The sequence below is a fragment of the Pseudomonadales bacterium genome, assembly GCA_024234615.1.
In the GTDB taxonomy this organism is placed as follows: Bacteria; Pseudomonadota; Gammaproteobacteria; order Pseudomonadales; family IMCC2047; genus JAJFKB01.
This window is the reverse complement of the sequence record JACKNY010000002.1, coordinates 1-230,686: the sequence shown is the minus strand read 5'-3', so window position 1 is coordinate 230,686 and position 230,686 is coordinate 1. Positions and strand designations below refer to the sequence as shown.

217 protein-coding genes and 3 tRNA genes (1 of these 220 cut by a window edge) are annotated in these 230,686 nt (G+C 47.6%); 157 read left to right on the top strand and 63 right to left on the bottom strand.

Translation table 11 applies throughout. The annotated features are described in order from the left end of the window. Positions 1-133, bottom strand: the 5' end (the start) of a protein-coding gene (locus H6995_10260; protein ID MCP5215379.1) for a DoxX family protein. Its footprint begins 314 nt before the window's first position; the window shows 133 of its 447 coding nt (coding positions 1-133); its start codon is at positions 131-133; the stop codon falls past the left edge of the window. A 130-nt stretch (positions 134-263) separates the two neighbouring features. On the opposite strand from H6995_10260, the gene H6995_10255 reads away from it, so the two are divergent. After that, positions 264-1,163: a LysR family transcriptional regulator gene (locus H6995_10255; protein ID MCP5215378.1), complete on the top strand. Its 900-nt coding sequence runs from the start codon at positions 264-266 to the stop codon at positions 1,161-1,163. Between the two features lie 73 nt (positions 1,164-1,236). Then, the gene (locus tag H6995_10250) at positions 1,237-1,443 is read left to right on the top strand and encodes a hypothetical protein (protein ID MCP5215377.1); all 207 of its coding nucleotides are present in this window, start codon (positions 1,237-1,239) and stop codon (positions 1,441-1,443) included. 195 nt (positions 1,444-1,638) lie between these two features. Here the strand turns inward: H6995_10250 and H6995_10245 are convergent, their stop codons facing one another. The 3 genes from H6995_10245 to H6995_10235 all read right to left on the bottom strand — a co-directional run bounded on the left by H6995_10245 (position 1,639) and on the right by H6995_10235 (position 3,628). After that, positions 1,639-2,217: a glycine zipper 2TM domain-containing protein gene (locus H6995_10245; protein ID MCP5215376.1), complete on the bottom strand. Its 579-nt coding sequence runs from the start codon at positions 2,215-2,217 to the stop codon at positions 1,639-1,641. Next, positions 2,204-2,872, bottom strand: coding sequence for a glycine zipper family protein (locus H6995_10240; GenBank protein MCP5215375.1), 669 nt, complete (start codon positions 2,870-2,872; stop codon positions 2,204-2,206). Before H6995_10240 ends, H6995_10245 begins: the two co-directional genes overlap by 14 nt. Before the next feature lie 285 nt (positions 2,873-3,157). After that, entirely contained in the window at positions 3,158-3,628 is a 471-nt protein-coding gene (locus H6995_10235) for a hypothetical protein (protein MCP5215374.1), read from the bottom strand. A gap of 462 nt (positions 3,629-4,090) precedes the next feature. Between H6995_10235 and H6995_10230 the strand changes: the two genes are divergently transcribed. From H6995_10230 to H6995_10140, 19 genes are all read left to right on the top strand, one after another. Beyond that, positions 4,091-5,545 (top strand): sigma-54-dependent Fis family transcriptional regulator, encoded by a 1,455-nt coding sequence (locus H6995_10230; GenBank protein ID MCP5215373.1) that lies wholly within the window; start codon positions 4,091-4,093, stop codon positions 5,543-5,545. Positions 5,546-5,910: 365 nt separating this feature from the next. Further along, positions 5,911-7,161 (top strand): PAS domain-containing protein, encoded by a 1,251-nt coding sequence (locus H6995_10225; protein MCP5215372.1) that lies wholly within the window; start codon positions 5,911-5,913, stop codon positions 7,159-7,161. Further along, positions 7,154-8,539 carry a sigma-54-dependent Fis family transcriptional regulator gene (locus H6995_10220; GenBank protein ID MCP5215371.1) on the top strand — a complete coding sequence of 462 codons (1,386 nt, stop codon included), beginning with the start codon at positions 7,154-7,156 and terminating at the stop codon, positions 8,537-8,539. Before H6995_10225 ends, H6995_10220 begins: the two co-directional genes overlap by 8 nt. A 64-nt stretch (positions 8,540-8,603) precedes the next feature. After that, the gene (fliE, locus tag H6995_10215) at positions 8,604-8,948 is read left to right on the top strand and encodes a flagellar hook-basal body complex protein FliE (GenBank protein MCP5215370.1); all 345 of its coding nucleotides are present in this window, start codon (positions 8,604-8,606) and stop codon (positions 8,946-8,948) included. A 93-nt stretch (positions 8,949-9,041) separates the two neighbouring features. Further along, positions 9,042-10,733 carry a flagellar M-ring protein FliF gene (fliF, locus tag H6995_10210; protein MCP5215369.1) on the top strand — a complete coding sequence of 564 codons (1,692 nt, stop codon included), beginning with the start codon at positions 9,042-9,044 and terminating at the stop codon, positions 10,731-10,733. Continuing rightward, a complete protein-coding gene (gene fliG / locus H6995_10205; GenBank protein ID MCP5215368.1) occupies positions 10,726-11,727 on the top strand; it encodes a flagellar motor switch protein FliG in 1,002 nt (333 codons plus the stop codon). The genes fliF and fliG overlap by 8 nt, the downstream gene beginning before the upstream one ends. Before the next feature lie 33 nt (positions 11,728-11,760). Then, on the top strand, positions 11,761-12,486 hold the full coding sequence (locus H6995_10200) for a flagellar assembly protein FliH (protein MCP5215367.1): 726 nt from the start codon (positions 11,761-11,763) through the stop codon (positions 12,484-12,486). Continuing rightward, on the top strand, positions 12,483-13,883 hold the full coding sequence (gene fliI, locus H6995_10195) for a flagellar protein export ATPase FliI (protein MCP5215366.1): 1,401 nt from the start codon (positions 12,483-12,485) through the stop codon (positions 13,881-13,883). Before H6995_10200 ends, fliI begins: the two co-directional genes overlap by 4 nt. Beyond that, complete coding sequence (gene fliJ, locus H6995_10190; protein MCP5215365.1) at positions 13,880-14,323, top strand: flagellar export protein FliJ; 444 nt, start codon at positions 13,880-13,882, stop codon at positions 14,321-14,323. The genes fliI and fliJ overlap by 4 nt, the downstream gene beginning before the upstream one ends. A 103-nt stretch (positions 14,324-14,426) precedes the next feature. Next, the gene (locus tag H6995_10185; protein ID MCP5215364.1) at positions 14,427-16,115 is read left to right on the top strand and encodes a flagellar hook-length control protein FliK; all 1,689 of its coding nucleotides are present in this window, start codon (positions 14,427-14,429) and stop codon (positions 16,113-16,115) included. A 181-nt stretch (positions 16,116-16,296) separates the two neighbouring features. Continuing rightward, on the top strand, positions 16,297-16,824 hold the full coding sequence (locus tag H6995_10180; GenBank protein MCP5215363.1) for a flagellar basal body-associated FliL family protein: 528 nt from the start codon (positions 16,297-16,299) through the stop codon (positions 16,822-16,824). Positions 16,825-16,849: 25 nt separating this feature from the next. Further along, entirely contained in the window at positions 16,850-17,830 is a 981-nt protein-coding gene (fliM, locus tag H6995_10175; GenBank protein MCP5215362.1) for a flagellar motor switch protein FliM, read from the top strand. Positions 17,831-17,867: 37 nt separating this feature from the next. Continuing rightward, a complete protein-coding gene (gene fliN / locus H6995_10170) occupies positions 17,868-18,287 on the top strand; it encodes a flagellar motor switch protein FliN (protein ID MCP5215361.1) in 420 nt (139 codons plus the stop codon). Between the two features lie 30 nt (positions 18,288-18,317). Next, positions 18,318-18,743 carry a flagellar biosynthetic protein FliO gene (fliO, locus tag H6995_10165; protein ID MCP5215360.1) on the top strand — a complete coding sequence of 142 codons (426 nt, stop codon included), beginning with the start codon at positions 18,318-18,320 and terminating at the stop codon, positions 18,741-18,743. A 24-nt stretch (positions 18,744-18,767) separates the two neighbouring features. Continuing rightward, positions 18,768-19,541, top strand: a complete 774-nt coding sequence (gene fliP / locus H6995_10160) for a flagellar type III secretion system pore protein FliP (GenBank protein MCP5215359.1) — start codon at positions 18,768-18,770, stop codon at positions 19,539-19,541. A 42-nt stretch (positions 19,542-19,583) separates the two neighbouring features. Next, complete coding sequence (gene fliQ, locus H6995_10155) at positions 19,584-19,853, top strand: flagellar biosynthesis protein FliQ (GenBank protein ID MCP5215358.1); 270 nt, start codon at positions 19,584-19,586, stop codon at positions 19,851-19,853. Between the two features lie 51 nt (positions 19,854-19,904). Then, a complete protein-coding gene (gene fliR, locus H6995_10150; GenBank protein MCP5215357.1) occupies positions 19,905-20,684 on the top strand; it encodes a flagellar type III secretion system protein FliR in 780 nt (259 codons plus the stop codon). 38 nt (positions 20,685-20,722) lie between these two features. Then, a complete protein-coding gene (flhB, locus tag H6995_10145; GenBank protein MCP5215356.1) occupies positions 20,723-21,862 on the top strand; it encodes a flagellar biosynthesis protein FlhB in 1,140 nt (379 codons plus the stop codon). Between the two features lie 143 nt (positions 21,863-22,005). After that, positions 22,006-22,593, top strand: coding sequence for a hypothetical protein (locus H6995_10140; GenBank protein MCP5215355.1), 588 nt, complete (start codon positions 22,006-22,008; stop codon positions 22,591-22,593). Here H6995_10140 and H6995_10135 read toward each other — a convergent pair whose 3' ends face one another. Then, complete coding sequence (locus tag H6995_10135) at positions 22,594-23,034, bottom strand: hotdog fold thioesterase (protein ID MCP5215354.1); 441 nt, start codon at positions 23,032-23,034, stop codon at positions 22,594-22,596. 251 nt (positions 23,035-23,285) lie between these two features. Between H6995_10135 and H6995_10130 the strand changes: the two genes are divergently transcribed. Then, the gene (locus H6995_10130) at positions 23,286-25,067 is read left to right on the top strand and encodes a peroxiredoxin (protein MCP5215353.1); all 1,782 of its coding nucleotides are present in this window, start codon (positions 23,286-23,288) and stop codon (positions 25,065-25,067) included. 11 nt (positions 25,068-25,078) lie between these two features. Here the strand turns inward: H6995_10130 and H6995_10125 are convergent, their stop codons facing one another. Beyond that, on the bottom strand, positions 25,079-25,360 hold the full coding sequence (locus tag H6995_10125) for a DUF167 domain-containing protein (GenBank protein MCP5215352.1): 282 nt from the start codon (positions 25,358-25,360) through the stop codon (positions 25,079-25,081). 13 nt (positions 25,361-25,373) lie between these two features. Further along, positions 25,374-26,117 carry a 4'-phosphopantetheinyl transferase superfamily protein gene (locus tag H6995_10120; GenBank protein ID MCP5215351.1) on the bottom strand — a complete coding sequence of 248 codons (744 nt, stop codon included), beginning with the start codon at positions 26,115-26,117 and terminating at the stop codon, positions 25,374-25,376. 192 nt (positions 26,118-26,309) lie between these two features. On the opposite strand from H6995_10120, the gene flhA reads away from it, so the two are divergent. The 11 genes from flhA to H6995_10065 all read left to right on the top strand — a co-directional run bounded on the left by flhA (position 26,310) and on the right by H6995_10065 (position 36,053). Beyond that, positions 26,310-28,424, top strand: a complete 2,115-nt coding sequence (gene flhA / locus H6995_10115) for a flagellar biosynthesis protein FlhA (protein ID MCP5215350.1) — start codon at positions 26,310-26,312, stop codon at positions 28,422-28,424. 31 nt (positions 28,425-28,455) lie between these two features. Next, on the top strand, positions 28,456-29,745 hold the full coding sequence (gene flhF / locus H6995_10110; protein MCP5215349.1) for a flagellar biosynthesis protein FlhF: 1,290 nt from the start codon (positions 28,456-28,458) through the stop codon (positions 29,743-29,745). Between the two features lie 40 nt (positions 29,746-29,785). Next, complete coding sequence (locus H6995_10105) at positions 29,786-30,610, top strand: MinD/ParA family protein (GenBank protein ID MCP5215348.1); 825 nt, start codon at positions 29,786-29,788, stop codon at positions 30,608-30,610. A gap of 98 nt (positions 30,611-30,708) precedes the next feature. Further along, positions 30,709-31,443, top strand: a complete 735-nt coding sequence (locus H6995_10100) for an RNA polymerase sigma factor FliA (protein MCP5215347.1) — start codon at positions 30,709-30,711, stop codon at positions 31,441-31,443. A gap of 81 nt (positions 31,444-31,524) precedes the next feature. Next, positions 31,525-32,268, top strand: a complete 744-nt coding sequence (locus H6995_10095; protein ID MCP5215346.1) for a flagellar motor protein — start codon at positions 31,525-31,527, stop codon at positions 32,266-32,268. A 5-nt stretch (positions 32,269-32,273) separates the two neighbouring features. Beyond that, positions 32,274-33,176 (top strand): flagellar motor protein MotD, encoded by a 903-nt coding sequence (motD, locus tag H6995_10090; protein MCP5215345.1) that lies wholly within the window; start codon positions 32,274-32,276, stop codon positions 33,174-33,176. Then, a complete protein-coding gene (locus tag H6995_10085; protein ID MCP5215344.1) occupies positions 33,173-33,826 on the top strand; it encodes a DUF2802 domain-containing protein in 654 nt (217 codons plus the stop codon). Before motD ends, H6995_10085 begins: the two co-directional genes overlap by 4 nt. Positions 33,827-33,980: 154 nt before the next feature. Continuing rightward, positions 33,981-34,535 (top strand): cytochrome b, encoded by a 555-nt coding sequence (locus H6995_10080; GenBank protein ID MCP5215343.1) that lies wholly within the window; start codon positions 33,981-33,983, stop codon positions 34,533-34,535. 21 nt (positions 34,536-34,556) lie between these two features. Continuing rightward, positions 34,557-35,141, top strand: coding sequence for a YceI family protein (locus H6995_10075; GenBank protein MCP5215342.1), 585 nt, complete (start codon positions 34,557-34,559; stop codon positions 35,139-35,141). Between the two features lie 290 nt (positions 35,142-35,431). Then, positions 35,432-35,875 carry a winged helix-turn-helix transcriptional regulator gene (locus H6995_10070; protein MCP5215341.1) on the top strand — a complete coding sequence of 148 codons (444 nt, stop codon included), beginning with the start codon at positions 35,432-35,434 and terminating at the stop codon, positions 35,873-35,875. Positions 35,876-35,909: 34 nt separating this feature from the next. After that, a complete protein-coding gene (locus H6995_10065; protein ID MCP5215340.1) occupies positions 35,910-36,053 on the top strand; it encodes a hypothetical protein in 144 nt (47 codons plus the stop codon). A 50-nt stretch (positions 36,054-36,103) separates the two neighbouring features. On the opposite strand, the gene H6995_10060 is transcribed toward H6995_10065, so the two are convergent. Beyond that, positions 36,104-37,807, bottom strand: a complete 1,704-nt coding sequence (locus H6995_10060) for a cation:proton antiporter (GenBank protein ID MCP5215339.1) — start codon at positions 37,805-37,807, stop codon at positions 36,104-36,106. Positions 37,808-37,882: 75 nt separating this feature from the next. Further along, positions 37,883-38,389: a DNA-binding response regulator gene (locus H6995_10055; GenBank protein ID MCP5215338.1), complete on the bottom strand. Its 507-nt coding sequence runs from the start codon at positions 38,387-38,389 to the stop codon at positions 37,883-37,885. 146 nt (positions 38,390-38,535) lie between these two features. On the opposite strand from H6995_10055, the gene H6995_10050 reads away from it, so the two are divergent. Further along, positions 38,536-39,192, top strand: a complete 657-nt coding sequence (locus H6995_10050; GenBank protein ID MCP5215337.1) for a cytochrome b/b6 domain-containing protein — start codon at positions 38,536-38,538, stop codon at positions 39,190-39,192. 66 nt (positions 39,193-39,258) lie between these two features. Here the strand turns inward: H6995_10050 and H6995_10045 are convergent, their stop codons facing one another. Together H6995_10045 and H6995_10040 are read right to left on the bottom strand one after the other, a co-directional pair. Next, complete coding sequence (locus tag H6995_10045; protein MCP5215336.1) at positions 39,259-39,831, bottom strand: transglycosylase SLT domain-containing protein; 573 nt, start codon at positions 39,829-39,831, stop codon at positions 39,259-39,261. Positions 39,832-39,906: 75 nt separating this feature from the next. After that, the gene (locus H6995_10040; protein MCP5215335.1) at positions 39,907-41,640 is read right to left on the bottom strand and encodes a proline--tRNA ligase; all 1,734 of its coding nucleotides are present in this window, start codon (positions 41,638-41,640) and stop codon (positions 39,907-39,909) included. Between the two features lie 130 nt (positions 41,641-41,770). On the opposite strand from H6995_10040, the gene H6995_10035 reads away from it, so the two are divergent. Continuing rightward, a complete protein-coding gene (locus tag H6995_10035) occupies positions 41,771-42,373 on the top strand; it encodes a DUF938 domain-containing protein (protein ID MCP5215334.1) in 603 nt (200 codons plus the stop codon). Positions 42,374-42,505: 132 nt separating this feature from the next. Here the strand turns inward: H6995_10035 and H6995_10030 are convergent, their stop codons facing one another. The 4 genes from H6995_10030 to H6995_10015 form a co-directional block, all read right to left on the bottom strand. Then, a complete protein-coding gene (locus H6995_10030; protein ID MCP5215333.1) occupies positions 42,506-43,114 on the bottom strand; it encodes a hypothetical protein in 609 nt (202 codons plus the stop codon). A 281-nt stretch (positions 43,115-43,395) separates the two neighbouring features. Continuing rightward, complete coding sequence (locus H6995_10025; protein ID MCP5215332.1) at positions 43,396-44,733, bottom strand: sigma 54-interacting transcriptional regulator; 1,338 nt, start codon at positions 44,731-44,733, stop codon at positions 43,396-43,398. Between the two features lie 12 nt (positions 44,734-44,745). After that, positions 44,746-45,291, bottom strand: coding sequence for a hypothetical protein (locus H6995_10020; GenBank protein MCP5215331.1), 546 nt, complete (start codon positions 45,289-45,291; stop codon positions 44,746-44,748). Next, positions 45,270-46,727 carry a HAMP domain-containing histidine kinase gene (locus H6995_10015; GenBank protein MCP5215330.1) on the bottom strand — a complete coding sequence of 486 codons (1,458 nt, stop codon included), beginning with the start codon at positions 46,725-46,727 and terminating at the stop codon, positions 45,270-45,272. The genes H6995_10020 and H6995_10015 overlap by 22 nt, the downstream gene beginning before the upstream one ends. Before the next feature lie 412 nt (positions 46,728-47,139). Here H6995_10015 and H6995_10010 point away from each other — a divergent pair, with 412 nt between their 5' ends. Continuing rightward, positions 47,140-47,523, top strand: a complete 384-nt coding sequence (locus tag H6995_10010; GenBank protein ID MCP5215329.1) for a zinc-binding protein — start codon at positions 47,140-47,142, stop codon at positions 47,521-47,523. A gap of 24 nt (positions 47,524-47,547) precedes the next feature. On the opposite strand, the gene H6995_10005 is transcribed toward H6995_10010, so the two are convergent. Next, the gene (locus H6995_10005; GenBank protein MCP5215328.1) at positions 47,548-48,714 is read right to left on the bottom strand and encodes an N-acetyltransferase; all 1,167 of its coding nucleotides are present in this window, start codon (positions 48,712-48,714) and stop codon (positions 47,548-47,550) included. Positions 48,715-48,806: 92 nt separating this feature from the next. Between H6995_10005 and H6995_10000 the strand changes: the two genes are divergently transcribed. Genes H6995_10000 through H6995_09990 form a run of 3 tightly spaced genes read left to right on the top strand, consistent with a single transcriptional unit; the run spans position 48,807 to position 51,289 of the window. Then, entirely contained in the window at positions 48,807-49,229 is a 423-nt protein-coding gene (locus H6995_10000; GenBank protein ID MCP5215327.1) for an HIT domain-containing protein, read from the top strand. 56 nt (positions 49,230-49,285) lie between these two features. After that, positions 49,286-50,191 carry a cation transporter gene (locus tag H6995_09995; GenBank protein MCP5215326.1) on the top strand — a complete coding sequence of 302 codons (906 nt, stop codon included), beginning with the start codon at positions 49,286-49,288 and terminating at the stop codon, positions 50,189-50,191. 30 nt (positions 50,192-50,221) lie between these two features. Next, positions 50,222-51,289 (top strand): mechanosensitive ion channel family protein, encoded by a 1,068-nt coding sequence (locus tag H6995_09990; GenBank protein ID MCP5215325.1) that lies wholly within the window; start codon positions 50,222-50,224, stop codon positions 51,287-51,289. A 9-nt stretch (positions 51,290-51,298) separates the two neighbouring features. On the opposite strand, the gene H6995_09985 is transcribed toward H6995_09990, so the two are convergent. Next, positions 51,299-51,970, bottom strand: coding sequence for a DsbA family protein (locus H6995_09985; GenBank protein MCP5215324.1), 672 nt, complete (start codon positions 51,968-51,970; stop codon positions 51,299-51,301). Between the two features lie 198 nt (positions 51,971-52,168). On the opposite strand from H6995_09985, the gene H6995_09980 reads away from it, so the two are divergent. The 16 genes from H6995_09980 (at position 52,169) to H6995_09905 (ending at position 64,126) form a co-directional block, all read left to right on the top strand. Further along, positions 52,169-52,462 (top strand): zinc ribbon domain-containing protein, encoded by a 294-nt coding sequence (locus H6995_09980; protein MCP5215323.1) that lies wholly within the window; start codon positions 52,169-52,171, stop codon positions 52,460-52,462. A gap of 30 nt (positions 52,463-52,492) precedes the next feature. Beyond that, positions 52,493-54,265 (top strand): aspartate--tRNA ligase, encoded by a 1,773-nt coding sequence (gene aspS / locus H6995_09975; GenBank protein MCP5215322.1) that lies wholly within the window; start codon positions 52,493-52,495, stop codon positions 54,263-54,265. 97 nt (positions 54,266-54,362) lie between these two features. Continuing rightward, the gene (locus tag H6995_09970; protein ID MCP5215321.1) at positions 54,363-55,097 is read left to right on the top strand and encodes a YebC/PmpR family DNA-binding transcriptional regulator; all 735 of its coding nucleotides are present in this window, start codon (positions 54,363-54,365) and stop codon (positions 55,095-55,097) included. A gap of 13 nt (positions 55,098-55,110) precedes the next feature. Further along, the gene (gene ruvC, locus H6995_09965) at positions 55,111-55,635 is read left to right on the top strand and encodes a crossover junction endodeoxyribonuclease RuvC (protein MCP5215320.1); all 525 of its coding nucleotides are present in this window, start codon (positions 55,111-55,113) and stop codon (positions 55,633-55,635) included. A gap of 27 nt (positions 55,636-55,662) precedes the next feature. Further along, complete coding sequence (gene ruvA, locus H6995_09960; protein ID MCP5215319.1) at positions 55,663-56,271, top strand: Holliday junction branch migration protein RuvA; 609 nt, start codon at positions 55,663-55,665, stop codon at positions 56,269-56,271. A gap of 75 nt (positions 56,272-56,346) precedes the next feature. Then, a complete protein-coding gene (gene ruvB / locus H6995_09955) occupies positions 56,347-57,396 on the top strand; it encodes a Holliday junction branch migration DNA helicase RuvB (protein ID MCP5215318.1) in 1,050 nt (349 codons plus the stop codon). A gap of 74 nt (positions 57,397-57,470) precedes the next feature. Further along, entirely contained in the window at positions 57,471-57,878 is a 408-nt protein-coding gene (gene ybgC, locus H6995_09950; protein MCP5215317.1) for a tol-pal system-associated acyl-CoA thioesterase, read from the top strand. Positions 57,879-57,891: 13 nt separating this feature from the next. Beyond that, positions 57,892-58,587, top strand: coding sequence for a protein TolQ (gene tolQ / locus H6995_09945; GenBank protein MCP5215316.1), 696 nt, complete (start codon positions 57,892-57,894; stop codon positions 58,585-58,587). Positions 58,588-58,590: 3 nt separating this feature from the next. Further along, positions 58,591-59,019 (top strand): protein TolR, encoded by a 429-nt coding sequence (tolR, locus tag H6995_09940; protein ID MCP5215315.1) that lies wholly within the window; start codon positions 58,591-58,593, stop codon positions 59,017-59,019. A 4-nt stretch (positions 59,020-59,023) separates the two neighbouring features. Next, on the top strand, positions 59,024-59,848 hold the full coding sequence (gene tolA / locus H6995_09935; protein ID MCP5215314.1) for a cell envelope integrity protein TolA: 825 nt from the start codon (positions 59,024-59,026) through the stop codon (positions 59,846-59,848). Between the two features lie 29 nt (positions 59,849-59,877). Further along, positions 59,878-61,146 carry a Tol-Pal system protein TolB gene (gene tolB / locus H6995_09930; GenBank protein ID MCP5215313.1) on the top strand — a complete coding sequence of 423 codons (1,269 nt, stop codon included), beginning with the start codon at positions 59,878-59,880 and terminating at the stop codon, positions 61,144-61,146. Positions 61,147-61,186: 40 nt separating this feature from the next. Continuing rightward, positions 61,187-61,741, top strand: a complete 555-nt coding sequence (gene pal, locus H6995_09925) for a peptidoglycan-associated lipoprotein Pal (GenBank protein ID MCP5215312.1) — start codon at positions 61,187-61,189, stop codon at positions 61,739-61,741. 14 nt (positions 61,742-61,755) lie between these two features. Next, on the top strand, positions 61,756-62,550 hold the full coding sequence (ybgF, locus tag H6995_09920; protein MCP5215311.1) for a tol-pal system protein YbgF: 795 nt from the start codon (positions 61,756-61,758) through the stop codon (positions 62,548-62,550). Between the two features lie 45 nt (positions 62,551-62,595). Next, the gene (gene queE / locus H6995_09915) at positions 62,596-63,246 is read left to right on the top strand and encodes a 7-carboxy-7-deazaguanine synthase QueE (GenBank protein MCP5215310.1); all 651 of its coding nucleotides are present in this window, start codon (positions 62,596-62,598) and stop codon (positions 63,244-63,246) included. A 38-nt stretch (positions 63,247-63,284) separates the two neighbouring features. Continuing rightward, entirely contained in the window at positions 63,285-63,959 is a 675-nt protein-coding gene (gene queC / locus H6995_09910) for a 7-cyano-7-deazaguanine synthase QueC (protein MCP5215309.1), read from the top strand. A 91-nt stretch (positions 63,960-64,050) separates the two neighbouring features. After that, positions 64,051-64,126 (top strand) — tRNA-Lys (locus H6995_09905). 237 nt (positions 64,127-64,363) lie between these two features. On the opposite strand, the gene H6995_09900 is transcribed toward H6995_09905, so the two are convergent. Beyond that, entirely contained in the window at positions 64,364-65,554 is a 1,191-nt protein-coding gene (locus H6995_09900) for an ISL3 family transposase (protein MCP5215308.1), read from the bottom strand. Positions 65,555-65,715: 161 nt separating this feature from the next. Next, positions 65,716-66,705 carry an AraC family transcriptional regulator gene (locus H6995_09895; GenBank protein MCP5215307.1) on the bottom strand — a complete coding sequence of 330 codons (990 nt, stop codon included), beginning with the start codon at positions 66,703-66,705 and terminating at the stop codon, positions 65,716-65,718. Positions 66,706-66,952: 247 nt separating this feature from the next. Here H6995_09895 and H6995_09890 point away from each other — a divergent pair, with 247 nt between their 5' ends. The 6 genes from H6995_09890 (at position 66,953) to H6995_09865 (ending at position 76,442) form a co-directional block, all read left to right on the top strand. Then, a complete protein-coding gene (locus tag H6995_09890) occupies positions 66,953-68,566 on the top strand; it encodes a UbiD family decarboxylase (protein MCP5215306.1) in 1,614 nt (537 codons plus the stop codon). A 38-nt stretch (positions 68,567-68,604) separates the two neighbouring features. Continuing rightward, the gene (locus tag H6995_09885; GenBank protein ID MCP5215305.1) at positions 68,605-70,923 is read left to right on the top strand and encodes a TonB-dependent receptor; all 2,319 of its coding nucleotides are present in this window, start codon (positions 68,605-68,607) and stop codon (positions 70,921-70,923) included. Between the two features lie 43 nt (positions 70,924-70,966). Next, positions 70,967-72,286: an MFS transporter gene (locus H6995_09880; protein ID MCP5215304.1), complete on the top strand. Its 1,320-nt coding sequence runs from the start codon at positions 70,967-70,969 to the stop codon at positions 72,284-72,286. 353 nt (positions 72,287-72,639) lie between these two features. Next, positions 72,640-73,191 carry an aspartate aminotransferase family protein gene (locus H6995_09875; GenBank protein ID MCP5215303.1) on the top strand — a complete coding sequence of 184 codons (552 nt, stop codon included), beginning with the start codon at positions 72,640-72,642 and terminating at the stop codon, positions 73,189-73,191. 560 nt (positions 73,192-73,751) lie between these two features. Next, a complete protein-coding gene (locus tag H6995_09870) occupies positions 73,752-74,399 on the top strand; it encodes a trimeric intracellular cation channel family protein (protein ID MCP5215302.1) in 648 nt (215 codons plus the stop codon). A 642-nt stretch (positions 74,400-75,041) separates the two neighbouring features. Then, the gene (locus H6995_09865; protein MCP5215301.1) at positions 75,042-76,442 is read left to right on the top strand and encodes an L-serine ammonia-lyase; all 1,401 of its coding nucleotides are present in this window, start codon (positions 75,042-75,044) and stop codon (positions 76,440-76,442) included. A 62-nt stretch (positions 76,443-76,504) separates the two neighbouring features. Here the strand turns inward: H6995_09865 and H6995_09860 are convergent, their stop codons facing one another. The 3 genes from H6995_09860 to dauA form a co-directional block, all read right to left on the bottom strand. Continuing rightward, positions 76,505-77,683 (bottom strand): MFS transporter, encoded by a 1,179-nt coding sequence (locus H6995_09860; protein ID MCP5215300.1) that lies wholly within the window; start codon positions 77,681-77,683, stop codon positions 76,505-76,507. 424 nt (positions 77,684-78,107) lie between these two features. Next, positions 78,108-78,338, bottom strand: coding sequence for a hypothetical protein (locus tag H6995_09855; GenBank protein MCP5215299.1), 231 nt, complete (start codon positions 78,336-78,338; stop codon positions 78,108-78,110). A 14-nt stretch (positions 78,339-78,352) separates the two neighbouring features. Next, positions 78,353-80,074, bottom strand: coding sequence for a C4-dicarboxylic acid transporter DauA (gene dauA, locus H6995_09850; protein ID MCP5215298.1), 1,722 nt, complete (start codon positions 80,072-80,074; stop codon positions 78,353-78,355). A 110-nt stretch (positions 80,075-80,184) separates the two neighbouring features. Here dauA and pckA point away from each other — a divergent pair, with 110 nt between their 5' ends. The 3 genes from pckA (at position 80,185) to H6995_09835 (ending at position 83,728) form a co-directional block, all read left to right on the top strand. After that, entirely contained in the window at positions 80,185-81,795 is a 1,611-nt protein-coding gene (gene pckA / locus H6995_09845) for a phosphoenolpyruvate carboxykinase (ATP) (GenBank protein MCP5215297.1), read from the top strand. Positions 81,796-81,948: 153 nt separating this feature from the next. Then, the gene (locus H6995_09840; protein MCP5215296.1) at positions 81,949-82,140 is read left to right on the top strand and encodes a CopG family transcriptional regulator; all 192 of its coding nucleotides are present in this window, start codon (positions 81,949-81,951) and stop codon (positions 82,138-82,140) included. Between the two features lie 232 nt (positions 82,141-82,372). After that, positions 82,373-83,728, top strand: a complete 1,356-nt coding sequence (locus H6995_09835) for a cytochrome P450 (protein ID MCP5215295.1) — start codon at positions 82,373-82,375, stop codon at positions 83,726-83,728. Positions 83,729-83,733: 5 nt separating this feature from the next. Here the strand turns inward: H6995_09835 and H6995_09830 are convergent, their stop codons facing one another. Continuing rightward, complete coding sequence (locus H6995_09830) at positions 83,734-84,939, bottom strand: YbfB/YjiJ family MFS transporter (protein ID MCP5215294.1); 1,206 nt, start codon at positions 84,937-84,939, stop codon at positions 83,734-83,736. A gap of 151 nt (positions 84,940-85,090) precedes the next feature. On the opposite strand from H6995_09830, the gene H6995_09825 reads away from it, so the two are divergent. Continuing rightward, positions 85,091-85,639: a DUF2889 domain-containing protein gene (locus H6995_09825; protein ID MCP5215293.1), complete on the top strand. Its 549-nt coding sequence runs from the start codon at positions 85,091-85,093 to the stop codon at positions 85,637-85,639. 211 nt (positions 85,640-85,850) lie between these two features. Here the strand turns inward: H6995_09825 and fghA are convergent, their stop codons facing one another. From fghA to H6995_09800, 5 genes are all read right to left on the bottom strand, one after another. Next, the gene (fghA, locus tag H6995_09820) at positions 85,851-86,687 is read right to left on the bottom strand and encodes an S-formylglutathione hydrolase (GenBank protein ID MCP5215292.1); all 837 of its coding nucleotides are present in this window, start codon (positions 86,685-86,687) and stop codon (positions 85,851-85,853) included. Between the two features lie 50 nt (positions 86,688-86,737). Continuing rightward, a complete protein-coding gene (locus H6995_09815; GenBank protein ID MCP5215291.1) occupies positions 86,738-87,844 on the bottom strand; it encodes an S-(hydroxymethyl)glutathione dehydrogenase/class III alcohol dehydrogenase in 1,107 nt (368 codons plus the stop codon). Positions 87,845-88,380: 536 nt separating this feature from the next. Further along, on the bottom strand, positions 88,381-89,709 hold the full coding sequence (gene gabT, locus H6995_09810; protein MCP5215290.1) for a 4-aminobutyrate--2-oxoglutarate transaminase: 1,329 nt from the start codon (positions 89,707-89,709) through the stop codon (positions 88,381-88,383). A gap of 16 nt (positions 89,710-89,725) precedes the next feature. After that, positions 89,726-90,052, bottom strand: a complete 327-nt coding sequence (locus H6995_09805; protein MCP5215289.1) for an aldehyde dehydrogenase family protein — start codon at positions 90,050-90,052, stop codon at positions 89,726-89,728. A gap of 39 nt (positions 90,053-90,091) precedes the next feature. Continuing rightward, positions 90,092-91,201 carry a saccharopine dehydrogenase family protein gene (locus H6995_09800; GenBank protein MCP5215288.1) on the bottom strand — a complete coding sequence of 370 codons (1,110 nt, stop codon included), beginning with the start codon at positions 91,199-91,201 and terminating at the stop codon, positions 90,092-90,094. Between the two features lie 125 nt (positions 91,202-91,326). Between H6995_09800 and H6995_09795 the strand changes: the two genes are divergently transcribed. Then, positions 91,327-91,758, top strand: coding sequence for an Lrp/AsnC family transcriptional regulator (locus H6995_09795; GenBank protein MCP5215287.1), 432 nt, complete (start codon positions 91,327-91,329; stop codon positions 91,756-91,758). Between the two features lie 173 nt (positions 91,759-91,931). Beyond that, on the top strand, positions 91,932-94,013 hold the full coding sequence (locus tag H6995_09790) for a TonB-dependent receptor (protein ID MCP5215286.1): 2,082 nt from the start codon (positions 91,932-91,934) through the stop codon (positions 94,011-94,013). A gap of 54 nt (positions 94,014-94,067) precedes the next feature. Here H6995_09790 and H6995_09785 read toward each other — a convergent pair whose 3' ends face one another. Beyond that, complete coding sequence (locus H6995_09785; protein MCP5215285.1) at positions 94,068-94,532, bottom strand: Lrp/AsnC family transcriptional regulator; 465 nt, start codon at positions 94,530-94,532, stop codon at positions 94,068-94,070. Positions 94,533-94,694: 162 nt separating this feature from the next. Here H6995_09785 and H6995_09780 point away from each other — a divergent pair, with 162 nt between their 5' ends. The 6 genes from H6995_09780 to H6995_09755 all read left to right on the top strand — a co-directional run bounded on the left by H6995_09780 (position 94,695) and on the right by H6995_09755 (position 103,725). Beyond that, the gene (locus tag H6995_09780; protein MCP5215284.1) at positions 94,695-98,174 is read left to right on the top strand and encodes an indolepyruvate ferredoxin oxidoreductase family protein; all 3,480 of its coding nucleotides are present in this window, start codon (positions 94,695-94,697) and stop codon (positions 98,172-98,174) included. 225 nt (positions 98,175-98,399) lie between these two features. Further along, on the top strand, positions 98,400-99,377 hold the full coding sequence (locus H6995_09775) for a helix-turn-helix domain-containing protein (protein ID MCP5215283.1): 978 nt from the start codon (positions 98,400-98,402) through the stop codon (positions 99,375-99,377). Positions 99,378-99,663: 286 nt separating this feature from the next. Then, positions 99,664-99,954 carry a cytochrome c gene (locus tag H6995_09770; protein MCP5215282.1) on the top strand — a complete coding sequence of 97 codons (291 nt, stop codon included), beginning with the start codon at positions 99,664-99,666 and terminating at the stop codon, positions 99,952-99,954. Next, positions 99,951-100,613 (top strand): hypothetical protein, encoded by a 663-nt coding sequence (locus H6995_09765; protein ID MCP5215281.1) that lies wholly within the window; start codon positions 99,951-99,953, stop codon positions 100,611-100,613. Before H6995_09770 ends, H6995_09765 begins: the two co-directional genes overlap by 4 nt. Positions 100,614-100,664: 51 nt before the next feature. After that, positions 100,665-102,209 carry an FAD-binding oxidoreductase gene (locus H6995_09760; protein ID MCP5215280.1) on the top strand — a complete coding sequence of 515 codons (1,545 nt, stop codon included), beginning with the start codon at positions 100,665-100,667 and terminating at the stop codon, positions 102,207-102,209. 73 nt (positions 102,210-102,282) lie between these two features. After that, a complete protein-coding gene (locus tag H6995_09755; protein ID MCP5215279.1) occupies positions 102,283-103,725 on the top strand; it encodes an aldehyde dehydrogenase family protein in 1,443 nt (480 codons plus the stop codon). Positions 103,726-103,792: 67 nt separating this feature from the next. On the opposite strand, the gene H6995_09750 is transcribed toward H6995_09755, so the two are convergent. Further along, positions 103,793-104,431, bottom strand: coding sequence for a TetR/AcrR family transcriptional regulator (locus H6995_09750; protein ID MCP5215278.1), 639 nt, complete (start codon positions 104,429-104,431; stop codon positions 103,793-103,795). A 476-nt stretch (positions 104,432-104,907) separates the two neighbouring features. On the opposite strand from H6995_09750, the gene H6995_09745 reads away from it, so the two are divergent. The 4 genes from H6995_09745 to H6995_09730 all read left to right on the top strand — a co-directional run bounded on the left by H6995_09745 (position 104,908) and on the right by H6995_09730 (position 109,959). Further along, positions 104,908-107,082: a TonB-dependent receptor gene (locus H6995_09745; protein ID MCP5215277.1), complete on the top strand. Its 2,175-nt coding sequence runs from the start codon at positions 104,908-104,910 to the stop codon at positions 107,080-107,082. A 122-nt stretch (positions 107,083-107,204) separates the two neighbouring features. Continuing rightward, positions 107,205-107,552, top strand: a complete 348-nt coding sequence (locus H6995_09740) for a TIGR04076 family protein (protein ID MCP5215276.1) — start codon at positions 107,205-107,207, stop codon at positions 107,550-107,552. A gap of 36 nt (positions 107,553-107,588) precedes the next feature. Further along, entirely contained in the window at positions 107,589-108,740 is a 1,152-nt protein-coding gene (locus H6995_09735; protein ID MCP5215275.1) for an aldo/keto reductase, read from the top strand. 46 nt (positions 108,741-108,786) lie between these two features. Then, entirely contained in the window at positions 108,787-109,959 is a 1,173-nt protein-coding gene (locus tag H6995_09730; GenBank protein MCP5215274.1) for an MFS transporter, read from the top strand. A 50-nt stretch (positions 109,960-110,009) separates the two neighbouring features. On the opposite strand, the gene H6995_09725 is transcribed toward H6995_09730, so the two are convergent. Together H6995_09725 and H6995_09720 are read right to left on the bottom strand one after the other, a co-directional pair. After that, positions 110,010-110,786, bottom strand: coding sequence for a glucose 1-dehydrogenase (locus tag H6995_09725; protein ID MCP5215273.1), 777 nt, complete (start codon positions 110,784-110,786; stop codon positions 110,010-110,012). Between the two features lie 21 nt (positions 110,787-110,807). Further along, a complete protein-coding gene (locus tag H6995_09720) occupies positions 110,808-111,644 on the bottom strand; it encodes an alpha/beta hydrolase (protein ID MCP5215272.1) in 837 nt (278 codons plus the stop codon). A 326-nt stretch (positions 111,645-111,970) separates the two neighbouring features. Here H6995_09720 and H6995_09715 point away from each other — a divergent pair, with 326 nt between their 5' ends. From H6995_09715 to nadA, 11 genes are all read left to right on the top strand, one after another. Then, positions 111,971-112,567, top strand: coding sequence for a TetR/AcrR family transcriptional regulator (locus tag H6995_09715; GenBank protein ID MCP5215271.1), 597 nt, complete (start codon positions 111,971-111,973; stop codon positions 112,565-112,567). Positions 112,568-112,615: 48 nt separating this feature from the next. Next, positions 112,616-114,652, top strand: coding sequence for a hydantoinase/oxoprolinase family protein (locus tag H6995_09710; GenBank protein MCP5215270.1), 2,037 nt, complete (start codon positions 112,616-112,618; stop codon positions 114,650-114,652). Further along, on the top strand, positions 114,649-114,987 hold the full coding sequence (locus H6995_09705) for an acetophenone carboxylase (protein MCP5215269.1): 339 nt from the start codon (positions 114,649-114,651) through the stop codon (positions 114,985-114,987). Before H6995_09710 ends, H6995_09705 begins: the two co-directional genes overlap by 4 nt. Positions 114,988-114,991: 4 nt before the next feature. Beyond that, on the top strand, positions 114,992-115,888 hold the full coding sequence (locus tag H6995_09700; GenBank protein MCP5215268.1) for a hypothetical protein: 897 nt from the start codon (positions 114,992-114,994) through the stop codon (positions 115,886-115,888). A gap of 21 nt (positions 115,889-115,909) precedes the next feature. Further along, positions 115,910-118,063 (top strand): hydantoinase/oxoprolinase family protein, encoded by a 2,154-nt coding sequence (locus tag H6995_09695; protein ID MCP5215267.1) that lies wholly within the window; start codon positions 115,910-115,912, stop codon positions 118,061-118,063. Positions 118,064-118,089: 26 nt separating this feature from the next. After that, on the top strand, positions 118,090-120,168 hold the full coding sequence (locus H6995_09690) for a hydantoinase B/oxoprolinase family protein (protein ID MCP5215266.1): 2,079 nt from the start codon (positions 118,090-118,092) through the stop codon (positions 120,166-120,168). A gap of 11 nt (positions 120,169-120,179) precedes the next feature. Beyond that, positions 120,180-121,769, top strand: a complete 1,590-nt coding sequence (locus tag H6995_09685) for an AMP-binding protein (GenBank protein ID MCP5215265.1) — start codon at positions 120,180-120,182, stop codon at positions 121,767-121,769. Continuing rightward, complete coding sequence (locus H6995_09680; protein MCP5215264.1) at positions 121,766-122,173, top strand: OB-fold domain-containing protein; 408 nt, start codon at positions 121,766-121,768, stop codon at positions 122,171-122,173. The genes H6995_09685 and H6995_09680 overlap by 4 nt, the downstream gene beginning before the upstream one ends. 9 nt (positions 122,174-122,182) lie before the next feature. Beyond that, complete coding sequence (locus H6995_09675; GenBank protein MCP5215263.1) at positions 122,183-123,325, top strand: thiolase family protein; 1,143 nt, start codon at positions 122,183-122,185, stop codon at positions 123,323-123,325. Positions 123,326-123,400: 75 nt separating this feature from the next. Continuing rightward, positions 123,401-125,743 carry a TonB-dependent receptor gene (locus H6995_09670; GenBank protein MCP5215262.1) on the top strand — a complete coding sequence of 781 codons (2,343 nt, stop codon included), beginning with the start codon at positions 123,401-123,403 and terminating at the stop codon, positions 125,741-125,743. Positions 125,744-125,976: 233 nt separating this feature from the next. After that, positions 125,977-127,026, top strand: a complete 1,050-nt coding sequence (gene nadA, locus H6995_09665) for a quinolinate synthase NadA (GenBank protein MCP5215261.1) — start codon at positions 125,977-125,979, stop codon at positions 127,024-127,026. An 82-nt stretch (positions 127,027-127,108) separates the two neighbouring features. Here nadA and H6995_09660 read toward each other — a convergent pair whose 3' ends face one another. Beyond that, complete coding sequence (locus tag H6995_09660) at positions 127,109-128,539, bottom strand: M48 family metallopeptidase (protein ID MCP5215260.1); 1,431 nt, start codon at positions 128,537-128,539, stop codon at positions 127,109-127,111. A gap of 221 nt (positions 128,540-128,760) precedes the next feature. Between H6995_09660 and H6995_09655 the strand changes: the two genes are divergently transcribed. From H6995_09655 to pdxJ, 10 genes are all read left to right on the top strand, one after another. Then, positions 128,761-128,994, top strand: a complete 234-nt coding sequence (locus H6995_09655) for a sulfurtransferase TusA family protein (protein ID MCP5215259.1) — start codon at positions 128,761-128,763, stop codon at positions 128,992-128,994. A 24-nt stretch (positions 128,995-129,018) separates the two neighbouring features. Then, positions 129,019-130,095 carry an AI-2E family transporter gene (locus tag H6995_09650; GenBank protein ID MCP5215258.1) on the top strand — a complete coding sequence of 359 codons (1,077 nt, stop codon included), beginning with the start codon at positions 129,019-129,021 and terminating at the stop codon, positions 130,093-130,095. Positions 130,096-130,239: 144 nt separating this feature from the next. Next, positions 130,240-131,667 carry a DegQ family serine endoprotease gene (locus tag H6995_09645; GenBank protein ID MCP5215257.1) on the top strand — a complete coding sequence of 476 codons (1,428 nt, stop codon included), beginning with the start codon at positions 130,240-130,242 and terminating at the stop codon, positions 131,665-131,667. 197 nt (positions 131,668-131,864) lie between these two features. Further along, positions 131,865-133,664 carry an elongation factor 4 gene (gene lepA / locus H6995_09640; GenBank protein ID MCP5215256.1) on the top strand — a complete coding sequence of 600 codons (1,800 nt, stop codon included), beginning with the start codon at positions 131,865-131,867 and terminating at the stop codon, positions 133,662-133,664. 74 nt (positions 133,665-133,738) lie between these two features. Beyond that, positions 133,739-134,506, top strand: coding sequence for a signal peptidase I (gene lepB, locus H6995_09635; protein ID MCP5215255.1), 768 nt, complete (start codon positions 133,739-133,741; stop codon positions 134,504-134,506). 75 nt (positions 134,507-134,581) lie between these two features. After that, positions 134,582-134,950, top strand: a complete 369-nt coding sequence (locus H6995_09630) for a DUF4845 domain-containing protein (GenBank protein MCP5215254.1) — start codon at positions 134,582-134,584, stop codon at positions 134,948-134,950. Next, positions 134,947-135,645 carry a ribonuclease III gene (gene rnc, locus H6995_09625; protein ID MCP5215253.1) on the top strand — a complete coding sequence of 233 codons (699 nt, stop codon included), beginning with the start codon at positions 134,947-134,949 and terminating at the stop codon, positions 135,643-135,645. The genes H6995_09630 and rnc overlap by 4 nt, the downstream gene beginning before the upstream one ends. 106 nt (positions 135,646-135,751) lie before the next feature. Continuing rightward, positions 135,752-136,672, top strand: coding sequence for a GTPase Era (gene era, locus H6995_09620; protein ID MCP5215252.1), 921 nt, complete (start codon positions 135,752-135,754; stop codon positions 136,670-136,672). Between the two features lie 59 nt (positions 136,673-136,731). After that, positions 136,732-137,484 (top strand): DNA repair protein RecO, encoded by a 753-nt coding sequence (gene recO / locus H6995_09615; protein MCP5215251.1) that lies wholly within the window; start codon positions 136,732-136,734, stop codon positions 137,482-137,484. After that, positions 137,468-138,205 carry a pyridoxine 5'-phosphate synthase gene (gene pdxJ / locus H6995_09610; GenBank protein ID MCP5215250.1) on the top strand — a complete coding sequence of 246 codons (738 nt, stop codon included), beginning with the start codon at positions 137,468-137,470 and terminating at the stop codon, positions 138,203-138,205. Before recO ends, pdxJ begins: the two co-directional genes overlap by 17 nt. Before the next feature lie 78 nt (positions 138,206-138,283). Here the strand turns inward: pdxJ and H6995_09605 are convergent, their stop codons facing one another. Then, positions 138,284-140,599 (bottom strand): TonB-dependent receptor, encoded by a 2,316-nt coding sequence (locus tag H6995_09605; GenBank protein ID MCP5215249.1) that lies wholly within the window; start codon positions 140,597-140,599, stop codon positions 138,284-138,286. Positions 140,600-140,844: 245 nt separating this feature from the next. Beyond that, positions 140,845-143,547: a response regulator gene (locus H6995_09600; GenBank protein ID MCP5215248.1), complete on the bottom strand. Its 2,703-nt coding sequence runs from the start codon at positions 143,545-143,547 to the stop codon at positions 140,845-140,847. A 321-nt stretch (positions 143,548-143,868) separates the two neighbouring features. Between H6995_09600 and cysM the strand changes: the two genes are divergently transcribed. From cysM to H6995_09540, 12 genes are all read left to right on the top strand, one after another. Continuing rightward, complete coding sequence (gene cysM / locus H6995_09595) at positions 143,869-144,810, top strand: cysteine synthase CysM (protein MCP5215247.1); 942 nt, start codon at positions 143,869-143,871, stop codon at positions 144,808-144,810. 131 nt (positions 144,811-144,941) lie between these two features. Further along, positions 144,942-146,315, top strand: coding sequence for a 23S rRNA (uracil(1939)-C(5))-methyltransferase RlmD (gene rlmD / locus H6995_09590; GenBank protein ID MCP5215246.1), 1,374 nt, complete (start codon positions 144,942-144,944; stop codon positions 146,313-146,315). A 59-nt stretch (positions 146,316-146,374) separates the two neighbouring features. Next, on the top strand, positions 146,375-148,621 hold the full coding sequence (gene relA / locus H6995_09585) for a GTP diphosphokinase (GenBank protein MCP5215245.1): 2,247 nt from the start codon (positions 146,375-146,377) through the stop codon (positions 148,619-148,621). A gap of 65 nt (positions 148,622-148,686) precedes the next feature. Next, the gene (gene mazG / locus H6995_09580; GenBank protein ID MCP5215244.1) at positions 148,687-149,493 is read left to right on the top strand and encodes a nucleoside triphosphate pyrophosphohydrolase; all 807 of its coding nucleotides are present in this window, start codon (positions 148,687-148,689) and stop codon (positions 149,491-149,493) included. Between the two features lie 120 nt (positions 149,494-149,613). Further along, a complete protein-coding gene (adk, locus tag H6995_09575) occupies positions 149,614-150,267 on the top strand; it encodes an adenylate kinase (protein MCP5215243.1) in 654 nt (217 codons plus the stop codon). A gap of 31 nt (positions 150,268-150,298) precedes the next feature. After that, on the top strand, positions 150,299-151,186 hold the full coding sequence (locus tag H6995_09570) for a hypothetical protein (protein MCP5215242.1): 888 nt from the start codon (positions 150,299-150,301) through the stop codon (positions 151,184-151,186). 324 nt (positions 151,187-151,510) lie between these two features. Further along, positions 151,511-151,984 carry a hypothetical protein gene (locus tag H6995_09565; protein ID MCP5215241.1) on the top strand — a complete coding sequence of 158 codons (474 nt, stop codon included), beginning with the start codon at positions 151,511-151,513 and terminating at the stop codon, positions 151,982-151,984. A gap of 64 nt (positions 151,985-152,048) precedes the next feature. Continuing rightward, a complete protein-coding gene (gene tsaB / locus H6995_09560) occupies positions 152,049-152,756 on the top strand; it encodes a tRNA (adenosine(37)-N6)-threonylcarbamoyltransferase complex dimerization subunit type 1 TsaB (protein ID MCP5215240.1) in 708 nt (235 codons plus the stop codon). 4 nt (positions 152,757-152,760) lie between these two features. Further along, a complete protein-coding gene (locus tag H6995_09555; GenBank protein MCP5215239.1) occupies positions 152,761-153,558 on the top strand; it encodes an undecaprenyl-diphosphate phosphatase in 798 nt (265 codons plus the stop codon). Between the two features lie 18 nt (positions 153,559-153,576). Then, the gene (locus H6995_09550) at positions 153,577-153,882 is read left to right on the top strand and encodes a hypothetical protein (protein MCP5215238.1); all 306 of its coding nucleotides are present in this window, start codon (positions 153,577-153,579) and stop codon (positions 153,880-153,882) included. A gap of 32 nt (positions 153,883-153,914) precedes the next feature. Then, complete coding sequence (locus tag H6995_09545) at positions 153,915-154,682, top strand: class I SAM-dependent methyltransferase (protein ID MCP5215237.1); 768 nt, start codon at positions 153,915-153,917, stop codon at positions 154,680-154,682. Between the two features lie 122 nt (positions 154,683-154,804). Continuing rightward, a complete protein-coding gene (locus H6995_09540; GenBank protein ID MCP5215236.1) occupies positions 154,805-155,122 on the top strand; it encodes a hypothetical protein in 318 nt (105 codons plus the stop codon). 88 nt (positions 155,123-155,210) lie between these two features. Here the strand turns inward: H6995_09540 and H6995_09535 are convergent, their stop codons facing one another. Continuing rightward, complete coding sequence (locus H6995_09535; protein MCP5215235.1) at positions 155,211-156,233, bottom strand: diguanylate cyclase; 1,023 nt, start codon at positions 156,231-156,233, stop codon at positions 155,211-155,213. Positions 156,234-156,767: 534 nt separating this feature from the next. Here H6995_09535 and H6995_09530 point away from each other — a divergent pair. Next, entirely contained in the window at positions 156,768-157,052 is a 285-nt protein-coding gene (locus H6995_09530) for a cold-shock protein (protein ID MCP5215234.1), read from the top strand. On the opposite strand, the gene H6995_09525 is transcribed toward H6995_09530, so the two are convergent. Together H6995_09525 and dapE are read right to left on the bottom strand one after the other, a co-directional pair. After that, entirely contained in the window at positions 157,049-157,336 is a 288-nt protein-coding gene (locus tag H6995_09525; protein ID MCP5215233.1) for a hypothetical protein, read from the bottom strand. The two genes, H6995_09530 and H6995_09525, sit on opposite strands and share 4 nt — an antisense overlap. 36 nt (positions 157,337-157,372) lie before the next feature. Continuing rightward, entirely contained in the window at positions 157,373-158,515 is a 1,143-nt protein-coding gene (gene dapE, locus H6995_09520; protein ID MCP5215232.1) for a succinyl-diaminopimelate desuccinylase, read from the bottom strand. Between the two features lie 270 nt (positions 158,516-158,785). Here dapE and H6995_09515 point away from each other — a divergent pair, with 270 nt between their 5' ends. The 3 genes from H6995_09515 to H6995_09505 all read left to right on the top strand — a co-directional run bounded on the left by H6995_09515 (position 158,786) and on the right by H6995_09505 (position 160,485). Then, on the top strand, positions 158,786-159,421 hold the full coding sequence (locus tag H6995_09515) for an AzlC family ABC transporter permease (protein ID MCP5215231.1): 636 nt from the start codon (positions 158,786-158,788) through the stop codon (positions 159,419-159,421). Continuing rightward, entirely contained in the window at positions 159,418-159,750 is a 333-nt protein-coding gene (locus H6995_09510; protein ID MCP5215230.1) for an AzlD domain-containing protein, read from the top strand. Before H6995_09515 ends, H6995_09510 begins: the two co-directional genes overlap by 4 nt. 330 nt (positions 159,751-160,080) lie before the next feature. After that, positions 160,081-160,485: a DUF4332 domain-containing protein gene (locus tag H6995_09505; GenBank protein ID MCP5215229.1), complete on the top strand. Its 405-nt coding sequence runs from the start codon at positions 160,081-160,083 to the stop codon at positions 160,483-160,485. Positions 160,486-160,565: 80 nt separating this feature from the next. On the opposite strand, the gene H6995_09500 is transcribed toward H6995_09505, so the two are convergent. Beyond that, on the bottom strand, positions 160,566-160,877 hold the full coding sequence (locus H6995_09500) for a PilZ domain-containing protein (protein ID MCP5215228.1): 312 nt from the start codon (positions 160,875-160,877) through the stop codon (positions 160,566-160,568). Between the two features lie 216 nt (positions 160,878-161,093). Here H6995_09500 and H6995_09495 point away from each other — a divergent pair, with 216 nt between their 5' ends. Together H6995_09495 and H6995_09490 are read left to right on the top strand one after the other, a co-directional pair. Next, positions 161,094-161,774: a response regulator transcription factor gene (locus H6995_09495; protein ID MCP5215227.1), complete on the top strand. Its 681-nt coding sequence runs from the start codon at positions 161,094-161,096 to the stop codon at positions 161,772-161,774. 69 nt (positions 161,775-161,843) lie between these two features. Further along, positions 161,844-163,307 carry a FecR domain-containing protein gene (locus H6995_09490; protein MCP5215226.1) on the top strand — a complete coding sequence of 488 codons (1,464 nt, stop codon included), beginning with the start codon at positions 161,844-161,846 and terminating at the stop codon, positions 163,305-163,307. Positions 163,308-163,423: 116 nt separating this feature from the next. Here the strand turns inward: H6995_09490 and H6995_09485 are convergent, their stop codons facing one another. Beyond that, positions 163,424-163,816 carry a hypothetical protein gene (locus H6995_09485; GenBank protein MCP5215225.1) on the bottom strand — a complete coding sequence of 131 codons (393 nt, stop codon included), beginning with the start codon at positions 163,814-163,816 and terminating at the stop codon, positions 163,424-163,426. 365 nt (positions 163,817-164,181) lie between these two features. On the opposite strand from H6995_09485, the gene H6995_09480 reads away from it, so the two are divergent. The 3 genes from H6995_09480 (at position 164,182) to H6995_09470 (ending at position 168,777) form a co-directional block, all read left to right on the top strand. Further along, positions 164,182-165,630 (top strand): DUF853 family protein, encoded by a 1,449-nt coding sequence (locus H6995_09480; protein ID MCP5215224.1) that lies wholly within the window; start codon positions 164,182-164,184, stop codon positions 165,628-165,630. A 23-nt stretch (positions 165,631-165,653) separates the two neighbouring features. Then, positions 165,654-168,311, top strand: a complete 2,658-nt coding sequence (locus tag H6995_09475) for a CHASE2 domain-containing protein (GenBank protein MCP5215223.1) — start codon at positions 165,654-165,656, stop codon at positions 168,309-168,311. A gap of 199 nt (positions 168,312-168,510) precedes the next feature. Beyond that, a complete protein-coding gene (locus H6995_09470) occupies positions 168,511-168,777 on the top strand; it encodes a hypothetical protein (protein ID MCP5215222.1) in 267 nt (88 codons plus the stop codon). Positions 168,778-168,854: 77 nt separating this feature from the next. Here the strand turns inward: H6995_09470 and H6995_09465 are convergent, their stop codons facing one another. The 3 genes from H6995_09465 to H6995_09455 all read right to left on the bottom strand — a co-directional run bounded on the left by H6995_09465 (position 168,855) and on the right by H6995_09455 (position 173,647). After that, a complete protein-coding gene (locus H6995_09465; GenBank protein ID MCP5215221.1) occupies positions 168,855-170,171 on the bottom strand; it encodes an amidohydrolase in 1,317 nt (438 codons plus the stop codon). 63 nt (positions 170,172-170,234) lie between these two features. Next, on the bottom strand, positions 170,235-171,305 hold the full coding sequence (locus H6995_09460; protein ID MCP5215220.1) for a type II asparaginase: 1,071 nt from the start codon (positions 171,303-171,305) through the stop codon (positions 170,235-170,237). 59 nt (positions 171,306-171,364) lie between these two features. Beyond that, positions 171,365-173,647 (bottom strand): DUF255 domain-containing protein, encoded by a 2,283-nt coding sequence (locus H6995_09455; protein MCP5215219.1) that lies wholly within the window; start codon positions 173,645-173,647, stop codon positions 171,365-171,367. A 318-nt stretch (positions 173,648-173,965) separates the two neighbouring features. On the opposite strand from H6995_09455, the gene H6995_09450 reads away from it, so the two are divergent. From H6995_09450 to dbpA, 3 genes are all read left to right on the top strand, one after another. Beyond that, a complete protein-coding gene (locus H6995_09450; protein MCP5215218.1) occupies positions 173,966-174,991 on the top strand; it encodes a hypothetical protein in 1,026 nt (341 codons plus the stop codon). Between the two features lie 289 nt (positions 174,992-175,280). Continuing rightward, a complete protein-coding gene (locus H6995_09445) occupies positions 175,281-175,487 on the top strand; it encodes a cold-shock protein (GenBank protein MCP5215217.1) in 207 nt (68 codons plus the stop codon). A 193-nt stretch (positions 175,488-175,680) separates the two neighbouring features. Then, positions 175,681-177,069 carry an ATP-dependent RNA helicase DbpA gene (gene dbpA, locus H6995_09440; GenBank protein ID MCP5215216.1) on the top strand — a complete coding sequence of 463 codons (1,389 nt, stop codon included), beginning with the start codon at positions 175,681-175,683 and terminating at the stop codon, positions 177,067-177,069. A gap of 27 nt (positions 177,070-177,096) precedes the next feature. On the opposite strand, the gene H6995_09435 is transcribed toward dbpA, so the two are convergent. Continuing rightward, positions 177,097-177,570 carry an NYN domain-containing protein gene (locus H6995_09435; GenBank protein MCP5215215.1) on the bottom strand — a complete coding sequence of 158 codons (474 nt, stop codon included), beginning with the start codon at positions 177,568-177,570 and terminating at the stop codon, positions 177,097-177,099. Between the two features lie 50 nt (positions 177,571-177,620). Beyond that, a complete protein-coding gene (locus H6995_09430) occupies positions 177,621-178,976 on the bottom strand; it encodes a DEAD/DEAH box helicase (protein MCP5215214.1) in 1,356 nt (451 codons plus the stop codon). Between the two features lie 325 nt (positions 178,977-179,301). Between H6995_09430 and H6995_09425 the strand changes: the two genes are divergently transcribed. Continuing rightward, positions 179,302-180,897 carry a phosphoethanolamine--lipid A transferase gene (locus tag H6995_09425; protein MCP5215213.1) on the top strand — a complete coding sequence of 532 codons (1,596 nt, stop codon included), beginning with the start codon at positions 179,302-179,304 and terminating at the stop codon, positions 180,895-180,897. A gap of 69 nt (positions 180,898-180,966) precedes the next feature. Here the strand turns inward: H6995_09425 and H6995_09420 are convergent, their stop codons facing one another. After that, positions 180,967-181,365, bottom strand: a complete 399-nt coding sequence (locus H6995_09420; GenBank protein MCP5215212.1) for a hypothetical protein — start codon at positions 181,363-181,365, stop codon at positions 180,967-180,969. 233 nt (positions 181,366-181,598) lie between these two features. Here H6995_09420 and H6995_09415 point away from each other — a divergent pair, with 233 nt between their 5' ends. The 5 genes from H6995_09415 to mltF all read left to right on the top strand — a co-directional run bounded on the left by H6995_09415 (position 181,599) and on the right by mltF (position 191,101). Beyond that, entirely contained in the window at positions 181,599-182,000 is a 402-nt protein-coding gene (locus H6995_09415; GenBank protein ID MCP5215211.1) for an SEC-C domain-containing protein, read from the top strand. A gap of 460 nt (positions 182,001-182,460) precedes the next feature. Then, positions 182,461-187,089 carry a glutamate synthase large subunit gene (gene gltB / locus H6995_09410; GenBank protein MCP5215210.1) on the top strand — a complete coding sequence of 1,543 codons (4,629 nt, stop codon included), beginning with the start codon at positions 182,461-182,463 and terminating at the stop codon, positions 187,087-187,089. A 24-nt stretch (positions 187,090-187,113) separates the two neighbouring features. After that, positions 187,114-188,586, top strand: a complete 1,473-nt coding sequence (locus tag H6995_09405; GenBank protein MCP5215209.1) for a glutamate synthase subunit beta — start codon at positions 187,114-187,116, stop codon at positions 188,584-188,586. A 192-nt stretch (positions 188,587-188,778) separates the two neighbouring features. Continuing rightward, on the top strand, positions 188,779-189,510 hold the full coding sequence (locus H6995_09400) for a molecular chaperone DnaJ (GenBank protein ID MCP5215208.1): 732 nt from the start codon (positions 188,779-188,781) through the stop codon (positions 189,508-189,510). Positions 189,511-189,655: 145 nt separating this feature from the next. Then, a complete protein-coding gene (gene mltF, locus H6995_09395; GenBank protein ID MCP5215207.1) occupies positions 189,656-191,101 on the top strand; it encodes a membrane-bound lytic murein transglycosylase MltF in 1,446 nt (481 codons plus the stop codon). Here mltF and H6995_09390 read toward each other — a convergent pair. From H6995_09390 to H6995_09370, 5 genes are all read right to left on the bottom strand, one after another. After that, a complete protein-coding gene (locus H6995_09390) occupies positions 191,085-191,516 on the bottom strand; it encodes a hypothetical protein (protein MCP5215206.1) in 432 nt (143 codons plus the stop codon). The genes mltF and H6995_09390 overlap by 17 nt on opposite strands. Before the next feature lie 24 nt (positions 191,517-191,540). Next, positions 191,541-192,401: a 1-acyl-sn-glycerol-3-phosphate acyltransferase gene (locus H6995_09385; GenBank protein ID MCP5215205.1), complete on the bottom strand. Its 861-nt coding sequence runs from the start codon at positions 192,399-192,401 to the stop codon at positions 191,541-191,543. A gap of 9 nt (positions 192,402-192,410) precedes the next feature. Continuing rightward, the gene (locus tag H6995_09380; GenBank protein MCP5215204.1) at positions 192,411-193,208 is read right to left on the bottom strand and encodes a GNAT family N-acetyltransferase; all 798 of its coding nucleotides are present in this window, start codon (positions 193,206-193,208) and stop codon (positions 192,411-192,413) included. A gap of 84 nt (positions 193,209-193,292) precedes the next feature. Then, the gene (locus H6995_09375; protein ID MCP5215203.1) at positions 193,293-194,039 is read right to left on the bottom strand and encodes an NRDE family protein; all 747 of its coding nucleotides are present in this window, start codon (positions 194,037-194,039) and stop codon (positions 193,293-193,295) included. Further along, positions 194,027-194,569 carry a hypothetical protein gene (locus tag H6995_09370; protein MCP5215202.1) on the bottom strand — a complete coding sequence of 181 codons (543 nt, stop codon included), beginning with the start codon at positions 194,567-194,569 and terminating at the stop codon, positions 194,027-194,029. The genes H6995_09375 and H6995_09370 overlap by 13 nt, the downstream gene beginning before the upstream one ends. Positions 194,570-194,896: 327 nt before the next feature. Here H6995_09370 and ribB point away from each other — a divergent pair, with 327 nt between their 5' ends. After that, the gene (ribB, locus tag H6995_09365) at positions 194,897-196,012 is read left to right on the top strand and encodes a 3,4-dihydroxy-2-butanone-4-phosphate synthase (GenBank protein ID MCP5215201.1); all 1,116 of its coding nucleotides are present in this window, start codon (positions 194,897-194,899) and stop codon (positions 196,010-196,012) included. 53 nt (positions 196,013-196,065) lie between these two features. Here ribB and H6995_09360 read toward each other — a convergent pair whose 3' ends face one another. After that, complete coding sequence (locus H6995_09360) at positions 196,066-197,670, bottom strand: malate synthase A (protein MCP5215200.1); 1,605 nt, start codon at positions 197,668-197,670, stop codon at positions 196,066-196,068. Between the two features lie 521 nt (positions 197,671-198,191). On the opposite strand from H6995_09360, the gene H6995_09355 reads away from it, so the two are divergent. The 6 genes from H6995_09355 (at position 198,192) to H6995_09330 (ending at position 203,387) form a co-directional block, all read left to right on the top strand. After that, the gene (locus tag H6995_09355; GenBank protein ID MCP5215199.1) at positions 198,192-198,977 is read left to right on the top strand and encodes a DUF3450 domain-containing protein; all 786 of its coding nucleotides are present in this window, start codon (positions 198,192-198,194) and stop codon (positions 198,975-198,977) included. Beyond that, positions 198,974-200,365: a MotA/TolQ/ExbB proton channel family protein gene (locus H6995_09350; GenBank protein ID MCP5215198.1), complete on the top strand. Its 1,392-nt coding sequence runs from the start codon at positions 198,974-198,976 to the stop codon at positions 200,363-200,365. The genes H6995_09355 and H6995_09350 overlap by 4 nt, the downstream gene beginning before the upstream one ends. 31 nt (positions 200,366-200,396) lie before the next feature. Next, positions 200,397-200,924 (top strand): MotA/TolQ/ExbB proton channel family protein, encoded by a 528-nt coding sequence (locus H6995_09345; GenBank protein MCP5215197.1) that lies wholly within the window; start codon positions 200,397-200,399, stop codon positions 200,922-200,924. 10 nt (positions 200,925-200,934) lie between these two features. After that, on the top strand, positions 200,935-201,333 hold the full coding sequence (locus H6995_09340; protein ID MCP5215196.1) for a biopolymer transporter ExbD: 399 nt from the start codon (positions 200,935-200,937) through the stop codon (positions 201,331-201,333). Between the two features lie 15 nt (positions 201,334-201,348). Beyond that, on the top strand, positions 201,349-201,975 hold the full coding sequence (locus H6995_09335) for an energy transducer TonB (GenBank protein MCP5215195.1): 627 nt from the start codon (positions 201,349-201,351) through the stop codon (positions 201,973-201,975). 74 nt (positions 201,976-202,049) lie between these two features. Then, positions 202,050-203,387 (top strand): tetratricopeptide repeat protein, encoded by a 1,338-nt coding sequence (locus H6995_09330; GenBank protein MCP5215194.1) that lies wholly within the window; start codon positions 202,050-202,052, stop codon positions 203,385-203,387. Positions 203,388-203,425: 38 nt separating this feature from the next. Here H6995_09330 and H6995_09325 read toward each other — a convergent pair whose 3' ends face one another. Then, positions 203,426-203,983 (bottom strand): transposase, encoded by a 558-nt coding sequence (locus H6995_09325; GenBank protein MCP5215193.1) that lies wholly within the window; start codon positions 203,981-203,983, stop codon positions 203,426-203,428. A gap of 98 nt (positions 203,984-204,081) precedes the next feature. Beyond that, complete coding sequence (queD, locus tag H6995_09320; GenBank protein MCP5215192.1) at positions 204,082-204,438, bottom strand: 6-carboxytetrahydropterin synthase QueD; 357 nt, start codon at positions 204,436-204,438, stop codon at positions 204,082-204,084. Positions 204,439-204,653: 215 nt separating this feature from the next. Between queD and H6995_09315 the strand changes: the two genes are divergently transcribed. The 3 genes from H6995_09315 to H6995_09305 all read left to right on the top strand — a co-directional run bounded on the left by H6995_09315 (position 204,654) and on the right by H6995_09305 (position 205,112). Beyond that, positions 204,654-204,729 (top strand) — tRNA-Val (locus H6995_09315). Between the two features lie 16 nt (positions 204,730-204,745). Then, a tRNA-Asp gene (locus H6995_09310) sits at positions 204,746-204,822 on the top strand. 86 nt (positions 204,823-204,908) lie between these two features. Further along, positions 204,909-205,112 (top strand): hypothetical protein, encoded by a 204-nt coding sequence (locus H6995_09305; protein ID MCP5215191.1) that lies wholly within the window; start codon positions 204,909-204,911, stop codon positions 205,110-205,112. Between the two features lie 13 nt (positions 205,113-205,125). Here H6995_09305 and H6995_09300 read toward each other — a convergent pair whose 3' ends face one another. From H6995_09300 to H6995_09270, 7 genes are all read right to left on the bottom strand, one after another. Further along, positions 205,126-205,704, bottom strand: a complete 579-nt coding sequence (locus tag H6995_09300; GenBank protein MCP5215190.1) for a DUF4136 domain-containing protein — start codon at positions 205,702-205,704, stop codon at positions 205,126-205,128. Between the two features lie 203 nt (positions 205,705-205,907). Then, positions 205,908-207,365 (bottom strand): efflux transporter outer membrane subunit, encoded by a 1,458-nt coding sequence (locus tag H6995_09295; GenBank protein ID MCP5215189.1) that lies wholly within the window; start codon positions 207,363-207,365, stop codon positions 205,908-205,910. Continuing rightward, positions 207,352-207,816 (bottom strand): cytochrome c, encoded by a 465-nt coding sequence (locus H6995_09290; GenBank protein ID MCP5215188.1) that lies wholly within the window; start codon positions 207,814-207,816, stop codon positions 207,352-207,354. The genes H6995_09295 and H6995_09290 overlap by 14 nt, the downstream gene beginning before the upstream one ends. Before the next feature lie 25 nt (positions 207,817-207,841). Then, positions 207,842-208,552: an ABC transporter ATP-binding protein gene (locus H6995_09285; GenBank protein MCP5215187.1), complete on the bottom strand. Its 711-nt coding sequence runs from the start codon at positions 208,550-208,552 to the stop codon at positions 207,842-207,844. Position 208,553: 1 nt separating this feature from the next. Continuing rightward, positions 208,554-209,756 (bottom strand): ABC transporter permease, encoded by a 1,203-nt coding sequence (locus H6995_09280; protein MCP5215186.1) that lies wholly within the window; start codon positions 209,754-209,756, stop codon positions 208,554-208,556. Next, the gene (locus H6995_09275) at positions 209,753-210,505 is read right to left on the bottom strand and encodes an HlyD family efflux transporter periplasmic adaptor subunit (GenBank protein ID MCP5215185.1); all 753 of its coding nucleotides are present in this window, start codon (positions 210,503-210,505) and stop codon (positions 209,753-209,755) included. The genes H6995_09280 and H6995_09275 overlap by 4 nt, the downstream gene beginning before the upstream one ends. Next, positions 210,483-211,370, bottom strand: a complete 888-nt coding sequence (locus tag H6995_09270; protein MCP5215184.1) for a hypothetical protein — start codon at positions 211,368-211,370, stop codon at positions 210,483-210,485. Before H6995_09270 ends, H6995_09275 begins: the two co-directional genes overlap by 23 nt. A 587-nt stretch (positions 211,371-211,957) precedes the next feature. On the opposite strand from H6995_09270, the gene H6995_09265 reads away from it, so the two are divergent. From H6995_09265 to H6995_09200, 14 genes are all read left to right on the top strand, one after another. Beyond that, complete coding sequence (locus H6995_09265; GenBank protein ID MCP5215183.1) at positions 211,958-213,499, top strand: IS21 family transposase; 1,542 nt, start codon at positions 211,958-211,960, stop codon at positions 213,497-213,499. Between the two features lies 1 nt (position 213,500). Further along, on the top strand, positions 213,501-214,250 hold the full coding sequence (locus H6995_09260) for an ATP-binding protein (GenBank protein ID MCP5215182.1): 750 nt from the start codon (positions 213,501-213,503) through the stop codon (positions 214,248-214,250). After that, positions 214,251-215,135: a toprim domain-containing protein gene (locus H6995_09255; GenBank protein MCP5215181.1), complete on the top strand. Its 885-nt coding sequence runs from the start codon at positions 214,251-214,253 to the stop codon at positions 215,133-215,135. Next, positions 215,126-216,094: a tyrosine-type recombinase/integrase gene (locus H6995_09250; GenBank protein ID MCP5215180.1), complete on the top strand. Its 969-nt coding sequence runs from the start codon at positions 215,126-215,128 to the stop codon at positions 216,092-216,094. Before H6995_09255 ends, H6995_09250 begins: the two co-directional genes overlap by 10 nt. Beyond that, positions 216,091-216,501: a hypothetical protein gene (locus tag H6995_09245; protein MCP5215179.1), complete on the top strand. Its 411-nt coding sequence runs from the start codon at positions 216,091-216,093 to the stop codon at positions 216,499-216,501. The genes H6995_09250 and H6995_09245 overlap by 4 nt, the downstream gene beginning before the upstream one ends. A gap of 264 nt (positions 216,502-216,765) precedes the next feature. Continuing rightward, positions 216,766-217,383: a type IV toxin-antitoxin system AbiEi family antitoxin domain-containing protein gene (locus H6995_09240; GenBank protein MCP5215178.1), complete on the top strand. Its 618-nt coding sequence runs from the start codon at positions 216,766-216,768 to the stop codon at positions 217,381-217,383. Further along, complete coding sequence (locus tag H6995_09235; protein MCP5215177.1) at positions 217,383-217,661, top strand: nucleotidyl transferase AbiEii/AbiGii toxin family protein; 279 nt, start codon at positions 217,383-217,385, stop codon at positions 217,659-217,661. Before H6995_09240 ends, H6995_09235 begins: the two co-directional genes overlap by 1 nt. A 507-nt stretch (positions 217,662-218,168) precedes the next feature. Next, the gene (locus tag H6995_09230; GenBank protein MCP5215176.1) at positions 218,169-218,411 is read left to right on the top strand and encodes a hypothetical protein; all 243 of its coding nucleotides are present in this window, start codon (positions 218,169-218,171) and stop codon (positions 218,409-218,411) included. Positions 218,412-218,477: 66 nt separating this feature from the next. Then, on the top strand, positions 218,478-219,491 hold the full coding sequence (locus H6995_09225; GenBank protein MCP5215175.1) for an IS21 family transposase: 1,014 nt from the start codon (positions 218,478-218,480) through the stop codon (positions 219,489-219,491). Next, entirely contained in the window at positions 219,488-220,261 is a 774-nt protein-coding gene (locus H6995_09220) for an AAA family ATPase (GenBank protein ID MCP5215174.1), read from the top strand. Before H6995_09225 ends, H6995_09220 begins: the two co-directional genes overlap by 4 nt. 3 nt (positions 220,262-220,264) lie before the next feature. Continuing rightward, the gene (gene ltrA, locus H6995_09215) at positions 220,265-221,389 is read left to right on the top strand and encodes a group II intron reverse transcriptase/maturase (GenBank protein ID MCP5215173.1); all 1,125 of its coding nucleotides are present in this window, start codon (positions 220,265-220,267) and stop codon (positions 221,387-221,389) included. Then, positions 221,386-222,261, top strand: a complete 876-nt coding sequence (locus H6995_09210) for a nucleotidyl transferase AbiEii/AbiGii toxin family protein (protein ID MCP5215172.1) — start codon at positions 221,386-221,388, stop codon at positions 222,259-222,261. The genes ltrA and H6995_09210 overlap by 4 nt, the downstream gene beginning before the upstream one ends. Positions 222,262-222,322: 61 nt before the next feature. Next, complete coding sequence (locus H6995_09205) at positions 222,323-223,609, top strand: hypothetical protein (protein ID MCP5215171.1); 1,287 nt, start codon at positions 222,323-222,325, stop codon at positions 223,607-223,609. 6 nt (positions 223,610-223,615) lie between these two features. Beyond that, a complete protein-coding gene (locus H6995_09200; GenBank protein ID MCP5215170.1) occupies positions 223,616-223,870 on the top strand; it encodes a hypothetical protein in 255 nt (84 codons plus the stop codon). A 415-nt stretch (positions 223,871-224,285) separates the two neighbouring features. Here H6995_09200 and H6995_09195 read toward each other — a convergent pair whose 3' ends face one another. After that, complete coding sequence (locus H6995_09195; protein MCP5215169.1) at positions 224,286-224,750, bottom strand: hypothetical protein; 465 nt, start codon at positions 224,748-224,750, stop codon at positions 224,286-224,288. Next, complete coding sequence (locus H6995_09190) at positions 224,707-225,126, bottom strand: helix-turn-helix transcriptional regulator (GenBank protein ID MCP5215168.1); 420 nt, start codon at positions 225,124-225,126, stop codon at positions 224,707-224,709. Before H6995_09190 ends, H6995_09195 begins: the two co-directional genes overlap by 44 nt. 133 nt (positions 225,127-225,259) lie before the next feature. On the opposite strand from H6995_09190, the gene H6995_09185 reads away from it, so the two are divergent. From H6995_09185 to H6995_09165, 5 genes are all read left to right on the top strand, one after another. Next, positions 225,260-228,247 (top strand): toprim domain-containing protein, encoded by a 2,988-nt coding sequence (locus H6995_09185; GenBank protein MCP5215167.1) that lies wholly within the window; start codon positions 225,260-225,262, stop codon positions 228,245-228,247. Between the two features lie 3 nt (positions 228,248-228,250). Next, positions 228,251-229,255 carry a site-specific tyrosine recombinase XerC gene (xerC, locus tag H6995_09180; GenBank protein MCP5215166.1) on the top strand — a complete coding sequence of 335 codons (1,005 nt, stop codon included), beginning with the start codon at positions 228,251-228,253 and terminating at the stop codon, positions 229,253-229,255. 43 nt (positions 229,256-229,298) lie between these two features. Then, positions 229,299-229,571: a type II toxin-antitoxin system RelE/ParE family toxin gene (locus H6995_09175; protein MCP5215165.1), complete on the top strand. Its 273-nt coding sequence runs from the start codon at positions 229,299-229,301 to the stop codon at positions 229,569-229,571. Between the two features lie 83 nt (positions 229,572-229,654). Continuing rightward, positions 229,655-229,939: a helix-turn-helix transcriptional regulator gene (locus H6995_09170; GenBank protein ID MCP5215164.1), complete on the top strand. Its 285-nt coding sequence runs from the start codon at positions 229,655-229,657 to the stop codon at positions 229,937-229,939. 20 nt (positions 229,940-229,959) lie between these two features. Then, complete coding sequence (locus tag H6995_09165) at positions 229,960-230,166, top strand: hypothetical protein (GenBank protein ID MCP5215163.1); 207 nt, start codon at positions 229,960-229,962, stop codon at positions 230,164-230,166. Positions 230,167-230,686: the final 520 nt, after the last annotated feature.

Sequence of the window (230,686 nt, the reverse complement as noted above, 5' to 3'; positions counted from 1 at the left end):
GGCCATACCCGCCAAACCACCCGAATAATTTTTGTGCTCCATGAGCGGCGAAGATTGTGCCTGCTCCCACACGCAGAGGTAAGGCATCAAAGCCGGTGGTCGAGGTGGTTATTTTGTTTATTAATGATTTCATAATTATCTCTCCAAAACTGTATTTGTGTGTTGGTTTAAATGATATGGCTATTGTAATGATTGTAATATTCGCAATAAGACCTATTTTTTGTTTAGAATGTTCTAAATATTAGAACTATTGGAATATTGCTATGGCTACCAGAAATCCTATAACTATAGAGGCGCTGGAAACGTTTGACGCCATTGAACGGCGTGGAAGTTTTTCAAAAGCTGCGGAAGAACTGAACAAAGCTACCTCGGCCGTTTCTTACACTGTGCAAAAGTTGGAGGAGCAACTGGACATTGCCCTGTTTCGGCGCGAGGGACGCCGCTCGGTGTTAACGCCAGCAGGGCGATTACTGCTAGCAGAGGGTAGGGAAATTCTTCAAACCACGGCACGGCTGGCTAACAAGGCAAAAGAAATCGCTACGGGCTGGGAGCCCCGTATCAGTATTGCAGTTGAGTCACACCAATCGTATGCGGTATTTTTTGGCGTGCTGCACGATTTCCTCAAAGAGCATCCCACTATCGAAGTGGATGTCCGTGAGTGCGTGCTCAACGGTGGATGGGAAGCTCTTGAACAAGGACAGGTTGATCTGGTTGTAGGCTCGCCTGGCCCAGTGCCGCTGCAAAAGGGCTATCGGGCCATACCAGTAGCTCACATCGAACTTGTGCCGGTGATTTCCTATCGCCATGCTCAGGCGGATTTAGCCGGCAATAGCGAGGCCTTCAAAAATGTCTTTCCAAAACTTCGACGTGTTATCACACACGATACATCCTTGGTCGATGTGGCTCGCAGTGAAGGCTTAAGCAGCGATGGAAAAGTATTCTATGTACAAAATATCGATCAAAAAGTCGAAGCGATACTGGCAGGGATTGGCATAGGCCACCTGCCACGACAGCGTGTTCAAAAACAGCTCAATAGTGGCGAACTCATACCTTTGGATTTGGGGGAGGAGGCTATGCAAGAGAATTTTATTGCCTGGAAAATCAGTAATAAAGGTAAAGGGCTGCAGGCGCTAACTCAGCGACTCGCTGATATGGTTGGCTAAAAAAGCGTTATAGCCCCACCCGCTAAATTTCTGCCATTAAACATAGCGTAGATCTAAGCGCGAACAGAAAGCATTGAAACATGAAGATTATCAGTGGGCATTACAATTGGCCGATTATTTGAAGTGGCTGGATGGCACCGATAAAGGATTGGTGTGCAAAGCCAGAATCAAGGCATTACGTGGACTCGCAGCGCGGGAGTACAATGCATCGAACCGAAACTACTATCTAAGTTACGCTAACGAGCTGGAGTCCGGCCAACTCAGCGATCTATGGTTTTGAAAGGTGTTTTTCTAACGTTCCAAAATATGATTCAGACATAAAAATGGCGCCGGAAGGGAGATATCATCTGGCGCCAATTGTATGTGGAATAAATAGAATATCCGCTATTAGGTGTATTAGTGTGATTACCAAGGGATTGTGTCGATCTAATTACCGAGCGACTTTGTCGTACCTACATGTAACGGCATTTCCAGCCTAACGAACCGTATACTCTCGGGCCTCCATGCAGGCACTAAAAGCCCGACCATAACTGTCTATAGCTTTCTCGTACTGCGCTCGTGCTTCTGCATTTTTTTGTGCTTCCTCGCGGGCCTCTGCTCTAGCCGCTTCCCGTGCGTCAATTGCTCCTTTTCGCTCTACACTCGAGCCGATAATGCTTCCTACAATGGCGCCAATAATAAAGCCCTCCGCGGTATGGCTATGATGCCTTCGCCCATGACCATCATCCAGTGAACCAATAACTGCGCCGGTAGCGCCGCCAATGATAGTGCCCTTAGCACTGGCACCCTGTTTGGGATTTTCAGGTATCGCCACTCTAACTTGCGCCAAGCCTCTAGGCGCTTCTAATGTATTAGGATCAACGCCCGTATTCTTAACCGCCCACTGATAGCATTCATAACGATCCTTCGCTTGCTGTTCTTCAGGCTGTCCCTTGTTAGGGTAGATATAAAGTTGTTTAGCACTTAGTGCGTTCTGGCTTGCGCCTGAAGTTCCTAGCACCAGGGCAAGTATTAATGTTTTGCGTATGCCGCTTGCTCCCTTATTTGACCACATAACCACGGCCCTCCAAACAGGCGCCCATCGCTCGATAGTAATCTGAACGATGTCCCTCTAACTGGTTTGATAAAGTTGGATCGAAACTGGTCTGTTCACTCGCCCAGCGATGGCATTGATAGCGATCCAGTTCCAGCTGTTCATCATCTTGCCCTTTTTTTGGGTAAATGATTAACTCCGCTACAGCTTTACCTTCTGATTGCTGCGCCTCTTCAATCCTGGCTGACTCAATATTCTCAGGTTCCTCCACGACTACGTATTCGCTATCTACACGCCGATAATAGGTATCGTTTACGTGATAAAAAAGGTGGGAACCGATATAGAAGGTTAAAAAGCCTGCCGGTAAATGCCGTACCCGAGCCCCTATCGGTGCCCTTACAATCACATAAGCGTTGTTTAACGGACGATAATATTGTCCGCCAAAATAGTAATAGTCTTGGTTGCGCACGTTAATCCGGTAATGCCCATGCGGTAGCCGCGAAACCCGATGTCCTGGATTATAAAATCGAACATTGGGGCCCGTTTTATGGCTCTTTTTTACAACTTGATGCCTGGGTTTTTCCGGGCCACGGTCGTCATTTGGCGCAGTATATGCAGCCGACGCAATGGATAAGGCTCCGGCGGATAAAACTGCGATAAGAAATTTCCTGTTCATTCATTTACTCCTTTACAATAGTTTGTTTATTGCACATCCTTATAGTTGCAAATCAACCATTACGTTATGGGCTTTATTGTTCTATTAACCTTAAAACGTTTGACCTGAACGCAGGTTGACAGAGCACCGTAATTTATTTTTGTTCATTACAACCACTCGCACTCCCTGTGTGGAACGAAATTTTAAATCAAACTGCCACAAGTGTATGAAACAGCGCATTACAATGTGACTGTCAGTAATAAACTGCAGGCTAGAGCCTTATTCAATGGTGCCTGCGAAGTGCCCTCAAGTATTTTGCCACGACACAATACTGTTTTCCTGGTCGTCCGCACCGTCTCGGCATTCTCCACGAATTGAAGCGTAGCGATCGCCGGAGACCTCATCGAGGACAATGTAGCCTTCCTTGCAGAAACCTGTTTCTGCAATCTTTTTTTCCAGTTGTTTATGGAGTCTTTCTGTTGATCGCCCCCTGCCAGCCGCGTCCGATTCCGCACGATGGTCTCCTTTCTCCATACCAGAGCGTTGCTTCCGCTCGCCACTCTTCATGCGCGGCCGCTCAGGCATTTCAACGCTATAGGAGAAGAATTTGGTACCGTTTGCCGTGATCTCGGTAGAGAAGGTTTCTTTCGGCTTTGGACGGTTGTCTGGATGTTTGTGTGCATTCTGTGCACACCCCAGTGTCAATGCTATGGGAATCGCGATAACAAGAAACTTACTGCTAATGATTGATCTTACGCCTGTGAAATTTTTTTTCATGATCTCTTCTCTAATAAGGATTTATTTCAAGGGGTGTAGGCATCGCGCCACATCCAAAGTTTGAGTTTCAGTTCAAATCCTGGCTATTTTAGGTCACTGATATGTAATGTTGGGTTAGCGCTGTGTAAAGGTTTGTAAAGATAGCCTCTGCTGAATGGTCGATGCCAATTGACAGCGAGAACAAGGTTTCGACATCGAGACCACGCATGGGACGTTTGGTCAGGCAATTGCGAGATGAATTACTTGAAGTGACAGGTTAAGTTTCCCCCACTCGATGATCTGACGGTACGTTAAACGTTAAATTAAACAAACACCAAAGCGTCACTAAATTGACATTTTTAAATGTTGGTTTAAATTTAATTAAGGCGCGGGTACAATGCGTCAAAATTTTGAACAATATTTCTTTTTACCCGGATTGCTTTGCTTAGTGCTAGCCATCACCTCACTCAAGACAGAATTCGAATGCGCCGAGAGATAAAAACCCTGATCATTGAAGAGGATAACCAGCGTTGCTACGATCTAAAGGTAATTATGGACTTCCTTGGGGAGTATTCTATCTCGGCTAATTCACGTAATTGGAAGCAGCGAGCCACTGAGGGCTTTAAGGGCAGTGATGAAGTGATAGCGGTGTTGATTGGGGGAATCGAAAACGATTTTGCTTTGGAAACAGTGCTTGCTGACCTCAATGCCTGGGACTCCGGAGTGCCGGTGTTACTGCTGGGTGAGCGCGAGTTAAAGGAAAGCAGTGATGCTACTTTGCGGCGCATGGTGATTGGTAATATCAGCCTACCTCCCAGTTACAATCAATTGCTTGGGTGTCTACATCGTGCGCAGTTGTACCGTGAGCAGTATGAAAATATGCGCGACAAAAACAAGGGTCGTGAATTGGAGCTGTTTCGTAGTCTGGTTGGCGATAGTGATTGTATTAAGAACGTACGCAAGTTGATGGCACAGGTGGCGGATAAGGATGTGAGCGTCCTTATTACCGGTGAATCCGGTACCGGTAAGGAGGTGGTGGCGCGTAATCTTCACTATAACTCACAAAGACGCCAGAAGCCTTTTGTGCCGGTTAACTGTGGTGCGATTCCCGCTGAATTATTGGAAAGTGAATTGTTCGGGCATGAGAAGGGCGCATTTACGGGTGCGATCAGCAGTCGGCCGGGCCGCTTTGAAATGGCTGAAGGCGGTACTTTATTTTTAGATGAAATCGGCGATATGCCGCTCACGATGCAGGTGAAGATTTTGCGGGTATTGCAAGAGCGGGTTTACGAGCGAGTTGGCGGCAATCAGGAGATGAAAACGGATGTTCGCATCATTGCGGCAACTCATAAAGATTTGGAAAAAATGATCGAAGACGGTTCATTCCGTGAAGACCTCTACTATCGCTTGAACGTATTTCCTATTGAAATGCCAGCCCTACGCGACCGGGTAGATGATATTCCTTTACTGCTCAATGAGTTAATCGTGCGTCTTGAGGCGGAGAAGCGGGGTTCGGTAAAATTCAATAGTACGGCAATTCAGTCGCTATGCCGCCACAGTTGGGCCGGGAATGTGCGTGAACTGGCAAATTTGGTTGAAAGGTTGGCGATTACGCACCCTGATGCGGTGATTGGCGTAAAGGATTTACCTGAGAAACTGCGTTATGTGGAAGCAAGCGACCCCGAGCAGGAAGATGAGACCTTCTTTTTGGCAGAGCAGGTTGCCACGGATGATGTGGTACTGAGTCCGCCTAGTCTTACCTTGCTGCCAGAGGAAGGAATTGACCTGAAGGAATATCTGACCAATCTTGAGCGAAGCCTGATAGAGCAAGCCCTCAACGATTCCAGTTCGGTGGTCGCGCGCGCCGCTGAAAAGCTCAATATTCGGCGTACAACCCTGGTCGAAAAAATGCGCAAGTATGGTCTGCAACGGGATTAATTGTTGTTGCCAATAGGACTTAACCCACTACGTCGGCTTCAAAATACGTCGAGAGACACTAGGCTCTTCACTTTCGAATTCATTGCTCCAGTCAATTTTCCGACAACTCGAATGAGTTATGTGTGAAGAATTATTGTAGGTTAAGTGGCTGAAATATAATAATAAATTTATCCGGTTCTCGCCAAGTCAAGATTAGGCACATTCCTTGCAGTTTTAGCTATTACTAGCACAAACCCGTCATGAATTTGTCACTCCGTGATGATGCTACCAGAGGTTGACGGGTTTAGGGGATAGCAATGACTGCATACACCGAATCAAAAATAACGACACAAAAACCACAGAGCTTAGTGCATGCCGTGCCTGCCATGTTGGGTTCGGCTCAGCACAATGGCACGAGCCTAAAAGAGAGGACTGGCAGCAGTTTGGCGCTTGATCTGGATTTGCCGGACAAGCATAAGCTGGAAACAGCCTTCGAGTTTTTTAACCTAATGTCGCAACAGCTTACCGACGCCTATCAAGGCTTGGAACAACAGGTTAAGGATTTGACGGCAGAATTAGTGCGAGCGCAAGCGCGGCATGAAGAGGAAGTTGCCAAAAAAGAAATAGTGACCAATCGTTTGGAGGGTCTGCTCAATATTTTACCGGTTGGCGTGGTGGTACTGGATGTGCGTGGACGTGTACAGCAGTGCAATCTGGCGGCGACGGAATTACTCGGTGAGCCATTATTGGGTGAAAGTTGGCTGGATATTATCCAGCGCAGTTTTGCGCCAAGGTTAGATGATGGCCATGAGGTATCGTTAAAGGATGGTCGTCGGGTTAGCTTAGCGACCCGTTCTCTGGATGGACAGCCGGGGCAGCTGATCGTATTGACAGATATGACTGAAACTCGCGCCTTACAGGAGCGTTTAAGCAGACATCAGCGGCTGTCGTCCTTGGGCGAAATGGTGGCGTCTTTGGCGCACCAAATTCGTACCCCGCTGACGGCGGCGATGCTCTACGGTGAGCACTTGGCCAATACGGATTTGGAGCCGGCCCAGCAAAAACGTTTCGCGGATAAATTGAATTCGCGCCTCAATCACCTTGAACAACAGGTGCGCGATATGCTGATCTTTGCCAAAGGTGATATGCCCTTGGCGGATCGTATTGACACCACGCAGCTCGTCACAGGCATCGAAGTAGCTGCGGAGTCTCCGCTAATGGCGAGCGGCTCATCATTGAGTATTAACAATCAAGCACTTAACGCTGTGCTGCAATGTAATCTGGAAGCACTAATCGGTGCGATTCTTAACCTAATCAATAATTCAATCCAAGCGGTTGGTTGCGACGCTGTGATTTGCATTAAATTGATGCAACGTGATACGCAGCTAGAAATTCGGGTGGTCGATCAAGGTCCTGGTATAAATGAGACGGTGAAGAGCCGAATGATGGAGCCTTTCGTGACAACTAAGTCCCATGGTACCGGCTTGGGCCTAGCGGTGGTGCAAGCTGTAGTGCGTGCGCATCAGGGTGAATTTAAGTTGGAATCCAGCACAGCGCAGGGAACGTGCATGTTGCTGAGTTTGCCGGTTTTTGGAGCAAACCCAGGAGAAAGGCAGGAAGGAGTATCCGATGAATAGAAGTAAAATTCTGGTCGTTGAGGATGACCTTGAATTGCGCGAGGCGCTTTATGATACCCTCGAATTAGCGGGTTTTGAGGTATTCCAAACAGACTCTGGAGAGGCAGCCTTGGCGCTGTTGGAAAAGCAAAGCGTCAACATGGTGGTGAGTGATGTCAATATGGGTGGCATTAGCGGCCATGAACTGCTGGTGCGCTTACAAAAAACCTCTCCGTCCTTGCCGGTGTTATTGATGACGGCCTACGGTGATGTTAGCAATGCAGTCAACGCCATGCGCAATGGCGCAGTGGATTATCTGGTTAAACCCTTTAAACCCCAAGCATTGGTAGACGCGGTGGCGCGCCATGCGGTGGGTAAATGCAATCAGGCCGACCAATCATCGCCAGTGGCTGATGAGCCTTCAAGCCAAGCACTGCTTCAGCTGGCGCAACGAGTAGCGGCAACCGATTCCACGGTCTTGATCTCAGGCGAAAGCGGCACCGGTAAAGAGGTGCTAGCGCGTTTTATTCATACTCATTCTGCACGTGCGAATGGGCCGTTTGTGGCGATCAACTGTGCGGCAATTCCAGAAAACATGTTGGAAGCAACCTTATTCGGTCATGAGAAAGGCGCTTTTACCGGTGCCTACACGAGCAATCCGGGTAAGTTCGAACAGGCTAATGGCGGTACTATTCTGCTTGATGAAGTGTCGGAAATGGATTTAGGTTTACAAGCGAAATTACTGCGTGTTTTACAAGAAAGAGAAGTTGAAAGAGTGGGCGGTAAAAAAGTTATTGCGTTGGATGTGAGAATTGTCGCTACCACTAACCGTGATCTGCTGGCACATGTTGAAACGGGTCGGTTTAGAGAAGACCTTTATTACCGCCTGAGTGTATTCCCTTTACAGTGGTTGCCTTTGCGTGAGCGACAATTGGATATTGTGCCTTTAGCTGAGCGTTTGATTGAGCAGCATTGTCGCAAAATGAATAAGAAATTGGTGCGTTTAGCTGCAGAGGCGAAGGCAAAACTTTGTGCTTATTCTTGGCCGGGAAATGTTCGTGAGTTGGACAATGTGATCCAGCGTGCACTGATCTTGCAGCAGGGCGATAGTATTCGAACTGAAGATCTGATGTTAACGCCGGGCTCCAGGCTAGCGGGTTTGGAACACCAATCATCGCCACTGTCTGAACAGAACGGGAGTGCGGAGGAAAATGCGGCGGGTTTGGGCGATGATATGAAGAGTCATGAATACCAGCTTATTGTAGAAGCCTTAACTTTAGAGCGTGGCCGCAAAAAACAGGCTGCTGAAAAACTTGGCATTAGTCCACGAACATTACGATATAAATTAGCTAAGATGCGTGAGTCTGGCTTTGATCTGGACGCCGCTCTGGGATTTTAAAAGACATTGCGTGATAGCGTAATGTTGGAAGTTCACACTAAGAATTTGATGAGGGGGTGTCAGCGTGGAAACGGGAAGAGCGGATATTAACAGTGTGCTACTGCAAATGAGACAAATGCAGGCGCAGATTCAAGGGCCAATCGAAAAGCCCAGCAATACCATCGAGGCAGGCAAAACAGCGGATAGTCCCAACTTTGGCGAAATGATGGCCAATGCTGTTAACGGCGTCAATGATCAGCAAATGCAAGCGAAGGCTTTGGCGACAGCTTATGAGAAAGGTGATCCGAGTGTAGACTTGACGCAGGTGATGATCAGCATTCAAAAGGCCAGTTTATCTTTTGATGCAATGAACCAGGTTAGAAACCGTTTAGTCAGGGCGTACGAAGATATTATGAATATGCCCGTGTAAGCTACGCTGCAACACTATCTTCGGAGACGACACAGAGGTTAGTGACGTAACAACTCAGAGTAATCTTCATAATTTGAACCTAGACTTAAGATCATGGCTACTTTACCCGCAAATATTGAGGCACAGGCCCAGAAAATGCAGAACGATAACAACCTGGCAACCGGATTTTCTGGTCTTAGCTTGTTCCGGCAAATTGGGCTATTGGTTGGGCTCGCGGCGAGTATCGCCATTGGCTTTGCCGTCGTACTCTGGTCGCAGGAGCCTGATTACAGTCCGCTGTTGACGGATGTCAGTGGTGTTGACGCTACTCAAGCAATTGACCTATTACGCGGCAATGATATTCCCTACAAAATCGATACGCGCAGCGGTGGTTTGTTGGTGCCCTCGGAGCATCTGCATTCGGCGCGTATGCAACTGGCGGCGGTAGGTATTGCGGATAACCGCAGCGTGGGCTTTGAGCTGCTTGATAAGGAGCAGGGTCTGGGTGCCAGCCAATTTATGGAGAACATCAGTTATCGCCGTGGTCTGGAGGGTGAATTGGCACGCACCATCTCGAGCTTAAAGAGCGTGCGTAGTGCGCGCGTGCATCTGGCGTTACCAAAAGCGACGGTGTTTGTCCGCGATGAGCGCAAACCCAGCGCCTCTGTGTTTGTGGAGTTGACGGCTGGCCGCCAATTAGAAGAAGCGCAAAGCATGGCGATTGTTAACCTGGTGGCCTCCAGTGTGCCGGAACTAAGCTCTTCCGATGTCACTATTGTAGATCAAAATGGGCGGCTGTTATCCGAGCAAGGTCGTTCTGAGTCTTCGGCGCTAGCCGCGCATCAGTTTGACTATACCCGCAAAATGGAGCAGGTATTAAGCCGACGCATTGAGCAGATATTAGAACCGGTTGTTGGCTTTAATAAGTTTAAGGCTGAAGTTTCTGCTGATCTTGATTTTACCGCCATCGAGCAAGCTGAAGAGGCGTACAATCCACAGACAGCCGTGGTGAGAAGTGAACAAACTTTGGATGAGCAGCGTTCGGGCTCAGCAACAGAACCCAGTGGTGTACCCGGCGCTTTATCAAATCAACCGCCTGGTGCTGGCACCACAGACCCGGCTGCAGCGACAGGACAGGCTGGTTTAAATGCTCAAAAGAATTCACGCCGCCAATCCACCCGCAACTATGAATTGGATCGTACCATCAGTTACACCAAGCGTCCGCAAGGGCAGATCCGACGGCTATCGGTGGCGGTAGTTGTCGACAATTTGCCCAGCGAAGGTGACACCCCGACCCCTTGGCCGCAGGATCAGTTGGATCGGCTCACTGAATTGGTGCGTGGTGCGGTGGGTTATGATGAGGCGCGTGGTGACCGCGTAACCGTAATTAATGCGGCATTTGCACCGGTGGAAAAGTTTGAGCCGGTGATCGAAGAGGTTGCGATTTGGGAAAAGTCATGGTTTCCCAAATTGGTTAAACAGTCGCTGGCGGGGATTCTCGTACTATTGCTGATATTTATGGTGATAAGGCCCATTATGAAGTCGCTATCTAGCGATGGCGCTAAGCAAAAGGAACTGGCATTGGCGGTTGCTAATGCGCAGACGGCCCCAGCTACAGCGCAGGGCAGAGCGGCTGGCGGCGGTACGAATCTGTCCCCGCAGTACGGGAGTGGCAACACAGCGGCGCTACTGCCCGGCCCAGGCCAAAGTTATGATATGCAGTTAGCAACGGCGCAGAGCATGATTGCGGATAACCCGCAGCGTGCCGCCCAGGTTGTGAAGCAGTGGGTTACTGAAAATGAATGAGGAATTTAATGCCATCGAGAGCGCCGCCATTCTCATGATGAGTTTGGGAGAGCAGCATGCGGCCCAAATCTTACGGCTAATGGAGCCCAAGGAAGTTCAGCGTATCGGTGCGGCAATGACGCAATTAGAAAATATCAACAAGGAACAGGTAACCAAAGTACTGGAAGGTTTTCTTGAGGATGCGCAGGATGAGACCGGGTTAACGACCGATTCGGATAAATATATCCGCAGCATGCTGACTCAAGCCCTCGGTTCGGAAAAAGCCAACAGCGTGATCGAGCGTATTTTAATGGGTGGCGACACAACCGGCCTGGATACCTTGAAATGGATGGAGCCGCTGGCGGTGGCGGATATTATTCGGTTTGAACATCCACAGGTGCAAGCCATTATTCTCTCTTATTTGGATTCTGATCAGGCCGCAGGCGTATTAGCACTGTTGTCGGAAAAAGTGCGTCTTGAAATTATTATACGAATTTCTAATTTGAAGACGGTGCAACCTTCAGCGCTGGAGGAACTCAACTTTATCATTGAGAATCAGGTCAGCACCGGTAAAACCACCAAAACCACAAGTTTAGGCGGCACCAAAACCGCTGCCAATATCCTCAACGCCATTGATAGCTCAATCGAATCGGTAATATTTGAGCAGCTAACGGGTGTTGATGAGGCGCTCAGCAGCGAAATTCAAGAACTCATGTTTGTATTTGAAAACCTGGCAAATGTAGATGATCGCAGTATACAGGCGCTGTTACGAGAAGTGTCCTCGGATGAACTCATTATTGCTCTTAAGGGTGCCGATGAAGAGGTGCAGGAGAAGATATTCTCGAATATGTCCAAACGCGCGGCGGAACTTCTGAAAGATGACCTAGAAGCGAAGGGACCAGTGCGTTTGAGCGAAGTGGAAGTGGCGCAAAAGGCGATACTTATGATTGCCCGGCGCATGGCTGAGTCAGGCGAAATTGATTTGGGAGGTGGCGGTGGCGATCAGATGCTGTAATGACACGCTCTTCTTTTCTTCGTTAGGTATTGCATGAGTGAGTCAAACGAAATACCCAGCCTGATTCCAGCGGAGCAATTACAAAACTGTGAATCCTGGCAAATGCCAACGCTTGAGGTTTCCGGCAGGGTGGTGAGCGCCTCCGGTAAATCTTCTCGTCGAGCGGGTAGAACCGATGCTGCCAGCGCCAGTCCTGAGCCGCTGACGGCCTCTAAAATAGAGGCCGTTCGCAAACAGGCTTATGCCGAAGGGCTGGCCTTGGGTAAGCAGGAAGGGTTACAACGAGCACAAGCAGAGGTTAACGAAAAGATCGCGCAGCTTAACCGAATTATGGGGCAGTTGATGCATCCCTTGGCAGAGCAGGGTGCTGATTTAGAAAAGGCTTTGGTCAAGCTCACCGGGGTGATTGCTCAAGCGGTGGTGCAAACCAGTATTCAATTAGATGGCGACAGGTTATTAAAGATTATTAAGCAGGCCTTAGCGCAACTGCCGGATGCCAGTCAAAATATTCGCGTGACCGTGCATCCTCAGGATGCGGAGCTGATTAAAAAAGCCGCGTCGCCGGAGTCTGATGAGTGGCGAATTATTGCCGATGCGAGTTTGGTGAGCGGTGGTTGTATTGTGAAAACCGACTACAGCTATGTCGATTTCACCTTGGAAAAACAATTTCAGTTAACCCTGCAAGATATCGTTAAACAGCACTTGGCGACGCAGCCAGATGACGACCCGAATGGGTTGACAGCCGGTGGTGTTGAATGAATCGGCGCAATTTAGCGGAACACATAGCGGCCTATGCTGATCATGTGCCGAATTCGATTCAGCCAGAGGTTGAGGGGCGCCTCACGCGTATTATTGGCATGACCATTGAGGCAGTTGGCTGCAACGTAGCGATGGGCGGACACTGCCTGATTGATGTTGATCAGGATCGTAGCATTGAAGCTGAGGTAGTCGGTTTTGCGGATAATCGAATATTTTTGATGCCGATTACCCGTGTTGAGGGGCTGCGTCCTGGTGCGCGCATTCGCGCTTTGAATAAGCGTAAAACGGTACCTGTCGGCTTCGGTTTGCTCGGGCGTGTGTTAAATGGCATCGGCGAGCCGATTGACGGTAAAGGGCCTTTGCATACCGATGCACGGGTGAGTCTTACCGGCAAGCCAATTAATCCCCTTGATCGTCATCCCATTGCCACGCCGCTGGATGTGGGTGTGCGCGCGATTAATGCCTTACTGACAGTAGGAAGAGGTCAACGTCTGGGCTTGTTTGCCGGTAGTGGCGTGGGTAAAAGCGTGCTATTAGGGATGATGACTCGCTTTACTGAGGCCGATATTACCGTCGTCGGTCTGGTGGGTGAGCGTGGTCGAGAGGTAAAAGAGTTTATCGAGCAGATACTGGGGGTGGAGGGACTTTCGCGCTCAGTGGTGGTTGCTTCGCCGGCGGATGATTCGCCCCTGATGCGGTTACGCTCAGCGATGCTGACGACGGCGGTGGCGGAGTATTTTCGCGATCAGGGAAAGAATGTATTGCTGCTGATGGACTCGCTTACAAGGTACGCCCAAGCGCAGCGTGAGTTAGCGCTGGCGGTGGGAGAACCACCAGCAACCAAGGGTTATCCACCCTCTGTTTTTGCTAAGCTGCCGCAACTGGTAGAGCGGGCAGGTAATGCCGCCAAGGGCAAGGGCTCCATCACTGGGTTTTACACGGTACTGACAGAAGGTGATGATCAGCAGGACCCTATTGCCGATGCCGCGCGCGCGATTTTAGATGGGCATATTGTGTTATCCAGAAAGCTAGCCGAGCAAGGGCATTACCCCGCCATTGATATTGAGGGTTCGATCAGCCGGGTGATGCCTCAGGTAGTGAGTGAGAAACAGCTCAAGCAAGCGCAGCGCTTCAAACAGGTCTACGCTCAATATCAGGAAAATCGAGACCTGATTAGCGTTGGCGCGTACAGCGCCGGTAGTGACCGCGACACAGATTACGCCATTCAACAAATGCCTGCTATGAAAAACTTTTTGCAACAAAGCCTGCAGCAGCCGGTTAATTTAGCGGCCAGTTTTGCACATTTGGCGACAGTGATTGAGACCTCGGCGAACTCTCAAACTGGGTCTCCTCAAAACCATCCCGTACCGGCAACCACAGGAGTCGCTAGACGATGAAAAAATCTGAACGCTTAACGCCCGTATTGAAGCTGGAAGAAATGAAAGAACAGCAAGCGGTCAAACGCTATGCTGATGCCCGTGTGCAATGTGAGCAAGAAAAGCAAAAGTTGCAACAGCTCATTGAATACAGCAAAGAGTACCAGGAGATGATTGAAGAGAAAGGACGTGTTGGCATCGCGGCGGATCGTCTGCAGTCTTATCATCGTTTTATCAATAAACTCAACCAGGCGATTACGCAACAGCAACAGCAGTTGTTGCTAGTACAACAGGAAGCTGAACAGCAGGAGCAGTATTGGCTGCGTCAGCGTGGTGCCACTATCAATATGGATAATTTAGTGTCGCGTTATGCCAGGGATGAGCGTTTAGTCACGGATAAAAAAGAGCAGAAAGAAATGGATGAACAAGCACAGCAAATGGCGGGTTTGTCACTATTCTAAGATAACCCTAACTTGGCCTGGCAATTGCAGTTATACCTACGAGGGCGACTCAGGACCCTGCGACAATCGATGACAACTTATACCGCTTTTGCTGGAGACAACTATGACTGCCATCAATCGGCCAACTGACGTATTGCTCAATTCAGAGGCACTTAAGACTAGCCAGTCCCGCCGCGAGAAATCGACGCTAACTGATTCAAATGATAGAAAAAATTCTTTTAATGAGCTGTTGTCAGCGAAACAGAAGGAAGCATCTGCCAGAGACAATAAAACACCCGAAACCAGTCGTCCTGAGGGCAAAAGGGAAGTTAAATCAGCGTCTGAAGAGTCTACAAGTGAGACGTTGCCAGCCAAGACGAAAACCGAAGCGAGCGGAAAAGCGGCGGTCGCTGGCGGCAATAGGTTGCCGCCTGAGCAAAGTGAAGCTGCTGAGCTAAAGGCCAAAGAATTTAATCCGTCGCAAGAAAAGATGAATATTAAGCTGGAACCATTGATCGAAGGTCAGCCACTCGCAGCTTCAACCTCAGTCTTGCCGGAGTCGAAGTCACTGCTTGAGCCAAGTGACGGTGGGGCTGAAGATATATCATTGTTAGAAAATGCGTTGAACTCGAAAGATCAGTTGGCCCCAGAGCATTCGACAGCAGCAGAAAACAGCCCGCTGTTAGCAGTGGTGGATATTAATAATGGCGATCTAACCCTGGAAGATGCAGCGGTTAAAGCGGACGGGATGCGGGAAGAATCTGTTGCTGGTGCAGAGGCCAGCTTGCTCGCGGCAATCAATCCGGCGGCTGTGGCAGGGAATCAGGTTGGATTGGAAAACGACTCGAATTTAACCTCAGAGACGCCTGAGGTTGTGCCGGGAGAGGGTATAAATGTTGAATTGGACGCTGCGGATAAAAAAGCCGTGCTCGATCAGAATGTCCTTGTGGCGGGGAGTTCGGACGCCGTTGCACTGGCCACAGTGGCGGCATCGGTTACAGCGCCACTGACCGCGCAGGATCAAGTTAAGCAAGCATCGGCGCCGTTAACACAGAGACTGGATGAATCGGTGCAGTTGCCTCCTCTCGGTAATGACGGGAGCATTAAAGAGGCTAAGAAAATAGATTTAAATATCACTGGGGAGTTGAAGCCAGAGCTGACGACACAGAGTTCTGCTCGACAGCTGCCCTTCGGATTCGAACTCAAACAGTGGCTGAGCGAAGCGAGAAGAGGTGTCGATCCTGTGGTTGCGCAATTACCAAGTGTAACGGATAAAGATCCGGCATTAGCTACAGACGCGCTAACCCCCGCTAGGCTACACAGCCTGACGCAGGCTATTCAGGGATTAAGCGGCGCGGGATTAAACGCCGCGCCACGTGCCACTATGGCCGTGAATATTCAACCACCAGTCGATTCTGCTGCCTGGAGTCAAGTGGTGGCTCAGCGTATTACCTGGTTGGCAGGTAATGGTATCAGAGCGGCGGAGCTGCAACTCAATCCGCAGGAGCTGGGGCCGGTGGAAGTTAAGATTAGAGTGAATAACGAGCAGACCAGTATTCATTTTACCAGCCAGCACGCCTCGGTTCGTGATGCGCTAGAGCTGTCGGTACAACGTTTGCGCGATATGCTTGAATCTAACGGCTTGGGTTTAGTTGATGTTAACGTGTCCGATCAATCGGGTTCGCAAGAGAGAGAGTCGACATCGGAATCGTCTCAGTCCAATTTTGTCGCTGAGTTTGCTCAAGACCAAGGTGCTGAAGCAACCTTGGTGCGGGTTGCAGAGACTAATTCTTTGGTGGATTACTATGTTTAAAGCCACCTCGGAAGCGTTTTGTTGAATAAAAATAACAGCTTTTATTTAGGCATGAAGTTCTCTCGTCATAGGGATTGTTGCTATAGTTAGTGATACTGAGGCATGGTTTGATGGAGTGATTGTTTAATGATCAATTCCCCATGAGCTAGCCACGAAAAAAAATCATATCGCAGGGAAAATTATGGCAGTTAAAGGTAAACAGAAAGGTAAAGCGAAAGAGGAAGAAGTATTAGAGGTAGAGGATGAATCTAAAAAGAGCAGTAATAAACGGATCATTATTATTGCCGCTGTTCTTTTAGGGATTGGGGTTAGTGCGATTGCGGGTTACTTTTTTATTGGCGGCGACAAAGAAACCACCACTGAGGTGGCGGGGATAGAGAACAAAAAGGTCCAATCAATTTATTTTAGACTCGAAAAACCCTTTGTCGTAAATATTCAAAGTAGCGGCAGACAGCGCCATATGCAGGTGGATGTCACTATTAAAGGCAAAGACCAACATGCCATGGATACCCTTAAGAAGCATGAGCCAGTTGTTAAAAATGACCTCAATCAACTGTTTGGAAGCCAGCAAATACAGGTGTTACAGACACAAGAAGGACTGTTGAAAATGAACGAGGATGCCACTAAAACGGTGCAGAGTTTTTTACAAAAGGAAATCGGTTCGCCAGGTATAGAGCAGGTGTTGTTTACCAATTTTGTAATGCAATAGTGAGACTCGGAGCAGGATTGCCAGTATGTCGGTAGATGAGCTTTTATCGAAGGACGAAATCGATGTCCTTTTAAACGGTGTCGATGAAGGTCGGGTGGCGGTAGAAGCTCCGTCAGAACCAGTGCAGCACCGGAGCACAGAAGCCTACGATTTTACTCGGCAGGATCATATCGTCCGTGGCCGCTTACCAACGCTAGAAATGATTAATGAGCGTTTTGTGCGGCATACCAAACTGAGTATGTTCAACATGTTGCGTGAAACTGTAGAAGTGACAGCTTGCGCGATTGAGAGTATTAAATTTTCTGAGTATATGCAGACCTTTGCCATGCCCACCAGTTTGAACATGGTAAAGATTCGACCATTGCGTGGCACGGCGCTGTTTGTGCTACATGCCGAACTGGTGGTTAAGTTGGTGGATAAGTTTTTTGGCGGTGGTGATCGTGAGGTTAATGTGGAGGAAAGAGAGTTTACCTCCACCGAGTTACGTATTATTAGAAAGGTGCTGGATCAAGCCTTTATTGATATGAAAGAAGCCTGGAAAACGGTGATGCCGGTGGATTTCGAGTTTACTGGTACGGAGTCGAATCCGGCGATGGCGAATATTATTAATCCCAGTGAAGTTGTTGTCCTTAGTACTTTTGAAATTGGCGTGGGCGAGTCTAAGGGAAAGTTTCAGATCGCGATTCCCTATTCTATGCTGGAACCCGTAAGAGAGACCCTTGATGCGGGTGTTCAGGCTGATGTGGAAGATACGGATGAACGTTGGGGGCAAGCCCTGAAAAAAGACATCCTGTACGCGCATGTGCCCATTAATTGCAGAATTGCTGAGCGTAAAATCACCCTGCGCGAGATATTGAGTTTTAAAGCTGGCGATGTGATTCCCATTAACATGCCAGATACCCATACTTTATCGGTGAACGGTGTACCTATTTTTGAAACGCGGTTAGGTATCTCGAATCAGCATCTGGCGCTGAAAATTATCTCTCAAATTAAACGTCCCAATTAGCTCTTTGTGGCGGTGTGGACTGGGTTAGGAGAACTGTATGGCGGACGAAGATAACCAAGTTGAAGAGGAGGTTGCGGTGGATAGCGCTGAAGAGTCAGCGGTTGAGCAGGACTGGCAGGAATCCGAGCAGCGAACAGCCGCTGAACCTGCTAATCTCGAGGAACTACGTGATGAGGGCCGCCGTGTGAACACAGCGACACCGGAACTGGATGTTATTTTGGATATTCCTGTCAGCATTTCTATGGAGGTTGGTAATACCGATATCACTATCCGTAACCTGCTACAGCTCAATCAAGGTTCCGTCATTGAACTGGATCGTTTGGCCGGAGAGCCACTTGATGTACGGGTCAATGGCACCCTCATTGCCCACGGCGAAGTCGTGGTGGTGAATGATAAGTTTGGTATTCGCTTGACGGATGTCGTGAGTCCGTCAGAACGTATTAAAAAATTGCGTTAAGGCGCGTCAATAATTCGACACTTGGCCCTTATGAAACCATTGCAAGTAATATTTAGGCGCCTGACGCTGCTCAGCCTCAGCACGAATTATGTCTATGCGGAGGAGGCGAGTAAGCCGGGGGTCGCCAGCGCTGATATCATTACCGTGATGCTGGGTTTAGCCTTTGTTCTGGTGTTGATATTTGGCTGTGCTTGGTTGATTAAGCGCCTAGGCGCTATACCCAATGCGGCGAATGGCGCAATTAAAGTGATTTCGGTCTTACCCATGGGTACCCGGGAGCGTATTTGTTTGGTCGAGGTCGGCGGCAAGCAGCTCTTGCTGGGCGTCACCGCCACCCAAATTTCCACCCTTCATTGTTTTGACGAACCGGTGGTTGACGCCACTCAATTTACCCCTTCATTTGGCAAGAATTCAGAATTTGCACAGAAATTGCATCAGTTAATGTCACGTCAGTAATGTGACATTTTTTTGTTGGTGCATATGCCTTTATTGTTATCGTTATTAAAACCTTTATTGCGCGCCTCGACGGTTTTCGCGTTGTTGCCGATCGCGCCTTTGGCGCTAGCAGCCGACCCCCTTGGTATCCCGGCTATAACCTTGACGACGGACGCGGATGGTACTCAGAACTATAGTGTGACCATCCAAATCCTCTTCATAATGACGGCGTTGACACTATTGCCAGCGCTGTTAATGATGATGACTTCATTCACGCGTATCATTATCGTCTTCGCTATCCTCCGCCAAGCTTTGGGATTGCAGCAAACGCCCTCGAATCAAATTCTGCTGGGCCTTACGCTGTTTCTAACCATTTTTATCATGACGCCGGTGTTCGAAAAGGTAAATGAAACGGCACTGCAACCCTATCTCAACTCCGAACTGCAGCCGTTGCAGGCGGTACAAGAAGCGGCTGGCCCCTTTCGGGAATTTATGCTCGGACAAACACGGGAAAGCGACCTGTCTTTATTTGCCCGCATTGCTAATATCGGTCAGCTCGATGATCCGAAGACGGTTCCCTTTAGAATTCTAGTGCCAGCCTTTGTGACCAGTGAGTTAAAAACGGCCTTTCAGATCGGGTTTATGATTTTTATTCCCTTTCTGGTGATCGATTTAGTGGTGGCCAGTGTATTGATGGCCATGGGTATGATGATGATGTCGCCCATTATTATTTCGTTACCCTTCAAAATCATGCTGTTTGTGCTGGTGGATGGTTGGGCAATGGTGATTGGCTCCCTAGCCGCGAGTTATGGGATTTGAGGAATAATAGCAGGCCATCTAACGGGTCAGCGAGGAGCTCATATGACGCCTGAAGTAGTGACCGGATTATTTGGTGAGGCGCTTTTTTTAGCGGTGGTGATGGTCGCAGTGATTGTGGTGCCAAGCTTATTGGTGGGTTTAGTGATCAGCATGTTTCAGGCCGCGACACAGATCAATGAACAGACCCTGAGCTTTTTGCCGCGGTTACTCATCACCCTCTTGACCATTATGGCGGCTGGCCCTTGGTTGATTAGTCGACTGTTGGAATTTGCGGAGCGCATATTCAGTGATATTCCGGCTTTAATTGGCTAGCTGTGAAAGGGTTGGTCGCGAATTGGTTAATTTTAGTAATAGGAATTGATGATGCTGGAAATTCCAGTCGGTGAACTGACTGCATGGCTTGGCCGATTCCTGTGGCCTTTTTTCCGCATCAGTGCTTTTTTTATGGCAATGCCAGTCATCGGTACTCAGTTAGTGCCGATGCGGGTGCGGTTAGGGCTTAGTATTGTTGTGACCTTGGTTGTGGCGCCATTGCTGCCAGATATGCCACGTGTCGATGGCTTGTCCATTGCAGCATATCTGTTGATTGGACAACAGGTGCTCTTAGGTGTTGTCATGGCCTTTGCACTGCAATTGTTATTTCAGATATTCATTGTCGCGGGACAAATGATTTCCTACCAGATGGGGCTAGGCTTCGCCTCCATTGCCGACCCGGTGAATGGGGTATCCGTTGCAGTGCTCAGTCAGTTTTATTTGATGTTAACGATGCTTTTGTTTTTATCGATGAATGGGCATTTGGTCGTCATTGATGTGTTAGTGGAAAGTTTTAGAGTTATACCGGTAAGTCTAACGTTATTTGATGTCGGCATACTTTGGCAAATTGTTGCCTGGGGGGCTTGGATGTTTGCGGGCGCGGTGATTATTGCGTTACCTGCAGTAACGGCATTACTGGTCGTTAACTTTGCTTTTGGCATTATGAACCGTGCCGCGCCGCAATTGAATATCTTCTCGTTGGGGTTTCCGTTCACCATGTTATTTGGCTTGCTGATTGTCTTTATCAGCCTGTCCGGATTTTTGCCGCAATACCAGACAATTGCTGAGGAAGGTATGGTGATGATGCGGCAGTTAATAGGGATGCCGTGAAAATGTATTCTCCGTTACATCGTAAGAGGTTCTAGCCGGTGGCAGAAGAGCAGGATTCCAGTCAGGAACGCTCGGAGGAAGCAACTCCGAAACGTCGTTCTGACGCGCGCGAAAAGGGTGACATCGCCCGCTCTAAAGAGCTCAACACCGCCGCAATTTTAATCGGCGGTGCAGTTGGTATGATTCTCTTCGGCGGAGTTATTGTTGCGGGCTTAGCGCGAATGATGCGTTACAATCTTGTACTGGATCGGCGGGATATCTTTGAAGTGGATTTCATGGCGATACACCTCAGTGCTTCTATGGTTGAAAGCTTGGTTTCATTGTTGCCGGTTTTTACGGTATTGATTTTGGCCGCTATCCTTGGCCCGTTGGCGCTGGGCGGTTGGGTGTTAAGCGCGAAAGCGCTGGCGCCGCAGTGGAGCCGGCTGAGCTTGCTCAAAGGTCTGAAACGGATGTTCGCGGTGCGGGCGCTGATGGAACTCCTAAAGAGTATTGCTAAAGTGGTGTTGGTGGTCGCCTTGGCTATTCTCATATTACTCGCACTATCGCCTGAGATCATTAGCATTGGGAAACAGGATACGGTAGCGGCGATGGTGACTTCTCTCGACGTGGTGGGCTGGGCTGTGCTGGGTTTGAGCTGCACAATGCTGATCATTGCCGCCATCGATATACCCTTCCAACTTTATGATCATACGCGCAAGCTGAAAATGACTCGCCAAGAAGTGAAGGATGAAATGAAGAACACTGAAGGCAAGCCAGAGGTGAGGAGCCGCATCAGACAGCTTCAGTATGATATGTCGCAACGCCGAATGATGTCAGCCGTACCAGAGGCTGATGTGGTGATTACTAACCCCGAGCACTTTGCGGTAGCGCTTCGCTACAACTCGAATCAGATGGGCGCTCCGGTATTGGTGGCGAAAGGTGCTGATTTGGTTGCCCAAAAAATTCGTGAGATTGCGCTGGCGCACAAGGTGCCGATTCTGGCTTCTCCGCCGCTGGCACGAGCGGTTTTCTACAGTACTGAAATTGACCAACAGATTCCAGCCGGGCTCTATGTGGCAGTGGCGCAAGTGTTGGCTTATGTGTTCCAGTTAAAAAGGTTCAAACAGGGTAAAGGCCAACGGCCGGGTAAATTGCCGGAGATGGAGATTCCAGAAAATTTGCGGCGTGATAAATAACAACTGAAGCCGTCTTATATTTGTGTGTGAATTCTAATCTAGGCTAAAATCCATGTGATTCGATGCCAAACGAGTGAAAAACAAGTAATGCCCTTCGTAAAAACAACGCAGCGAACCACTATAAAGTATCTAGGTTGGCCGTTGTGAGAACGCATTTTAACTATTTGAGCTGGCCTAAAGCCGTTCTTCTCATACTCAGCATCAGTCTCCTCAGCTCAGCCTGTTCGAAACAGACGCCACATCTTGTGATTAAACTGAAGCAGGGTCAATTACAAAACTTGCCGATGGGTTCTTGGCTAACCTTTTTTGATTTTGATTATTCCGAAGGGGCAGAGGATTTAAAGCTCCAGGCAGTGGCGAAACTGCAAGCGCATGCGGCATTAGTGGATGAGTATGTGTATGAAGACGAAGATAATAAAGTCGGGGCGAGAGTCTGGGATTTTCAGGGTATACGCATTAAGGAAGAGTATTACCAAGGTGGTGTTTGGGAGGGGCCTAAGGTGATGCCGGCACAGGAGTATTACGTGGGTGGGGCAGCCGAAAATCTCTGGATCACCATCGAGTTCGAGAAAGGCATAGCCTATTCTGAATTATTACCTGATCAGTACCAGATGCTTGACCCGGTGCGAACGTACGAACATGCGGTGACCGTGGAATCCTCGGCGGACCAGCATCGACGACTTTTCCTGTTTGGCTATGGCCCGCTGTGTCGAAGAATTTCTTTATTTTAATCAGCGTTTGTCTTCCATTTCCGGCCCACCCATAAACCATTCCTTTTTGCGATAGACCAAGTTCTGGCTTTTAGCGACCATTTCACCTGTTTGATCTCGCACGATAATGTCGTAAAGCGCCGTGCGGCCACTCTGGTGTTGTTCAATCGCTTCGGCAACTAGCTGGTCTCCCGGTTTAGTTGCTTTCAGGAAGACGATATCAACATTCAAGGCTACGGCCATTTGGCCGCGAGAATTACTGGCTGCAGCGAAGGCCATGTCGCCCAGTGAAAATACCAATCCGCCATGGGTCATGCCGTGGAAATTAACCATATCCTTAGTCACAGTGAGCGATACCCGGCTATGCCCCGGCGCAACAATCTCCATTGTTGCTCCTAGGAATTTGGCAAAGGGGTCTTTTGCCATGAATTCAACAATTTCATCTTGGGTTGATTTTGTCATCAAGGGCTACCTTCATTTAAACCGATTCAAATGGGCACTGTCAGCAATACTTACATACTTACTTCAAAATTTCTGCTAAAAATATTTCAATACCCTATAACAGGTTGTTAATAAAGGAAATTAAAATTTTTGGCGTAATTTATGCTTTAAAAAAGTAGGTTAGAAAACCTAGTGTCATTGGGGTGACCAGTTTTATCGGGAAGAGAAGTGTCTGAGCCAATTTTGGGACAAATAATATGCACGGGATACGAATGATCGGAATAAAAGCGCTCTTCGTTGTTGGCCTTGCTTTAACGCTATTTTTAAGTAGTCATGCTACCGCTATCGAAATCAGACAGATCGATGGTACGGGTAATAATTTAGTCAACACTATTAATGCAAGTGCCAACAGTGAACTGTTACGGCTACTTCCGGCAGCCTATGATGATGGCGTTTCAGAGCCAAGAGGTGGAGCCAGCGGTACTAGTCTTCCTAGCGCCAGAGCAATCAGTAATGCACTCGCTGCACAGTCTGTGGTTATGCCCAGCGCCAGGGGCGTAAGTAGTTGGCTTTGGCAGTGGGGTCAGTTTATCGATCACGATTTGGATTTGACTGGCTCGAATTCCGCTGAGCCGTTTAATATTGTAGTTCCTATGGGCGACCCTAGCTTTGATCCGGCTGCAGAGGGCAATAAGCTCATCCACCTTGATCGTTCTATCTTCAATACAGCCGGTAGCGGGCCGCGTCAGCAGATTAATCAGATAACCGCCTTTATCGACGGCTCTAACGTTTATGGCTCCGATGCATTGCGGGCTGCCGATTTGCGGGCGTTTGACGGCAGCGGCAAGCTTAGAACCAGCAATGCTGCCAATGGTGAAGTTCTGCTGCCGTTTAATACCAGTGGCCTTGAAAATGCTATGCCGGGGCCTGGCACGGCGGCGGACTTTTTTATTGCTGGAGATATCCGGGCTAATGAGCAAATCGGGCTAACCGCTACTCATACACTTTTTATGCGCGAACATAATCGACTTGCCGATGAAATTAAAAGTCGACTCGATAGTGGTATTGACCCGCTGCTTTCTTCCATGCGGGATTCGGCGATTCTTGCGATAGGTAATGGTATCAATAATCAGGGTGATTTTATCTATGAAGCCGCGCGTAAAGTGGTGGGTGCGCAGATACAAAAGATTACCTATGATGAATTTATCCCTGTGTTGCTGGGGGATAACGCCTTGCCGACCTATAGTGGCTATGATGAGAGTGTTAATCCGGGGATTACCAACGCCTTTTCCACTGCGGCTTTCCGGGTCGGCCATACCATGCTGCCGGCAGCGTTATTGCGTAGCCATGATTTGGATATTTCAAGCGCAAATAGCATTGCGCTTAGGGATGCTTTTTTCAATCCTCAGGAAATCATTAACAACGGCATTGATACGCTGTTAATTGGCATGTTGCTGCAACCTGCTCAGGAAGTTGACACTAGAATTGTTGATGATGTGCGTAATTTCCTTTTTGGTCACCCCGGCGCGGGTGGGTTTGATCTTGCGTCTCTTAATATTCAACGCGGTCGAGATCATGGTCTGGCGAGCTACAATGATTATCGAGAATTATATGGCTTGGGACGAGCGACAGATTTTACCGATATTACCGCTGGCGATTTAGAGCTAGCGGCATTGTTTAGCAGCGTTTATGGTGGTGACATCGATGCGGTTGATCTCTGGGTTGGTGGGTTGGCCGAACAACACTATAACGGTGGTATGGTTGGTGAAACCTTTTGGCGAATTTTGGCGGATCAGTTTGCTCGCTTGCGTGATGGCGACCGGTTTGCGTTTCTTAATGCGGCTGAAATGGAAGATCTGCTTATGATTGACCCCATGTTTGAACAGCATACCCATCTTAACGATATTATCGAACGAAATACCAGTTATACCGGAATGCCGGAGACTATGTTTATGTTACAAGCACAGGTGCCCGCCCCGGGAACGCTGGTATTGCTTCTTTTAGGAATGATCGGGTTATTGTTACGGCTCTATGTTTTTGACTCGCGATTCTAGAAAGAGGTATCTCAACGGGTTTTGCCAATTTCTGGGTTACCTTCAAGCTTGGCAATCACTTCAGTTTTGCTCAGTCCGGTTATTTCCATAATCTTATGCGCGGAGGTCTTTCCTACTGTGATGGTGACGTTCGCTTGAGGTAGTTTAAGCGCCGAAGCAACTAGCTTTTCGACGGCTGTATTTGCTTTGCCTTTTTCGGCAGGGGCTCTGACGCGTACTTTTAGCGCATCCCCTAACCATCCGGCGATACTGTCCTGGGCGGCGCCAGGTACTATTTTTAGTTTTAATTTCATTTTGGTTTTAACTTCACAGGGTATTTCTGCCAATGTCCTCATAGTTAAAGTAATCAATAATGACTGATACATCGTTCTGCGGCATGACCACCGCGCCAACCCATCCAGCCATTACTCGCAACGCAGCAACCTGCCATAAACAAGGCTGTTGTTCTGTAAACAACGGACGGAATTGATTCTCAGTAAATTCATCGAGGCAAAGTGTCAGTTTGGGATCGCCACCGCGTAGCCCTAGTCCTTGCGCTTTTTTATAGGCTTCATACTGTGTCCAGGCTAACAAGAAGCTGAGTTTTCTTTGGGGTTCTGCTTGTGCCATGATGGCAGCAACAGTCGCTTCCGAAAAATAACGACGAGCGATTCCCAAAATATTTCTTTTGATATTGACCTGCTCCAGGTCAATACCCAGGTCGATGTCAAGTGCCACCGCAAGTGCTGCCTGATCCCCAGAGTGTGACAGATTGAAGCGGATATCCCGGTCGTATAGGTCGGGCATTAGTATGGGTTTATTCAGTGCCGTATTAGCGAGTCGGAGCTGCACAACGGGAATGCCTAGGTAGCCCGCTAAAATAGATCGAACGGCAACATGAGTCCTTACAAATCGCTGCTTTGCAATACTATCGTGGATTGCCTCCGCGCGTTTCTTTTCCTCCTTTCCGAGTAGCTCGAAATCTTCCTTCGCATATATTGAGCTGGAAGCAAGCGGTATTTGCCAGATGTGCAACGAGTTGTTCGGTAATGAGCGTGTCGTCGAGGGCACTTTGAATCGATTTCCTCATTAAATTTCTGAGACCAAGGATAGCCTAAAGAGGCAGGGATGGGGATAGCCGTTAAAAAATAGTTGACCGAATTGGTAAAGCTGGAAAGCTTTTTGCAGGGTTCCTTTGTGAGGATCAAAAGCGTCAATATTTTGATGCGCGTATGGATGGCAGTGTTTTATGCACGGGGTGGTATGAACCAGCAGGTAATTTTAAACAACTTTAGAATCGCAGCGCAGGGTAATTTTCTGATTCCGCTGTTGTTGCTCGTGGTGTTGGCGATGATGACCCTGCCAGTGCCACCTTTTTTACTGGATGTGCTGTTCTCCTTCAATATTACTTTGGCACTGGTAGTTCTGTTAGTTGGTGTTTATTCGCTGCGCCCGTTAGATTTTGCAGTTTTTCCTACGGTGCTACTGGTTGCAACGCTGTTACGTTTAGCGCTGAATGTGGCATCAACGCGGGTGGTGTTGTTACAGGGTCACGAAGGTGGTGACGCCGCTGGAAAGGTGATTGAAGCCTTTGGTTCCGTCGTGATTGGTGGCAATTATGTGGTGGGTCTGGTGGTGTTTTTGATCCTGATCATTATTAACTTTGTGGTGGTGACTAAGGGTGCCGGACGAATTTCAGAGGTCAGCGCGCGTTTTACCTTGGATTCTATGCCCGGTAAGCAAATGGCTATTGACGCGGACATGAATGCTGGCCTGATTAGCCAGGACGAGGCTAAACAGCGTCGCGTTGAAGTGGCGCGCGAAGCGGATTTTTATGGTGCGATGGATGGTGCCAGCAAGTTTGTACGTGGTGATGCTGTGGCTGGCTTACTGATTCTGATGATCAATATCATCGGCGGTCTCAGTATTGGTATGGCACAGCATGATTTAGATTTCAGTACCGCAATGCGCTATTACTCATTATTGACCATCGGCGACGGATTAGTGGCACAGATTCCTGCTCTCTTGCTTTCAACTGCCGCTGCTATCATGGTGACACGGGTAAACTCCGAGCATGAAATGGCGAAACAAATTACTAGTCAAATGTTTGCTTCGCCGAAAGCGCTGGCGGTTGCCGCCGTGATTTTGACGGTGATGGGACTGGTTCCGGGCATGCCACATGTGGCATTTTTAGGTTTAGCCCTGATAGCGGGTAGTGGCGCTTATTGGATTTCACACCGGAAAATCCAAGCAGAAGCACAGGCTGAAGGTGATCGTAAGCAGGCCTTGCAGGCGGTGCCAGCGCAAGAAAAAGTTAAAGAATTGAGTTGGGATGATGTCATGCCGGTCGATATGATCGGGCTAGAAGTCGGTTATCGACTCATTCCCCTGGTGGATAAAACCCAAGGTGGGCAACTGCTAGGGCGGATAAAGGGTATACGGCGCAAGCTGTCCCAGGATTTAGGTTTCTTAATGCCAACAGTCCATATTCGCGACAACCTGGATCTTGCGCCGAATCATTATCAAATTACCTTGATGGGTGTCAATCTGGCAGAAGCGGAAATACACCCTGACCGTGAGCTGGCCATCAATCCAGGACAGGTTTTCGGGCAGTTAAATGGCATTCCAGGCAAAGACCCAGCCTTTGGGCTGGATGCCGTTTGGATTGAAGAAGGACAAAAATCACATGCCCAAACCCTGGGTTTCACGGTGGTCGACGCTAGCACCGTAATCGCTACGCACCTTAACCATATTATGCAAAAGCATGCGCACGAGCTGTTAGGGCATGAAGAAGTACAGCAACTGATGGAGCTATTAGGTAAGAGTTCGCCGCGATTGGCGGAGGACTTAGTGCCAACGTTAATTCCTCACAGTGTGTTACTCAAAATTCTGCAAAATTTACTCTTGGAACAGGTTCCGATCCGCGATATCCGCACCATTGCTGAAGCCATCGCCGAAGTTGCTCCCAGAACACAGGATCCGGGTACGTTGACTTCCGTTGTGAGAATTGCGCTGGCGCGGTCAATCGTACAGGGAATCGTTGGCAGCCAGGCCATGCTAGAGGTGATTACCCTGGACTCCGCATTGGAGCAGCTGCTGATGAAGTCGGTGCAACAGGCGCAACAATTAGGTGATGTCGCAGAGGACTCTGCGGTGCTTGAGCCAAGTATGGCGGAAAGACTACAGAGTTCGTTGGCCAAAGCTGCGGAGAAACAAGAGCTGATTGGTAAACCGCCGGTCTTACTCGTGGCAGCTCCTATTAGGCCGTTAATGGCGCGCTTTGTGCGCTTTGGATTACAAAATGTTCAAGTCCTGTCCTATCAGGAAATTCCCGATAATCGACAAGTTACCATCATTGCAACGGTAGGCAGAAATTAGCGCCTGCATATGGGTCTAGGAGTTAAACTCGATGAAAACTGAAACTAGTAAGATGCAAGTAAGACGATACATAGCCCAAGACATGCGCCAAGCCTTGAAGCAAATTCGAGAAGAGCTGGGACCCGAGGCGGTGATTTTATCAAACAAGCGCGTGCCCGGTGGTGTCGAGATATTAACGGCGCTGGATTACGACGCGACTACTTTTGCTGTGTCTAGCGACGAAGCTTCGACAAAAACGAGTGCTATGGACGCTGGCGCTAAGCATTCACATTCCATTCCATCGGCAGCGTCAAAGGCTGGGCACTCTCAAAATCAATTGGACTCGGCTTTTGAGGCGCTGCTGAATCAGCATCTGCAATCGAACCCGCAAAAAAATCTGGATGAGGATTTGATGGCAGCGATGCGATCAGAAATTGAAAGTTTGCGCTTCCTGCTAAAGGATCAGATGGAGCAGATGACACGGGAGAACTGGAACGCAAGAAATCCGGTTGAGGCCGCTGTCATGCAGCGTTTTGAAAAATATCGGTTGAGCACTAAAGTGACGAGGCCCATTGCACGGCAGGTGGCACAGCATATCACTATTGAAGAGGGCTGGCGGGCTGCAATTGCTATCCTTCGAAAGCAAATTCCAATTGTTGATAACAACCAGTTCAATCAGGGTGTTGTTGCGTTGCTCGGACCAACCGGTGCGGGTAAAACAACAACCATTGCAAAGTTGGCAGTACGTTTCGCGCTACGCCACGGACGTGATGAGCTGGCGTTAGTTACCACCGATAGATATCGGTTGGCGGCTTACGAACAGTTAAAAGCATTAGGCCGGATCATTGATGTGCCGGTTAGATTAGTGGAGGAGAACACTAACTTGAATAAGGTGTTGCGTTCATTACGGGATAAATCACTGGTGCTGATTGATACGGCTGGATTTCAACAGGCAGATGATGAACGCCGACAGCAGCTCGAAGCATTGGAAAGCGCCAATGTGAATATTAAGAAGTTGCTGGTATTACCTTGCACCAACCAGGATTCGACGTTGCGGGCGGCCTACGATCTACTTGCAAAGAGTCGTATTGACGCCTGTATTCTGAGTAAAACTGATGAAACCATGAGTTTTGGAGAAGTAATCAGTCTAGTGGTAGAAAAAGCACTGCCGGTAGCCTATATTACCAATGGACAAAGCATTCCTGATGACCTTCAGACAGCGCATGCTGAAAGTTTAATTAGGTTGTTGTTTAAACAGCAAAAAATAACAGACATTCAAGTACCTGACATCACTAAAACGGTGCGCCCCATGACAAATTCGAGGGCGTATGCTGGGAATTAATCATTATGAACCGATTGCAGCCAGAGAGCAGCGCCTGTTAATGAGTACTATTAATCCTGTTCGTGTGATCGCCGTGACTGGCGGTAAAGGCGGAATCGGTAAAACTAATGTTTCCGTGAATTTAAGCCTGGCACTCGCAAAGCTGGGTCGGCGCGTGGTTTTAATGGATGCGGATCTTGGTTTAGCCAATGTTGATGTACTGCTGGGTATCGAAGCGAAAAAAAATATTGCGGATGTGCTTAGCGGAGAATGCTCACTTGCCGATGTAATGGTCGAAGGACCGATGGGAATTAAAATTGTTCCCGCCTCATCCGGGATTAGATCAATGGTGTCGTTGACGGTAGCAGAGCATGCGGGTCTCATCCAGGCGTTCAGCGAAATAGACAAAGAGCTGGACGTGTTAATTGTCGATACCGCGGCGGGAATTTCTGATGCCGTCACCAGTTTTGTACAGGCAGCTCAGGAAGTGCTGGTAGTGGTATGCAATGAGCCGACCTCAATTACCGATGCCTACGCGTTGATTAAAGTACTTAACAGAGATCATGGCGTTTTTAAGTTTAATATTCTGGCCAACATGGTGCATTCACCCGATGATGAGCGGGAAATTTTTGAGAAATTAAATAGAGTGTCCGAGCGCTTTTTAAATGTGGCGTTGAAGCGGGTGGGCTCGATTCCTTATGACGAAATGCTGGTCAAATCGGTAAAAAAACGCCAACCGGTATATGAGGCCTATCCACGAGCGAAATCCTCTTTGGCATTTAAGCAATTGGCGAATGCGGTTGATGCTTGGCCATTGCCGAAATCTGCCAAGGGACACCTGGAATTTTTTATCGAAAGACTGATACAAAGTGAGGTTAGCGTTTAACTCTGCCAATTTCACCAGTACTCAAAGAAGCTATTAACCTTAACTAGCATGCAACAGAGCAACGTAAGAGCATTATGCTACCAATGCAAAAGCTGACAATGTACTCACAGGCGGGAGTTGGCAGCTCAGCCATCGACGCAACCGCTTTGGTGGAGCAATATGCGCCTATGGTCAAGCGTATTGCTCACCACCTGTTGGCCCGTTTGCCAGCCAATGTACAGGTTAATGACCTGATCCAAGCGGGGATGATTGGGCTGCTTGAATCAGCTAGAAAGTATGATGCGACCAAGGGCGCTAGCTTTGAGACCTATGCCGGGATACGCATTCGCGGAGCGATGCTTGATGATGTGCGTAAGGATGATTGGGCGCCACGCTCGGTGCACCGTAATGCGCGACGTATTGCCGACGCTATTAAAGCAATTGAATCCAGAACCGGGCGTGATGCGCATGATGCTGAGGTAGCAAAGGAACTGAATATTAGTTTGGATGATTATTATAGCCACTTGCAAGATAGCGCAGGTACGAGATTGTTTAGTTTTGACGAGGTGCAGGAAAATGATGAAAATTGCGCCGAAACCCAGAGTAGCTTCGCCGACGAAGGGCCTCTGGATAATGTACAGAATCAGCTTTTTCGTTCCTGCCTGGCGCGCGCAATCTCCGGGTTACCAGAGCGAGAAAAATTAGTTCTGGCGCTTTATTACCGAGAAGAAATGAACCTTAAGGAAATAGGCAGTGTTTTGGGCGTGAGTGAGTCGCGAGTGAGTCAAATTCATAGTCAGGCCGCGTTGCGTTTGAAGGCAAGGTTAACGGACTGGCGTGATATAGATGAATAGGCTGTGGTAGGCAGGCTGCGGATTATGGTAAGTACTGAATCGGTACTGAAGCCCTCGCTAAGAGATGACTGAGGAAGATAAATGGATGTGTTAAGTATAGTTGGTGTTGTCCTTGCCTTTGTCGCAGTGCTTGGCGGAAACTTTATTGAAGGTGGTTCTATCGGAGCCTTGTTTAATGCCCCCGCAGGACTGATCGTCATTGGTGGCACCTTGGGCGCAGCCATATTGCATACCTCCTATGAGAATCTTAAACGAGCTCTCACTATTCTTATCTGGGTTTTTAAACCACCGCAACAGGATATTACAGGCGCTGTCAGTAAAGTGATCAGCTGGAGTATGACAGCGCGTAAGGAAGGTCTGCTGGGGTTGGAAACATTGGTGGATGCCGAGACTGAATACTTTACGCAAAAGGGGCTGAGGCTGCTGGTAGATGGTACCGAGCCGGATGCGATCAGGCGTATTATGGAGGTTGATCTTTTTGTGACCGAGCAAAAGGATTTACAGGGCGCCCGGTTTTTTGAATGTATGGGCGGGTACTCGCCCACTATCGGCATTATCGGTGCTGTGATGGGGCTGATTCATGTGATGCGCAATTTGGCTGATCCGAGCCAACTGGGCTCGGGTATTGCAACCGCCTTTGTCGCCACCATTTATGGAGTGGGGTTGGCAAACCTGTTGTTTTTGCCAATTGCAAGTAAACTAAAGAGTGTTGTGCAGGATCAGTATCAGTATCGGGAAATGGTTATTGAAGGTGTTGTCGCCATCGCTGAAGGCGAAAACCCCAGAGCCATTGAGATGAAACTGCAAGGCTACTTAAAGAGGTAAATTGAATGCCTCGCCGCGACCCTCATTCAAGCCATGACCAGGAGAATCACGAACGTTGGTTAATCTCCTATTCGGACTTTATTACATTATTATTCGCGTTCTTTGTCGTCATGTATTCGATTTCTTCGGTTAATGAGGGTAAGTATAAGGTATTATCCAAGACCTTGATTGGGGCATTCGATGTGGTGGAGAAAAAACAGACATCCAGTTCCAATTTAGTAGAGTTGGGTGAATATGTGAAAAATAGTCTGATTGATTTCCCCGGTCAGTCTAATAAAGAAGGTGATTTAGTCGATACGGATCAGGCACAAAAAAGCCAGTTAGGTCAGCTGTCAGAGCAGGTCGAATCAGCTTTTGCAGATCTGATTGAAGATAAGGTAATTGCCATTAACGGCAATGAAACCTGGGTTGAAATATCCTTAAGCTCTGGATTACTTTTTGGCAGCGGCAGCGCCACCCCCAGTGCGGCAGCACAACCGATACTGGAGGAAATAGCGGGGATTCTAAGCGGCTATAAAAACCCCATTCGCGTTGAAGGTTTTACCGATAACGTACCGATAAGCTCAACCGTTTTCCCCTCTAACTGGGAGTTATCCTCTGCCCGTTCCGCCACCGTCGTCAGGCTTTTGGCGCAGGCCGGTGTGGAGGCAAACCGTATGGCGGCAATTGGATATGGCGAATATCAACCGGTTGCATCGAATGAGACCGCTGAAGGGCGAAACGAAAACCGGCGAGTCGTGTTGGTGGTATCCAAAGATTTAGACTTGCGGCGCACAGCCAGCGGTGCGGGGGAGCCGACGGCGGAATCGGCTGAGGATAATACCTTTCTGAAGGAAAAAAACAACGTTAAAACACTAGAGCTGGAAGGTGGCGGACTCTTGTTTACGAAAGATGAGAAGAAAAAATGATGGTGTTTAATTACCTCTGGCTTGCCTTGGGTCTGTTGGCGCTAATAAGCACCATTGCACTGCTAAAGGCAGTGTTTCTAAAGGAGCAGCTTGCCGCACTGCAAAAGAGTTCTGGCGAGCGGATTGATAAGCTTGAAAACGAGTTGTCTGCGTTGTTGGATGGCAGTTTTGGTATGGGTAATCAATTGAATGAACTGCAAAGAGATATGAAGGATACGCGGGAAAAACAACAGCAGTTGGAGCAGCGTGACCTCGGTGCGTTACCTTATAATCAGGCCGTTCGGATGGTCGCCAGTGGAGCTACGGCCGACCAGCTGGTCAATCAGTGTGGGCTCTCGCGTTCGGAAGCTGATTTGATAATGCTGTTGCACAAAAGTTCGCCTCCAGTGGTTGAGCCAATTGGGACAGCAACTCGTGACAGTAAAGCACAATTCGATAACCAATTTAATCAGCCAGATAGAGTCGATACTAGTGAACTATCGGCCAATACAAACCGCGAGTTTATGGATGACATTGCTGGAATAGATGCACTTCCCGATGAAGATGGCCTTGAGAGGTTAGATACGATTGAGGGTGACGATGAACCTATCGAAAATCAAAGTGAACAGACATCTTCTATTGAACGAGCGAACCAACCAAAAGGCGAATAGTTTGCCTGGAAGGCTTTAAATTCCCGTTCCCAATTGAAGCCGCTATTTATAGCTGTTCCAGGCAATTGACGGAACTTTTAATCAGTTTCGTGTTTTAATGCTGAGTTTTACGCGAACAACCTTTCCAAGCCAACCAGTCGGTAGCGCCTAAATGCTGATAAAAAATACAAAAAATTCTTACGGCCTAGTTGCTATCGCGATGCACTGGATTATAGCCTTGCTGATTATTGGTTTATTCATAATGGGCATTTGGATGCGAGAGTTGGGATATTATGATCCTTGGTATCACCGTGCCCCCGAGCTGCATAAAAGTATCGGGTTGTTAGTGCTTTTTCTTTTGATCTTCCGTTACTTCTGGCGTCAGTTTGATCCGATTCCTGAGCCTTCAGGTAATCTCGCTCGCTGGGAAAAGGTCACTTCCCGTATTGCGCATGCCAGTCTTTATCTGTTGGCGTTAATCATTATTGGCAGCGGTTATTTGATTGCTACGGCTGATAATATAGGGGTCACATTTTTTGGCTGGTTTAATATTCCGGTTATTATTAATCCCTTTAACCACCAGGAAGATATTGCGGGAGAAATTCATGAAATTATTGCTTGGATAATGATGGCTTTGGTGTTGCTGCATACATTTGCTGCGTTGAAACATCATTTCTTTGATAAGGATGTAACATTAAGACGTATGCTGGGAATGTCCCGGCGTCCATGAACCCATAAGAAGGAGAGAAAAATGCAAACACGACGATTGATGGTTATTGTTTTTACGGTACTGATGTTGGCAACGGGGTCGTTGTTCGCAGCGGACTATGTGGTGGATTCAAAAGGTATGCATGCGTCCATTAATTTTCGTATTAAACACTTGGGGTATAGCTGGTTAACAGGTCGTTTTAATAAGTTTGAAGGTATATTTAGTTTTGATGAAAACAATGTCAGTGCAACCAAAATTGTTATTGATATTGACCCTGCCAGTGTTGATACCAATCACGCTGAACGTGATAAACATTTACGTGAAGGAGATTTTCTGGAGGTAAAAAAATACCCGATAGCTAAATTTGTCAGTACTCGAGTTGAGGCTTTGGGCGAGGGAGAAGCGATAATCCATGGTGATTTGACATTACACGGCGTTACCAAGTCGATTGCTATTAAAGCAAATGCCGTAGGCGGTGGACCCGACCCCTGGGGAGGTTATCGTCAAGGGTTCTCAGGGGTAACTAAAATAGCGTTGAAGGATTTTGGTATTGATTTTGATTTAGGGCCGGCCTCCACCGACGTAGAGTTTGATTTGCAGATTGAAGGAGTGCGTCAAGGCGGCTAACCGCACAAACACATTGTTGTCTAGCCAGACAAGCAGAAATGAGAATACCCCGCTGGTTGATACCTGTCGGGGTATTTTTTTGGAACTTAATCAGAGGTGACTTAACTATTCAGAGAGCTTTGTCCGATGACGTATTGTCGAGAGCAGTAATGACGTGAATGGCTCGTTTAGCTATACAGGGTCGGGGTGGGATGAAAAAAATACAGATTGAAATAGATTCATGCTAAGATTTCCGCTCTCCTGTGCCAAGCGCGTACTTATTTTTCTTTACAACAGATGCTATCGAAACAATGCCTAGTAATCAGCAATTTAATATAGAACAGTGGTTGGTCTATCGACTGTGGCGGATTTCGCAAGAAGCGGGGTTCTCTCTTGAAAAATTCTATGCCAAAAAATTTGGCTTAAGCGGGTTTGATTGGCGGCTTATTGCCGCAGTAGCTACCTACGCACCAATTTCGGCGAAGGGGTTAGCCGAAGTGTTGGATTTGAGCCAAGTGCAAATGACACGCGCCCTGACAAACCTGATTGACGAAGGTATGATCAGTCGGCGTATGGATAAAGCGGATCGCAGGCGCATTGTGCTGCGCTTGACCAAAAAAGGGCAGGATATCTATCAGCAGATTACACCCAAGGCTGAGGCGGTCGAAATAGATATGTTATCTGATCTTGAAGCGAGCGAACGTAAACAGTTTTTAGATACTTTAACACGTATTGAAGAGAAAATTATTCGTTAAGGATTTGTAGAGTTTTCCGCGTGAAGCACACCCTATGCGAGGCATGACTAATGCGCCAAATTTTGCCGATATTAATAGGGATGAGAACAGCGATATTAATAGGGATGAGAACAGCGATTTTAATATTGAAGAATTGACGGTGCATCAAAACCAAAATCGGCAGTATATGGTGCCGTAGTAAAAATAGAATTTTTCAACCCTGTAAATTACTCAGTATCGTTGCCGATGTCAGTACCGACCTCGACTGCTGAGTTGCTCAGACCTCTCCAGCTCAATTTGGCTATCAATATCGTTTTGGGAAATCTCTAGTAAATCCAGCACTTGGGCGCCAATAACCAGGCTTGCCTCAAGCATTTCTGGCACAACATAATCGGCGCCAATCGATAGCAGCTCGGCAAAATCTCCGTGCTCACAACAACGTGCGATGATGGGCAAGGTGAAGCCACTGGCTCGAATTTGTTCGATGGTATTTTTTGCCATTTCAATTGAACTAAAGGTAAGGATCGCCATCCTTGCCGAGCCAATATGGCAACTGTGCAAGATCTCCATTTTAGAGCAATCACCGTAAACGACATTGTGCCCACGTCCGCGTTCGTTACCCACAACCCCTATATTCTGATCGATAGCAATATAGTCAATAGCATTGGCTTCAAGTAGACGGGCAACTGTTTTTCCCACGCGACCAAAGCCGCCGATGATGACATGGTCGAGTTGAGGGAGGGTGACTCGATATTCATCGCTAATATTCTTAGCATTTTTGTCGCCTAGCAGCGCCCACAAAGAACTGCTGATTTGGTTGCTGTAGCGAATTAAAAATGGGCTGACGGCCATACTAAAAATGGCAACCAGGATAATAAAGGATGCTTGGTCATCGGGCAGTACTCCATGCATTACGCCCAAGGCTAGCAGCGCCAAACCGAATTCTCCAGCCTGGGCGAGATTGAGTCCGGTTTGTACAGCGATATTTTTGCTATCCCCCGACAGCTTTACCAGAAAACTGATTAAGATCGTTTTGATCAGTATCAGAGTAGCGGTAAACACAAGGATGCGAGGCCAGAAGTCTAAGAGCAGTTGAACTTGGATATTCATGCCAATAGTGACAAAAAATAACCCTAGTAAAATATCTTTAAAGGCCCTGATGTCGCTGTTGATCTGATGTCGGAAATGGCTTTCGCCCAGCATCATGCCAATGACGAAACCGCCCAGAGCCATCGAAAGATGAAAGCTGTGTGTTACCCAGGATGCCAGCATTACTATGACTAGTGTGCTGAGGACAAAGACCTCGTCCGATTTTGCTAGCGCCACTTCTTTATAGAGTGGTGGCAGCAACCATTTACCCACGCTGAGCAGAAGGATGACCAGGAAAACGCCTTTACCAAAGGCAGAGCCTAATGCCGTCAGCAGCGATGTTGATTCATTGCCCGCCAGCACCGGAACTAAAATGAGGAAGAGCACCGCAGCCAAATCCTGAAATAGTAAAACGCCGATCGACAATTGGCCATGGCGGCTGTGCACTTCTCTAAGAGTGCTCAATTCTTTGGTGACTATCGCGGTGGATGATAGTGCGAGTGCACCCGCAATAATAATGGCAGCCTCGAGTGTGGTTCCCCACAACCAAACCGCGCCGCCAAAAGCCAAGGTACAGAATACCACCTGTATGCCCCCGAGACCGAACACCGACGAGCGCAGTGCAATGAGCTTAGGTAATGAAAACTCCAGGCCCAGAGCAAATAGTAGAAATACCACACCGAATTCAGCCAGAAATGCAAAGTCAGAGGGCTGTGCAACCCAGCCCATAATATGCGGCCCGATGATACTTCCAGCCAACAGATAGGCAATGATATTGGGTAACCGTAAGCGCTGTAAGAGTACCGTCGCTAACAACGATGCGCACATGATCGCCAGCAGTTCTTCAAAAAAATGCTCTACCATAGGCTGTTAGTTATTTTTTGAGAAATCAAATAATACCCCTACAATAGCTGATCTGGTTATGGTCAGCGATGAATATCACAGCAAGTCCTCAATAAACCAAGCGGCGAATGAATGCCGTCCGGTAACAGCTGCTTTTCGATATAAAGTTGAGGCCTGTTGTCGCACAGTTTTTTCCGCTGTATTTCGTAATGCTGCAATTTCTTTAAGGCTTAGCCCTTTAAGTAATAGCCAAGCCACTTCCTGTTCGCTTTCAGTAAAATCCCAGTCTGAAAACTGCTGAGCGATCACTTTGCTCAATTCTCTACGAGTAACGAGAACATTTTCGTTAGCGTTTTTAGCGATATTTTTCGCTTCAACTAGCTCTTGTTTCAAGGCATTGATTTCTTGAGTTTGCTTTTTTAATCCGAATATCAGGCAAATGATGGCGATGCTGGAAAGAACAAATACCGCTGTTTCTTTGAGAATATGATCGAGACCAATGCCATGTGATAAATCAGTAATCAAATCGAGTCCGCTCGCAACTATGATAAAGGCGAGTAACAGAATCAGATATTTCTCTTTAGTGAAATGGCGTATGGTCAATTGAATTCTGCAGCAATATTAATCTAAGGTTCTTTAGTATAGGACATATGTACTAACGCGTTCCGCTACATACATTTGCCCGATGACAGGAGTAGCTCGATCCAGCATCCTAATGCTATCGATTTATTCAGTACAGGGGAAATATCATGAAAGATAAAGTTTATGTGTGGGATCCGTTTATTCGTATTTTCCATTGGAGTTTAGTGCTCCTTTTCGTTATAAGCTATCTCACTGGTGACGAAAATGAGACGGTTCATGTTTATTCCGGCTATGCAGTGTTAGCGTTATTGGTGACCCGTATTTTATGGGGTTTTGTGGGGACGAAACGGGCGCGATTCGGTGATTTTGTACGCCCCCCAGCAGAGGCTTACGATTATCTCAAAGGGCTCTTTACTGGCACTACACATAAGTATGAGGGGCATAACCCAGCAGGGGGTTGGATGACGTTGATGTTAATAGCGAGCCTGCTATTAACGGGGTTTAGTGGCCTCAAACTCTATGGTGTAGAAGGACATGGGCCATTGGCGATGGTGCCTGAACCAACAGCTATTTCGGATGATACAGGTGGCAAACGCGTTATCAGTCGGGAAAAAGCTCATGATGAGCACGAAGACAAGAATGAGCGTAATCATGGTGCCTATGAAGATGAAGAGGCGGAAGAGTTCTGGGAAGAAATTCACGAGTTTTTTGTGGATTGCTCACTGTTTTTAATCATCTTACATATTGCTGGAGTATTGCTGTCCAGCTTGAAGCAGCGTGAGAATTTGGTTGGATCAATGGTGACTGGTTATAAAAACAAATAGACAGGAAGTCTTGAATAGAAGATGTGTCGGCTGTTGGTGTCATATTTGATTATGGCAGCTTGCTGGCTAGTTGTTGGTAAACCAACGTCTTTCCCAGGCCAGTAGTACTTTTTCGGGATATTTAGTTTTGCCCAGACTGCCGTTGTAGCGAGCCAGCGCACGAATCAGATCACCTTTTTCCTTTTTAAGATAATAACTGAGGATAGTGCAGCCGTAGCGTAAATTGGTTTCGATAGTCGTCAGGTTATCTTTAGGGCGGCCAATTTCACCTTTCCAGAAGGGCATGACCTGCATTAATCCCTGTGCGCCGGCCGAGGAGATTGCGAAATTATCGAAACGGCTTTCAATTTGGATGACAGATAAAACCAGTTCAGGTTTGATATCTGCGCGGGTGGCTTCTCGGTGCACCAACCGTAATAAGGCTAGGCGTTCTTGACCATCCGGGATGAAGTCGTCAAGGCGTGCGGACATATCGACTAGCCAGACCTCAGCGTCGAAGCGATCCTGGAAGCTGTCTGCATCCTCAATGGTTTGTTTTAGCAGCGAGCGCAATTCGTCATCAACCTGCTGAGCCTGGGCGTTGTTCGCCAGGCAGTAGGTGAGAAGCGCTAAATAAAATAATATCCGATATGCTGACATTCTTCGATTCTCTACTTTTCTGTAGTTTAGTTGAGAATTAGGTATACCGGTTGATTTTCTTAAGACAGAAGTTTCCTAACTGTTGTTTAAACGCACCTGTAAAAAATCGAGCACCCTTTCGATAGTCACGTCCTCACGGCTTAAGTCTCGACGTCGCTGATATTCTACCAAACCTTCTTTGAGACCTCGTTCGCCAACCACCAGTCGATGCGGTATTCCAATCAGCTCCATTTCCGCCATCTTCACGCCAGGGCTGGTTTTTTTATCACGATCATCCAATAGCACCTCTATGCCCTGAGCGGTTAAGACCTGATAGAGTTGATCCGCTGTTTCGCGTACCAGTTCCGATTTATCATAGTTTAGTGCCACAATGCCGACCTGGAATGGTGCCAGCGCCTGAGGCCAGATAATACCCTTGTCATCATTGTTCTGCTCGATGGCAGCGGCCACTACACGGGTGACACCAATGCCATAACAGCCCATCGTCATAACCTGGGTCTTACCGTTTTCGTCCAGCACCTTGGCGTTCATCTCCTCTGCGTATTTTTTCCCCAGCTGGAAAATATGGCCGGCTTCAATACCGCGTTTGAAGATCAATTTACCTTGTCCGTCCGGGCTGGGATCGCCTTCCTCGACATTTCGAATATCGGCTATTTGGTCGAAACTCGCGTCTCGATCCCAGTTCACCCCGTTCAGGTGCTGACCGTTTTGGTTCGCACCGCAGATAAAGTCGGCCATCAGGCTGGCGCTACGATCGGCAATGATGGGTATAGAGAGGCCAACCGGGCCAATTGATCCGGCACTGCAACCTACGGCGGCTTTAATTTGTTCGTCGCTGGCGAAGGCGAGAGGGGATTTGATCAGCGCTAATTTTTCGGCCTTTAACTCATTCAGTGTGTGATCACCTCGTAAAACTAGCGCCACCAACGGCGACGCATTCTCCTCGCTGGGCTCACCCTCAACCAGCAGGGTTTTGAGTACCTGATTGGTCTCAATGTTCAAGAAGTCAGCTACTTCATCGATACTGTGTTGATTAGGCGTATCAATAGTTGCTAATGCGCTGGTCGCCTTAGCTCTCGTAATTGTAGGCATTAACGCTTCGGCCATTTCAATATTGGCTGCGTAGTTACTGGTGTCGCTAAAGGCGATGAGGTCTTCGCCGGACTCGGCCAGGACGTGAAACTCTTGGGATTGACTGCCGCCAATGCTGCCAGAGTCGGCTTGCACGGCACGAAAATCGAGGCCCATGCGGGTGAAAATATTGGTATAGGCCTGATACATCGCATCATAGGTTTGTTGCAGGCTGGTGTCGTCCATGTGGAAGGAATAGGCATCTTTCATGATGAATTCACGTGAGCGCATGACGCCGAAGCGCGGTCTAACCTCATCGCGGAATTTGGTTTGAATCTGATAGTAGTTCACCGGCAGTTGTTTATAGCTTTGTAATTCATTGCGTGCCAAATCGGTGATCACTTCCTCATGGGTTGGGCCTAAGCAAAACTCACGTTGATGACGGTCGTGCATTCGCAACAGCTCGGGGCCAAACTGTTCCCAACGGCCTGATTCCTGCCAAAGTTCGGCAGGCTGTACAGCAGGCATCAACACCTCCAGTGCTCCGGCTCGATCCATTTCCTCGCGAATAATTTTTTCAACTTTTCGGAGAACGCGCAAACCTAATGGCTGCCAAGTATAAAGTCCGGAAGCCAGTTTGCGGATCATACCGGCGCGAAGCATTAGCTGATGACTGACAACCACCGCATCGGCTGGCGTTTCTTTTAGGGTGTTGATGAGGAAATGAGTGCTGCGCATTAACAGATTTTGCCTTGAGTTATATGGAAAATAACGCATTGTAAGGTGCACCGCACGGATATTCCAGAGACTATGTTAATATTGGGCATCTAGCGTGGTATCGGTGACATGAGGGGTAACGAAATCGCAGATGAATAAACCTTGCTCTCAGGCCTGTGAAAATAATAAAAGGCCAATTCTTGCGGTGTTAAAAAACGCCTTTGCCGAAGTCGAAACAGTTTTAGAAATCGGCAGCGGCACTGGTCAGCATGCCGTTTATTTTGCTGAGCACCTACCTCAAGTAAGCTGGCAGCCAACGGACTTGGCAGAAAATTTGGCAGGTGTGCAACTTTGGCTGGATGAGGCAAAATTAGCCAATATTCGACCTCCTATGGTTTTGGATGTACGTATGCAGCCCTGGCCAATAGCACCTACGGATGCTATCTATACCGCCAACAGTCTGCACATCATGGGAGCAGCGGAGGTCGAACAGTTTTTTCAGGGTGTTGCAGAGACGTTGCTAGATGGCGGTCGCCTTTGCGTCTATGGGCCGTTTAATTACGGCGGAAAATTTACCAGCCAAAGTAATGCTCGCTTTAATGAATGGCTTTTCCTGCAAAATCCTAAAAGCGCTATTCGAGATTTTGAGTGGGTGAGTGAGTTGGCTGAGGCTGCGGGTTTGTCTCTTCTAGCGGATCATACGATGCCTGCGAATAATCGCTTGTTAGAGTGGATTAAGCGATCATTTTCCTAGCATTTGCCCCATCGTATGGTATTTTCTTGGGTAGAAAATTGTCTATTAGCTTAACTGGTTGATATATAAAGCACATAGCCCCAGTATTGTGGTTTTAATAAGACGGGTTAATAGTTACTTATTAGGAGGGGATTAAGCCGCTACCCCATAGGGAAGTGGGCGGTTTGTTTGATGCTGGCGCCAATCCCAAGAGTGCTTGCCAAAGGCTACCGGACTAAGGTGTGCCGCTGACAGCACATGTTCAAGCTGAGAAAAAGTCCCTTTTGGAGTGCATTTCACCTGATTGAAAATGCGGTAAGTGACATCCAAAACCGAATGGCAGAGTCTATAAAAACGCGCGTTACGGATTGAGCTGACCATAAAGGCATAGTCATAACCTAGATTCCATGATGCATTGACTAAGTGCGCACAAAACTCTTTTTGGCAGTTATATTCCCGGAGTTCTTTGGAAAGTGATAGTCGTTCCCACATACAGTAGGGGCCCTTCTGCAGACCCAACTCAGGCATTAAATCATTTAAAGACAGGCTCATACTTTCGTCTGATGTGCCGGAAGTGATTCTGGCACCACCGAGGCAAAGGTCACCGTTTCTGGCGATGAGGATGCGGCCATTTCGATCCGCTGGTTCTTCGGCACCGTTGAAGTCAGGCAGCTTTAGTTCTTCTCGATAGCATTGCTCACGTAGCTGGTAATATTGCTCAAGTAATTGGGGATCTGTAGTAAATTCATAAACAACCTGCATGCAACCCTCGAGTTAACCTAAAGCCCATAGTGAATATCGACCACTGGGTAGTGGTGATATTGATCAATTAATATTGAATACAAAAAGCATGCCAGCATGGAATTATTTTGTTATATCAAAGACTTCCATGTTGTACTTTGGGAGAACGTTCGAAAAAGCAGGCATCCTGCGGCAAAATCTGTCTCCATTTTGCGACGAATAACTATGAGAGTCAAAGAAACGATTTAAAAATCAGCTTGTTATGCTGTCGCTAAATAGCGACAAGGAGAATTAGGGTGCTACTACTGTTCCTGCTTAAACGATCCAGGTTGAATGTTATGACGTTTTAACAGTTTATAAAAATCAGTGCGGTTGCGCTGGGCCAGTCTGGCGGCGTCGCTCACAGAGCCATTGGTGATTCTCAGTAGTTTGAGTAGGTAGTCGTGTTCGAACTGTTGACGGGCCTGGTCGAGGCTGGGGAAATAGCCATCGTCTACAGCGAGAGCTCGACGTACCAGTTCTTCAGATATAACCGGGGATGTTGAGAAGGCGGCGGTTTGTTGCACCACATTTTCCAATTGTCGCACATTGCCTGGCCAAGCGGCTTTTACCATTAGGTCGAGTGCTGCTGGGGAGAAGCTGGTGACCCTTTTAGCGCCCGCGTCTGCTTTTGTTAGAAAGTGCAGGGCGAGTAAGGGTATATCCTCCGCGCGTTCTGTTAAACGGGGCAGGTGTAAGTTGACTACATTGAGTCGATAAAACAGATCCTCACGAAATAAACCTTCTTTCATCGCTTGCTCGATATTTCGGTTGGTAGCGGAGACAATACGCACGTTGACTGGAAAATGTTGATTGCTACCAATCGGACGAATCTGCCTTTCCTGTAGCGCACGTAATAGCTTCACCTGTAGGCTAACTGGCATGTCGGCAATTTCATCGAGGAAGAGCGTACCGCCTTCAGCAGCGAGGAACAGGCCTTGATGATCTTTAATTGCACCGGTAAATGCACCTTTGACATGGCCAAATAGTTCGGATTCCAGCAGTTGTTCTGGCAAAGCCCCGCAATTAATAGGCACGAAAGGGCCGTTCTGATAACTCCCAGCCTGATGAATAGCGCGGGCAAATAGTTCTTTGCCTGTCCCACTTTCTCCGGTAATCAGCACACTGACCTCGAGGCTGCAAATCTGTCGAACTTGACTGAGTAAGTCCTCAATTGCAGTACTGCGACTAATGATATGAGAGCGCCAAATTTCGGTTCTTTCCTGTTGACGAGCTCCGCTATGTTGTAGTGCAGATTTGATCGCAACAAACAGCCGTTTTTTATCGACTGGTTTGGTCAGAAATTCAAAAACACCCTGTTGCGTTGCTGTAACTGCCTCCGGAATGGTGCCTTGTGCGGACAGTATAATAACCGGTAAACCAGGAAAAAAATGACGAATCTGTTCGAATAGCTCCATACCGTCCATGCCGCTCATGCGAAGGTCTGTTACCACTAAGTCGATGCGGTGGTTGCGTAGCATCGGTAATGCGGTTTCTCCAGATTGACAGCTATGCACGATAAACCCTTCCGCCTCCAACCGGATCGTTAGTAGGCGTAGTAGGTCGGGGTCGTCATCTACCAGGAGTATGCTGTGGGGCACGTTAAGCGGTCTCTATTCGTTAGTTGCGGGAGGCTCGGGCGCGGTGCTTTGTTGTTTGCGGTTGCTGATAGTTGCCTCCAGCTGGGTTAATGCTTCAATTTTACGTTCCAGTAATTCCCTGTCGAGTACGCTCTCTGCCAATTCCTTTTGTAAGTGGGTATGGCGCGCATGCCAGTTAATCAGTGCCTGATTATGTGCCTCCATGATACGGGCGAGCTCTCTCAAATTGGGCTCTATGGTGGTATCCAAAGAAAGCTTCCGAAAAGCGTCGCGTGCTTGAATCCAACCTTCACGATGGTTCAATTGCTGGTTAAGTGCCCCGTAATAAAATAACTCATCACCCGCTTCCGGCTTGGCCAGCTGACTCAGTTTCGTCGCGGCCATATCCGCCGATAATTTGCTCACCGCAGTGCTGATGTTAAGCCAGTCATTGAGATCGTGTAGTTCGGTGATAGGCAAGGGTTGCTCCAAGGCTGCACTGCTTTGTGCAGGTAGTAGCTCACAGCCGGATAGCAGCGACAGCATGATACAGAGTGTTAATGATTTAAGGAGGGACATATCAACCGAAAGCATACCGCTAATCTAGGGTGTTTTACCAGAGCAAGACGACCACCCTGTGCCTGCATGCACTCTAGTGCTAGGCTCAAGCCGATGCCGGAACCTTTAATTGGTCCATGTCTGATTGAACTGCCCTGATAAAATGGTTCGAACAAATGCGGGATTTCCTCTGCGGGTATTGCCGTGCCGGAATTAGCGACCTCAATCACCAGACAGTTGTTCTGCTCTGTGCATGAGATTTCAATGCAGCCTCGGTGAGGGGTGTAGTTAACGGCATTGGAGATCAGATTATCGAGACAGATTTTAAGTTTTTCGCGGTCGGCGAACCAGGTTGCGGCCTGCCAATCACAGCTGACAGTGAGTTCTTTACTTTCGATGCGGATTTCATAGTTGCCCAGCAATTGCTGGCCGAGCGCTTGCAGTTGAATGAGTTCGGGAGTAAGGCTTTGCAAGGGGAGCTGATTATAGTCCAGCAGGTTTTCAATCAGACGCTGTAACTCGATACCATTTTGCTGGACGATCGTGACAATTTCCTGTTGTCTGGTTGATAATGTGCCGGTAACCTGTTCCGCCAGCAGATCAGTGCCCTCACGCAGATTTGCTAATGGCGTCTTTAGCTCATGGGAAATATGTCGTAAGAACTGTAACTTCTGCTGATCGATTTCATGCAAACGACCCCGCAGCCATTCCAATTCCTGCCCTAATACCTTGACCTCTTGAGGGCCGCTAATGTCAATGCGGCGTGATAGGTCACCACCGCCCAAGGACTTTATCTCGCTGAGAATGCGTTGAATTGGCCTGTTAATCCAGTAGGAAGAAAGCAGCATCAACGTTAATGTGGCTAGGGCCATGACAAAAACCATCACTAACAGAGAATCTTTGATGTTGTCGGCTTCGGCGGCATGGGCGGAAACGCGTCGATCTACATCCGTCTGTAGCCAATCGCCCAAGGCTGTGCTGAGGTTAACGATGGATTTAAACTGAGTGATAATTTGCTCGGTATCAAGGGGCGCGAGTGTTGAAATCTGTGATTGCAGATCGGCAATAATGTTTTGGTCTTCACCGATAAGTTGTTGCAGACTGTGGAGGCGATCCAAAATTGCTTGTCGTTCGCGCTGGAATAGCGCCAGCAATTCGGTGTTTTTCAGTGTTAAGTACTGGTGGGTGCGGCGCTCTAAATCTAACAAATCCCTTTGCAAATCCTGGCCGTGCCGGGTCATCGCGATCACCTGAGCACTGACAACCCGGTTCTTTTCAGATAGCTCTCCAAGGGTTTGTATTGTATATAAAATAGCCAGGCATAGCGGTGCTATGGCGAGTAAAAAGCCAAGGATAACCAACTGTAAAACGGATTTGGGTTGGAAAAAGGGCATGATTAACGGTAATGGGGTTATCTGGTGAGGTGGCAGTTTAGCCGATAGTAAAATATTGTACACTGCTGAGGGCCAAGTTAATCAGCCTGTGGAATATTCGTAATAGAAAGGTTTGCAGAGCGGCAGCGCTGTGAATATTAAAACGATCAGTTCAGATATATAATGAGGCTCCGCCTGAAAAGCCGTTTGTGTGTGAGCTTTTTTCGACCGCACGGATTTATCACGTGTTATATTTGGTTATACGATATTCAAATCATGATAACGTTTGCTCTATCTGGTCGGTTTTAGCCGAGACCAGGCGACTTATCCGACGACTACTGCGGATGACAAATTAACTATCGAGGTCAAGGCTGGCCAACGGAAATACGGATAACCTGGATCCGGTTGGAGCTAGATTCAGATTGATTTGTTCCGTGGGCCGAAAACTGTTTGACGAAGCTAATTCTGAGAGATAAATAACTTTTTACAAGGCACTATGACGAAAACCAAAAAACTACCCCTTATCTACTCCTGCTCAGGCTGCTCAAATATTGCGCAGCTAGCAAACCGTATTGCGGTTGAGTTAGATCGCAACAAACAGGCTGAAATGTCTTGTATTGCAGGCGTTGGCGGCGGTGTTAAATCACTGGTTAAAAAAGCCCAGGCAAAGCGTGACATCATTGCTATTGATGGCTGTGAACTTGCGTGTGTGAAGCACTGTTTAAAGCTGCGAGGTGTGGTGCCGACGAGCCATTATTGCTTGACTGACTATCAGCTCAAAAAGCAATACGGTATTGATTGTAATGACGAGGACTATCAACGGATCAAAAGTATTATTATCAGTGACCAGGTCGTATTAAAGGGCTCTGATCCTTTATAGTGTTAAACCCACTGTCTTGTTCCCTTAATAGGAACTTCTCTTAAACGGCAAAAGCTGAGATGCTTGCTCAATATAGTCTTTGACGCCTCTTTGTTCTCGCTTTAGAAAATCGTCAATCGCCGCGCGAAATCCGGAGTGAGCAATCCAATGTAAGGAATGGGTGGTAGTGGGTTCAAAGCCACGGGAGATTTTGTGTTCACCCTGTGCGCCGGGGTCAAATTTTTGGATGCCCTGTTCGATGCAATACTCTATTCCCTGATAATAACAGGCCTCGAAATGTAGGCATTCATACTCTTCGAGACAACCCCAGTAACGGCCATACAGGGTGTCGCTACTGCTGAGACAGAGCGCGGCGGCAATGGGGTGATTATCATGGTAGGCCATAACCAATAGTAATTGATCAGGCATTGCCGCTAGAATTTTTTCAAAAAACGCCAGATTAAGATAGCCCTGTTGTCCTCGCTTGTAATAGGTGGACTGATAGAAGTCATAGAATGTTTGCAGTTGTGGCTGGGTGATTTCAGTGCCGGGTATTCTGGCAAGTGTAATACCCTGTTCCGCGACGCGGCGTCGTTCGCGCTTAATATTTTTGCGTTTACGCGAGCTGAGGTGTGCGAGAAAATCATCGAAATTGGCATAATCACGGTTTTTCCAGTGGTATTGACAGCCGCTGCGAGCAGATAAGTTGTGCTGGAATAATTGCTCAAACTCACTTTTGCGGGGAAAGAGTAAATGCCAAGAGGAATAGCCTTTGGTCGCCGCAAGTTGTTTGATTTTTTCAACCGCCAGCTGTGAAATCTCCGCATCATTTTGGCTGGGTGCAACGCATAAGCGTGAACCGGTTGCTGGCGTGAAGGGTATAGCGGTCAATAATTTTGGATAGTATGGAACACCATGACGGTGGTAGGCGTCGGCCCAGGCCCAATCAAAAACGTATTCACCGTAGGAATGAGTCTTGATATAGAGCGGCATAAGAGCGACTAGCTGCTTTGCTTGATAAACCACCAGGTGATGTGGTTGCCACCCGGTTTTCTCGCTAACGCAACCGCTGCTTTCCAGGGCAGCTAGGAACTCGTAACGTAGGAAGGGGTAATCAACCCCCGTCAGTCGATTCCAGTCAGCGCCATCGATCTTATTCAGGCCGGATAAGAAGCCCGTCTGGAATTTGCTTGTGTTGCTCTTGGTATTCATCAGTGGGGGATGGTACATTGCTCTGAAACTCGAAGAAATAGTTTTCCGGCTAATGTCATTGTTAGCAGGCACAAATATCGGAGGTGTTCAAAATGTTTGAAGTCGCGCCCCAATTGCTGCAGGACAGCGTTATTTTGGGTGATTTCCCTTTGTCACGCTTATTGCTCTGTAAAGACAGCAATTACCCTTGGTTTATCCTGGTGCCCCGCCGTGAGGGAGTTCGGGAAATATTTCAGCTGTCGGAAGATGATCAACGACAGTTGATATGGGAGTCCAGTTACCTGTCGCGACAGTTGGACCATGGCTTTAACGCCGATAAAATGAACGTAGCTGCTTTGGGTAATCAGGTGCCGCAGCTGCATTTACACCATATTGTCCGCTATAAAAATGATGCTGCTTGGCCGGGTCCGATTTGGGGGAAAGTACCCTTAGTGCCCTATACCGCATCAGAGCTTGAGAATATGCGTGATCGGATCAATATGCTATTGACCAAGCAATTTGAATCGTTTTCCTGATAAAGGATTTATCTCCGAATAGGTTAAAACAGATAAAGTGGGCTAGTGATCAAATAATGGATGCCTCCTCAAAAAAAGTAATCTTTGCAGCGTTAGCGGGCAACTCGCTGATTGCCATAACTAAGTTTATCGCAGCTGTTATTACGGGTAGCTCCGCCATGATGTCGGAGGGGATTCACTCTCTGGTTGATACCGGCAATCAGGGTTTGTTGCTCTACGGCTTAAAGCGTGCGAAACAACCGGCCGATGAACAGTTCCCCTTTGGTTATGGTAAAGAAATCTACTTTTGGAGTTTCGTGGTTGCATTGCTGGTTTTCGCGTTAGGTGCGGGGATTTCAATTTATGAAGGGGTGCACCATATTCTGCACCCAGAGCCCATCAAGAGTGTATTAATCAACTATGTAGTGCTGAGTTTGGCGTTATTGTTTGAAGGCGTTGCCTGGTATTTTGCATTCACTGAGTTTAAGAAAACCAAAGGCGATCGTAGTTTTATCGGCGCGATTCATAGTGGTAAAGATCCGACTCTGTTTGTTGTATTATTTGAAGATAGCGCGGCGATGTTAGGGCTGGTCGTGGCTTTCGTTGGTGTCTGGCTAACCCAGGTGACGGGCATCCTCTATTTTGATGGCATTGCTTCTGTCATTATTGGTTTGATCTTGACGGCGGTCGCTTTCTGGTTGGCATTTGAAACAAAAGGGCTGCTGATTGGTGAAAGCGCAAGAAATGAGGTGGTTTCAGGAATTCGCATGCTAGTTAGCGGTTATGCTGAAGTTAATAAGGTAGGGGAAGTTTTGACCATGCACATGGGCCCGGATTTTATTTTGGTGAATATCAGTGTTGATTACTGTGGGGATATTCCAGTAGGTCGGGTTGAAGCGTTAAGTGCTGAGTTGAATGAGGCGATAAAGCAACGATTTAGCAAGGTAAGACGAGTATTTATTGATTCTAGATCAATAGCTTAGGAGATGAAGACAGTGGAAAAATGGCAGGGGATGATCACGCATTTTCTCGGTTTGTTGAGTGACAACCTGTTACTTCAGGCCTTGCTCATATTCCTTGCAAGTCTGCTAGTCGCTTGGATTCTGGATCGGATCGTGATTGCGTCTTTGGCGGGCATAATTCGCAAAGTCAGTGCAACTTTCGATACTCAAATATTGCAGCTTATCCGGCGACCGATTTTTAAGACGGTCATTTTGCTCGGTCTGGCATCAGCGACCGCAGCACTTAGCTTGGAAGAAAGCTGGAAGCAGGCTATATTTTCCATTTTGATTACGTTCGCCCTGATTTTCTGGACAGCATTCTTTATCCGTTTAACCAGCCTGCTGCTCACCCAAATGGCGGCAAACCCGACTAGACACCACTGGTTGCATTTTAAAACCTTACCGCTGTTCGAAAATATTGCCTATATCCTGATTATTGGTATTTCCGTATATTACATTTTTTCCGCGTGGAAGGTGGATATGACGGCCTGGTTGGCATCCGCCGGTATCGTCGGTATCGCTGTTGGTTTTGCCGCAAAGGATACCTTAGCAAATCTGTTTTCTGGTGTATTTATTCTTGCCGACGCGCCCTACAAAATTGGCGATTTCGTGGTATTAGATGGCGGTGAACGTGGTGAGATAACCAAAATTGGGCTGCGTAGTACGCGCTTGTTAACCCGCGATGATATAGAAGTGACAGTGCCGAATTCGGTAATGGGGAACTCCAAGATTATCAACGAATCGGGTGGCCCCCATGAAAAATCTCGAGTTCGGGTTAAGGTCGGCGTTGGCTACGGCAGTGATATTGATCTGGTGCGGGAAATTTTGCTACAAGTGGCGCAGAGCTTAGACGACGTGTGTAAAGACCCGGAGCCTCGAGTGCGACTGCGACAATTCGGTCCTTCCGGGCTAGATTTTGAACTACTCTGTTGGATCTGCCAGCCGGTATTGCGGGGCCGCATTCTGGATCGTTTAAACTGTGCCGTTTATAAAGAGTTCAGGGCGCAAGGCGTCGAAATACCCTACGCGAAGCAGGATGTTTATATCAAAGAAATACCCAAACAGCGCAATGATGACTAGCCGATAGGCTTAGCACCAGGACTGTTGATTGACGGGGCTCTCCAAGAGCTCACGCACGTTGGCTTCGATGATGCGATAGCCAACATTGCCGGTTAAGCGTTGTCTGTTTTCGTTAAAAATGAGTGTTGGGCTGGAGCTAACCGCAAGCTCTTTGGCAAGCTGCATGTCCTCCGCCAATGCAGCAAAGGCTTCACCGCTGTTGATTTTTTCCTGAATCAACGCTTTTGGCAGATTCATTTGGGCCACTAGTTCATTCAACACATCAGTGTTTGAAATATCTTTTAACTCTGCAAAGAATGCGCTGCGTAATAGCTTTTTAAAGCGGAGAAAGGCACCCTGGTCGATCACCTCAGCCTGTTCCGCGATGCGAATCGCACTTAAATAGAGATGGCTTGGCAGGGAGGATGTTGGTGGATTATGCAACCAGACTTTGGGGTTTATTTTGAGGTGGGTGAATTGACTGGCGACGCTTGTCACGTGCTGGCTATAGGCAGCTATACCACCTCGATCTTGCCATTGTGTTTCCATCTTACCTTTGACGTTACCGAATACCGGAAATAGACGAAAATCCAATTCGATCCGATCGCCAAAATCTGCGTGCAGCTGGTCGATCCGTATTTCAGAAATATAAGCCCAGACACAGAGAATGTCAGAAAAATGGGTGATTTTGATTTTCGCCATGCGCACCTCAAATAATTTCGTGTTGGTCGCTATCATAGCAGTGGGAATTAAGTGGAGCCAGAGAAGGAGAAAATCAGCTAGACCTTGTGCTAAATTTCCATTACACCCCTTTGAAAATACGTTACAATTACGCCCTTTTGTTTTTGACCGATCAAGTGATAAATAGCCTGTGACGACAGGCGTGGAGAGATTTGAGCAATGCCGATTTATGAGTATGAGTGCGGAGCCTGTGGGCATCTGTTGGAAAAACTGCAAAAGATGAGTGATGCGCCTTTGGTGAATTGTCCCGCATGCAGTGAAGATGAGTTAAAGAAGAAAATATCTGCGGCGGGTTTTCGTTTGAAAGGTGGCGGCTGGTACGAGACCGACTTTAAAACCGGTTCCAAGAAAAACTTGGTGGGCGAGGGTAAAAGCAGCACCGGAACAGCGTCGGCTAATACCGCCAGCGCTACGGCAAGCAGCTCAACTGCTACCACCAATAAATCAGCATAAATTCATTTTTTAGGAGCGAAAGAAATCGATATGCGCAGTCACTATTGCGGCGAACTAAACGAAACGATGATTGATCAGGAAGTGGAACTCTGCGGTTGGGTACACCGTCGCCGTGATCATGGTGGTGTCATATTTTTGGATATGCGTGACCGCGAAGGCATCGCCCAGGTGGTATTTGACCCCGACGTTGAACAAAGTTTTTCCGAAGCGGAAAAAGTGCGAGGCGAATATGTGCTGCGCATTAAAGGGCGCGTCAGAAATCGTCCCGAAGGCACGGTTAACAAAGAGATGACAACTGGCGCTGTGGAAGTGCTGGGCAAAGAGTTGGTCATTCTGAACCGTTCAGAAACGCCGCCCTTTCAGATTGATGAATATTCCCATGTTGGCGAGGAAGTACGCCTCAAATACCGTTATGTCGATTTGCGTCGTCCTGAGATGCTGACTAAATTGCGGTTTCGCTCTAAAGTCACTTCTAATATCCGCAACTTTTTAGATGAGGAAGGCTTTCTGGATATTGAAACGCCGATTCTCACTCGGGCAACGCCTGAAGGTGCACGCGATTATCTGGTGCCAAGTCGCACCCATTCCGGCCACTTTTTCGCCTTGCCGCAGTCACCGCAGTTGTTCAAACAATTATTGATGGTGGCGGGTATGGATCGTTATTATCAAATTGCCAAGTGTTTCCGCGATGAAGACCTGCGGGCTGATCGGCAGCCGGAATTTACTCAAATCGATATTGAAACCTCTTTCCTGGAAGAGAAAGATATCATGGATATCACCCAGCGCATGGTGACGAATTTATTCAAAGAATTACTGAATGTTGATCTGGGTGAGATGCCGCATTTAACTTATGCGGAAGCAATGCAACGCTTTGGCAGCGATCGCCCCGATTTGCGCATTCCCCTCGAGCTCGAAGACATCAAAGACCTGATGCAGGCGGTAGATTTTAAGGTGTTTAGTGGTCCAGCTAAAGATCCGAAAGGCCGTGTCGCGGCGTTGCGTGTTCCTGGTGGCGGCAAGTTAAGCCGTAAAGAAATTGACGAGTACACCAAATTTGTCAGCATTTACGGGGCGAAAGGGTTAGCTTGGATTAAGGTGAACGATGTCAGCCAAGGCCTCGAAGGTTTACAGTCGCCGATTATCAAGTTTATGCCTGAAGACGTGGTGCACCAGCTGATGCAGCGTCTGCAGGTAGAATCGGGAGATATTATTTTCTTCGGTGCGGATAAAGAGAAAGTAGTGAATGAAGCGCTAGGGGCGCTACGGGTGAAGCTGGGTGAAGATTTAGCGTTGATCGAGCGCGAATGGGCACCTTGCTGGGTGGTCGATTTCCCGATGTTTGAAGAACTGGACGATGGTTCATTAACACCTTTGCATCACCCATTCACCGCGCCTTCCTGTTCGGTGGAAGCACTTGAAAAGAATCCGGCTGCTGCGTTATCGCGTGCTTACGACATGGTGTTAAACGGTACCGAATTGGGTGGCGGTTCCATCCGTATTCATGACCAATCGATGCAGGAAACGGTATTTCGTGTGCTCGGCATCGGCGAGGAGGAAGCGCAGGAAAAATTTGGCTTTCTATTGGATGCACTACAGTTTGGTTGTCCTCCTCATGGTGGGTTGGCCTTCGGCCTGGACCGTTTAGTAATGCTAATGACGGGCGCGAAATCGATCCGCGAAGTCATTGCCTTTCCGAAAACCCAAAGCGCCGCATGTGTCATGACGGACGCACCAGGCGAGGTGGCTGATGAGCAGTTGCGTGAACTCAGTATTCGCGTACGCAAACCCATTGCGGAAGCCTAGAGTTGATCACTTATTGAGCGGTAATACTAAGAGTAGTTTTAACAGTGGCCGTGGCCATAAAGACATTAAAAAGAGAAAAGTAGGTTAAGGTACAGGCATGGCAGGACATAGTAAATGGGCCAATATTAAGCATAAAAAAGCTAAGGTTGATGCCCAAAGGGGAAAGATATTTACCCGTTTAATTAGAGAGCTGACCATCGCTGCGCGTATGGGTGGCGGTGATGTGATGGATAATCCGCGCTTACGGCTCGCGGTGTCAAACGCCAAGAATTCGAACATGCCGAAAGATACCATGCAGCGAGCTATTGATCGTGGTGTCGGTGGTGAAGGCGAAAATCTGGAAGAGATCACCTACGAGGGTTATGGTCAGGCTGGGGTGGCAGTGTTGGTTGAGACCATGACTGATAACCGTAACCGTACGGTGGCTGAAGTTCGCCACGCGTTCAGTAAATTTGGTGGTAATTTGGGCACTGATGGTTCGGTCGCTTACCTGTTTACCAAAAAAGGCCAGATTACGTTTGAGCCTGGTGCCGATGAAGATAAAATTCTGGAGATCGCGCTGGAGTTTGGTGCTGAAGATGTCCAGACCAACGATGACGAGTCGATCGATGTGGTCACCGCACCAGAAGATTTTGAAGCCGTAAAGGATGCGCTGGAAACTGCTGGGTTCGAGCCGGTGAATGCAGAAGTTGCAATGATTCCGGCAACGACGGTTGAGCTGGATGCGGAATCTGGTGAGAGCGTAATGAAGCTAATCGATATGCTAGAGGAACTGGACGACGTGCAAAACGTATACTCCAATGCCGAGTTCCCTGAAGAGATGATGGGTTAAGCGACCCTATGCTATGTCATTGATTATCGGTATTGATCCAGGTTCGCGTATTACTGGTTATGGCATCGTTAACTGGAACGGTAATCAATGTGAGTATGTCGATAGCGGCTGTATTCGCGTTAAATCGGAAGAGCTACCGGATCGACTATGCGAGATTTATCAGGGTATTGATCGCTTGATTGTCAGTTACAGCCCGCAGGAAATGGCAATTGAAAAAGTGTTTATGGCGCGCAACCCGGATTCTGCTCTGAAACTGGGGCAAGCGCGTGGCGTCGCTATTGTGGCGGGAGCCAATCAAGGCTTACCGGTAGCCGAGTATTCGGCGCGTCAGATAAAGCAGGCTGTGGTGGGCAAAGGTGCGGCAGATAAAAGTCAGGTGCAGCATATGGTGTGCGTACTGTTGAATTTGAGCAAATCGCCCCAGGCGGATGCGGCAGATGCGCTCGCCATTGCAGTTTGTCATGCCCATACGAGGCAGAGCCTTGTCCGTATGGCGGGAGTGGGGGCGGTACGTCGTGGCCGTTTACTGCATAAATAAGCAGCAGGTTAACAGAAGAAGCTCAGCATGATAGGTCGTATAAAAGGAAGGCTTGCCGAAAAAACTCCTCCCGATATTCTGATCGATGTGAATGGTGTGGGTTATGAGCTACAGGTGCCGATGAATACCTTTTATCGGTTGCCGGAACTGAATGAAGAGGTATTGCTGCACACGCATTTTGTGGTACGTGAAGATGCTCAGTTGCTCTATGGGTTTTATGATGTGCGTGAACGCAGTCTGTTTCGGGAGTTGATTAAAATTAATGGCGTCGGGCCAAAGTTGGGCTTAGCAATTCTGTCCGGCATCGAAAGCAATGAGTTTGTCCGAGTCGTGAGAAATAATGATGTCAACGCGTTAGTGTGCCTGCCAGGAATTGGTAAAAAGACCGCTGAGCGTTTGATCATTGAAATGCGAGATAAACTGAAAGATTGGCAAAGTGACGCCAGTGATGATTCTGAACTAAATTCTGCCGGTCCATTTGGCACCAACCAAGCCATTGGTGAGGCCGAAAGTGCGTTGGTGGCATTGGGTTATAAACCTAAAGAAGCGGAACGAGCAGTTAAGTCTGTCGCAAGCGAAGGTATGTCAAATCAGGATTTAATTCGTAACGCATTAAAAGTAATGGCGAAGCCCTAGGCGATAACGTTAATATGCGCGCTGACCGAGTGTTTGATGTCACTGCTCCGTCAACTATTCGTTTGAGCGAAAATAATGATTGAATCAGATCGTATCATTTCCCCCCAGCTAACTGCCGCTGAAGAGCGTGTAGATTACGCCATACGCCCTAATTCGTTAGAGGAATACATCGGTCAGCCAGCGGTGCGAGAGCAAATGGATATCTTTATTCGTGCTGCGCGGGGACGTTCCGAAGCGCTGGATCATACACTGATATTCGGTCCGCCTGGATTAGGTAAAACGACACTCGCTAATATTATCTCCCATGAAATGGGCGTCTCCATAAAATCGACTTCTGGTCCGGTGCTGGAAAAGGCGGGCGATGTTGCGGCTTTGTTGACTAATCTCGAACCCGGAGATGTACTGTTTATTGATGAAATACACCGTCTGAGCCCGGCAGTGGAAGAGGTGTTATATCCAGCGATGGAAGATTACCAACTGGATATTATGATTGGTGAAGGGCCGGCTGCACGCAGTATCAAATTGGATTTACCGAAATTCACCTTGGTCGGCGCAACGACGCGTGCCGGATTGTTGACCTCGCCTTTGCGTGATCGCTTCGGCATTGTGCAGCGATTGGAGTTCTACAGTGCCGCGGATTTAACACGAATTGTGTTGCGTTCTGCCGAATTGTTATCTGTACCGATTAATGAAGAAGGTGCCGCCGAGATAGCTAAACGATCGCGAGGTACACCCAGAATTGCTAACCGGTTATTGCGGCGTGTTCGCGATTACGCCGAGGTAAAAGCCGATGGTGTCGTTGCCCAAAAAATTGCGGATGATGCGCTGGATATGCTCAATGTTGATCGACAAGGATTCGATCATATGGATCGCCGTTTACTATTAGCGATGATCGAAAAGTTTGGTGGTGGCCCGGTTGGTGTTGATAGTTTAGCGGCGGCGATCAGCGAAGAGCGCGATACCATTGAAGACGTACTGGAGCCTTTTCTTATCCAGCAGGGGTATATGATTCGTACGCCAAGAGGCCGAATGGTTACCCAGAATGCTTATTTGCATTTTGGGATGACGGTTCCCGAATCTGGAGCTGATAACAGCAAAACTCAGCAAAACAAGTTACCTTTATAGCTGGTTTTTGTAACTTGATTTTGTAATTTAGTGAATATTAACAATGGCCAACGACAATACAGGATTTGCGGGGTATGGAATTTAAATGGCCTGCCAGAGTCTACATCGAGGACACCGACGCTGGCGGCATCGTCTATTATGTCAATTACCTAAAGTTTATGGAGCGAGCGCGAACCGAGTTCTTGCGTCATCTGGGGTTCGATCATGCGGAAATGATTAAACAGGGTACGATGTTCGTTATTCATTCTACGGAAATTCATTACCGAGAACCGGCCTGCTTGGACGATGAACTTGTGGTCAGTGTGGTCATTGATGAGATAAAACGTACCCACCTGACGTTTCGGCAACAGATATTCCGTGGCGCAACCAGAATAACAGAAGCTAAAATAAAAGGTGCCTGCGTTAGAAAAAATACCATGAAGCCCTGCGTTATTCCGATTCCATTAGCGGAAGCTTTGCAGGCCTATATAGGAGAGCAATAAGTTGGTCGAAAAAATGTCACTCTGGAGTCTCGTAGCTAACGCTAGTTTTCTTGTGCAGATCGTGATGCTAATGTTAATCGCAGCCTCGGTTGTTTCTTGGGTCATGATTTTTCAGCGTGCGAAATTCTTAAAAATGGCACAGCAAATACTCAATGGATTTGAAGAACAATTTTGGTCGGGGGTCGACCTACGCCAACTCTATGTCGATACCAAAGCCAAGTTGCACGCCAATAGCGGTGTGGAAAATATTTTTTGTGCCGGTCTCAAGGAATTTACACGGCTCAGACAACGCACTGGCGCTGACGCTGAAGCGGTAATGGACGGCGTGCAACGAGTGATGCGCGTGGCTCTCGCTAGAGAAGAGGAAAAGTTAGAATTACATTTGCCCTTTTTAGCAACGGTCGGCTCTATCAGCCCCTATGTCGGTCTGTTTGGTACGGTCTGGGGAATCATGAACTCTTTTCGTGGTTTGGCCAATGTGCAGCAGGCTACGTTGGCCACTGTTGCGCCAGGAATATCCGAAGCCCTAGTGGCAACGGCGATGGGCTTATTTGCAGCGATTCCAGCAGTAGTTGCTTATAACCGCTATTCGGCGAGAGCGGAGGCGTTGGCTAACCGCTATGAAACATTCGCGGAAGAATTCTCCAGTATTTTGCATAGGAAGGTTCATTCGCCTGACCTAAAACCTGCCAGCGATCAGGAAGTGTAGACCATGGCCCGTTCACGCTCACGCCGTAAGCCTATGTCAGACATTAATGTGGTTCCTTACATTGATGTGATGTTGGTATTGCTCGTCGTATTTATGGTGACAGCGCCTCTGCTCACCCAGGGTGTGACGGTTGAGCTACCGGAAGCCCCATCAGAACCCTTGGAGTTGAAGGACGATCAGGAAACTATTGTGGTTTCGGTGAAGTTTGATGGCACCTACTACATTGATCTTGGTGAAAACCCAGAGGCGCCAGTGCCCCTTGAGTTTATTGCGGATAGGGTTGAAAAAATCATCCGTGTTAAACCCAACACGCCAGTGATGATTCGCGGCGACCGCGCCGTCGATTATGGCGTTGTGGTAAATTTAATGACGGTGTTGCAGGCTGCGGGCGTGCCGAGTGTCGGATTGATTTCTGAGCAGCCTAAGGGTTAAAGGCTTGTCGAAATTTAGTGAAAATAGCTATATCCTGCCGACACTACAAGCGGTACTGTTGCACACGGTCATTTTGATTATGTTTTTATCGAGTTGGAATGTTGCCAAAGAGTTGGAAAATACGCCGATACCGAGGATAGTTAAAGCGCAGATCATAAATGTTGATCCGACGGCAGCACGTAAAAAAGAGGAACAAGAAAAAAACCGAATAGCGGCGCAACGAGAGGCTGAAAAGCGACGGTTGGAAGAAGCCAAGCGAAAACAAGAGCAAGCGAAGCAAAAGGCAGTCGAAGCAAAGAAAAAGCTGGAACAAAAGCGCACTGAGGAGCTGAAGAAAAAAGCGGAGCAAAAGAAAAAGGAAGAACAAAAACTCAAGGCCGAAAGAGAGCGCAAGCAGCAAGAAGCGGATCAGTTAGCAGCGAAGAAGAAAAAGGAGCAAGAATTAGCGCAGCTTGAGCGTAAGCGAGAGCTTGAAATAGCCAGAGCTTTGGATGCCGAGTCAGAGTATCTGCAGTATCAGACGGAGTCTGAGGAAGCGATGGCCTATGTTGGGTTAATTCAAGAGCGAGTGGTGCAGAATTGGCACAGACCACTTAGCGCACGTAACGATATGCAGGTACTATTGATGATTCACCTAGTGCCAACTGGGGAGGTGCATAAGGTATACGTGCTTAAAAGTAGTGGTGATGCAGCATTTGACCGTTCAGCCATTCAGGCGGTGCAACGTGCTGGAAAATTTGAAGAGCTACGGAATTTATCGCCGCGAGTTTTTGATGCGAAGTTTCGACAATTTAGAATGCTGTTTAAACCAGAGGATCTTATTAGGTGAGTAGGGTGGTGTTACGTGCTGTGTTGGTGATGTTAGCCTGGCTAACATTGGGGCAGTTCAGCTATGCGGAGTTGACGATAGAAATTACGCAGGGCGTTGATAATCCGACTCGGATTGCCGTAGTTCCATTCGGCTGGAAAGGCGTAGGAGCTTTACCAGAGGATATTGGCCAAATTGTGGCGGCGGACTTAATGCGAAGCGGCCAGTTTATTGCCTTGGATCGTACCAATATGTTGAGCTTGCCAAGTCAGCGTAAGGATGTTTTTTTCCGGGATTGGCGGGTATTGGAACAAGAGTATCTGCTGATCGGTGAGGTTACGCAGATATCACCGACTGCGGGGTACAAGGTTCAGTATGAACTTTATGACGTTTATAAACAGTCACGGATTTTTGGTGAAATGGTTACTGGAGGCGCTACCAAACTGCGTGATGTGGCCCATCGTATCAGCGATAAAATTTATGAAAATTTAACTGGGGTACGCGGGGCTTTTTCGACACGAGTACTCTATGTAACTGCTAATCGTATGGGCGATGGCAAAGATCGATTTCAATTGCAACTGGCTGACGCAGACGGTTATCGTGCGCAGACTATTTTGGAGTCCTACGAACCTATACTGTCGCCCGATTGGTCGCCGGACGCAAAAAAAATCGCCTATGTTTCGTTTGAGTCACGTCGACCCGCAATCTATATCCAAGACCTTGTTACGGGGCAGCGAGAAAAGATACCGTCTTTTCGTGGAATGAATAGCGCGCCATCCTGGTCTCCCGATGGTAAAACCTTGGCTATGGTGTTGTCCAAAGATGGCAATCCAGAGCTCTATCTCATGGATATAGCCACGCGAAGATTAACCCGATTAACTCATCATTTCGGTATTGATACCGAACCAAGTTGGGCTGCTGACGGCAAATCTCTGGTATTTACCTCGAGTCGTGGCGGTCAGCCGCAAATTTATCGATTGACCTTGGCCACTGGTGCGGTCAAAAGATTAACCTTTGAAGGCGACTACAATGCCAGGGGGCGATTAAGCAAAGACGGCCGATTTTTACTCATGGTGCATCGACGTGAGGGTATTTTCCATATCGCCGTTAAGGATCTTGTCAGAGATGACTTACGCATTTTAACCCAAACAAAATTAGATGAATCTCCTAGTATCGCACCGAATGGAAGTATGGTAATTTATGCAACCAATTATGATAACAAAGGTATACTGGCAGCGGTTTCGATTGATGGTAGGGTCAAGTTTAGGTTGCCCTCCAAGCACGGTGATGTAAGAGAACCTTCGTGGTCTCCGTATTAAAAATTGATTTTGAGTAAACTATTAGATTTAGGAGTGTAAAATGCAAGTCGCAAATGTATTAAAGGTTTTATTACTGGGGTCGGCTTTGGTGTGGATGGCGGGTTGTTCCACCTCCGGAAGCAAGGATGATGCCGAAGCAGCACGTCGTGCTGCGGAAGAAGCTGCTGCTGCTCAAGCATATCGTGCTGAAGAAGAAGCGAGATTAGCCAGTCAGGCAATGGAAGCAGAAGAAAATGCTCGAAGGCAGGCTGACCAGCAACGCCTCTTGGGGATTACCACCTTCTATTTTGATTTCGATCAGTCAGTGGTTAAACCGGAAGCTCGTGCTGCTCTCGAAGCTCATGCTCTATACCTGACCAGTAATGGTGGTAATGTTGTGCTGGAAGGTCATGCCGATGAGCGTGGCACACGAGAATACAACCTGGCGCTGGGTGAACGTCGCGCTGAAGCAATTGGACGCTACTTGACAGTTTTGGGTGTGACCAGTCAACAGATTGAAACTGTCAGCTATGGTGAAGAACGTCCGGCTAGTTTAGGGCATGACGATTCATCATGGAGTCTGAATCGTCGTGTTGAGTTGCGTTACGAGAACTAAGTGCAAGGTTGGTAATGGGTTTATCTGTTCGCTACATACTTGTAACTATGCTGGGAATCTCGGTTCCCAGTATACAGGCTGCGCCACCAGTGCCGGTTGTCGACTCCGCTGGTGCAAGTGATACCCAGAGTTATTCCTCCCGTTTGAGACAGTCGCAAGCTACCAGTGATCAAATGCAAGGACTGAGTGCTAGTCCTGCGAGTCTGTTATACCAATTCGAACTTTTACAGCAGGAAGTGCAAACGCTTAGAGGCATGTTGGAACAACAGGCTCATCAGATTAATCAGATGCGAGATGAGCAGCGTGATCGTTATTTGGATTTAGATCGACGTATTAGCTTGCAAGGTAAACCAGGGAAATTGGAGCCAGAGCCAAATTATACGCCTAGCACAAGTACAACAAATTTTGACAGTGATCAGCCAAGGTCGGGACTGGATGAAAAAAAATCCTACCATGCGGCTTTTGACCTGATACGAAATAAGCATTACGACGATGCAGTTAGCGCGTTCGCTCAGTTTGTTCGTGATTTTCCAGACGGAGAGTACACGGGAAACGCCTATTATTGGTTGGGCGAGGTGCAGGTTGTCAAAGCTAACTATCAGGCAGCGCAATCGGCCTTCGAAACGCTATTAAGCCGGTTTCCCCAGCACCGTAAAACCGCTGATGCAAAATATAAGCTAGGTAAGGTATATCGGGAGCTGGGTGATCGCACTAAGGCGAAACAGCTATTACAGGAAGTGATTAATCAATACCCTGGCTCTTCGGCGGCAAAATTGTCAGAGTCCGAGCTTAGAAATTTATCACCTTAGTATCGCATCTAATGATGCGCGTCATAATTCCCATTTATTAAGCCTATGTCGTCCGAGTCACTCAGGATTACTGAGATTTTTCATTCCTTGCAGGGAGAAACCCGAACAGTTGGATTACCAACTGTTTTTGTGCGCTTAACCGGCTGCCCATTACGCTGTCAATACTGCGATACTGCCTACGCCTTTAGTGGCGGAGAAATAATGTCCGTGGCGGAAATACTGGGAAGGGTGAGTTGCTTTCCTACAGATTATGTCACAGTGACCGGTGGTGAGCCGCTCGCTCAACCAAATGTACTGCCATTGTTAAGTGCACTATGTGATAAAGGCTATGAAGTTTCATTGGAAACCAGTGGCGCTATTCGAGTTGATCAAGTTGACTCCAGGGTTGTTAAAGTTCTCGATTTAAAAACGCCAGCCTCGCAAGAGAGCCATCGAAATCTATATGAGAATGTAGAGTTTTTAAATCCACAGGACCAGATTAAATTCGTGATCTGCAATCGTCAGGATTATGATTGGGCGAAATTCAAAATGGTTGAATTACGATTAAAAGAACGTACTGACGAAATATTATTTTCGCCCAGTAGTGGCGAACTGGCCGCATCCGAATTGGCGCAATGGATTCTCGATGATGGTCTCAAGGTGCGACTACAATTACAGCTCCACAAATTACTTTGGCAAGATGCGCAAGGGCGCTAAGTTCTACCTCACTTCTGGATAGGATATCGAACACAAGCATGACACAAGAGAAAGCAGTTGTATTACTTTCCGGTGGCTTAGATTCAGCCACGAGTTTGGCGATCGCCCAGGCAAAAGGTTTGCAATGCTATACACTAAGTTTCAATTATGGCCAACGCCATAGCGCCGAATTAAAAGCTGCTCAGCGTGTGGCGGAATTTGCTAGGGTCACAGAGCACAAAGTTGTGACTCTAGATCCTGCTGCGTTTTCAGGCTCTGCATTGACTGATATGCATATTGATGTGCCAGAACAAGAGTCACTGGGTATCCCCGTCACCTATGTGCCAGCGAGAAATACCATATTCCTCGCCTATGCACTCGGTTGGGCGGAAGTGTTGGGCGCAGAACACATATACATTGGGGTTAATGCCGTTGATTATTCTGGATACCCTGATTGTAGACCTGAGTTTATTGCAGCCTTTGAGACTATGGCGAACTTCGCAACAAAAGTGGCGGTGGAAGGTCGACCGATTAAAATTGAAACCCCCCTTATTCATCTGACGAAGGGGGAGATTATTCGTCTGGGAACCGAACTAGGGGTGGATTACAGTTTGACTGTTTCCTGTTATCAAGCAGATGGCGATGGCTGCGCCTGCGCGAAGTGTGATAGTTGTCGCCTACGCAAAAAAGGCTTTGACGAAGCGGCGATTGCTGATCCGACGCGCTATATCTGATAATCAAATTTCAACGGATCAAATATCTCCCCCAAGTCGGCAAAAAAGGCTTGTGATAAATTTATAAATCAGTATTATATGCCGCCTCGTGGGGCCGTTAGCTCAGTTGGTAGAGCAGTTGGCTTTTAACCAATTGGTCGCTGGTTCGAATCCAGCACGGCCCACCAAAATCAAAGGGTTAGCAGGTTAGTAGCTGCTAATCCTTTTTTCTTTTTCCGACAGTTTTCCGGCTCTACCCTGTGCCGTGCGAATTACAAAATTAGCAAGCGATAGGCGTATTGAATAATCCGTTACAATGAGCCTTCCACGAATACTCTCTGATTGGTTGTTTCTTAAGGCAGATATTATTAGCTTTCTGCTTTGGCGTTGTACGGCTCTACCCCATTATCGGGGGATAGCACTCATCAAACCCGGTTGATAATACCATCCCACCCGCAGTGGGCCAGCACTCTTAATCGGTAATTCTCAAAGTTTCTAAAACCATACGCTCGTCTCGAGATCATTTCCATCTTGTTGTGAAAACCTTCCGTTATTCCATTGCTTTTACTGAATCGCCACATGGCAATGATCGGCCCCATCCAAGACTTTAATGTCCGAGCCAACGCCCGTAAGGGACTGTCTTGTAGTTGTTCTAGAAGCTTCACATAGCGCGGTAATTTCTTTTTTGCTCGTTGAGCGGTTAGCGTTTTCAAAAGCATCAAACGAATCAGTTTTTGTTTGACGACATACAGCGTTTGTAAAACCGGATATTCAGCGAGATAAACCATAAGGTTTGCGTGTTGCTCATCGCTTAAATGCCATTGATGCCGGCGCATCAGACTGATTAATCCGCGGTTCTTTCGGCCCTCTGGATCGTATTGTTGCCACACCTTTAAGAAGTGTTGATTGATTAGTCTTACAACGTGAAACCGGTCGGCCACAATGGTTGCTTCGGGGAAGTAACGTTTGGCAATACGGCGATAGGTTTCGGACATATCCATCACCACCACCTGCACCTTATCGCGCCCCTCCAGTGCCCGTAAGTAGCGGCGTAAGCTGGATTCTGATCGTCCCAGCTTCACATCGAACACCTTGTGATTCTTCAGATCCACGAAGGTGGTCGCGTAGCCTTGCTTGCGGGTAAAAAAGTGTTCATCAATGCCTAACACCCGAGGACAGGGCTGATGGCTCATCTCGGAGCACTTCTGGCCAATATGGTGCTGATACCACCGCTCAACTGTCGCCGGACTGATATGGTGTGTTCGGGACAGTTTTCGCTGAGTAATACCACCATCATGCGCTTCAAAAACTTCCAGCCGATAGGCTTCAGACGCACGAAAACGAGGGCGAATTCCGGGAAAGGCATGACGGAAGTATCTACCACAACACGGACAATGGTATTTGGGCACCCGCAGGTGCAAGGTCATCACCTGGTTACCCTGGCGAGTGTGCTTTACTGTCCGGCGATGAGTAGCTTTAATCTTCAAATGATTGCCGTGGCAATAGGTACAGGGCGGTCTGCGGATGGGCTTTGCCCACACCTCTATGCCTTGATTTCGGGCTACCCGTTCAATCTCTAGGCCAGGTAGGCCTATAATGTTTCCTGCGTGGGACATCGGTGTTCTCCATTAAATTGATTGTCGCAAAATCAGTTTAATGAATGCCGGTGTCCCCCGTTAATGATGAAGAGCCAGTTAAAAGCGGTTTCCTTAGCTGATGTTTGCCCGTTGTTTTAGCAGCTCATTATGTAAAGGTTTCGTTTAAAAAAGAGCTGGGATTATTTATTCAAGGTTTCAGACGGATGTTCTCCAAACTGCACCAGATAATACCGAGAGAAGTCGCCCAAATGATAAAACCCCCAACGCATGGCAATATGGGTAACGCTAGTATCGTTCGGAGAGGCTTTTAATAATTGCTCACGAACTTTAGTAAGTTTTGCTGCCCGAATAAATGCTAACGGGCCTTTGCCGATATGTTTGGCGAAACTCTTTTGCAGAGATCGACTACTAACGCCAGTCACTTCGGTCAAGTCGGTCAGTGTCATGGGTTGATCCAGATTCGCATAAATATAGTCCAATATAAGCCTAAGGCTACTTGGTAATAATTTCATCTCTTCAGGAGTATTAGGCCTGTCCATAAACTGATTCTCTAGCGTCAGTGCAAGACAATAGAGCATCAGGTCTTCCAGCGAGTTTCTCGCAGAAATATCCTTCATATTGGCCATCTCGGTGGCGTCGTCGTATTCGGAAAAGATTTGATTCAGCAGGTAATAAAAACTTTGCCCGAGGCCTTGGTTTGTCGAAACCAAACATCTGCCGGATCGCATTGTTTCAAGGCATCTGCGCGATATCAAAGGCTCCAGACTGGTAGTGCCGATTCTGACGACAAGCGCTTGGCTTTGGTCGTCCCAGCAATTATCTGCACAATGTCCAGGAAACTGAATAGCTGCAAATCCGGGCTGTACTTCCAGATTTTGATTCGAATGCCTAGTAACGATCTGGCCTTCTAAAGGCAAAATAAGCTGAAAAGAGTTGAGCGGTTCTGAAATGCCTCGAATGGCCGAACCGAAGCTACAATTATAAATTTCCGTTGAGCGTAGTTTAAGACGACTGATTTTAAACAGGGCAGCTTTTTTCGATTGCAGATACGACCAGCTTCTCGGTTCTGTTTCCCGGGAGTGGAACGATTCCAGCTCATCCAATCTGCGTGTAAAGAGAATGGGTACCCGAGGTTCTGGCAGGTTGTTATAAAATGTCCGGCTCCGCATACAAGGCGCTCTCCTGTGAGATTGTCCAAGGCAATTCCGTTCAGCCAGTGGCAACGCACACTGAAATTTACAGATCACATTCTATCTATCTGCCTTCTCCGAGTACAGGCCTGTCTCGTCGGGGTTAAATCTTTTTCCTTATCGCCGAGAGGTGCGCGTTTTCGATAGACCTTTTCGTTATCGCGATAGACGCGGAGGAACTAGCGACAGGATAATATGCTGAATTTAATAAAATGCTGTTTTTACTATGAGAAAGAAAATTGTTGATACCCATTGGAACCCGCACGCAACCAGCGATTTTCGGGAATGGCTGCAATTGCTCGAGGAACATGACGAACTGAAACGCGTTACGGTCGAGGTGGACTGGAATCTGGAGTTAAGCGCCATCACGCGCGTCAATCTTGCCCAGAAAGGACCGGGACTTTTATTTGAAAATATCAAAGACTACCGCGACAGCTTCTGTAATAAGATGGTTACCTGCAGCGCTAGTAACGGTCGACAAATCCGGCTCATGCTGGGTATGGCGGAGGAGTCCGGCGATAAGGAAGTCGTTAAGGAGCTGCGGCAGCGGTTCGAAAATCCGGTTAAGCCAGTTATTCTTGAAACCGGGCCGGTGAAAGAGAATATTGTTAAAGGCAAAGCGATCGATCTGGAAAAATTACCGATACCTATTTGGAGCAGGCTGGATGGTGGCCGCTATATTGACACTTTTGGCGCGGTAGTGACGAAAGATCCGCAAGTGGGCCAATTTAACATTGGAATCTACCGCGGCATGCTGCTAGGCAAGGATCGGATCGGCAAGCTGATAGTACCAAGTCAGCATTGGGGTTCGCATTTTGCAAAGCATAAAGACAGTATGGCCCCCATGCCGGTGGCAATCGTTTTCGGCGCGCACGACATCGTACCCTTGTGCGCAGCAACGCCCTTTGCCAAAGATATCTGTGAATATGACATGATGGGCGCTGTGTTGGGACAACCGATGCCTTTAGTAAAATGTGAGACCAACGATCTGTTAATACCGGCCAATGCGGAAATCGTCATTGAAGGATTTATATCGCCGAATCCGGACAGTTTCGAAATGGAAGGACCCTTCGCCGAATATCCCGGTTACGCTGGCGGCAAACCTTCGCCCAAGCCGGTACTCAAGGTATCCTGTATCAGCCATCGCAATAACCCCATTTTCCGTGGCGCTCAAGAGGGCGCACGACCAGGGTTTCCCAGCGAAGATTCGGCAATTTGCGCCTACTTATGGTCTGCCGCCGCCTGGCAAGTGGTTGAACGCCAAGGGATTGGCGGCATCACTGATTTCTGGCTTCCGCCGGTGGTGACCGGCACGACTGCCGTCGTGCAGATAAATAAGCGCTACCATGGACATGCACAGCAGGTGGCCGCCGCTCTGTGGGGTAATAGCAGCTCAACTTTCTTTTATAAAAATGTCACCGTCGTCGAAGAAGATATTGACATACGCGACCGCGAAGCACTTGAATGGGCGATGACATTTCGTATGGATGCAGGCGATGGACAGCTGGTCACTTACGGCCCAACGCCCGGATCTCCACTGGATCCTTCCGTCGCACAGGAATACCAAAATCCAAAAAAATATGGCGCTGCCTGCTGGACGCGCGTGTTGTTCGATGCCACACGAAGTTGGAAGTTTGATCCAAATCCGATGTGGCAAGGCGAACGCTTTGCGCCGGTTGCCGTTATGCCGTCCGATGTAGAGCAACAGGTGTGCGCCAAATGGTCGGAATACGGTATTTCTGAACACTATCTTGATGAGCGGCAGCGCAATATGCTGACTTATTCAGAGTTTTCAAAAAAACATCCTGAATGGATTCCTTACAAGGACGATTCCAATTAATTGCATTTATAAAAATTATCACAGGGGAGTATAGCTCTATGCTAACGAACAAAAGAAAACCGTTGAATCTTGTTATTAAGGCCTTAACCAACACGCTTTTAATGACGCCGGTAATTTTGTCAACCAATGCCGCCGAAGAACCTCACAGCAAAGGATTCCAGTTGGAAGAGGTAGTGGTTACCGCGCGTAAACGGGAAGAAAGTCTACAGGACGCACCGCTGGCGGTGTCGGCATTCAGCGCAGACGAAATGCGGATTCGCCAGATAAGCTCCTCGGATCAATTGGCTGATATTACCCCCAACCTGACTTTCGATGCCTTCGCACCTTCATCCGGAACAGGTTCCTCCTCGATGATCTTTATCCGTGGTATCGGACAAACAGACTTTTCCGCGGTGACAGACCCCGGCGTCGGGCTGTACATCGATGGCGTATACCTATCCCGTTCAATCGGCGGTTCGCTGGATTTTCTCGAACTGGAACGTATTGAGGTATTAAAAGGGCCGCAGGGCACACTGTTCGGCCGTAATACCATTGGCGGCGCCGTCCTGCTCTATACCATGAAACCAGCCAGCGAGCTTAGCGGTAATGTTGAAATTGAGGTCGGCAGTGATCAGATGAGTAATGTCACCGCCAATCTTAACTTGCCTCTAACTGAAAATCTGTTGAGCAAATTCAGCCTGACCAGCCGTAACCGGGACGGCTACGTCAAACGCGTTTACGGCGGCAGTGATTTGGGCGAGGATGATGTGTGGGCCGGCCGGATGGCGTTGCAGTGGAATCCCTCCGACACACTCGAATTCTATTTTACTGGCGACTATACACAAGAGCGTGAAAACGGCGTACCTATGGTTTCGTTGGGAATTAACGACCAACAGACTTTTGCGCATATTGCTAATGCGTTCGATATTCCCGGTTGCTTTTTGCGGCCGCCGCCGGCGCCTCCCGGCCCTGGCCGCGACACCGGTAACGACCCCAACTGTGCCAACAACACCGCTTTTCTCGGCCGTCATCGAAACGGCGAAACGCTGAACACAAAATCGGATTTGGATCACTGGGGTGTTTCGCTGTCTGCAACCTGGGAGGTGAACGATTGGTTGAGTGTGAAATCGATCACGTCATACCGCGATATCGATGCTGATATCGTTTCTGCTGGTGACCAAAGTCCCTGGGTCATTTTTCACCGCGAAGATCAGTTTGAGCATGACCAGTTCAGTCAGGAGCTGCAATTCAGCGGCGTGACAATGAACGATTCCGTGAAATGGTTGTTAGGGCTCTATTACTTCGAAGAGCAGGCGGACAACCCCAACCCGGTGTTCTTCCCCTCCTTTATCGGTAACTTCCTCAGCGGAGGCACGACGGACAATGACAACTTCGCGACATTTGGTCAAGTTACTTGGGATGTGACCGATCGTTTACACATCACTGCTGGATTGCGTTATACAGATGAAACCAAACGCTTCGACCCCTACTCTTTTATCCCCGCGGACACCACTTATTTTAACCCAGCCGACGGTAGGCTGGTGCCGGGGGATCGTTTGGTGCCGGCAGGCGAAGTTGAATTAACGTTTGATGACTGGACCCCTATGCTGAATATCGCCTATGACCTGAACGACGATGTGATGATTTACGTTTCCTACTCGGAAGGTTTCAAGAGCGGCGGGTTTGATCAACGCTACAATCAAATTTTCCCGGCGGTCTCCTCGTTTGATCCGGAACAGGCGACAACCTGGGAAGCAGGCATGAAATCCTCATGGCTAGACAACCGGCTACGGCTCAATACGGCGGTATTTTTTACTGATTATGAGGATCTGCACCTGATTATCAGGGAAGGTTTTGCGCCTATTACTTTTAATGGGGGAGAAGCGGAAATCTCTGGCTTTGAAATCGAAACCAGTTTTGTGCCGACCGACTCTTGGCTCCTACAATTCAGCGTAGGCTATATTGATGCGGAATACACTAAACTGTCACAGGAAGTGCTGGCGAAAAGTCCCATTCGAAAAGATTTTACGTTAGCGCAAACACCCGAGTGGTCGGCGAGCGCGGGTATTGCCTACACCACCGAGATAAAGGGTTGGGGCACATTAACGCCGCGCATCGATTGGGTCTATAAGAGTGAGGTCTATAACGACACGATCAATACCCCACAATTAAAGGCTGATTCCTATGAACTGATTAATCTGGCAATCGCCTTTCAAAGTGTGGATGAGAGCTGGGACGTAGTGCTTGCCGGGCGAAATCTGACTGATGAAGAATATCTGATTGCGGGTAATTCTGCCTTTGATACCGGCGCATCGTATATCGAAGGCGTATTCGACAGGGGTACACAGTGGACTCTTTCGGTAAAATACAATTTCTGATGTTATCAGATAACCGTTATCTCTTTCCGTGAGTAGACTAAGAGTGAAATCCGATGCCGAGCCGTGGCCAGCGCCGCGGCTCGGCTGGTACGCGGTGTTTGTATTAACCCTGGCGTATATATTTTCTTTCATCGATCGAACTATTTTGGCGTTGCTGGTACAGCCGATAAAGGCTGATCTGGGACTGTCCGATACGCAGATTGGTATTCTGCACGGTTTTGCCTTTGCGATCTTTTATACGTTGATGGGCTTACCCATTGCCTGGTTGGCCGATCGTAAAAGACGCAATTTGATTATCTCTGTGGGTATTTTGATTTGGAGTTTGATGACAGCCGCTTGCGGCTTCGCGCGCAACTTCTGGCAACTCTTTCTGGCCCGGGTTGGCGTCGGCGTCGGTGAAGCGGCCTTATCGCCTCCGGCTTACTCGATGATAGCTGATTATTTTCCGCCGAACCGTCTGGGGCGGCCTCTTGGCGTCTATTCGTCGGGTATTTATTTGGGCGCAGGGCTGGCTTTTATCGTCGGTGGTGGTGTTGTACAATTTTTTAGCAAGGTGCCGCACGTATCCGTCCCTCTGCTAGGCAATATTGCTTCCTGGCAACTTGCTTTTATTGCCGTGGGCTTGCCGGGTATTTTGGTGGCGCTGCTTATGCTGACGGTAAAAGAACCGACGCGGCGTGGCGATAGTCAGGTATCCGCTTCCGGTGCTGGGTTCAAGCCGCTATTTCGTTGGACCAGTAACAAAAAAGCGGCTCTGCTAACGCATATGTTCGGATTTGCCTTTATCGGCATGCCGGTTCAGGCAGTTATCGCCTGGGCGCCAACCTACTTTATCCGTACCTTTGAATTCAGTCCCGGCCAAGCAGGTTTGGCGTTAGGCTGCCTGGCATTAACCTTCGGTGCTTCAGGCATGATCGCGGGTGGTTGGCTGACCGATTGGTTTCGGGGCAGTGGCTACGCCGATGCGCCGCTTCGTACCGGACTGGTTGCTGCTATCGGTGCCACACCATTCGCCATCGGTGCCACCATTATGCCAACCTGGGGATTATCGCTGTCTATGCTCGGGCCTTTGATGTTCTTTGTCAGTTGTGGTATCGGTGCGGCGCCAACCGGTTTGCAATTAATCACGCCTAACCGACTACGCGCTCAAGTATCGGCTTTATTTATGCTGGTATTGAACCTGGTGGCAACAGGGTGCGGCCCTGCGCTAACGGCTGTCGCAACGGATTATCTGTTCCGCGATGTGAATCTTGTTGGGGCCTCGCTCGCTCTAGTTTGCGGCATAGCAGCCCCTCTTTCCGCACTTATTTTTGCTGTTGGCTTAAAGCCTTATGCCCGTGCAGCGGAGATGCCTTCAAGTTAACAAGCCTCTCTCCTTAAACTTTGGTATAAGTGGCATCATCGGCAAGATTAAACAGTTGCCACTGTGAATTGCCCTGTAGCGGGGATAACCATACGGCGGACGAAGAGCCCTATTACTTGCGCTGTTGAATTGTATGCTCGATTGTCCCATTTTCTTAGGTTGTTGGCGCTAACATGTAAGTGTCCCTCCTGTTGACTAGATCGTATTGAATTGCTTGATAATTTTCGGTGTCCAGTAAAGGCTCTCGTGTATTGTGGATATGTCCTACCTTATAGGACCGTTCGTGTTGTACTAATCCTTTTGGAGAACCAACACTATGACCCGTGATAAAAAAGAAATAAAGCGTAAACTTCGTGTTCCGCATCACGCTGAACAGTGCGGTAGGTAAGGGCTTATCTAGTGGCTACGCCGCCATCAATGGCGTGTTTGGTACCGATGAGATTGCCTCTACGCTGAGTAATGAAGGATTTACACCCATGTACTTCACCCACTCCGCTCAGCCGATGGCCTGCGCCGCGGCTACCACGGTATTGCAAATCCTGAGGCGCGAATCGTTATTGGAGCGGGCCAAAAATATTGGCGCTCAATTAAAACAGCGCCTGACGGATCAATTTTCCGATCACCCTCATGTGGCTGAGGTACGAGGTGATGGACTGATGATTGCCCTGGAATTTGTTAAGGATAAATCTACACTGGAATGCTTCGACTTGGAGTGCCGGGTAACCGACAGACTGATTGAGCATGCTCTATCCGAGGGCGTGATGTTCTATCCGGGAGGTACCGGTGAATACCGGGATATTCTTTGTATCGGTGCACCTTTTATTATAGGTGAACAGGATATCGAGTTAATGATAACGGTGCTTAAAGGGTCGATGGATAAAGTGCTGCCGAAGGCTTCCTGTTGATAGATTAATATCCCGAGAGCCACTGATTTGCCGGACAGAGTTATGCTTTGTCGTGCTTTATGGTGATAATCGCAATGGGCAACCCCACTAAAAAGTTAATAATAACAATAAATTGTCTTTATTTTGGATGGCTTTTAGCCGATAGGCCTCTGGCTCGAATTCAGCACGGCCTACTATTTCAAAGTTATTCAAGCAATAGTAACCACTAACGGTTGCCCCATTAAATTTTTCTGAACTATATGATTTTGAGTGGGTCTACTTTTTACGAATGATGTAGTACCCAGTTTACCCTCCCTTGTGAAACCTTAAGCCCCGGATAAAACTCCGGGGCTTTTTTTATGTGCTGACAAGCAACCTGTTCTTTCTAAATACGCCATCACTTTGAGTCCTTAGACGATTCTGCTAATTAAAACCAGTTAGTTTGTGGCATGAGATTGACGTACTGAAATTTCGTTCTAAAAGCCGATGGATTTTCTATCGGTGAGAAATTGCGGCAAGGCTAGTTATTATATTCAATCCTCGATATATTGAGCCGACCTTTGGTTAAATAGTTAATCTTAATGTTTGGATTATTGGATTTAAGCTCAGTTGTCAATTGGCTTGGGCTGTTTGGTATTGCCGTTTTTGCTATTTCCGGGGCATTAGATGCTGCACGCAAGAATATGGATATTCTGGGTTTTATGCTGATTGGCACATTAACCGGGCTTGGTGGCGGTACTGCCAGAGATTTGCTGCTTGGTAGATTTCCTGTCTACTGGGTCGAAGACGCTACTTACGTTGGCCTTTGCTTGTTGCTCTCAGGTCTTACCTACTTTCTTGTCCCGATCATAGCGTCAAGAGCTAAAGCATTAATTTGGATGGATGCTCTTGGTCTATCACTGTTTTGTGTCATTGGAACACAGATCGCGGTACAACAAGGTGTTTCTCCGCTTATTTGTATTTGTATGGGAGTCATTACCGCAAGTTTTGGCGGTATTATGCGGGATGTGCTTTGTGGCTATGATTTAGTTTTAGGCACACGTGAGATTTATGTTACGGCGGCAGTCTCAGGCGCCACGGTATATTTACTGCTTCATTGGATGGGTGCCAATGAAGACACTGCGGCTATTGGGGGATTTCTAATCGCTTTTATTTTAAGAAGTCTCGCGATAATTTGGGGACTAAGTTTGCCGTCCTATCACCCCGATAAAACTAGGGGCGATGAGTAATTTTTGGGATTAATCCAATAGCCTTGTACATTACTGCGCCTAGTTTTTAAAACGCCGCAGTTAAATCTCCAACCTTATAAATTTTATCACCAATCCTTAGAGGCATATCCGATAAACTTGGGGTAGATAATATGCTTACACCTATGATTTGTTATTAATAATATAAATATAAATATTTCCACTATTAATTTAACAAATATTTATAAAGGATCTATTATCATTGTTCTTAGGTTGTTTTGGTACTTATGTTCAAAGCGAATAGAGGTTGTCGAAACTAAATAAAGAATAGAGGGCTTTATGTTTCGGCAGTCGGCTTATCAAGCCGATCAACTGACATATTTTGATCCTGGTATTTGGTAAGGCGATAAATTTTTGGATTTAAGTCTCGCCATACCTGCCACCTTACGGATAGTGTCAAGCCAGAATTGTTCCGGGAAAAATATAGTGCTATTGAAGGAGGTGGAAAATTCACATCTGGCGAGTTGGATGTGCGATCTATTGGATGAGATGGATAACCCTGAGTTGGCCGGTCAGGCTTGTGAAAAGGTGCTGAGGTTATGCCGGGATTTTCTGGTTTGCTAGAGACTATTGCCAAAGCCTTGATAATTAAATTTTCTATCGGTTAGATAGCGGATGACATTCATGACCATTAGCGTTTTCGATCTTTTTAAAATCGGTATTGGCCCCTCCAGTTCTCATACTGTAGGGCCTATGCGGGCGGCCTATACATTTGTGCATGAACTTGCAGAGGTGCTGGTTCTTGATCAGGTGGCCTGTGTCAAAGTTGAACTCTATGGTTCGCTGGGTGCAACCGGCAGAGGGCATGGTTCGCCTAAAGCTATTTTATTGGGGCTGGAAGGTGAAACGCCGGAAGATGTGGATATTCCTTCTATGTCTGCACGCATTGCGGCGATTAAAGATGGCGGCCGACTAAAGCTGTTAGGTTGTCATGAGATAGTCTTTAATGAAAAACAGGATCTGGTATTGCATAAGCTTGCCAGCCTGCCATTTCACCCCAACGGGATGATTTTCAGCGCCTTTGATTCCAGTAATCAGTTAATTACAGCCAAAACCTATTATTCGGTTGGAGGAGGGTTCGTCCTCAACGAGGACGCGGCGGGCGAAAATAGAATCATTGAGGATCGCACTCAGGTTGCTTACCCGTTCAAGACAGGGGCCAGACTATTGGAACTCTGTAAAGCACAGACTCTGAGTGTGAGTGAACTCATGTGGCAAAATGAAAAAGCCTGGCATACGGAAGCGGAGATTAAATTGAAATTACTGCAGTTATGGCAGGTAATGCAGGAATCTGTGCAAAGGGGTTACCAGAATGATGGCATCTTGCCCGGTGGGCTACAAGTCAAACGCCGGGCGCCGAATTTATACCGTCAATTGCTAAGCTACCCGGAAGCGTCTTTGTCGGATCCGCTGACTGTCATAGATTGGGTGACTCTGTATGCATTGGCCGTCAATGAAGAAAATGCGGCGGGTGGCCGGGTGGTTACTGCACCAACCAACGGAGCAGCAGGTATTATTCCTGCGGTATTGCACTATTACACTCGCTTCGTTCCGGGAGCGAATCAAGAAGGAGTCATGCGGTTTCTGTTAACTGCGGCAGCGATCGGTATCCTCTATAAGGAAAATGCCTCGATCAGTGGGGCAGAAGTTGGTTGTCAGGGTGAAGTGGGTGCCGCCTGCTCGATGGCTGCTGGTGCACTGACTGAGGTTTTAGGAGGTACGCCGGAACAGGTCGAAAATGCGGCAGAAATCGCGATGGAGCATAATTTGGGCTTAACCTGCGATCCCATTGGTGGATTGGTTCAGGTGCCCTGTATCGAACGCAATGCGATGGCTTCAGTCAAGGCTATTAGTTCAGCACGTATGGCATTGCGCGGTGACGGCTGTCATTTCGTGTCACTGGATAAAGTGATCAAAACCATGCGCGAAACTGGTCGGGATATGCAGGACAAATATAAAGAAACAGCGCGTGGTGGCTTGGCGATTAATGTGATTGAAGTGCCGGTCAATATTATTGAATGTTAGCGGTTATTGGCTGTTTATTTGGCGCTCAAAATGTGGTTAAGAACATGAAGAATAGAACGGATTTAAGCATTTCGATCGTCTCTGGTGATAAGCCTACCCTGGCTATCTGTTTCTATACACAAACGGCGACCTGCCAGTAGTGCCAGGATAACTGCTGCCAGAATGATGGTGGTTAGCAGGAGACTGATATCAGCCAAACTTGTATCAAGTTCTAACAGTACGCCAACGCAAAGCGGACCGAGGGCTGCTAAGCTATAACCCACCCCCTGTACCATGCCTGAAAGCTGGCCAGCTAGGGTAGAGTTACCGCTGCGCAGCACAATTAGGGCTAGGTTAAGGCTAAAGCTGCCTCCTTGGCCAAGGCCGAGAATAACCACGCTCGCCCACTTTAAAGACAGTGGCCCGAGCAATAAAAGTAGCAGACCGGTCCCGGTAAAAGTGAGCAGCAACAAGAGTGCCGGACGCTGATCCTGCCCGAGCCTGGCAAGCCAGGGAGCAGCGAGTGCCGAGAATAACTGGGCCAGCATTGTTGTAGCCAACAGTAAACCGGCTTCCACCTCACTGATACCACGATAATGTAATAGCGTGGGCAACCAGCCGAAGACGATGTATGCCACGGAAGACTGGGTGCCCATCAGCAGCGTTACCTGCCAAGCTAGCACGTTAGTCCAGAGCTTTGTTGTTTTAACGATGCCCATCGGTTTGGGACGATGCTCCGGCCAAGGATGCGGCATCAACAGACGCCAAGCTAGTAATGCCGCTAGCGCCAGTATTGACCAACTGGCCAGACTATAATCCCAGCCGCCTAACCATTGTGCTAATGGGATGCTAAGACCGGCGCCCAACATACCACCAAGACATAAAGCCATGGTATACACACCGGTCATAAGATCTGCTCCCAGGGGGAGCTCCCGTTTAACCAAGCCTGGAAGCAGCGCACCGCAGACACCGATAGCGGCCCCCGCCATTAGAGTGCCGAGAAATAATAGCCAGATAGAGTGGCTTGCGCGAACCGTCTGCGCTATAGCCAGCACGAGCAATGCAAGGGAAAGGCTGCGTTCTATGCCTAAGCGTCGTGATAACCATGGCGCCAGGGGTGCAAAGATTCCGAGACAGAGAACCGGTAGGGTAGTGAGGGCGCCAATGGCGCTGACTGAAAGACCAAGGTCTTGCTGAATTCTTGATAACACTGGTGCCAGAGATGTAAGCGCAGGTCGTAAATTCAGACCGACCAGTATCATCAGCAACAAAAAGGTAACAACCCATCTTCGTGATGGCTTTGTTGTTGAACCATCGGTCACTAAACCCCGGGACATTTTTAGGGCGTTAAGCAGTTAAAAAATGAAAAATTGTTATCGCAGTTTCAATGAGTAAATGCGAATTTTTAATCATTACTTGGGAAGGATAGGCTGACAACATAAATAATCCTGATTTATTGTTGGTTGGTGCTGATCGATGGTGATGCTTGAAAACTAATCAAATAAACGGATTCATACTGATTGAATTTTTACCTGATAATTCCTAGAAACACCACCTCTCATTACTAAATGTTAGGCTTTGACTGATTATCGAAGTTTCAGTTTTGAGAAGCTGGAATCGTTTAATTCCGGGGGCACTATAACCACTGGTACCAACCTGCATGCAAGTGCTGATGTTGAAGCCTCCTTAAAAATATATCTTCGCTTTTTTGAAACCGATTTCCTGTAACACAGAAATAATTTCATCTATTTTATTTGAGGATAAAACAGAATCGTCTTCCCTGGAAAGGAAGAATGATTTTCCATCATGACTATATAGCGATACAAAGTATTCATTTAACTTGCCTGGGGTTTTTCTGATTTCCACGAAATCAAAATAATTCAGGTTTAATTTGCGCTTTGCTTCTGATATTTTCATCGTAATGTTACCGATCAATTAAAGGAATGGATGGCTTCATTCAATGTAGGAAAAAATGAGGTAACTCCGCTAAGAGGTTTTATATTGGCTCGTGCAAGAGTTTTTAGTGGTTGAAATTGCAGGTCGGCAAAAAATATTTGTTTGCCTTCTTTTGCACAATAAGCCACCAGCTTATTCATTGCGGCAACTCCGCCAGCATCAAGTATTGTGACCCCATCCATGTAGAGAATTACTCCGTCGAGAGTTGTCATTCGTGAAGGAATTTCGCCAAATATCCGATCTGCAGCGGCAAAAAAGAGCGGGCCGTTAATTTTGAGTACCGCCCAGTTTTCAGGGATTTTTACATCGACCAGTTTATTGTTGTCAGTAATGTCAGTCACCTTCGTCATGGCGGCTATTTCATTGACAAATAGAATGCAGGCTAACAAAACACCCACCGTGATGGCGATCACCATGTCAAAAAATACCGTCAGTGTTAAGCAGGTGACGAAAACGAAAATATCACGGACGGGTGAATGCCTGATAAGATGCAGCGATTTTGGCGCTTCACTCATATTCCAGGCGACGACCATCAATAATGCGGCCATTGCTGGCATTGGCAAATAGGCTAACGATGGCGCAAGCAAAACCAAGCCAACGAGAACGACCAGAGAATGGATCATTGCCGCGACAGGCGACTGTGCGCCGACTTTCACATTTACGGCGGAGCGTGCGATAGCCGCTGTTGCGGTAATCCCGCCAAAGAAAGGCGCAATGATATTACCTAAGCCCTGCCCAAGTAGTTCACTATTTGCACTATGGCGTTTTCCGGTCATTCCGTCCAACACCACAGCACAGAGCAAAGATTCGATAGCGCCCAACATTGCAATAGCAAAAGCAGAAGGGAGCAAATTAACAAATAAATCCCAGTTTAATTGCAACGGTTGTCCAGCAGGGCCTGGCCGTTGCCATGGCCAGGCAAAATCTGGTAGATAAGGCGGTATACCCATACCCTGCGATCCGTCCGGCAAAAGGTAGGAAAATCGAGAGCCGATAGTTTCTACGTCATAGCCTAAGTTTACGAGAATTACGCCTAATAGGCTGGCGCATATTACGCCAGCCAAATGGGGAGGGATTGAGGTTTTTAGCTTAGACCAGGAAAGCATGATAACCAATGTTGCCAGAGCAACAAAAAGACTCGGGCTGTCAAACTCGCTGACTGAGCTTGCGAGCAGCCAGACCTTGTCGACATAGTGTTCTGGCATTTCCTGAACGGAGAGACCGAGAAAATCTTTTACTTGTAAGGTGGCGATAACAACAGCGATACCGCCCGTGAATCCAAGTGTTACCGATTCCGGAATATATTCAATGAAACGACCGACGCGAGCGTAAGCCATAGCAATGAGAATTAAGCCTGCTAAAAAAGTGGCTAGCAGTAAACCGGCAAGCCCATGTCGCTGTGCTATTGGATAAAGGATGACGACAAATGCGGCTGTTGGGCCGGATATGCTATAACGGCTTCCGCCTGTTAAGGCAATGACAAAGCCCCCAATAATCGCAGTATACAGCCCGTACTGTGGCGCAACTCCACTGGCAATGGCCAGGGCCATAGCCAGTGGAATCGCTATGATTCCGACCGTAATCCCGGCCAGTATGTCTCTCGTCAAAAATGTCAGGTTGTAACGATCTTTGCCCAGACATGAATCTCGAAAGGCGTGACCAACACGCAAGGAAAAAAGATGCGCTCTATGGGACATTGTTGACCTCTCTTAAGTAGGAGCTTCAAATGTTAACTTAAATATAATAATATGTTAACAATATTAACACATATTGTATTATTCTTATTCGACCAACAAGGAGTCACTGCATGAGTTCAGAACGTTTGCTATCCAATTTAGCGAGTTATGGGATTTCTAAACCAGCCGATGTGCTCTATAACCCGACTTACGAAACTCTGTTTAAAGAAGAAACCAATTCTGAGAGAACGGGCTTCGATATAGGAAAGCTGACAACACTAGGTGCGGTAGCGGTCGATACCGGTGTCTTTACCGGACGCTCACCCAAAGACAAATACATTGTGAAGGATGACATAACAAAAGATACAGTCTGGTGGAGTGATCAAGGAAAAAACGACAACAAACCCATTAACCAAGCAACTTGGCATCACCTTAAGAACATCGTAGCGCAGCAGTTAAGCGGGAAGCGTCTTTTTGTGAATGATCTGTATTGTGGTGCTGACCCAGACACCCGGCTTAGTGTACGTTTTGTCACAGAGGTTGCCTGGCAATCCCATTTTGTCAAAAATATGTTTATTAGACCTTCTGACGCAGAATTGGAAACTTTTGAGCCTGACTTCATGGTGCTTAACGCTTCAAAAGCGACTAACCCAGATTGGAAATCACAAGACCTTCATTCTGAAAACTTTGTGGCTTTTAACATGACGGAAAAAGTGCAGTTGATCGGCGGTACCTGGTATGGCGGTGAAATGAAGAAGGGGTTGTTTTCTGTCATGAACTACTTGTTGCCACAAAAAGGTATTGCTTCGATGCATTGCTCGGCCAATGTTGGTAAAGAAGGTGATGTGGCCATTTTTTTTGGGCTTTCAGGAACTGGGAAAACGACACTGTCTACTGATTCTAAGCGCCAACTAATAGGGGATGACGAGCATGGCTGGGATAAAAGTGGTGTCTTCAATTTTGAAGGGGGTTGTTACGCTAAGACAATCAACTTAAGCCGAGAGCATGAGCCGGATATTTACAAGGCTATTAGGAGGGACGCATTACTTGAAAATGTAGTTATCGATAAAAATGGTAATGTTGATTTTAATGATGCATCAAAGACAGAAAATACACGGGTTTCTTACCCCATCTACCACATTAACAATATTGTTAAACCGGTCTCAAAAGCAGGGCATGCCCAAAAGGTTATTTTTCTGACCGCAGATGCCTTTGGCGTTCTTCCCCCAGTTTCCATACTGACACCACAGCAAGCTGAGTATTACTTTTTATCGGGATTCACGGCTAAATTGGCGGGTACGGAGCGTGGCATTACGGAACCAACGCCGACTTTTTCTGCCTGTTTTGGCGCTGCATTTTTAAGTCTTCACCCTACACAATATGCTGAAGTGTTAAATCGACGTATGCAAGAAGCTAATGCCACGGCCTATCTTGTCAATACCGGCTGGAACGGTACTGGTCAGAGAATTTCAATTAAGGATACTCGAGCCATTATTGATGCCATTCTGGATGGTGAATTGGATTCCAGGGATACATTTTTGATCCCCTACTTTAATCTGGCAATCCCGGAGACATTGAGCCAGGTAAACAGCACTATCTTGGATCCAAGAAATACATACCGGGATGCATCAGAATGGGATGCCAAGGCTACAAGTTTAGCGAAGATGTTTATTAAAAACTTCTCTCAGTTTACCGATATTGCTGCAGGCGAGGCATTGGTGCAGGCTGGACCGCACATCTAAACTATAACGAGGCACGCCGCCAACGCTATAGGAGTTAACCTGGAAACATCGAGACGGAAAGAATACTAGAAACCTCAGATTTATTATAATAGAATGTTAATAGAATTCTCCAAATATTAGCGTTATCAAACAACTGAATATCGAGCCAATATAATGGAAAAACGTACTGCTAGACTAACCTTTCTGGTTGACCCAAATAAAAAAGCAGCATTCGAAAAACTTTGTGCTATGGAAGACGTGACGCCGTCCCAGAAAATAAGGCAGTTTATGCGTGATTACATAGAAGAAAAATTGGGAACTGATTGGCGAGAAAAGGTCTTTAATGATGATAACGCTACATCCTAATTCTCATTTTATGGAAGTGCCCCATAACGCCCGCGATATGGGGCTGTAACATAGCCTTGTGGTGTTGATTTCACCGCTTGCAGATAGTGGGGTGGAACAGCCTTGTTTTATACGTCTTAGTGCAAGCACGGGATTCATTGGTAACCCTGATTATTCTGCCCCATATTCTGCCCTATACTATGGCCGAGTTATAAGTAGCCGTTTTTGAAACACGGGTGTTGAGTAATCTTCGATGAGGGGAAAGCAGGTGTCATTATCAGCTATTGATCTACAACAGATATACGATCCTCAGGTTTACCAGACAGGTGTGCCGTTTGATATTCTGCAACAGCTGCGTCAGCAACAGGCCGTCCACTGGATAGATGAGGTCGCGACGGATAGTTGGCCTGGCGGCGAAGGTTTTTGGTTCGTTACACGACATGCGGAAGTCTCGCAGGTTTTGAAAACCCCAAAGATTTTTTCTTCCTGGCTCGGCGGTACCCAGTTACGTAATCCTCCGTCAGAACAGGATCTGGCCTATGTTCGGCAGATGATGTTGAATAAAGACCCCCCTGAGCATACGCGCCTGCGCCGTTTGCTGGTCGACTCCTTTACACCGCGAGCCATCCGTCGGCTAGAAGAAGCTATTAAATTGCATGCCCGGCATATCATCGAGCGAGTGATTCGTGACTTTCCAGACGGTAAATGTGATTTTGCCACCGATATTGCCGCCGATATGCCGCTGCTCAGTCTGGCGGATATTCTCGGTATGCCATCACAGGATCGCTACCTGATGTTTGACTGGGCGAATCGAGTAATCGGATATCAGGATCCAGAATATGCGGTTTCGAGTAAGTTTGATGATCGCCGCGGCAGTGATATTGCCCGTCAGGCCGTTTCGCTCAGGCCTAAACCCGATACCAATGGACGTATGCCTGATCCCAGAACAAGGGATGGTATGCCGGATTTGTATCATTACGCACATTTGTTGGCGCGACAAAAACGAGAGTCGCCGCAGGATGACATTATGTCGCTGTTGCTTAAGCAAGTTGACGACGAGGGTGGTTGTGTCTCTATCGAAGAATTTGAAAATTTATTCTGGTTGTTTGCCGTCGCGGGTAATGAGACCTTACGTAACGGTATTCCGGGTGGCATGATTGCGTTGTTGCAAAATCCACAAGCGATGGCGCTGTGTCAAAGAAACCCTGCGCTTATCCCTTCGGCGGTTGAAGAAATGCTGAGGTGGTGGACTCCGGTGATGCTGTTTCGTCGCACCGCGACCTGCGATACAGAACTTGCCGGAGCAAAAATTCGTCAAGGGGATAAAGTCGTCGTCTCATTCACTTCTGCAAACCGTGATGAACGGGTGTTTGAGCACCCCGATGTGTTCGACATTCAGCGACAACCTAATCCGCACCTTACCTTCGGTTACGGGCCACATTTTTGTTTGGGTGCGCAACTGGCTCGGGTGCAGATGGTGGCGATTTTTCAAGAGGTTTTTGCGCGCTTGGAGAATATCCAGCAGCTGGCGGATCCCATCTTTTTACGCTCCAATTTCCAACGTGGTGTGAAAACGCTACCGATCGCCTGGACTGTTAGGGATCTTTGAATAAATCATGATCTGTTCAGGCTTTGCTTGGTTAATTGCGCAAGGTTTTGTTGACCATGAAGGATAAGAATTAATAAAAGTAACATGCCAATACCCATGATCCCCGCTGCCAGATAGAGCGATTGGTTGTAGTTGCCCGATGTCTCGGCCAAGGTGCCAGCCAAAGCGGGGGCGGCAATTTGGGCAACGCCGTAACTCAGCGTTAGTTTACCCATAGGTTTAGCCGGTTTGGTTGGATAAAATTTTCCCATCATGGTTAGCATCAGGCTGACGATACCGATAAAAGTTGCGCCATAGAGCGCAGCGCTCAGTATTACGACCGCCAAACTGGCGTCGAACACCGGTAAGATTATACCTACTATCTGCAACGCAAAGGCTAATAACAGCGCCTTTAGTTCACCAGTTAGCCGAGCGATACGATCCCATAGAAAGCAGGCGGGTGTGGCCGCCAGGCCAACCGTCAGCCAGACAAGTTCGCCATAGCCATGCAGTGCTGGTTCTGACTCTACAATCACCACCAGGAAAGTGGCGCTAATTACATAGCCAAAACCTGCACAAAAGTAGCTGGCAAACAACAGTATCAACCAATTGCGCTGTGGTGGTTTATCCTCCAATCTCACGCCGCTGGTGGTGAAAGGGTTATTGTCCAGTGGCGGCAGCCAGCGCCAGGCGGGAATGATTAAAAACAAGCCAATAGCCGTTAGGATCAGCCATTGCTGATCCCAGCTAAAGTGTGTCGCCATCAGATCTACCGCGACTGCGCTCAATACAATGCCGAATCCAATACCACTGAAATGAATGCCTAGCTCCATTCTATGGTTGTGTCGAATCAGCCAGTTTAAAATTAAGCCTGAGCCGATAAGCAAGCCTGCGGCACTACTCAATCCAGCGAAGAAACGCATGATGCCCCAGAGCCACATGTTTTCGCTTAAGGCCATGCCGACAGTGGTAACCAAGGCAAGAACGAGGCCAATGCGATAGAGTGAATCTTTGATCTTCAGATCGCTTACCGATGCTGCGATCAGTGCACCACACATATATCCGAGATAGTTAAAGGTCGCCAGCCAGCCGCCACCGGCATCCCCTAAACCGGTTTGCGCTTGCATGATCGGCAGTAGCGGAGTGTAAGAGAAACGGGCAATACCCAGGGTAAGGATCAGGCTCATCACGCCTGCGAGCATTACTTTGAGTTGGGAAGGCCGTGGTGACATAGCTAGGATCCGGAAATTGAAGGCTCGATATTATACCTTTCTCGCGCAAAGATACTCAGCATAAAGGAGGGTAGGTCGCTGAGGCTAATGTCATCTGCTCTAAAATAGTGAGTAGGGTATACTACCCAATTTTGGTTTGGAGGCTTTCTGCATGCCACTGCCTGACCCCTATGAACGGGAACTCATTCATACTAGAACGATTATCTGCCAAGGATTTCATCGTAGCGATGGTCTATGGGATATTGAAGCCAAGCTGCAAGATGTGCGTACCTATGGCGTGGATAATGAATACCGTGGCCGCATAGAGGCTGGCGAGCCGGTTCATAACATGAGTCTACGAGTGACTTTAGATATTGAATTTCGTATTCACGATATAGCAGCCTCCTCGGACCAAGTTCCCGCAGCTGCCTGCACGACAGTGACTGATGGCATGAAAAAGCTAATAGGGTTACGTATTGCGTCAGGCTGGTTACAGCAGGTGCGAGAACGTGTAGGCGGGGTTTTGGGTTGCACCCATCTGATCGAAATGTTGGGGCCCATCGGCACCACCGCATATCAGACTATGTACCGGGAAGTGGAGGCGTACAACCAAGATAAACCAAATGGTGATAAACCTCGTGTCATTGATAGTTGCGTAACTTGGGCGGCAAGCGGTGACAAGGTAAAAAAACGGTGGCCAGCGTTTTACATTGAAAAATAAATAGGCGGTGTGGTTAGCCGACTCATTATAGGATTTTGCATCTGTTCGACAGCCAGGGGAAATCGCAACTATTAGCAGTGGTGGTAATTGATAGCGAAAGGAAATTTGATTTTCTCTTAAGGCAATAAACTAAAAAAATACGGCTGAACCCTAACCGATTTATTATGATTCGGTCGATCAACCCGTACAAAGAGCCAAGCTGAGTGCGGTCTTAACCGAGGTGTCCTTGGTGGAATGCAATATGTTCGCCAATAAAGGAGGCGATAAAAAAGTAGCTGTGGTCGTATCCAGGCTGCATGCGAATGGCCATTGGATAGTTAGCGGTGGCGCTGGCGGTGATAAGCCGGTCAGTCTGCAACTGCTCATTTAAAAAATTATCGGCATCGCCCTGATCTACTAAGACAGGTAACCTTTCATCGGTGATCTGCACCAGTTCCGTGGTATCGTAACTTTTCCAGGTGTCTCGATCTTCGCCCAGATAATGACGGAACGCTTTTTGTCCCCAGGGACAGTGCATGGGGGCGCAAATTGGCGCGAAAGCGGAAACCGATTGGTAACGCTTGGGATTCTTTAATGCAATGGTAAGTGCACCGTGACCACCCATGGAATGCCCCGATATAGCCGTGCGGCTTTGGTCTATTGAAAAGCGGGTGTTGATAAGCTGGGGCAATTCCTCAACCACATAATCATACATCTGATAATGTTTGTCCCAGGGCTGGGCTGTTGCGTTTAAATAAAATCCAGCGCCGTAGCCGAAATCATATTCTTCAGCCGGGTCATCCGGTACCTCTTTTCCTCGTGGACTAGTATCGGGCGAGACAATGGCCAGACCCGCTTCTGCCGCATAGCGTTGAGCGCCGGCTTTGGTGACAAAGTTTTCGTCCGTGCAGGTGAGCCCGGAAAGCCAGTAAAGTACAGGCACAGGCGTCTTCTCGGCCTGGGGAGGAAGGTAGATTGAGAAATGTATCTTGCAGTTCAGGCTAGAAGAAGAGTGCAGATAGCGTAATTGTCTGCCGCCAAAACATTTATACTCACTAACTTTTTCCATGATCTCTGTCCATATGAATTTCGCGTGTTGCGATGATGAGCCGCTGTCGGTTAGTAGAGTACTACCGAACGAATACTTTTACCGGCATGCATCAACTCAAAGGCGGTATTAATTTCCTCTAGGGGCATAGTATGGGTAATCAGGTCGTCGATATTAATTTTTTTGTCCATATACCAATCGACAATTTTCGGTACATCAGTGCGACCACGCGCGCCGCCAAAAGCGGTGCCGCGCCACACTCTACCTGTGACCAATTGAAACGGGCGTGTTGAAATTTCCTGTCCTGCACCCGCCACGCCGATGATGTACGATTCCCCCCAGCCTTTATGGCAGCATTCCAGGGCTTGGCGCATAGTATTGACATTGCCGATACACTCAAAACTGTAGTCGGCTCCGCCATCAGTGAGCTGGACGATAGCATCAACAATATTTTCGACGCTTTTGGGATTGATGAAATGGGTCATGCCAAACTGTTTGGCTAAGGTGGTTTTCGATTCGTTCATATCGATACCTATAATTTTATTCGCACCCGCAAGCTGGGCACCCTGAATCACATTCAGGCCGATACCACCCAAACCAAAAACGACAACATTGGAACCTGGTTCGACTTTGGCGTCAAAAACGACAGCACCGACACCGGTCGTCACGCCACAGCCGATGTAACAGGCTTTATCGAAAGGGGCATCTTCGCGGATTTTGGCCACGGCTATTTCGGGTAACACGGTGTAATTAGAGAAAGTTGAGCAGCCCATATAGTGTAGTATGGGCTTGCCATCCAATGAAAATCGACTGCTGCCATCGGGCATTAAGCCTTGTCCTTGGGTGGAGCGAATCGACTGACAGAGATTGGTTTTTGGATGCAGGCAAAACTTACACTCACGGCATTCAGGGGTGTAAAGTGGGATGACATGGTCGCCAGGTTTTACTGATTTAACGCCTGGGCCGATTTCACGTACGATGCCGGCACCCTCGTGACCCAGGATGGCGGGGAAAGCCCCCTCCGGGTCATCGCCCGACAGCGTAAAAGCGTCTGTGTGGCAAACTCCAGTGGCTTTGATTTCCACTAAAACCTCACCGGCTTTTGGACCTTCTAGGTCAACTTCTACTATCTCCAAAGGTTTGCCTGCTTGAAAGGCAACGGCGGCTTTCGTTTTCATCCTACTTTCCTCTGAGTTGAAGGTGAGAATATGTAACTATACATTGTTTACATTCGGGCATTAAACAGCATTTTTATAAACATACTGTTCTTATGTAAAAACAGTAACGATCACGATAGGAGCCGCAAGACGTTTAATTTTTAGCGCTGTGATGGAGTTACTTTAAATTGGATAACGATGAAGGTTGAGAATGAGAAAATGGGGCGAGTTTGAAGTATTTGTACTAGTCGTCGGTTACAAGGGATTTTCCTCTACTACGGATAGGATGCAGGTATTAGGATTTGCCGACAATAATCTCGAATGTCCTCTATTGATATCTTGAAAGCTACCAGCGTAAATCGACAACGCTACATTTTATACCGTGCTTTCCCGTGATGCCTATAAGCTCATGTAGTAGCCCTTGCGTAGGAAATAATACAGAGGTCTTGGCCGTCACCCTGAACGTTTGGTTCACCAAAGGAAATTTTCTCAGCGGAATCTGGTGATTGGTAAATCGGCTCTCAAAGCTTATGCCCGATTGAGACGCAGTGTGGCACTCATTTTGAATGATTACCTTGTGAACTGAGCAAATGAGAAATGCATTCGTCGAGAATATCTAAGCCTTCATCTAGCACATCCCAATCTATCGTCAGCGCGGGCAGTAAACGAACTACTTGCGCATCCTTGCCTGCGCTAAGCAACAACAGGCCTTGATTGCGGGCGTGCGTCATGAGATTGCGCACCAGTTCGGGATTTGGCCGCTGAGGATCTTTGTTAAACACAAATTCAATAGCGATCATTGCACCGATGCCCCTGATTTCACCGATCGAGCCGACATTGTCCCGTGCTTGAATTTGCTCTAGGCGGTTCTGTATTCGCTCTCCAATGTCGTTGGCGCGTTGCAGCAAGCTATCCTGTTCCAGTGTATCCAATACGGCTAAAGCCGCGCTGCATGCGACGGGGTTGCCACCGAAAGTGGTACCAAGCCCACCAACTGGTACTTGGTCCATGAACTGTGCTGTCCCCGTGACCGCAGCAATAGGTAGGCCTCCACCAAGACTTTTTGCGGTGCAAATCAAATCCGGTACAAGGCCGGTATGTTGCGAAGCGAACATCGTACCGGTACGTCCAAAAGCGGTCTGAATTTCATCGGCAATTAAGAGGATGCCATATTGGTCACAGAGTTTACGCAGAGCTTGCATGAAGAATTCTGAGGCAATATTAAAGCCGCCTTCACCTTGTACGGGTTCAACAACAATAGCAGCAATCTCATCGGGGCTTATCGAAACCTTGAGCAGGTTTTCGAGCATATCTAACGCCTGCTGGTCACTGATGCCATGGTAGGCGTTAGGGAAGGGAGTGTGATAGACGGCGGGGGCAAGTGGTCCAAATCCCGTTTTATAGGGTTTTGCTTTGCCGGTCATCGTTAACGTTAGTAAAGTGCGTCCATGAAAGCTTCCGGAAAAGGTAATAACTCCTGACCTTCCAGTGGTATAGCGTGCAATTTTTACTGCATTTTCCATGGCTTCGGCACCCGTGGAAAAAAGCGCCGTTTTCTTTTGCATCTCACCAGGTGCAAGTTGGTTGAGGCGCTCGGCTAGCTCAATATATTTTTCATAGGGTGAGGCCTGGAAGCAGGTGTGCATATATTCGCCCAACTGCTGTTCGATTGCGCAAAGCACACTGGGGTGCCGGTGGCCGAGGTTAAGTACACTGATGCCAGAGGTAAAGTCGATATATCGGTTGCCCTCGACATCCCAAACCTGGGAGCCCTGTGCACGAGCAATATACCTATCGGATTTGCACGCAATGGCTAGCGGTACGGCTTGAGAGTGCCGCTTTTGTAAAGCCTGATTACTGCTAATGTCGTTTCTCAGTAGGTTCATCTAGTCGGTCTCGAACTTAATGTCTTGAGCCAAAGGAAGCTCGCTCGAATAGTTTATGGTGTTGGTGATGTGGCGCATGTAGCTTTTCCACGCATCCGAATCCAGATTCACGGCCGCCATTACCAAAGATTCGAATCAATTCGCTGCGTTTGAGGACGGGTGTTATTTTTCTCTCAGAGAAGGCTTGTTTTGCGGCCGCAATGGCTGTATCAATTTCTGTCAGCGAGGTGATTCTTAATTGGCCGAGATTGGAGCCGTCGGCCGGACTGGTGACCTTTAGCTCAGCACTCTTTACTTGGGTATCGTTGATACCCAAGTCGGCTAGAATTTCAGTTCGCTCCATGCATTTCCCCTGTACAGCTTCGCTATGAAGGGGCGCAAACTAAGCGACCTTGGCCTTTGAGCTTGGTTCTGTTTGTTGGGCGTAATATTGGCCAAAACGATTATTCATAAAGTCAGAAAAGGAAATGTCTTCCTGACGCACAAAACCTTTTTGTGGTATTTTTCCCTGAGCCAATAAATCCAGGACAGTACAAATCCCTGCAGCGGTAGTAATTTGGATCGCACTCCAGAGTTTGCCGTTAATGGTTTGGCTATAGATTTTGTTGGCGTAAGACTCTTGTACCAGTTGACCGTTTTTCTTGCCGCTGACATTGATAAATATCAGCACGACGTCCTGATAGGTGATCGGTAAAGCGGTCTCAAAAATTTCTTTCAATAGTGGCCGACGATCTTTAAGGCCGAGATCCTGTAGCAACATTTTCATGATGTCGCGGTGGCCGGGGTAGCGCACGGTACGGTAGTTGAGGTTACTGACTTTGCCTTCCAGTGTTTCGCACAGTGTGCCCAGGCCACCGGAAGTATTAAAGGCTTCGTAATTAATGCCATCCAGGGAGAACACCTCCACTTCTTCCAGTGGTGGTACTTCCATTAATTTGCCGTCGACAATGGCCTCACAGGGGTTACAGTATTCATTGATCAGCCCGTCTGTTGACCAGGTCAAATTATATTTCAACGCATTTGAAGGGTATTTTGGTAGCGCACCAACTCGCATATGGACATTTTTCAGCTCGTCAAACTGTTTGGTTAGTTCGTAAGCGGCAATGGTGATAAAACCCGGGGCTAGTCCGCATTGGGGAATAAATGCACTTTCGGCAGTGGCGGCGAGAGATTTAACCAGTTTAGTGCAGGCAACATCTTCGGTGAGGTCGAGATAGTGTACCTTGGCTTCAGCCGCCGCTTCGGCAACATATTTCGTGATATCAAATGGACAGGCGCTAAGAGCAGCGAACTTCCCGTCCAGCGCCGCCATCAAGTCGGCTTTATTGGTGACATCAAGAACGAGGGGCTTTACATTCGAATACTGTGGCAGACGGTTCAGGTTGGCCTGATCCATATCCGCCACCGTGACGCGGTAATCTCCTGAAGAGGCTAACAGTTCGGTAATAATCACACCGATTTTTCCTGCGCCTAGCAGCAGCACTTCATACATTGTCCACCTCCATTACTAATTGCTCATTATGTACTTGAGTTTAGGTGGCTTTTTTATCAGAATACACAATTGAATCTATCAATATGCTGTTTTATTTTAAACAAAATAACGGATAAACCGCCAAAATGATTTTGGATGATAAAGATAAAGAATTATTGGGCTATCTCAGTGCGAATAGTCGGGAGTCAACGGCAGAATTGTCTCGTAAACTGCAATTGTCTCGCTCAACAGTGAAAGACAGAATTGAAAGGTTACAGCGGCGGGGAGTCATTACGGGCTTTACCGTGCGCTTTAGCGAGGAGTTTTCAGAAGGTCAAATCAAGGCACATGTGATGATCAGTACCGACCCAAAAAAGTCAGCAGAGGTCGTGCGGGCGTTGCGTAAATTAGCCAACCTTAAATCTCTTTACGCCGTCAATGGGATTTACGACATGATTGCCGTTATAAGCGCGGAATCCACCAAGTCATTGGACGAGACCCTGGATTTAATAGGTGGTACCAGCGGCGTGGAGAAGACGGTGTCCTCTATTATTTTATCTACCAAAATAGAACGATAAGCGTTCGGTTGAAGTGGTGTCGCGCATGGGCTTTGGGGTACAAACCACGGAATGACGCATCATTGATGTGGCTGCCCATTGAAAACGGTCGCTAATGCTGAAGGTTGTGTTATTTTATCGAACTAAATAAGTTTTAATGGGTGTTAAACCTGCCAATTCTTTAGGCCTTGTCAATGTTTATAAGAAAAATTCAAGTTATCCGTAGTGAATATTTTTGGGGTTTTACTTGTTTGCTTTTAACCCTGCTGACAGGATCTGCTGCAACCGCCGCCAGCAATCATGAAACACGTGAGGAAGTCATGGTCAATGCGACGCGGGTAGTGAAAGAGGCGTTCAACCTGCCTACTGCTATAGGTGTGGTGAATCAGCAGCAAATTCAACTCGCGCAACAACAACTGGGGTTGGATGAGTCGCTTACTAGAATTCCTGGTATCTTTTTACAGAATCGCTATAACTTTGCACAAGACCTGCGCGTTTCGATACGAGGTTCGGGTGCCCGCGGTAGTTTTGGCGTGCGCGGCGTGAAAATATTCGTCGATGGTATACCCAATACGCTGCCCGATGGGCAAGGGCAGTTCGATAGTGTGGATATCAGCTCAATTGGCCAGATTGATGTGTTAAGAGGGCCAAGCTCTGCGCTTTATGGGAATGCCTCTGGAGGTGTAATTAATATTACCACTGAGCCAGCACCAGAGAAGCCCTATCTTGAAGCACGTACTGCCTTTGGTGAATATGGTTATGCAAAATCACAGATTAAAACGGCGGGGAAATCAGGGCGGTGGGATTATCTGCTGAGTGCTTCCTATATGGAGCTGGATGGTTACCGCGAGCAAAGCCATGCGGAAAATAAGAATTTTAATAGTCGTGTGCGAATCCAGCTCGATGAAACCTCTGACCTTACAACTTTGATTAATCTGTTTGATTCTCCTGTCTCTGATGACCCTGGCGGGATCGATGCCGCTGCCGTTAAAGCCGATCCTAGACAGGCGCGTAACCTGAATGTCCGCTTTGATGCGGGTGAAGCCATCGAACAGCAAAAATTAGGCGTTAGATACCGTAAATCGTTGAGCGATGAGAGCGAAATTATCGCGCGTAGTTATGTGCTTTGGCGAGATTTTGAAAATAGCCTGCCATTTTTCGATGGTGGGATTGTTCAGTTCGACAGAACTTTCTTCGGTGGTGGACTTCAATACACCAACACTACTGCGCTATTGGGCAGAGATAATCGCATCACTATAGGTATCGATTATGATATGCAGGAGGATGATCGAAAACGCTATAACAATAATGATGGAAGCAGACAGGCGCTGGTTTTTGCGCAACGTGAGGAAGTAACTAGCTTAGGTGTGTTTGTGCAGAATGAATTAGCGTTGAGCGATACTTTTGAGTTGACTGCCGGACTTCGCTACGATCAGATAACGTTCGATGTCGAGGATAAATTTATTACCGATGGCGATGATTCCGGCAACCGGGATCTGGACTCGGTGAGCGCCAGTCTAGCGCTGCTATGGCGACTTGTCGACGAGGTGAACCTCTACGCCAGTTTGGGCACTTCCTTTGAAACGCCAACCACTACGGAGTTTGCTAACCCGCTAGGGGGCGGGTTTAATCAGAGCCTCGAACCGCAGGAAGCGATGAACTATGAGATAGGTGCGAAAGGCATCTCTGCAACTGGACGATTTAATTATGATGTGGCGCTGTTTAGCATCAAAGTGGAGGATGAGCTGACACCCTTTGAGCTGGCGCAATCACCGGGGCGAACCTTTTTCGAGAATGCCGGGCAGTCAAGCCGTCACGGGCTCGAATTGGCGTTAGGGGTAGAACTGATGCAAGGTCTGGATGCGGCGCTTGCCTACACTTACTCTGACTTTGAATTTGATCGCTTTAGTGACGCCAATGGTGCGCGCTTTGATGGTAATCAAATTCCGGGAATCCCTAAGCAGTTGTTGCATGTATCCTTGACCTATCTCCATCAAACAGGCTTTTTTGCGGAGGCGGATACCCTATTTGTTGGTCACTTTTATGCCAATAACGCTAATACGGCAGAGACTAAATCCTATCGTTCAGCCAATTTACGTCTAGGTTGGAAGTTTCAGCTGGATGGTGTTGAGCTGACGCCCTTTGTCGGAGTCAATAACCTGACCAATGAGGACTACCCCTCGAACGTACGTATTAACGCCTTTGGTGGACGTTATTTTGAACCGGCGCCGGGTCGGAATGTTTATGGTGGGCTGTCGATAAAACTATACTTGTAGGCTGTCTGGCGGCGAAAGTCTTAGGGCTAAGGGCTTAACTCTGGCGCGGCTGATCTAAAGCTGTGTCTCCAAAGGTAACTCGGTCGTGTCTTTGATTTTAGTCACCGAAACATGCGAGTGAAGCGCACTGATATTGGGCAACTGCGCTAGGTGATTCCTGATAAAGAGTTCGTAGTGGCGAATGTCTTTGGTCACGACTTTCAGCATGTAGTCGATCATGCCCGTCATGGTGTAGCACTCCATGACTTCCGGAAAACGAATCACCGCCCGCTCAAATTGTTCCAGTGAGCTACTATTGGTAATAGCTAGATTAATGGACGTAAAAACCACCATTTCCATTCCGAGTTTTTCTCTGTTCAACAGGTGTACCTTTTTGTCAATAATCCCAGCCTGTTCGTACTGACTAATCCGGCGCCAACAGGGTGATTGCGATAAATTGACCCGCTCGGCTATTTCGGCAGTGGTGAGTCTTCCATCCGATTGCAGAAGTTTAAGTATCTCGATATCTTTCTTATCCATAAATATAAAATCTAAAAAATCTCTAAAAATAGATAATATAACCAATAAAATTAGAAATGAAGAATTAATAGGAATATAAATTCTATTTCACCTGTCTATAATAATGTCTATTCAGACCCTTTTCGCTGGGAAAGGGATTAGATTTCTCAGGGGGAATCTTTCATGAATCAACGTCCTATCAGTCTGGAAGATAAATATGCGCTAGACCACACCCGTGCTTACATGACGGGCATTGAAGCTTTAGTGCGACTGCCCATATTGCAGCATCAGCGAGATGTGCAGGCAGGGCTTAATACTGCTGGATTTATTTCAGGCTATCGAGGCTCACCGTTGGGTGGTGTCGACCAGGCTCTGTGGGAAGCACAACAGCATTTAGCGAAACACAATATTCATTTTCAGCCTGGGGTGAATGAGGATCTGGCCGCGACGTCGATTTGGGGCAGTCAGCAGGTCAACCTGTTTCCGGGTGCTAGATATGATGGCGTGTTTGGACTCTGGTATGGCAAAGGACCGGGTGTTGATCGCAGTATGGATGTGATGAAACATGCCAATGCTTTCGGAACCTCCAAGTATGGCGGTGTGTTAGCGGTTGCTGGTGATGATCATGCTTGTAAATCGTCCACCTTGCCGCACCAAAGCGAGCATATGTTTATCGGCGCATCCATGCCAGTGTTAAGCCCTGCCAATGTGCAAGAGGTGCTGGATTTGGGAATCTATGGTTGGGAGCTGTCGCGTTATAGCGGCTGCTGGGTAGCATTGAAGGCCATTACGGAAAATATGGACTCTGCTATTTCTGCGGATATCGACCCAAACCGTGTACAGATCATTATTCCTGAAGATTTTGAGTTGCCCGAAGAAGGCGTACATGGGCGTTGGCCGAGCACGCCTTTGGAACAGGAGCGGATTCTGAATAAATACCGCATCTATGCCGCACGCCATTTTGCACGGGTGAATCGGCTTAATAAAGTGATGGTCGATAACGAGAACGCGCGTTTGGGTATTATTACCACTGGCAAAGCCTATCTCGATGTGATGCAGGCGCTGGAAGATCTGGGTATCGACGCCAAACACGCCGCTGAAATTGGTTTACGCGTATTTAAAGTGGGCATGCCTTGGCCATTGGAGCCGGTCTCCACCCATGAGTTCGCCAGAGGCCTTGATGAGATTCTAGTCGTTGAGGAAAAGCGTAGTATTATCGAGGATCAGCTGACAGGCCAACTCTATAACTGGCCGACGGCAGAAAGACCGCGCGTGTTCGGCGAATTTGATGAAGATGGCAGAGATTTACTGACTAACTTAGGTGAGCTGACCCCTGCTATGGTGGCGCGAGCAATTGCGTCACGTATCGCCAAATTTTACGATAGCAAAATTATCCATGAGCGATTGGCTTTTTTGGAAGCCAAGGAGCAAATGCTGGCGCAGCCGCGCCGCAAGTTAGACCGCGCTCCCCATTACTGTTCTGGTTGTCCGCACAATACCTCCACGCGTGTACTGGAAGGCAGCCGGGCGATGGCGGGCATTGGGTGCCATTATATGGTGACCTGGATGGATCGGCGCACTGATACCTTCACGCAAATGGGTGGTGAAGGTGCTACCTGGATAGGGCAGGCGCCCTTCACCGAGACCAAGCACGTCTTTCAAAATATGGGTGACGGTACATATTTCCATTCCGGTTATTTGGCGATTCGTGCAGCGAATGCAGCGGGCGTTAATATCACTTATAAAATTTTATTTAACGATGCTGTCGCCATGACCGGAGGACAACCCATCGATGGTCAGTTAAGCGTTGAGAAAATAGTTTATCAGCTCCGAGGCGAAGGTATACAACGTATCGCCGTGGTGACAGATCAGCCCGATAAATATCCTGCCAATTTTCCAAAGTTTGATGGGTTGACCATCGATCATCGCGACCGTTTTGATGCGATCCAGCAGGAGCTCAGAGAAATGCCGGGCACCACCATCATTATTTACGACCAAACATGTGCTGCGGAAAAACGTCGCCGCCGCAAAAAAGGTTTACTGGAAGATCCACCGGTGCGGGTATTTATCAATGAAGATGTCTGTGAAGGCTGTGGTGATTGCAGTGTGCAGTCCAACTGTCTGTCGGTATTACCTAAAGAGACGGAGCTGGGCCGTAAACGGAGCATCGATCAAAATGCCTGCAACAAGGATTACAGTTGTTTGAAGGGTTTTTGTCCCAGTTTTGTCAGTGTCATTGGCGGGGACTTACGTAAAAGCAAATCAGCCAATGTTGAGTTGAATTTGGATTTGCCTTCACCGCCGGTGCCCTCAATCGAACGTCCTTGGAATGTGCTGGTAACGGGTATCGGCGGCACTGGCGTTCTTACCATTAGTGCGATTTTGGCGATGGCTGCGCATATTGAAGGTAAAGGCTGCTCGACCTTAAATCAAACCGGTCTGGCACAAAAATTCGGTGCTGTGGTGAGCCATGTTCGTATTGGGCGGAATCAGGAAGATATTTATGCGGTGCGTATTGCCGCTGGAGATGCTGACTTGATGTTGGGCTGTGACCTAGTGGTTTCCGATTCTGATGACGCCTTGGCAAAACTGCATCGCGACCGCTCTTTTGCGGTGATTAATGATCATGAGTCGATTACTTCAGCCTTTATCAAAAATGGCGATGCTGAGTTCCCAACGCAGGCGATGAGGAAAACTATTGCGACCGAAGTGGGAGATGAAAAAGCCAGCTTTGTTGATGCGACGACAATAGCAACGGCGCTATTAGGCGATTCAATCGGAAGCAATATGTTCCTCTTAGGCTATGCCTTCCAAAAAGGGCTAATTCCAGTCTCGGTAGAAGCTATCGGGCAGGCGATCACGCTTAACAATGTGGCGGTAGCATTTAATCAACGAGCCTTTGATTGGGGGCGGTATGCCGCCCATGACCTGGAACAGGTTTTGCGTTTAGCGAACTTAGATACAGCGAACCGGAATTTTCTTGTTGATCTGGATGCGGTAATTGCTTGGCGCAAAAATTTCCTGGCGGACTATCAGGATTCCAAATACGCAGAGCAATATCAGCACTTTGTCGATGAGGTTAGAAATTTCGAACAGCAGTATTTCTCAGCCAATGATAACCGTCTTACCAACGCGGTCGCGCGTAATTTATTTAAACTAATGGCCTATAAGGACGAGTATGAAGTCGCACGGCTGTATACAAACGGAGAATTTACGAAGCAGTTAAATAAGCAATTCGAGGGTAATTTCAAACTTAAATTTCACCTGGCGCCGCCGTTATTCGCTAAAACAGATACAACCACGGGGCATCTTATTAAGCGTACCTTTCCTGGGTTTACTATGACGGTGTTCAAGCTGTTGGCAAAATTGAAGTGCTTGCGTGGTAGTCGCTGGGATGTCTTCGGCTATACCCAGGAGCGGCGGCAGGAGCGTGAGCTAATCGTTGAATACCGACAGACGGTTCGCCAACTGCTGGCCGATCTTTGCGATGAGAATTATGAATTCGCCGTTGAAATTGCCGCTTTGCCTAAAAAGATACGCGGGTTTGGTCATGTCAAAAAACACAATGTGGTGCAGGCCCAGCAGCAACAGGCGATTTTACTAGATCGTTTTTACGGCCGTGACGACAAGGTGGCACGTATTCAGACAAAAAACGTTGCTTAGCGGCATGATCTTGCAACGGGTCTAGAAGCAATCATTGCGGTTCATAGTCCTAATCGCGGTTCATCCTTGGGCGGTGCTCAACCAGCCAAATGAGCAGACATTAAGAGGCTGTCAATATTCGGCGAAAATAGCGACAGATTGACCAGGAAGCCTGGCATGGAGTATATTCTCCCTGTTCAGGGAACCTAAAAACCATAATAAGAATAAAAACCTGTGGTGACCAAGGTGACGGAGTACTTCCTTAATACCAGTGGTTTAAAGCCTCGGCAGCAGCTTGACTATTGGGTTGATGCTGTTTGTAAAACCTATACCGGAATGACCGTTCATAAGGCCGGTAAACAATCGGCGAATAGCGGTTTTTCGGCAAAAATGGCGGTGCGTGATCTCGGCCATATTTCCATTTCTTCGGCTTGTGCGGAGCGCAGTTGCGTTGGTCGCACCCGTGCGAATATTTCCAGCAGCTCTGAAGATTTGTTTCTACTGTATTTGCAGTATCGTGGCCAATCGCAGTTACGCCAGGCGAGCCAGGATATCCATTTACATCGCGGTGATCTGGCCCTTTGTGATGGTACGCGCCCTTCGCAGCTCAATCTGGTGCCGGATTTTTCGCAACAGCATGAAATGATTGTGGTGAAAATTCCGACTCCTCGTTTGATCGCTCTTGCTCCTGGGGCGCACGCACTTGCCGGAATCAAAATGGATGGTAACACTGGCGTCAGTGCCATTCTCTCAAATTTAATTATCAATGCCTGGAAGCATCAAGATGAGCTCAATGGTAGGCTGAAGGAGCAGATTGCGGATAATTTATTAGATTTTATTGCGCTGTCGCTGAATGAGCATATGCCGCAGCATTTACCTGGGTCATCGATACAGGCGGGTCATCTGTTACAGGTGAAACAGTTTATTAATAACCGGCTGACTGACCCAGAATTATCCATTGTGATGATTAGCGCCGCTAATGCCATCACTCCGCGTTATCTGCATAAATTGTTTAAGTCGGAACCCTTTACGGTCTCTCAGTATATTATTAACCGACGCTTAGAGGAGTGCGAAAAAGCCCTGAGAAGTCGCCAATACAATAACTTCAGTATTACTGATATTGCGCACATGTGGGGTTTCAAAGATGCCGCTCATTTTGGCCACACCTTCAAGAAAAAATTTGTGCTGAGTCCTGGAGAATACCGCAAATCATTTAGTGCCTAGACACTGTTCCCCTCCATACATCAATCATTAGGTTCTCTGTCAGACATGGCAGAGGACGCTCTCGTGCAAGTACCCGCATGATGTCCGAATACAATTAAAAAGACCAAATACCGCGTAATGTTATTGTGATTTTCGCGCGGTGGCGAAGGCGCATCTAACACTTATAACTAGTGCCCTTGTCGGTCAAAAAAACTTACAGAATAGTTTAAAGCGGATTGATGGTTGTTACAGGCTTATTGATTAAAGCTCGCTAAGGGGTGTGACAATGTATCAGCGTATTTTCAAAATGACGGCAAAGACCTTATTACTGTTGAGTCTGGTCGTTTACTTTCCAGCGGGACAATCCGCTGAACCAGCTCGAAGTGGTGAGGGCATTTACCAAGTTGTGTGTCAGTACTGCCATGACACCGGTATCGGGCCACAGCTAAAGGGTCGTCAGTTGCCGAGTGTCTACATTCAGCACGTGGCGCGTAATGGTTTGAATGCCATGCCAGCTTTTCGCCCGACCGAAATCAGCGATCAAGAACTGACTGGTCTTGCTGCATTTATCGAAAGCAGCAAAGGGGGTAGCAAATGACGACTTGTTCTAGCCGTCGTCGCTTTTTAAAGGGCACACTTAAAGGCATGGCTGTGATTGGGTCGAGCATTTATGTATTACCCATAGTTGCGGGTTCCAAAACTAGTCAACCTATTACGCTATTATTTTCTGAAGGTATACGCAACACCCAGTTTGCCTACGGTGTGACTCAGGTCGCAAACATAGAGGCAAAAGCCCTGGCGATGTTTAAGCCGCAAGAGTGGCAGCAGACAATACAACAATATGCTGGACAACGGTTGATTGGGCTGATGGATAACGCCAGTTTTGCCATTTTTGAGACAACTTTGGCGAATCAAAAAGCGCATTTTTTAATCACCGGTCATCATGCCAAAGGGCACCGTTTCGTTACTGTGCCTGAATCTGCCGGTGTTGCCGCCGCTTTGGATAATCACCTAGCAGTAAATCCGGAGGGTTATCTATTGGAGGAAATCTGTTGTGGTCGTCCAAATCATGCAACAGAGCGACAACCGGTCAACGTTCAATCCAGGGGGCGGGATTGGGCCTTCACCATAGGAGCCTATTACGCGGAAATTGCCAATGGTAAATGGGCGGCGGGTCAAGCAGGCAATTTCAGTCGGCAAGGTGCAACGATGGCAAGTGCGGAGGACGCATTGGTGTCTTTCGTGGTTGAGGTTTAATACGGATATGAATATCCAATCAGTTTTCGAGCTGGGGAATTAGAGATGAATATGAAAAGAGAATTTGGCATTCTGCCAGAAGGTGTCACGAAGGAAAATTTCGGCAAAGCGATTAGCGAATTTGAAACATTACTTGGCAAGGATTCTGTCATTATCAACGCCGAAGGTTTGACGTCCTATGGCAAAATTATGTTGCCGGTGGATGACAAAGCGCATCAGCCTTCCGGTGCGCTGGTAGCGCATTCGGTGGAAGATGTGCAAGCCATCATGGCGATCTGTAACAAGTATCGGGTGCCAGTCTGGCCGATTTCAACCGGAAAAAATTTGGGCTATGGTTCTGCCGCCCCGGCAACGCCAGGGCAGATGATCTTGGATTTGCGCAAAATGAACCGCATTATCGATGTGGATGCAGACCTCTGTACCGCTCTAGTTGAACCGGGCGTCACCTTCCAACAGTTACACGACTATATCAGTGAAAGGAAGCTGCCTCTTTGGTTGTCCTGCCCGGCGCCCTCTGCCATCGCCGGGCCATTGGGTAATACCGTTGACCGGGGTATTGGCTATACACCCTATGGCGAACATTTTCTGTTTTCCTGTGGTATGGAAGTGGTCATGGCCGATGGCCAGGTGCTCAAGACTGGAATGGGTGGCGTGCCTAACTCCAATACCTGGCAAGTATTTAAATGGGGCTACGGGCCTTATTTAGATGGTATTTTTACCCAATCGAACATGGGTATCGTTACCAAACTGGGGTTATGGTTGATGCCAGCACCACCGGCATTTAAACCCTTTATGGTTAAATTTCCCGACGATGGTGATATCGTTAAAATCGTCGAGACAATTCGGCCACTGCGCATAGCCCAGGTGATACCCAATGCGGTGGTCATTGCTCATGCATTGTGGGAAGCGGGCTCCACGGTGGTTCGTAAAGATTACTATACTGGCGATGGTTCTATTTCCGATGCGGCGATTGCACAAATTCGTCGAGAACATAATTTAGGTGCTTGGTCGGTTTATGCTGGTTTGTACGGGACAGCAGAACAGGTTGAATTGAACTGGAAGATGGTATCGCAGGCATTTAAATCGATTGGCGGAGAAATACTGACTGAGGCCGAGTTGGGCGATAACCCAGTGTTTCAGTATCGCGCTTCTCTGATGCGTGGTGATATGACACTACGTGAATTTGGGCTCTATAACTGGCGTGGGGGCGGGGGTTCCAGCTGGTTCGCGCCGGTATCCCAGGCCAGGGGTTCGGAAACATTGAAGCAGATGAAACTGGCGCAGGATATTCTCGGTGAATTCGGTTTCGATTATGTGGCGGAATTCGTAGTTGGCTGGCGTGATATGCACCATATCATCGACCTGCTGTTTGATCGTACCAACGTGGCGGAAAGAGAGCGAGCGAATGCTTGTTTTAATAAGTTGTTGGATGAGTTTTCCAAGCAGGGGTATGGTTCTTATCGCACCAATACTGCCTACATGAAGAAAGTGGCGGAGACCTTTGGGCCAGTGAAGCAGGACGTGGAACGTAAAATTAAACGTGCGCTAGACCCTAATGGAATTATCGCGCCCGGTAAATCGGGAATCTATATTTAAGAGTTCGTTAACCTAGGTTCGGCATTAGTCGAACGTTAGATATTCAGCCGGGAAATAGGCGAGGAGCTTTCGAATGAGCGAGTATCAACTTTTTATCAACGGCGGTTATACCCCCGCAGCCTCAGGTAAAACAGCCGATAGTCTAAACCCGGCCACGGGCGAGGTTTTTGCGAAGGTGCATCAGGCCGGGGTGGTAGATGCACAAAAAGCGCTGGACGCGGCGCAGGCAGGCTTCAATGTCTGGAGCAAAATGCCTGCCGCCGCCCGTGAAGCAGTGCTGATGAAAGCGGCGGATGTGATGGCCTCGAAGCAAAAAGAACTGATGGATTTACTAATTGATGAAGCCGGTTCCACCATGCTTAAAGCGGGCTATGAAGCAAGTCATACACCGGATTTTATCCGGGCAATGGCGGGTGAGGCGCGGCGTGTTATCGGTGAAACCTTTGAGTCGAATTTACCGGGTGTGTTTTCCTATAGTATCCGCCAGCCATTGGGTGTGGTGTTGGCGATTTCGCCTTTTAACTTCCCATTGCTACTGGCGATGCGCAAAATTGGCTGGGCATTAGCAGCGGGAAATGCGGTTATTCTAAAGCCCTCCGAGGTGACACCAGTGATTGGTTTGAAAATTGCTGAAATTTTTCACGAGGCGGGATTACCTCCCGGTGTACTTAATGTAATCCCGTCAACGGGTGGGGATTTGGGCGATACACTGATTGCCGATAAGCGCGTCAAGCTGGTGACCTTTACCGGGTCGAGTAAGGTTGGTGCCATTATCGCTGCCGAAGCGGCCAAAAATTTTACTAAATGTGCACTGGAACTTGGCGGCAAAAACCCGTTGATTATTCTCGATGATGCGGATCTTGATTACGCCGTCAATACTGCGGCGTTCAGTAACTTTTTCCACCAAGGCCAGATTTGCATGACCGGTTCCAGAGTGATTGTGGAGCAAGGAATTTATGATCGTTTTTGTGAGAAATTTGCCGAGAAAGTATCCGGCTTGAAAGTCGGTAACCCGCGTGACCCTGAAGTTCTGATTGGCCCGCTAATTCGACCCACACAGCCTCAGTTTATCCGGGATCAGTTAGATCAGGCAGTTGCCGAAGGTGCTAAGCTAATGACGGGGGGCACCTATGTCGATAGCTTTTTTCAGCCGACAGTATTAGCTGATGTAACGCCAGCGATGAGCATTTTTAAAACCGAATGTTTCGGCCCGGTCGCCTCAGTAATTAAAGCAGCTGACTATGAAGCCGCTTTGGCAATCGCTAATGACAGCGACTATGGTTTGAGTTCGGCGGTGATTACCAATGATTTACAAAAAGCCATGGCAATCTCGCGTGGGATTGAATCCGGTATGTGTCACATTAATGGGCCGACGGTGCGCGATGAGGCAGTTGTTCCTTTCGGCGGCATCAAACATTCAGGGCTGGGCAGGGAAGGCGGACGTTATGCGATGGAGGAGGTGACCGAAGTGAAGTGGGTGACAATTCAGCAGGGCCAGCAGCAGTATCCTTTTTGACAGAGTTCCAGAAAAACTTATTACAGGTATGTATTCATGTGAATACTGAAATATAGGCGGGGGGTAATTAAGGCTCTGCGCCTGAAGTAACGAAAATAAGCGCCTCTGTACGAAATAGTTTCCTGAGATTACCAATGGCAAATTCAATATGAATATCAGAACCTTCAACCAGCGGAAAACCTTGTAACATAGATAAAAGTATGACGGCTTTTTCACGCCTTGTTTTTTCTGACTGGCCTAGGGTCAAAGGTTTGATTAATTCATAGATAAATTTACTATAAACAGTTGTCATGTGGTCGCGACATTTTGCCGCAAAGGCGTCATGGTTGGCTTGCGCCCACAATTCAAATTGCAGTCCCCGTATAAAAGGTGTGGTATTTTCTTCAAGGCTATTATCTACAAAAGCCAGGAATCTATCCTCTGCCGATAAATTATGATTCTCGATAACCTTTGTGGCGCTTTCAATATCGTGTTTTAAACGCTGCTCAATCACAGATTGAAACAGAATATCCTTGGTCTTGAAGTAGTACTGGACGTTTCGAAGGGTAATGCCAGCACGGTCTGCAATATGCCGCATAGTAAATTTGCTGTAGCCTTCATACGCGAGAATCTCTGTCGCAACCTTTAATATGTCCCGAACTCTTTTTTTTCCTTTACCATGTACGGCGGTGCCAGGCGCCAAGTCTCTAATATCGGAAGTATCCATTGTAAACTTTTCCTGCAGTCAATAATGAGAGTATTTTAACGAGAGCGTTGCGGTGCGCTGACCGAGAATACACACAAAAATTAATTAGTCAATTGCAACATTTGTGCTGCCTTTGGCTTAGCCTGTCTTCATTTTCTATTCGTTTCTATTTAATTGGGCTCCGTTTACGCAAGCATTTGTCAGTAGATTCTGTTTAATTTTACAGAGAATAACAAAAAGCTTGACAAAATTAGTCATAAGACTAATATAAAATACGTCATATGGCTAAAAATAGTAATATTGCGATATGAGAAATGAAGAGTCTCAAATTTAGACAACAGATTGTTTTTTGGGCTAATCAGTTTCATGGGAGAGATGAAAAGGGGTTAACGATGGGTAACTGTATTAAGAGAAATAGATATAAAGCCATATATGCTGCTTTGTTTGGGGTGATCCTGATAGATCAATCGGCTGCAGCGGATAATGGAACAACTTCAATGAGATTGGAGGAAATTATCGTCACTGCGCAAAAACGTCAGGAGTCTTTGCAGGATGTCGGAATTGCGGTGACTGCTTTTTCGGGTGATGAAATTAAAAAACTGAAGCTGACAACAAGTGTGGAAGTGGCAGCCCAAACACCGAATTTGAATATCAACCAAGCTTTTGCGAATAGCGTGCCGCAAATATTTATTAGAGGTGTTGGCTTGAAAGACCCGAATGCTAATGCAACGGGTGCTGTCGGTATATATGTGGACGATGTAAACCTGGTTTCACCAATGGCATTAACATTTCAATTATTCGATATTGACCGGGTTGAAGTATTAAAAGGACCGCAGGGTACATTATACGGACGAAATACGACGGGTGGTGCGGTCAAATTTATTGCCACAAAACCTACTGAAGAGCTAGAAGGTTATTTGCGAGCAGGTTTCGGCAATTACAGTTCATTTCAGTTTGAAGGTGCTGTCTCCGGTCAGCTGACGGATAATCTGAACGGGAGAATTTCGGTCGTCTCCAATCAAGCGGATGGATTTCATGATAATCGAGTAACAGGTAATGATCTGGGAGATACCGATGCCCTGGCGTTAAGAGCATTATTCGATTGGCAGGTATCAGACAACGTCGATGTGTTACTCAATATTCACGGAGGCAGGACTGACTCTTCCAGTGTTCCTTTCGAGCATAGCGGACGGGTGGATCTGGCTGGCAACCCATGTGATCCTCGTGCGGCAACTTGCTATGATTTCCTTGGCTATAGAGATAACGATAACGATATTTATGATCACGATATTGATTTCGAAGGAAAAACTGAGCTGGATAATGCCGGAGCTTCGTTAGAGGTTAATCTCGACTTCAAGGGTTTTCAGGTCACCTCAATTAGTGCGTATGAAAACTCCAAAAGAAAGCATCGAGAAGATGCAGATGCTTCTCCTAACAACGTGTTGAACACCTATTGGGATGATGAGAACAAGCAGTTTTCTCAGGAGCTTCGGATAAGCTCAAATTCAGAATCCGCCTTAAGCTGGATTGTTGGTGGATTTTATTCAAAGGAAGAAAATGATATCTCCAACCAGTACGATTTTTTCCGTGGGTTTCGTGAGCTGGTAGAGTCTGAAGATCCTATTGCCTTTCCAGGCGGGTTTGATCCCGATGGCGTTAACTCTCTTGGTGTAACCCCTTTTTATGTGGATCAGTGGTTTTCACAGGAGGGTGAAAGTTACGCATTCTTTGCTCATAGCAAGTGGGATTTTAGTGATAGGTTTTCACTCATAGCGGGTATTCGCTATACCAAAGAAGAGCGGGAAATGGAACAAATTACCGCGTTTGTAGAGCCTACGTTTGCTTTACCGATCGTTCCGTTTTACAGCGACGATAAAGACTTTGACAACCTTTCCGGAAAATTGGGGATTGAATTTAAACCCAATGAAGACTGGCTTTTTTATGGCAATGTCAGCACAGGTTTCAAGAGTGGGGGATATAACGGCGCACTTGTTTTCGACACGGCTTCCCTAAAACCCTTCGATGAAGAGACATTAACCAGCTATGAGGTAGGTTTTAAATCAACCTTACTCGGTGGTCGGGCTCGTTTAAACGTTGCTGCTTTCCATTACAAATATGAAGACATGCAACTCTTTACTTTTGCTAGTGTCGGCGGGTTACCTGTACAGGTGTTGGATAATGCTGGAGAGTCGAGTATTACCGGTTTTGAAGCAGAGTTGGATCTCCTGCTAACTGAGCGGCTTGATATTAGATTAGGGCTTGGATTGCTTGACACAGAGTTGGATAAATACGACACGGCTATTTCCGGTGGCGACTTATCCGGAAATGAATTGGTGCTCTCACCTGAAGTCAGCTTTAACGGCAGAGTGCGATACGAGTGGCCGTTAAAAGAATTGGGAACTTTGGCATTACAAACGGACTTTAATTATCAAGATGATATTTTCCTGACGCCGGATAATTCTACCTTGCTCTCTCAGGAAAGTTATTGGCTCTGGAATGCTCGCGTCTCGTTTACCAGTATTGATGAGCGCTGGAATATATCTGGTTGGATTAAAAATATTGAAGATAAGGAGTACCTCGCAGAAGCCTATGACTTTTCCTCTAATGGCTGGGATTTGTTGATTCATGGGACGCCGCAAACTTATGGCGTAGATATTACGTTCTCATTTTAGAGAAAATTGGTTTGATCGAACAAAAAAGCCTCCCTCTTCTCATTGGTGCATTTAGCCATTGAGAAACTATGACTCTCCGGCCACTTGGCCGGGGAGCTTTTTACCGGAAGATTGGTGTAACAATGCATAACGATGAATATGAGCTATATGATTTAAAGGTTGAAGTCATTTCCAGCAATGACGGCAAACCCATGGTGTGTCAGCATTTGTTGGGTGATTACTTTACGGTGACTGACGACGATCTCATCGAATTCCCGCCCGGTGTTCGTTTTCCGATGTTTTCACTGGCGGCAATCCTGCCTCTGTTACCGGCCAAACAACGTGAAACGCACAAGAACGACTGGATGACGACGGATGCCATTATCGCCTGCCCAGATCCAAACTGTGGCGGACGTTTTTTAATTACCCGAGGGGCAAAAAAAGTTTATCGCCATAGCGAACAAACAGTGACAGAACTCTCGAAAGACTGACTAACGGTTAGCTATTAGATTACGAGGATTAATAAAATGACGGTTGAAAGAATTCAAGTACGTCCTGATTTTGATTTGTGCCGCATGCCTAAGGGCAATTGGCAGATCGCGGATGACCATAGTGATCGCAAATTTAGCGAACAGGCAATTAACAATGACTTAGCGATGTACGTGGATGCAGGTATCGATACCTTCGTCTGCGGTGATATTTATGCGGGGGTGGAGGAAAGGCTCGGGAAGTTCAGGAAGTTCTATCGCCAATTGAGAGGGGATGACGCGGCAAACAAAATTAAAGTGCTGACCACTTACGTACCCTACTTCCTGGATGAGAATGCATTAAAGAATCACAGTAAAGCGGATGTTGAAAAAACGATAAACCGCTCCCTCAGTCGGCTCCGACAGGAACGCCTTGATCTTGTACAAATGCATTGGTGGAACTATGACATTCCCGGCGCCGTTGAAATGGCGGTTTGGTTAAAGGAATTGCAACAGGAAGGTAAAATCCACCATATTGGCGCAACTAACTTCGACGTCCCGCACATGCGACAGTTTTTTGAGGCTGGAGTGGATGTCGTTGCTCATACCCTTCAGTACTCATTACTGGATAGCCGGCCACTGAATGGAATGGTCGATCTCTGCCGTGATAACGACTGCTACCTGCTTTGTTATGGTGTACTCGGCGGCGGTCTTATCAGCGAAAAATGGCTTGGCATTCCCGATCCGGGTGGTCCCTATCTGGAAAATGTATCGCTGGATAAATACTATCGCATCATTCAGGATATGGGAGGTTGGGGCTTGTTTCAGGAGATACTCCAAGTCCTACAGAGCATAGCCAATAAACATCAGGTCAGTATAGCTAATATTGCTTGCCGATATATGCTTGATCAGGATCAGGTAGGTACGATTAATATTGGCGCGCGTGATGCTAACCATCTTAACGATAATTTACGGGTATTTTCCATTAAGCTCGATGGCGAAGATGTGACGAATATCAACCAAGTGCTCGCTAAAAAGACTGGTCCGTTAGGAGATGTTTACGGAGTGGACAGAGAGGAAAACCGGGATGCACTGGAAGAGGTTAAAACAGAGTATTTTGATGTGGAAAACGGGCAGTTGGTCAAAAAAGCCCGTGACCCTGTTATATTGACGGGCGATGCGGCCTATGGGCATCACATACACCAGAAGTAGCCAGGGTAGTGGTTTATTTAACCCCTGTATTTTGAGCTGACCATCGATGATCAGAAGATCGACTGAAAACCCCATTGATAAAATATCCGTTTATGTTGCGGCGGGCTTAATCTCCGGTGGTGGTGCGCTGATGTTTAATGTAATGCCGGCGTTTGTCGGCGCAATGGCGCAAACGCTGGCTTATGATGAGTCAGAACTTGGGGATATCGTTGCAGCCTTCAATATTGGCTTTACCGCAGTGGCGATATGCGCTGTGTTCTGGATTCGTAAAATCAATTGGCGAATCGCCGCTATGCTGGCGATTATTTTGGCAGTAGCCGGGTTGCTGGCCATGTCCCAGACAGTCAGGTATACCACTATCTTATTGCTTATGGGTACGGTTGGATTAGCCATGGGCGGTCTTTATGCGCTGGTCATGGCCGTGTTAGGCGATAGTGATAACCCAGATCGGGCTTTTGGTTTAAAGTTGGGTTTGGAGACGCTTCCTGGTGCGGCTCTCCTGTTCTTAATACCCGCACTGATCGTTCCTGTCGCGGGGTTTTCGGGTACGCTTTATGTGATGGCAGCAACGCTTATCTTGTTGGGAGCGGCGAGCTTTTTCTTGCCCTCCCGTGGTGTAAAAGGACGAGACTCAACATCGGCGGTCAACACAACTCAACACAAAACTGGTAGCGTTATCTTGCCCTTACTTGGGCTGGCGGCAAGCTTGGTTTTTTTCACAGGTATCACAGCATCATGGGCTTTTCTCGAATTGCTTGGCGCAGCCAAAGGGTTGGCGCATGAATCGATAGGCGGTGTCTTGGCGATAGCCTTTGTTATATGCGGGATTGGCGGGTTTGTTGCTGCTGCACTGGGTGATCGTTATGGTCGTCAGATACCTTTAATAGGTATTGTTTTGATTAATTGTGCGGGGCTTTTGCTGTTGGGCACATTTACTGAAATCGAAGGGTATGCCGTTGGCGCCAGCTTGTTTTTATTCAGTGTTAATTTTACCCTGGCATACACATTCGGTTTGACCGCAGAAGTTGATGTGGGAGGCAGACTGGTTGTGCTATCCGCAGCGGGTTTATCGATTGGCGCTATTATTGGCCCAGCCGCTGCCGGTCGTCTCTTGGAAGCAGGTGGCTATGGCATGATGCTGATCTTTTCGGCAAGTTGCTCTTTCATCGCTTTGCTTATCTATCTGTTTGTGAGCAACCTAAACCAGCAAAGAAAATAAGCTAATTAATCGCTATCCGGGTAAAAGCTATACCCGGATAGCGATTATTTTTACTGTGCAGTATAACCGCCATCAATAACAAACTCTGCGCCGGTTGCAAAACTGGACTCATCCGAGGCCAAATAGAGCACTGCCGTTGCGATTTCATGGGGCTTGCCGATGCGGCCTATCGGGTGCATAGCAGCGAAGGCAACTTCTGCCTGCTCCGGGCTCATGCCGGTGGCTTTGCTGGCCATTTCCATGCCTGACTCGGTTTTGATTAAGCCGGGGTGGATACTGTTGATGCGAATATTGTAGCCCTGCTGGCCGCAATGAATCGCGGCGCATTTGGTAAATAGCTTAACGCCAGCCTTTGCCGCTGAGTAGGCAACTAGGTTGGGAGAGCCGACCAGACCGCCCACCGACGACAGGTTAATGATCGAGCCGCCTCCTGTTTCCTTCATGGCCTTCACCGCCAATTGCGTACCGAGAAAGGTGCTGTCCAGATTCAGTGAAATGATGGTGCGCCACTCATTCAGGGACAGGGTTTCCAGGTCATTATAGGTGCCGCCCCCGGCATTATTGACTAACACATCAATCTTTCCATATTGTCCCAGGAGGGTATCGAAGACGCTGTGCCAGTCCTCCTCCTGGGTGACATCCTGTGGTAAAAAGGTCGCTTCATTTCCGGCCTGACACAATTCCCGCGCCAATGCTTCACCCTTTTCTGTGTTGATATCGGTTAGAACTAACCGGCCGCCCTCGGCTGCGAGCAAGCGCGCCGTGGCTTCGCCTAAACCACTGGCCGCGCCGGTAATTAAGCATACTTTGCCTTCGATACGTCCCATGATATGTGCTCCTTTTCTTTTCTAATGGTGCAAAAAATCAATAATGACCGATTGTTCTTCGGCGGAATCAAGCAAGGTTACATGGCCACCTTGACGTTGGTATAGCGTACAATCCGAGCCGTCTCGCTGCATACGTTCAGCGTCTTCCGCCGACACGATGGAGTGCTGTCCTTTGATCAGCAGGGTTTTGCAATTGATGCGCTGGAAGTGGTGCCAAAGATCAAAGTCTTCGGGGTGATCGCTAAACTGGTTAGCGATCGCCGGATCGTTATGGAAAGTGAACGTGCCGTTATCCTTGCGGCGCGACCAGTGCATTGCCAAACGTCGCCATTGCTGTTCCCTAAGCGAGAGTCCCGTTTTCGAAAGAAATTCACGCAAATGATTTTCAAAAGCAAGGAAGTCATCGAACTGCGGCGGTTTTGCCAGTTTTGTTTTCACGGCTTGGCGAAATCGCTCAGGCAATGTCGGCCCGACATCATTGAGTACCAGGTGTGTCACCGGGCACTCCTGCATTTCTGCCGCCAGTATCATGCCCAGACTGCCACCCTTGGATGAACCAATCCAGCGTACACTGGTGGCTTCAAGCTGGCGCATCATTTCCCGCGCGATATCGGCGGCGAAGTTAAGGCTGGGATCTCGCCGGGCATCTTTAACCCAGTCGGATAGCCCGCAACCGATAGCATCAGGACAGATTACATGATATTGCTGTGCCAGACTTGCTGCCAATATTTCATGGTCGTGACAGGTGCCGGTGACACCGTGCCAGATAACTACTTTTTCCCGCTGTGGGTTTCCCCATTCCATCAAATGAATTTTACGGTTTTGACAGGTAAGAAACCTGGACCGGGAAGGACTCATATTCACTCCTAAAAGATCAAGTATCGGTCTGAGATTTTAATAAAAAAACAGAACGAACGTTCTATTTAGTTTTTGAAATCCTATCATCTGAAATTAAATTACTCAATATTATATGAGGTTAAATTTAATAACTTATTGTTTTATAAAAGATGAAATGCAGAACGATCGATCTATAAAATAAGTTGACAGTTATTTTTTCTTAATGTCTAATAATAGAACGATCGATCTATGGTATAACGAACGTTCGAAAATTTACCCTGCTAGATAAATAGCGCGTAAAATAATCCGCTCTTATCAAAACCGAAAAAGTAGGGGCAAGTTAGGATATGGCGGAAAATACAAATCGTAGAGATGAAGTGTTGGAAACAGCGATCGATCTTTTTTCAGAAAGAGGTTATGCAGGGACATCTATTCGAGATATAGCAAAAGCGATTAATCGCAGCGTCTCGAATGTGTACCATTATTTCGAAAATAAAGAAGACCTGTGGTTGGCGATTTTGGAGTATTCGGTAAAGGGGTTGCCGGACAAGTTGCGAGAAGTCGCCCATGGTGAGGGCGAGCCCTTGGAACGTTTTAAGCGGCTGTTGCGAATACACTTGGAGTCATCAGTTTTACACCGACGCGAATCAAAGATTTTCTTTATTGACGAGGAAAGATTATCGCCACGAGGAAAGGAGATAAACCGGCGTATCCAGAAGGAAATTCTCGATATTTATGTAGAGCAAGTGCGGTTATTGCAGTCGCATGGTTTGGTGCGTACCAAGCATGTAAAAGTAATGGCTTTCAATATGCTGGGCACCATTAACTGGTACTTGCGCTGGTACCACGCTCGGGGTGGTTTGAGTGAAGCCGAGGTTCACGAGGAAATTATTGAGTTCGTGTTGTATGGCATGTGTGGATCAAGTAGTAACAATAACGCCTGACCATAGTTGGAGAGACGATTGGAAAGGTAACCTGATGAGGGAGTTTTGATGGGGTACACGATTGATATTGATACCGGTGGCACCTTTACCGATGGTTTTGTGGTCAATGGCACACAGGCAAGAACCGTTAAGGTACCGACTACGCCGCATGATTTAACGGTTTGCTTTTTAGAATGTATTTCTGCGGGGGCGAAGGCTTTTGGGGTAAGTACAGAAGACTTTCTATTCGACATGGAGATTATTCGTTTCTCTAATACTATTGGGACTAACACCATCATTGAGCGAAACGGCGCAAAAATTGGTTTGCTGGTCTCCAAAGGTATGGAGTCGTTAGCACCCACCATTAGTGAAGAAAAAACACCACTCGTGGAACCAGATATGCTGTTTGGCTTATCGGAGGAGACCGACAAAAACGGCACCGTGGTCAGCGCGCCAGAGGAACAGGAAGTGTTGCGAGCGGCGCAGTCATTAATCGACCGTGGCGCGCGTGGTTTGGTGGTTTCCTTTGCTAACTCTGAGAAAAATCCTGCCAACGAGCGTCGAGTAAGACAGATCATTAAGCATGAGTATCCGCGTGATTACCTGGGTTCTGTCTCGGTCTTTTTGTCTTCAGATATTTCAACTCGCAGTGGCTTGGCAGAGCGCTTAAACAGCGCTGTGCTCAATGCCTATATTCATCCGAAACTGGCGCGTCTTTTGTATAAGGCAGGCGAAGATTTACGTCAACGCCAATATCGCAATACCCTATTTATTGGCCATAACAACGGTTCCGTTGCACGGGTTGCTAAAACCAGAGCCATCAATACCTACAACTCCGGCCCTGCGGCGGGCTTGTTGGGTGCGCGTGAAATTGCTCAGCGCTATGGTATTAATAACCTGATTTCAACCGATATGGGTGGCACCTCATTTGATATTGGTTATGTGCGTGATGGTCAGGCCAGCTACTCGTTGCAGCCGGATGTGGAAGGCTTTCCCTGCAATTTACCGATGATGGCAATTACCGCATTAGGCGCCGGTGGTGGTTCTATAGCACATATAAAAAATGGCGAACTCAAAGTGGGCCCGCAATCAGCGGGTGCGTTACCGGGCCCGGCTTGCTTTAACCTCGGCGGTACGCTGCCCACTGTTACCGACGCCAACTTGGTGTTAGGTGTGTTGGATCCGGATTTTTTCCTCGGTGGCGAGATGAGACTCAATGTTGAAAAGGCGCGTGAGGTAATTCAGCGTGATATAGCAGAGCCCTTGGGGATAACTGTGGCGGAGGCCGCTTGGCAAATTAAATCCAAAGTGGACTCAAAGATGGGGGCTGCCATCGCAAAAGTAGCCGAAAACTTAGCATCGGTTCAGGATGCCGCGATCGTCGCTTACGGTGGTGCTGGCGGCTTACATGCCTGCGATATTGCCAGCGCCTCTCCGATTAAAAAAATTATCATGACACCGTTTTCTGCGGTCTCGTCCGCCTATTCTTCATCGCTGTTGGATGCGGGTCACCTTTATTATCAGCGCATCGATCAACCACTTAGTGAGGAGTTGCAACCAGATGTGCTGGAAAACGCAATCAGCAAGATGATGAGAGAAGCGGTGCGAGATATGCGCGGTGAAGGTTTTGCTGCTGAAATGCTTTTTTCAGAGCTACAACTTTTTGTCCGTGCGCGAGAAGGTGAGAGGGAAGTCTTGTTGTTGGCACCAACTACTTTTTATAGTGAGTCGGATAGCCTGTCTGAGATTGTTGCACAGGCCAAAGCGGCTTTGCTGCAGGCGGGAGAAAACCCGGCGGCAGGCATGCAATTAGCGACCGTCGCATTAATGGTGCGAGCACCGGTTCCACATTTTGTACAACCGGAACTGGAGGAAAGCTCGGATCAAGAGTCGAGCGCTATTAAGTCAACGCGATCACTCTACGTTGGTTCATTGCGCGATTATGTGGATGCGCCTATTTATGATCGCGCCATGCTGAGTCGCGGTGCGCAGTTGGCCGGTCCAGCGCTAGTGGAATCAAACCAGACGACCATCTTGGTTTCGGAAAACTGGCAGATGACAATCGATCAATACAATAACGCCATTCTAGAGGAGGTGCAGGCATGAGCAGATTGCGTATTACGGAATGCCTTGACATTGATCTGGACAAAGAGCGTTGGTGTTGTAACCGCTGTGGGCAAGATTTATACGACGCACGTGAAAACTACAAAAAGGGCTGCTTGATCGCCGAACGTGAGATGGCGGATGTGCATCCACCAATGGTCGAAGGTGCTGCTTACAGCTTTACCCCGGACAAAGATTATTGCCGGTTACTGGAGTTCTATTGTCCCAATTGCGGAATCATGCTGGAAAATGAATACCTGCCGCCGGGACACCCAATCACCCATGAGATTGAACTCGATATCGATGCCTTGAAAGACAAACAGGCAAGGGGAGAATAAGCCTATGGCGCGCGTTGCATTAGATGCTTTTTTGTCAGGTCATAGCACCCAGGAAAAGCCCCTGCTAGTTGCGATGGAACCATTAGCGTCGAGGGTGGGAGGAATGGATTTTGGCGTGATGCAGTCGGACCCGGCAAACTGGGCATCCTGTCTTTCGAAAACGGGACGTTTGCTCAACCTGAGTGGCTTAATTTTAGGGTTTGATCATAGCTTATCACTAGCGACTTTCGGGGCAGAGGTTGAATCAGGTGACGCGGCACAGGCTAAAAATGTGCAATGCGCGGACGATCAACGCAGTACTGCACTGGAAGCATTCAACCGGATAACGCAAACGGAACGAGCGCATTACGGTTGCATGGCTTGCTTGAGTGGGCCAATCGGTTTGGCGCAAACGCTCTACGCTGATATCGGTCGCGCCGGTGATTTGAAACAGACTATGGTTGAATTGGCGGAAGCGTTTTGTAAGAGCCGCCCCGACTTGTTGATCTTTCGCGAAGGTGCTGCGCTTGGTAATACGGCGATCGGCATGCCGGAGCGCAAGGTGTACAACACATTAAAAAACATGGCGAGCTATTTTAATGTGCCGTTGGCGATTTATCTTGAGCAATATGATTCTCAGCTGTTGCCAGACCTGGCCAAACTTAAGGTGAATTTTGTCCTACTGGGTGCCGATAAGAACGGTGCGCCACCTGAATTAAATAGTGTTCGGGAGTTAGCGGCCAATGTCACTGGTGTCGGTCTACCGCTACCTTTTAATGACCCGGAGCGTGCCGTCGCATTGGCGACCGAATATGAAACACAGCTGTCGGGGGTGAACTATCTCTATACCAGTATGCAGGAGCTAACAAGGGATACTGATTTGGAAAAGGCCCGCATGCTCATCAGTACGTTACAGCATTAATCTGTTATTTAGGATCGAATAATGAGTACATCAGCAAATAATTTCAGTGTCGGCATTGATGTCGGCGGTACCTTCACCGACTTCTTCTGCGCTAGCGGCAGCGACCATTCCAGCACCTGCAAAACGCCCACGACCCATTATGATCTGTCGGTTGGCTTTATGCGGGGAATCGAATTGTTGGCGCGGCAAAACCAATTGTCCTTGAATGACTTTCTCCGACAGGTTGGCTCGATTCGATATTCCACTACTGTCGGTACTAATGCCTTGATTGAGCGAACCGGCCCTAAGTTGGGATTGATTACGACCGCCGGTTTTGAAGACAATATTTTTATCGGCCGCGCGCGTAGCTGGGCGGATGGTCTGGGGTGGCAGGAGGGCCGGGATCAGGCGCGTATTCAAAAACCGGCGCCTCTTATTACACCCAATATGGTGGTGGGTGTGCGCGAACGAGTGGATTATGCTGGGAAAGTCATTAGTCCTCTGCGCAAGGAAGAGGTCTTGGAGAAATTGCAGGAATTGGTCGATAAGGGCGCGCAGGGTTTTGTGGTGTCGCTGCTCTGGTCCTTTGTTAATCCTGAGCACGAGCAGTTGATCAAAAAGATTATTGAAGAGGAATACCCGGAGGACTATTTGGGTTCCATGCCGGTCATCCTGGCTTCGGATATTTCCCCTAAATCAGGCGAATACACACGCACCATGACGGCCATCGTCAACTCCTATATTCACGGGGTGATGGCCGATGAGATGAATAAGCTGGGGAATGAACTGCGCGACAAGGGGTTTAAAAAGCCCTTAACGCTGGTGCATAACACTGGTGGTACTAAAAAAGCCTCGCGCACGCGGGCGGTACTGACGCATAACGCGGGGCCGGTTGCCGGTCTGCATGGTTCTGCCTTTTTGGGCAAGCTAACGGGAGATGAAAATATTGTCTTCACCGATATGGGTGGAACTTCCTTCGATATCGGTTTGATAGAAGGCGGCCAAATTAAAGCGCATGACTTTATTCCCGTGATTGATCGTTGGCGCACCAATATCCCTGCGATTGAGGTGAAATCAATTGGCGCGGGTGGCGGTTCTATCGCCTGGGTTAATGATTTGATGGGTAATGCCTTGGAGGTTGGGCCACATTCTGCTGGCTCCATGCCGGGCCCTGTGTGTTACGATCAAGGTGGTCAGGAACCCACGGTATCTGATGCGGATCTGGTGCTGGGTTTTTACAATCCTGAAAATTATCTGGGTGGCGAAATGCTGCTGGATGTCGAATTAGCGCGTGAAGCAATTTCAGAGAGGATCGCCAAACCTCTGGGTATTGATGTCATGGAGGCAGCCTACCGTATTCGCCGTTTGGTGGATGCGCGCATGGGGCAGGAAGTGTTCAACGAAGTGGCGCTCAAAGGACATGATCCGCGCACCTTTGTGGTGTTGGCCTGTGGTGGAGCCGGTGGCGCACACGCCTGTGGTATCGCACCATTTATCGGGGCAAAGAAAATTATTGCGCCGCGCCAATCTTCCGTATTTGGCGCTTATGGCGCCTCTCTCATGCAGATTAAGGAAGTCTGGGATCGATCCCGTTCATTGAAGCTATTCAACTACGGCTCGCAATCCTATCTAGAGGATGTGGATTCATTCAATGCAGTTACCCGGGATCTAAAAGATTTGGCTTTGCGTGACCTGAAATTAGAGGGTTACGAGGAAGCGCAGATCGATTTTAGCCTCGAACTTAACATGCGCTACGGCAGCCAGTACAACATGACCAAGGTGAAATCCGCCAGTCTTGAGTTGTCCGGTCCGGAGGATGCGAAGGAGCTTTGTGACACTTTTACTCGGCAATATGCTGAAATTTACTCGCCCGAAGCAACCTTTCCAGCCGGTGGTATTAATGTCGAGAATTTCTCATTAACGGCGGCAGTGCGAGTGATCGACCGCTTGCCGGAAGCGCTCGCCCTGCAAGGGTTGGCGCCCGAAGCGAATGCGCTGACAGATGAGCGGCCCGTGTATTGGAGTCCCGAAAGCGGTTTGCTGCAAACGCCGGTTTATGATTATGCGCGTTTATTGCCAGGCAATCAGATCGTTGGCCCCGCGATTATTGAATCTATTGAGACCACTTATGTGGTAGCGCCGAGCTGGCAGTTCACGCTGGATGGCTATGGCAACGGAATAATGGAACAGGTTTAGGCTAAGGCAATCCGAGGAGATTATAAATGGCTTACGAAAGAGATCATGAAGTAGTACAGCGTCTGCGCCCGGAGCCGATGACGGCAATTGAAGCGGCCGCACAATCCACAATTGATGATACCGAGTTTGAAATTTTCAAGCACAAAATGCATATGATTGCGCTTGAAGGCAAAGAAACCACCATGAAACTTGGCGCGTCCACGGCGATGCGCTGGGGCGATGTGGCGTTTGGTATTTTTACCGCTCAAGGCGACCTTTCCATCTGTGCCACGGGTATTTATCACCACGCAGTGTTGGGGCAGTTACCACTTAAATATGTAGTGAAGCATTGGGTGAATGAGCCTTCTGTTGGCTGTAAAGATGGCGATAGTTTCTTCTACAACGATCCTTTCTATGGTGGCGTGCACAATGCCGACATGGGGTTGTCGATACCGGTATTTTATCAAGGGCAACTACTGTGCTTTGTCGGCGCGGCGGTACATACCGGTGAGTCCGGCGGCTCTGAACCGGGCGGAACAGTGACGGCTGCACGCAGCAAATACGACGAAGGCCTACTCTGTCCACCCATCAAAATCGGTGAAAACTATCAGTTAAAAGAAGATTTGTTAAATATGTTCGCGGCAATGAACCGCGATCCGCGCACCATGATTCTGGATATCAAGGCACGTCTGGCGGCGGCCAGAATCGCGCAACGTCGTATTTTGGAAGTCGTGGAAGAAAAGGGTGTGGACTTTTTCCTCGGCTCGTTGCGCCGGGTCTTGGCTCTCACCGGTGAAGCGGCGAAAAAGAAAATTTCGCAGCTGCCGGATGGTATCTACCGCCAGCCTCGCTTCCTCGATACCTTGGGCGAAGATAACGGCTTGGTCAAGGTGGACGTCAAGGTGATTAAAAAGGGCGATAGGATAACCCTAGATTTGACCAACAGCTCGCCGATGCTGGTTGATCGCCCCGCCAATAGTTATTTCCAGGGCATTATCGGGTTGTCCATGGTGTATTTGTGCGGCTGGTTGTTTCACGACCTGCCATCCAATAACGGTTTGCTGGAATGCATGGATTGGAATTTTCCCGAAGATTCTCTGGTCAACGCTAAAGGCGATGCCGCCACTTCCATCGCGCCGCTGGTGCAGGTTTGTTTTACCCACGGCATGTTCCAATGTGGCGCGCGTATGACCTACAGTGTCGACCCTTCGCGTTCGGTGGCGTCCTGGTTTTGTGGATTTTCCATTCCCATGTTTGCCGGAATTAATCAGCATGGCGAACCTGTTGCCGACATTACGCCCGAAATTAACGCCACTGGTTGCGGTGGTCGTTACGATATGGATGGTGTTAATGCTGCAGGTGCTTTTTTTGCGACGATGGCGGATTGTTCTGATGCAGAAGCCACTGAAGAAGATCGCCCCGTGATGTATACCTTCCGCAATTACTTCAATAGCTCCTATGGTCACGGCAAACAGCGTGGTGGTGCGGGGGTCGGCTACGGTATTGCTGTACATGATACGAATAATCTCTTGCTGGGCTCTCATGGTGGCGGCTCAAAATTTCCGACCACTCAAGGGCTCTTTGGTGGTTATGGTTTGCCGGCGCTATTTGTCAAAATGGTAAAAAAAGGAAACTACAATCAATTGATGGCGGAAAGCAACGAGCATTTACCGCACCGCTTGGATGAGGTTTATAGCCCTGATAATCCGGAACATGGCGAGGAGCAGTACAACAATATTTCATTGGTGGTACAGCCTGCGCGCGATGGCGACACTTTGTACGCATACTCCGGTGGCGGTGCAGGATTTGGTGATGCCCTGGAACGCGATCCGCTGAGTATTTTGAAAGACTTGGAAAATAAAATGGTGACTCATTGGGCGGCGAAAAATATTTATCACCTCGTCTATGATGAAGAATCCCTACGGGTTGACTTAGCGGCCACCGAGCGTGCGCGTGCGGCTGCTCGTGAGCAACGTAAGCAAAACGGGAAGACCTATGATGAGTTCATCAAGACGTGGGAAAAACAAATACCGCCGGCACAGGTGCTTACCTACTACGGTACATTTCCTCATCCGGAGGTAGGGGCTTTGGCGCAGGAACAAATGCGGATCAAAAAGGCAAGTTAAAGAGACTCATTATGCGGATGCAATTCAAAAGCCGAACCGTCCATGGCGTTGTGGAAACATTGGCGGCGTGTCGTGGCAGAGATATTTTTCTCTACTACCAAGACCAGACCTACAGTTACGCTGCCATCAATGATTCAGCCAATCAGGTCGCCGCTGGTCTGCAACAATTAGGTATCGTTAAGGGCGATAAAGTTGCCATTATGATGAGTAATCGCCCTGAGTTTTTGTTTAGTTGGTTTGGCGTATCGAAGCTCGGCGCAGTCGAGGTGCCGATTAATATTGCCCATCGGGGTGAGTTATTGGCATACATGCTCAATAAAGCAGATTGTGTCGCGTTGCTGATTGATGCTGAATATGTCGAGCAGTTGCGCGCGGTGCTGTCGCAGCTGACTATGCTCAAGCATATCATCATTCTGGATGAGGGACAGGGCTCTAAATTGGATGGCAGGGAGCTAACTTACCGCGCGCTAACGGCAAACTCAGGGGATTACAGGGCGACGCAAGTTGCATTTTCAGATCCCACGGCAATCATGTTTACCTCTGGCACTACCGGGCCGTCAAAGGGTGCGGTGGTACCACAAAACTACCAGTTGTCCCTTGCTGAAATGATCATAAACATGGCGCAATATACTGAAGCTGATTGTCTCTATAACGCCTTGCCCTTGTTTCATGGGAATGCGCAGACCTTATCGACTATACCTGCTTTGATGAGTGGTGCGCGCATGGTTTTGGCAAAACGATTTTCCGCCAGCGGTTTTTGGGATGATGTGCGCCGCTATAACTGTACTGAGTTCAACTATATTGGCGGTATTTTGCCGATTTTGCTAAAAGCGGAGCCAACGTCCTCAGATGCCGATAATCCTTTACGGATCATGATAGGTGCGGGTGCCAATAAGGAAACCTTCGCCGCTTTTGAACAGCGCTTTAACGTCAAGCTAGTAGAAAGCTACGGCATGAGTGAAATAGGGGCCCCGCTGGGTAATAAACTGGATGACCGGAAACCGGGCAGCTGCGGGGTGCTTAATCCAGATTATCAAATTAGATTGATTGACGATTTGGGTAACGAGGTGGGTGCCAATACACCGGGCGAATTATTGGTCAGACCACTCAAGCCTTACAGCATGATGTTGGAATACTACGCAATGCCGGAAAAAACCGTCGAAGCTTGGCGAGACCTTTGGTTTCACACGGGGGACTACCTGCAAAGAGATGATCAGGGTTATTACTATTTTGTTGACCGAAAGAAAGATGCGCTGCGCCGTCGCGGGGAGAACATATCTTCATTCGAAGTGGAGCGGGGCGTTAATTCACATCCAGCTGTTTTAGAATCGGCGGCTGTCGCTGTTAAATCGGAGCTAGGGGAAGACGAGGTAATGATTTGTGTGGCCTTAAGGGCTGGCCAACAACTCACAGCGGAGTCTCTGGTTGAACATTGTAAAGAGCGAATGGCTTATTTTATGGTGCCACGATTTATTCGGTTTATGTCTGCGTTGCCGAAAACCCCCACGGAGAGAGTGCAAAAATATTTACTCCGTGAGCAAGGGGTGACGCCCGATACCTATGATCGGGAAAATGCCAGTGTGCGCGAGGTGACGTTATGACAGCAGCGCTTGATTTCCCGCCGGTTTATCCCGGTATTTTTTCTACGCAAGGTGAGCCACACCTGATGGGTGGTTATTGTCCCTGCTGCGACTCTTATCAATTTCCCGCGCTGGAAATTTGTGCTAACTGCCTTGGTGAGGTTGAATCGGTTAATCTTGGCGGCACTGGAACTTTGTATAGCTTAACCACCATTCGGACTAAACCACCCTTGGGATTGCCGACGCCTTATCGAGTTGGTTATGTAGATTTAGATTCTGCGCCATTACGTATTTTTACACTGCTTGACTCGGCGCAGTCGCCGTTGTCAATTGGTCAAAATGTCCATCTAAAAGTGGCCCAGGTGGGTCTAAATTCTGAGGGCAAGCCTTGCCTAAGACCCTATTTCACAGGGACTGATTCTTAAGGAAACACCATGGTTTCAATTATTGGCGCAGCAATGACTCCTTTTGGTCGGCATCTAGATCGAACGATCGTATCGTTGGCGATTGAAGCGACTCGCTTGGTGTTGCAGGATGCAAGTCTTGCCAAGGAGCGCATCGGTGCTTGCTATTTCGCTAACACACTCGGTCCACTCATTTTTGGAGATACCACACTTGGCCAGAATTTAACGGCTGCTACCGGCTTGCACAGAATTCCTGTTATCAACGTGGAGAATGCCTGTGCCTCGGGCTCAACTGCATTCCATCTGGCACGCAACGCCATCTTGGCAGGTGATTGTGAGGTGGTGTTGGTGGTCGGGGCAGAAAAAATGTGTGTACCGGATTTTGGCTTAATTAATTCCGGTGCCACGGAACTGGATACTCAGCTTGGTATGGTTGTGCCAGCTGGGTTTGCGCTCAAAGCACAACGCCACATGTACGAATACGGCACTACTACTCAGCAGCTGGCGCAGGTTACTGTCAAAAGTCGTCGCCATGCTGCTCTCAACCCTCTCGCTCAATTTCGTCAACCAGAAAGCTTGGAGCAGGTGCTGGCGAGCCCATTAATTGCCGACCCGTTGACCCGCTCACAATGTTGCCCGATTGCCGATGGTGCTGCAGCACTGATTCTGGCCAGCGATGATTTCGCGGCACGCATGGAAAGGGTGGTCAAGATCAAAGCCTCAGTGTTGGCATCCGGTATTTATGATGGACGTTGTGATCTAACCCATTGGGAAACGGATTACGAGACAGTGCGCCTGGCTTATGAGCGCGCTGGGATTGGGCCGCAGGATCTGGATCTGGTGGAGTGTCATGACGCCTTTACTATTTCAGAAATTTTGCATTATGAGGCATTAGGTCTGTGTGATAGGGGAGAAGGCGGGCAATTGGCTGAATCCGGTGCGACCGAATTGGGAGGAAGAATTCCAGTGAATGTCTCCGGTGGCCTATTAAGTCGAGGCCACCCAATCGCAGCTACCGGACTTGCACAAATTGTTGAGCTGGTGACGCAGCTAAGACATGAAGCGCAAGACCGACAAGTGGAAGGCTGTCGAATTGCGCTGGCGCATTGTATGGGCGGAGACAAAGCTGGTGATACCAAGGCCTGTACGGTTTCGGTTTTGGAGAAAAATTGAGCGATTTTTTGTATGGGAAGGGGCTGGGTTCTAAAGGATCCGGGAGTATTTACATAAATAGAAGAGGAAAGCGTTATGTTTAACAATCAGTTGCGAAAATCCAGTGTCTGGGTTCTCGGCGCGACTATAGCTGCGTTAAGTGCGCAGGTGGCGGCTCAATCGGCGGTGCTTGAGGAGATTGTCGTAACGGCGCAAAAACGTGCGGAGAACTTGCAGGAGGTGCCGGTATCGGTGACGGCCTTCTCGGCGGCGAACCTGGAGTCACGTTCCATGTTTAATCTGGGTAATTTGTCGAGCTTTACGCCTAATGTGGATATTAATCATGGTAAAGGTGATGGGGGAAGTACCAATGCTGCTGTTTTTATTCGTGGTGTGGGACAGAATGATTTTATCTTTCCCACTGATCCTGGCGTGGGTATTTATCTCGATGGGGTTTACATTGCGCGCAGTATTGGCGGTATGTTGGATTTGGCCGATGTCGAACGAATAGAAGTGCTGCGAGGCCCGCAAGGCACACTCTACGGAAAAAACACCATAGGTGGTGCGATTAATGTGGTGACTTCTCGACCTTCTGGGGAAACAAGTGGTAGGGTTAAAGTCACTTTTGGCGAACGCGACCGTCAGGATTTAGAGGCGAATCTCAGCCTACCGCTGATTGATAATAAGCTATATGCGAAATTAGCGCTAGCCAGTAAAAACCAGGATGGGTTTAGTGAGCGTGTCAGTAGCAACCTGGATCTTGGTGATACCAATGTCGATGCTGCTCGGTTGGGTTTGAACTGGATACTTTCCGAAGATGTGTCTCTTTATTTAAGCGCTGACGCATCGCGTATTCGTCAGAATGGTGCGCCTGGTACTTTGTTAGAGACTTTCGACGCACCGGGCGGGTTGTATGGCTTGTATAACGGATTGGCAGCACCCTTCGTGGGGGCGCAATTAGGACTACCGCCAGGGAGCTTATTTGATGATCGTTGGGTCACGGGCGATACCGATAAGTCAAATGGTACCGGCCCAACTGAGGATGAAAATGACACCTGGGGTGTGATAGCGACTCTGGATTGGGAAATTAATGAAAATGTCAGCTTCAAATCAATCACGGCTTATCGCGAAATGGAAGCGACTATTCGTACGGATATTGATTACTCGCCCTTTCCTATCATTCATACGGATGAAGAGCAGGATCAGGAACAGTTTAGCCAAGAGTTTCAACTCAGTGGCGATAGTGGCAAGCTGCATTGGTTGGTTGGTGCCTATTATCTGACAGAAGACATCAGCGACCTGAATACCACACTATTAGCATCGGGCATCTTTGATACGCTGAATGTATTGCCCGCTGCGGTTGTTCCGTTAGTGCCAGGAGTGGTCTGTCCGGCAGCACCTCCGGCGCCCTGTGCAGGCGGTGCTGGCAATCCACTAAACGCGGCGCTGGATTTGGATGTGCGCCCCTATACTTCGCTCGATACCACTAATTGGGCCACCTTTGTGCATTTGAGTTATGCGTTGACAGAGCAGCTCAGTTTGACGCTAGGCGGACGTTATTCTTATGAGGAAAAGGAGTATTTTATCGACTCAGTCTTTCCGAACTCAGGAAATATCGCTACACCGCCGACTAAGGACACCCAGGACTGGTCAAAGTTTACCCCGAAAATTGGCGTAGATTTTCAAGTCAACGAAGACCTCATGGTCTACGGCTCAATTACTCAGGGACAGAAGAGCGGTGGGTGGAATCCTCGGCCACTGCAGCCAGCGGAGTTCAAACGTTATGATCAAGAGGAGTTGACGGCCTATGAAATTGGTCTGAAATCCAAGCTGCTGGATGGACGCATGACATTGAATATCGCGGCTTTTTATAGTGAGTACGAAGACTTGCAGCTATTCGCTAATACCATTAATCCCACCAACGGTTCGCTGTTGTTGACAGTGGATAATGCGGGCGATGTCGATCTGTATGGTTTTGAAATAGAAATCGTGGCACGCCCAACTGCGAACCTGGATATTAACTTTGGTGCTGGTTATTTGGAAAATGAGTATCAATCACTATCGCCAAATACAGGGTATTCCGAGAATAACGAGCTACCCCAAGCACCAAAATGGACGCTTAACGGTGGCGTACAATACCGGTTTGATTTGGACGAAGCGCTTGGTTCTATTACCGTTCGCGGCGATGTCAGTTATCGTAGTAAAACCTATAATGACCCACAAAATACAAAGGCTATTGTACAGTCTGGGTATAGTGTGGTGAATGCGAGAATCAGTTGGATAAGCCCTGCTGAAACTTGGCAATCATCCCTTTTTGTCACGAACCTGAATGACAAAGAGTATTTTACCAGTGCTGAGTCAATCCCTGCCTTTGGTATTCGCAATGCGGTGTACGGACGACCACGGGAATGGGGTGTGTCACTGTCATATCATTTTTAGTTAGTGCTTCTCTTAGGCCGGCAAAGGCGTTTTATTCCTTTGCCGGCCCAGTTCCAATCAATTTCTCTTTAAACTTTGGCTATCACTTCTCTGCAAACTGTGAAAAGTTCTGTTTAATCCTTTAGAATTACCTATTCTGACCCCATCTATGGGTATATAGCTTTTATTCAGGCACAGATAGCGCGTTTCCTCACGAATTATTACGATAGATTAAGCATATGACACAGCCAATAATGGGGCAGCTCTCCACTCAAATTAAGTTTGCTCAGGTACATGAAGCCAAGGCTATGAGCCTGAATGATGCGGCCCTGTACAAAAAGAATATCAAGCGGTTGCTTAAACGCGAAGATGCCGTCCTGGTAGCGCATTATTATACCGACCCCATGTTACAGGAATTGGCTGAAGAAACTGGCGGCTGCGTCTCGGATTCGTTAGAAATGGCACGTTTCGGTAATAAGCATTCTGCAGCAACCTTGGTGGTTGCCGGTGTTAAATTTATGGGGGAAACCGCAAAGATTCTAAACCCGGAAAAACGTGTGCTGATGCCGACGCTGGAAGCGACCTGTTCGTTGGATTTAGGTTGTCCGATAGATGAGTTTTCCAGTTTTTGTGACGAACATCCTGATCGCACAGTAGTCGTTTATGCGAATACCTCGGCTGCGGTTAAGGCTCGTGCTGATTGGGTGGTAACCTCTAGTATTGCGCTTGATGTTGCAGAACATTTAGACGAGCAAGGTAAAAAAATCATTTGGGCACCGGATAAACACCTCGGCAACTATATTCAACATAAAACCAACGCCGACATGTTGATGTGGGACGGTGCTTGTATTGTGCATGAAGAGTTTAAGGCCAAGGGTGTCTTAGATTTGAAAGAACTCTATCCCGATGCTGGAGTTTTGGTGCACCCCGAATCACCGGCGGCGGTGATTGATGTAGCCGATGCTGTGGGTTCGACCAGTCAGTTGATCAAAGCCGCGCAGGAACTTCCCCATAAGATGTTCATTGTTGCCACAGACCGGGGTATTTTCTACAAGATGCATCAGGTGGCGCCCCACAAAACTTTCATAGACGCACCGACGGGTGGCAAAGGCGCAACCTGCGTGAGCTGCGCACACTGTCCCTGGATGGCAATGAACGGGCTGGAAAATCTTGAGCTAACGCTGAAGCAGGGTAGCAATGAGGTGTTGGTGGATCCGGATTTGGGACGACAGGCGATGATACCCTTACAGCGTATGCTGAATTTTGCTGAAGAAATAAACCAATCGACGGTAGGGAAAGCCTAAAACTTCTTTCCTAGGCTTTTTGTTGCGCTGAAGCTATTTATCAAAAGTTGAGTTATAGAGGTTAATACGTTAATGAGAGATGTTAAAAGTTTTTTAATTCTTCTCTGTAATTCTGCACGTCCTTTAAACGCTGGTTAATTTTTGCGCTGAGCTGATAGTTGCCACCCGCTTTAATTCGGGCAAAATCAAGCTGCTCAGTGGCACGGTCCATATTTCCGGTAAGAATAAAGTACTCGGCGCGCGCTTGGTGCACGCCCAGAATATTGCCGCTCAGGCCATGAATCTCGGCTAGTTCATACCATACGTTTGGATCATTGGGGCGCTCTTTACTGAGTTCCAACAAGATGGCCTCTGATTCCTGATACCTTTGCTGAAGATTAAGATTTTTAGCCAAATAAAGTGACAGTGAGTGATTGTTGGGAGACAGCCCCAAGTTTTTCTTCAGCAACGTCTCCACTTCTTTCAGCTTATTAGATGCTTGATTTATTTCCGCAAAGGCGATCAGGTAGCTAATTCGGTTAGGCTCTTCCGCCAGCAATGGTGCTAGCATCGCGTTGGCTTTGTCTTCCTGGTGGGATTTTTTGTAGGCCAGCGCTAGGCCGTAACGAGCTGCCTTTGCTATGGTCGGCTTCGGGTTATCTAATTCCGCTTCGAACTGCTTTATCGTGTATCCGACAGTGGACTCAAAGGTAAGCAGGATACGATTACGCATTAGATAGTATTCAATCTGATCCTGGTATTCGCCTTTCGGGAACTGAGAGGCGCGGCTGCGGGCGTCAGCGACTCGTGACTCGGTAACTGGGTGTGTCAATAAAAACTCAGGGGGTCTGGATCCCAGGAGCCGCTGCGTAGCGAGCATGCGCTCAAACATGCTAGCCATGGCTTGTGGATCCATGCCTGCGTTGACCATGGTCAATAAGCCGATACGATCAGCTTCCTGTTCATTTTGCCGACTAAAGCGCAATTGTCCTTGTAGTAAAGCGGCTTGGGTTGCTGTCATCGCGGCAATTCCGGCATCGCCACCGACAGTGGCAGCGATCACGACACTGGCGAGGAGTGCGGCCATGCTCGGTATTTGTTTACGCCTTGCCTCATCTACATTTCTGGAATAATGGCGTTGACTAAGGTGCGCCAGTTCGTGCGCAATAACAGACGAGAATTCTTGTTCTGTCTGCGCGTTAATAAAGAGACCTGCGTTTACCCCGACGATACCGCCTGGGACAGCAAAGGCATTTAGCGCGGGACTTTTAATGATGACGAGTTCCAATCGACGATCTTGTAGTTGACTATGCTCTGCCAGCCGGTAGAGCAGGTACTCGACATAATCATGAACCAGCGGATCAGACATGATCGGGGTGCGGCTGCGCAGAGCACGCAACCAAGCTCGGCCCAGTCGGTGCTCCTTTTCCGGAGATACCGTGCCGGACGCGGAATCGCCTAAAGAGGGCAATTCACCTGAGTTGGCAAATGTTGTCAAATTCGGGGCGAAGAGTAGAACGACAATCACTATGATTGAACAGGGTGAAGAGAATAGTTGTTTGATGCGACGGGCTATATTTTTCAATCGATTCGATCATCCTACTGTTATTGGCGTTGACATCGCTAGTGTGACATTAGTCAGGGAGTTTGGGTTCAATAGTTTCTGTCTGATCACTCAGTATAATGTGATCCTATGCTATAGCATTCTAATGAATTATTGTATGCTTGCGGGTCAAATTGGTGATGGGAATTCGTATGGTAGAAGTGACAAGGCGATTGGATGCGACGCAACTACGTTGCCCGCTGCCTTTGCTGAAGGCAAAAAAGGCATTGAATGAAATGGCGGTAGGCGAAGTGCTCGAAGTGCATGCTACCGATCCTGGTTCAGAGAGAGACTTTAAAGTGTTTGCTCAGCAGAGTTGTCATGAAATGCTCAATTTTCATGAAAACGCTGGTGTGTTTATCTATCTGCTCAGAAAGGGAAGTTAAGGTGCGTATAGGCGGGAATAGAATATGTTAAAGGTAGTGAAAAGTTGGGTACACCGATATTTTTCCGATGAAGAAGCACTGGTGTTATTTTTACTGCTGACCGTCTTATTTGTCTTGGTGCTGAGTTTTGGCGATATGCTGGGGCCCGTATTTGTTGGCCTGATATTAGCGTTCATAATGCAAGGGATTGTGGCGCAACTGAGAAAGTATCGAGTGCCTCATTTGCTTGCTGTATCGATTGTTTTTATTCTATTTTTGGGCCTATTGTTTGCGTTCATATTTTTATTACTACCGCTGATTTGGAACCAGTTGTCCAATCTTTTCGCTGAATTACCAAGAATGTTAAACGATGGTCAGGATATTCTGCTTGGATTGCCGGAAAAGTACCCTCAGCTTATTTCAGAAGCCCAGATAAAAGATTGGATCGTAGATGCCCGTAATCATACGAAAGAATTGGGTCAGTGGGTGGTTTCCTATTCGTTATCAAGTATTCTTAACTTGGTTGGTTTTATCATCTATTTAGTCATTGTGCCTATTCTAGTGTTCTTTTTCCTCAAGGATCGCGTCGTGATTCTAGGTTGGTTTTCATCCATGTTACCTAGAGAAAGAAGGCTGTTGAGCCAGATTTGGGTGGAAATGAATCAGCAAATTGCCAATTACATTCGTGGCAAGGTGATCGAAATTATTCTGGTTGGAGTGGTTACTTACATTGCCTTTTCCCTCATGGGGCTTAACTATGCGGCGCTGCTTGCAATATTGGTGGGGTTGTCGGTTATTATCCCTTACATCGGTGCTGCCGTAGTCACAATACCTGTAGCGTTGATCGGTATTTTTCAATGGGGTTGGTCGACAGAGTTTTTTTACTTGATGTTGGTATACGGCATTATCCAGACTTTGGACGGGAACTTGCTGGTGCCTTTTTTGTTTTCAGAGGTGGTTAATCTTCATCCGGTAGCCATTATTATCGCTGTACTTTTCTTTGGTGGGTTGTGGGGCCTGTGGGGCGTGTTTTTTGCTATACCTTTGGCTACCCTGATTAAAGCGATATTAACCGCTTGGCCGAAACCGGAAGTGGGTCCGCCGGTGAAGGTGTCAGAATAAGTAAACGGCGGTTGTGTCGGGAACCCCTAGCACTCATAGATGGAACTAATAGTGGTTTCAAGCCTCTGACTAGTTCGTTAATTATCATAACCGACACATCAATTTTAACGCTTCCGTCAGTAATAATAGATTTTGGAGTTTTCTATGCATCGAAACTTATCTCTCCCGCAAACGTGGCTGACCGCCTTTGTCGCTATCTGCGTGATGAGCCTTGGCCTGATAACCGGCGCGCAGGCACGCTCTTTACCTGATTTTACTGAATTGGTGGAGGCGCTTAAGCCCGCTGTAGTTAATATCAGTACCAGTCAAGACGCGGACAGCCAGCGTTCTTCTGATCGTGGGGTTGACCCAAGGCAGCAAATGCCGGAATTGTTCCGGCGCTTTTTTGGTGATGATAGGTTTCCGCGCCGTCAAGGCCCGGATCAAGGTAATAAGCGTTCACTTGGTTCTGGTTTTATCATTTCCAAGGATGGTTATATTTTAACCAATAATCATGTTGTCGAGGGTGCGGACCATATCCTGGTACGGCTGATTGATAGGCGAGAACTTGAAGCTGAATTAATTGGTAGCGACGCCCGCTCAGATTTAGCTTTACTGAAAATCGATGCAAAAGATCTTCCTGTCGTAAAACTTGGGAATTCTGACAAGCTGAAGGTGGGGGAATGGGTGATGGCGATTGGTTCGCCCTTCGGCTTTGATTACTCCGTCACTGCAGGTATCGTGAGTGCGATTGATCGTAGTTTACCTAGCGATAGCTATGTTCCCTTTATTCAAACTGATGTGGCTATTAATCCTGGTAATTCTGGCGGCCCTCTCTTCAATATGGATGGTGAAGTGGTTGGTATCAATTCCCAAATATATACCCGCTCTGGTGGCTTTATGGGGCTGTCCTTTGCCATTCCTATGAGCGTGGCGATGGATGTTGTTGAGCAGCTCAAGGACAAAGGACATGTCAGCCGAGGCTGGTTAGGCGTGGTTATCCAAGAGGTTAATAAAGAGCTGGCGGAATCCTTCGGTTTGAAAAAGGCGGCTGGTGCATTGGTGGCGGAAGTGTTAGAAAATAGTCCAGCCCAGGATGCCGGGTTACGCGAAGGCGACATTATTACCAAATTTGGTGATAAGGAAATAGAACTGTCGGCGGACTTGCCTCATGTCGTCGGCACCACTAAAGCCGGCAGCAAAGTGCCAATGCAAATTGTCCGCAATGGCATAATGAAAACTCTGACGGTAAAAGTGGGTGATTTACCGGAGGATCCTGGACAGATCGCTAACAAGAAGCCAGGTGATGAGCGCGTAACTCGGTTGGGTATGACGGTTGCGGATTTATCTGAACAGATCGAATCAAAGTCCGGTATCTCCGAAGGAGTGATCATCCTCCAGGTGGAGCGTGGCGATGCTGCTCAGGCGGGGTTGCGTCGCGGTGATATCATCACCATGCTAGACGGCGAACAAGTCGTTTCAGTCAAGATGTTTGAGGAGTTAGTTGACGGCCTTGAAGCCGGAAAGGCCGTGCCGGTGCGCATCGTGAGAAGTGGACGACCTATATTTTTACCCTTAAAAATCACTAAATAATCGATAGTGTTCAACTGATGTAATGCCAGCGCTGACCCTAAAAAGGCGGTGCTGGCATTTCCTAAGCAATCCGTAAATCATAATTTACCGCCCAGTGAGAGCGCGAAAATAGCAACTGATTTGACAGCCTTTGAAATAGCGCTCTGTCTGCAAATCATGTAGACTTGCCTCCCCAATTTTCTAATAGAATCATATTAGTGAGCGAACTGAAACACATCCGCAACTTTTCGATAATTGCCCACATTGACCATGGCAAATCAACCCTAGCTGATCGCTTTATCCAACACTGTGGTGGCTTAAGCGTGCGTGAAATGTCCGCGCAGGTACTGGACTCGATGGATATTGAGCGTGAGCGCGGTATTACTATTAAAGCGCAGAGCGTAACGCTTCATTATGCCGCTAAGGATGGCAATACTTATCAGCTCAATTTCATTGATACTCCGGGACATGTAGATTTTTCCTATGAAGTCTCGCGCTCCTTGGCATCCTGTGAAGGCGCATTATTGGTAGTGGACGCCGCGCAGGGCGTAGAGGCACAATCGGTCGCCAATTGCTATACCGCGATTGAGCAAGGGCTGGAAGTGGTGCCGGTATTGAATAAGATGGATCTTCCGCAGGCTGAGCCGGAGCGGGTAATGCGTGAAATTGAAGAAGTGATTGGCATTGATGCCCATGAGGCGGTTCATGTCAGTGCCAAAAGCGGTATGGGTATCGAGGATGTACTGGAGCAAATTGTCAAGTTGGTGCCGCCACCACAGGGTGATAGAAATGCACCATTGCAGGCACTGATTATCGATTCCTGGTTTGATAACTACCTCGGAATTGTGTCTTTAGTGCGTGTACGTCAAGGTGTGCTGCGCAAGAAAGATAAGATTTTGGTGAAGTCTACTGGGCTCGCTTACCAGGTCGATGGTGTTGGCGTATTCACTCCTAAACGTCTGGAAACAGGTATTTTGCAAGCGGGTGAAGTGGGCTTTTTGGTGGCGGGTATTAAGGACATTTCTGGTGCGCCAGTTGGCGATACCCTGGTATCGGCAAAGGCACCTGATACTAAGGCGTTGCCAGGGTTTCAAAAGGTAAAGCCGCAGGTCTATGCAGGAATGTTTCCGGTCAGTGCGGATGATTATGAAGATTTCCGTGATGCATTAGCAAAGCTTAGTCTCAATGATGCTTCATTGTTTTATGAGCCAGAAAGTTCTGATGCCTTGGGGTTTGGCTTTCGTTGTGGTTTTTTGGGTATGCTGCATATGGAAATCGTCCAGGAACGTCTGGAGCGGGAATATGATCTGGACCTTATTACGACTGCGCCGACGGTGGTGTATGAGGTGGTTAACAATAAGGGTGAAGTCATTTTGGTTGATAACCCCTCAAAACTGCCAGATCCAGCATCGATTCAAGAGATGCGTGAGCCTATTGTCGAAGCACATATTTTGGTGCCACAAACACATTTGGGCAGTGTCATCACACTTTGTGTCGAAAAACGGGGTGTGCAGAAAGACATGCAGTTCTTGGGTGGGCAGGTCTCTGTCACCTATGAATTGCCGATGAATGAGGTCGTGCTAGACTTTTTTGATCGTTTAAAATCCGTCAGTCGTGGCTATGCCTCTTTGGACTATAGTTTTAAACGCTTTGAACCAGCCAGCCTAGTCAGATTGGATATATTGATTAATGGTGAAAAAGTAGACGCATTAGCGCTGATTATTCATCGCGAGGATATTCGCAATCACAGTCGTCTGCTGACGGAGAAAATGAAAGAATTAATTCCCCGGCAAATGTTTGATGTTGCGATACAGGCAGCGGTTGGCAATCAAATTGTTGCACGCCAAACCGTTAAGGCGCTGCGTAAAAACGTGACGGCTAAATGCTATGGCGGTGACGTTAGTCGTAAAAAGAAATTGTTGCAAAAGCAGAAAGAAGGCAAGAAACGCATGAAACAAGTGGGCCGCGTGGAAATTCCACAGGATGCCTTTCTGGCGGTGTTAAAGGTAGACAAATAGACGGGCAGGTTGCCGTTATCCAATAACCTACTCAGAGACTAACTGTGTAAAATGAATAGGGCGGGAGTTAACCCATGGAAATAGATTTTCCACTAATACTGGTGTCAGCCGTGTTAATCACTGGCGCGATTTGGCTATTGGACATTATTTGGCTGGCACCGACTCGAAAAAAACGATCAGGAGATGAATCGAGTCAAGAGCCTGCGTTGGTCGAATATGCTAAATCCTTTTTTCCGGTGCTCTTTATTGTACTAGTATTGCGTTCATTCCTTTATGAACCCTTCCAAATTCCGTCTGGCTCTATGTTGCCTACCTTACAAATTGGTGATTTTATCCTAGTGAATAAGTACCACTATGGTTTACGTTTGCCGGTGTTAGGAACCAAAGTGATCTCTATTAACGAGCCCGAACGTGGGGATGTGATGGTTTTCAAGTTTCCTGAAAACCATAAAATCAACTATATTAAGCGTGTGATAGGTCTACCCGGAGACCGCATTAAATACCAAAATAAGCAGTTATTTATTAATGATGAGCCAATGGCACAGGCGTTGGTTGCACAGTTACCGCCAGCCAGTCCGCGCATTCAGTTGCTACAGGAGCAATTGGGTGAGGTCAATCACAGTATCTACAAAAATATGGCGCCGGCCTTTGATTCAGGCGAGTGGGTTGTTCCCGAGGGGCACTATTTTATGATGGGTGATAATCGTGATAATAGTAACGACAGCCGTTATTGGGGTTTCGTACCGGATCAGCTGGTGGTGGGTCGCGCGGTATTGGTTTGGATGCATTGGGATAAATTCTGGAGCCTGCCCAGTTTTGCGCACGTTGGATCGATAGACTAAAGTTAACTGACGGATGGTTGAATACGGGGTGTTCGACTGCCGACTTGCAATACCCATGATATTGAGGACATGACAGTGATATTAAAAAGACAAACCGGGTTAAGCTCGCTGGGGATGCTGTTGGTCGTGATATTGGTTGTAGGGGGGATGCTGCTAGCGATGAAACTTATCCCTCTGTATATTGATGATTATGCAATTGGCAAAGCGCTATCGACTTTGCAGGATGAGAAAGAGCTTTACGACTCTCCCAAGCCTAATATACGCAATATATTGCGCCGGAAGCTGACGGCCGACTACACTCGCGATCTGCTGGATGATGAAATTGTTATCACCAAGAATAAAGGTGAACTGCTGATTGATGTTGTATATGAAGCCCGTGTACCCGTAGTGTATAACCTCGATATTGTCGCCAAATTTGAACATCATTTCGTGCAGAAACAGTGAAGCCAGATATAGAAAAATTATCACGCGACATTAATTACCAATTCCGCGATCCAGCTCTTCTCAGGACAGCCCTAACGCACAGCAGCGCGGGCAAAAATAATAATGAGCGCTTTGAATTTTTAGGCGATTCCATTCTGGGCTGGGTGATTGCTGAAGCGATTTTTCAACGTTTTCCCCGAGCGAAAGAGGGTGAGATGAGTCGGTTGCGCGCGAGCCTTGTCAAAGGTGTAACTCTGGCAAAGATTGCGCGCGAGTTTCAGTTGGGTGATTACCTCAATCTTGGACAGGGTGAAATGAAGAGTGGCGGCCATCGTCGTGATTCGATCTTGGCAGATGCGATGGAGGCCCTGATCGGAGCAATTTACTTAGACTCAGACAGTGAAACTTGTAAGCAGCAGGTGCTGTCCTGGTTTGAGGAGCGCCTCAGTAACCTATCGATAGAGGATAATCAAAAAGACGCTAAAACGTTACTTCAAGAATACCTGCAGGCGCGCAAACAGCCGTTACCTAGCTACCAGGTTCAAGCCACCCATGGTAAAGAACATCAACAGGTATTTGAGGTCATCTGCGAAGTACCGTTACTAGACCAACCCTTGGTAGGAACAGGTAACAGCAAACGGCAGGCAGAGCAGCATGCTGCACGTCAGGCAATTATCGCAATCAAGCACGATGCTCAAGCAAAAAAAACTAACTAATCATCCTTTTTGGAGGTTAGAAAAAAGTACAGAATCCTCTCTTGTCTTATTTAAAGCGCCGAGCTTTGAGCTAGTTAGCTCCGCTATCGAGATGTTAAACTAAACCATGTCAAATAATAATTTCCAGTTCACCGTTAAGCAGGGTAAATCCGGCTATGTCGCCATTGTAGGGCGGCCCAATGTGGGCAAATCAACGCTGTTGAATCGCATTCTTGGTCAGAAAATCAGTATTACCTCGCGCAAGCCGCAAACCACCCGCCATCAAATATTGGGTGTTAAAACCGTTGCGGATTCACAGGTTATCTACGTGGATACGCCTGGTTTGCATAAGGACAAAAAGCATGCCCTCAATCGCTATATGAATCGAGCAGCATCCAGTGCGTTACGTGATGTTGATTTGGTGGTGTTTGTTATTGAACGTACCGCCTGGACCGATGAAGATGAGCTAGTGCTGGAGAAAATTAAACAAATTCAATGTCCCGTTATTTTAGCGCTGAATAAAGTTGATCAGGTTGCGGATAAGGACAAATTATTACCCTGGATTCAACAGCTTTCGAGCAAAATGTCCTTCGCTGAAATACTCCCGATAGCTGCTTTAAATGGCGATAATGTTGAAGCCCTGGAGAAGGAAATAGCCAAACGTTTATCTGAAGGCACGCACTACTTCCCGGAAGATCAGGTGACGGATCGCAGTGAACGCTTTATGGCGGCGGAATTAGTGCGTGAAAAAATTATGCGCCGCCTAGGGGACGAAATTCCCTACCAGGTCGCCGTGGAAATCGAAGAGTTTAAACGCGATAAAAAGCTTGTGACTATTCGGGCTCTGATTCTGGTTGAACGAGAAGGCCAGAAAAAAATTATTATTGGTAAAAAGGGTGAGCAAATAAAAGCCATTGGTCGTGATGCGCGTTTAGATATGGAAAAACTCTTTGATTCGAAGGTGATGCTCACGCTCTGGATTAAGGTAAAATCAGGTTGGTCCGATAGTGATCGTGCTTTGCGAAGTTTGGGTTATGACGATATGTAACCTATGGTTTAGTTTGACCTGTCAGTGGGCCAAAATCAGTGGCCAGCGAATCCTAAAAAATGTTTAGTAAGGTTGAGCTGCAACCTGCCTATGTTCTGCACACGCGGCCCTACCGCGAGACCAGCATGCTGGTGGATTTTATTACTCCTCAATATGGCCGTGTCAGCGCAATTGCTAAAGGCGCAAGAGGGGGTAAAGCTAGCCGTCAACCTATCTTACAGCCCTTTGGCAGAATTTTGGTTTCCTGGCAGGGCAAGACCGAGTTAAAGAACTTGGTCGCGGTTGAAGATCAATATACACGTTTGATGTTGCATGGTAACGCGCTGTTCAGCGGTATGTACGTCAATGAACTACTGGTCAATTTGCTTAAGACGCAGGATCATTGTGAACAACTGTTCAATCGATACGAAATATTGGTACAACAGCTCGCCACGCAGAACGACATAGAACCAGCGCTAAGATATTTTGAAAAGCACTTACTGGAAGAGTTAGGCTATGGTATTCCCTTTCCTTCGCTACAGGGGCAGGATGTCGAAAAGGCTGACCTGAAGAATTCAAATTTAATTTACTATTACGCCGCAGATGGCCAATTTATTGAACTGGTGGATGAACCTCAGCCAGCACAATTTGCGCGATGTTTTAAAGCAGAAAGCTTGTTGGCAATAGCAAAAAATCAGCTGGACGATTTAGACCAACTGCGCGCGGCCAAACGATTAATGCGTTTGGCCTTTACTCCTTTGCTCGGCAACCGTACGCTTCGCAGCAGAGAGCTATTTAAGAAAAAAGGTCCGAATTATGAACGACAAGAATAGAGTGTTACTGGGTGTCAATATTGATCATATCGCCACTTTGCGGCAAGCGCGTGGTACGCGTTATCCCGACCCGATTCAAGCCGCGATAGAGGCGGAGGAGGCGGGGGCTGATGGTATTACCGTACATTTGCGTGAGGACAAGCGGCATATCCAAGATAGAGACGTCATCCTGCTCAATGATATCCTGCAAACGCGGATGAATTTGGAAATGGCGGCGACTGATGAGATGGTTGCATTTGCAGTAAAGATCAATCCAGCGCATTGCTGTCTGGTGCCAGAACGCCGCGAGGAATTGACGACAGAAGGTGGTTTGGATGTGGCTTCACAGGAAGCGAGAGTGCAAGCGGTGACGCAACAGTTGAATACTCAGGGAATACAGGTATCGCTTTTTATCGACCCGGATCCCGTACAAATTGAGGCAGCAGTGCGCTGTGGCGCCGCCGCCATAGAAATCCATACTGGGCATTATGCGGATGCAACCAATGAACAACAACGGCAGATAGAGCTGAGTCGAATCTCCGATGGTGTTGCGTTTGCTCTAAAGCAAGGTTTAGTGGTGAACGCTGGGCATGGCCTGCATTATCATAACGTTGAGGAAATAGCCGCCATACCCGGCATTAACGAACTCAATATCGGTCATGCTATTATTGCCCGCGCGGTTTTTACTGGGCTAAAGCAAGCGATTTGGGAGATGAAACAGCTGATTCTGGCAGCGAGTTAAGACTCTTTCTGAAAAATTTTTTGTGACTCACAAAAAAGCCCCGGTTAGTAAGCTAACCGGGGCTTTTTGCAGTCTGCTTTAGAAACTATAGTTGACGTTCACACCCCACCAGCGTGGTGGCGCATAGAACTGCTGGTTAAAGCCAGCAGGACCGGTGAAGTCAAAGGTGTAGACACGATACTCCTCATCCGCCAGATTCTTCACGTAGGCGGCCAAGGTAAGGTTGTCGGATACCTTATAGCCAATGCGCGCGTTGAACACGGTATAGGAGTCCTCTTTGGAAATATCACTGTTGGTAATATCAAAGTAGTGTTCGCCCTGATGGTTAAAGTCCACCTGAATTGATAGTGCTTCAGTAGCTTGGAAACGCACTAGGCCATTAAAGGAGAATTCAGGTGCTAGCACCATTTCAGTTCCTTTAAAACTGGCTCCTTGCACAAGGACTTCGTCAACTTCTGTGTCTAGGAAGCTGGCACCAAGGCTAATATCCCAGCTATCGTTGGGTAGCCACACCATTTCAAGATCCAAACCCATAACTTCGGCATCAGAGTTATTAATAAACTGACTTAACCCTGAAAAAGTGAGAGCTTGGTAATCTTGGTAGTCGTAATAAAATGCCGTAGCATTAAAGCGTAAAGCCCCGTCGGCCAATGTAGTCTTGATGCCGATTTCATAAGAATTTAGAATCTCTTCGTCATAGGGTGTGTTCTCTGGAAGGATACCATCTGTTAAATCCAAGAAACCACCATTAAATCCGCCACTCTTAAACCCTTTTGAATAACTGACAAAGACCAATGTATCGTCGGTAGGTCTGAAGTCGAGGCCTATTTTTCCAGATACGTTGCTGTTATCAATATCTCCTTTAAAGGCAAACCAACTGGGCGGGAACATATCCAGAGTGCTTAATTCCTGTAGGAAATTAGTTAACACGCCATCTGCATTATCGATAACGCCGTTACTATCTCTGTCACCGAAAGCGTTTCCGTAGTCGAAGTCGCGTTCTTCAGTGGTATAACGTAAACCCACAATCAGGGTTAAGTTATCGGCTAAATTGTATTCAACCTGACCAAATGCCCCTAGTGACTCGGTTTCCTGCTCATAGCCAACGTCGTAAGTTAGGAAAGGAATGAGCGCACCAGGGTCTGCTCCCGGCATATAGCCAGCCAGAGCTCCTAACCCGCCTTCGAATCCGCCATCTGCTTCTGGTAAGTTTTCCAAAAAGTCGACAAACCCATCCGGGTTATTGATTTCCAGGTAAAGTGAATTATCTGCTTCCGACTCAAAATAGTAGACGCCAGCGACCCAGTTCATGTTTTCCGTTTCGCCGCTAAATCTGAATTCTTGGCTGAACTGTTCGAGGTCCGCTTTAAAAGTTGGCTCAATTGCTGCGAATGGACCCATGTCAGTATCTTCCTGGTGTATTTTGTCTACATTTTCTATACCTGTGATAGATACAAATTTAACATTCTCGCCAGCCCAGTTTAATTGCAGTGAAACACCATCGCTTTCAATATCCAGAACGCCTTTACGGTCATAGTCACCTTCAAAGGGATCGCCGTCAGAGTCTGCATACCCATATAAATCGGTAGGGTCTGCTGCGCCGTCACCGTCAAAGTCGGTTGGTTCATGTTGGTATTTAGGTGCAACGGTATCTGTTTCACCACCATGCACATTCAGCAACGCACTAAAGTTTTCACTCAGATCAAAATTCAACTGTACACGATAAGCAAAACTGTTTGCTTCATTGGCATCCGGTCCGATGCGGTTATCAACATAACCATCGTGATCGTTGGTCGCGATCGATACGCGGCCTTGGATTGCGTCTGTTAAACTACCGCCAATAGCGCCTTCAAATTTAACTTGGTTATATTCAGCCAAGCTTAAATCCAGATAACCTTCCATTTCTTTGGTCGGCTTCTTAGAAATGAAATGTACTAATCCACCCGTTGCGTTACGGCCATAGAGCGTACCCTGAGGGCCGCGCAGCACTTCCACACGTTCCATATCGAACAGTTGGAAGGTCAAGCCCGGCATCGCAGATTGATAGATTTCATCGCGATAAACGGCGATAGGGCCTTCATTGTTGTCGTTGAAGTCATTGAGACCAACACCGCGTAATGTGATAGATGGGTTGTTGCCTTCGCCGACGGGGGTGCCGATATTGAGGCCAGGTGTTTGCCCGGCGATATCGACGCTGTTAGTCATATTCAGTTCACGTAAAGCGTTTCCTGAAAAAGCGGTAACCGCGACGCTGACATCCTGAAGGTTTTGTTCTCGTTTTTGTGCTGTAACGACCACTTCTTCCAGCACGGCGGCTGAAGTCAATGAACTCAATGTCGCAGCTGATACCACTGACATTGCTAATACAAGCGCTCTTTTAGTATGCACCACCATAAACTGCCCCTCTCTTATGATTATTAGCCTGTAAATTTACGTACCGCTGGTATATAAAACCCTCAAATTCTTTTGCAGCAATGCTACAGAACAACACGGGTGTTGCCAACTATACAGCATCAGTTTAGCCCAATAGAACTAATTTTTCTTGGTTTAAAAGGAACTAGTGTATTGACTGGAAGTGCAATGGTGGATTTGAGCAATTGCCGATTCAATAATATTGCCCGGACTTTAAGCATTGAGCCTCAAGGATTAGAGTTAGCAGAGTTGGCCCAAGGATTGCTTTTTGCCCATAGCTTGATTTGTTCACTTTCAAATATTATGCGGCTGATGAGCTGATCAATTTCATCGGTTCGCTGTTGCTTCAGAGCTATTTCAGCGCCTTCTGCAGCATCTCGCAGTGCGGGTACACCGCAATAACGCGCCGCACCATGTAACCGATGCACCTGAAATAACAGATTTTTGAAATCTTTCTTTTGCAGTGTTTGGGTAATATCGCTCAGCTCTTTGTCCAGGTTATTGAGCAGCATTTGAAATAGTTCCTTCGCCAGCTCCTCTTTATCACCCGCCAGTTTGATAGCCAGTGGTAGATCAACGATAGGTGTGGTTGCTTCGAGCTCATGGTCTACGGGTAACTCGAAAGGTTGTGTTGGTGGTGGCGGAGTGTTGTTTGGGCATGGTTGTTGGACTTTGACGAGGTTGATATCTGTCCATTGCAAAATGGTATCGACCAATTGTTGTTCTGTCACCGGTTTGCTCAGATAGTCATCCATGCCGTTACGCAACAGCTCACTTTTTTCGGAAGCCAAGGCATGTGCAGTGAGGGCAATAATGGGGATATCACGATAGAGGCTGGGCTTTCTCCGAATCAAGCGAGTGACTTCGACGCCATCCATGCCGGGCATTTGAATATCCATAAAAATAAGGTCAAAAGAGTGGACTTTTAACTGCTCAAGTGCCTGCAGACCACCGTCGGCTTCAGTAACAGTTGAACCTATATCACCCAACAGCGAACTAACCAGTTGTAAATTTGCAGGATTATCATCGACCACCAGCACTTTGGGAGGGCGGTCAAATTGAACGGTCTCATTTTCCTGCGGCTGTGGAGCGTTGCTTGCGGTCTGCTCATGCGTGTTCGTGAGCTGCATTAAGGCTTGGTAAAGTTCCTGATAGCGTATTGGTTTTGATAGCATCTTCGTCTCGCCGCCCACCAGTCCACTTGGGGCGGTGTTGGCCTCTACCGTGTAATTTAGCAACAGAGTAGGACACTGGTATTTTGTGTCTAGTTGATTGGCTAGCGAACAGTAATCCTGTTTGTTAAGAGCTGAGAAGTTTAAGCTGATTATTGCGACGTCAAAGGCGGTGGTCTCAGCTGAGCTTTCTATTATCGCTTCTAGCTCTTCTAGGTTTCCGGTGGTTACGACATCGATTTGCCATTCTTTCAGCAATTGAGATAAAGACATTCGAACCAGTGGATGGCTATCGTAAAGGGCAATACGGCGACCGACCAAGGCATTAAAATTACCTGTTTTGGAGAGGTTTTGAGTAATTTTTGCATGGAAGGTAAACCAGAAATTAGCGCCATGATTTAGCTGGCTGTTAACGCCAATTTCCCCGTTCATCTGTTCTGTCAGTTGCTTCGCAATCACTAAGCCAAGCCCGGAGCCACCGAATTGCCGTGTCGTGGTGGTGTCAGCTTGGCTAAAGACTTGAAATAATTTTTGTTGTTTTTCTTTGGCGATTCCGATGCCGGTGTCCGTAACGCTAATTTTAAAAATTGCGGTATCACCGGTTTTTTCTTCCATCCCAAGACGTATGGCAATACTGCCCTTGCGGGTAAACTTAATAGCATTACTCACTAGGTTGGTCAGAATTTGTTTAAGACGCAACGGGTCGGCGAGCAGTTGATTGGGTAGGTTGGGTGCATAAATTGCCACTAATTCAAGTTGCTTTTCATGGGCGGAGGGCGCTAACACGGTTAGCACATCTTCGATAATTTCTCTTAAATCAAGCGCAATTTCATCCAAGGCGACCTTGCCCGCTTCAATTTTAGAAAAATCGAGAATGTCATTAATGATTTGCAGCAGTCCAAGAGAGGATTTTTTAATGGTGGATAGAAAGTCCATTTGTCGAGCATCGAGCGGTGATTTTAAAAGTAAATCCGTAAAGCCGATAATAGCGTTGAGTGGTGTGCGGATTTCATGGCTCATATTGGCGATAAATTGCGATTTTATTTCACTTATTTTTAGTGCCTCCTGACGGGCCTGATCAATTGCTTGCTGTTGCATTGCAATGGAGTGTTTTAATTGGCGATAGCCCTTGGCGTATTGCTGCTGTATTTCCGGAGGCGCATTGCGGTAGATGCTTAGCCGTCGAAAGTAGCCAATGGTGAAGATAAAAAGGATGAGATTGATACATCCCAGCAATACTGCACCGCCAATGGCGTAGCTGCACAGCAGTTCGCGCAGGTGGTCAGTGCTCGTAGTGTTTAAGCCGAGGATAATGTAGCCTCGGGGCACCGCGACGTCAGTCAAACCACCTGAACCGTAATCTGGTTCGGTGATGGGCTGTGACAGATAGAGCAGATTATTCTGGCGAACACTATAGGTCTCGGTTTGTTTAAACGTATCGACGAGTGCATGCGGAATGTTGGCACCTGAACGGGCGATCGTTTGGCCGTCGGCATCAATAAATAAAGTTGCTTCAACCCGTTCGATAGTTAAAAGCTGTTGCACGAACCGGTTACGCTGCTCTTGGTTCCGGTCAAGTTGTCGATATTGCCATGCAATGGCTATGCTACGGCCAATCTGCTCAGCCTGTGCGGCTAAGTTGTGGTCAATCTCATTTGCCTGTGTGAGGGTTTTTTTCAATAGCATCGCCCCGCTGATATTGATGACAATCAATAGCGTCAAACCGATCAGAATAGCGGGCGTTTTACTCGTGTTCATTCTTATGTTGGTAGCACTTATGAGTGATTAGCTAAAATGTCAGCGATAATTATTCGAGTTAAACTGATAAGAACAGACTAGGACATCTATGGGTATCGGACAAGTCTTGTTCATTGCGTGGTATGAAAATAATAAGGCTAGTCGGTGTGTGTTGGTGGCAGGAATAGCTAATCTGGCTTTAATGTTATTACCAATCGCTATGTGGTTAGTTGGATAGAATATTATGCGGCCAATCGTTTAGAACGTATCATATTGCCAGCCAGGTATTGAGCCTTTGCAGGCAGGGCTTATAAATCGATAAAACGTTTTAGGGATATTTAGATGAATTCAATAATTCAGGGTAATGATTCGCAGCGCAGTCCTGAAGATTCTGATGTGGCGGCTTTCCCAACGATTGAAAGCTGTATCGGTAATACGCCCCTGGTGCGTTTGCAGCGCTTGGGTGGTGAGAGAGGGAATACAATTTTAGTGAAACTGGAGGGAAATAATCCCGCCGGCTCAGTTAAAGATCGCCCCGCGTTAAATATGATTAATGCAGCAGAACAGCGGGGCGATATCAAACCCGGAGACACCCTGATAGAAGCCACCAGTGGTAATACCGGGATTGCCCTGGCGATGGCTGCTGCTATTAGAGGCTATCGTATGGTACTGATCATGCCAGACCATATGAGCGAGGAACGCCGAGCCGCCATGGCAGCCTATGGTGCCGAGTTGGTATTGGTAACCAAGGACGAGGGAATGGAAGGTGCCCGTGATCTGGCGGCAAAGATGCATGATGAGGGTAAGGGGGTCGTATTGGATCAGTTCGGCAATATGGATAACCCACAGGCGCACTACGCAACTACCGGCCCGGAAATATGGCAACAAACACAGGGCAGGATAACCCACTTTGTCAGCTCTATGGGTACTACGGGCACCATTATGGGGGTGTCGCGCTATTTGAAAGAACAAAATCCTGCCATTCGAATTATTGGTTTGCAACCTCAGGACGGTGCCAGTATTCCCGGTATCCGGCGTTGGCCGCAGGCTTATCTACCCAAAATATTTAATCGTGATCGCGTCGATGAAATAATAGATATATCACAAATCGAGGCAGAGCAAACAATGCGCGCACTGGCGGAGCGGGAAGGTATTTTTTGTGGCGTGTCATCAGGTGGGGCGGTATCGGGGGCGTTACGTATTTCAAAACAAGTTGAAAATGCGGTGATTGTGGCGATTATTTGCGATCGCGGTGATCGCTATCTGTCGACAGGGGTTTTTTAACAGCCGTCTAATGAAAAAGGTTAATGTGACGGCCCGCTTCCGGGTCGTTTTTATTTATGGGTTATTTGATTTATCCGAAATTGTCCCAATATACCCGTCAGCTTACTTTTTATTAAGGATATGTATTAACCGTGGCGAAGCGAGGAAAAAAGCAGAGAGTCTTTGAACAGGTCGAATTACAGGTCGAAGGATTAGCCCATGATGGCCGTGGTATGGCTAAACGTGAGGGTAAGCTGGTTTTTGTCGAAGGGGCTCTACCCCAAGAAATTGTAAGGGCTCAGGTAAGAAGTAAGCGTAGTCGGTTCGATGAAGCCATAACACTTGAGGTGATAAAGGCGTCGCCACTGCGGTTAGAACCTCAGTGCGAACATGCGCAGTTTTGCGGTGGTTGCAGCCTGCAGTACATGCAGACTGATACGCAGCTGGGATTAAAGCAATCTGTTCTGTTGGAACAGCTTCAGCATTTTGGAGGGATAGTACCGCAAAAAATTATACCCGCGATGCGAGGTGGCCTCTATCATTATCGCCGTAAGGCGCGTCTCGGCGTTCGTTATGTAGAGAAGCGTGACCAGGTATTGGTTGGTTTTCGTGAGAAGCGCACTCACTTTATCACCGATATCAAGACGTGCCAGATTTTGGATTCACGCATTGGTAACAAAATTCAACTATTGTGCGAACTGATTCGTTCGTTGGCAGCCTACCGAACCATTCCGCAAATTGAAGTCGCGATTGGTGATGATCAGGTCGCGCTGGTTTTTCGGCATATGGAAAGTCTCACGCCCAATGATGTGAAGGCCTTGACTGATTTCGGCTTGCAGCAAGATATTGAGATTTACTTGCAACCCGGCGCGACGGATTCAGTCCATAAAATATGGCCAGCAGAGACGGAGGAGCGGCTCAGTTACCGGCTTACGGACTATCAGTTGGAAATGCGCTTTCATCCGATGGATTTTACGCAGGTCAATGCTGATATAAATCGCAGTATGGTTAAACAGGCAGTGACCTGCCTCGATCCTAAGCCCGGTGAGCGTGTGTTAGACTTGTTTTGCGGGCTAGGAAATTTTACGCTTCCTTTGGCGCGCTCAGGTGCAACAGTCGTGGGTGTCGAAGGTAGTGCTGAGATGGTCGCAAGAGGTTGTGAAAATGCACAGCATAATGGCCTGGGAAATGTTGAATTTTATGCGGCTGACTTGACCCAGGACCTTAGTCAGCAACCCTGGGGCAAACTAGGTTTTGATAAGGTTCTGATTGACCCGCCGCGCTCCGGTGCGTTGGAAATAGTGCGGGCAATGGTGCGATGGCAGCCTGTTCGTATAGTTTATGTATCATGCAATCCGGCAACCTTGGCGCGGGATGCGGGAGAACTAAAGCAGCAAGGCTATGAGTTAGTGAAGGCGGGAATTTTAGATATGTTTCCGCAAACGAAACATGTGGAATCTATCGCGGTATTTGAACGTAACACGAATGGACAAACTGCGCCCAAATTGCATGCGGGCGCTGCCTGATAATTTAATCTCGAAGGGGTCGGTCTAGTCTCCCGGAGACAACTGACAACAGCTTAAATATGGTTCAAGTTAGGGAAAGGCATCCGGTTGCAGCAGACGGCTCCATCAATTTAGAAGCCTGGTTGGATAGACTGCAAGCGGATTTGAATTTACCGGATATTGATGCAGTGCGTCGGGCCTGTCACCTCGCACAGCAGGCGGCGCTTAAGCCCGGTAGTCCCTCTCGGGATGCCGACTTTGATAATGACTGCTTTTTTGCCGGATTGGAAATGGCTGAAATACTGGCTGACCTGAAGTTGGATCAAGATACCTTGATTACGGCCATTCTTTATCGTGCTGTGCGGGAAGGAAAGCTTGGCTTAGATCTGGTTGAAACACAGTTCGGCGCTATTGTCGCAAAGCTGATTATGGGTGTGCAGCAGATGGCGGCGATTTCGGCTGTACAACAGCCGACAACGGGTGCAGTACTCGGTGATTCCCAGCGTCAGATTGATAATATTCGTAAAATGCTGGTTGCGCTGGTAGATGATGTGCGGGTCGCGCTAATTAAATTAGCCGAGCGAACCTGGGCCATCAGAGCGGTTAAAAATGCGCCGCAAGAAAGAAAACAAAAAGTCGCCAGAGAAGTTTTTGATATCTATGCGCCGCTCGCGCATCGTCTTGGTATTGGCCATATTAAGTGGGAATTGGAGGACGTGGCGTTTCGTTATCTTTCTCCAGACGAGTATAAACGGATCGCCAAACTGTTGGACGAACGGCGTCTGGATCGCGAGCGTTATATCGCCGACATGGTCAGCTTGCTACAAAATCGCTTGCAGGAACAACATATAGACGCGGTTGTCACCGGTCGGGTTAAGCACATCTATAGCATCTGGCGTAAGATGCAGCGCAAACAAATTGATTTCGACCAAGTACACGATATTCGCGCAGTGCGAGTTTTGGTGCCGCATCTTAGAGACTGCTATACCTCATTAGGCATAGTGCATGATTTGTGGCGGCATATTCCGAAGGAATTTGATGATTATATAGCGACGCCAAAACGCAACGGCTATCGCTCCCTGCACACCGCTGTGATCGGCCCGGAAGGGCGCACGCTGGAAGTCCAGATTCGAACCCACGAAATGCATGAAGAAGCGGAATACGGGGTTTGTTCCCACTGGCGTTATAAAGGTACAGATAGCGCCAAGTCTGAACGTAGCTATGAAGAAAAAATCGAGTGGTTACGACAAGTATTGCATTGGCATGAAGAGGTGGGCGATCTAGGTTCGCTTGCCGATGAGCTGCAATCGGATATCGAGACAAATCGTATCTATGTATTTACTCCGGCTGGACATGTCATTGATTTGGCACGTGGCGCGACCCCCGTGGATTTTGCTTATCGGGTACACACAGAGGTTGGTAATCATTGTCGTGGTGCGAAAGTCAACGGGCGTATTGTTCCTCTCAATTACCAGTTAAAAACTGGGGAGCAGGTCGAAATACTGACGGCAAAAAATATAGTTCCCAGCAGAGATTGGCTGAATCAGGCTTTGGGTTATGTGTTTGTTGGTCGTACCCGCACTAAAATCCAGCATTGGTTTAAGCTGCAGGACAGAGATAAAAATGTTGCCGCAGGGCGCAGCATTCTTGAAAAAGAGCTGAAGCGATTGGCGCTAGATACGGTGGATCTAAAAACACTGGCACCGGCGATGAACTATAAAACGCCGGATGACATGTTTGCGGCACTCGGAGCAGGTGATTTGCGGCTGGGTCAGATCGTCAATGCCGCGCAAGAACAAATTGAGCCAGCACCTCAACAAGATGAACTTAACCTCAAGATGCCCTCAGGTACGACCATCGTTAACCCGCGCAATAGTCTTGAATTTAAAGGCGTGGGTAATTTGCTATCCAGCATTGCCAACTGCTGTAAACCGGTACCTGGAGATGAATGCGTAGGTTACATTACTCAGGGTCGCGGTATTTCAATCCATCGCAGCGACTGTAAAAATGTGCAACGTATGCAAAATGATGAGCCTGACCGAATTATTGATGTACAGTGGAGTAGTAAAGCGGCGGGTCAATATCCGGTCGATATATTGATTCGCGCCTTTGATCGAGCGGGTTTGTTGCGTGATGTGACGGCGATACTTGCCAATGAGGCCGTGAATGTAACCTCAATGAATAGTGAAACCGATGACGTAAACAACCTGGTGGATCTACGTTTGACTTTGGAAGTCTCAAATCTTGAGGTGCTGGGTAAAGTCCTCAGTAAGATTAATCAACTACCCAACATCATAGAAGTTAAACGTTATAAACAGGGTGGTTAAGGTCGCTGGCGTTATCTTGACTACCCGCCACTTTATTTGTTGGCCTAACTTAAAGTAGCTGTGTGATGCAAAATCGACTCGAAGATCTGTTGCAACTGATGCGTGATTTACGTTCACCCGAACACGGATGTCCCTGGGACAAAAAACAATCGTTCGCTACCCTCGTACCCTACACCCTTGAAGAAGCCTATGAGGTGGTGGACGCCATTGAGCGTATGGAGATGGAGGATATCAGGCTGGAGTTAGGCGATTTATTATTTCAGGTGGTGTTCTATGCTCAAATTGCCAGTGAAGAAGGTTGCTTTGATTTTGATGCAGTGATTGCCGGCATCACCGAAAAACTATTGCGTCGACATCCACATGTATTTCCTGAGGGTACGCTGGCTTCGGCTGGGACGGCGCTGGCGAGTTCCAGCGAAGAAGAAATAAGACAAAACTGGGAACAAATTAAGCAGGGCGAAAGGGTAGAAAAAGTTCAGACGAGCCTATTGGATGATGTGCCCGAAGCACTTTCAGCATTAATGCGTGCTGCAAAATTACAAAAACGCGTAGCGAAAGTTGGATTTGACTGGCCGGACGAATCAGGTGCATTAGCGAAAGTGCATGAAGAACTTGCAGAACTGGAAGAAGCGATGGCGTCGCAGCAAAAAGAACGAATGACAGATGAGTTGGGAGACCTGTTGTTCAGCTGCGTAAATCTGGCCAGACACTTAGAGATTGAGCCTGAGATGGCTTTGCGCGGCACTATGCGAAAGTTCGAAAAGCGATTCCGCTACTTGGAAGCGGAGTTGGTTGAGGCCCGACAAGATATTTCTGCGCAGAGCATAGAGCAACTTGAGGCGGCCTGGCAGCGGGCAAAGTTACGTGCCTGAAGCAAAACACTCGAATAAATATGCTGAATCTGGACATTTTGTTAAAGGGATTTCCCCGCAGTATAAAAGCGGTTATAGTCGATGGCAGTTGAATTAATAAGAACGGGGAGGCACGCAGCTATGCGCATAATTTTATTGGGGGCGCCAGGAGCTGGCAAAGGCACACAAGCACAATTTATTAGCGAGCGTTTTAATATACCACAGATATCTACAGGCGATATGTTACGCGCAGCAGTGAAGGCGGGTACTGAGTTGGGTGTGAAAGCCAAAGCGATAATGGACTCTGGTGGGCTAGTATCAGACGATATTATAATTGGCTTGGTGAAAGAAAGAATAAATGAACCGGATTGTGCCAATGGATTTTTATTTGATGGCTTCCCTCGTACCATTCCGCAAGCGCAAGCCTTAAGAGATGCAAAAGTTCATATTGATTGCGTGATTGAAATTGATGTGAGGGATGAAGAAATTATCAAGCGCCTTAGTGGGCGACGTGTGCATCCAGCCTCTGGTAGAGTTTATCATTTAGTATATAATCCTCCTAAGCAAGCCGGTAAGGATGATGTGACAGGGGAAGATCTGCTGCAAAGGGATGATGATACTGAACAAACGGTGCGCAAAAGACTGGAAGTTTATCATGAGCAGACCAAACCTTTAATTAGCTACTATACTAATTGGGCTGTATCGGAACCAAAGCAGGCACCGATCTATAAAAAGGTTGATGGGTTGGGTTCGGTAGAGGATATTAGGAATCAAATAATAAGCGGTTTAGATTAAACTTTATTAATCTGATCATTGGAGAATTGCTATGCCCCAAGCAAAGAAGTCGACAGGCACTAAAACTCGTACAAAAGCGAGCAAAGGAAAAAATGCGGCAACATCGGCGGCAGATCAACTGTCTGCTAAGGTGCACAAAGAACTTGAACTGCTCAAGAAGAAAGTAGCAGCAGCTCAAAAACAGGTACAGGTCACAACGAGTCGCGCCACGAAAGCGGCAACTGAAGCTAACAAACGCAACGTTGAAAAGGCCAAACAGGAGTTAGCTAAGTTGGACAAGATGTTTTCTGATATGCACGTGAAAGCGAATGTGGCAAAAATCAAACAGGCTGCCGTCAAAGTTGAAGCGCGTGTGAAAGCGGTTGAGGCAGATGTTGAAAAACGTATAAAGGCCTACAGCCAAACACTTGCAAAAAAGGCAGAAGCAGATTGGAAAAAAGCCATGGCGCTGTTTGAAAATAAATGGCGTGCTGAGCGGAAAAAAGCGGATTTAACAAAACATTCGGCACGCGCAAAAGCAGAAGCAGCGCGTGTAAAAAAAGCAGCGGCACAAGCAGCCAAGCAACTGGCTGAACTAAAAAAGAAAGAAGCCAGTATTGCCAAACCTGCGGCTAAAAAAGCACCAGCCAAACCAAAACCGGCTGCGAAAAAGCCCGCCGCTGTGAAAACAGTAGCTAAAAAAGCACCGGTCAAGAAAGCACCGACGAAAAAAACCGTAGCGAAAAAAGCAGAAGCTAAGGCGACGGTTACAGCTAAGCCGACCGCTCCGGCGAGTAAAGCAAAACCAGCGGCCAAGAAACCAGCGGCTAAGAAGCCAGCAGCTAAGAAACCAGCTCCAGCGAAACCAACTGCGCCGACTAGCCCAGCTGTAACGCCTGCTGCTCCAGCTGCTCCAGCTACGGAAAAAAGTGGTAGCTAATTAGCTTAAGCGAACCCACTTTGATATCGATAGTCCCCAGGTTGAATTAATTTCTCCTGGGGATTTTTTTAGCGTGGATAAGTTGCTTTCCTCGACTGCAAAGTAAGCCAGAGCCAACTGTGGCGCTGGTGCTGTGTGTTCTCATATTTTAGGGACTTGGATTTGATTTAGACTGGCTTAGCTTCGCAACACCTTTTAATATAGCGCAACGTAGGAGCAATTACCGAGAACCTCAGGTTGACATGGAGTATATAAAAATTCGAGCACGGAGCTGATGCAGCAATCGTGAAAATAGATAGTTTTCAGAGATGCCTTTAAAGTACGATGCCAGTTTATAACATAGAAAAACTAATGGATGAAACAAGGCGGATTGCTTCGGAATACCGCCAGTCAACAGGAAGTACTTTGCCCGTAAGTGCAGAGCTGGCCAAATATGACGCTAGCAAATTGCTTGGGTTAAAGCCGCTGAATAGTCAGCAAAGAGCGGTTGACGGATTGCTGAACTCTCCGCAAGGCGATAAAAAAGTTCAGGTGAAAGGGCGAGTAATTTTTAACGCTGACAAACAAGGGCAAAGAGTAGGGCAATTAAACCTAGATGCTGATTGGGATGTGCTTGTGCTTGTTTTGATGAATGATCAATATGAAACTACAGAGATCTATCAGCTTGAACGTGATAGATTATTGGCGGAATTGACCGACGTAAAATCAGCCCATAAAAAGTCCAGGGGGGCTATTTCGGTTAAAAAATTCATAGCTATTTCTCAGCTATGCTGGCCTCGCAATACGGAACATGAATGAGGCAGATTTATTTGTGTACGACAAATGATGTTCCTTAATTTTTCCGGTCTGTTGATACCCGTTAATGACTAGATTACTGGCTATAGAAACCTCGAGTCAGGCTTGTTCTGTGGCGCTTGCTATTGATGGCAGTGTGATCGAACAGTATGAAGTGATGCCGAAACGGCATGCACAATCATTATTGCCTATGATCCATACTGTGTTGGCAGAAGCCGCTTGTGAGTTGTCCAGTTTGGACGCTATTGCTTTTGCGCGTGGGCCGGGTTCATTTACCGGAATTAGAATTGCAACGAGTGTTGCGCAAGGTTTGGCATTTGGTGTGGATTTGCCACTAGTGTCGGTTTCAACTTTGGCGGCGTTAGCTCAGACAGTTTATCGCCAATATCAAAATGAGCAAATCATTGCTGTGCTGGATGCACGCATGAAAGAAATTTATTGGGGGTGCTATCAAGCGAATTCAGGATGTGTAGAGCTAGTAGAGAAAGAACACATGACGTACCCAGAAATGTTACAGCCGCAGATTGCATTCGAGAGCCGAAAGAGTTGGGTTGGGGTTGGCGATGGCTGGGGAGAGGGAATAGCGCTACCCGATTTGCTGAGGCAGAAAATAAAACATGTTTACAATCCTTGCTATCCACATGCCCAGGATGTTTTGCGATTGGCGCAACGCGATTTTAGTCACGGTTTACTGTTAAGCCCAGAATTGGCCCAGCCGACCTACATGCGCGATAAAACCGCTTGGCGTAAGTCGCCAAAGTATAGCGAGCACTGAAGCGATGGATGCTACACAGGCGATATTTTTAGCCTTGTTGCAGGGGCTAACAGAGTTTTTACCGGTCTCCAGCTCCGCTCACCTGATTTTGCCCTCACAACTATTTGGCTGGACTGACCAGGGTTTAGCCTTTGATGTTGCTTTGCATGTAGGGACTCTATCGGCGGTATTAATCTATTTCAGAATGGATGTATTGACAATGGGCCGGGCTTGGTTTGGATCATTTTTCGGTAGTGGCATAACTGCGGAAAGTCGTCTCGCCTGGTTCGTCATTCTAGGCACTGTCCCTGCTGGTATAGCGGGTTTTTTGGCGAATGGATTAGTTGAAGATTATTTGCGCAGTACTTTGGTCATTGCCAGTGCAACGCTATTGTTCGGCGCTCTGCTCTATGTTGCTGAGCGTATGGGCTCTCATCAGAGGGGGTTAGATCAGCTGAGCGTTAAAGATGTTCTTGTGGTTGGCTTTGCTCAGGCGCTGGCATTAATTCCGGGTACTTCACGATCAGGTATTACCATAACTGCTGCGATAATGCTGGGATTGAACCGGACGGCGGCGGCAAGGTTTTCTTTTTTACTTTCAATCCCTATTATAGGTGCCGCGGGATTATTGAAAACTTCTGATTTGTTGCAGTCAGAAATTGATATTGATTGGACCAATATCCTCTTGGGAACGGTTATTGCGTTTATTAGTGCTTATCTCTGCATTGGTTGGTTTTTAAAAATTATTGATCGCATCGGTCTGATACCCTTTGCCGTTTATCGCTTAATATTAGGCGTTATTTTAATTTTATTTTTCGTGTAAAAAAGCTACTCTTTAGCCATGAATATCATTTCATCACTGCCGGTTATTCGTCACTCAGCCAGAGGCGTGACAGCGAATCCGGCTGGACGCGAGCCTATCCGGCAGCAAGATCAGAGTGCTGTGGAGCAAGGAGCAACCTTAGCGCCCCCCGAAACCGATAAGCAAGCACCGGTTTATCGTTCCGAACGTGTTGATTTGCGAGGGCTACAAGTCGATGCTAAGAATTTAACACATAAGCGTGCCCTGAATACCTATCAAACGACAGCCCGGATCATAGAATCTGACAATGCCCAGATATTGACGGGGCTCGACCTGTTCGCCTAAGGTTGCTGCCGATCATAAAGACTCCGAGACTCATGTTAAAGGTTGTTGCTGAAACTCCTGTACAGCAGGAACAAGCAGAAACTATTGCTACTGCTTTATATACGACAGTGATACCCGTCGAAAATGTTGCTGAAGAGACCGCTCAGGTTTTGGTTTGGGTAAGCGACCAAGGAGTTGGGCTACGGCTTCCGGGTCGTACCTTGACCAAACCAGTTTATGTTGATTTTTTATCCGGTGTCATGACTTACCGGCAACGGCATATGGCGGTAAAGAATGAACTGATTGCCAAAGCGATTGGTCTCAAGGCTAACCAGTTGCCGACAGTGATTGACGCCACCGCTGGTTTTGGACGCGATGCTTTTGTGTTGGCCGCTTTGGGCTGTCAGGTGACGATGCTGGAGCAGCATCCGGTTGTCGCCCTGATGTTAAAATCTGGCCTGGATCGAGCGCGGAAAAATCCCTCCATCACTTCGATTATTGCACGAATGAATCTGTTTGAAACAGACGCGGTAACGTATTTGTTGCTGCTTAATGCGCAGCAAAGACCGGATGTAATATATCTGGATCCGATGTTTCCGGTCAGGCAAAAATCGGCAAAAGTAAAAAAGGATATGCAAGCCTTACATTTATTGCTTAAGCATGATGCGAGTGGTGACCTGCTGTTGATGCCAGCCTTGGATCGTGCCCGTAAACGAGTAGTTGTTAAGCGTCCTCGAAACGCGCCGAATTTGGCGAATATTGCTCCACAGCTTAGTTTTAATGGCAAATCAAGTCGTTTTGATGTTTATCTAACGGCTTGATTTAAATAAAGTTGTGATTTTGTTTTACTTGGAATGGGGGTTTAAAAGTGTTACAAATGTAAGCCCTGTTGGCAGATGTTAAGAATAACGGTTCATTTATCAATCGAGAGAAAGGAAAAGTTATGATTAGTCAAAAAATCGTTCAGCTTGCAACTGTAGTATTTTTTTCAATGTTTTTAGCGGCCTGCGACTCCGACAAAGGATCTTCTGGGAGTGAGAGCATGGGGTCGAAGGCGCCAGCCGTCGAAGAAAGTGCTGGCTCGTTAATGGAAGATGCCAAAGAGTCAGCCGATAGTATGGTCGATTCGGTCAAAGAGGAAGCTTCAGATGCACTCGAAGCCGGAAAAGAAGTAATGGATGACGTTGAAGAAATGGCTGAGGATATGCATGAAGATGCTGAGGCCAAAATGAAAGGTATGATGGATCATATGAAGGAATAATAATGAAGTGCCAACCGATCAATAAAATCGGTTGGCGCGATTCACGTTAAAACAGAAAGAATGAATTTCAAACCGGTCAAAAATAAATCTAATCAGCAACCATCACCCGATTTCTACCGTTTTCCTTAGCCTGATAAAGCGCACTATCTGCGCGCCCAATATAGTCTTGAATATCCTCATGGGGTTGGTATTGAGCAACACCGACAGAAGTAGTAATCCGATCAATTTCCTGGTCTGAACCACGTTGTTTAATCTTCATATTTTGAGTGATATTTCTGATTTCCTCTGCGACTTGGATAGCACTATCTAACGAGTAATTGGGTAACAATACAACAAACTCTTCACCGCCATAGCGCGCGGGAAATCCCACTTCGTCGCAGACGTGGGTGAGTACCTTGGCAAAGGATTGCAGGACTTTGTCACCAACGACATGGCCATAGGTATCGTTGCATTTTTTAAAATGATCGATATCGCTCAGCAAAAGACAAAGGGGAGTGCCGTTAGAACAGGCTTCCGCAGCCAAACGCTTTATTTCCTTATCAAAGGACCTCCTGTTATCCAACTGTGTGAGCGAGTCGAGAGATGCTTGTTCGGCCAGTTCGGTCAGCTCGCGACGTAGTTGATCGATCTCGGAATTGGCTTTGCTAATCTCATCACGAAACTGTTCGGCTACTTTAGAAGCGTCTTTGGTATGCTGGATCAGTTGGTAGACAACCTTTTCGATGCCATTATCGTCTGAACCTGCTTGAAGCTCTTCTAATCCTTTTTGCAATTGATTCTCGAAATTTTGCTCATCTTTCAGTGTGTGTTCGGTTTGTTGGGATAGATTGCCGATGATTTTAGATAAATTTTGTTGCACATGCTGGGCGAAATCTACCTCATCATCAATGACATAACGCCTGAAAAGATCAGCGCTGATATCTGCGGGGCAAGTATCAAATTGAGCAATGGTTTTATCCAGTTCCTGATTTAGTTTAGGTGTTCGGTGCGAAACATAGGTATACCAGAGGGCAAAATTTCGTGGATTGGGGTGAATGCCATATTTGACCATGAGAGGGATGGCTTCCCTTAAGTAATTGGCAGCCTGAGTTGCATCTTCGTTGTACTTCATCTTTTGGCCTTTATTGTGTTATGTGCGAATTACGCCGTTTAAAATATAGTTCACAATTTTACTTTCCTCTAGTATCCCCTTCGCTTAAATCACTTCAATTCAGCAAGTTTTACACGGCGTCTTGCAAAGCACGATTTGTGTTGAAAGAAGAGCTGTTTTAACTTGCTTAGGCCGGAAAAACTAAAAAGCAATGTGCTATTGCGCTAAATATTTGGGTTTCAGGAAAATGGACTTGAATAGGAATGTAAGCCTATGTTTATATTAGCGCTGGCCTGCATTATTTGTATCACTTCGCTTGAGCCTTACATCTGATCAAGATATTGACTCCATGGCCTTACAGCATTTTCCATTGTGTATTCGTCTATAGGTTTAGTAATAATGTTAAGTATTTTAATTCGCAGTATTTTAATTAGTTTTTTAGTGGCCATTCCGGCCCCATTTGTTATTGAGTGGTTGTCCACTAACGTAAGCGCTGAACCAAACTTAGCCAATTTTCTGGCGATTTATTGTCTTGCCTTCGTGGGTTGCTTTGTTATGGGTATATCGGACTTTAAATCGAATGAAGAGAGTGTGTTTTCTGAAAACGGAGATGGACAAGCAAGTGATGAGAGCAAGCGCGAGACAGGTACGGTTAAATGGTTTAACGTCTCCAAAGGTTTTGGTTTTATCACAAGAAGTAATGGTGAAGATGTCTTTGTGCACTATCGTTCGATTCGCGGTAGTGGCCGACGGACTTTGAGTGAAGGTCAGAAAGTTCAATTTAGTGTGGCACAAGGAGATAAGGGGCTGCAAGCGGAGGACGTTACTGCTAAACGCTAATCATCGTTATGGAAAAATTTAATTAGGCGAAACAGACTCAGCCCCAAATAGCCGAGTAGCGCCGTTAGAATGCCGATCACACACAATATTGAGCCCACAAGAGCGATCATTTCTTGCTCTATCGATGATGGCATTGTTCTGTCCACCCAGATGATAAGGCCTGTACCGAAGAAAAATACGCCAGCACCAATAATAAGCAACTGTAGATTGTGTTTTTGATTTTCTCCGCGGCGGTTAAGCCATGTCAACAGGCGATTGGTCGGTTTTTTGGGGGGGCTTGGCATCACTGGTCTTCGGATAAGTTAAGGCTAGGAGGTTTACTATTGCTCAGCCAAAAGTATCGCCATGATATGTTGATAAATGCGCGCTAGCTGGTCCAAAGACTTGATATCCACCGTTTCATCAAGTTTATGAATAGTTTTGTTGACCGGCCCAAGTTCTATTACCTCGGCCCCTGTCGGGGCAATGAAACGTCCGTCTGAGGTGCCGCCGCTAGTTGACAATGCGGTATTAATACCAGTTACCGCCATTACCGCATCTTGTGCGGCTTCAATCAGTTTACCCTCAGCGGTTAAAAAGGGTTGGCCGAAATGCGTCCAATCTAATTGGTAGTCAAGTTGGTGTTTGTCGAGCGTAGCTTTGGTAACGTGCATGAGTTCTACCGCAGTAACCTCAGTAGAGTAGCGAAAATTAAAGAGTAATTCCAACTGACCAGGGATAACATTGGTTGCGCCAGTGCCGGCGTTGATATTGGATATTTGAAAAGAAGTGGCTGGAAAGAAAGTGTTGCCCTGATCCCATGGGGTTTTAACCAGTTCGTCGAGCGCAGCGAGCGCCTGATGAATGGGGTTGCGGGCGTTCTGGGGATAGGCAATATGGCCTTGTATTCCTTTGACCAGCAGACGACCGCCTAATGAACCGCGACGTCCGTTTTTAATGGTGTCACCTAGGGTTTCACTGCTTGAGGGTTCGCCCACCACACACCAGTTGATCTGTATATTTTTGGCGCTTAAATACTCTACTACTTTCAGTGTGCCATCGACCGCCGGACCCTCTTCATCACTAGTAATCAGAAAAGCTAACCTGCCGCTATGCTGGGGCAGTTGTTTGATAAAACGCTCCGCCGCGACAATCATGGCCGCCAGGCTTCCTTTCATATCCGCCGCGCCACGGCCATAAAGATAACCATCCCTGATGCTGGGCTCAAATGGCGATGAAGCCCAATTTTCAATTGGGCCCGTAGGGACGACATCAGTATGGCCAGCAAAAGCTAGAATGGGGCCTGATGTGCCATGTACCGCCCAAAAATTCTTAACCTCACCGAATGCTAAACGTTCGATAGCAAACCCGATGCGCTCAAGTCGTGCAATCATTAAATCCTGACAACCCTGGTCTTGCGGAGTTATCGAGGGTTTTGAAATCAATGCCTTAGTCAGCGTTAATACGGGGCAGTCATTTGTCATGCCGTTATATTACTCTTTTGTTATTTTAAGAGAGGAAAAGATAGGCCTAAATTGGACGCAACTCTATACCAGTTTAAAGTTCATCACAAAGGTATTCAATGCTGAAATCGCAGCGTAGAGGTGTGCCGAGCGGAATCTATTTGTTAATTCTGTTTGATTCGAGAATTGATAACAAGCATTATCGATCCTTTGTTTATTCCAAATTTAGCCAACAATAAGACCAACAATTTGTCCACGTACTCCTCTGCATTCAAAGCGTCAACCCCTGTCATGTTCGGTTATATCCCCATGGGAATAGCCTTTGGTGTTTTGTTCCAAAATCTTGGCTATGAATGGTATTTTGCGCCACTCATGGGTTTATTGGTCTATGCCGGGGCTGCGCAATTTATGGCGGTAGGGTTGTTAGCCGCTCAAGCGTCGTTATTGGAAGTTACTGTTGCTATTTTTATTCTCAATTTGCGTCATATGTTTTTTGGGGTTTCGCTGTTAGGGCATTATCGGGTAAGAGGGTTGAAAAAGTTCTATTTGATATTTGGACTGACCGATGAAACCTATTCTTTGATTACTGCTACGCATGCGTCATCAGCTTCAGATCAACAGGGCTATTATTTGGCGTTGACGGCCTTTAATCACTTTTACTGGGTGTTGGGCTGCACGGTAGGGGCGGGAATCGGCATGGCGGTAGAATTCGACGCTACTGGCATGGATTTTACCCTAACGGCACTTTTTACAGTGCTCCTGATTGAGCAGGTTAAAAAGTTGCGGGAGACTTTGCCCTTTCTGATTGCGCTTATATGCGGCATCTTTGCGCTGTTGTTTTTTAAGGATCAGATGTTGTTGGTTTCAATAGCTTTATCCATTGTTATTTTGTTGCTGCAATTTCTCTTGAGTGGGCGACTTCAATGAACGATAGTGTTTATCTGATAGCCGTAATTTTGGTGATGGCGACGGTAACCTTTATCACGAGAGTTATTCCTTTTGTGGCCTTTGAAAATAAAAAAGATCACCCGTTGTTGCTGCATTTAGGCCGTTATATGCCGCCCTCTATCATGACATTGCTGGTGCTTTATTGCCTAAAATCCGTCGATCTAAGCACGTCACCTTATGGTTTCAATGAGCTCAGTGCGTTGCTGATCACGACAGCTCTACATCTTTGGCGCGGGAACCCGTTGCTCAGCATTTTTGCCGGCACGATTTATTATATGATGGCGCTACAGCTAGGTTGGTTTTCTTAGCTGGTTTAATTGATATTTTGCGAATTTGGTTTTGCCACGATTTTTCAACTCCCCAGCTTGCCTTCCGCTGCTGGTATTCCAGATTTTACAACTGTTTACATCTGTCTACTTATAAATTGCACTCGCTTGTAAGAAAATTGACCGGTGATTGGCAGCAGTCACTATGTGAGTGCATTCAACAGAGCTGCACCAAAGAAAGACATTGCACTCACTGGCTTTTGGCGGTTCTAGAGATTGAGTCACTGCACGGATGTGGTTATTCCTGAAAACGTCCTGATCATGGTCAGTGAAAAGGATGGTATTGATTAACTTATAAAGTGGAGCATGACGATGACTAAACTTGTGGATATTGAAGGCGTTGGAAAAACATATGCAGCGAAAATGGAAAAAATCGGTGTAAAAACAGTGGAAGAATTATTGCGGCAAGGGGCTTCCAAAAAAGGAAGAACAGCGCTTGCGGAAAAAAGTGGCGTTAGCGACAAGTTGATACTGGAGTGGGTAAACAGGGCGGATCTGACACGCATTCGAGGGGTTAGTACACAGTACGCTGACTTACTCGAAAGTACTGGTGTTGACTCCGTGCCTGAATTAGCCCAGCGTAATGTCGAGAATTTACAGCAGAAGATGGCGGAAGTGAATGCTAAGAAAAAGCTGGTACGACTTGTACCTGGAATCAATAGTGTATCGAGTTGGGTCGAGCAAGCAAAAAAGCTACCCAAGTTAGTGACGCACTAAATATGACCTAGCCGTTTACTGGGGGACTTTGTCCCCCTTTCTATTTATGGTGTTGGATTTTAGAGAAGTGATTTAACTATTTAGATAAACTTAAGCCCGATGCCCCATGCTTTGCTAAATACAACGCGAACACTAAGGTGGTGCCCTGGCTGATCTTCAGAAAGCGCCTGATCGCAGAGTATCCCCTCAATGAGGATGTGTAATTTATCGTGGACACGGAATTGATGAGTTGCCTCAATAGGCTTTATCAATAGCCCGTATTCAGAAATATTGATACTGGTACCGTACCAAAATTTATTGGGCCCGGCAGTTAAAACCACTGGTAGGCTGCAGCGCACACGGCGATATTTTCTCCTATCCTGCGCGCCGCTATACAAGGTGCATTCGTTCATAACTGTCCGATTATTGTTTGCTTTTATGATGTTTTATAATTTAAAAACCTTAGTAGGTACTTATGGTAGCCTGGGACTTTAAATCAGAGAAGATCGCTGCTGTAAACAAATGTAAACAGGCTCTGCGCTTAATTCATGTGGATGACGCTAGCGTATAGAATGATGCTGTACTCAAGGTTAACTAGTGTCGCGAATTGGCTTACGGAGGAATTGGACTTGAATATTGGATTATTGGAAGATGACCAGCCGCAGTCTGAGATGCTCTGCGATTGGTTACGAGAGGAGGGGTTCACAGTATCCGTCGCTGCCACTGGCGCTCAGTTTATTCAATTGGTAAAGAGTCAGCTATTTGATTTGCTGATTCTTGATTGGGAGTTACCTGACACTAGCGGTTACGAGGTTCTAAAACAGTTAAGAGGAGTGATGACAGTGGCGACGCCAATACTCTTCACAACCCAGCGTGATGAAGAGCATGATATCGTTTCAGCACTAGAGGCGGGTGCTGATGACTACCTTATTAAACCGCTACGCAAAGCTGAGCTTCTAGCGCGCCTCAAGGCTGTGTTAAGAAGATCAAATACAGAGCCGCCTGATTTATCCTTAGTGTTGGGGCCGATTGAATTAGATTTGGGTACCCATACCGCCAAGGTAAATGGTGAGGAGGTAAAACTGACCAATAAGGACTTTGATTTGGCGGCTTTTATGTTTAACAATTTAGGTAAAATCTTATCGCGAGAGTATTTGCTAAAAATGGTTTGGGGCATTGGCCAGGATATCAACACGCGAACGGTTGATATGCATATTAGCCGTATTCGGCGTAAATTGAACATTAACCAATCGATTGGATATAGCCTAAAGACGGTTTATCAGCATGGCTATCGGTTGGAAAAAATTTAGATTCTCAGCTCTTTCCGGCCTTAGCGCTGGACTGGATTGATCAGCTAAAAAAATAAAAGGGAGCACTGCATGGGGACAAAGCTTAAGAGAGCGATTTTCCTTATATTATTTTTGATGGGGTTATCGAGCAAGCAGGTTCTGGCGCAGGAGTGGATTTATACCGTTACGAAAAACGACAGCCTATGGAATATTTGTGCCAGCTATGTGAAGGAGCCCCTATGCTGGATTAAATTAGGTCAATACAATCAACTGCCTAAGCCGAATCAGTTAACGCCAGGTCATGTCCTTCGAATTCCCTATTCATGGTTGAAAGCTATGCCAGAACCGGCGCAGGTTGTCTACAGCAAAGGTGAACTTAGCTATATACCGGCGGTTAAATTAGCCAAACTACCCTGGCGAGAAATCACTCAAATACCCTCTCTCGAAAACCTAAAAAAAAGCGGAATTGAACCTCAGCCGCTGCCCTCGGATAATAGAATATATATGGGAGACCGGCTGATTTCGGGTAATGGTAATGCCCTCATCGAGTTTACGGATGGAACGAAAATGATGATTCGGCCACATAGCGATATCATTTTTAATAGGCTCTCTTCTAAAGAAGGGGCCAGCTTTATCGATACCTTGCTAATTTTGAAACAGGGTGAGGCAGTCAATAGCGTCAATCCGAAGAAACAGAAGAAATCGCGTTTTAGCATAGATACGCCGGCAGGAGTAGCGGCGGTGCGTGGCACTGAGTTTCGGGTTAGCGTTGTTGCTGGTGAAAATGATGAAAATAAGCCGGGCGCAGCAACGCAAAACGTAGCTATTATGCGTAGCGAAGTGCTGCAAGGAAAAGTAGCTGTTATTGGCGGTTCGGATAATAAAGCTCAAAATATTGATGCCGGGTTTGGTATCAAAATGGAGCAGGGTAAACCGGCGCCACCTCCGCGTAGGCTGCTACCTGCTCCAGTCTGGAGTGATATGGGTAGTGCTCGTGAAAAACTGCCATTGACGGTTACCTGGCAAGAAATTCCCGACGCGAAATATTACCAACTGGATTTATATGATGAACGGGGACTTATAGAAACAATCGCTGTGGAGAGCAATCGTCATACCTTTACCACACTGGCTGACGGAAAGTATCGTATCATTGGGCGTGCAGTCGATAAAGTTGACCTTAAAGGTATTGATGCGGAACGGGATTTTGCGCTTTATACGCCGCTGATTGCGCCGACACTCACGTCGGCGGGGTTAAAGGTTGCAGCGTCGGGAACAGAGGCAGAGATAAGCTGGAAGGGTATTGATGATGCAAGTGGTTATCATATCGAGATTGCGCGTGACGCGGAATTCAGCGCCTTGCTGGTAAATCAAATATTGGCTGAACCCTCTTTCAGCTACTCATCGCACCAGGCTGTCTACATTCGAGTGAGTGCTGCGTATGAAGGCAAAGGTGAGAGCGACCCAAGTTCAGTACTGCTCTGGCAGCCGGAACCGGACTACAGCAAAGTTATCATCGGTGTTTTTTCAGTGTTACTAGTCATCGCTATACTGTAGCCAAGTCATTGCTACTACTAGCAGTGGAGATGGTCTCCGCTCGTCGTTTTATCAACTAAATCTACTCGGCGACAAGCCGCCGAGTAGATTCTTCAAGCGATCATTTCCTGCTTATTCTATTTCAGCAGAGACGATAGTTTATCTTTTGCTTCGTCCATGGATTTATCTTTGGACTGTTCTGTTATTTTCTTGTCAGCATCACCCATGAGCTTATTTTTGGTATCATCAATCGTTTCTTCCAGTTTGGTGTTAATACTTTCTGTGGCAGTATCTTTTGCATTTTCAACCATCTCCTGAGCCTTATCCTTGGCGGCTTCATAGGTATCACTGGCTTGTTGCTTCGCCATATCCAGGCTGTCAGTTGCCGTGTTTTGTATATCGTGAACAGTATTACCCGCTTTTTCAGTTGCTGTTTCCATGGTTGATTTCACGCTTGAAGATTCATCTCCGCAAGCGGTTATGCCTAAAATGATCAATGTCGATATAAAAATTTTTGTTAGCTTGGCCATCTTTGTTCTCCATTTCTAATGAATCGGATTACCAATCGATTTCGGTAATTACAACGCATCCTAGCACAGGCAAACGCGGGCAATTGTAAAGCCTTGTAAAATGTTAAAACGCCGCTTCAACAGCAGCCGAGCCTCCGAACTTTGGTGCCAGCTTCCATCAGTCTTGGCGCCGAAGGAGGTGATATTATGGATCAATTTTGGAATGATCATAGTGCGCCAACCTTGGGTTTTATGAGGTTGGCATGATTTCTGGTTAAGCGCAGATAGAACGAAAAGGGCGAACGGCTCTTCTTTCCTTTTTATACCTAAGAAGGTTTAATCGTATATGATGTTTTTTATTATCCTCACGGGGCAGGGGGAAGAAAGTGAAAAATGAGTTATTAATTGGTGGCGCACCGCACCCGGTGTCTCTAACGTTAAAATATGCCAATCGACATGGCTTGATTGCCGGCGCAACAGGTACGGGAAAAACCGTCACCATGCAAGTGCTGGCCGAGGGCTTCTCGAAATTGGGTGTGCCGGTTTTTATGGCGGATGTGAAGGGTGATTTGTCCGGCATGTCAGTGGCGGGTAAAGCTCACCCTAAAGTGGATGAACGCGTCAAGGCCATTGGCATACAGGATTTTACTTTCGAAGCCTTCCCGGTTAGGTTTTGGGATCTATTAGGAAGCCAAGGAATTCCGATTCGTTCGACAATATCTGAAATGGGGCCGCAGTTAATGTCCCGGCTAATGGATTTGAATGAAACCCAAGAAAGCATACTAACCCTGGCCTTTGAATTTGCCGATGATGAAGGCTTATTGATGCTGGATATGAAGGATCTTCAGACAACACTGGGGTTTTTGTCCAGCGGTGACGCAGGTCTTCAGGCGGAATATGGTTCGATATCCAAGGCCTCTATTAGCGCTATTTTGCGGCGGTTAATGATGCTTGAGCGAGATGGTGGTGAAATCTACTTCGGTGAGCCTGCGCTGGATTTAAATGATCTGTTGCAGCGGGACGAGCAGGGCAGGGGCGTGGTTAACATATTGCAAGCACAAAAGCTGATTCAGCATCCGCGGACATATACTTCCTTTCTGTTATGGCTGTTGTCTGAGTTATTTGAGAACCTACCTGAAGTGGGGGATCAGGATAAACCCAAAATGGTTTTCTTTTTCGATGAGGCGCATCTGTTGTTTCGGGGGGTGCCGAAAGTTTTCCTAGAGAAAGTCGAGCAGGTGGTTAGGTTAATACGCTCCAAAGGGGTTGGTGTCTACTTCATCTCGCAAAGTCCGGGAGATATCCCTGATACAGTGTTATCGCAATTGGGGAATCGAATACAGCATGCGTTGCGAGCCTATACGCCTAAGGAACGTAAAGCAGTCAGGGTTGCAGCGCAGTCATTTAGATCGAATCCTGCACTTGATATCGAACAGATTATTGGCGAGTTGGACGTTGGTGAAGCCCTTGTATCAGTGTTGGAGTATAAAGGTGCACCATCGATAGTACAGCGTACTCTGATTTGCCCACCTGGATCTCGTATTGGACCGATTGCTGAGTCAGACTGTGCTCTCCAGGTGAAGCAGGATAGTCTCTTGAATAAATATCAAACTAGAGTCGACCGTGAATCTGCTCATGAAATACTTGAATTACGAGCCGCCAAAAAGTTAAAACAACTGCAAAGCAGTCGAGCTAAAAGCACTCCCAGAAGTCGAAGTGGTTCGCGTCAAACTGCGGGGGAAGCATTTTTAAAGAGCGTGGTTAGAAGTATCGGTAGCGGATTAGGACGGCGTATCGTGAGAGGCCTGTTAGGCTCCCTTCTAAGCGGCAAGTAACGTTAAAGACGCTTATTGGCAAAATGAATTGGCAGCCTAAAACCATCCAAATTTTTCGAGTGAATTTTCCCCGCCTAGGAGTAGCGGCGATTATCGTCTTGTGCATAGCCGGGTTGTCCAGCAGCGGATGGCTGAAACCATTTGATTTGTTGCTCTATGATTGGGGACAGAAATTAGCGAATCGACCGGCATCTGAAAACGTTCTGATCATTGGTATCGATGATGCCAGTCTTGCTGAGATTGGACGCTGGCCCTGGTCAAGAGACTATCATGCGCGACTGCTGGAAAAATTACATCGAGCATCGCCAAAAGCCATCGTACTGGATATCATTTTTGCAGAACCGGATTTACAGAATCCACAATCAGATCAGCAATTAGCCGACACCATCGGCAATACCGGTAACATTTTTCTACCGGTTTACATCAGTCAAAGTTTGAACGGCAAGCAACTACTGGAGGTTTCACCTATATCTCAGTTCGCGAGCCGCGCAGCAGGTCTGGGGCACGTTCATTATGAAAATGATGAGGACGGCGTCTGTCGTTCGGTGTACCTGAAGGAAGGTCTCGGCGAGCCTTCCTGGCCACACATTGCCGTTGAGGTTGCGGCATTTCTTGGCCAGATAAATTTAGATCAGCTTCCGGGCGAGCGCAGGCTCGAACAGATAACGTTGAATACTTTAAAGGTACAGCGAGACTACCGGAATCAGATTCCCTTTTCAGGAGCGAATCAGCGCTTTGTCAGCGTTTCCTATGTCGATGTGCTGAACGGAAAAATCTCGGATGAACTGATCAAGAATAAGGTCATTTTTGTTGGCGCAACCGCAGCGGGTCTTGGGGATAGAGTTGTAACTCCAACCAGTTCCGAGGAAGTTACGCTGAATGGGGTTGAACTGAATGCGACTATTTATCAAGCTCTGGTGCAGCACCAGTTTATTCACGTCATCTCCACCAAAGGTTATTGGCTATTCACTCTTCTGGCATCCTTGTCGATCACCTTGATCAGCGCTTTCTTAGCCCCGCGGGCGCTCATGTTATTTTTGTTGCTCGGAATAGGCGTAACCAACGCCAGTGCCCTGGCGGCGTTAAATACTCTCGGTTTTTGGATTCCACCAACGGGAGTTAGCATCGCTTTTCTCCTGAGCTATTTACTCTGGAGTTTGCTGCGTTTGCAGCAGGCATTAGCTTATTTTCGACGCGAACTGAAGCAGCTCGCGCAGGAAAAATCCATCATCGAGCAACCCCAAAATAGCGTAGGTCTTTATAGCGGTTTAGAATTTCTCAGCTCAATAATCCCGCTCAAAGGTTGGCTGGTGAAAAGCGCTGCTGGCGAAGTGAAAAGTCAAGGTGAGGTCAGTTCAACGGCTGTCGTCGAAGAGCCCAGGCTACATATTTGGAAGCACTCTGGCAGCATATCTTCCATACAGATCGAATGCGAGGATAAGCCCTACAACCTCTACTTGTTTTGGGAAAAGGGTTCAGGTCAGATGCTAAGTGAAGCTGAACTGGGGATGCTTGCTGCTTTGATTGCACCCTTTATGGGTCGAGCACCAACAGATTTGCCAACGGCGCCGGAAGCTATTACCGCCGCGATTCTCCAGCTTAACCAAGCGAACTCCTCGTTTCGAGAGGTTAGTCATTTCGCACAGCATAGTTTGGCGAGCATGGTGGATGGCGTCGCTATTACAGATAAAAGTGGTCGTCTGCTATTTGAAAATGAAGTCTTTAAAAAACTAGTGGGGACATCTGATCAACATTTTTCAGGTCAGATTCTAGAGTTATTGGAGCGTTTAACTCTGGTGATGGATGAAAGTTGGCAGCAGGAACTGGTCGCTCTCTATAAAACAGGGAAGCCGGTTCAATCTGAAGCGGTAAACTTTGAACAGCGGCACCTGCTTTGTCAGGCCCATACTCTAAGTGGCGATAGCGATGAGCAATTCGTTATTTTTGTCTTAACCGATATCAGTATTTTGAAGGAGTATGAGCGTGCCAGAGATGAAACCCTTAATTTTCTTTCCCACGATTTACGTTCACCGCTGGTTTCCATTTTGGCGATTATTGAACTGGCACGTAATCGAAAGTGGAAAGAAAACCCGGATGCAATGCTTGATGAAATAGAAAAATATGCCGATAAAAACCTTAAAGTCGCTGACAATTTTTTACATTATGCACGCGCTGAAGCGAGCAATGAGGTCAATTTTGAACTGACCGACTTACATAGAGTGGTGAGCGGAGCTATAGATGAAGTGTTTCGGCAGGCTGAGTTCCGGGGGATTACTTTTCACCAGGCAATTTGTGATGAAGATATTTGGATCATGGGGCAAGGCGATTTGCTGGAGCGGGCGGTGACTAACCTGCTTTCCAATGCAATAAAATTCAGCCAACCGGAAAGCACCATTTTTATTGAGCTGAAAGTCGAGAATGGCCGGGCTATTTGTCAGGTGAGAGACCAGGGTGTGGGCATTACGGCTGAGGATATAAAGAATATTTTTGAACGCTTCAAACGGGCTTCATCAGGTGCAGCGAAAGAGCGGTTAGGGGCGGGGTTAGGGCTGCGTTTTGTTGATGTGGTGATGCGTCGACACAAAGGCTCAATCGCAGTGACAAGTGAACCGGGACAAGGTGCGACATTTACCATCAGCCTACCGCTTTATGTGGGTGACGCAGATTTTTTTCACCAGTAGCGCAAAAAATGTCGATTATTGAGAAATATGGTCAATAAAATTTACATTACCGATTCTCTGAAATAGGTTTTTGATAATAACCTTTTGGAAAATAAGATAATATTTATTGTGGCACTTAACTTGCTTGATAAATAATACAAAGACAGACCTCTTTTAGTTATTAACAAAATGTTGCGATAAGATGAATTCTGGGTGCTGTATGTCAGAGATTATTCCAAAAGCCAGCCTTGAAAAGTGGGCCGTAAAAAAGTTTCGCGAACATCGTTCTACCATGGAATTGATGGCGTTAGCAAAAAATAATCTTGAGAGAACTGCTGTCGCTATAGTCGCATTACTTGAAGTTGATCCAGCAACTCGCTATCAGGGTATGTGCGAAGAAGAAACGGCCTATTTAAAGGCTTGTCATCGCTATCTTAATGCTCTGGTCAACGACCCAGGCGCCGCACGCTCTATTTCAGTACGCTAGCTTTCTTGCTGGTAATAACCTAACGACCAGCGGTTCCTCACACTTTCCGACTATTTCTTCTAAACCCTGGCGGTGCCTTATTGGCTTGCTGCTAGGTAGTCGAACGCCAAAGTTGAAAGCGTACGCACGCCATTTTTCAAAGCGCGGTCGTTTACATAAAAGTAAGGACTGTGGTTGCTTGCAGCTTCTTCAGCTGCAACGCCATCTTGTTTAACACCGAGAAACACATAAAGTCCGGGGATTTTCTCTTGAAAGAAAGAAAAATCTTCTGCGCCCATAATCAGCGTGCTACCAGTAACATTTTCTTTACCAACCGCCTTCTCAAGCGAGGGCAGCATTTTTGCTGTCAATGTGGGGTCGTTATAGGTGACGGGTGCATAGGGGTCGATAATGATTTCAGCACTGGCACCAGCACTTTCGGCGATGGCCGTCACCGTTCTCTGTAGGCGATGGAGTAACTCCTCTCGCACACCGACGTCGAAGGTGCGAATAGTGCCGTTCATAATAACCTCAGCCGGAATAATATTGCCGCGCACGCCGCCATGAATGCTACCGATGGTGATGACGGACGGTGCTGTGGTAATGTTCAGCTGGCGGCTTGGAATCAGCTGCAAGGCGGTCATGATTTGTGCGGAAACTATGATGGGGTCAACGCCAACCCATGGAGAGGAACCATGTGCTTGCTTGCCATGAACAATAATTTTCAGGTTATCGGCGGCGGCCATCGCCCCTTTTGCTCGATATTTAATAACACCTGCTTCATCGGGCCAAACATGTAAACCGAAGATGGCTGCCGGTTTATACGTACCCCCTAAAACGCCTTCTTCAATCATCAGTTTGGCGCCACCTTTCTCACCAGGTGGTGCTCCTTCCTCCGCAGGCTGGAAAATAAATTTAATCGTTCCGGGAATTTGGGCTTTCATGTCAGAGAGGACTTTTGCCGTGCCTAATAAAATTGCAATATGGGCATCATGTCCACAGGCGTGCATCACACCCACATCCTGGCCCAGATAGTTTGCCCGCACCGTTGAGGCGAACGTCAGTCCGGTTTTCTCCTCCACCGGCAGCGCATCCATATCAGCGCGCAGCGCAACCACAGGGCCTGGTTTTCCGCCTTTTAAAATACCTACAACCCCGGTGTGGGCGATTCCAGTTTGGACGTCGAGTCCCATCTCTTGAAGCTGCGTCGCTACCCTTTTTGAGGTATTAAACTCGCGGTTTGAAAGCTCCGGATTTTGATGGAAGTAGTGTCGCCATTGAATGACATCCTGCTCGATTCGATCACTTCCGGCTTTGATTGTGGGGTCCAGACTTGCGCTCTGCGCAAGAGCGGGGCCGGGTAATGTCAGCCATACCCCTAGAACGGTGACGATATTGATCAATTTTATTTTCATTTTCCAACTGTCCTCTTTGATGTTAGATTATTCTGAATTAACCAGAGGTTTCCCTTCAGTTATTCAGTACTCAAAAAACAGGCGCTGAATTTCGGCGCTATCACTATATTTCGTCAACGCTAGCATCAGTAGAATACGACTTTTCTGCGGATTAAGATTATCTGCGACAACAAAGTCGTATTTTTCGTCATCTACTTCCGCACCAAGAGTCACGCTGCCGCTACCCACTCTGCTGGAGCGCACCACTTGAATGCCTTGCTGACGTGCTTTGATCATCGCGCTGAGCGTATTTTTGTGTTGATTACCGTTACCAACGCCAGCGCTGACAATGCCGTCCACTTTACCGGCTATTGCTGCGTCTATGTAACGAGTACTATTGTGCTGATGCCCATAAATAATATCCACCTGGGGAAATTTCTCTAGCGCATCAATATTGAATTCGCTTTGATAGGTGTGTTTACGTGTTGATTCTCGGTAGAACCGAACTGAGCCGTAGTAGACATACCCAAGTGCACCAAAATTTGCGGCTTCAAATGTTCCAACACTGCTAGTATTGGTTTTCGTCACATCACGTGCGCTATGTATCCTGTCATTGAGGACTACCAAAACACCCTTACCCACGGCATTTAGGTTGGCGGCGACGGATACGGCGTTATAGAGGTTCAGCGGGCCGTCAGCGCTGAGCGAGGTTGAGGCACGCATCGCGCCAGTTAACACTACGGGTTTTTTACTTTGGGTAACAAGGTTGAGAAAGTAGGCGGTTTCCTCCATCGTGTCGGTTCCATGAGTGATAACAATACCGTCCACCTCTTCGGAAGCAAGCAATTGGTTCACTTGTTTTGCTAGTGCTAGCCAATGCTGGTTGCTCATGTCTTGGCTGGATATTTGAAACGCCTGCTTTCCGCTTACCTGTGCTATGTTTTGAATTTCCGGTACCGCTTCAAGCAACTTTGCGACAGGTAGTTGTGAGGCTTGATATTCAGCCGCTGTTCCCGATTGGGCTACTCCGGCGATAGTGCCGCCTGTGGCAATAATTGTTATTTTGGGAAGTGTATTTGCGGTGCTGGCGATTGGTGCCCAAGTGAGGACTGCGAGGATGCTCAGTATCCAGTAGAAGAGAAAATTTCGGGTCATTAAAGTTTTCCTTCAGTGTAGAGTATGTGAATGAAGTAGAAGGCTACGCAGTGAAAATCTTAATGGAAAATCATCCTAATTTGTTCAGGTGCCAAACAGGCTGAGTCATTACAGGCTTGAAAATTTAGCTCGATGATGAGCGGTAACCTTTTTGCTGGCGCATTCAGTTCTAGAAATATGCCAACCTTGGTGCAATCATCTATCTGTTCATCATGCTGTGGTTCTTGGTAACGGACATTTATAATCTCCCAGCCTTGTGTTTGTGTGCCCAGGGCAACGCTGGTTGGATACAGTTGAGGGTTTTCAGGTTCAGCACTATTAATATGCCAACCTTTGCGTATTCGTAGCAGTAGCGAAAGCTGATGGCGCTGTTCGGTGGTTGTGTGCAATTTGTCTTCAACTTTTACGCTCCCTTCTGCCGCGTACTGAAGCCTGGTGGGGCTTACTGTAAGGTGTTGCGCAATACCCGTTAACATATGGCAGCTAGCGGTAGGGGCTTGGCTCAGCACCCCAGAAAAGCGCTGGATAAGTTGGGCAATATGACTCTCAATTCCAATGTTTTTTTGACGCTGGTTAAGTGCCACTAATGCCGTCAGAGCGACAGAGTTTCCTGAGGAGGTTGCGCCGTCAAAATAGGGTTGAGCGCGAACGATCATTGGGCCACTGGCATCCAACTGGCTACAGTAAAAACCTCCGTTTTCTTCATTCCAAAATAACGCAGTCATTTGCTGATAAATTAGCTTGGCTTTAGTGAGCCAATCCGTATTGCTGGTTACATCGTAGAGTGTTATTAACGCTTGCAGGTATTGGCTATAATCCTCGAGGTTTGCAGCGGTGGTAGCTTTACCCTTACGGTTGATTCTATATAGATTAGCTTCATCGTCACGGCTCTGGCTCCAGAGGAAGAGAGCGGCTTTTGCCGCAGCTTCGATATAAGTTGGCTTGTCTAGCAAGTAGCCGGCTTCCGCTAATGTCGTGATCATCATACCGTTCCACTCGGTGATAACTTTGTCATCTAACAAAGGCGCTACGCGTTTTGAACGCACCTGGCGAAGAGTCTTTTTTAGCCTGCTCAGGTCGTTTAATAGTGCTGACAGAGTTACCTGTAATTGGTCGGCGCAGTGTTGGAGAGATTGTGGCAGGTAAAGGATATTGTCACCCTCAAAATTACCTTGTTTCGTGACGCCATAAACCTGTTCCGCCAGTTGTAATTGTTCAGGCTGAAGTAACTGCTTAAGCTCTGCGTAGCTCCAAACAAAAAACTTACCCTCTACGCCTTCACTGTCAGCATCGGTGGCAGAGAAAAATGCGCCTTTATCCGAGCACATTTCGCGTAACACATAATCAAGTGTTTCCTCACTGATACGTCGAAACTCGGATATGCCCGATATTGCGCCGCCACTTAATGCCCAGCTACGCGCATAAAGACGAGCCAGTTGTGCTTGGTTATAAAGCATCTTTTCAAAATGCGGCACCAGCCAGCAGTCGTCGGTTGAGTAACGGTGGAATCCACCTGCCAGTTGGTCATAGATGCCACCGTGAAGCATCGCTGTCAGTGCCTGCTTCAGGGTGGCCCACTTGGGGTTGTTGTTGAGTGCGTCTGGCTCCCGTTCAAGCTGATCGAGAAATAACCACAAATTACATTCATTAGGAAATTTTGGCGCCGAGCCAAATCCACCATGCACGGAATCCTGATTGGCTAAAAGCTGTGCGAGTGCTTGTTCAATCTGTTTTTGCCCGACTTCTAGTGCTTGCGCGCGGTGAGCTAATTGTCGGTTAATCGCTGTGGCTACGGATGTGGCGTTGCCCAATAATTCTTCTTGGTTGGACTGCCATAGCTGGTTGATGCGCGCTAGCAACTGTTTAAATTGCTGTGGCGGGAAGTAAGTTGCACCGTAAAAAGGTTTAGCTTCTGGGGTTAAAAAGCTGCTCATTGGCCAGCCTCCATGACCACTGATAAGCTGTACCCCCGTCATATATATTTCATCTAAGTCTGGTCTTTGCTCGCGGTCGACCTTAATGCTAATAAAGTGACGGTTAAGGATTGCTGCCGTTGCTTCATTATCAAAACTTTCCTCTTCCATAACGTGACACCAGTGGCAGGTGGAGTAGCCAATGGAAAGAAATACTGGTTTATCTTCTGCTTTCGCTGCGGCGAATGCTTCGTCGCCCCAGGCGAACCAGTTAACAGGATTGTGGGCATGTTGTAGCAAGTAAGGTGAGTCTTCGAGAATTAGCCGGTTAGTATAACGAGGTTCTTTGCCGGCCATATGGTGTGTACGAACTTCGTAACTGCCTTTTTTTGAGCGGCGTGCTTGCTGTAGGTGCGTAGTAATAGACATGAAAATAAGGCTCGGTTTTTCGGCATGCTCTCAGCGGAGACGGGGATAAGACATTCTAATATAGTTCAAAGCACTAGTGGAAATCTTCAGCTAATCAGGCTCACGATACCCATCGTGAGTTTAGAAAAGGTGATCAGTCGTGTTTTGAAAAAACTAACAGAAGGATAATAAAGTTAGGGGCAAGATAAGGGGAAAGTAGGCTGTTAAAACTGGAAAAGGTTTTTTTAAGCTAATTGTCAAGAACCACTGTGTCGTCCTGGATATAATGTGTGAAGGAGCTATTGCTTTTTTAATACAAGATGTCTTACATTTGGCCGTATGAACCGTTGGCTTTGTCTTTGTTTGCTTGCGGCTAGCGGTGGGACAATACCGGTGCTGGCCGTTGCCGAAAGTGCTACAACTACCCCTTTCCCTGATAAAGAGACGGTATCTACCTCTGCTGCGAATCAGGGGAGTTTCAATCGTTCCGAAAGCTCAAGTTGGCTCGATAAAAGTCATGCCTATGCGTCCCGCTCTACAGATTCTCTGGCAAACTGGATAGATAACTTTTTTGGCGTACCAAGGGCCGATATTGAGTCGGCCTACACTTCCTTACGTCTTTCCTTTGATAATGAGTGGGAAGAGTCTGTCGGTAATGACACCAATGTTCGACTGCGAGGCAAAGTGCATTTGCCAAGAATTAACGAGCGACTCAGTTTGATCTTTACTGATGATGAGGGTAGTGATGGTGATAAAGTCGATACCGGCATTAGCGCGGTTACCGGTAAAAAGGAAAATACGAAGGTTGGCCTGCAATACAATATTCAAGATGAGAAGCGGTCGCGATTGGATTTTAGTGTTGGTATGCGGTCTTCATTTAAGGGTAAAGCGAATATGCGCTATCGGTACGAGCTACCCTGGGGTGAGCTCTTAACCAACCGTTTTACCGAGACATTGTATTTTGTTGATGGCGAAGGTTTTGGTGTTCGCAGTAGCTATGACCTGGATCGAACTATTGATGAGAACCGTTTGCTGCGTTGGGCCAACAATCTGAAGTTTTCGGAAGATACCAATGGTGTTCAATGGTCAACCCGACTGCTGATGGGCGAACGTCTCAATGAAAAGTCAGCAATTTCTTATTTTGTCTGGACAGGCGGAGAGACTCGTCCTGATTACCTAACAACCTCCTATGGTTTAGGAATGCGTTACCGCCGCACTTTTTTTCGTCCTTGGCTATTTTATGAGCTAGAACCTGCCTATGCATGGAAACGCGAGGAGATTGAAGATAATCGTGAAGGAGTGGCAATCTTTACGGCGAGAATTGAGGTGAATTTGGAGCGTTTACGGCAATCAAAAACAGACTAGTGCGCAGGTGAAATGCCAGAATAGGGCGCAATTAATGTGTGTATTATTCCGCAGTTTTATTGCGCTCACGGTGAATCCTTTCTTGAAAATAGTGCCGCAGAGGTGAATTGACAAAGGTATAAAGCGGTGTATAATTCATTGCGCTTGAAAGTACGTCTTATATTTATGCACACCATTTCGATGTCCTGTCTTTAGTTATCGTCCTGTTTTCATAAGTAATAGCAAAACTTCCAGCAAAATGGCCTTCTAGAAAGGCTTCAATTACTCTTGATTTAAATAGGTTATGATTATGTCTACAACTACCGGCACTGTTAAGTGGTTCAATGAATCCAAAGGTTTTGGCTTTATCGAGCAAGAATCTGGTCCCGATGTTTTTGCCCACTTCAGCGCTATCTCCGGCTCAGGTTTTAAAACCTTGACCGAAGGTCAGAAAGTGAAATTCACTGTTACGCAAGGCCAAAAAGGTCCTCAAGCAGAGAACATCGAACCGATTTAATTATCCGATTTCGATTAAAGTCTGCGTTAATTTAGCGCAGGCTCGCCTCATTCTCCTTGGGAGTTGAGGGTTAAAAGGGCTAGACCTTTGGGTCTTGCCCTTTTTTGTCGGCTGAATAAAACGTGACTCTACAGACATACCGCCATCGAACTCCCATTCCAGCACTCAACCGAGTCACTAAAGGACACCTGCATTGAACCAAACTGCCTTTTCAAATCTTAATCTGGATAGTGTCCTGCTTGAGAACCTTGCCACACTAGATTATAAGGCCATGACGGCCATTCAGGCACAGAGTCTGCCACCTATTTTGGAGGGCAAAGACGTTATCGGGCAGGGTAAAACCGGTTCGGGTAAAACGGCTGCCTTTGGTCTTGGGCTGCTGCAAAAGCTGGATGTAAAACGCTTTCGTATTCAGTCGTTGGTGCTCTGCCCAACCCGTGAATTGGCAGATCAGGTAGCAAAAGAAATTCGGCGGTTGGCGCGTACCGTTCATAATATCAAAGTGTTAACGCTTTGCGGCGGTATGCCGTTCGGACCGCAGGTCGGTTCTTTGGAGCATGGTGCACATATTATTGTGGGTACACCGGGGCGGATTGAAGAACACCTGCGTAAAAATACGCTTGATTTGGCGCACATCGATACTCTGGTGCTTGACGAAGCTGACCGTATGCTCGACATGGGCTTTCATGAATCGCTGGATATGATCATAGGTGAAATCCCCGAACAACGGCAAACGCTGTTATTTAGCGCCACTTTTCCTAATCAGATTAAAGCTATTGCTGAGCGCATTATGCGTCAACCGGTGATGGTGCAAGTCGCCTCCACCCATGATAATAGTAGTATTCAACAACATTTTTATAAGGTCGAAGACGATACCTCGCGGATTGATGCGTTGCGACTTTTATTGCTTCACTATCGACCCGGTTCCACTTTGGTGTTCTGCAATACCAAACAGGAAACGCAGGAAGTTGCTAACCAATTGCGCCATTGTGGGTTTAGCGCGCTGGCTTTGCATGGCGACCTGGAACAAAAGGATCGTGATCAAACCTTGGTGCGTTTTGTTAATAAGAGTGCGTCTGTACTGGTGGCAACCGATGTCGCCGCTCGTGGGTTAGATATTGATACGCTGGATGCGGTGATTAATTATCAGATTGCTCGCGAACTGGAAGTGCACGTTCATCGCATTGGTCGAACCGGAAGGGCTGGCAGTAGCGGCATCGCTCTCACACTCTATAGCGATAAAGAAAGCTATAAATTTGCCAAGCTTGCAGATTATCTCAAGCAAACTATCACTACCGAGAACTTACCACCAATTAGTTTGCTGGAAGGCCCGACCTACAAACCACCGATGATGACGCTGCAAATTGACGGCGGCAAAAAGCAGAAAGTGAGGCCCGGCGATATATTGGGTGCGCTCACCGGCGAATATGGCATCGAGGGTCATCAGGTCGGTAAAATTCAAATCTACGATAACTGGGCGTTTGTGGCGGTCAGGAGTGATGTGGTTAGAGTCGCATTGCAGAAACTGGAAAGTGGCAAGTTAAAAGGGCGCTCGTTTCGAGTCAGACAGTTACGAGTTTAGGGTTTTTCGTGGGGTGCTAATAACCTGTTACAGCAGTAAACTTTTTGTGATGGGGTGAAAGATGGTCGCTGATTCGATGAGTGAATTGGCGGTCAGTGCCGGTACGCCATAGACTTCGGTTGTCACCCCGTAGGCCTTGCTTACCTTATCTAGCAGTAAGTCGAAGTCGCCATCGCCAGATAACAAAACAACGCAGTCAACCTTGCTGGCACAGTCCATTACGTCAATCGTGATTCCCACATCCCAATCACCTTTGGCTGAGCCATCGCTACGTTGGATATAGGGTTTGAGCTTAACGTCAAAACCAATTTTCTGCAGGGTGCTTTGGAATTGACGTTGTTTCTCGTCGCCACGGTCAATGGCGTAGGCGGTGGCTGAAATAATCTCGCCCTTTGCGCAAAGATATTGCCAGAGTTTACGGTAATTAAATTGCCGCTCATAGGCTTGGCGCGTGGTGTAGTAAATATTCTGTACATCGGCAAACAGGGCGATTTTCTTCACGCTTATACCCTCATGTTTAACAAAAGATAACAGACTGGTGAGCGAGAGAGTTAGCCAGATTTGGTTGCAGCGTGCTGATTTCGTTTGCCCCGATAATGGTTTTTGCCTGCGTCAGCCGTTGCTTTATTGCCAGTTGTCTGTCTTTTGTTTTTACCCGTTGGTTTGTGGCCGCGAGCATTTTCACCGGAACGCTGGCCATCCTGGTGCCCCGATTTTGTACGCTTTGGTCGATTGGCTCGGACGGGGCGACCCAGCCGTGACTCGGGTACATCGTGAGTGGGTTCAAAACCGTCAATAAACTTACGCGGGATTAAATTTTGAATTAACCGCTCGATATCCGATAACTGTTTAAATTCATCTGCGCTAACCAAAGACAGGGCTTCGCCAGTGGCGCCTGCGCGGCCAGTGCGACCGATACGATGTACATAGTCTTCCGGTACATTGGGCAGATCAAAATTAACCACGTGCGGTAATTGATCGATATCCAGTCCTCGAGCAGCAATATCAGTCGCCACCAAAACTTGGCTAACGCCATTTTTAAAATCCGCTAGTGCTTTGGTTCGTGCTCCCTGACTTTTATTACCGTGAATTGCAGCGGCATTGATTCCGTGCGTTTCCAACTGTCGTGTCAGGCGATTCGCGCCGTGTTTGGTTTTACTGAAAACCAATACCTGTTCCCATTGGTTTTCTTTGATCAAGTGAGTGAGCAATGCCGACTTTTTAGCCTTGTCCACCGGAATAACCCACTGGCCCACCGATTGCACTGTCGTGTTACGAGGACTCACGGATATCTCAACCGGATTGTTTACCAAGCCCTTGGCAAGATTACGGATATCATTAGAAAAGGTGGCTGAGAACATCAGGTTTTGTCGTTGCTTGGGTAGGAGTGCCAGAATTTTGCGAATATCGTGGATAAAGCCCATATCCAGCATCCGATCCGCCTCATCCAGCACCAGTACTTCCAGCTGTTTAAAACGAACGGCATTTTGGTTGTACAGGTCGAGCAAGCGGCCCGGCGTTGCGACCAGAATATCTACTCCTTTGCGCAGTTTCATCATTTGCGGATTGATCTTGACGCCACCAAACACAACCGTCGAACGCAGTGGTAAATGTTTACCATAGGTTGCCACACTTTCTGCTACCTGGGCCGCTAGCTCGCGGGTAGGGGTGAGGATAAGCGCACGTACCTGGTTGGGCTGCGCACGTTCGCCTTTCGAGAGTCGATCCAAAATAGGCAGGGTAAAGCCAGCCGTTTTGCCGGTGCCGGTTTGCGCGGCCGCCATCACATCTTTACCCGCTATAACGGCCGGTATTGCTTCTAATTGAATCGGTGTAGGGGTGTTGTAACCTTCTTCGGCGATGGCTTTAAGAACGGGGGCGGATAACCCCAGGGAGGCAAAACTCATAGAATATTCTCTTAATACGGCAAATAGTGTTGTTTAGCGCCATGCTGGCGGCGCGTGCAGCTTACAGGAACTCTATGTCATTAGCTATTAGTGGATTGCTCCACTGCCTCAAGTGTCCGGGATAAAAAGGTTTTGGGATGTGTAAATTTTGCGAGCATTGTCGTGTCGTGAGTTTTGATTATCTTTGCCTAAGGTGATGGTTTCAGAGCCAGCAAGGATGCTCATCAGTTTCCCTTAAGATATTCACTATATGCTTTGTCAGGTTGGATTGAACCCCCGTTTTTCCAGAACGAATCCCTGGTTGTCAAAAAGTGATTAAGTAAAGATGAAGTTTAAATTGGTACTAACTCAACAAAGGTTGATTGCGCTGGCAGCGGCATTTTTGGTGGTCTTCTATAACCAAACATTTTTTAGGAAGGTTTTTGACGTATACGGTCTAGCAGAGCCGAATATATACTTTGTTTGTTCGCTGGCGGTATTCCTGTTTGCCGCCATTGTAGCCTTGTTAACTTTGGTTAGTTCGAAATATACAACTAAGCCCATTTTAGCGGTAATACTCGTGCTGGCTGCATTAGCAAGTTATTTTATGGATAGTTATGGCGCGATTATTGACGAGAGCATGCTCCAAAATGCTATTGAAACGGATACCGCTGAAGTCATGGATTTATTCAGTCTAAGGTTTTTGCTCTATTTCATTTTGCTCGGACTGATACCCGCGATTTTGGTGCTGAAAGCGCCGATGGCTTATCCATCCTTACGACGCGGCGTTATTGGTAAATCGATAACTATTGCCATGTCATTGGTTATCATTGGTGCTGTTATGCTGGCCTTTGGGGACAGCTATGCCTCATTTATTAGAGAGCATAAACAAATCAGGTATTATACCAATCCACTGGCATTCATTTATGCGACCATTAAATACGCTAAAGGCTTTGCCGCGAATGATGAGCCGCTGAGTCTTCAAACTATTGGTGAGGATGCCGCTATTCCTTTGACCGATATTGATCGAGAGCTGGTTGTTATGGTGGTTGGAGAAACCGCTCGGGCCGATAGATTTTCGCTGAACGGGTACTCTAGAATAACTAACCCGCTGCTTGAAAAGGAGAACGTGGTTAGCTTTGGAGATTTTTACAGCTGCGGCACATCAACATCCATCTCCGTACCCTGTATGTTTTCAAATTTGGGGCGCGACGACTATACGAAATCAAAAGCCAGTGGGACCGAAAATGCCCTTGATGTATTAAAGCACGCTGGTGTCAATATACTCTGGCGAGATAATAATTCGAGTTCGAAGGGGGTGGCGGACAGAGTCACCTATGAAGACTTCAAGAGTTCCAAAACCAATCCTGATTGTGATGCTGAATGCCGGGATGCGGGGATGTTGTCAGGGTTACAGGACTATATCGATAGCACCAAAAGTGGCGATATCTTAATTGTATTGCACCAGATGGGAAATCATGGCCCAGCTTATTACAAACGATATCCAAAGAGTTTCGAAATATTCAAACCTACTTGCAATACCAACCAACTGGAAAGCTGTAGCGCCGAAGAAATTAACAACAGCTATGATAATGTTATCCTTTATACCGACTATTTTTTATCGGAAGTGATCCGGCTGCTGAAGGCAAATGCTGCGGCGTTCGAGCCCGCCCTGCTGTATGTCAGTGACCACGGTGAGTCATTGGGGGATAACGGGCTGTATTTGCATGGCTTGCCGTACCCTTTGGCACCGGATGAACAAAAACATGTGGCAGCGCTGATGTGGTTTGGTGATAGTTTTCACATAGATGTAGCAGCGATTCGAAAGAAGGCCATGCAACGTTTTACCCACGACAATATATTCCATACCTTGCTCGGGATTATGGAGGTTGAGACGCAGGTATATGACCAAGCGAAGGATATTCTCTCAGGTAATGGATAGAGTCGATATGCTCGATAGTGCAAAGCTTTCAATAAAGTAAAAAATACTTGCTTGAGTAAAAAGTAAAAGCTACTTGCTGACCTTTAAATCATCCTTGATAGGAAGCAAGTCGGCTGCCAATGCATTTTTAAATCGTCCCAGCCCACATGAACCTAATGGGCGCAAACCGAAGCCGCCGGTATCCAGTACGGTAATAATATCCAAATCACAGAGTTGTGACAGAGATGTGCGGTACATAAAGGGCTGGTTCTTTCTCAGTCCAGGGCAGCGATGAGGTAAAATATTAATGAACTGCTTACCAGCCTGCATACGAAAGAGAATACGCTGGTTATCGAGAACCTCTACACTTTTGATTTGTGTCAGATTGATACAGCGTTCGCCAAGATTTTCTTCGTCCGCATAGAGTGTGCCGATAAACAAGCTGAGCGGTAGAATAAGTGTACCCATAGCTAATTTTAAAGAATTCATTATTAATCACCTCGAATTTGGTCAAGAAACATGAGACTTTTATCAATGTTGGAGGCTGTAAAATACCGACAGGATATAGAGCTCAATTCATGGTGGAGGTTCCCGAAACCATTCTTGAAATCATAGTTTGGCGAAACGCATGATGTTTCGTAGTATTGGCTTATATTTTCAGTTGAATAGCATTTTAGCTGAATAATTTTAGTGCTATTCGTTAGAGAGGCTAAGGTCGTTATATGGTAAAGAGGAATAATTTCTGCATTTGTGGTAGCGGTAAACCGCTAGAAAAGTGCTGCGAACGTTTTCTCAAAGCGGGCCTGCAGGCGAAAACACCCGAACAATTAATGCGCTCACGCTACAGTGCTTACGCATTAGGTGGTTATGGCGGCTATTTATTAAAAACTTGGTTTCCCGCAACAGCCAAAGGTTTAACAGCAAAAGCGTTATCCGAGCCAAGTTGTGAGTGGCTTAAGCTGGAAGTGCTCAATCGTTTCCAAAAGGGTGATGATGGCGAAGTTGAGTTTAATGCTTATTACCATGATGCCAGTGGTGATGTGAAACTGATGCATGAAAAGTCGATCTTCCGACGTGTCGCGGGACGTTGGTATTACGTGGGAGGCGAGGTTGGCTGGACCTGATACTATCAATCTATCGGCAACGGCTGGCGACGTTTGCTAAAGCGACAATATTGTTTTATATCTGGGGCATTGAGCCGTTCTTCATTAATTAAGAGTTTGTTTTTCTTCTAATACAGAAAAAGAATGTTTGAGCAATATTCTTAACCTTTTTGGATTGTAATGGTAAACTTACGCTCCGCGTGAAACCGCGCAACAACCTGTGGCTTTCAAGTTTATTCTTGGTTGCATTTAACTTGTTGAACAATAACGAAAAAAACGTTATTTGTTAGCTCCGCTAAGTGGTCGACTCCCGAATTGTCTGCACAATTGGCTATAGGAATTTTAGCCAACTAAGGAATGCTGACGAAATTTTATGGGGTTGAATACGGTAAATTCGAAAGAATCTGCTGAGAAAACAATAAAAGCGTACGTAGTATTTCGAGCAATTGACGCAAGAAGGAGATTCGGTATGGCCAGCGAAATGACCTCTACAAAGGCTTTCGGTCTACCTCAAAAACAGGGTCTTTATGATCCTCAATTTGAAAAAGACAGCTGTGGTGTCGGTTTTGTCGCCCACATTAAAGGTAAAGCAAGTCATCAGATTCTCGTAGATGCCATCCATGCCTTAGAGCAGATGGAACATCGTGGTGGCTGTGGTTGTGAAGCAAACACTGGCGACGGAGCTGGCGTTCTGACTACTTTGCCGCATCGGTTCCTTGCAAAAGTGGCACAGCAAGATTTATCAGTTGTATTACCAACTCCGGGCAGCTATGCGGCGGGCAATTTATTTTTGCCCACTGATGCGAAAGAGAGGGACTTTTGTAAGGCTGCGGTTGAGCAGGCTATCCAAGATCAGGATCTTAAATTACTTGGCTGGCGGTTACTGCCAGTGGATGCACCGGGTGCTGACATTGGCCCGACTGCTTTAGCTGCGCGCCCACATATTGAACAACTGTTTGTCGCTGATGGTAACGGTCTCAGCGGTGATGAGTTAGAGCGCAAGCTTTATCTGCTGCGCAAAAAAACTACCCATCAGCTGCGTGGTAGCGATAGCTTGGCACAAGGCAAAATGTTTTATTTTTGTAGCCTGTCCACGAAAGTGCTGGTTTATAAAGGGATGCTAACGACCGCACAGGTGTCTTTGTTTTATAAGGATTTGACGGACTCAGATTATGAGTCGCACCTAGCGATGGTGCACTCCCGTTTTAGCACTAACACTTTCCCGTCTTGGGATCGTGCACAACCCAACCGCTTTATGAGCCATAACGGCGAAATTAATACGCGGCAGGGTAATATTAATGCCATGATGGCGCGCCAAGGGGTGGCCAAAAGCGCGCTATTTGGCGACCAGCTCAAAAATCTATTCCCAGTGGTTGAGCCTGACTGCTCAGACTCGGGCAGTTTTGATAATGTGCTTGAATTTTTACTGATGAATGGCCGTACCTTGCAGGAGGCCATTATGATGATGATTCCTGAGGCCTGGCAAAATGACAAAGCCATGCCTAAGCACAAACGTGATTTTTACGAGTATCACTCGGCGCTCATGGAGCCCTGGGATGGCCCGGCTTCTATTGCTTTTACCGACGGTAATTTTATTGGCGCGGTACTGGATCGAAATGGATTACGCCCCAGCCGCTATTATGTAACCCATGACGATCATGTGATTATGGCGTCTGAAGTTGGCGTAGTACCGATTGATCCGGCCAATGTGAAATACAAGGGTAGGTTGCGTCCGGGTAAAATGTTCCTGATCGATATTGAGCAGGGACGGATGATTTCTGACGAAGAGTTGAAGGATGAATTCGCCAAACGTCGTCCTTACGGTGAGTGGCTGGATGATCAGCGCCTTGAACTCGACAAACTACACACCGAAGAAGAGCCGCACGGCTTTGAGCCGGAGACATTATTGCCGCGCATGCAGGCCTTTGGCTATAGCGTCGAAACGTTACAATTTATGCTGTTACCAATGGTTAAGCAATTGCGTGATCCCGTTGGCTCTATGGGTAACGATTCGGCGCTGGCCTGTCTTTCCGACAAACCGCGCATGCTCTACGATTATTTCAAACAGCTGTTTGCCCAGGTCACCAACCCGGCGATTGATTCTATTCGTGAAGAAGTGGTGATGACACTGCAATGCTACATCGGACCGGAAGGGAACTTGCTGGAAACCACCAAAGAGCACGCACATCGGTTGCTGATTCCACACCCAATTATTTCCAATGAAGATATGGCCGCGCTTAAGCACATCGATCACAAGCATGTGGATCACCGTCAGTGGCGATCGAAAACCATCGATATCACCTTTGCAAAAGCTGAAGGCGATAATGGCTTAGTGAAGGCGTTGGAAAGAATTTGTGCTGAAGCGTCGCAAGCGATTGCGGATGATTACAGTCTAGTCATCTTGTCAGATAGAAATATCGGGCCGGATCGTGTGCCAGTGAGTACCTTGTTGGCGACGGGTGCGGTTCACCATCACTTAGTGAAACGCCATGAACGTACCCGAATTGGTATTGTGCTGGAATCTGGGGAAGCGCGCGAAGTTCACCACCATTGTTTGCTAATTGGTTTTGGCGCAGATGCGATTAACCCCTACTTAGCGTTTGAAGCGCTCTGGCAGGCACAGCGCGATGGTTTACTACCCGGCGAAAAGTATGACAATGACGATAAAATTGTTGCGGCTTATCGTAAAGGTGTCGCCAAGGGCATGCTCAAGGTTATGGCGAAAATGGGCATTTCAACATTACAATCCTATAAAGGTGCGCAAATCTTTGAAGCTGTCGGCTTAGCCGATGAAGTCATTCAGCGCTGTTTTGTTGGCACCGTAAGCCGTGTTGCTGGTGTTGGTTTTGATGTATTGGCGCAAGAGGCATTGCGTCGGCATGAGCTGGGTTATCCCGCGCGTGAGCAGATTCGTATTCCCGTGTTACCTAATAATGGTGAGATGCATTGGCGTGCCAGTGGCGATCATCACATGTGGGATCCACAGGCGATTGCAGAGCTACAGAATGCCTCGCGCACTAACGATAAAAATGCCTACTGGCGTTTTGCGGAACGAATTAATACGCATAATACGCGCAACTGTACACTACGAGGCTTGATGACCTTTAAAGAAGGGGTTAACAGGGAGATACCGCTAGAAGAGGTTGAATCGGTACAGGAAATTGTTAAGCGTTTTGCGACCGGGGCGATGAGTTTTGGATCGATCTCCCAGGAAAGTCACGAATCATTGGCGATCGCAATGAACCGTATGGGAGGTAAGTCCAATACCGGTGAAGGCGGTGAAGACGCCGAGCGTTTTATCCCTATGGCAAATGGCGATTCCAAGCGTTCTGCTATTAAGCAGGTCGCTTCCGGCCGCTTTGGGGTGACGACTTGGTACTTAGCCAACGCGGATGAAATACAGATTAAGATTTCACAGGGTGCGAAGCCCGGTGAAGGTGGAGAATTGCCGGGTCGTAAAGTCGATGACTATATCGCGCGGTTACGTCATTCAACCCCCGGTGTAGGGTTGATCAGCCCCCCACCGCACCATGATATTTATTCTATCGAAGACATGGCGCAATTAATTCACGATCTGAAGAACTCCAACCCAGATGCGCGTATCAGCGTTAAATTAGTGTCTGAAATGGGTGTTGGAACAATTGCTGCCGGTGTTACTAAAGCGAAAGCGGATCATATTGTCATTGCCGGTCATGACGGCGGAACTGGCGCATCACCGATCACCTCAATTAAACACGCGGGCTTACCCTGGGAATTGGGCTTAGCAGAAACCCATCAGACTTTGGTGATGAACGACCTGCGTTCGCGTGTGATTATTCAAACTGACGGTCAGCTGAAAACTGGGCGTGACGTGGCAATAGCGGCGCTGTTGGGTGCTGAAGAGTTTGGGTTTGCGACGGCGCCGCTGATTACCTTGGGTTGCATCATGATGCGTAAGTGTCATTTAAATACCTGCCCGGTGGGGATTGCCACCCAGGATCCGGAATTGCGCGCTAAATTCAGTGGTAAACCAGAGTATGTGGTGAACTACCTCTTTATGGTCGCCGAAGAGTTGCGCCAAATTATGGCAAAACTCGGCTTCAAAACCATTAATGAAATGGTCGGTCGCAGTGATTTGTTGGTTATGGATAAGGCTGTCAAGCATTGGAAGGCAAGTGGTATTGATTTAACCTCGATTCTAGCGCCAGCGAAGAAACCACGTGAAGACGTGCAGGTTTATCAGGTGATCCAGCAGGATCATGGTCTGGAGTTAGCGCTGGATAATGAGATTATCAAGTTGGCGCAACCAGCCATCGATAAAGGCCAGCCTGTAAAAATGGAATTGCCGGTGGTCAACATCAACCGTGTGGTTGGCACGATGTTGTCGCACCAAATCGTTAAAAAATGGGGCGAGGCAATGTTGCCGGACGATACCATTCACATCAAATTGAACGGTTCGGCTGGACAGAGTTTGGGTGCCTTCTTGGCGAAAGGCGTTACTATCGAAGTTGAGGGTGATACCAATGATTACGTCGGCAAAGGCCTGAGCGGTGGTCGTTTGATTGTTTATCCGCCAAAGCAGAGCACGTTTAAAGCGGAAGAGAATATTCTGATCGGAAACGTCGTAATGTACGGAGCAACGTCCGGTGAAGCCTACTTTAGAGGTATTGCAGCAGAACGTTTTTGTGTTCGCAACAGTGGCGCAAGTGCTGTTGTGGAAGGGGTTGGCGATCACGGCTGCGAGTATATGACAGGTGGGCGTGTGGTTGTGCTCGGTGGCACGGGCTGGAACTTTGCCGCAGGTATGAGTGGCGGTATTGCTTACGTGCTGGATGAAGCCAATGACTTTTACGAAAAATGTAATACTGGCATGGTCAATTTGGAAATTGTCGACGCGGAAGAAGATATCGCTGAGCTGAAACAGCTCATTAAGAATCATCTAAGCTATACCGGGTCAGCTGTGGCAGAGCGTGTGTTGGCCAATTGGGAAACGATACTTGCACAGTTTGTGAAAGTGATGCCGGTGGATTACAAGCGGGTGCTGGAAGAACGTAAACTTGCGCAACTTCAAACACAGAATCAATCACGGGTCGGGACAGCCGATGGCGTGGTTTCTGCTTCCGCACAATAAACAGGTTTCAAGAGAAAGTTAGCTATGGGAAAAGTTACTGGATTTATCGAAGTCGAACGCAAGACCGAACCCTATAGGGAACCCATGATTCGGATTGCGGATTACGGCGAGTTATACACCGAACATGATGAAAAACACCTACGCTCACAGGGCTCTCGTTGTATGGATTGTGGCGTACCTTTTTGCCAATCGGATACAGGTTGCCCCGTCGATAATCTCATTCCTGAGTGGAATGACCTGGTCTATCACGGGCGTTGGGAAGATGCGATTAAACGTTTGCATAAAACCAATAATTTTCCGGAATTTACCGGGCGAGTTTGTCCGGCGCCCTGTGAGGGCGCCTGTGTTTTAGGAATTACCAACCCTGCAGTGACTATAAAAAATATTGAAAATGCGATTATCGATCGGGCTTTCAGTGAAGGCTGGGTCGAGGCGATGCCGCCGACTCAACGTACCGGCAAAAAAGTTGCTATCGTCGGTTCCGGGCCGGCAGGACTGGCCGCAGCGATGCAGCTGAATCGTGCTGGCCACCAGGTAACCGTATATGAGCGGGCTGATCGCATCGGTGGTTTGTTGATGTACGGTATTCCTAACATGAAACTGGGTAAAGATGTGGTGGAACGCCGTGTTAATCTGTTGCGTGAAGAGGGTGTTAGCTTTGTGACCAATGCTAATGTCGGCGGCACCAGTGATAACGCGGTCAGTATGCAACAATTGCAACAAAACAATGATGCTGTGCTGTTGGCAACGGGCGCGACTAAGCCACGAGATTTGCCCGCGCCCAATCGTGAGTTGAAAGGCATTCATTTTGCGATGGAATTTCTCTCAGCCAATACCAAAAGTTTGCTGGATTCCAATTTGCAGGACGGAAATTATATTTCTGCCAAAGATAAGCATGTCATCGTGGTAGGTGGCGGTGATACGGGTACAGACTGTATCGGTACTTCTATTCGTCATGGCTGTAAATCGCTGGTTAATTTTGAGTTAATGCCAACACCGCCGGATGATAGAGCTGCTGACAACCCTTGGCCACAGTGGCCCAAAATAATGCGTGTGGATTATGGGCACGCTGAGGCTCGCGAAAAATTTGGTCAAGACCCGCGCACCTATTCGATCTTAACCAAAGAGTTTATTGGTAATGAAAAGGGCCAGGTAACAGGTATAAAAACCGTTAATATTGAATGGGTTAACAAAAACGGTCAGATGAGCTTTGAGGAAATTCCCGGTAGTGAAAAGGTTTGGGAAGCAGATCTGATATTGCTGGCGATGGGTTTTCTTGGGCCTGAGCATGAAGTAATTGACGGGCTTGGAGTAGAGCTGGATCCGCGTAGCAATTACAAAGCGGAATATGATCAGTTCAGTACTTCCGTACCCGGAATATTCGCCGCAGGAGACTGTCGTCGTGGTCAGTCTTTGGTGGTGTGGGGGATCAATGAAGGCCGCGGCGCGGCACGTGAGATCGACCGCTTTCTTATGGGTAGCACAGAGCTTCCATAACCGATTTTACGCCTATACCATGAGCGCCCAATAAAAACCCCGTCCAGCGGGGTTTTTTATGACTGATATTTACGGCCACTGTTGAGTTTTGCGATATCATCATTACTGATGATCGATCTGAATCCTTTTTCTTCAAGATCGCTTTGATATTTTTAGAACCGACCTACCGTGATAGAGGGCAGGTATTACCAAGTGCGCACACTGATAGTCTTAGTTACATTGGCATTACTGTATTTCATTCTGCGCTGGCAATATCGCAGAAACCCGCTGGCTTTTACTAAGAAGTTCCTCTACTGGGGCGCCGTATTACTAGCTATCAGCCTGGCTCTGCTGGTCGCCACTGGTCGCTTACATTGGTTATATGCGCTGATTGCAGCATTAATTCCTTTCGTTAGTAAAATAATGACGCTACTGCGTTATTTGCCGATTATAAAATCCATCAGATCAGCGTTAGGTGGAAATAATAAACAGCATTCGCATGATGCAGGTTCTTTTGCCAAAGTTGAATGTCGATATTTTAGGATGGAGCTTAATTCGGCCACGGGTGAAATGAATGGGACGATTTTGGAGGGGGCTCATCAGGGCAAAAGTCTGAGTGAATTAAACAAAGAACAGTTGGTTTCGTTGCTCCGGGAATGTCAGCGTTCTGACAAGGAATCTGCCTTACTGTTGGCAACCTACATGGCGCGTTATTACGGTGAACAGTGGCGCGAAAAACAAACGGGAGGCCGTTCTGATGAAATGGGAGAAGATATGTCTCGGGCGAGAGCTTTGGATATTCTTGGCTTGCGTGAACCCGTAGCTGAGGCCGATATTATTAAAGCGCACCGGCAACTTATTCAGAAATTTCATCCAGATAGGGGTGGAAGTAACTATCTGGCAGCGAAAATTAATACAGCTAAGGATTATTTGCTAAACAAGTAGTGAGTGAATTTAAGGATTTGTAAAAGTGGGCTTCTCGATCATACTGAGATAATATTAACCGGTCTGTTGCTGAACACTGACAGTTCCTTGGTAGGTGTAAGAGGTTGATAACCATGGTGGGAAAGCAGGATAGCGAGGGAGGAGCATGCCTCGTTTTCGAATAGACAGTGTAGCGTTATTGACGCTGGCCCTCTTGTTGTTGCTGTTAGTGACCAATCTGCCTTTACCTGAAAACAACGCTCGTAGTTTGGAAGAAATCAGGCGTAGTAAGAAGTTGGTGGTTTTAACACAAAATAACCCGACCACTTATTACCTTGATAAAGATGGCGTTAGAACAGGTCCGGAGTATAAATTAGTTCGCGCTTTTGCTAAGGCCTTGGGCGTGACGCCATATTTTCAGGTAAAAACCAGTATTGCAGAACTGCTTGCCGCCATTGCGGCGGGCGAGGGGGATATCGCAGCAGCTGGCCTTTCTGTTACGAACGAAAGAAAACGCCGTTTTCTATTTAGTCATCCCTACCAAATGGTGAGTCAGCAAGTAGTTTGCCGCCGTGGCGGTCCTCGCCCTCGACGGGCAGCGGATTTGCCAAAGGTTGAATTGGCGGTAATTGCGGGCAGTAGTTATGAAGAAAGGCTTGAACAACTTAAAACGCATTACCCGGACTTAACTTGGCAGTCCACGCAAGGAGTCAGTGCGGAACAACTGTTGGAGCGCGTCTGGCGCAAACAAGTTGAGTGTACGGTATTGGATTCCAATATTGTCGCTATTAACCAGCGTTATTTCCCCGAATTAAAAGTACGATTCGATTTAGGCAATAAAGATAATCTTGCGTGGCTGTTACCGCTAGGTGCTGAAGAGCTACAAGAGGTGGCGAATGCTTGGCTAGATAGCTATGAGGCGTCAAAGAAAATTGCCAGCATCCAAGAGCAATATTATGGCCATGTAGAGCTGTTCGACTACGTTGATACCTCTTCTTTTGTGCGGCGGCTGAATAACCTGTATCCCAGCTACCAGCCTTATTTTCAGGTAGCAGCGCAAACCTTTGGTTTATCTGAGTCGTTGCTCGCCTCTCAAGCCTATCAAGAATCCCACTGGAATCCTTATGCAAAGAGTCCTACCGGAGTGCGCGGTATGATGATGTTGACGCAGGTAACGGCCAGAGCCATGGGAGTAAAAAGTCGTATTGATGTTGAGCAAAGCATTATGGGAGGAGCCAAGTATCTCGCTAAATTAAAATCCCGCTTAAGTAAGAATATAGAGGAACCAGATCTCACTTGGTTTGCATTGGCAGCTTACAATGTGGGAATAGGACACTTGCGCGATGCCCAAAAGCTGGCGCGCCACTTTGGTGGTAATGCTTATCGTTGGCACGACGTCAAAGAGACGCTGCCTTTGCTCAGTGATCCAAGTTATTACAAATTTATGAAATATGGTTATGCGCGGGGCTCCGAACCTGTGCTTTATGTGCAGCAGGTACGCCAGTACGAGCAAATTATGACGCAATATTTACTTGCGCAAAAACAGTCTTCGGAGATCAATACCGTTTCGGATGCGAGTCTGGAGACTATCGAGGTTAAGGGGTATTACTGATTGCGGGTGTCTTTTTTAAGAGCTTTTCAAGTGCCAGACCATACGAAAATGTATAGATAGTACCGATGATCATGCCGGGTAATATCGTCATCAAAATTTCAGGTGTTCTCAATAGTTTGTTGATTCCCCACGAGGTTATGTAAAGGAATAGGCAGGTAATGAGAATGGTAAGAGGAAGCCTGGTTCTTACTTTGCCCAGCGCCTGATGCAAAAACTCCATAACCGAAGTCATGCTGAGGGTTAACACAAAACTATAGCTACCCTGAGTCAGCGCAGCTTTTATGCTAACAGAGAAAATGTAGGCATGGTTTGCATAAAAGGCCCAAGCACCATAACCCACGAAAGCTACGAATGCAGATAGCAGAATACGAACTTTTTTACTGCTGAGGAGCTGGTTAAATTGGCGGCTGAACATGAGGTTGCAGGTGGGCCATGTTCTTTAGTTAGTCGGGTTTTGTTCAGTTTGGGTGGTAGCGAGCGAACCTGTGGTTGCTCCGGCAGCGGGCATGTTTGATAGAGCTTGGCTGAGGGCACTGGATACTTTGCGTTGACAGTAGTCAGCGCAGGCTTTGCGCGACTCAAAATCTGATAGCTTAACTGGAGTGTGGAAAATTAATTTTGTCTGCACAGCAGGCATGCCCGCCATTTTAAAAAAATGGGAGGCAAAGGGCATCTCAGCATACCAGGCAAAATAATCTCTAATGGATTTTTCCATGGGTTGACCACGATGGGTTAGATAGGCAATGGTGATGGGTTGAATTAACACCTCTTCAGCGATCTCAGCCGCGTGAAATAGGCTGCTCTTAAAAGGCTCGACATAGGTGCCGTCAGTGCTGGTCCCTTCGGGAAACAGAATCAAGTTGCCCTTGCTGGAAAGCTGTTTTGCCATAACTTCAATTTGGCTGTGAGCGTGCCTGCTCTTACGTTCGAAAAAAAGCGTATTTTGAATGCGGGCCATCCTGCCTAAAACCGGCCAGCCAGCGACCTCAGATTTAGCGATAAAACAACCTGGCACGAGGCTCCCTAAGACGAAAATATCCAGATAAGACACGTGATTGCTGATATAGAGGGTGGCTCGATGGTTGGTTGGTTCGCCCTCCATGCTGGTTGTCAGAGGGAGAATACGGCAGCAGCCACGGTGAAATTGCATAGGGATTGTTTCTAGCTGCCGATAGCCTAGCAGTTTGGCAAGATAAAAATAGAGTGGGCCAATAACACACCAACCAGTGAACATTGCCAGGCGCGAAACAGCTAAGACAATGGAGTAAGGCTTTGTTCTGGCCGACTTAAACTCGATCATCGAACTGGCTTATCTCGGAACGAGGGTGTGACTGTCGCGCAGCATGTCATTTGCGTCGACATAAATACCGACAAAAACGGTATTAAACTGTGGGTCAATTATTGCGGTGTCACTAATTTTTGCACCTAGCTTTAGATAGCCTCGCAGTAAGGTTGGAACGGCTTTTTTGGCTTGCTCCCAGGCTGAGGGTTGATTGGCAAAATTACTGATGGCAACAGCGTTTTTGATGATAGGCTCTGGCATGAGTTCAGCTGGTGCCAAGTTGTTGTGATAGAGGTAGGTTAGGATGTCGCGATGTTTTGAAATATCGGTTCCAGGGAAGCTGGCACAGCCTAGCATCAATTGGTAACCGTTATCGATAATAAATTTCATGGCGAATTTCCAGATCAACATGAGGATGACGCCACTGCGACCAGCGGGGGCGATACAATATCGGCTTAACTCCAGAATCCGAGTATATTTGCCGCGCAGCTTGGTGAGGTTGAAGGCTTTCTCCGTATAAAAAAACTGATTGGGGAGAAGGCAACTATTGCTGACTAACCGCAATGTGCCTACCACGGTGTTGTTGGCGCTCTGGTCGGTGACCACGATGTGAAATGCGATGGGGTCCCATTCATCAACCTCGCGTTCAAAACGCACCATTTCATCGCTGGGTTTGCCCTGGTGTTCTTGATAGAACACGCGATACCTTAATGCCTGTGCTTCTGTTATTTGAGACTCGCTGGTCGCAAACTGTACACTGTAGTGTCCGGCCTGGAATCGTGGCATTCTTTCTAACTCAAGGGGTTGTGTTGGGGCTGTCAGCATGCATCGATTCCATTAGTTGAACGGTAATTTAATGAAAATTATTCTCTCGTATGTTCGGGCCCGTATCAAAATTTCCGGCTAACCTTAAGCTGATTGTCCCATTTTGGGTCCGTAGGTAGTGTCTTCTTTCGCGATCTTGATGATAACTGGCGCTTTGCCTAATGCTTCGCAAGGTGGCCCGTCCCAATAGTGAAACGTAGCGCCAAGGTCGTCAACCTGAATGTGACTGAAGCTCACTGTGCTTGCATCATCGCGATGCATGCATACCGAATATGGGCCCTTTTCAGGGAGATGCCCGGCATGGTAGTCCCGTAATAAATCGGTCGATAGGTTAGGGGCGTTGATCAAGTGCGCAAGTCGGTTTTGAATCACTGTTGCGGTGCTGAAGGAGGAAGAGGTTATTGGTGCCACAGGGTTAGCTTTTTCGCTTAGGTTGACGCCATCCCAAGATACTTGCAGAGGAAGGTCTTGCTGCGAAAAAATGAGCAAATCGAAAGGTTTAAAATAGTCTAAATTCTTTTGCGCTAAATCTAACAAGGCCGCTTGAGCGGTTAATTGTTGTGCCAGACCTTTTACTAATAATCCGCGACTGATCCAATTGTGTCGTGATGGTATGACGGCATGATAATTATTGAGCAGGCACAGCGTAACGCCTAACTGATTAGTGCTTATCCAGCTACCACCGGCATCTGGGTCAGTGGGGGCAATGTAGGTAACTGCGCCTTCTCTGTGCACTTGCGGTGGCAATGCGCGCTGTCGAGACTTCAATTCATCGCGATTGAAGAAAACTTGATAGCCGAATTCCGTAGTGAGCCAAGTTAACGTGCACATTGCATTTGCTTTAGATATTTTTGAGTCGATGCGGCAACCCCAAAACTTTGATCAACTGATACCCCTTCAAATTTTAGGATGGCAGCGATAATAGCGTAATGGTGGATAGTGTGTCCTTGCAGAAACACCAGTTCGCGCTGCAAAGAACTTGCGACAGGTTCAGTCAATTCGGTGCTACATGAAGTGCAGAGAGTGACGTATAAATGCTGCTCCGTTATCGCGCGCGGATTTGCAGTGGTCTTCAATGTGGATAGGGTAGCGATAATTTGCTGAAGCGTATCAAGGGCGCAGTGGGCGTCTGTTTCTATTCGAGCTTCCCTGTCACGTTGATCATAGTTAACGTGACGGTCGCTAAGGCCACTGATAAAACTCAGGTAGTGATCAAGAATATGCCGAAAATGCTTGCCGACTGAAGCGGTAAAATAGGGCGATGATACCTGATTGTATTGTTCGCGAGACAAACGCTTTAAAATTTCCGCACCACTTGTTAGTGCTTGAATATTATCGGCTAAGATTGATTGAGACGACAAATGAAAACTCCAAAGTATAGAAATGGAACGATTTTTATATGGCCATGTGACCATCGATTATAGAGAAAATTCATGAATAGATTAATAACTGGCCTAACTAATCTTAACCTGAGATTTTTGCTGTTGTGGAGCAATTTAAGATTGGTTCTGCATTGATTGTCAGCAAATAGCTTAGAGAGACCGATTAAATTTTATGGTTCAAAGTCAGTCGTGATAAGCGAGCCTGATCAGAAAATCTTTACTCAGTATTTAGTAAAATTGGCTTAACGATTAACGTCTTACTTGTGTAGAATGGTCACCCGTATTCCCACAGAAGATGTCGATTCGATGGAACTTAATACAACACACGAACTAATTGAAGATATTAGGCAGGGCAAAATGGTCATTCTTATGGATGACGAAGATCGCGAAAATGAAGGTGATCTCATTATTGCTGCTGAAATGGTGACCCCAGAGATTATTAACTTCATGGCGCGCCATGCCTGCGGCCTTATTTGTCTCACCCTCACCGATGAGCGCTGTGCACAGTTAAGGTTGCCGCTCATGGTGTATGAAAATCACGCTCAGCATTCCACCAATTTTACGCTTTCAATAGAAGCAGCGGAGGGTGTCACTACTGGTATTTCAGCTGCAGATCGTGCCCATACCATTATTACCGCCGTAGCTAAGGATGCGCGCCCGGAAGATATCGTCCAGCCGGGCCATATTTTTCCTTTGATGGCGAACCCGGGCGGGGTATTAAGTCGTGCAGGGCATACCGAGGCTGGCTGTGATTTAGCGCGTTTAGCTGGCAAGGAGCCTGCTGCCGTGATTGTTGAAATCATGAATAAAGATGGATCAATGGCAAGGCGCGCGGATTTGGAGAACTTTGCTCAAGAGCACGGTATGAAAATTGGTACGATAGCCGATCTAATTCATTACCGAATGTTGAATGAAACCACGGTTTTGAGGGTTGGCGAACAAATGCTGACGACGCAGTGTGGTGAGTTCCAGATGGTGATTTATGAGGATGAAATTCATCAGGAAGTCCATATTGCCTTGATCAAGGGTGAGATTGAACGTAACGAACCAACCCTGGTGCGGGTCACTCAAATAGAGGCTTTCCGCGATGTGTTAGGGGCAGAGCTGACGGGCCGCAAGAGTTGGTCTATTTTAGATTCGCTATCTCATATCGAGCAGGAAGGAAAAGGCGTTTTAGTTATTCTGGCGACCGATGACCCCTCCGCCGATATTCTTGCCCATGCCAGTATGTTGCGCAAAGAGGTTAGACGAGAGCAGGCCGTACGGCCCAAAGTATTAGGTGATTACAGTACGGTCGGAACGGGGTCTCAGATATTGAGAGACTTGGGTGTTGGTAAAATGAGGTTGCTTAGCCCACCAGTCAAATATACCGGCCTATCAGGTTTTGATCTTGAGGTGGTTGAGTATATCGATAGAGAATAAGAGCCGCAGTATTTAGGCCTATCGTCCGTTTCGATAGGCCTAAATACGTGGGCTTAGCTTAGTTCTTCGTATCCGGGTAGTGTTAGGAAGTCCACCAGCTGATCGGATGTCGTGATTGAGTCGAAAATTTCCGCGGCACGTTTAAATTTACCTTGCGACCAGCGATCTTCGCCCACTTCTTTTCTGACCTGATCCATTTCTTCATCGAGCAACTCCCGAAACAACGCCTTGGTGACCAGCTTGCCGTTGGCTAAGGTTTTCTCGTTCTGAATCCACTGCCAGATAGAGGCGCGTGAGATTTCCGCCGTAGCGGCGTCTTCCATGAGTCCGTAAATAGGCACGCAGCCGTTACCGTTAATCCACGCCTCAATATATTGCAAAGCGATACGGATATTGATTCTCATCCCCTCTTCCGTGCGCCCGCCTTCCGAAGGCTCGAGTAGATCAGCGGCGGTAATTTCTTCGTCCTGTTCTCGCAAAATGTCGAGTTGGTTAGGTTTGCCAGCTGGAATGATTTGATCAAACACCTGCATCGCCGTGTCGGCTAAACCTGGGTGCGCAACCCAAGTACCGTCATGACCATTATTGGCTTCCAGTTGTTTGTCATTAATTACCTTGGCGATGACCTTTTGATTTTCTTCCGGGGACTTGGACGGAATAAAGGCAGCCATCCCGCCCATTGCCATGGCTCCGCGCTTGTGGCAGGTTTTAATCAACAGCCGTGAATAAGCACTGAGGAAGGGTTTGTCCATGGTGACAACCTGGCGGTCAGGTAATACGCGATCTCGGTGTTTTCGGAGTGTTTTAATATAAGAGAAGATGTAATCCCAACGGCCACAGTTTAATGCCACGATGTGGTCGCGAAGCTCATAAAGTATTTCTTCCATCTCGAAGACAGCAGGTATCGTTTCGATCAAAAAAGTGGCTTTAATCGCACCGACTTCCAGGTTGAAACGCTTTTCAGCATATTCGAACACATCATTCCACCAACGTGCTTCTAAGTGGCTTTGTAACTTGGGAATGTAATAATAAATACCAGTACCCTTTTCCAATCTCGTTTTAAAGTTGTGGAAAAAATAAAGACCAAAATCCATCAAACATCCTGGAATAGGCTGATCCTGGAAGGTGATATGTTTTTCCGGCAGATGTAAGCCTCGGGTTCTGGCAATCAGGACAACGTCCTGTTTATCTAATGAGTATTGTTTACCATTGTCGGGGTTGGTGTAGGCGATCGTACCCAAGTTAGCATCACGCAGGTTTATCTGGCCTTCTACGACATTCTCCCAGGTTGGGGAAAGCGAGTCTTCGAAGTCGGACATGTAGACTTTGACGTTGGCGTTCAAGGCATTGATGATCATTTTGCGGTCGGTCGGGCCGGTGATCTCCACGCGTCGATCTTGCAGGTCAGCCGGAATTCCCTTGATTTTCCAGTCGCCGTCACGAATATGCTTGGTTTGAGAAAGAAAATCAGGCAACCCTCCTGCATCGTAGTCTGCCTGTTTAGCCGTGCGGGTAGCAAGCAGCTGGTCGCGGCGAGCGCCAAATTCTTCCACTAGGTCTGACAGGAAGGCTAAAGCTTCAGACGAGAGAATTTCTGCATATTCTGGGGTGGTTTCCCCTAGCACCTTCAATGTATGTGTGTCGGTGACGGTATTCATTATTTAAGTCCTCAATCTTGCGTTGCACTAAGGAGTAGCGCGATTGGCAGAATGAATAATAGCAACTGGGCATGGGTGATTAAATATCAATATCATGGTTCAGATGAATATCGAATATTCATCGAGTCAATGAGATTTCCACTGGCTCGAATTGTACGGCCTAAATTGGGTGATTTATATCACACCAGGCCATTAATTGAGGAAGGTTTGATGAATTATTAGTTGCAAAGCGGGTAAGCGATAGTGTTTAATTACGTCGCATAGAGGGGCACGGAGTACGCCTCCAATATATACAACTAAATGAATATGGCCTGCCTCTGCTAGTGGTTAGTGTTTATATCATTGGCTGTTTAAATAAAAAATATATTATAAAAAGAAACGAAGTGGAATGAGTTAATCCTGATGATTGATTCTTTGCATTATGTTCAGTTGTTGTAATGACAATAAATCACTGTGTGCAATGACCCATTGTTTTATCTTCAATTTATATAAGCTTAAGTGAACGCAAATAGGAAAGGTGTATGAATAGTCATCCTTTGAAAACCGTATTGACCTCGGTGCTTGCTGCCGTTGTTTTTTCGTTGGGCGTTGTTGGCAGCAGCTATGCTGACCAGCTTGATGAAATCCACAAAATTAATAAAGACAGGACAAAAAAAGCGCAGGAATCGCAGGCAAGGGTTGATAAGCTCAATGATCAACGATTGACGTTGTTAGACGAGTATAAAGCTGTTAATAAGATAATTGATGGCCTGCGTGTTTATAACAGTCAATTGGAAAAGCAAATAGCCGCGCAGGAAAATCGGCTGCAAGAGCTTGAGGGGTCAATCCAGCAAGCCACTGTGATTAAGCGTCAAATTACGCCGCTGATGCACAGAATGGTTGATGGCCTGGATCAGTTTGTCAGTCTTGATGTCCCTTTCCACCAAAGTGAGCGTGAAGATCGTATACAGTTTATTAAGGATGCTCTGGACAATCCCGATATCCCTGATTCCGAGAAGTTCCGTCAAGTATTGGAAGGTTATCAGATCGAGAATGAGTACGGGCGCAAAATTGATTCTTATTCAGATACCGTGTCGATTGATGGCAACGAAGTCATTGTGAATGTGTTGCGAGTAGGAAGAATCGCGTTGGTGGCTCAGTCAAAAGATGGAAAAACTTCGCTGGCTTGGAATAATAATGAGCGTAAATGGGTCGAACTGGATGCTTCTTACCGTAACCCTGTTCGTGAAGGAATTCGAATTGCGAATAAGCAGGCCACTATCGATATTATGATGTTACCAATTGCCGCTCCGGAGAATGCCCAATGATTAAGTTTATGCGAAAAGGCACCCTGCTTAGCCTAGTATGTGGGTTAACTTTTGGACTGACCTTGTCTTCTAGCAGTTATGCAAATGATGCAGTTACCCTGGATGAACTATTAAATCGAGTAAAGCAGGGTACAGCTCAGGATAATAAAGAGCAGAATGCGCGGGAAGCGAAATTTGCACGTGAGAAACAAGAGCAGGCGAACCTGTTGGCGCAAGCAAAGAAAATTCGTGCACAAGAAGAAGCAAGAAGTGCAAAATTAGAAGCGGACTATGCCGCCAATGAAATCAAATTAGAGAATAAAAAGCAGCAGCTAACAGAGCGCTTGGGCGTACTTAAAGAATTATTTGGTACAGTGCAGGGTGTTGCGGGTGATTTAAGCTCAACGCTGAATTCTTCTTTAGTCAGTGCCCAATATCCAGGCCGTACTGAGTTTTTAGATGCGCTGATCAAAAAGATGGGTAGTAATACCCAGCTTGCTACCATCGAAGAGTTAGAACGCGTATGGTATTTGCTCCAGCAAGAAATGACGGAAACGGGCCGCGTAGCAAGATATACAACCACTGTCGTTTCTCCTCAGGGCGACCGACAAGAGAAAGAGGTCATACGCGTAGGAGCCTACAATATTGTATCTGATGGTAACTACCTACAGTACGATAAAGATACTGAGACACTTCTCGTGTTAGCGCGTCAACCTGCGGGGCGTTACACTTCAAATGCCGAAAAATTACAGAATGCAACGACTGGTTTTACGCAATTTGGGGTTGACCCAACTGGCCCCTCTGGTGGTTCCTACTTAGCGGCGTTGATTGATAGCCCTGACCTGATTGAGCGAATTCATCAGGGTCGCGAAGTGGGTTATATCATTATCGTCATTGGTATTATTGCGTTGTTAATTTCTTTCTGGCGTCTGCTGGCCTTGAGCGCTGTCGGTGCGAAAGTGAACTCACAGCTGAAGAATATATCTCAGCCTAATACCAACAACCCGCTGGGTCGTGTGTTGGCAGTAAACCAACAAAATGCTGGCGCAGATACTGAAACGCTTGAATTAAAGCTGCACGAGGCAGTACTGAAAGAAACACCTGCTCTCGAAAAATGGATTGGTTTCATCAAAATCACCTCGATGGTCGCCCCGCTTTTGGGTCTGCTGGGAACGGTGACCGGTATGATTCTGACCTTCCAGGCGCTGACAATTTTTGGTACTGGTGATCCGAAAGCGATGGCTGGAGGAATTTCAAGCGCCTTGGTAACCACTGTGTTAGGTCTGTGTGTTGCGATTCCTACTGTCTTTTTGCATGCACTGGTAAGCGGTCGCAGCAAGAAAATTATCCACATTATGGAAGAGCAATCAGCGGGTATTATTGCGGAACAATCTGAGCAAAATAGCTAGCTAGTTAACCAATAAACTTAGGAATCAAACTATGTTTTGGTTTTATGACATATACGATGCCCTCACTTCCTTTATGGATACAGGGGGCCCTGTACTCTGGTTTATTGCTTTGTTGCTTTTAGCCATGTGGAGCTTGGTGTTCGAGCGGGTCTGGTACTTCGGTGCCAGCCATCGAAAGCTCGTACAGCACGTTGTTAATGATTGGAATACCCGAGAGGATATCAAATCATGGCGTGCTCACCGAATTCGTGAAGCAATCATTTCCCGAGTTAATTTACAGGTCGATCAGAATCTTCGGCTGATTAAAACAATGGTGACTCTGTGTCCTTTGCTGGGACTGTTAGGTACTGTGACAGGTATGATCGAGGTATTTAATATCCTGGCAATTACCGGGGGCGGAGATGCGCGTTCAATGGCAAGTGGGGTTTCGAAAGCAACAATTCCAACAATGGCGGGCATGGTCGCCGCGCTGTCAGGAGTTTTTGCATCTACCTGGCTGGCGCGAAAAGCAGAACGTGAAAAAGAACTGATTCAAGATCAACTCACCATAGAGCATTGAGAGCAGACGAATGCGTAGACATAGTGCAAGAGCTGAAGAAGAACAGTCAATTGATCTAACGCCCATGTTGGACGTTGTGTTTATCATGCTGATCTTTTTTATCGTCACAGCCTCCTTTATTAAGGAGACTGGGATAGAAGTGAATAGGCCAGACGCCTTAACCGCAGAGTCTAAAAAAAATGCGAGTATTCTCGTTGCGGTTAATGCTAATAGCGAGATCTGGATTGATAAGCGCCGAATTGATGTGCGAGCGGTACGTTCAAACATTGAAAGGTTGCGTGCGGAAAATCCTGAAGGAGCAGTCGTGATTCAGGCCGATGAAAAAGCAACTGCCGAAACCGTTATTAAGGTAATGGATGCGGCCCGAGAAGCTGGTGTTTATGACGTATCGCTAGCGACAGAAGAGTAATTTCAGGAGAGCTTTATGGGTTCAGCAATTAAATACCCCGTAGCGATTCTGCTTGCAGCGGTTACAACGCTGGCGCTATTTTTTCTTATGCAAGCCTTAATTGCCATGGGCACAGGCCCAGTGGAAAAGGGTGAAACAAGAAAAATCGCAGATATACACATGCCTGAACGGGAACTTGAAGTAATTCAGGAAGAGAAAAAGCCTGAAAAGCCAGAAGAGCCTGAGCAGCCACCACCAGATCTTGCACCGCCACCAGTAGATATGTCGGCACCGGATGCTGGCGGTATATCGATGGCCCCGGTCAAGGTTAATGCCAATATTAATCTAGGTGGTATTGGTCTCGGAGCAAGCGATGGCGAATATTTACCAATCGTTAAAGTGGCGCCTATTTATCCTAGCCGTGCTTTATCACGCGGTATAGAAGGGTACGTTATTGTTGAGTTTACCGTAACTAAGTTAGGTACTGTGGCAGATCCTTTTGTAGTAGAGGCTTTCAGCGATAGTGGCAGCCCTACCACGATATTCAATTCTGCTGCAATAAAAGCCGCACTAAAATTTAAATATAAACCGAAAATTATTGATGGCGAACCAGTTGATGTGGCTGGTGTACAAAACAAAATTACGTTCAAAATTGATAAGTAGCAAATCTTCTATGAATGATCAGCTAATTACTCAGATGAGCTATGTATAGCGATTCTTAAAGCGGAAATAGAATTATGGCTTTAGCGACAACTTTTTTAAGAAAAATGCTGACTGCGACGGCAGGGGGTGTGGCGGCGATGGTGCTGATTGCACCAATTGCTGGTCAAATGGGTTTCGGGAAAGTTTTTGCAGATGACGAAAAGTCACAATATGCGGATCGAAAAACACGAAAAACACCTACGTTAAACCTTAAACTTCATGAGAAGTTGCAAGAAGCGCAGGCGGCGAATGAAGCTGGCGATAATGCCGGTGCTATAAATATCCTTAATGAACTGCGCGAACCTAAAAAATACGACAAGTACAATAGTTACGAGCGCGCCATGCTATGGAATTTTTACGCGTTTATCTATTATTCTCAGGAAAACTATCTTAAAACGATTGAAGCTTACGAAAATGTGCTTAAGCAACCGGATTTACCCGAGGCTTTGGGCGTAGGAACATTATACAGTCTCTCTCAGATTTATTTCGTCCAGGAGGATTACCGTAAAGCGGTTCAAACTCTAGAGAAGTGGTTTAAAGTTGCGGAAAATCCCGGCGCTAATGCGTATATATTGCTGGGGCAAGGTTATTACCAGCTTAAGGACTTTAATAAGGCAATTCCTGCGGTAGAGAAAGCGGTAGAGATTGCGCGAGAACGGGAAAAAGAAGTTAAGGAAAACTGGTATCTATTGCTGCGTGCAATGTACTACGAAAAAGAAGATTATAAAAAAACCTTCGAAATTCTAAGAACACTCACGCATGAGTATCCCAAGAAGGAATATTTCTCGCAATTGGCGGCCATGTATGGAGAGTTGAAGCAGGAGTTTAATCAGTACTCAACTGTCGCGGCAATGAATGATGCCAAATTGCTTACCAAAAATGCTGAACTGGTAACCTATGCACAATTTTTGATGCAGAATGATCGACCCTATCGTGCCGCGGTCATACTGGATAGTGGCATGAAAGAGAAGATCGTTGAAAAAACTGATCGCAACTATAAATTACTGGGTAATGCTTGGACTTTAGCGAAGGAAGATAAAAAAGCGATTCCGGCATTCGAGTCGGCGGCAAAATTATCTGATACTGGTGATATCTATGCGTCTTTAGCGCAGTCTTATCTCAATATAGAAGATTGGAATAAAGCGGCGGACGCGGTAAATAAAGCTTTCGATAAGGGCAAATTAAAACGTCCTGACACGGCTAATGTTGTGTTGGGTATGGCGCTCTTTAATTTAAATAAGTATGACGATGCCATAAAAGCTTTCGAAGTGGCGAAAAAAGATAAAAGAAGCGAAAAAATCGCCCGGCAATGGCTCCGCTATGTGAAAGGAGAAAGGGATCGGGCAAAATCGTTGGAAAGAGGGCTCAGTTAGAATTAGTGTCCCGTCCTAAAATACGTTGACGGTTTTGATTAAGCCGGTTGCCATTCGCAACCGGCTTTTTTATGCACTTCTTCTGGTGTTTTCATGCCAAGGCTCAAGTGCGGCCTCAATCGATTATAGGTGTCGATGGATTCTGCCACTAACACCCTTAGATCTTCAAACGTTTTACAGCGATAAAGTAAAAACTCCTGTTTTAAAATGCCGTTGACGCGTTCAGCCAATGCATTCTGATAACAATCATAACCATCCGTCATCGAAGGCTGAATATGATGCTTAATATCCACCATACCCTCAAGAACAAGGATACGAAGGCGCTCATCTTCCAGTTCTTTTTCCAGGCGTTTGATTTGTTGTGCGGGAGTTTCTTTGGATTGGCTCATGGGTAACTCAGTGGGGATTGACCAATCTAATTTACCATGTTTTCTAAGCCAAACCAGTACCGTGCTCCGCCCCTGGATACCGTAGGCCTTCTGAGCCTGTTTATAGGTCATTTCGCCTTTTTCTATCTGCTCAACCACCGCCAATTTAAAGCCCAGATTATAATCACGCTGAGTGCGTTTTCGACCGGAAGGGGGAGTATTAGTCATATTAAAGTCCTCAATGTGTAAACACATTTCAGGACGAGACAAAGATGGAAACAAATAAGGCCGGTAACTACCGGCCTTATTTGTTTATAGCGGGATTTCTAATTTCCGGAAAAGCTACAACCACTGGTGCAGGTCTCTTGAATGGTAACTTTGCTTAGTTCTGGTAAATGAGGCTTCAATCGGTGCCAAATCCACATTGCCAAATTCTCACTGGTGGGGTTTTCAAGACCCTCGATCTCGTTCAAGTAGTGGTGATCTAGCATCACATAGAGAGGATCGAAAGCTCGTTTGATATCTGTAAAATCCATTACCCAACCAGAGCTTTCTCCAACTTTACCACTCACAAAGATGATGGCTTTAAACGAATGCCCATGTAATCTACGGCATTTGTGTTGCTCTGGTACATTTGGTAAGTGATGAGCAGCCTCAAAGGTAAACTCTTTATATATTTCCATTGGCATGATTACTTTTAATAGGCGGATTAAGGGCTTTACATTTTAGCACCGAACGCTTTTGATAGTGATTCTTAAAAGCTAATCACGGTAGTTAAAAAAGTAAATTTTTTGCAAATTTATAACACTAAAACTTTATTTCTGAGCAGCCTTACTTTTTTATTATAAATGTTTGACTTAGCTACCGATTTCTATAAAATGCGCACTCTCAGCCGATTGGGTGGTTAGCTCAGCTGGGAGAGCATCTGCCTTACAAGCAGAGGGTCGGCGGTTCGATCCCGTCACCACCCACCATTTTAAAGTTAAGTGCGGACCGGTAGTTCAGCTGGTTAGAATGCCGGCCTGTCACGCCGGAGGTCGCGGGTTCGAGCCCCGTCCGGTCCGCCATTTAACTCTTTAATTCAATATCTTGGGGCCCATCATTGTGCCAAAATTGTGATTGGTCTATATCCAATTTAGAAGCAGGAGGAGTCATGCGTAATCTAAACACAATAGGTATCGATCTAGCAAAACGTATTGTACAGGTGTGTATTATCAACGGTCGTCACCAAAAGCCGCTGGTTAATAAGGCTATCAAGGCCAAAAACATGTTGGCGTATCTGGCCAATCAACCTATCAGTATCATCGCCATGGTGCAATATTGTGAAGCAGTACACCTTCCCACGGTATTAATATAACGAACCATCATAATTATTTTGCTTCATCAAATTTGTTGAATATAGCGGTAACTGCTTCCTTAATTAATGCTGATGGGTCTTCTCGGTCGGGTGTGAGAATTATTTTAGTAGCCCAACCGTGCCATACCGGTTGCTTGGTTTTACCATCGAAAATGTCCACACTCAATGTGCCTTCTGTGTACGTGCGATGCACAACATCCGTTTCGTAGTAATGCCAACCCCATGCACCGCTGTAAGGACTTGGATAGGAGGAAGCATTGATCTTTTCTCGCGTTCCAACCGTGAAAGACAGGACAAAATCAGCTGCGTGCTGATTCTCGGTAAAGACAAAGCCCTTAACGATCAATTCGTTCTTAATCGCTTCGGATATTTTTCGGAGGGTAAGAGGACTGACAGAAGATGACTCACCAACCCCAAGAATCAAGGGATTATCAGCAATCCAGCTGAAGGTTCGATAGTCCGTAAAGGATACAGATTCATCCTGATGGGAACCGGACTTGATGGTCGCGCAGCCACTAAGAAATAATCCAATTAACAGACAAGTGAATAGCCTTGGCGAGTAGAGTTTAATTAGGTTGGCAAACTTGTGCATTTGATGACTCCTCAATAATTCATTCGGTGATACGATCAATTTTAGTGATTGAAATGACAATCCTGATATAACTAAACATACTGGCAATCTGCAACTTACCGGCATCATGTAAACCCATAAAGTGTTGGTGTTTGAAGTTTCCTCCGGAACGCACTCCAAGTAAAGATTGTTCAACCATAGTTTCGGATATGCGTTACGCTTTTCTAATTGATCTGACCACTCCCCATTGCCTGATAAAAGGCAACGCTATTCGTCAGGCGCTTAGCTTGAGCCTCTATGGCGTCAAATTGTGTCTGTTGCGATTGCTGTTGTGCAATAAGCACATCAGAATAACTGGCCGCGCCGAGTGCATATCGACGTTGAGTTGAGTGTAGAGATTTTTGTGCACTGGCGTCTGCAGCAGCGAGTGCCACGAGTCTTTCGGAATCATTTTCAAGCGCACGTAATACATCGGCCACATTACGCAGCGAATCCAGCACAACGACCCGATAGTTTGCCGCCGCTGCATCAAAAGCGGCCAAAGCGGCTCGCTTTTCAGCCGGCAAACCTGGATTGAACAAGGGCTGTATCAATTGACTCACCAGGTTCCAGATTGCAGAGTCGCTGCCGAATAACGCACCGGTGGTTAGAGCCTGCGATCCTAGTTCGGCACTGAGATTGAGTTGAGGATATAACGTTGAGATCGCCACGGCGTATTCTGCATTGGCGACATGCAACAATGCTTCAGCACCCAAGATATCCGGCCTTGTGCGTACCAACTCGGACGGGACAACCAGTGGCAAATCAGATGGTAGGATGAAATCCTCCAGGGTGAAGGACGGCAATCCGGTTGCTGCCGGCGCCCGTCCCACCAAAACGGCCAGAAGATGCTCGTTTTGCTGGAGCTGATTGCGTAGCAGCGGTATGCTGGCGCGAGTCTGTTCCAACTGAGTTTGCAAAGCCAGTACATCGTCTGGTGCGGCCTGGCCAAGACGAACCCGTTCCTGGGTCAGGTCTAATTGTTCCTGCTGAGATCGCAGCGTATTTTTAATCGTTTTAATCTGCATTGAAAGCTTGGTCTGAGTAATGGCAGTGATGACGATATTTGCCGCCAATGTCAAACGCGCGCCTTGTAATTGGTATTGTTGATAGTCACTTCGGGCGGCCAAGGCTTCTAACGCACGCCGGTTGCCTCCGGCCAGATCAAGTGTGTATCGAACACCCACACCGGCGTCGAAGATACTGAATTCGCGTGCCTCACTGGGTTGTCCTAATACGCCGGGGTTAAAACGTTGACGCTGACTGCCCAGGCTGCCTTCAACCTGCGGGTAACGCGTAGCGCCGGATCTTGCTGCGTAAAGCTCTTGTGCCTGACGTAATGTTGCCTCGGCTGCATTCAGGGTGGGACTACTTTCAAAAGCTTCATTGATGAGCGCATTCAGTTTGGTGGAGCCCAGCTCACGCCACCAATACAGATCACTTTGCTTGCCCTCGACAATATGTTGTGATTCACCCAGCGCTGTCGGAGTCGAGGCTGTGTTCATCGGTATGGGTGTTGTCGTGTAATCAGCCACTGCAGGGGCAGCTGGAGGTTGGAAATTCGGCCCAACCGCGCAACCCATTAGCGAAATGCCAATGAAACCTGTTAACAGCGTATAGCTATTCTTTTTATTGTTGTTCATAAAAATACTCCTTGAAGGGCTTTCTGAAACGCTGATGGCAGGCGAGGCAACTGTTTTGTAAGGTTGCGAAAGTTAAGATGACGGCCTTACCATCCTGTTCCCTCGCGAACGCTTCCATTTCCTTTGCGGCTTGATGTGTGTTTGTGTCAAAAAGTTTGAATTTGCGCATATCAGCACCGGCAAAACTTAAAATACGCATTTTCTCTTTCAGTGGTGGCTGTGGATGGTCGGCAATCAGCGGTGCTGTTTTTGTCACTAGCGCCCAGTCCTCCCGGGAAATGGCATCGGTCACCGTTTGCATGTTTTTGCCCAATGCCTGCATGATTGTACGTAGCGCGAGCGGTTTGATTCCCGTATTTTCATCGGCCCATGTCGCGGCGCTGATGCTTACCATTGTTGCTGCGATCAAACCAAGCGCGACATTCCTGTTAAACATGTGTTGGTGTGTCATCTCGTCGGTCTCATTAGATAAAATTTCATTCAAAACTACGTCCTTCGCCGGCCTCTTCATAGGTCACGCCGTCGCGGATGTTATAAATCCGTTTGAACGTAGGAATAATCTTTTCATCGTGGGTAACCACAATAATGGCGGTCTGGAATTTTTCAGCCATATCATTCAATATCTTGATCACGGCCAGCGCACGTTCGCTATCAAGCGGGGCGGTCGGCTCATCGGCCAGGATGACGGGAGGGTGATTGACCAAACCACGGGCGATAGCCACTCGTTGCTGTTCTCCGCCGGAGAGCTGTGAGGGCATGGCATTGGCGCGGTGCGCTACATCAAGCGCCTGCAACAAATCGTTGGCGCGTTTGCGGGCGTCGGTGTTTGCTATCCCGGCTAACATCGACGGCAGTGCCACATTGTCGGTGACGTCAAGAAAAGGGATGAGATAGGGCGCCTGGAAAACAAAACCGATCCGGTCTCGCCGTAAAGCACGTAGGTCCTTGACCTTCCAGCCGTCGTTATAAATGATATCCTCTCCGAGTGTCATTCGTCCGGCGCTTGGCTCGATCACTGCACCCAAACATTTTAGCAGCGTGCTCTTGCCAGAACCCGAAGGACCGATCAGTCCAACGACTTCTCCTGGCGCAACCTGCATATCAACCTTCTTCAAAGCATCAACGGCAGTGTCCCCGCTACCGTAACGTTTGCTTACCCCTTGAATATCAATACCTTTTCCAGTCATGTCAGCCTCCTATCGCTTCAGCTGGATCGACTTTCAGGGCAGCACGTATAGCAACGAAGCTGGACAGCACACAGATCATAACAACCGCAATAAACCCGCTTACCGAATCGAGTGGCTCGAGCAGTATATATTTGGGGAAAAGCGGCGCACCAAAAGTAGCGGTAATTTTTCCTACGACAAATCCGATCAGCCCTAATGCAATCGCCTGCTGTAGAATCATGACGGCGATAGTTCGGTTTCTGGTGCCAATCAATTTCAACACCGCAATCTCACGAATTTTGCCGAGCGTCAGAGAGTAGATGATGAATGCGACGATGGCGGCGCTGACGATGGCGAGAATCACCAGGAACATGCCTATCTGCTTTGACGAGGTGGCAATTAATTTGCCGACCAGAATATTTTCCATCTGGCGACGGGTGTATACCGTCAAGCGCTTCCATTGGTCGATGGCTTGAGCTACTTGTTCAGGCTCATATCCCGTTTTGACCTGCACCAAAACCGCATTGACATAAGGATTGCTGCTTTGCGAGGTGATGACAGCGTCCAGTATTCCAGGCACTCCGGGACGGTTAAAGGCAGGGTTTTCAGCAGTACGACGACGTTGTTGTCTGATGGCGTCATTATCTTTGAGGAACTGCGCTTCCTGTGCATCCTTCAGGGGAATAAACACCATGGGGTCACCATTGGAAGAGACCATCCGTCGAGTGAGGCCAACCACCTTATACTGGTTGCGGCGTATCTGGAGACGGTCTCCGAGCTTAAAGCCGGTAGCAATATCAGCTACTGCTTCATAGTGACCTCGCGTTATCTGTCGACCGGCGACCAGGTGTGGAGGCCAGCCAGGCGTTCCGGGCTCCCCCGCAGTGATGCCTGTCACCATGGCCCGAACATCACGCTCGCCCTGGCGCACCTGCATGGTCAGGTAGGTAACGTTAGCGGCGCTTGCCACCCCGGGCATACCACGAATACTTCGCCACACATCATCGTAAATACTCGACGATTCAGCATAGGGCCCCAGGGTATCCCTCTGCACTACCCAGAGGTCAGCGCCACTGTTGTCAAGCAGTACCTTGGCGTCATCCACCATGCCGCGATAGACTCCCGCCATCGTCAGTGTCACGCCGATCAAAAGCCCTAAACCAATCCCGGTGAAAACAAATTTTCCCCAGGCATGCAGAATGTCGCGTCCGGCCAGACTAATCATGGCGCTGCGCTCCCCGCAAACCGCTCAACCACATGAATACGACTGCGAGTATTTAACGCTTTTTCGCTATATGCCACGACCTGATTGTCAGCGTTAAGACCTTCGCGTATCTGCACCTGCCCAATCAAATCAGATGTGCCGATGATGACTGGTGTAAAGCGTAACTTGCTCTCTGTAACCAGCCACACGCCTAACTTGCCATTTCTGCGCTGGATAGCGGCATTGGGGACAACCGGCCCGGATGACAGCGCTGGTAATTCAATCGTCACCTCTGCCAGTTCTCCCACCGGAGGCAGCGGATCTGGCAGTTGGTCGAATGTTACTTTGGCCAATATTTCCTCGGTCACCGCATCCGCTAATGGCTCTACCCGCAGAATATGCCCTGCTTGCGACGCACCAGTGCGAGATCGCAATACAATGCGGGCAGAAAGATTAGTGGCGAGACCTTGCGCATGAATCTGATCAAAACGTACATTGATCCACAAAGTGTTAGGGTCGATCAGCTCTACCACCGATTGACCTGCCACCACGGTGGTGCCTGGGTCAGCATCACGGGCAACAACCAGGCCATCAACGGACGCGATCAAATACAAATTATTGCGTTGCGCCTCCAAATGCGGGCACTGCTTAAAGTGACCGTTGTATCCGGTATGGCATGACCATTCATTCCGGTATTTGCTGACCAGTCCGCTGATTCTCAGTGACCAAAGATCTACAGGCTGATCATCATTTATGGCGATTAAAATCAAACATCATCTTTTCAGCTCTGAGCAGGTTCCTATCTTCCGGAAATGTTGCATAAACGATAGGATCAGATTCTTCATTGAGCTTCTCTAAATACCCAGGGTCGCCTACGGCCTTCGTAAGTTTTGAAACGTCACAGGCAATGATTCTATGTGACAAGGTATGTTTGTTGGCGTGACAGGCAGCTACAAAAGGCAGTAACTCTGACCAACCCTCCTTGAACCACTTTGTGCGAGCGATTAATGGCAAAATTCTGTAAAGATCAGCGATTGCCTGCACATGTTCTTTTGATGCTTTAGCGGCTTCACACCACCTGGCATTGGCAAGTAGTCCCATCAAACCGTAAAGGTCGCCTCTTCTTAATAACGCATGTGTATCGTGATCTGGTATCACGTCCCATTCCTGGTTGACCGTTAAGGAAGGAAATTTCCAGCATCGCTTTTGTTTGTGCTCAGAAGAGAGGAATGGCGCAGATAGCGCCTCTACTTCTTTAATGCTGAGCGGCACCTCATTTAATAGCTCAAAAATGGGTAGTATAAACAAGGCATCTGCATCAGGTACTGTTTCAGAGAGTTCGTCTGAAACGGCTAGCGCGGTGACTTTACTGACTTGAATATTGGTCATCCACCGTCTCACGATCCCCGTATTGTCCGTGTATTCCGCTGCTTCTGAGCTCCTGGTTTGGCGGTTAGTTTTTCTCGGATAGTTAGCTGGTTGAACGTAGGTGCGCCAAAATTCTTCCTCTGTTAACCCGGTTTCTCGTAAAAGCGTTTTGATCCACAGTTGTGTTCTCAGCAAATAGGCTGGATTTGCACGCGAAATTCTTCCGTTTCCAATTCCGAATAAGTTCTTAGCGAGTTCTTTAGGCATTGATCGTTTTTGCATGGGGGGTAATGTTAACGCATTTTTTATCGTCTTAACGTTACTTTGTGAGTTATGCCTGGTTTTGGTAGTTTTTTAGTTTCGTGCGCTGCGTTGAGTTGCGTGCAAATCTATGCCATTAAAATTCGGATAATTATTTAGAGGAAAAAGACAAAACGTTTTGTCTTTACCTCTTTTTCTGATCGGGGATGAGCTGTTGCGGTATCATCAGTGATGCTGTTAATAGGTATTGTTAATATCGCCAATCAGAAAGACCATCAAGGTATGGATGGCGAATTGTAATCTTTAATAACGATAAGGGGGGTGGCTTATGACCTAGAAAGCTCAGTGTTAGAAGAAACATTTACTGAGGCCGGAAAAGTAAAAAGGCCCTGAAGCTGACACTTCAAGACCCTTTTGGAATGGTCGATTACTGCACGACACTTCCAAGTATCTTTACTTTAACTCGCCCTGTCAAGCGTTGTGCAACAAGAATAGTTGCGCCAGGGTATCTCTTGCCTCTTATTTTAAAGCCAAAAACGGCCCATCCCAGATGGGTAGAGGCCGTTGTTGCCACAAACAAAGGTACTTGGTTTATGGATATTTTAAAACTACGGGAAGCCGTAAGGTTGTTGGGCTCTACGAATTTATCCCGGCGAGCGATAGGACGGCTGGTCCTCCTATCACACAACACCGTCAGCAAATATCAACACATTATGAATGAGGGAGGGCTCAGTTGGTCGGATATTACGAAACTATCGGATAAAGAGTTAGTAGAAACCTTTGGTGTTAAAAGGCTGCCGCGAGCTATTAAACGCCTTCCAGATTGGGTTCTTATCCACAACGAGATGAAAAAGAAGCATCAAACTTTAATAGAACTCTGGGAGAAATATCGTAGTGAGAACTCAAAGGATGCCTACGCTTATTCCCAGTTCTGCTTTCATTATCAACGTTACGTTTCTAGGTTGGATCTGACCATGCGACAGACTCACTTGGCAGGCGAGTGTGTCTTTGTTGATTACGCCGGCACATTGATTCCATGGACGGATATAGAAACCGGGAAGGTGTATTGGGCTCAAATATTTGTTGGTGTCCTGGGATGTTCGAACTACACCTTTGCTTGGGCGTGCCGCAGCCAAAAGATTGGGTGCTGGATCGAGGCGCATAATCAAATGTACGCCTTTTTTGGTGGCGTGCCGCAGGTGGTGGTGCCGGATAATCTTAAATCTGCGGTAATTTCGCCAGGTGCAATACCTGTCATCAATCGAACTTACCTGGAATTATCCCGGCATTATGACTGCGTGATTTCGCCAGCACGAGTGAGGAAACCACAAGATAAATCGAAGGCAGAACTGGGCGTCCTTTTAGTTTCCAGATGGATAACTGTGCCTTTAAGGCGGCGTAAATTTTTTAGTATTAACGAAATCAATGATGCCATCACCGAGCTTTTGCCGAAATTGAATCAGCGGCCTTTCAAGCGGTTGCCGGGCAATCGGCAATCGCGGTTTGAGGCCCTTGATCAGTCCATGCTGAAACCGCTGCCCGCAAAGCCGTTCGAACACGCTGAGTGGATTGCGCCGCAAAAAGTGGGGCCGGACTACCATGTGTATTTAAAAGGCCATGCCTATTCAGTGCCTTTTCGCTTGGTTACGGAGAAGGTTGAAGCACGCGTGACCGGGAAAACCGTCGAAATTATCTATCAAAACCAGCGTGTCGCCAGTCATGTTCGCAATTTTGAGCAAGGCGGGTGTACCACTGACCCCAGTCACCGTCCTGCAAAACATCAGGCTTACGCAGAGCAGACCAAGGAGAATTTTTTGCGGTGGGCCGAAATGCTTGGACCTACAGTGATTAAAGCAGTTACGGCCCAATTTGCCAGTAAGCCGGAGTATTCCTTAGTGGCGCAAAAAGCCTGTTCTCAGCTTAAAAAGCTGGCGCGCATTTATGGTGAAGAACGTCTCGAAGCGGCTTGTATTAGGGCGGAAGCTATTAATTCACTGACGGTCAAAAGTATTCGTTCCATTCTACAGCGACGGTTGGATGAAAAGCGGAATGAACATGAACTGCCTATTCAAACTCAACTGCCGTTGCATGCGAATGTACGCGGCCCTGACTACTACCAAACAGGAGCGCACTAACATGTTGATTGAGCAGACTATAGAGCAGTTACATCAGTTAAAACTGAAGGCAATGGCATCGGCGCTGGAGATGCAGCTGGATTCTAGCACGCATCAGGGGTTGGGCTTTGAGGAGCGTCTTGGATTATTGGTTGATGCAGAGCTTCACGACCGCGATCAGCGCCGTCTGGATCGGTTGCTACGTGCGGCAAAACTCAAGCAAGCTTCCGCTTGTATTGAGGACGTAAACTATACGGCCAACCGCGGATTGGAACGGCCGATCGTCGCATCGCTCTCTACGAGCCATTGGGTTGAAAAATCCCAGCATGTCTTACTGACAGGGCCAACGGGTGTGGGTAAAACCTGGATTGCCTGTGCGCTGGCCCAGCAAGCTCTGCGCAAGGGGCTTTCAGTTGTGTATCGGCGCCTAGTTCGGCTGTTGGAGGAACTTGAAGCGGCCAGAGGGGATGGCACGTTGCCCAAGCTTAGGGCTCAGTTGGCCCGATTCAGGTTAATCGTTCTTGATGATTGGGCAATTACTCCGCTAACAGCGCGTAACCGGCAAGATTTGATGGAACTGGTGGAAGATCGCAACGGCGCTGGGTCGCTACTGATTACTTCCCAATTACCAGTCAGCCAATGGCACGATTACCTTGGGGATCCTACGCTGGCGGACGCTATCCTGGATCGCCTGGTGCACAGAGCGCATCGAATCGAGTTACATGGAGACTCCATGCGTAAACTACAATCCCCTGCCAGGGAGGAAGGTTAAATGATACCTGTATTTCCAACAGCCAATTACCATCATGCCGCGGCCACCTATGATCCTCGCTGGTTGGGCCGTATGAACTTTCCTGATCCAGCGATTGATAGTCCTACCAGTCAAACGCTGGTAAACCAGATGTTTGACTATTACCAAGATGCATTGGGTGCTCGTTCTAGAGCGTTTGAATATCTTGAGCAACATGGAATTAACGATCTCTGTTTACTTAAAGAAATGGGTGTGGGCTTTGTTGATCGAACCTTGGGTAAGCAATTGCCCTCGGGGCAATCTACGGAGGGGGCATCGATACGCGGTAACCTGCAGCGCTTGGGTTTGCTGGTTGGCAGCGGCGGTGAGTTTTTTCGTGGGGCGTTGGTATTCCCCAATAAAAAGGCCAACGGCGATATCACGGAGGCTTTCGGTCAACGGATTACGCCGCGGTTAAGATCAGGAACGCCTTATCAGCTGTATTGGTCGGTTACGCCCGCTGGTTTCTTTAATTCGTCGGCGTTGACGGATAATCGAAAGATCATTCTCTGTCAGACTCCTCTGGATTTGCTAACGCTACGTTGTGCTGGTTTTAACAATGTCGTCTCGACGTTGGGTACTCGTAACTTTGGTGTCGAGCATCTATTGGCAATGGAAACGACGGATGTCAGTGAAGTTTGTATTGCGTTTGATAATACGCCTGAAGCCAACATCGCGGCCTGCTTAGTTGCCCAGGTACTATCGGCCAGCGATATTGCCTGTTGTCGCGCAACACTACCGCCTGGTATGAGCGTCAACGAGTGCCTTGTCGCCTATGGAGCCGCGATGTTGTCATCCGTTATTTTGGGCGCCAAAACGCTGGTGCAGACCTATGAACGTATGCAGGAGAATTTTCGATGCGATTAAATCAATATAAACCAAGAGCACTTTCCGCCTGTGTGGACTTTTATCTGGAGGACTGTCTGGTAAAAGGGTTGTCACCCAGAACCGTTGAAGGTAAATGTAGTGCGTTGAAGGCGTTTGCCCGATGGGCATTGTCTGAGGACTTAAGACGCCTCCAGGATATTGGTCTCGAAGAGATTGAAGCCTATCAAGCGTATTTGTTTCGTTATCGCCAACCCTACAACCATAAACCGTTGTTTAAGGCTACGATACGCAATCGCCTGACGGCAGTAAAAGTCATGTTTCATCGGCTGCATCGGCGGGGCGTCATTAAGGAAAATGGGTTAGCCCTGATGGAGCTGCCAAAGGTGCCACGGCAATTGCCCAGGGGTTACCTTGATTTGTCAGAGATTGAATCGGCGCTGAACCAATCGTTGTTGCACAATTATAAGGGGCTAAGGGATCGGGCAATTCTGGCTGTGTACTATGCTACGGGCATTCGACGTATGGAATTGGCTAACTTAGCGATTAATGATGTTAATTTAAAAGCTGGTATTTTGACAGTCAACGCAGGCAAAGGAGAGAAAGATCGACGGGTGCCAGTCGCGCAATCCGCCTGTGTGTGGATTAGGCTATATCTCCTGCATGTTCGGCCTCGGCTACAACAGCTGTACTCTGGTACTGCCTTGTTTATCGATGATCATGGACGGCAGTTTCGTGAGCATCAGTTAACCCGTATTGTTTCCAAATACGTCCGCCGTGCAGGTATTAGTAAACCGGGAGCCTGTAATTTATTCCGGCATTCCACCGCGACGCTAATGCATGAAAACGGTGCCGATATTCGCCATGTTCAGGAAATGCTCGGCCATGCGGATATCTCAACAACTCAGGTGTATACCCATGTCACCATCAATAAGCTGCGAGAAGTGTATAACAAAACACACCCGGCAGCGCAAAATCCGACGACGGGGTTTGAACAATGAATATTCAAGAGGTATTTGAGCAATTGGCCTCCATTTTTGATGATGACGGAACCCCTTGCGATTATGGCTGCGGGGAGAATGCGGTCAATGACATGATCCAATATGTAAAGACTGAATTAGCGCCCTTGCCTTATTGCGTGGTTGAGGATTGGATTTGGATCGATATTAGCGTGCCTCGCAAGGTTCAAGAGCTATTCATGGAGCAAGGGGTGCAACCTTCAGTGATTTATGCCCGGACAGTGGTTGATGATGAAATTGAACGAGGCTTTCCCAACCTAAGGACCTCACCGTTCGTAGCGCTGCACAGAAGCTGTATTTTTCAGACGCGCAATACCGCATATATTCTCTGTGGTGCCGGACAACGAACGGTAATGGATGCTAAGGTATACGCGATGGTTGAATGGTAAAGATGAGGAGCGCAATAAAGCATGAGTCGTTGGTGTTACCGATGAACTGTTAATAAGCGGGCTTCGCTGGTTTTGTGGTATTGATCCAGATAAGTTGACCATGGATGGTCAACGACCACAAATGGATGTGTCGCATTGCTTTGGCTTTAACCTATGATGGTATGTGAAAGTATTATTTACTGACATAAAATGCTTTGTAAGTATTGATATAGTTGGGATATAATGTAATCACATAAATGGTAATAAGTCAGGAATACGTCCTAAATGTCTGCTTCAAAGAAAATCTCCAACAGGGTAAATCGCATGCAACGCGGCATTCCCTTTTCGATTACAGGGTTTTATTCTTTGGGTAGTCGTGCATCTGTGCAAAAGTCACTCAGTCGCCTAGCTCAGGAAGGCGTTGTTGAGCGCGTATCCAAAGGGTTTTACGTGCGCCCGAAACCCCTACCTAGCATGCCGTCAATCAAGACAACTGCCAGCGCTGAGCAAGTCGCCAGAGCTTGGGCTAAAGAGAATGGATATAAGTTAGTTATTCAGGGGCAGGAGTCAGCGTATCGGCTAGGCTTGCAGACGCAGGCGCCCATGAAAACCATTTTATGGAGTAATGGCCCTTCTCGACAGTTTAAGGTGGGTAATGACGTCGTCGAAATCCGCCATATTACGAAACAGAAGCTTCGGTGGGAAAAATCCCCTGAGGGAGAACTGTTGAGGGGGTTGCTGGTAACGCCACCGGAATCAGTTGAGGTCTCCGGGCTCAGAAAAGCTTTCCAGAGATTGTCGCTTTCCCCGCCTGAAACGAAGGAAGCTGTCAGAAAGTTATGCGCATTGCCACAGATGAGCGCTTGGCAAAATAAGCTTCACCAGGTGGAGCAAGTTGCTTAATGCATATCCTGGGTTTCTATCAAGATCCCGGTAAGCACGAAGAACTGAGGCAGCTTTTGACGCTTGGTGCGCAAAAGCATCCACAAGGCCTTCCCGCTAATTTTCTCGAAAAAGACCTATGGGTCACTGAAATCCTGCGCCTGTTGTACGATGAGAAACTGATGGGGGAATTTGCGATTGCCTTTAAGGGTGGAACGGCACTTAGTAAATGTTGGAAAGCCATTGATCGATTTTCTGAAGATAGTGTGCCACGAAGCATGGAGGAAGTGATGAGCTAAAGAATCACAACCGAAGTGTGTAACTGTGGATGAGATGAGGGAAGGCCCCTCGCAACCAAGGGATAGGCTGGGTTGCAAACTACCATAAGCGGCTGTGATAAAGAGTCATGGTCGTGAGCGTTATGGAAAAGGCATGGCATGACCATGTTAAGTACGTGTTCGAGGAGACGAGCGTAAGCGAATCACCGTTGAAGCATCGAAAGAAAGAGATGACATCAGAACAGGGAACTGTCTTCGCCCTGGAAAAGTTTGAGCGTGACCTATAAATGACGGCTCAAGCGGTGTCCGGTGTAAAGGTGGCGTGACCCGAATACAGGCTCATCCATGGAACGTGGGAACCTGGACTTCCATGCAAAGAGAAAAGCACAAGTGGAGCCCCCACGAGGCGAAATATCGATGGGAAGTTCAGGGGCGGAAGAACCCGTAGTAGTGGTGAATGGCTTGTAATGAGCCTGGAGCGAAGGGGTTCAATTGTTTCGTTGTTAAATTTTGCCAACTAGGAATAGGATGAGCTCAGTTATAACAACAAGGCCGTTTGAGATAACCAAGCGAATGGTCTGGGATGCGTATAAACGAGTTTGCGCTAAGGGAGGAGCCGCTGGCATCGATGACCAGACGATCGAGGAGTTCAATCGGAATGCGCCACGCAATCTGTATAAACTCTGGAATCGCATGGCATCGGGGACGTATTTCCCGCCAGCCGTCAAACGTGTTACCAACAATGCAAAACTGACCCACTCCAACAATTGAAATCTGATCCACTTGTTTTCACTATGGTGCCTTTTCGGAGGCACTTTGATCACAAAAGAAGAACTTATGAAAATTCAGATTTTGCATCAACAAGGCCTTTCACAACGCGCTATTGCCAAGCAGTTGGGCATATCGCGTAACACGGTTAAGCGTTATCTTCGTGCCAAAATAGATACCCCTGTCTATTCAACTCGTGCAAAACGCGGTTCGTTACTTGATCCTTTTAAGTCATTTTTACACTCACGTATTGCACAGGCCAAGCCGGTACATCTCTCTGGTGAGGTATTATTCCGCGAACTGAAAGAACTTGGTTATACAGGTAGCTTGTCGTTAATGCGCCAGTACTTGTATCAATACCGCGGCAAACCCACCCCGGAGCCGGTTGTGCGGTTTGAAACCGAAGTCGGCAAACAAATGCAGGTGGACTGGGGGCAAATGCGTGGTGGCAAACACCCCATCCATGCTTTCATCGCTGTCCTTGGCTATAGCCGGGCAATGATGGTGGTATTCACCGATAACATGCGCTACGGCACGCTGGAGCAATGCCATCGCCTGACCTTTGATTACTTCCAGGGCATTCCACGTGAAGTCTGGTACGACAATATGAAAACCGTGGTGGTTGAACGTGACGCTTATGGTGAAGGCGAGCATAAGCTCAATCAGGCGTTTTACCAGTTTGCCAAAAGCATGGGTTTTATCCCAAAACTGTGTCACACCTATCGACCTCAGACCAAGGGCAAGGTTGAGCGAATGGTGCGCTATGTGCGGGATAACTTCTTCCGACCCCTGAATACCAAACTGATGGCGTTTGGCCAGACATTGGACATAGACACTGCCAATGAGTACGTAGCACTTTGGCTTGAAACAGTGGCCCATCAACGCATCCATGACACCACCAAACAAAAGCCTGCTGAGCGACTGGTGGAGGAACGGAAGGTCTTGCAGGCATTGCCGCCTCAAATATTGCCCGTGGCACCTTCATTGCTTGGCAAGAGTTCATTGCCTTCGTTAGGCGTGTTAAGCCAGCAGCCACTGCATCATGATTTGAGCATCTATGACCAACTGATGGAGGCCCTATGAATCTGCAATTATCGCGCATTGGCGAGCTCACATCAGCACTACAACTGCCAGGCATTGACGCCAATGCCTGTGATTTAGCTCAGCAAGCGGCGAAAGAAGAGTGGGATTATCTGACCTTCCTCGAGCAGGTTCTCCAGTGTGAAAAGCGCGCACGCCATCAGCGAAAGCAGCATATGTTTACCCGAATGGCCGGCTTCCCGGCGTTAAAAACGCTGGAGGCGTTTGATTACGCCTTCGCCACTGGCGTACCGAAAAAGCAGGTAACGGAATTAGCCTCGCTGTCCTTCATTGAGCGGCAAGAAAACGTCGTGATGCTTGGGCCATCCGGGGTAGGAAAAACCCATATTGCTGTAGCACTGGGCTACAAAGCCGTTCAGGCTGGTATCAAGACCCGCTTTATCAGTGCGTCCGATTTAATCCTGCAACTGGCCACAGCGCAGCGGCAGGACAACTATAAACAAGTGATGCAGCGCTCAGTCGTCGCCCCCAGACTTCTTATCATTGATGAAATAGGGTATCTGCCCTTCAGCGCACATGAGGCCAAATTACTGTTTGACGTGATTGCTAAACGATATGAAAAGGGCTCAGTTATTCTAACCAGCAACTTGCCATTCGGTCAGTGGGGACAGGTGTTTGCTAACGATACTGCACTCACTTCTGCCATGTTAGACCGGGTTTTACACCACTCGCATATCATACAAATCAAAGGAGAAAGTTATCGGATCAAAGAAAAGAAACAAGCCGGATTAATGGATAAACCCAAGGAGTAGTGGATCACTTTTAGATTGTTGCTGTGGATCACTTTTAGACTGTTGTTGACAAAACGGGTGGAAATACCCAAGGCGGATGGAGGTGTACGGCCATTAGGAGTGCCGACGGTATCGGATCGAATCGCGCAAACGGTTGTGAAAATGGCCTTCGAGCCGGAAATAGAACCTTATTTCCACGAAGACTCGTATGGCTATCGCCCTAACAAATCGGCACACCAGGCAGTAGGCAGGGCACGGCAGCGATGCTGGCGCAATGACTTCGTTCTGGACGTCGATATCAAGGGGTTCTTCGATAACATCGATCACGACCTGCTGATGAAGGCAGTGCATAAGCACACCCAAAACCCTTGGGTACGGTTATACATACAAAGATGGTTAACCGCTCCAGTTCAGCATGAAGATGGACGTTTGGAGGAGCGGAGCAAGGGTACGCCGCAAGGGGGGGTTGTCAGTCCCCTGTTGGCAAATCTTTACCTGCACTATGCATTTGATCAATGGATGACAAGGACTTATCCGCGCGTACTGTTCGAGCGGTACGCTGATGATATTGTTATTCATCTCAAGAGTGAGGCTCAGGCCAAGGCGTTGAGGCAACATCTCGAAGCAAGAATGGCAGAATGCCGCTTAGAACTTCATCCGATCAAGACGAAGATCGTCTATTGCAAGGATGCGGATCGCAAGGGGCGCTATCCAAATATCAGTTTCAAATTCCTCGGGTTTGAGTTCAGACCGAGGGGGGCAAGGAACCGATACGGAAAGCTGTTCTGCAATTTCCTCCCGGCAGTCAGCCGGGATGCGCTGACTGCGATGAAAAGAACGGTCAGGGCGTGGAGATTGAAATGGTGTTGCGAGAAAAGCATAGAAGACCTATCGAGGATGTTTAATCCAATCGCACAGGGGTGGATTCAGTATTACAGCAAGTACTACAAATCTGCCTTATTTTCCCTGGCTGAGCATATTAACCGGCATCTGGGAAAATGGGTGGCGAATAAGTACAAGACGTTCAGACGCAAACCGCGGCGGGCAATACATGCCTTGGGCAAGATGGCCCGCCGGAAGACCAAGCTGTTCGCACATTGGAATATTCTCGGTTACTTACCGGCTGATGGAGCAAGGAGAGCCGTATGACGGGAGACTGTCACGTACGGTTCGGAGAGCGGCTGGCGGGGAAGTTCCGCTGGCCGACTCACCTAGACCTGTCAATTCATTGGGCAGACCTAGCAAGAGAAGGTGACGAGCAAGTTGCTTGGGATAAATCAATTCAGAGTCGGCAGCAGAGAAAAAAATTTCGTAAGAGGCAAGAAGTGCTGCTGGGGCAATGGTCAGTAGATTTTGTTGATCGCCTCAACCAGCGCTTGGTCGACTACAGTATTGAAGGCTTGTTTGCCGAGCTTGATCCTGATTCCAATGGTGAAAAGGTTGATGTTCACTTTCCAAGAGTAACGTCGGGCATCAATGATTATCAGTTGGATCATGTGCTTTTGGAGTTTGGTGGGCGCAACCGAGGTAAACCAACGGTCCAGCACTCGATTGGCTGCTATATTGCGGATGTGTCGGAGTTTGGCGAGCTGATTTGTCCACGGGCCACTGTTCAAGCTTTTGATCCAGCATATATCTTATGGGAAAAACTGACAGCCCTGCACCAGTTTTCAACGATGACCCGAGAACCCGTGGCATATCGGCTGGCTAGACACTGGTACGATGTTGATTGCTTGTTGCGGCATGCAATTGTGGATCCTCTGAGTAGTCTAGAAGCCATGGCCGATGTTGTCGAAATGAAAAAGCAGCGTTGGTCAGAGGTTGGTGTTGATTATGAGTCCGTGCTGAGGGGAGATATTCGACTAGTACCTGACGCTGAGCGCTTATCTAGCATTACAAAAGACCATCAAGCTGCAGTTAAAGGCGGGATGTTTTACAGTCCTCCGGATAAATTCGATGTTATCATTGATCGAATTCTTGTGGCTCAAGAACAAATCAACCAAAGTTTAGCTGCCAAATAATCACCTGAAAGGAGGAATTAAGCAGAAAGTAATTCTGCAACCATAGATTCTTCGCATTCATATGAATGGACGGATTTATGATCCGCATATTGCCAGGTTTGTGCAGGCGGATCCGTTTGTGCAGGCGCCATCTGATTTGCAGATGTTGAATCGGTATAGCTATGTGCGCAACAACCCCCTTAATGCGACGGATCCGAGTGGGTTTATTATTCCGCTTATCGCTGGGATCGCTGCATACGCCATAACCACAGATCTTGTTATTACAGCGATTGTGGTAGGCCTAGCAACGTTTACTCAAGCATTGGTACAGGGAGCGGATTTTGGACAAGCATTTATTGCCGGTATATCAGCGGCTGCTTTAACCTTTGCTGGTGGTCATTTCTTCCCTGGAGTAGAGGCGACCCTCGGTCAATTCGCGCTCTATGGTGCGAAAATGGGGGTTATCGGAGGTATCACCAGTGTGTTGCAGGGCGGCAAGTTTGGTCATGGGTTTATTTCAGCAGGGCTTGGTGCCGCCGTTGGAGGGCCGATAGGAGGTAAAATTGGTGGTGCAATTGGCTCTAAAGTGGCTGGTCGTGTCATTGCTAGTGCGGTTGTTGGGGGAACGGTTTCGGAACTGACGGGTGGCAAGTTTGCCAATGGGGCTGCGACTGGGGCATTTGCGTCGCTTGCAAATGAGGGGGCTATATCATATGCCAATGCCCATAAAGCTCCTCAGTTAAACTTACCTGAGTTTTCGGTAACACCCGGATCACCTAAAATGGGTGCAGATTTAACAACCGGGGAAGTGGAGCTGGTAGCATTAGATTTATCTGCTCCATATGAAGGAGAGACTTTTAATAAGGTGGCACCGGTGTCAACATTAGCGGCGGGAGAGCTTAATATAGACTGGTCAGCTGTGGGGCCAACCAATGTATTTGACGTGCCGTATTTGAATGTGGATACGGGCTATGGACCTTCCAAGCAGGATGCTTTGTGGGGTGCTGCAAATATTGCTCACCAGCAATTAGAAAATGCTATAGCTGCCGTAATCACGTTACCTATTGTCATTGGAGGGGCAGCTGCTGCTGGAGGAACAGCTTTGGGTGGTAGCCTTATCGGTATGACTCTCCATTCTGCGCCGAGACTATATTCGGGAGAGGGGATTACTGCAACTGGATTAGCAATATCCGGGACGGTCGGTGCTTTAAATAGCCTTGCAGGTGCTCGGGCAACTAGCTTTGCGTCTACAGGGCTTGTGGGAGCGCCTACATACCAGAGGTTAATCGTAAGTGGCAGCATTAGAGCTGGTGGAATTGGGCAGTCTATATCAGTAAATCAAGCTGCAGGTGCGGCCTTTGGGTATTAACGAGTCATGATTGATTTTTTTGAAATATTAATGGCTTTTTTAGCGGGAAGTATATCTGAGCATGTTAAGTCTAAAAAAATATCTCGGTTTAAGGTGTTTCTAACGGGATTTTTTTTTACCTCTGTTGGCGCAGTGCTTGTCTGTATACCTGTATGGCTAAGGGGAGACGGAGTACAGGAACGTGTGCCTATGGTTGTAGGATTAATATTGGTAGCGTCTATCGCTGTTGGTTTAACAATGGTTTCACAAGTAGATGATTGACCAGGAATTTTAGCGTTGTTTGGGGTCATATATGGATGTCGATGATCGCCCTAAGGCGGCGAGGCGGGGTCAGGTCTTGCCCCGTGCCTTGCACGACTTCCAATAGCGGGCTAATCTGAACAAGTATTCAAGCATATGATGACAAGGAGAGTTGTCGATGGCTAGACCGCTTAGGCTGGAGTTTTGCGGTGCGCTTTATCATGTCACTGCACGCGGGAACCGAAGGGAAGATATTTACGAAACACCTCAGGATAGGACACAGTTCCTTTGAGGGGTCAGGGTCAGGTCTTGCCCCGTGCCTTGCACGACTTCCAATAGCGGGCTAATCTGAACAAGTATTCAAGCATATGATGACAAGGAGAGTTGTCGATGGCTAGACCGCTTAGGCTGGAGTTTTGCGGTGCGCTTTATCATGTCACTGCACGCGGGAACCGAACAAGCACGGGGTCAGGTCTTGCCCCGTGCCCGTTAAAGCCGGCCGCGTATTATACTCCTCTACCGTGGCCAGATTCCGCTCAATCTCATACCATAGCGCCTGGTTGATCTGCTGCAGCATGCGCTGCAATCCCCACTGGGCGTCCTGGCTCATGTTATCCAGTCGGCCGTGGGCAATAAAATCCACCAGACAGACGACCTGCAGCGTATTGGCCAGGGTATCGCGGGGCTTGTCCGGATGCACTAAAAAGGGCTCGGGGATAGTCGGTGAGGGGTGAGTTGGTTTAGTATTGCCGTTAGTCATAGTAACCTCCATGTAGGTTAGTGTGATTAGCTGGCCTGGGGTGTGACTGCACCCTGGGTCAGCGCTTATGGAATCAATATCCTCTTTACTGTTCCCCTTATGCTCTGGAAATAAACGCATCAATAGTACGGAACAGAGCATCCTGGTCGCGCTTGGGTAATGAATCAATCGCTTGTAGCCGTCTGCTTAATCGCCGGTTCTTAGGGCCATCCCCTTTAGCGGTGGCTTTAATGCCCAGTATCTCATCGGCAGAGACGCCGAGTACCTCACTGATTTGTACAATCAGCTCGCCATGCAAACGTAATTTGCCTCGCTCATAGTCTGACGCCATCGGTTGGGAAATTCCCAGCGCCTCGGCCAGCTCTGCCTGGGTAATGCCTTTCTCTTTGCGCAGTTGCGCCAGCCGCGCACCAATCTCAGCAGCTAATTTATCGTGCTGTGCCACAGGTTGTTCTCCAAGCCAGTGATTAACAGCTTGAAGTATATCCCCGGTTTTTAGGTGTCCTTGTGTTGACATGGGTTAGTCCTGTGAGTCAATATAAGATAATCTTATATTTATTGTTCCGGTCTGGCAACTGGAAATTACCCTGAAAAAAGTGTGGTGAGGGTATTGACAGGTTTTTAGCCAAACCCCGATTGAGGAGATAAACATGGCGCGACTCCCGGCAGAGCAGCTCGCACGCATTAAATCGGAGGTCTCCCTGTTGCGGTTGGTGGAGGGCGAGGGTTACGAGGTTACCCGTCAGGGCAAGGATTATGTGATTCGCTGCCCCTTCCATGAAGAGGACACCCCGAGCCTGATCATCAGTCCTAAAAGTAACCTGTTCCACTGCTTCGGCTGCGAAGCGGCGGGTAGCGTGATCGATTGGGTGATGCAAACCCAAAATATCAGCTTCCGCCATGCGGTGGAAATTTTACAACAGAGCAACCCCTCCTTAGCTGCTCAGCCAGTTCCGGCAAAACACACTGTTAAACCAAAACTGGACGCTTTACCTCTAAATCAGGACGACCAGGCGTTACTGCACCAGGTGGCGGACTATTACCATGAGACTTTATTGCAAAGTCCGGAAGCGCTGGCCTATCTGGAAAAACGGGGTCTGCACGATCCGGAACTGATCAAGCGGTTTAAGCTGGGCTATGCCAACCGTACCCTGGGCTATCGGTTACCCCCGAAACGCACCAAGGCGGGGGATGCCTTGCGGGGTCAGCTCACCAAAATCGGGTTGTACCGGGAAAGCGGGCATGAGCACTTTAACGGCTCGGTCGTCGTTCCCATTCTGGATGAGCAGGGCAATGTCGTCGAAGCCTATGGCCGCAAAACCCGCGACGATCTGCGCAAGGGCACCCCGAAACATCTGTATCTGCCGGGGCCTCATGCCGGGGTGTGGAATACGCAAGGGTTGGAGAACCAGAAAGAGGTTATCTTATGCGAAGCACTGATCGACGCCATGACCTTCTGGTGTGCTGGGTACAAGAATGTCACGGCCAGTTACGGCACTGGCGGTTTTACCGATCACCATTTAGCCGCCTTTAAGCAGTACGGTATCGAGCGGGTGCTGATAGCCTATGATCGGGATGAGTCCGGCAATCAGGCCGCTGAAAAGCTGGCCAAACAGCTACAGCAGGCAGGCTTTGACTGTTACCGGCTGAACTTCCCGAAAGGGATGGATGCCAACGCCTACGCTTGTGAAGTGCAACCGGCTTCGAAAAGCCTGGGGGTTGTTATACGCTCTGCTGAATGGATGGGGAAAGGTGTTGCACCTGAGCGCATACCCACTGAAGCAATACCGGAACCACCCGCGCAAGCCCTACCGGACGCCCCGGCATCTGATCTTGAGGCGGTAATCAGCGATCAGGAAGTCATTATCGAGTTCGGAAACCGCCGCTATCGTATCCGCGGTCTGGAGAAAAACCGCAGTTATGAAGTCCTCAAGGTCAATGTGCTGGTCAGCAATGAATCGGGCTGCGATGGGCAGGACGCCCAAGTGTCGCGGACGCAGGGATGCGTAGGAGCGATCCACGTCGATACCTTCGATCTGTACAGTGCCAAGCATCGGCAGGGGTTTATCAAGGTGGCGGCGATGGAGCTGGGTGTAGAGGAGCGGGTGATTAAAACCGACCTGGGCCAGGTGTTGCTGAAACTGGAGGAGTTACAAGAACAACAGATCGAAGGCGATAAAACCCCGGCGGAAAAAATACCGGTGATGAGTGAGGCCGAACAACAGGCAGCCCTCTCCCTGTTGCGCGATCCGAAGTTACTGAATCGCATCCTGACCGACTTTAGCCGCTGTGGTGTGGTGGGGGAAGAAACCAATAAGCTGGTCGGGTATCTCGCCGCGAGCAGCCGTAAACTGGATCGCCCTTTAGCCGTCATTATCCAGAGTACCAGCGCTGCCGGTAAATCCTCCTTGATGGACGCTATCCTGAATCTGATGCCCGAAGCGGAGCGGGTGCAGTACTCTGCCATGACCGGCCAATCTCTGTTCTATATGGGCGAGACCAATCTCAAGCATAAGATACTGGCGATAGCGGAAGAAGAGGGCGCGGAACAGGCCAGCTATGCTCTAAAACTGCTGCAATCGGAAGGGGTGATTACCATTGCCAGTACCGGCAAGGATGAGGACAGCGGTGATCTGGTGACCAAGGAATACAAAGTGGAAGGCCCGGTGATGCTGTTCCTGACCACCACCGCAATTGATATCGATGAAGAGCTATTAAACCGCTGTCTGGTGTTAACGGTGAATGAATCGAGAGAGCAGACGAGGGCGATCCACGAGGCCCAGCGCAGACGAAGAACACTGGAAGGATTACAAGGCCAACTGGAAAAGACGCAGCTCGCCCAACTGCATCGCAACGCCCAGCAACTCCTGAAACCCTTAGCCGTAATTAACCCCTATGCGGATCAACTGACCTTCCTGGACGATAAAACCCGCACCCGGCGCGACCATGAAAAGTATCTCACCCTGATCGACAGCATTGCCCTGCTGCACCAGTACCAGCGGGAAGTAAAAAATGTCGAGCACAACGGGCAGGTGATCGAGTATATCGAAGTGCAGTTAAGCGATATCGATACCGCCAATCGACTGGCCCATGAAGTACTGGGAAGAACGCTGGATGAATTACCGCCGCAGACCCGCAAGCTGTTAAAGCTGATCCAGGCGATGGTGACGGAGCAATGCCAGGTGCAAGGTCTCTCACAAACCGATTACCGTTTTAGCCGCCGTGATGTGCGAGAGTTTACGGGCTGGAGTGATGGTCAGCTCAAAATCCACTGTACTCGATTAACTGACCTGGAATACCTGTTGGTACATCGGGGTGGACGTGGTCAGCATCTGGTGTATGAATTGCTGTTTGATGGCGATGGCAGCAATGCATCGCAGTTAATGGGACTCATTGATACGGAAAAACTCGCCTATGACGTGAAAAAGTCAGGGCAAAAAATGCAAAAGGTAGGGCTAAGTCAGGCCCAGGTTAGCCCCAAGTCAGGGCAGGTAAAACCGCTGAAAGGCAATAACGGTAAGGCATTGAAGGAAAGTAGGACGGATATCTCGGAAAGTACTTCCAATGGAAAAAATGCTTCCGGGCCGTACCGTAGTCGTAATGCCCTCCCTTTAGCCGCCCAACCCACCGGCCTATAAATCATGGCCAGAAAAGGCGAGAAACTGCCGGAGGTGATCGGCGATCTGAGCGATCCGGAGAGCTTCGCCAGCCACCTGCGCCGCTTCTATGCCCACTGCCGCGCCCAGGGCTATACCGAACCCACGATTAAAACCTGGACCGCTAACCTGCGTCTGTTTACCCAATGGTGCCTGGACCGGGGATTATCCCAACCCAAGCAAATTACCTATCCCATCCTCACCCGATACCAGCGCTACCTGGTCTATTATCGGCAGACCACCGGCGACCCCTTATCCACCTATACCCAAAGCGTCCGGCTCACCGCGATCAAAAGCTTTTTTAAATGGCTGACCCGAGAGCGCCATATCCTCTACAACCCGGCCAGTGAGCTACAACTCCCCAAAAAACAGCGACGCTTGCCCAAGGAGATACTCACGCCCCATGAAGTAGAGCAAGTGCTTAGCCAGCCGGATACTTCCGAACCCTATGGCCTGAGAGATCGGGCCATTCTGGAAATCCTCTACAGTACCGGGATGCGAAGAATGGAGTTAATTAACCTGACCCTACAGAGCATTGACCAGAGTCGGGGCATTGTCTTTATTAGCCAGGGCAAAGGCCAACGCGACCGCGTTGTTCCGATCGGCGACAGAGCGCTGGACTGGACCCGTAAATATACCGACGATGTGCGCCCGGATCTGATTGCCGGCGAAGACGACTGGACATTGTTCCTCAACCAGTACGGACAAAAACTCTCGCTGGATGCCTTATCACGGCGTGCCAAAGCCTATATCGAACAGGCGGATATCAATAAAACCGGGAGCTGTCATCTGTTCCGCCATGCGATGGCGACCCATATGCTGGAGAACGGGGCCGATATTAGATACATCCAGGAGATCCTCGGCCACAGCAAACTCGATACCACCCAGATCTATACCCAGGTGTCGATTCTCAAACTCAAGGAGATCCACACGGCAACGCACCCGGCGCGGAATAAACCGGGTGCCACCAAAGCTACCGATGAAATATAAAACAAGGAGAGGGTGCAATATACCAATTAATGGTATATCCTTAATGCCTATGAAATGGACGGTCTACCTCACCCGTAAAGCCCACAAGCAACTGGCCAAATTGCCGCAGTCCATACAGGACTTGGCTGATCTGGCCGTCAGCGATCTGGAAGAACAGGGCATTAACCCGCAGGGATGGAATACCCTGAAGACGGATGAGGATGAATACCGTCTGCGCCTGAACTATCGGTACCGGATGCGTTATCGGGTCACCGAAAATCAGGCCATGGAAATTGAAGTATTTTATGTCGGACACCGACGGGAGGCCTACCGATGAGCCAAGCCTTAAAAATCCATCACGACCTGGGAGATGTCGTCTTAACGCCTAACGAGAGCGTGAATAGCGCACGCCTGAAGAAAATGATCCGTTCCACGCTAGACCAATATCTGGCCGAAGACCGTGTGCCGGCCAGGACCATCCACAACGAAGCGAAACAGCGCCACGGCGACGATTACCGAACGTCCGGTTACTATCTGCGCCTGTATCGCCAACGAGCAGAGTTGACCCAGGCCGAGCTGGCCGACAAGACCGGCATTCGTCAGCATCACCTGTCTGAGATGGAACACAACAAACGGCCGCTGGGTAAAGCCAACGCCAAGAAGTTGGCCGACATTCTGGGTTGCGATTACCGGAAGTTGCTCTAGAGAGTTAAGAAGGTGATCCTATGGATAAAAAGTTATTTGATGAATTACTGGCGAGTGTGAAGGAAATGGATCGGATTGCCCGAGGCAAGAGAAAACCCTCACGTCGTGCTGAGTATCCAGAGAAGAGGAGCACTTACCCGCCTGTCCCGGCGCTTGCAATGCCTGCGGGTGTTCACAGCGGCCCGCAGCCGGCAACCGCCGCGCCAGGCTACGCCATGCCATTCTGAGAAAACAAACCGTTCGTTCGAATCCGGTGGTATGGAATAAGGCGGCCGCAACCCCTATGTCCGGTAAGGGGCATTACAGAAAATGGCTCGCAAGCCAAATAGCGGCAAGGTCGCGCATGTCCGGTAATGCGCCTTACCGAAAATAGGCGCTGCCGGTTTTTTTTACCTTCCCCCCTTTAATCCCCCCAGGGGGAATAGCTCCGCAGGCCGGCGCCAGGTGCCCTCGCACCAGCCTGCTACGCATAGGCGGCGGCAAGCCGCCTATCTCTTTATCCTGTGTGGGTCTTCACCTGCGGTCAAGGCCCACACTGCCCACCCGCCACCCTAAAAGCCAAAGCAGCAGCTAAAGGAAAAAGACCAATCCAGCACGGTGCGTCATAACCTCACCCTTGTTAATTTAAAAAGTGCGTCTAGTGAAAATTTTTAGTAGAGTGGTTTTGCCTTAGCGCAATTGCTCTTTAACAGTTTGATGCTGCTGGAAAAATCGCTTCCGGTTATGACGGTCGTGTCGGGGTCAACA

Excerpts from the sequence above, each read along its gene's own strand:
- H6995_10255 (MCP5215378.1), top strand. The coding sequence starts at position 264 with ATGGCTACCAGAAATCCTATAACTATAGAGGCGCTGGAAACGTTTGAC.
- H6995_10245 (MCP5215376.1), bottom strand. The coding sequence starts at position 2,217 with ATGTGGTCAAATAAGGGAGCAAGCGGCATACGCAAAACATTAATACTT.
- H6995_10240 (MCP5215375.1), bottom strand. The coding sequence starts at position 2,872 with ATGAACAGGAAATTTCTTATCGCAGTTTTATCCGCCGGAGCCTTATCC.
- H6995_10235 (MCP5215374.1), bottom strand. The coding sequence starts at position 3,628 with ATGAAAAAAAATTTCACAGGCGTAAGATCAATCATTAGCAGTAAGTTT.
- H6995_10230 (MCP5215373.1), top strand. The coding sequence starts at position 4,091 with ATGCGCCGAGAGATAAAAACCCTGATCATTGAAGAGGATAACCAGCGT.
- H6995_10225 (MCP5215372.1), top strand. The coding sequence starts at position 5,911 with ATGTTGGGTTCGGCTCAGCACAATGGCACGAGCCTAAAAGAGAGGACT.
- H6995_10220 (MCP5215371.1), top strand. The coding sequence starts at position 7,154 with ATGAATAGAAGTAAAATTCTGGTCGTTGAGGATGACCTTGAATTGCGC.
- fliF (MCP5215369.1), top strand. The coding sequence starts at position 9,042 with ATGGCTACTTTACCCGCAAATATTGAGGCACAGGCCCAGAAAATGCAG.
- fliG (MCP5215368.1), top strand. The coding sequence starts at position 10,726 with ATGAATGAGGAATTTAATGCCATCGAGAGCGCCGCCATTCTCATGATG.
- H6995_10200 (MCP5215367.1), top strand. The coding sequence starts at position 11,761 with ATGAGTGAGTCAAACGAAATACCCAGCCTGATTCCAGCGGAGCAATTA.
- fliI (MCP5215366.1), top strand. The coding sequence starts at position 12,483 with ATGAATCGGCGCAATTTAGCGGAACACATAGCGGCCTATGCTGATCAT.
- fliJ (MCP5215365.1), top strand. The coding sequence starts at position 13,880 with ATGAAAAAATCTGAACGCTTAACGCCCGTATTGAAGCTGGAAGAAATG.
- H6995_10185 (MCP5215364.1), top strand. The coding sequence starts at position 14,427 with ATGACTGCCATCAATCGGCCAACTGACGTATTGCTCAATTCAGAGGCA.
- H6995_10180 (MCP5215363.1), top strand. The coding sequence starts at position 16,297 with ATGGCAGTTAAAGGTAAACAGAAAGGTAAAGCGAAAGAGGAAGAAGTA.
- fliM (MCP5215362.1), top strand. The coding sequence starts at position 16,850 with ATGTCGGTAGATGAGCTTTTATCGAAGGACGAAATCGATGTCCTTTTA.
- fliN (MCP5215361.1), top strand. The coding sequence starts at position 17,868 with ATGGCGGACGAAGATAACCAAGTTGAAGAGGAGGTTGCGGTGGATAGC.
- fliO (MCP5215360.1), top strand. The coding sequence starts at position 18,318 with ATGAAACCATTGCAAGTAATATTTAGGCGCCTGACGCTGCTCAGCCTC.
- fliP (MCP5215359.1), top strand. The coding sequence starts at position 18,768 with ATGCCTTTATTGTTATCGTTATTAAAACCTTTATTGCGCGCCTCGACG.
- fliQ (MCP5215358.1), top strand. The coding sequence starts at position 19,584 with ATGACGCCTGAAGTAGTGACCGGATTATTTGGTGAGGCGCTTTTTTTA.
- fliR (MCP5215357.1), top strand. The coding sequence starts at position 19,905 with ATGCTGGAAATTCCAGTCGGTGAACTGACTGCATGGCTTGGCCGATTC.
- H6995_10135 (MCP5215354.1), bottom strand. The coding sequence starts at position 23,034 with ATGACAAAATCAACCCAAGATGAAATTGTTGAATTCATGGCAAAAGAC.
- H6995_10130 (MCP5215353.1), top strand. The coding sequence starts at position 23,286 with ATGATCGGAATAAAAGCGCTCTTCGTTGTTGGCCTTGCTTTAACGCTA.
- H6995_10125 (MCP5215352.1), bottom strand. The coding sequence starts at position 25,360 with ATGAAATTAAAACTAAAAATAGTACCTGGCGCCGCCCAGGACAGTATC.
- flhA (MCP5215350.1), top strand. The coding sequence starts at position 26,310 with ATGAACCAGCAGGTAATTTTAAACAACTTTAGAATCGCAGCGCAGGGT.
- flhF (MCP5215349.1), top strand. The coding sequence starts at position 28,456 with ATGAAAACTGAAACTAGTAAGATGCAAGTAAGACGATACATAGCCCAA.
- H6995_10105 (MCP5215348.1), top strand. The coding sequence starts at position 29,786 with ATGAGTACTATTAATCCTGTTCGTGTGATCGCCGTGACTGGCGGTAAA.
- H6995_10100 (MCP5215347.1), top strand. The coding sequence starts at position 30,709 with ATGTACTCACAGGCGGGAGTTGGCAGCTCAGCCATCGACGCAACCGCT.
- H6995_10095 (MCP5215346.1), top strand. The coding sequence starts at position 31,525 with ATGGATGTGTTAAGTATAGTTGGTGTTGTCCTTGCCTTTGTCGCAGTG.
- motD (MCP5215345.1), top strand. The coding sequence starts at position 32,274 with ATGCCTCGCCGCGACCCTCATTCAAGCCATGACCAGGAGAATCACGAA.
- H6995_10085 (MCP5215344.1), top strand. The coding sequence starts at position 33,173 with ATGATGGTGTTTAATTACCTCTGGCTTGCCTTGGGTCTGTTGGCGCTA.
- H6995_10075 (MCP5215342.1), top strand. The coding sequence starts at position 34,557 with ATGCAAACACGACGATTGATGGTTATTGTTTTTACGGTACTGATGTTG.
- H6995_10070 (MCP5215341.1), top strand. The coding sequence starts at position 35,432 with ATGCCTAGTAATCAGCAATTTAATATAGAACAGTGGTTGGTCTATCGA.
- H6995_10065 (MCP5215340.1), top strand. The coding sequence starts at position 35,910 with ATGCGAGGCATGACTAATGCGCCAAATTTTGCCGATATTAATAGGGAT.
- H6995_10060 (MCP5215339.1), bottom strand. The coding sequence starts at position 37,807 with ATGGTAGAGCATTTTTTTGAAGAACTGCTGGCGATCATGTGCGCATCG.
- H6995_10050 (MCP5215337.1), top strand. The coding sequence starts at position 38,536 with ATGAAAGATAAAGTTTATGTGTGGGATCCGTTTATTCGTATTTTCCAT.
- H6995_10045 (MCP5215336.1), bottom strand. The coding sequence starts at position 39,831 with ATGTCAGCATATCGGATATTATTTTATTTAGCGCTTCTCACCTACTGC.
- H6995_10040 (MCP5215335.1), bottom strand. The coding sequence starts at position 41,640 with ATGCGCAGCACTCATTTCCTCATCAACACCCTAAAAGAAACGCCAGCC.
- H6995_10035 (MCP5215334.1), top strand. The coding sequence starts at position 41,771 with ATGAATAAACCTTGCTCTCAGGCCTGTGAAAATAATAAAAGGCCAATT.
- H6995_10030 (MCP5215333.1), bottom strand. The coding sequence starts at position 43,114 with ATGCAGGTTGTTTATGAATTTACTACAGATCCCCAATTACTTGAGCAA.
- H6995_10020 (MCP5215331.1), bottom strand. The coding sequence starts at position 45,291 with ATGTCCCTCCTTAAATCATTAACACTCTGTATCATGCTGTCGCTGCTA.
- H6995_10010 (MCP5215329.1), top strand. The coding sequence starts at position 47,140 with ATGACGAAAACCAAAAAACTACCCCTTATCTACTCCTGCTCAGGCTGC.
- H6995_10005 (MCP5215328.1), bottom strand. The coding sequence starts at position 48,714 with ATGAATACCAAGAGCAACACAAGCAAATTCCAGACGGGCTTCTTATCC.
- H6995_10000 (MCP5215327.1), top strand. The coding sequence starts at position 48,807 with ATGTTTGAAGTCGCGCCCCAATTGCTGCAGGACAGCGTTATTTTGGGT.
- H6995_09995 (MCP5215326.1), top strand. The coding sequence starts at position 49,286 with ATGGATGCCTCCTCAAAAAAAGTAATCTTTGCAGCGTTAGCGGGCAAC.
- H6995_09990 (MCP5215325.1), top strand. The coding sequence starts at position 50,222 with ATGATCACGCATTTTCTCGGTTTGTTGAGTGACAACCTGTTACTTCAG.
- H6995_09985 (MCP5215324.1), bottom strand. The coding sequence starts at position 51,970 with ATGGCGAAAATCAAAATCACCCATTTTTCTGACATTCTCTGTGTCTGG.
- H6995_09980 (MCP5215323.1), top strand. The coding sequence starts at position 52,169 with ATGCCGATTTATGAGTATGAGTGCGGAGCCTGTGGGCATCTGTTGGAA.
- aspS (MCP5215322.1), top strand. The coding sequence starts at position 52,493 with ATGCGCAGTCACTATTGCGGCGAACTAAACGAAACGATGATTGATCAG.
- H6995_09970 (MCP5215321.1), top strand. The coding sequence starts at position 54,363 with ATGGCAGGACATAGTAAATGGGCCAATATTAAGCATAAAAAAGCTAAG.
- ruvC (MCP5215320.1), top strand. The coding sequence starts at position 55,111 with ATGTCATTGATTATCGGTATTGATCCAGGTTCGCGTATTACTGGTTAT.
- ruvA (MCP5215319.1), top strand. The coding sequence starts at position 55,663 with ATGATAGGTCGTATAAAAGGAAGGCTTGCCGAAAAAACTCCTCCCGAT.
- ruvB (MCP5215318.1), top strand. The coding sequence starts at position 56,347 with ATGATTGAATCAGATCGTATCATTTCCCCCCAGCTAACTGCCGCTGAA.
- ybgC (MCP5215317.1), top strand. The coding sequence starts at position 57,471 with ATGGAATTTAAATGGCCTGCCAGAGTCTACATCGAGGACACCGACGCT.
- tolQ (MCP5215316.1), top strand. The coding sequence starts at position 57,892 with ATGTCACTCTGGAGTCTCGTAGCTAACGCTAGTTTTCTTGTGCAGATC.
- tolR (MCP5215315.1), top strand. The coding sequence starts at position 58,591 with ATGGCCCGTTCACGCTCACGCCGTAAGCCTATGTCAGACATTAATGTG.
- tolB (MCP5215313.1), top strand. The coding sequence starts at position 59,878 with ATGTTAGCCTGGCTAACATTGGGGCAGTTCAGCTATGCGGAGTTGACG.
- pal (MCP5215312.1), top strand. The coding sequence starts at position 61,187 with ATGCAAGTCGCAAATGTATTAAAGGTTTTATTACTGGGGTCGGCTTTG.
- ybgF (MCP5215311.1), top strand. The coding sequence starts at position 61,756 with ATGGGTTTATCTGTTCGCTACATACTTGTAACTATGCTGGGAATCTCG.
- queE (MCP5215310.1), top strand. The coding sequence starts at position 62,596 with ATGTCGTCCGAGTCACTCAGGATTACTGAGATTTTTCATTCCTTGCAG.
- queC (MCP5215309.1), top strand. The coding sequence starts at position 63,285 with ATGACACAAGAGAAAGCAGTTGTATTACTTTCCGGTGGCTTAGATTCA.
- H6995_09900 (MCP5215308.1), bottom strand. The coding sequence starts at position 65,554 with ATGTCCCACGCAGGAAACATTATAGGCCTACCTGGCCTAGAGATTGAA.
- H6995_09895 (MCP5215307.1), bottom strand. The coding sequence starts at position 66,705 with ATGCGGAGCCGGACATTTTATAACAACCTGCCAGAACCTCGGGTACCC.
- H6995_09890 (MCP5215306.1), top strand. The coding sequence starts at position 66,953 with ATGAGAAAGAAAATTGTTGATACCCATTGGAACCCGCACGCAACCAGC.
- H6995_09885 (MCP5215305.1), top strand. The coding sequence starts at position 68,605 with ATGCTAACGAACAAAAGAAAACCGTTGAATCTTGTTATTAAGGCCTTA.
- H6995_09870 (MCP5215302.1), top strand. The coding sequence starts at position 73,752 with ATGTTTGGATTATTGGATTTAAGCTCAGTTGTCAATTGGCTTGGGCTG.
- H6995_09865 (MCP5215301.1), top strand. The coding sequence starts at position 75,042 with ATGACCATTAGCGTTTTCGATCTTTTTAAAATCGGTATTGGCCCCTCC.
- H6995_09860 (MCP5215300.1), bottom strand. The coding sequence starts at position 77,683 with ATGATACTGGTCGGTCTGAATTTACGACCTGCGCTTACATCTCTGGCA.
- H6995_09855 (MCP5215299.1), bottom strand. The coding sequence starts at position 78,338 with ATGAAAATATCAGAAGCAAAGCGCAAATTAAACCTGAATTATTTTGAT.
- dauA (MCP5215298.1), bottom strand. The coding sequence starts at position 80,074 with ATGTCCCATAGAGCGCATCTTTTTTCCTTGCGTGTTGGTCACGCCTTT.
- pckA (MCP5215297.1), top strand. The coding sequence starts at position 80,185 with ATGAGTTCAGAACGTTTGCTATCCAATTTAGCGAGTTATGGGATTTCT.
- H6995_09840 (MCP5215296.1), top strand. The coding sequence starts at position 81,949 with ATGGAAAAACGTACTGCTAGACTAACCTTTCTGGTTGACCCAAATAAA.
- H6995_09835 (MCP5215295.1), top strand. The coding sequence starts at position 82,373 with ATGAGGGGAAAGCAGGTGTCATTATCAGCTATTGATCTACAACAGATA.
- H6995_09830 (MCP5215294.1), bottom strand. The coding sequence starts at position 84,939 with ATGTCACCACGGCCTTCCCAACTCAAAGTAATGCTCGCAGGCGTGATG.
- H6995_09825 (MCP5215293.1), top strand. The coding sequence starts at position 85,091 with ATGCCACTGCCTGACCCCTATGAACGGGAACTCATTCATACTAGAACG.
- fghA (MCP5215292.1), bottom strand. The coding sequence starts at position 86,687 with ATGGAAAAAGTTAGTGAGTATAAATGTTTTGGCGGCAGACAATTACGC.
- H6995_09815 (MCP5215291.1), bottom strand. The coding sequence starts at position 87,844 with ATGAAAACGAAAGCCGCCGTTGCCTTTCAAGCAGGCAAACCTTTGGAG.
- gabT (MCP5215290.1), bottom strand. The coding sequence starts at position 89,709 with ATGAACCTACTGAGAAACGACATTAGCAGTAATCAGGCTTTACAAAAG.
- H6995_09805 (MCP5215289.1), bottom strand. The coding sequence starts at position 90,052 with ATGGAGCGAACTGAAATTCTAGCCGACTTGGGTATCAACGATACCCAA.
- H6995_09800 (MCP5215288.1), bottom strand. The coding sequence starts at position 91,201 with ATGTATGAAGTGCTGCTGCTAGGCGCAGGAAAAATCGGTGTGATTATT.
- H6995_09795 (MCP5215287.1), top strand. The coding sequence starts at position 91,327 with ATGATTTTGGATGATAAAGATAAAGAATTATTGGGCTATCTCAGTGCG.
- H6995_09790 (MCP5215286.1), top strand. The coding sequence starts at position 91,932 with ATGTTTATAAGAAAAATTCAAGTTATCCGTAGTGAATATTTTTGGGGT.
- H6995_09785 (MCP5215285.1), bottom strand. The coding sequence starts at position 94,532 with ATGGATAAGAAAGATATCGAGATACTTAAACTTCTGCAATCGGATGGA.
- H6995_09780 (MCP5215284.1), top strand. The coding sequence starts at position 94,695 with ATGAATCAACGTCCTATCAGTCTGGAAGATAAATATGCGCTAGACCAC.
- H6995_09770 (MCP5215282.1), top strand. The coding sequence starts at position 99,664 with ATGACGGCAAAGACCTTATTACTGTTGAGTCTGGTCGTTTACTTTCCA.
- H6995_09765 (MCP5215281.1), top strand. The coding sequence starts at position 99,951 with ATGACGACTTGTTCTAGCCGTCGTCGCTTTTTAAAGGGCACACTTAAA.
- H6995_09760 (MCP5215280.1), top strand. The coding sequence starts at position 100,665 with ATGAAAAGAGAATTTGGCATTCTGCCAGAAGGTGTCACGAAGGAAAAT.
- H6995_09755 (MCP5215279.1), top strand. The coding sequence starts at position 102,283 with ATGAGCGAGTATCAACTTTTTATCAACGGCGGTTATACCCCCGCAGCC.
- H6995_09750 (MCP5215278.1), bottom strand. The coding sequence starts at position 104,431 with ATGGATACTTCCGATATTAGAGACTTGGCGCCTGGCACCGCCGTACAT.
- H6995_09745 (MCP5215277.1), top strand. The coding sequence starts at position 104,908 with ATGAGATTGGAGGAAATTATCGTCACTGCGCAAAAACGTCAGGAGTCT.
- H6995_09740 (MCP5215276.1), top strand. The coding sequence starts at position 107,205 with ATGCATAACGATGAATATGAGCTATATGATTTAAAGGTTGAAGTCATT.
- H6995_09735 (MCP5215275.1), top strand. The coding sequence starts at position 107,589 with ATGACGGTTGAAAGAATTCAAGTACGTCCTGATTTTGATTTGTGCCGC.
- H6995_09730 (MCP5215274.1), top strand. The coding sequence starts at position 108,787 with ATGATCAGAAGATCGACTGAAAACCCCATTGATAAAATATCCGTTTAT.
- H6995_09725 (MCP5215273.1), bottom strand. The coding sequence starts at position 110,786 with ATGGGACGTATCGAAGGCAAAGTATGCTTAATTACCGGCGCGGCCAGT.
- H6995_09720 (MCP5215272.1), bottom strand. The coding sequence starts at position 111,644 with ATGAGTCCTTCCCGGTCCAGGTTTCTTACCTGTCAAAACCGTAAAATT.
- H6995_09715 (MCP5215271.1), top strand. The coding sequence starts at position 111,971 with ATGGCGGAAAATACAAATCGTAGAGATGAAGTGTTGGAAACAGCGATC.
- H6995_09710 (MCP5215270.1), top strand. The coding sequence starts at position 112,616 with ATGGGGTACACGATTGATATTGATACCGGTGGCACCTTTACCGATGGT.
- H6995_09705 (MCP5215269.1), top strand. The coding sequence starts at position 114,649 with ATGAGCAGATTGCGTATTACGGAATGCCTTGACATTGATCTGGACAAA.
- H6995_09700 (MCP5215268.1), top strand. The coding sequence starts at position 114,992 with ATGGCGCGCGTTGCATTAGATGCTTTTTTGTCAGGTCATAGCACCCAG.
- H6995_09695 (MCP5215267.1), top strand. The coding sequence starts at position 115,910 with ATGAGTACATCAGCAAATAATTTCAGTGTCGGCATTGATGTCGGCGGT.
- H6995_09690 (MCP5215266.1), top strand. The coding sequence starts at position 118,090 with ATGGCTTACGAAAGAGATCATGAAGTAGTACAGCGTCTGCGCCCGGAG.
- H6995_09685 (MCP5215265.1), top strand. The coding sequence starts at position 120,180 with ATGCGGATGCAATTCAAAAGCCGAACCGTCCATGGCGTTGTGGAAACA.
- H6995_09680 (MCP5215264.1), top strand. The coding sequence starts at position 121,766 with ATGACAGCAGCGCTTGATTTCCCGCCGGTTTATCCCGGTATTTTTTCT.
- H6995_09675 (MCP5215263.1), top strand. The coding sequence starts at position 122,183 with ATGGTTTCAATTATTGGCGCAGCAATGACTCCTTTTGGTCGGCATCTA.
- H6995_09670 (MCP5215262.1), top strand. The coding sequence starts at position 123,401 with ATGTTTAACAATCAGTTGCGAAAATCCAGTGTCTGGGTTCTCGGCGCG.
- nadA (MCP5215261.1), top strand. The coding sequence starts at position 125,977 with ATGGGGCAGCTCTCCACTCAAATTAAGTTTGCTCAGGTACATGAAGCC.
- H6995_09655 (MCP5215259.1), top strand. The coding sequence starts at position 128,761 with ATGGTAGAAGTGACAAGGCGATTGGATGCGACGCAACTACGTTGCCCG.
- H6995_09650 (MCP5215258.1), top strand. The coding sequence starts at position 129,019 with ATGTTAAAGGTAGTGAAAAGTTGGGTACACCGATATTTTTCCGATGAA.
- H6995_09645 (MCP5215257.1), top strand. The coding sequence starts at position 130,240 with ATGCATCGAAACTTATCTCTCCCGCAAACGTGGCTGACCGCCTTTGTC.
- lepB (MCP5215255.1), top strand. The coding sequence starts at position 133,739 with ATGGAAATAGATTTTCCACTAATACTGGTGTCAGCCGTGTTAATCACT.
- era (MCP5215252.1), top strand. The coding sequence starts at position 135,752 with ATGTCAAATAATAATTTCCAGTTCACCGTTAAGCAGGGTAAATCCGGC.
- recO (MCP5215251.1), top strand. The coding sequence starts at position 136,732 with ATGTTTAGTAAGGTTGAGCTGCAACCTGCCTATGTTCTGCACACGCGG.
- pdxJ (MCP5215250.1), top strand. The coding sequence starts at position 137,468 with ATGAACGACAAGAATAGAGTGTTACTGGGTGTCAATATTGATCATATC.
- H6995_09605 (MCP5215249.1), bottom strand. The coding sequence starts at position 140,599 with ATGGTGGTGCATACTAAAAGAGCGCTTGTATTAGCAATGTCAGTGGTA.
- H6995_09600 (MCP5215248.1), bottom strand. The coding sequence starts at position 143,547 with ATGAACACGAGTAAAACGCCCGCTATTCTGATCGGTTTGACGCTATTG.
- cysM (MCP5215247.1), top strand. The coding sequence starts at position 143,869 with ATGAATTCAATAATTCAGGGTAATGATTCGCAGCGCAGTCCTGAAGAT.
- relA (MCP5215245.1), top strand. The coding sequence starts at position 146,375 with ATGGTTCAAGTTAGGGAAAGGCATCCGGTTGCAGCAGACGGCTCCATC.
- mazG (MCP5215244.1), top strand. The coding sequence starts at position 148,687 with ATGCAAAATCGACTCGAAGATCTGTTGCAACTGATGCGTGATTTACGT.
- adk (MCP5215243.1), top strand. The coding sequence starts at position 149,614 with ATGCGCATAATTTTATTGGGGGCGCCAGGAGCTGGCAAAGGCACACAA.
- H6995_09570 (MCP5215242.1), top strand. The coding sequence starts at position 150,299 with ATGCCCCAAGCAAAGAAGTCGACAGGCACTAAAACTCGTACAAAAGCG.
- H6995_09565 (MCP5215241.1), top strand. The coding sequence starts at position 151,511 with ATGCCAGTTTATAACATAGAAAAACTAATGGATGAAACAAGGCGGATT.
- tsaB (MCP5215240.1), top strand. The coding sequence starts at position 152,049 with ATGACTAGATTACTGGCTATAGAAACCTCGAGTCAGGCTTGTTCTGTG.
- H6995_09555 (MCP5215239.1), top strand. The coding sequence starts at position 152,761 with ATGGATGCTACACAGGCGATATTTTTAGCCTTGTTGCAGGGGCTAACA.
- H6995_09550 (MCP5215238.1), top strand. The coding sequence starts at position 153,577 with ATGAATATCATTTCATCACTGCCGGTTATTCGTCACTCAGCCAGAGGC.
- H6995_09545 (MCP5215237.1), top strand. The coding sequence starts at position 153,915 with ATGTTAAAGGTTGTTGCTGAAACTCCTGTACAGCAGGAACAAGCAGAA.
- H6995_09540 (MCP5215236.1), top strand. The coding sequence starts at position 154,805 with ATGATTAGTCAAAAAATCGTTCAGCTTGCAACTGTAGTATTTTTTTCA.
- H6995_09535 (MCP5215235.1), bottom strand. The coding sequence starts at position 156,233 with ATGAAGTACAACGAAGATGCAACTCAGGCTGCCAATTACTTAAGGGAA.
- H6995_09530 (MCP5215234.1), top strand. The coding sequence starts at position 156,768 with ATGGGTATATCGGACTTTAAATCGAATGAAGAGAGTGTGTTTTCTGAA.
- H6995_09525 (MCP5215233.1), bottom strand. The coding sequence starts at position 157,336 with ATGCCAAGCCCCCCCAAAAAACCGACCAATCGCCTGTTGACATGGCTT.
- dapE (MCP5215232.1), bottom strand. The coding sequence starts at position 158,515 with ATGACAAATGACTGCCCCGTATTAACGCTGACTAAGGCATTGATTTCA.
- H6995_09515 (MCP5215231.1), top strand. The coding sequence starts at position 158,786 with ATGTTCGGTTATATCCCCATGGGAATAGCCTTTGGTGTTTTGTTCCAA.
- H6995_09510 (MCP5215230.1), top strand. The coding sequence starts at position 159,418 with ATGAACGATAGTGTTTATCTGATAGCCGTAATTTTGGTGATGGCGACG.
- H6995_09505 (MCP5215229.1), top strand. The coding sequence starts at position 160,081 with ATGACTAAACTTGTGGATATTGAAGGCGTTGGAAAAACATATGCAGCG.
- H6995_09500 (MCP5215228.1), bottom strand. The coding sequence starts at position 160,877 with ATGAACGAATGCACCTTGTATAGCGGCGCGCAGGATAGGAGAAAATAT.
- H6995_09490 (MCP5215226.1), top strand. The coding sequence starts at position 161,844 with ATGGGGACAAAGCTTAAGAGAGCGATTTTCCTTATATTATTTTTGATG.
- H6995_09485 (MCP5215225.1), bottom strand. The coding sequence starts at position 163,816 with ATGGCCAAGCTAACAAAAATTTTTATATCGACATTGATCATTTTAGGC.
- H6995_09475 (MCP5215223.1), top strand. The coding sequence starts at position 165,654 with ATGAATTGGCAGCCTAAAACCATCCAAATTTTTCGAGTGAATTTTCCC.
- H6995_09470 (MCP5215222.1), top strand. The coding sequence starts at position 168,511 with ATGTCAGAGATTATTCCAAAAGCCAGCCTTGAAAAGTGGGCCGTAAAA.
- H6995_09465 (MCP5215221.1), bottom strand. The coding sequence starts at position 170,171 with ATGAAAATAAAATTGATCAATATCGTCACCGTTCTAGGGGTATGGCTG.
- H6995_09460 (MCP5215220.1), bottom strand. The coding sequence starts at position 171,305 with ATGACCCGAAATTTTCTCTTCTACTGGATACTGAGCATCCTCGCAGTC.
- H6995_09455 (MCP5215219.1), bottom strand. The coding sequence starts at position 173,647 with ATGTCTATTACTACGCACCTACAGCAAGCACGCCGCTCAAAAAAAGGC.
- H6995_09450 (MCP5215218.1), top strand. The coding sequence starts at position 173,966 with ATGAACCGTTGGCTTTGTCTTTGTTTGCTTGCGGCTAGCGGTGGGACA.
- H6995_09445 (MCP5215217.1), top strand. The coding sequence starts at position 175,281 with ATGTCTACAACTACCGGCACTGTTAAGTGGTTCAATGAATCCAAAGGT.
- H6995_09430 (MCP5215214.1), bottom strand. The coding sequence starts at position 178,976 with ATGAGTTTTGCCTCCCTGGGGTTATCCGCCCCCGTTCTTAAAGCCATC.
- H6995_09425 (MCP5215213.1), top strand. The coding sequence starts at position 179,302 with ATGAAGTTTAAATTGGTACTAACTCAACAAAGGTTGATTGCGCTGGCA.
- H6995_09420 (MCP5215212.1), bottom strand. The coding sequence starts at position 181,365 with ATGAATTCTTTAAAATTAGCTATGGGTACACTTATTCTACCGCTCAGC.
- H6995_09415 (MCP5215211.1), top strand. The coding sequence starts at position 181,599 with ATGGTAAAGAGGAATAATTTCTGCATTTGTGGTAGCGGTAAACCGCTA.
- gltB (MCP5215210.1), top strand. The coding sequence starts at position 182,461 with ATGACCTCTACAAAGGCTTTCGGTCTACCTCAAAAACAGGGTCTTTAT.
- H6995_09405 (MCP5215209.1), top strand. The coding sequence starts at position 187,114 with ATGGGAAAAGTTACTGGATTTATCGAAGTCGAACGCAAGACCGAACCC.
- mltF (MCP5215207.1), top strand. The coding sequence starts at position 189,656 with ATGCCTCGTTTTCGAATAGACAGTGTAGCGTTATTGACGCTGGCCCTC.
- H6995_09390 (MCP5215206.1), bottom strand. The coding sequence starts at position 191,516 with ATGTTCAGCCGCCAATTTAACCAGCTCCTCAGCAGTAAAAAAGTTCGT.
- H6995_09385 (MCP5215205.1), bottom strand. The coding sequence starts at position 192,401 with ATGATCGAGTTTAAGTCGGCCAGAACAAAGCCTTACTCCATTGTCTTA.
- H6995_09380 (MCP5215204.1), bottom strand. The coding sequence starts at position 193,208 with ATGCTGACAGCCCCAACACAACCCCTTGAGTTAGAAAGAATGCCACGA.
- H6995_09375 (MCP5215203.1), bottom strand. The coding sequence starts at position 194,039 with ATGTGCACGTTAACTTGGCTCACTACGGAATTCGGCTATCAAGTTTTC.
- ribB (MCP5215201.1), top strand. The coding sequence starts at position 194,897 with ATGGAACTTAATACAACACACGAACTAATTGAAGATATTAGGCAGGGC.
- H6995_09360 (MCP5215200.1), bottom strand. The coding sequence starts at position 197,670 with ATGAATACCGTCACCGACACACATACATTGAAGGTGCTAGGGGAAACC.
- H6995_09355 (MCP5215199.1), top strand. The coding sequence starts at position 198,192 with ATGAATAGTCATCCTTTGAAAACCGTATTGACCTCGGTGCTTGCTGCC.
- H6995_09350 (MCP5215198.1), top strand. The coding sequence starts at position 198,974 with ATGATTAAGTTTATGCGAAAAGGCACCCTGCTTAGCCTAGTATGTGGG.
- H6995_09345 (MCP5215197.1), top strand. The coding sequence starts at position 200,397 with ATGTTTTGGTTTTATGACATATACGATGCCCTCACTTCCTTTATGGAT.
- H6995_09340 (MCP5215196.1), top strand. The coding sequence starts at position 200,935 with ATGCGTAGACATAGTGCAAGAGCTGAAGAAGAACAGTCAATTGATCTA.
- H6995_09335 (MCP5215195.1), top strand. The coding sequence starts at position 201,349 with ATGGGTTCAGCAATTAAATACCCCGTAGCGATTCTGCTTGCAGCGGTT.
- H6995_09330 (MCP5215194.1), top strand. The coding sequence starts at position 202,050 with ATGGCTTTAGCGACAACTTTTTTAAGAAAAATGCTGACTGCGACGGCA.
- H6995_09325 (MCP5215193.1), bottom strand. The coding sequence starts at position 203,983 with ATGACTAATACTCCCCCTTCCGGTCGAAAACGCACTCAGCGTGATTAT.
- queD (MCP5215192.1), bottom strand. The coding sequence starts at position 204,438 with ATGGAAATATATAAAGAGTTTACCTTTGAGGCTGCTCATCACTTACCA.
- H6995_09305 (MCP5215191.1), top strand. The coding sequence starts at position 204,909 with ATGCGTAATCTAAACACAATAGGTATCGATCTAGCAAAACGTATTGTA.
- H6995_09300 (MCP5215190.1), bottom strand. The coding sequence starts at position 205,704 with ATGCACAAGTTTGCCAACCTAATTAAACTCTACTCGCCAAGGCTATTC.
- H6995_09295 (MCP5215189.1), bottom strand. The coding sequence starts at position 207,365 with ATGAACAACAATAAAAAGAATAGCTATACGCTGTTAACAGGTTTCATT.
- H6995_09290 (MCP5215188.1), bottom strand. The coding sequence starts at position 207,816 with ATGACACACCAACACATGTTTAACAGGAATGTCGCGCTTGGTTTGATC.
- H6995_09285 (MCP5215187.1), bottom strand. The coding sequence starts at position 208,552 with ATGACTGGAAAAGGTATTGATATTCAAGGGGTAAGCAAACGTTACGGT.
- H6995_09280 (MCP5215186.1), bottom strand. The coding sequence starts at position 209,756 with ATGATTAGTCTGGCCGGACGCGACATTCTGCATGCCTGGGGAAAATTT.
- H6995_09270 (MCP5215184.1), bottom strand. The coding sequence starts at position 211,370 with ATGCCTAAAGAACTCGCTAAGAACTTATTCGGAATTGGAAACGGAAGA.
- H6995_09265 (MCP5215183.1), top strand. The coding sequence starts at position 211,958 with ATGGATATTTTAAAACTACGGGAAGCCGTAAGGTTGTTGGGCTCTACG.
- H6995_09260 (MCP5215182.1), top strand. The coding sequence starts at position 213,501 with ATGTTGATTGAGCAGACTATAGAGCAGTTACATCAGTTAAAACTGAAG.
- H6995_09255 (MCP5215181.1), top strand. The coding sequence starts at position 214,251 with ATGATACCTGTATTTCCAACAGCCAATTACCATCATGCCGCGGCCACC.
- H6995_09250 (MCP5215180.1), top strand. The coding sequence starts at position 215,126 with ATGCGATTAAATCAATATAAACCAAGAGCACTTTCCGCCTGTGTGGAC.
- H6995_09245 (MCP5215179.1), top strand. The coding sequence starts at position 216,091 with ATGAATATTCAAGAGGTATTTGAGCAATTGGCCTCCATTTTTGATGAT.
- H6995_09240 (MCP5215178.1), top strand. The coding sequence starts at position 216,766 with ATGTCTGCTTCAAAGAAAATCTCCAACAGGGTAAATCGCATGCAACGC.
- H6995_09235 (MCP5215177.1), top strand. The coding sequence starts at position 217,383 with ATGCATATCCTGGGTTTCTATCAAGATCCCGGTAAGCACGAAGAACTG.
- H6995_09230 (MCP5215176.1), top strand. The coding sequence starts at position 218,169 with ATGAGCTCAGTTATAACAACAAGGCCGTTTGAGATAACCAAGCGAATG.
- H6995_09225 (MCP5215175.1), top strand. The coding sequence starts at position 218,478 with ATGAAAATTCAGATTTTGCATCAACAAGGCCTTTCACAACGCGCTATT.
- H6995_09220 (MCP5215174.1), top strand. The coding sequence starts at position 219,488 with ATGAATCTGCAATTATCGCGCATTGGCGAGCTCACATCAGCACTACAA.
- H6995_09210 (MCP5215172.1), top strand. The coding sequence starts at position 221,386 with ATGACGGGAGACTGTCACGTACGGTTCGGAGAGCGGCTGGCGGGGAAG.
- H6995_09205 (MCP5215171.1), top strand. The coding sequence starts at position 222,323 with ATGAATGGACGGATTTATGATCCGCATATTGCCAGGTTTGTGCAGGCG.
- H6995_09200 (MCP5215170.1), top strand. The coding sequence starts at position 223,616 with ATGATTGATTTTTTTGAAATATTAATGGCTTTTTTAGCGGGAAGTATA.
- H6995_09195 (MCP5215169.1), bottom strand. The coding sequence starts at position 224,750 with ATGCTCTGTTCCGTACTATTGATGCGTTTATTTCCAGAGCATAAGGGG.
- H6995_09190 (MCP5215168.1), bottom strand. The coding sequence starts at position 225,126 with ATGTCAACACAAGGACACCTAAAAACCGGGGATATACTTCAAGCTGTT.
- H6995_09185 (MCP5215167.1), top strand. The coding sequence starts at position 225,260 with ATGGCGCGACTCCCGGCAGAGCAGCTCGCACGCATTAAATCGGAGGTC.
- xerC (MCP5215166.1), top strand. The coding sequence starts at position 228,251 with ATGGCCAGAAAAGGCGAGAAACTGCCGGAGGTGATCGGCGATCTGAGC.
- H6995_09175 (MCP5215165.1), top strand. The coding sequence starts at position 229,299 with ATGCCTATGAAATGGACGGTCTACCTCACCCGTAAAGCCCACAAGCAA.
- H6995_09170 (MCP5215164.1), top strand. The coding sequence starts at position 229,655 with ATGATCCGTTCCACGCTAGACCAATATCTGGCCGAAGACCGTGTGCCG.
- H6995_09165 (MCP5215163.1), top strand. The coding sequence starts at position 229,960 with ATGGATAAAAAGTTATTTGATGAATTACTGGCGAGTGTGAAGGAAATG.